Origin of the sequence: Pseudomonas entomophila L48 (assembly GCF_000026105.1) — a bacterium.
In the GTDB taxonomy this organism is placed as follows: domain Bacteria; phylum Pseudomonadota; class Gammaproteobacteria; order Pseudomonadales; family Pseudomonadaceae; genus Aquipseudomonas; species Aquipseudomonas entomophila.
Map to the genome: position 1 here is coordinate 1,066,176 of NC_008027.1, position 225,106 is coordinate 1,291,281.

At 63.5% G+C, this 225,106-nt stretch carries 201 protein-coding genes and 2 pseudogenes (2 of these 203 only partly in view); 101 read left to right on the forward strand and 102 right to left on the reverse strand.

What is annotated here, in order from left to right:
- The 14 genes from hscA to PSEEN_RS04780 form a co-directional block, all read left to right on the forward strand.
- Positions 1 to 106, forward strand: the 3' end of a protein-coding gene (gene hscA, locus PSEEN_RS04715) for a Fe-S protein assembly chaperone HscA (protein ID WP_011532340.1). Its footprint begins 1,757 nt before the window's first position; 106 of the gene's 1,863 nt are visible here — the last part of the coding sequence; its start codon lies beyond the left edge, outside the window; it ends in the stop codon at positions 104 to 106.
- Between the two features lie 3 nt (positions 107 to 109).
- The gene (gene fdx, locus PSEEN_RS04720; RefSeq protein ID WP_011532341.1) at positions 110 to 451 is read left to right on the forward strand and encodes an ISC system 2Fe-2S type ferredoxin; all 342 of its coding nucleotides are present in this window, start codon (positions 110 to 112) and stop codon (positions 449 to 451) included.
- 11 nt (positions 452 to 462) lie between these two features.
- A complete protein-coding gene (gene iscX / locus PSEEN_RS04725) occupies positions 463 to 663 on the forward strand; it encodes a Fe-S cluster assembly protein IscX (RefSeq protein ID WP_011532342.1) in 201 nt (66 codons plus the stop codon).
- Positions 664 to 752: 89 nt separating this feature from the next.
- A complete protein-coding gene (ndk, locus tag PSEEN_RS04730) occupies positions 753 to 1,178 on the forward strand; it encodes a nucleoside-diphosphate kinase (RefSeq protein WP_011532343.1) in 426 nt (141 codons plus the stop codon).
- Positions 1,179 to 1,208: 30 nt separating this feature from the next.
- Entirely contained in the window at positions 1,209 to 2,348 is a 1,140-nt protein-coding gene (gene rlmN / locus PSEEN_RS04735; RefSeq protein WP_011532344.1) for a dual-specificity RNA methyltransferase RlmN, read from the forward strand.
- 14 nt (positions 2,349 to 2,362) lie between these two features.
- Positions 2,363 to 3,124: a type IV pilus biogenesis/stability protein PilW gene (gene pilW / locus PSEEN_RS04740; RefSeq protein ID WP_011532345.1), complete on the forward strand. Its 762-nt coding sequence runs from the start codon at positions 2,363 to 2,365 to the stop codon at positions 3,122 to 3,124.
- Positions 3,121 to 4,155, forward strand: a complete 1,035-nt coding sequence (locus PSEEN_RS04745) for a RodZ domain-containing protein (protein WP_011532346.1) — start codon at positions 3,121 to 3,123, stop codon at positions 4,153 to 4,155. The genes pilW and PSEEN_RS04745 overlap by 4 nt, the downstream gene beginning before the upstream one ends.
- 3 nt (positions 4,156 to 4,158) lie before the next feature.
- Entirely contained in the window at positions 4,159 to 5,268 is a 1,110-nt protein-coding gene (ispG, locus tag PSEEN_RS04750) for a flavodoxin-dependent (E)-4-hydroxy-3-methylbut-2-enyl-diphosphate synthase (RefSeq protein WP_011532347.1), read from the forward strand.
- Positions 5,269 to 5,293: 25 nt separating this feature from the next.
- On the forward strand, positions 5,294 to 6,580 hold the full coding sequence (hisS, locus tag PSEEN_RS04755; RefSeq protein ID WP_011532348.1) for a histidine--tRNA ligase: 1,287 nt from the start codon (positions 5,294 to 5,296) through the stop codon (positions 6,578 to 6,580).
- Between the two features lie 38 nt (positions 6,581 to 6,618).
- The gene (locus PSEEN_RS04760; RefSeq protein WP_011532349.1) at positions 6,619 to 7,260 is read left to right on the forward strand and encodes a tetratricopeptide repeat protein; all 642 of its coding nucleotides are present in this window, start codon (positions 6,619 to 6,621) and stop codon (positions 7,258 to 7,260) included.
- Complete coding sequence (gene bamB, locus PSEEN_RS04765; RefSeq protein WP_086009437.1) at positions 7,235 to 8,404, forward strand: outer membrane protein assembly factor BamB; 1,170 nt, start codon at positions 7,235 to 7,237, stop codon at positions 8,402 to 8,404. Before PSEEN_RS04760 ends, bamB begins: the two co-directional genes overlap by 26 nt.
- A gap of 116 nt (positions 8,405 to 8,520) precedes the next feature.
- Positions 8,521 to 9,987, forward strand: a complete 1,467-nt coding sequence (gene der / locus PSEEN_RS04770; protein ID WP_011532351.1) for a ribosome biogenesis GTPase Der — start codon at positions 8,521 to 8,523, stop codon at positions 9,985 to 9,987.
- A 169-nt stretch (positions 9,988 to 10,156) separates the two neighbouring features.
- Positions 10,157 to 11,305 (forward strand): pyridoxal phosphate-dependent aminotransferase, encoded by a 1,149-nt coding sequence (locus PSEEN_RS04775; protein ID WP_011532352.1) that lies wholly within the window; start codon positions 10,157 to 10,159, stop codon positions 11,303 to 11,305.
- On the forward strand, positions 11,293 to 12,084 hold the full coding sequence (locus tag PSEEN_RS04780) for an amidohydrolase (protein ID WP_011532353.1): 792 nt from the start codon (positions 11,293 to 11,295) through the stop codon (positions 12,082 to 12,084). Before PSEEN_RS04775 ends, PSEEN_RS04780 begins: the two co-directional genes overlap by 13 nt.
- A gap of 77 nt (positions 12,085 to 12,161) precedes the next feature.
- On the opposite strand, the gene PSEEN_RS04785 is transcribed toward PSEEN_RS04780, so the two are convergent.
- Entirely contained in the window at positions 12,162 to 14,717 is a 2,556-nt protein-coding gene (locus PSEEN_RS04785; protein ID WP_044488676.1) for a sulfite reductase flavoprotein subunit alpha, read from the reverse strand.
- A gap of 103 nt (positions 14,718 to 14,820) precedes the next feature.
- The gene (locus tag PSEEN_RS04790; protein ID WP_011532355.1) at positions 14,821 to 17,100 is read right to left on the reverse strand and encodes a TonB-dependent receptor; all 2,280 of its coding nucleotides are present in this window, start codon (positions 17,098 to 17,100) and stop codon (positions 14,821 to 14,823) included.
- 222 nt (positions 17,101 to 17,322) lie between these two features.
- Between PSEEN_RS04790 and PSEEN_RS04795 the strand changes: the two genes are divergently transcribed.
- The 4 genes from PSEEN_RS04795 (at position 17,323) to PSEEN_RS04810 (ending at position 20,704) form a co-directional block, all read left to right on the forward strand.
- On the forward strand, positions 17,323 to 18,003 hold the full coding sequence (locus tag PSEEN_RS04795; RefSeq protein WP_011532356.1) for a Fe2+-dependent dioxygenase: 681 nt from the start codon (positions 17,323 to 17,325) through the stop codon (positions 18,001 to 18,003).
- A 3-nt stretch (positions 18,004 to 18,006) separates the two neighbouring features.
- Entirely contained in the window at positions 18,007 to 18,768 is a 762-nt protein-coding gene (locus tag PSEEN_RS04800; protein WP_044487735.1) for a tetratricopeptide repeat protein, read from the forward strand.
- Positions 18,769 to 18,826: 58 nt separating this feature from the next.
- Positions 18,827 to 19,357, forward strand: a complete 531-nt coding sequence (locus PSEEN_RS04805; RefSeq protein WP_044487737.1) for a hypothetical protein — start codon at positions 18,827 to 18,829, stop codon at positions 19,355 to 19,357.
- 804 nt (positions 19,358 to 20,161) lie between these two features.
- Complete coding sequence (locus tag PSEEN_RS04810) at positions 20,162 to 20,704, forward strand: hypothetical protein (RefSeq protein WP_044487740.1); 543 nt, start codon at positions 20,162 to 20,164, stop codon at positions 20,702 to 20,704.
- Positions 20,705 to 20,794: 90 nt separating this feature from the next.
- Here the strand turns inward: PSEEN_RS04810 and PSEEN_RS04815 are convergent, their stop codons facing one another.
- Positions 20,795 to 21,958: a type III PLP-dependent enzyme gene (locus PSEEN_RS04815; protein WP_011532360.1), complete on the reverse strand. Its 1,164-nt coding sequence runs from the start codon at positions 21,956 to 21,958 to the stop codon at positions 20,795 to 20,797.
- A 602-nt stretch (positions 21,959 to 22,560) separates the two neighbouring features.
- Here PSEEN_RS04815 and PSEEN_RS04820 point away from each other — a divergent pair.
- The 3 genes from PSEEN_RS04820 to PSEEN_RS04830 all read left to right on the forward strand — a co-directional run bounded on the left by PSEEN_RS04820 (position 22,561) and on the right by PSEEN_RS04830 (position 26,555).
- The gene (locus PSEEN_RS04820; protein WP_011532361.1) at positions 22,561 to 23,061 is read left to right on the forward strand and encodes a sigma-70 family RNA polymerase sigma factor; all 501 of its coding nucleotides are present in this window, start codon (positions 22,561 to 22,563) and stop codon (positions 23,059 to 23,061) included.
- A 17-nt stretch (positions 23,062 to 23,078) separates the two neighbouring features.
- Entirely contained in the window at positions 23,079 to 24,029 is a 951-nt protein-coding gene (locus PSEEN_RS04825; protein WP_011532362.1) for a FecR family protein, read from the forward strand.
- 108 nt (positions 24,030 to 24,137) lie between these two features.
- Positions 24,138 to 26,555, forward strand: a complete 2,418-nt coding sequence (locus PSEEN_RS04830; RefSeq protein ID WP_011532363.1) for a TonB-dependent siderophore receptor — start codon at positions 24,138 to 24,140, stop codon at positions 26,553 to 26,555.
- A gap of 88 nt (positions 26,556 to 26,643) precedes the next feature.
- On the opposite strand, the gene PSEEN_RS04835 is transcribed toward PSEEN_RS04830, so the two are convergent.
- Genes PSEEN_RS04835 through PSEEN_RS04850 form a run of 4 tightly spaced genes read right to left on the reverse strand, consistent with a single transcriptional unit; the run spans position 26,644 to position 30,086 of the window.
- Positions 26,644 to 27,801, reverse strand: a complete 1,158-nt coding sequence (locus tag PSEEN_RS04835) for an osmoprotectant ABC transporter ATP-binding protein OsmV (RefSeq protein ID WP_011532364.1) — start codon at positions 27,799 to 27,801, stop codon at positions 26,644 to 26,646.
- Positions 27,798 to 28,451, reverse strand: a complete 654-nt coding sequence (locus PSEEN_RS04840; protein ID WP_011532365.1) for an ABC transporter permease — start codon at positions 28,449 to 28,451, stop codon at positions 27,798 to 27,800. The genes PSEEN_RS04835 and PSEEN_RS04840 overlap by 4 nt, the downstream gene beginning before the upstream one ends.
- Positions 28,448 to 29,359, reverse strand: coding sequence for a glycine betaine ABC transporter substrate-binding protein (locus PSEEN_RS04845; protein WP_011532366.1), 912 nt, complete (start codon positions 29,357 to 29,359; stop codon positions 28,448 to 28,450). The genes PSEEN_RS04840 and PSEEN_RS04845 overlap by 4 nt, the downstream gene beginning before the upstream one ends.
- A gap of 13 nt (positions 29,360 to 29,372) precedes the next feature.
- On the reverse strand, positions 29,373 to 30,086 hold the full coding sequence (locus PSEEN_RS04850) for an ABC transporter permease (protein ID WP_011532367.1): 714 nt from the start codon (positions 30,084 to 30,086) through the stop codon (positions 29,373 to 29,375).
- 510 nt (positions 30,087 to 30,596) lie between these two features.
- Here PSEEN_RS04850 and PSEEN_RS26965 point away from each other — a divergent pair.
- The 3 genes and pseudogenes from PSEEN_RS26965 to PSEEN_RS04865 all read left to right on the forward strand — a co-directional run.
- Positions 30,597 to 30,845 (forward strand): annotated as a pseudogene (locus tag PSEEN_RS26965) (type II toxin-antitoxin system RelE/ParE family toxin); the annotation flags it as partial.
- Positions 30,829 to 31,158 carry a helix-turn-helix domain-containing protein gene (locus PSEEN_RS04860; protein ID WP_011532370.1) on the forward strand — a complete coding sequence of 110 codons (330 nt, stop codon included), beginning with the start codon at positions 30,829 to 30,831 and terminating at the stop codon, positions 31,156 to 31,158. The pseudogene PSEEN_RS26965 and the gene PSEEN_RS04860, both read left to right, overlap by 17 nt.
- Positions 31,159 to 31,257: 99 nt before the next feature.
- A complete protein-coding gene (locus PSEEN_RS04865) occupies positions 31,258 to 32,841 on the forward strand; it encodes a peptide chain release factor 3 (protein ID WP_011532371.1) in 1,584 nt (527 codons plus the stop codon).
- Positions 32,842 to 32,925: 84 nt separating this feature from the next.
- Here PSEEN_RS04865 and PSEEN_RS04870 read toward each other — a convergent pair whose 3' ends face one another.
- The 13 genes from PSEEN_RS04870 to PSEEN_RS04930 form a co-directional block, all read right to left on the reverse strand.
- A complete protein-coding gene (locus PSEEN_RS04870; RefSeq protein WP_011532372.1) occupies positions 32,926 to 34,005 on the reverse strand; it encodes a polyamine ABC transporter substrate-binding protein in 1,080 nt (359 codons plus the stop codon).
- Between the two features lie 52 nt (positions 34,006 to 34,057).
- A complete protein-coding gene (locus PSEEN_RS04875) occupies positions 34,058 to 34,399 on the reverse strand; it encodes a cupin domain-containing protein (RefSeq protein WP_011532373.1) in 342 nt (113 codons plus the stop codon).
- Between the two features lie 33 nt (positions 34,400 to 34,432).
- Entirely contained in the window at positions 34,433 to 35,839 is a 1,407-nt protein-coding gene (locus PSEEN_RS04880; RefSeq protein WP_011532374.1) for an NAD(P)/FAD-dependent oxidoreductase, read from the reverse strand.
- A 65-nt stretch (positions 35,840 to 35,904) separates the two neighbouring features.
- Positions 35,905 to 36,714: an AraC family transcriptional regulator gene (locus PSEEN_RS04885; RefSeq protein ID WP_011532375.1), complete on the reverse strand. Its 810-nt coding sequence runs from the start codon at positions 36,712 to 36,714 to the stop codon at positions 35,905 to 35,907.
- A 335-nt stretch (positions 36,715 to 37,049) separates the two neighbouring features.
- The gene (locus tag PSEEN_RS04890) at positions 37,050 to 38,018 is read right to left on the reverse strand and encodes a peptide ABC transporter ATP-binding protein (RefSeq protein WP_011532376.1); all 969 of its coding nucleotides are present in this window, start codon (positions 38,016 to 38,018) and stop codon (positions 37,050 to 37,052) included.
- Positions 38,018 to 38,986: an ABC transporter ATP-binding protein gene (locus tag PSEEN_RS04895; protein WP_011532377.1), complete on the reverse strand. Its 969-nt coding sequence runs from the start codon at positions 38,984 to 38,986 to the stop codon at positions 38,018 to 38,020. The genes PSEEN_RS04890 and PSEEN_RS04895 overlap by 1 nt, the downstream gene beginning before the upstream one ends.
- A 10-nt stretch (positions 38,987 to 38,996) precedes the next feature.
- The gene (locus tag PSEEN_RS04900; RefSeq protein ID WP_011532378.1) at positions 38,997 to 39,923 is read right to left on the reverse strand and encodes an ABC transporter permease subunit; all 927 of its coding nucleotides are present in this window, start codon (positions 39,921 to 39,923) and stop codon (positions 38,997 to 38,999) included.
- Between the two features lie 10 nt (positions 39,924 to 39,933).
- Complete coding sequence (locus tag PSEEN_RS04905) at positions 39,934 to 40,944, reverse strand: ABC transporter permease subunit (RefSeq protein WP_011532379.1); 1,011 nt, start codon at positions 40,942 to 40,944, stop codon at positions 39,934 to 39,936.
- Positions 40,945 to 41,020: 76 nt separating this feature from the next.
- Positions 41,021 to 42,616 carry an ABC transporter substrate-binding protein gene (locus PSEEN_RS04910; protein ID WP_011532380.1) on the reverse strand — a complete coding sequence of 532 codons (1,596 nt, stop codon included), beginning with the start codon at positions 42,614 to 42,616 and terminating at the stop codon, positions 41,021 to 41,023.
- A gap of 72 nt (positions 42,617 to 42,688) precedes the next feature.
- Complete coding sequence (locus PSEEN_RS04915; RefSeq protein ID WP_011532381.1) at positions 42,689 to 44,065, reverse strand: OprD family porin; 1,377 nt, start codon at positions 44,063 to 44,065, stop codon at positions 42,689 to 42,691.
- A 162-nt stretch (positions 44,066 to 44,227) separates the two neighbouring features.
- Positions 44,228 to 45,820 carry an ABC transporter substrate-binding protein gene (locus PSEEN_RS04920; RefSeq protein ID WP_011532382.1) on the reverse strand — a complete coding sequence of 531 codons (1,593 nt, stop codon included), beginning with the start codon at positions 45,818 to 45,820 and terminating at the stop codon, positions 44,228 to 44,230.
- Positions 45,821 to 46,031: 211 nt separating this feature from the next.
- Complete coding sequence (locus tag PSEEN_RS04925) at positions 46,032 to 47,657, reverse strand: ABC transporter substrate-binding protein (RefSeq protein ID WP_011532383.1); 1,626 nt, start codon at positions 47,655 to 47,657, stop codon at positions 46,032 to 46,034.
- 312 nt (positions 47,658 to 47,969) lie between these two features.
- Positions 47,970 to 48,689: an SIMPL domain-containing protein gene (locus tag PSEEN_RS04930; RefSeq protein WP_011532384.1), complete on the reverse strand. Its 720-nt coding sequence runs from the start codon at positions 48,687 to 48,689 to the stop codon at positions 47,970 to 47,972.
- Between the two features lie 201 nt (positions 48,690 to 48,890).
- Between PSEEN_RS04930 and PSEEN_RS04935 the strand changes: the two genes are divergently transcribed.
- The gene (locus PSEEN_RS04935; protein ID WP_011532385.1) at positions 48,891 to 50,147 is read left to right on the forward strand and encodes an ATP-binding protein; all 1,257 of its coding nucleotides are present in this window, start codon (positions 48,891 to 48,893) and stop codon (positions 50,145 to 50,147) included.
- Positions 50,147 to 50,707 carry a response regulator transcription factor gene (locus PSEEN_RS04940; RefSeq protein WP_044487744.1) on the forward strand — a complete coding sequence of 187 codons (561 nt, stop codon included), beginning with the start codon at positions 50,147 to 50,149 and terminating at the stop codon, positions 50,705 to 50,707. Before PSEEN_RS04935 ends, PSEEN_RS04940 begins: the two co-directional genes overlap by 1 nt.
- 104 nt (positions 50,708 to 50,811) lie before the next feature.
- On the opposite strand, the gene PSEEN_RS04945 is transcribed toward PSEEN_RS04940, so the two are convergent.
- Both PSEEN_RS04945 and PSEEN_RS04950 read right to left on the reverse strand, forming a co-directional pair.
- Positions 50,812 to 51,000, reverse strand: a complete 189-nt coding sequence (locus PSEEN_RS04945; RefSeq protein WP_011532387.1) for a hypothetical protein — start codon at positions 50,998 to 51,000, stop codon at positions 50,812 to 50,814.
- A 14-nt stretch (positions 51,001 to 51,014) separates the two neighbouring features.
- Complete coding sequence (locus tag PSEEN_RS04950) at positions 51,015 to 52,646, reverse strand: hypothetical protein (protein WP_011532388.1); 1,632 nt, start codon at positions 52,644 to 52,646, stop codon at positions 51,015 to 51,017.
- A 189-nt stretch (positions 52,647 to 52,835) separates the two neighbouring features.
- Between PSEEN_RS04950 and PSEEN_RS04955 the strand changes: the two genes are divergently transcribed.
- Both PSEEN_RS04955 and PSEEN_RS04960 read left to right on the forward strand, forming a co-directional pair.
- Positions 52,836 to 53,777: an AEC family transporter gene (locus PSEEN_RS04955; RefSeq protein ID WP_011532389.1), complete on the forward strand. Its 942-nt coding sequence runs from the start codon at positions 52,836 to 52,838 to the stop codon at positions 53,775 to 53,777.
- Between the two features lie 51 nt (positions 53,778 to 53,828).
- Positions 53,829 to 55,187 (forward strand): amino acid permease, encoded by a 1,359-nt coding sequence (locus tag PSEEN_RS04960; RefSeq protein WP_011532390.1) that lies wholly within the window; start codon positions 53,829 to 53,831, stop codon positions 55,185 to 55,187.
- Positions 55,188 to 55,285: 98 nt separating this feature from the next.
- On the opposite strand, the gene PSEEN_RS04965 is transcribed toward PSEEN_RS04960, so the two are convergent.
- The 6 genes from PSEEN_RS04965 to gatC form a co-directional block, all read right to left on the reverse strand.
- A complete protein-coding gene (locus PSEEN_RS04965; protein WP_011532391.1) occupies positions 55,286 to 55,660 on the reverse strand; it encodes a carboxymuconolactone decarboxylase family protein in 375 nt (124 codons plus the stop codon).
- A 10-nt stretch (positions 55,661 to 55,670) separates the two neighbouring features.
- Positions 55,671 to 56,714 carry a calcium/sodium antiporter gene (locus tag PSEEN_RS04970; RefSeq protein ID WP_044487746.1) on the reverse strand — a complete coding sequence of 348 codons (1,044 nt, stop codon included), beginning with the start codon at positions 56,712 to 56,714 and terminating at the stop codon, positions 55,671 to 55,673.
- 61 nt (positions 56,715 to 56,775) lie between these two features.
- Positions 56,776 to 57,150, reverse strand: coding sequence for a septal ring lytic transglycosylase RlpA family protein (locus tag PSEEN_RS04975; protein ID WP_011532393.1), 375 nt, complete (start codon positions 57,148 to 57,150; stop codon positions 56,776 to 56,778).
- Between the two features lie 111 nt (positions 57,151 to 57,261).
- Positions 57,262 to 58,707: an Asp-tRNA(Asn)/Glu-tRNA(Gln) amidotransferase subunit GatB gene (gene gatB, locus PSEEN_RS04980; RefSeq protein WP_011532394.1), complete on the reverse strand. Its 1,446-nt coding sequence runs from the start codon at positions 58,705 to 58,707 to the stop codon at positions 57,262 to 57,264.
- A gap of 11 nt (positions 58,708 to 58,718) precedes the next feature.
- Positions 58,719 to 60,170: an Asp-tRNA(Asn)/Glu-tRNA(Gln) amidotransferase subunit GatA gene (gene gatA / locus PSEEN_RS04985; protein ID WP_011532395.1), complete on the reverse strand. Its 1,452-nt coding sequence runs from the start codon at positions 60,168 to 60,170 to the stop codon at positions 58,719 to 58,721.
- A 15-nt stretch (positions 60,171 to 60,185) separates the two neighbouring features.
- Positions 60,186 to 60,473, reverse strand: coding sequence for an Asp-tRNA(Asn)/Glu-tRNA(Gln) amidotransferase subunit GatC (gene gatC / locus PSEEN_RS04990; protein WP_011532396.1), 288 nt, complete (start codon positions 60,471 to 60,473; stop codon positions 60,186 to 60,188).
- Between the two features lie 203 nt (positions 60,474 to 60,676).
- Between gatC and mreB the strand changes: the two genes are divergently transcribed.
- The 8 genes from mreB (at position 60,677) to tldD (ending at position 71,740) form a co-directional block, all read left to right on the forward strand.
- Positions 60,677 to 61,714, forward strand: a complete 1,038-nt coding sequence (mreB, locus tag PSEEN_RS04995; RefSeq protein WP_011532397.1) for a rod shape-determining protein MreB — start codon at positions 60,677 to 60,679, stop codon at positions 61,712 to 61,714.
- Between the two features lie 168 nt (positions 61,715 to 61,882).
- Positions 61,883 to 62,899 (forward strand): rod shape-determining protein MreC, encoded by a 1,017-nt coding sequence (gene mreC / locus PSEEN_RS05000; protein ID WP_083789150.1) that lies wholly within the window; start codon positions 61,883 to 61,885, stop codon positions 62,897 to 62,899.
- Positions 62,900 to 63,388: a rod shape-determining protein MreD gene (gene mreD / locus PSEEN_RS05005; protein WP_011532399.1), complete on the forward strand. Its 489-nt coding sequence runs from the start codon at positions 62,900 to 62,902 to the stop codon at positions 63,386 to 63,388.
- Between the two features lie 31 nt (positions 63,389 to 63,419).
- On the forward strand, positions 63,420 to 64,019 hold the full coding sequence (locus tag PSEEN_RS05010) for a Maf family protein (protein WP_011532400.1): 600 nt from the start codon (positions 63,420 to 63,422) through the stop codon (positions 64,017 to 64,019).
- 54 nt (positions 64,020 to 64,073) lie between these two features.
- Complete coding sequence (gene rng, locus PSEEN_RS05015; protein WP_011532401.1) at positions 64,074 to 65,531, forward strand: ribonuclease G; 1,458 nt, start codon at positions 64,074 to 64,076, stop codon at positions 65,529 to 65,531.
- An 88-nt stretch (positions 65,532 to 65,619) separates the two neighbouring features.
- Positions 65,620 to 69,432, forward strand: coding sequence for a YhdP family protein (locus PSEEN_RS05020; protein WP_011532402.1), 3,813 nt, complete (start codon positions 65,620 to 65,622; stop codon positions 69,430 to 69,432).
- A 14-nt stretch (positions 69,433 to 69,446) separates the two neighbouring features.
- Entirely contained in the window at positions 69,447 to 70,298 is an 852-nt protein-coding gene (locus PSEEN_RS05025) for a carbon-nitrogen hydrolase family protein (RefSeq protein WP_011532403.1), read from the forward strand.
- A 2-nt stretch (positions 70,299 to 70,300) separates the two neighbouring features.
- Complete coding sequence (gene tldD / locus PSEEN_RS05030) at positions 70,301 to 71,740, forward strand: metalloprotease TldD (RefSeq protein WP_011532404.1); 1,440 nt, start codon at positions 70,301 to 70,303, stop codon at positions 71,738 to 71,740.
- Positions 71,741 to 71,862: 122 nt separating this feature from the next.
- Here the strand turns inward: tldD and yjgA are convergent, their stop codons facing one another.
- Positions 71,863 to 72,384, reverse strand: a complete 522-nt coding sequence (yjgA, locus tag PSEEN_RS05035; protein ID WP_011532405.1) for a ribosome biogenesis factor YjgA — start codon at positions 72,382 to 72,384, stop codon at positions 71,863 to 71,865.
- 109 nt (positions 72,385 to 72,493) lie between these two features.
- On the opposite strand from yjgA, the gene pmbA reads away from it, so the two are divergent.
- From pmbA to PSEEN_RS05065, 6 genes are all read left to right on the forward strand, one after another.
- Positions 72,494 to 73,840: a metalloprotease PmbA gene (gene pmbA, locus PSEEN_RS05040; protein ID WP_011532406.1), complete on the forward strand. Its 1,347-nt coding sequence runs from the start codon at positions 72,494 to 72,496 to the stop codon at positions 73,838 to 73,840.
- Between the two features lie 188 nt (positions 73,841 to 74,028).
- Entirely contained in the window at positions 74,029 to 74,430 is a 402-nt protein-coding gene (locus tag PSEEN_RS05045) for a hypothetical protein (protein ID WP_044487748.1), read from the forward strand.
- On the forward strand, positions 74,423 to 75,799 hold the full coding sequence (locus PSEEN_RS05050) for a class II fumarate hydratase (RefSeq protein ID WP_011532408.1): 1,377 nt from the start codon (positions 74,423 to 74,425) through the stop codon (positions 75,797 to 75,799). Before PSEEN_RS05045 ends, PSEEN_RS05050 begins: the two co-directional genes overlap by 8 nt.
- Before the next feature lie 16 nt (positions 75,800 to 75,815).
- Complete coding sequence (locus PSEEN_RS05055; protein ID WP_011532409.1) at positions 75,816 to 76,277, forward strand: DUF2753 family protein; 462 nt, start codon at positions 75,816 to 75,818, stop codon at positions 76,275 to 76,277.
- A gap of 1 nt (position 76,278) precedes the next feature.
- Positions 76,279 to 76,890: a superoxide dismutase gene (locus tag PSEEN_RS05060; protein WP_011532410.1), complete on the forward strand. Its 612-nt coding sequence runs from the start codon at positions 76,279 to 76,281 to the stop codon at positions 76,888 to 76,890.
- 11 nt (positions 76,891 to 76,901) lie between these two features.
- Positions 76,902 to 77,795 carry a ZIP family metal transporter gene (locus tag PSEEN_RS05065; protein ID WP_044487751.1) on the forward strand — a complete coding sequence of 298 codons (894 nt, stop codon included), beginning with the start codon at positions 76,902 to 76,904 and terminating at the stop codon, positions 77,793 to 77,795.
- 131 nt (positions 77,796 to 77,926) lie between these two features.
- Here the strand turns inward: PSEEN_RS05065 and PSEEN_RS05070 are convergent, their stop codons facing one another.
- The 10 genes from PSEEN_RS05070 to PSEEN_RS05115 all read right to left on the reverse strand — a co-directional run bounded on the left by PSEEN_RS05070 (position 77,927) and on the right by PSEEN_RS05115 (position 84,927).
- Entirely contained in the window at positions 77,927 to 78,199 is a 273-nt protein-coding gene (locus PSEEN_RS05070; RefSeq protein ID WP_011532412.1) for an HPr family phosphocarrier protein, read from the reverse strand.
- Positions 78,200 to 78,219: 20 nt separating this feature from the next.
- Positions 78,220 to 79,074, reverse strand: a complete 855-nt coding sequence (gene rapZ, locus PSEEN_RS05075; protein ID WP_011532413.1) for an RNase adapter RapZ — start codon at positions 79,072 to 79,074, stop codon at positions 78,220 to 78,222.
- A gap of 2 nt (positions 79,075 to 79,076) precedes the next feature.
- Positions 79,077 to 79,541, reverse strand: coding sequence for a PTS IIA-like nitrogen regulatory protein PtsN (gene ptsN, locus PSEEN_RS05080; protein WP_011532414.1), 465 nt, complete (start codon positions 79,539 to 79,541; stop codon positions 79,077 to 79,079).
- A gap of 12 nt (positions 79,542 to 79,553) precedes the next feature.
- A complete protein-coding gene (hpf, locus tag PSEEN_RS05085; protein ID WP_011532415.1) occupies positions 79,554 to 79,862 on the reverse strand; it encodes a ribosome hibernation-promoting factor, HPF/YfiA family in 309 nt (102 codons plus the stop codon).
- Between the two features lie 78 nt (positions 79,863 to 79,940).
- Positions 79,941 to 81,437 (reverse strand): RNA polymerase factor sigma-54, encoded by a 1,497-nt coding sequence (locus PSEEN_RS05090; RefSeq protein ID WP_011532416.1) that lies wholly within the window; start codon positions 81,435 to 81,437, stop codon positions 79,941 to 79,943.
- Between the two features lie 172 nt (positions 81,438 to 81,609).
- A complete protein-coding gene (gene lptB / locus PSEEN_RS05095; protein ID WP_011532417.1) occupies positions 81,610 to 82,335 on the reverse strand; it encodes an LPS export ABC transporter ATP-binding protein in 726 nt (241 codons plus the stop codon).
- The gene (gene lptA / locus PSEEN_RS05100) at positions 82,336 to 82,860 is read right to left on the reverse strand and encodes a lipopolysaccharide transport periplasmic protein LptA (protein WP_011532418.1); all 525 of its coding nucleotides are present in this window, start codon (positions 82,858 to 82,860) and stop codon (positions 82,336 to 82,338) included.
- Complete coding sequence (gene lptC, locus PSEEN_RS05105) at positions 82,847 to 83,419, reverse strand: LPS export ABC transporter periplasmic protein LptC (protein WP_011532419.1); 573 nt, start codon at positions 83,417 to 83,419, stop codon at positions 82,847 to 82,849. Before lptC ends, lptA begins: the two co-directional genes overlap by 14 nt.
- An 8-nt stretch (positions 83,420 to 83,427) precedes the next feature.
- Positions 83,428 to 83,952, reverse strand: a complete 525-nt coding sequence (locus PSEEN_RS05110) for a KdsC family phosphatase (RefSeq protein ID WP_011532420.1) — start codon at positions 83,950 to 83,952, stop codon at positions 83,428 to 83,430.
- Complete coding sequence (locus PSEEN_RS05115) at positions 83,953 to 84,927, reverse strand: KpsF/GutQ family sugar-phosphate isomerase (protein ID WP_011532421.1); 975 nt, start codon at positions 84,925 to 84,927, stop codon at positions 83,953 to 83,955. It lies immediately after the preceding gene.
- A gap of 235 nt (positions 84,928 to 85,162) precedes the next feature.
- On the opposite strand from PSEEN_RS05115, the gene PSEEN_RS05120 reads away from it, so the two are divergent.
- The 10 genes from PSEEN_RS05120 to hisC all read left to right on the forward strand — a co-directional run bounded on the left by PSEEN_RS05120 (position 85,163) and on the right by hisC (position 93,089).
- Positions 85,163 to 85,972 carry an ATP-binding cassette domain-containing protein gene (locus tag PSEEN_RS05120; protein WP_011532422.1) on the forward strand — a complete coding sequence of 270 codons (810 nt, stop codon included), beginning with the start codon at positions 85,163 to 85,165 and terminating at the stop codon, positions 85,970 to 85,972.
- Entirely contained in the window at positions 85,972 to 86,769 is a 798-nt protein-coding gene (gene mlaE, locus PSEEN_RS05125; RefSeq protein WP_011532423.1) for a lipid asymmetry maintenance ABC transporter permease subunit MlaE, read from the forward strand. The genes PSEEN_RS05120 and mlaE overlap by 1 nt, the downstream gene beginning before the upstream one ends.
- Positions 86,769 to 87,254 (forward strand): outer membrane lipid asymmetry maintenance protein MlaD, encoded by a 486-nt coding sequence (gene mlaD, locus PSEEN_RS05130; protein ID WP_011532424.1) that lies wholly within the window; start codon positions 86,769 to 86,771, stop codon positions 87,252 to 87,254. The genes mlaE and mlaD overlap by 1 nt, the downstream gene beginning before the upstream one ends.
- 9 nt (positions 87,255 to 87,263) lie before the next feature.
- On the forward strand, positions 87,264 to 87,917 hold the full coding sequence (locus tag PSEEN_RS05135; protein WP_011532425.1) for an MlaC/ttg2D family ABC transporter substrate-binding protein: 654 nt from the start codon (positions 87,264 to 87,266) through the stop codon (positions 87,915 to 87,917).
- Complete coding sequence (locus PSEEN_RS05140; protein ID WP_011532426.1) at positions 87,914 to 88,216, forward strand: STAS domain-containing protein; 303 nt, start codon at positions 87,914 to 87,916, stop codon at positions 88,214 to 88,216. The genes PSEEN_RS05135 and PSEEN_RS05140 overlap by 4 nt, the downstream gene beginning before the upstream one ends.
- Before the next feature lie 118 nt (positions 88,217 to 88,334).
- A complete protein-coding gene (locus PSEEN_RS05145) occupies positions 88,335 to 88,574 on the forward strand; it encodes a BolA family protein (protein WP_011532427.1) in 240 nt (79 codons plus the stop codon).
- Positions 88,575 to 88,597: 23 nt separating this feature from the next.
- The gene (gene murA / locus PSEEN_RS05150) at positions 88,598 to 89,863 is read left to right on the forward strand and encodes a UDP-N-acetylglucosamine 1-carboxyvinyltransferase (RefSeq protein WP_011532428.1); all 1,266 of its coding nucleotides are present in this window, start codon (positions 88,598 to 88,600) and stop codon (positions 89,861 to 89,863) included.
- 92 nt (positions 89,864 to 89,955) lie between these two features.
- Positions 89,956 to 90,591 carry an ATP phosphoribosyltransferase gene (hisG, locus tag PSEEN_RS05155; RefSeq protein WP_011532429.1) on the forward strand — a complete coding sequence of 212 codons (636 nt, stop codon included), beginning with the start codon at positions 89,956 to 89,958 and terminating at the stop codon, positions 90,589 to 90,591.
- A 126-nt stretch (positions 90,592 to 90,717) separates the two neighbouring features.
- Positions 90,718 to 92,040: a histidinol dehydrogenase gene (gene hisD / locus PSEEN_RS05160; protein WP_011532430.1), complete on the forward strand. Its 1,323-nt coding sequence runs from the start codon at positions 90,718 to 90,720 to the stop codon at positions 92,038 to 92,040.
- A 2-nt stretch (positions 92,041 to 92,042) separates the two neighbouring features.
- Positions 92,043 to 93,089: a histidinol-phosphate transaminase gene (hisC, locus tag PSEEN_RS05165; RefSeq protein WP_011532431.1), complete on the forward strand. Its 1,047-nt coding sequence runs from the start codon at positions 92,043 to 92,045 to the stop codon at positions 93,087 to 93,089.
- A 970-nt stretch (positions 93,090 to 94,059) separates the two neighbouring features.
- On the opposite strand, the gene PSEEN_RS05170 is transcribed toward hisC, so the two are convergent.
- On the reverse strand, positions 94,060 to 97,095 hold the full coding sequence (locus PSEEN_RS05170) for a multidrug efflux RND transporter permease subunit (protein ID WP_011532432.1): 3,036 nt from the start codon (positions 97,093 to 97,095) through the stop codon (positions 94,060 to 94,062).
- 11 nt (positions 97,096 to 97,106) lie between these two features.
- The gene (locus PSEEN_RS05175; RefSeq protein ID WP_011532433.1) at positions 97,107 to 98,240 is read right to left on the reverse strand and encodes an efflux RND transporter periplasmic adaptor subunit; all 1,134 of its coding nucleotides are present in this window, start codon (positions 98,238 to 98,240) and stop codon (positions 97,107 to 97,109) included.
- 228 nt (positions 98,241 to 98,468) lie between these two features.
- On the opposite strand from PSEEN_RS05175, the gene PSEEN_RS05180 reads away from it, so the two are divergent.
- Positions 98,469 to 98,822: a hypothetical protein gene (locus tag PSEEN_RS05180; RefSeq protein ID WP_011532434.1), complete on the forward strand. Its 354-nt coding sequence runs from the start codon at positions 98,469 to 98,471 to the stop codon at positions 98,820 to 98,822.
- A gap of 64 nt (positions 98,823 to 98,886) precedes the next feature.
- On the opposite strand, the gene PSEEN_RS25955 is transcribed toward PSEEN_RS05180, so the two are convergent.
- Positions 98,887 to 99,054 carry a DUF1513 domain-containing protein gene (locus PSEEN_RS25955; RefSeq protein ID WP_011532435.1) on the reverse strand — a complete coding sequence of 56 codons (168 nt, stop codon included), beginning with the start codon at positions 99,052 to 99,054 and terminating at the stop codon, positions 98,887 to 98,889.
- Between the two features lie 524 nt (positions 99,055 to 99,578).
- Between PSEEN_RS25955 and PSEEN_RS05185 the strand changes: the two genes are divergently transcribed.
- On the forward strand, positions 99,579 to 99,857 hold the full coding sequence (locus PSEEN_RS05185; RefSeq protein ID WP_044487756.1) for a hypothetical protein: 279 nt from the start codon (positions 99,579 to 99,581) through the stop codon (positions 99,855 to 99,857).
- A 79-nt stretch (positions 99,858 to 99,936) separates the two neighbouring features.
- Here PSEEN_RS05185 and PSEEN_RS05190 read toward each other — a convergent pair whose 3' ends face one another.
- The 7 genes from PSEEN_RS05190 to PSEEN_RS05220 form a co-directional block, all read right to left on the reverse strand.
- Positions 99,937 to 101,034 carry a DUF1513 domain-containing protein gene (locus tag PSEEN_RS05190; RefSeq protein ID WP_011532436.1) on the reverse strand — a complete coding sequence of 366 codons (1,098 nt, stop codon included), beginning with the start codon at positions 101,032 to 101,034 and terminating at the stop codon, positions 99,937 to 99,939.
- Positions 101,035 to 101,036: 2 nt separating this feature from the next.
- Entirely contained in the window at positions 101,037 to 102,101 is a 1,065-nt protein-coding gene (locus tag PSEEN_RS05195; RefSeq protein ID WP_011532437.1) for an imelysin family protein, read from the reverse strand.
- Positions 102,102 to 102,119: 18 nt separating this feature from the next.
- Positions 102,120 to 103,547: a di-heme oxidoreductase family protein gene (locus tag PSEEN_RS05200; RefSeq protein WP_044487758.1), complete on the reverse strand. Its 1,428-nt coding sequence runs from the start codon at positions 103,545 to 103,547 to the stop codon at positions 102,120 to 102,122.
- Positions 103,548 to 103,824: 277 nt separating this feature from the next.
- Complete coding sequence (locus PSEEN_RS05205; RefSeq protein ID WP_044487760.1) at positions 103,825 to 105,162, reverse strand: imelysin family protein; 1,338 nt, start codon at positions 105,160 to 105,162, stop codon at positions 103,825 to 103,827.
- 148 nt (positions 105,163 to 105,310) lie between these two features.
- Positions 105,311 to 107,362, reverse strand: coding sequence for a putative bifunctional diguanylate cyclase/phosphodiesterase (locus PSEEN_RS05210; protein ID WP_011532440.1), 2,052 nt, complete (start codon positions 107,360 to 107,362; stop codon positions 105,311 to 105,313).
- A 363-nt stretch (positions 107,363 to 107,725) separates the two neighbouring features.
- Positions 107,726 to 108,322, reverse strand: a complete 597-nt coding sequence (locus PSEEN_RS05215) for a superoxide dismutase (protein ID WP_011532441.1) — start codon at positions 108,320 to 108,322, stop codon at positions 107,726 to 107,728.
- Between the two features lie 251 nt (positions 108,323 to 108,573).
- Complete coding sequence (locus PSEEN_RS05220) at positions 108,574 to 109,173, reverse strand: LysE/ArgO family amino acid transporter (RefSeq protein WP_011532442.1); 600 nt, start codon at positions 109,171 to 109,173, stop codon at positions 108,574 to 108,576.
- 124 nt (positions 109,174 to 109,297) lie between these two features.
- Here PSEEN_RS05220 and PSEEN_RS05225 point away from each other — a divergent pair, with 124 nt between their 5' ends.
- The 3 genes from PSEEN_RS05225 to PSEEN_RS05235 all read left to right on the forward strand — a co-directional run bounded on the left by PSEEN_RS05225 (position 109,298) and on the right by PSEEN_RS05235 (position 112,145).
- Complete coding sequence (locus PSEEN_RS05225) at positions 109,298 to 110,188, forward strand: LysR family transcriptional regulator ArgP (RefSeq protein ID WP_011532443.1); 891 nt, start codon at positions 109,298 to 109,300, stop codon at positions 110,186 to 110,188.
- Positions 110,189 to 110,237: 49 nt separating this feature from the next.
- Positions 110,238 to 111,233 carry an NAD-dependent epimerase/dehydratase family protein gene (locus PSEEN_RS05230; RefSeq protein ID WP_011532444.1) on the forward strand — a complete coding sequence of 332 codons (996 nt, stop codon included), beginning with the start codon at positions 110,238 to 110,240 and terminating at the stop codon, positions 111,231 to 111,233.
- 87 nt (positions 111,234 to 111,320) lie between these two features.
- The gene (locus PSEEN_RS05235; RefSeq protein ID WP_011532445.1) at positions 111,321 to 112,145 is read left to right on the forward strand and encodes a coiled-coil domain-containing protein; all 825 of its coding nucleotides are present in this window, start codon (positions 111,321 to 111,323) and stop codon (positions 112,143 to 112,145) included.
- A gap of 64 nt (positions 112,146 to 112,209) precedes the next feature.
- On the opposite strand, the gene PSEEN_RS05240 is transcribed toward PSEEN_RS05235, so the two are convergent.
- Together PSEEN_RS05240 and PSEEN_RS05245 are read right to left on the reverse strand one after the other, a co-directional pair.
- The gene (locus tag PSEEN_RS05240) at positions 112,210 to 113,259 is read right to left on the reverse strand and encodes an alkene reductase (protein ID WP_011532446.1); all 1,050 of its coding nucleotides are present in this window, start codon (positions 113,257 to 113,259) and stop codon (positions 112,210 to 112,212) included.
- A gap of 46 nt (positions 113,260 to 113,305) precedes the next feature.
- Entirely contained in the window at positions 113,306 to 113,608 is a 303-nt protein-coding gene (locus PSEEN_RS05245) for an ArsR/SmtB family transcription factor (RefSeq protein WP_011532447.1), read from the reverse strand.
- Between the two features lie 153 nt (positions 113,609 to 113,761).
- Here PSEEN_RS05245 and PSEEN_RS05250 point away from each other — a divergent pair, with 153 nt between their 5' ends.
- From PSEEN_RS05250 to PSEEN_RS05260, 3 genes are all read left to right on the forward strand, one after another.
- Positions 113,762 to 114,355 (forward strand): acyl carrier protein phosphodiesterase, encoded by a 594-nt coding sequence (locus tag PSEEN_RS05250; RefSeq protein ID WP_011532448.1) that lies wholly within the window; start codon positions 113,762 to 113,764, stop codon positions 114,353 to 114,355.
- 375 nt (positions 114,356 to 114,730) lie between these two features.
- Positions 114,731 to 114,973: a hypothetical protein gene (locus PSEEN_RS05255; protein ID WP_011532449.1), complete on the forward strand. Its 243-nt coding sequence runs from the start codon at positions 114,731 to 114,733 to the stop codon at positions 114,971 to 114,973.
- 124 nt (positions 114,974 to 115,097) lie between these two features.
- Positions 115,098 to 115,367, forward strand: a complete 270-nt coding sequence (locus tag PSEEN_RS05260) for a DUF3077 domain-containing protein (protein ID WP_011532450.1) — start codon at positions 115,098 to 115,100, stop codon at positions 115,365 to 115,367.
- A 140-nt stretch (positions 115,368 to 115,507) separates the two neighbouring features.
- Here PSEEN_RS05260 and PSEEN_RS26930 read toward each other — a convergent pair whose 3' ends face one another.
- The 5 genes from PSEEN_RS26930 to olsB all read right to left on the reverse strand — a co-directional run bounded on the left by PSEEN_RS26930 (position 115,508) and on the right by olsB (position 123,055).
- Positions 115,508 to 115,696 carry a hypothetical protein gene (locus PSEEN_RS26930; protein ID WP_011532451.1) on the reverse strand — a complete coding sequence of 63 codons (189 nt, stop codon included), beginning with the start codon at positions 115,694 to 115,696 and terminating at the stop codon, positions 115,508 to 115,510.
- Positions 115,697 to 116,100: 404 nt separating this feature from the next.
- The gene (locus PSEEN_RS05270) at positions 116,101 to 116,568 is read right to left on the reverse strand and encodes a hypothetical protein (protein WP_011532452.1); all 468 of its coding nucleotides are present in this window, start codon (positions 116,566 to 116,568) and stop codon (positions 116,101 to 116,103) included.
- A 6-nt stretch (positions 116,569 to 116,574) separates the two neighbouring features.
- Positions 116,575 to 121,227 (reverse strand): RHS repeat-associated core domain-containing protein, encoded by a 4,653-nt coding sequence (locus PSEEN_RS05275; protein WP_011532453.1) that lies wholly within the window; start codon positions 121,225 to 121,227, stop codon positions 116,575 to 116,577.
- A 290-nt stretch (positions 121,228 to 121,517) separates the two neighbouring features.
- Complete coding sequence (locus PSEEN_RS05280) at positions 121,518 to 122,300, reverse strand: lysophospholipid acyltransferase family protein (protein ID WP_011532454.1); 783 nt, start codon at positions 122,298 to 122,300, stop codon at positions 121,518 to 121,520.
- Positions 122,300 to 123,055: an L-ornithine N(alpha)-acyltransferase gene (gene olsB, locus PSEEN_RS05285; RefSeq protein WP_011532455.1), complete on the reverse strand. Its 756-nt coding sequence runs from the start codon at positions 123,053 to 123,055 to the stop codon at positions 122,300 to 122,302. Before olsB ends, PSEEN_RS05280 begins: the two co-directional genes overlap by 1 nt.
- Positions 123,056 to 123,199: 144 nt before the next feature.
- Here olsB and PSEEN_RS05290 point away from each other — a divergent pair, with 144 nt between their 5' ends.
- The 7 genes from PSEEN_RS05290 (at position 123,200) to PSEEN_RS05320 (ending at position 128,809) form a co-directional block, all read left to right on the forward strand.
- Complete coding sequence (locus tag PSEEN_RS05290; protein WP_011532456.1) at positions 123,200 to 124,087, forward strand: acyl-CoA dehydrogenase middle domain-containing protein; 888 nt, start codon at positions 123,200 to 123,202, stop codon at positions 124,085 to 124,087.
- 146 nt (positions 124,088 to 124,233) lie between these two features.
- A complete protein-coding gene (locus PSEEN_RS05295) occupies positions 124,234 to 125,310 on the forward strand; it encodes a serine hydrolase domain-containing protein (protein WP_011532457.1) in 1,077 nt (358 codons plus the stop codon).
- Positions 125,307 to 125,603 carry a hypothetical protein gene (locus PSEEN_RS05300; protein WP_011532458.1) on the forward strand — a complete coding sequence of 99 codons (297 nt, stop codon included), beginning with the start codon at positions 125,307 to 125,309 and terminating at the stop codon, positions 125,601 to 125,603. The genes PSEEN_RS05295 and PSEEN_RS05300 overlap by 4 nt, the downstream gene beginning before the upstream one ends.
- Before the next feature lie 44 nt (positions 125,604 to 125,647).
- The gene (locus PSEEN_RS05305) at positions 125,648 to 126,229 is read left to right on the forward strand and encodes a YceI family protein (RefSeq protein ID WP_011532459.1); all 582 of its coding nucleotides are present in this window, start codon (positions 125,648 to 125,650) and stop codon (positions 126,227 to 126,229) included.
- A 1-nt stretch (position 126,230) separates the two neighbouring features.
- Positions 126,231 to 127,388, forward strand: a complete 1,158-nt coding sequence (locus PSEEN_RS05310) for a phospholipase D-like domain-containing protein (protein ID WP_011532460.1) — start codon at positions 126,231 to 126,233, stop codon at positions 127,386 to 127,388.
- An 81-nt stretch (positions 127,389 to 127,469) separates the two neighbouring features.
- Complete coding sequence (locus PSEEN_RS05315; RefSeq protein ID WP_011532461.1) at positions 127,470 to 128,048, forward strand: DJ-1/PfpI family protein; 579 nt, start codon at positions 127,470 to 127,472, stop codon at positions 128,046 to 128,048.
- Positions 128,049 to 128,218: 170 nt separating this feature from the next.
- Positions 128,219 to 128,809, forward strand: a complete 591-nt coding sequence (locus PSEEN_RS05320; RefSeq protein WP_011532462.1) for a GNAT family acetyltransferase — start codon at positions 128,219 to 128,221, stop codon at positions 128,807 to 128,809.
- An 89-nt stretch (positions 128,810 to 128,898) separates the two neighbouring features.
- On the opposite strand, the gene PSEEN_RS05325 is transcribed toward PSEEN_RS05320, so the two are convergent.
- Entirely contained in the window at positions 128,899 to 130,422 is a 1,524-nt protein-coding gene (locus PSEEN_RS05325) for a fumarate hydratase (RefSeq protein ID WP_011532463.1), read from the reverse strand.
- Between the two features lie 287 nt (positions 130,423 to 130,709).
- Here PSEEN_RS05325 and PSEEN_RS05330 point away from each other — a divergent pair, with 287 nt between their 5' ends.
- Positions 130,710 to 131,630 carry an iron-sulfur-binding ferredoxin reductase gene (locus PSEEN_RS05330; protein WP_011532464.1) on the forward strand — a complete coding sequence of 307 codons (921 nt, stop codon included), beginning with the start codon at positions 130,710 to 130,712 and terminating at the stop codon, positions 131,628 to 131,630.
- 93 nt (positions 131,631 to 131,723) lie between these two features.
- Here the strand turns inward: PSEEN_RS05330 and pyk are convergent, their stop codons facing one another.
- Positions 131,724 to 133,178: a pyruvate kinase gene (pyk, locus tag PSEEN_RS05335; protein ID WP_011532465.1), complete on the reverse strand. Its 1,455-nt coding sequence runs from the start codon at positions 133,176 to 133,178 to the stop codon at positions 131,724 to 131,726.
- 180 nt (positions 133,179 to 133,358) lie between these two features.
- Here pyk and PSEEN_RS05340 point away from each other — a divergent pair, with 180 nt between their 5' ends.
- The 3 genes from PSEEN_RS05340 (at position 133,359) to sbcB (ending at position 135,722) form a co-directional block, all read left to right on the forward strand.
- Positions 133,359 to 133,745, forward strand: coding sequence for a tol-pal system YbgF family protein (locus PSEEN_RS05340; protein WP_011532466.1), 387 nt, complete (start codon positions 133,359 to 133,361; stop codon positions 133,743 to 133,745).
- A gap of 124 nt (positions 133,746 to 133,869) precedes the next feature.
- The gene (locus tag PSEEN_RS05345) at positions 133,870 to 134,229 is read left to right on the forward strand and encodes a PilZ domain-containing protein (RefSeq protein ID WP_011532467.1); all 360 of its coding nucleotides are present in this window, start codon (positions 133,870 to 133,872) and stop codon (positions 134,227 to 134,229) included.
- 62 nt (positions 134,230 to 134,291) lie between these two features.
- The gene (sbcB, locus tag PSEEN_RS05350) at positions 134,292 to 135,722 is read left to right on the forward strand and encodes an exodeoxyribonuclease I (protein WP_011532468.1); all 1,431 of its coding nucleotides are present in this window, start codon (positions 134,292 to 134,294) and stop codon (positions 135,720 to 135,722) included.
- 72 nt (positions 135,723 to 135,794) lie between these two features.
- On the opposite strand, the gene mvaT is transcribed toward sbcB, so the two are convergent.
- On the reverse strand, positions 135,795 to 136,172 hold the full coding sequence (gene mvaT, locus PSEEN_RS05355; protein WP_011532469.1) for a histone-like nucleoid-structuring protein MvaT: 378 nt from the start codon (positions 136,170 to 136,172) through the stop codon (positions 135,795 to 135,797).
- Between the two features lie 299 nt (positions 136,173 to 136,471).
- On the opposite strand from mvaT, the gene purU reads away from it, so the two are divergent.
- Together purU and PSEEN_RS05365 are read left to right on the forward strand one after the other, a co-directional pair.
- The gene (gene purU, locus PSEEN_RS05360; RefSeq protein WP_011532470.1) at positions 136,472 to 137,323 is read left to right on the forward strand and encodes a formyltetrahydrofolate deformylase; all 852 of its coding nucleotides are present in this window, start codon (positions 136,472 to 136,474) and stop codon (positions 137,321 to 137,323) included.
- 15 nt (positions 137,324 to 137,338) lie between these two features.
- Positions 137,339 to 137,530 carry a hypothetical protein gene (locus PSEEN_RS05365; RefSeq protein WP_011532471.1) on the forward strand — a complete coding sequence of 64 codons (192 nt, stop codon included), beginning with the start codon at positions 137,339 to 137,341 and terminating at the stop codon, positions 137,528 to 137,530.
- 147 nt (positions 137,531 to 137,677) lie between these two features.
- Here PSEEN_RS05365 and PSEEN_RS27235 read toward each other — a convergent pair whose 3' ends face one another.
- Together PSEEN_RS27235 and PSEEN_RS27240 are read right to left on the reverse strand one after the other, a co-directional pair.
- Complete coding sequence (locus tag PSEEN_RS27235; RefSeq protein WP_373694313.1) at positions 137,678 to 138,442, reverse strand: methyl-accepting chemotaxis protein; 765 nt, start codon at positions 138,440 to 138,442, stop codon at positions 137,678 to 137,680.
- A gap of 93 nt (positions 138,443 to 138,535) precedes the next feature.
- A pseudogene (locus PSEEN_RS27240) lies at positions 138,536 to 139,552 on the reverse strand (HAMP domain-containing protein); the annotation flags it as partial.
- Between the two features lie 172 nt (positions 139,553 to 139,724).
- On the opposite strand from PSEEN_RS27240, the gene PSEEN_RS05375 reads away from it, so the two are divergent.
- Positions 139,725 to 141,200: a helicase HerA-like domain-containing protein gene (locus tag PSEEN_RS05375; protein WP_011532473.1), complete on the forward strand. Its 1,476-nt coding sequence runs from the start codon at positions 139,725 to 139,727 to the stop codon at positions 141,198 to 141,200.
- 195 nt (positions 141,201 to 141,395) lie between these two features.
- Here the strand turns inward: PSEEN_RS05375 and PSEEN_RS05380 are convergent, their stop codons facing one another.
- A complete protein-coding gene (locus PSEEN_RS05380) occupies positions 141,396 to 142,868 on the reverse strand; it encodes an inorganic phosphate transporter (protein WP_011532474.1) in 1,473 nt (490 codons plus the stop codon).
- A gap of 300 nt (positions 142,869 to 143,168) precedes the next feature.
- On the reverse strand, positions 143,169 to 143,378 hold the full coding sequence (locus PSEEN_RS05385; protein ID WP_011532475.1) for a hypothetical protein: 210 nt from the start codon (positions 143,376 to 143,378) through the stop codon (positions 143,169 to 143,171).
- 134 nt (positions 143,379 to 143,512) lie between these two features.
- On the opposite strand from PSEEN_RS05385, the gene PSEEN_RS26560 reads away from it, so the two are divergent.
- From PSEEN_RS26560 to pcaC, 10 genes are all read left to right on the forward strand, one after another.
- Positions 143,513 to 143,779 (forward strand): hypothetical protein, encoded by a 267-nt coding sequence (locus PSEEN_RS26560; protein WP_158020231.1) that lies wholly within the window; start codon positions 143,513 to 143,515, stop codon positions 143,777 to 143,779.
- Between the two features lie 182 nt (positions 143,780 to 143,961).
- The gene (pcaR, locus tag PSEEN_RS05390) at positions 143,962 to 144,831 is read left to right on the forward strand and encodes a pca regulon transcriptional regulator PcaR (RefSeq protein WP_011532477.1); all 870 of its coding nucleotides are present in this window, start codon (positions 143,962 to 143,964) and stop codon (positions 144,829 to 144,831) included.
- A gap of 423 nt (positions 144,832 to 145,254) precedes the next feature.
- Positions 145,255 to 146,601, forward strand: coding sequence for a 4-hydroxybenzoate transporter PcaK (gene pcaK / locus PSEEN_RS05395; RefSeq protein ID WP_011532478.1), 1,347 nt, complete (start codon positions 145,255 to 145,257; stop codon positions 146,599 to 146,601).
- Between the two features lie 262 nt (positions 146,602 to 146,863).
- Positions 146,864 to 147,724, forward strand: a complete 861-nt coding sequence (locus tag PSEEN_RS05400; RefSeq protein WP_011532479.1) for a CoA transferase subunit A — start codon at positions 146,864 to 146,866, stop codon at positions 147,722 to 147,724.
- The gene (locus PSEEN_RS05405) at positions 147,721 to 148,500 is read left to right on the forward strand and encodes a CoA-transferase subunit beta (RefSeq protein WP_011532480.1); all 780 of its coding nucleotides are present in this window, start codon (positions 147,721 to 147,723) and stop codon (positions 148,498 to 148,500) included. The genes PSEEN_RS05400 and PSEEN_RS05405 overlap by 4 nt, the downstream gene beginning before the upstream one ends.
- Positions 148,497 to 149,702: a 3-oxoadipyl-CoA thiolase gene (gene pcaF, locus PSEEN_RS05410; RefSeq protein ID WP_193383921.1), complete on the forward strand. Its 1,206-nt coding sequence runs from the start codon at positions 148,497 to 148,499 to the stop codon at positions 149,700 to 149,702. The genes PSEEN_RS05405 and pcaF overlap by 4 nt, the downstream gene beginning before the upstream one ends.
- 222 nt (positions 149,703 to 149,924) lie before the next feature.
- Positions 149,925 to 151,214: an MFS family transporter gene (locus PSEEN_RS05415; protein WP_011532482.1), complete on the forward strand. Its 1,290-nt coding sequence runs from the start codon at positions 149,925 to 149,927 to the stop codon at positions 151,212 to 151,214.
- Positions 151,215 to 151,223: 9 nt separating this feature from the next.
- Entirely contained in the window at positions 151,224 to 152,576 is a 1,353-nt protein-coding gene (locus tag PSEEN_RS05420; protein WP_011532483.1) for a 3-carboxy-cis,cis-muconate cycloisomerase, read from the forward strand.
- A 12-nt stretch (positions 152,577 to 152,588) separates the two neighbouring features.
- Entirely contained in the window at positions 152,589 to 153,380 is a 792-nt protein-coding gene (gene pcaD / locus PSEEN_RS05425; protein ID WP_011532484.1) for a 3-oxoadipate enol-lactonase, read from the forward strand.
- 10 nt (positions 153,381 to 153,390) lie between these two features.
- Complete coding sequence (gene pcaC / locus PSEEN_RS05430; RefSeq protein ID WP_011532485.1) at positions 153,391 to 153,783, forward strand: 4-carboxymuconolactone decarboxylase; 393 nt, start codon at positions 153,391 to 153,393, stop codon at positions 153,781 to 153,783.
- Between the two features lie 99 nt (positions 153,784 to 153,882).
- Here pcaC and PSEEN_RS05435 read toward each other — a convergent pair whose 3' ends face one another.
- The 4 genes from PSEEN_RS05435 to PSEEN_RS05450 form a co-directional block, all read right to left on the reverse strand.
- Complete coding sequence (locus tag PSEEN_RS05435) at positions 153,883 to 156,294, reverse strand: glucose/quinate/shikimate family membrane-bound PQQ-dependent dehydrogenase (RefSeq protein WP_011532486.1); 2,412 nt, start codon at positions 156,292 to 156,294, stop codon at positions 153,883 to 153,885.
- A gap of 31 nt (positions 156,295 to 156,325) precedes the next feature.
- On the reverse strand, positions 156,326 to 157,675 hold the full coding sequence (locus tag PSEEN_RS05440; RefSeq protein WP_011532487.1) for a carbohydrate porin: 1,350 nt from the start codon (positions 157,673 to 157,675) through the stop codon (positions 156,326 to 156,328).
- Between the two features lie 240 nt (positions 157,676 to 157,915).
- Positions 157,916 to 163,024 carry a SpvB/TcaC N-terminal domain-containing protein gene (locus tag PSEEN_RS05445; RefSeq protein WP_162042912.1) on the reverse strand — a complete coding sequence of 1,703 codons (5,109 nt, stop codon included), beginning with the start codon at positions 163,022 to 163,024 and terminating at the stop codon, positions 157,916 to 157,918.
- A gap of 208 nt (positions 163,025 to 163,232) precedes the next feature.
- Positions 163,233 to 165,290, reverse strand: coding sequence for a TonB-dependent receptor (locus PSEEN_RS05450; RefSeq protein ID WP_011532489.1), 2,058 nt, complete (start codon positions 165,288 to 165,290; stop codon positions 163,233 to 163,235).
- A gap of 237 nt (positions 165,291 to 165,527) precedes the next feature.
- Here PSEEN_RS05450 and PSEEN_RS05455 point away from each other — a divergent pair, with 237 nt between their 5' ends.
- Positions 165,528 to 165,749, forward strand: coding sequence for a VF530 family protein (locus tag PSEEN_RS05455; RefSeq protein ID WP_011532490.1), 222 nt, complete (start codon positions 165,528 to 165,530; stop codon positions 165,747 to 165,749).
- On the forward strand, positions 165,749 to 166,381 hold the full coding sequence (locus PSEEN_RS05460) for a Pr6Pr family membrane protein (RefSeq protein ID WP_011532491.1): 633 nt from the start codon (positions 165,749 to 165,751) through the stop codon (positions 166,379 to 166,381). The genes PSEEN_RS05455 and PSEEN_RS05460 overlap by 1 nt, the downstream gene beginning before the upstream one ends.
- A gap of 79 nt (positions 166,382 to 166,460) precedes the next feature.
- Here the strand turns inward: PSEEN_RS05460 and PSEEN_RS05465 are convergent, their stop codons facing one another.
- From PSEEN_RS05465 to PSEEN_RS05475, 3 genes are all read right to left on the reverse strand, one after another.
- Positions 166,461 to 167,222 carry a siderophore-interacting protein gene (locus PSEEN_RS05465; RefSeq protein WP_011532492.1) on the reverse strand — a complete coding sequence of 254 codons (762 nt, stop codon included), beginning with the start codon at positions 167,220 to 167,222 and terminating at the stop codon, positions 166,461 to 166,463.
- A complete protein-coding gene (locus PSEEN_RS05470) occupies positions 167,219 to 167,761 on the reverse strand; it encodes a PadR family transcriptional regulator (protein WP_011532493.1) in 543 nt (180 codons plus the stop codon). Before PSEEN_RS05470 ends, PSEEN_RS05465 begins: the two co-directional genes overlap by 4 nt.
- Before the next feature lie 220 nt (positions 167,762 to 167,981).
- A complete protein-coding gene (locus PSEEN_RS05475) occupies positions 167,982 to 171,104 on the reverse strand; it encodes a transglycosylase domain-containing protein (protein WP_011532494.1) in 3,123 nt (1,040 codons plus the stop codon).
- A 426-nt stretch (positions 171,105 to 171,530) separates the two neighbouring features.
- Between PSEEN_RS05475 and PSEEN_RS05480 the strand changes: the two genes are divergently transcribed.
- The gene (locus tag PSEEN_RS05480; RefSeq protein ID WP_011532495.1) at positions 171,531 to 172,949 is read left to right on the forward strand and encodes an amino acid permease; all 1,419 of its coding nucleotides are present in this window, start codon (positions 171,531 to 171,533) and stop codon (positions 172,947 to 172,949) included.
- A 163-nt stretch (positions 172,950 to 173,112) separates the two neighbouring features.
- Here PSEEN_RS05480 and PSEEN_RS05485 read toward each other — a convergent pair whose 3' ends face one another.
- Positions 173,113 to 174,732, reverse strand: a complete 1,620-nt coding sequence (locus PSEEN_RS05485; RefSeq protein ID WP_011532496.1) for an FMN-binding glutamate synthase family protein — start codon at positions 174,730 to 174,732, stop codon at positions 173,113 to 173,115.
- Positions 174,733 to 174,910: 178 nt separating this feature from the next.
- Between PSEEN_RS05485 and PSEEN_RS05490 the strand changes: the two genes are divergently transcribed.
- Positions 174,911 to 175,168 (forward strand): type B 50S ribosomal protein L31, encoded by a 258-nt coding sequence (locus tag PSEEN_RS05490; RefSeq protein WP_011532497.1) that lies wholly within the window; start codon positions 174,911 to 174,913, stop codon positions 175,166 to 175,168.
- Between the two features lie 83 nt (positions 175,169 to 175,251).
- Here the strand turns inward: PSEEN_RS05490 and PSEEN_RS05495 are convergent, their stop codons facing one another.
- Positions 175,252 to 179,526 carry a DEAD/DEAH box helicase gene (locus tag PSEEN_RS05495; protein ID WP_011532498.1) on the reverse strand — a complete coding sequence of 1,425 codons (4,275 nt, stop codon included), beginning with the start codon at positions 179,524 to 179,526 and terminating at the stop codon, positions 175,252 to 175,254.
- 117 nt (positions 179,527 to 179,643) lie between these two features.
- Between PSEEN_RS05495 and PSEEN_RS05500 the strand changes: the two genes are divergently transcribed.
- Positions 179,644 to 180,057, forward strand: coding sequence for an NUDIX hydrolase (locus PSEEN_RS05500; protein ID WP_011532499.1), 414 nt, complete (start codon positions 179,644 to 179,646; stop codon positions 180,055 to 180,057).
- On the opposite strand, the gene metR is transcribed toward PSEEN_RS05500, so the two are convergent.
- Positions 180,041 to 180,958: a transcriptional regulator MetR gene (gene metR, locus PSEEN_RS05505; RefSeq protein WP_011532500.1), complete on the reverse strand. Its 918-nt coding sequence runs from the start codon at positions 180,956 to 180,958 to the stop codon at positions 180,041 to 180,043. The two genes, PSEEN_RS05500 and metR, sit on opposite strands and share 17 nt — an antisense overlap.
- 198 nt (positions 180,959 to 181,156) lie before the next feature.
- On the opposite strand from metR, the gene PSEEN_RS05510 reads away from it, so the two are divergent.
- On the forward strand, positions 181,157 to 182,152 hold the full coding sequence (locus tag PSEEN_RS05510; RefSeq protein WP_044487765.1) for an alpha/beta fold hydrolase: 996 nt from the start codon (positions 181,157 to 181,159) through the stop codon (positions 182,150 to 182,152).
- 129 nt (positions 182,153 to 182,281) lie between these two features.
- On the opposite strand, the gene PSEEN_RS05515 is transcribed toward PSEEN_RS05510, so the two are convergent.
- The 7 genes from PSEEN_RS05515 to PSEEN_RS05545 all read right to left on the reverse strand — a co-directional run bounded on the left by PSEEN_RS05515 (position 182,282) and on the right by PSEEN_RS05545 (position 189,157).
- Positions 182,282 to 182,617 carry a GlpM family protein gene (locus PSEEN_RS05515; RefSeq protein ID WP_011532502.1) on the reverse strand — a complete coding sequence of 112 codons (336 nt, stop codon included), beginning with the start codon at positions 182,615 to 182,617 and terminating at the stop codon, positions 182,282 to 182,284.
- Between the two features lie 27 nt (positions 182,618 to 182,644).
- The gene (gene aauR, locus PSEEN_RS05520; RefSeq protein WP_011532503.1) at positions 182,645 to 183,973 is read right to left on the reverse strand and encodes a two-component response regulator AauR; all 1,329 of its coding nucleotides are present in this window, start codon (positions 183,971 to 183,973) and stop codon (positions 182,645 to 182,647) included.
- On the reverse strand, positions 183,970 to 185,874 hold the full coding sequence (gene aauS, locus PSEEN_RS05525; protein WP_011532504.1) for a two-component sensor histidine kinase AauS: 1,905 nt from the start codon (positions 185,872 to 185,874) through the stop codon (positions 183,970 to 183,972). The genes aauR and aauS overlap by 4 nt, the downstream gene beginning before the upstream one ends.
- A 68-nt stretch (positions 185,875 to 185,942) precedes the next feature.
- Positions 185,943 to 186,677, reverse strand: a complete 735-nt coding sequence (locus PSEEN_RS05530) for an amino acid ABC transporter ATP-binding protein (protein ID WP_011532505.1) — start codon at positions 186,675 to 186,677, stop codon at positions 185,943 to 185,945.
- Positions 186,674 to 187,345 carry an amino acid ABC transporter permease gene (locus PSEEN_RS05535; protein WP_011532506.1) on the reverse strand — a complete coding sequence of 224 codons (672 nt, stop codon included), beginning with the start codon at positions 187,343 to 187,345 and terminating at the stop codon, positions 186,674 to 186,676. Before PSEEN_RS05535 ends, PSEEN_RS05530 begins: the two co-directional genes overlap by 4 nt.
- Positions 187,346 to 188,092, reverse strand: a complete 747-nt coding sequence (locus tag PSEEN_RS05540) for an amino acid ABC transporter permease (RefSeq protein WP_011532507.1) — start codon at positions 188,090 to 188,092, stop codon at positions 187,346 to 187,348.
- A 147-nt stretch (positions 188,093 to 188,239) separates the two neighbouring features.
- On the reverse strand, positions 188,240 to 189,157 hold the full coding sequence (locus PSEEN_RS05545) for a glutamate/aspartate ABC transporter substrate-binding protein (RefSeq protein WP_011532508.1): 918 nt from the start codon (positions 189,155 to 189,157) through the stop codon (positions 188,240 to 188,242).
- A 327-nt stretch (positions 189,158 to 189,484) separates the two neighbouring features.
- Between PSEEN_RS05545 and PSEEN_RS05550 the strand changes: the two genes are divergently transcribed.
- Positions 189,485 to 193,618, forward strand: a complete 4,134-nt coding sequence (locus tag PSEEN_RS05550) for an NEL-type E3 ubiquitin ligase domain-containing protein (protein ID WP_011532509.1) — start codon at positions 189,485 to 189,487, stop codon at positions 193,616 to 193,618.
- Here PSEEN_RS05550 and glpD read toward each other — a convergent pair whose 3' ends face one another.
- The 4 genes from glpD to PSEEN_RS05570 all read right to left on the reverse strand — a co-directional run bounded on the left by glpD (position 193,619) and on the right by PSEEN_RS05570 (position 198,719).
- The gene (gene glpD / locus PSEEN_RS05555; RefSeq protein WP_011532510.1) at positions 193,619 to 195,157 is read right to left on the reverse strand and encodes a glycerol-3-phosphate dehydrogenase; all 1,539 of its coding nucleotides are present in this window, start codon (positions 195,155 to 195,157) and stop codon (positions 193,619 to 193,621) included.
- Positions 195,158 to 195,374: 217 nt separating this feature from the next.
- Positions 195,375 to 196,130: a DNA-binding transcriptional repressor GlpR gene (glpR, locus tag PSEEN_RS05560; RefSeq protein ID WP_011532511.1), complete on the reverse strand. Its 756-nt coding sequence runs from the start codon at positions 196,128 to 196,130 to the stop codon at positions 195,375 to 195,377.
- A 157-nt stretch (positions 196,131 to 196,287) separates the two neighbouring features.
- Positions 196,288 to 197,787: a glycerol kinase GlpK gene (gene glpK / locus PSEEN_RS05565; RefSeq protein WP_011532512.1), complete on the reverse strand. Its 1,500-nt coding sequence runs from the start codon at positions 197,785 to 197,787 to the stop codon at positions 196,288 to 196,290.
- An 80-nt stretch (positions 197,788 to 197,867) separates the two neighbouring features.
- On the reverse strand, positions 197,868 to 198,719 hold the full coding sequence (locus tag PSEEN_RS05570) for an MIP/aquaporin family protein (RefSeq protein ID WP_011532513.1): 852 nt from the start codon (positions 198,717 to 198,719) through the stop codon (positions 197,868 to 197,870).
- 306 nt (positions 198,720 to 199,025) lie between these two features.
- Here PSEEN_RS05570 and ybaK point away from each other — a divergent pair, with 306 nt between their 5' ends.
- Positions 199,026 to 199,496: a Cys-tRNA(Pro) deacylase gene (ybaK, locus tag PSEEN_RS05575; protein WP_011532514.1), complete on the forward strand. Its 471-nt coding sequence runs from the start codon at positions 199,026 to 199,028 to the stop codon at positions 199,494 to 199,496.
- A gap of 86 nt (positions 199,497 to 199,582) precedes the next feature.
- On the opposite strand, the gene PSEEN_RS05580 is transcribed toward ybaK, so the two are convergent.
- Positions 199,583 to 200,692 (reverse strand): ABC transporter ATP-binding protein, encoded by a 1,110-nt coding sequence (locus tag PSEEN_RS05580; protein WP_011532515.1) that lies wholly within the window; start codon positions 200,690 to 200,692, stop codon positions 199,583 to 199,585.
- Complete coding sequence (gene argF / locus PSEEN_RS05585; RefSeq protein ID WP_011532516.1) at positions 200,689 to 201,609, reverse strand: ornithine carbamoyltransferase; 921 nt, start codon at positions 201,607 to 201,609, stop codon at positions 200,689 to 200,691. The genes PSEEN_RS05580 and argF overlap by 4 nt, the downstream gene beginning before the upstream one ends.
- 363 nt (positions 201,610 to 201,972) lie before the next feature.
- Here argF and PSEEN_RS05590 point away from each other — a divergent pair, with 363 nt between their 5' ends.
- Positions 201,973 to 204,081 carry a molybdopterin oxidoreductase family protein gene (locus tag PSEEN_RS05590; protein ID WP_011532517.1) on the forward strand — a complete coding sequence of 703 codons (2,109 nt, stop codon included), beginning with the start codon at positions 201,973 to 201,975 and terminating at the stop codon, positions 204,079 to 204,081.
- Between the two features lie 91 nt (positions 204,082 to 204,172).
- On the forward strand, positions 204,173 to 204,508 hold the full coding sequence (gene grxD, locus PSEEN_RS05595; RefSeq protein WP_011532518.1) for a Grx4 family monothiol glutaredoxin: 336 nt from the start codon (positions 204,173 to 204,175) through the stop codon (positions 204,506 to 204,508).
- 169 nt (positions 204,509 to 204,677) lie between these two features.
- On the opposite strand, the gene bfr is transcribed toward grxD, so the two are convergent.
- On the reverse strand, positions 204,678 to 205,151 hold the full coding sequence (gene bfr / locus PSEEN_RS05600; RefSeq protein WP_011532519.1) for a bacterioferritin: 474 nt from the start codon (positions 205,149 to 205,151) through the stop codon (positions 204,678 to 204,680).
- A 202-nt stretch (positions 205,152 to 205,353) separates the two neighbouring features.
- Complete coding sequence (locus PSEEN_RS05605; protein WP_011532520.1) at positions 205,354 to 205,575, reverse strand: bacterioferritin-associated ferredoxin; 222 nt, start codon at positions 205,573 to 205,575, stop codon at positions 205,354 to 205,356.
- Positions 205,576 to 205,788: 213 nt separating this feature from the next.
- On the opposite strand from PSEEN_RS05605, the gene PSEEN_RS05610 reads away from it, so the two are divergent.
- On the forward strand, positions 205,789 to 206,391 hold the full coding sequence (locus PSEEN_RS05610; protein ID WP_009684560.1) for a peroxiredoxin: 603 nt from the start codon (positions 205,789 to 205,791) through the stop codon (positions 206,389 to 206,391).
- A 164-nt stretch (positions 206,392 to 206,555) separates the two neighbouring features.
- Here PSEEN_RS05610 and rnt read toward each other — a convergent pair whose 3' ends face one another.
- Positions 206,556 to 207,167 carry a ribonuclease T gene (rnt, locus tag PSEEN_RS05615; protein WP_275679263.1) on the reverse strand — a complete coding sequence of 204 codons (612 nt, stop codon included), beginning with the start codon at positions 207,165 to 207,167 and terminating at the stop codon, positions 206,556 to 206,558.
- Positions 207,168 to 207,226: 59 nt separating this feature from the next.
- Entirely contained in the window at positions 207,227 to 208,273 is a 1,047-nt protein-coding gene (gene pyrC / locus PSEEN_RS05620) for a dihydroorotase (RefSeq protein WP_011532522.1), read from the reverse strand.
- Between the two features lie 130 nt (positions 208,274 to 208,403).
- Between pyrC and PSEEN_RS05625 the strand changes: the two genes are divergently transcribed.
- Entirely contained in the window at positions 208,404 to 209,381 is a 978-nt protein-coding gene (locus PSEEN_RS05625; protein WP_011532523.1) for a flagellar protein MotY, read from the forward strand.
- 128 nt (positions 209,382 to 209,509) lie between these two features.
- Entirely contained in the window at positions 209,510 to 210,727 is a 1,218-nt protein-coding gene (locus PSEEN_RS05630; RefSeq protein WP_003254941.1) for an argininosuccinate synthase, read from the forward strand.
- 54 nt (positions 210,728 to 210,781) lie between these two features.
- Here PSEEN_RS05630 and PSEEN_RS25965 read toward each other — a convergent pair whose 3' ends face one another.
- The gene (locus PSEEN_RS25965) at positions 210,782 to 211,309 is read right to left on the reverse strand and encodes a hypothetical protein (protein ID WP_011532524.1); all 528 of its coding nucleotides are present in this window, start codon (positions 211,307 to 211,309) and stop codon (positions 210,782 to 210,784) included.
- Positions 211,310 to 211,683: 374 nt separating this feature from the next.
- Here PSEEN_RS25965 and PSEEN_RS05640 point away from each other — a divergent pair, with 374 nt between their 5' ends.
- A complete protein-coding gene (locus tag PSEEN_RS05640; protein WP_011532525.1) occupies positions 211,684 to 212,310 on the forward strand; it encodes a response regulator transcription factor in 627 nt (208 codons plus the stop codon).
- Between the two features lie 46 nt (positions 212,311 to 212,356).
- Here PSEEN_RS05640 and PSEEN_RS26825 read toward each other — a convergent pair whose 3' ends face one another.
- From PSEEN_RS26825 to metG, 8 genes are all read right to left on the reverse strand, one after another.
- A complete protein-coding gene (locus PSEEN_RS26825) occupies positions 212,357 to 212,533 on the reverse strand; it encodes a PA3496 family putative envelope integrity protein (RefSeq protein WP_011532526.1) in 177 nt (58 codons plus the stop codon).
- 104 nt (positions 212,534 to 212,637) lie between these two features.
- Positions 212,638 to 213,276, reverse strand: a complete 639-nt coding sequence (gene nth, locus PSEEN_RS05650) for an endonuclease III (protein ID WP_011532527.1) — start codon at positions 213,274 to 213,276, stop codon at positions 212,638 to 212,640.
- Between the two features lie 4 nt (positions 213,277 to 213,280).
- Positions 213,281 to 213,802 carry an Rnf-Nqr domain containing protein gene (locus PSEEN_RS05655; protein WP_044487773.1) on the reverse strand — a complete coding sequence of 174 codons (522 nt, stop codon included), beginning with the start codon at positions 213,800 to 213,802 and terminating at the stop codon, positions 213,281 to 213,283.
- Positions 213,795 to 214,409 carry an RnfABCDGE type electron transport complex subunit G gene (locus PSEEN_RS05660; RefSeq protein WP_011532529.1) on the reverse strand — a complete coding sequence of 205 codons (615 nt, stop codon included), beginning with the start codon at positions 214,407 to 214,409 and terminating at the stop codon, positions 213,795 to 213,797. The genes PSEEN_RS05655 and PSEEN_RS05660 overlap by 8 nt, the downstream gene beginning before the upstream one ends.
- A complete protein-coding gene (locus tag PSEEN_RS05665; protein ID WP_011532530.1) occupies positions 214,406 to 215,377 on the reverse strand; it encodes an RnfABCDGE type electron transport complex subunit D in 972 nt (323 codons plus the stop codon). The genes PSEEN_RS05660 and PSEEN_RS05665 overlap by 4 nt, the downstream gene beginning before the upstream one ends.
- Positions 215,364 to 216,128, reverse strand: a complete 765-nt coding sequence (locus PSEEN_RS05670; protein WP_011532531.1) for an RnfABCDGE type electron transport complex subunit B — start codon at positions 216,126 to 216,128, stop codon at positions 215,364 to 215,366. The genes PSEEN_RS05665 and PSEEN_RS05670 overlap by 14 nt, the downstream gene beginning before the upstream one ends.
- Positions 216,125 to 216,673 (reverse strand): Rnf-Nqr domain containing protein, encoded by a 549-nt coding sequence (locus PSEEN_RS26970; protein ID WP_011532532.1) that lies wholly within the window; start codon positions 216,671 to 216,673, stop codon positions 216,125 to 216,127. The genes PSEEN_RS05670 and PSEEN_RS26970 overlap by 4 nt, the downstream gene beginning before the upstream one ends.
- A gap of 71 nt (positions 216,674 to 216,744) precedes the next feature.
- Positions 216,745 to 218,784 carry a methionine--tRNA ligase gene (gene metG / locus PSEEN_RS05680; RefSeq protein ID WP_011532533.1) on the reverse strand — a complete coding sequence of 680 codons (2,040 nt, stop codon included), beginning with the start codon at positions 218,782 to 218,784 and terminating at the stop codon, positions 216,745 to 216,747.
- A gap of 158 nt (positions 218,785 to 218,942) precedes the next feature.
- Between metG and apbC the strand changes: the two genes are divergently transcribed.
- Positions 218,943 to 220,037, forward strand: a complete 1,095-nt coding sequence (gene apbC, locus PSEEN_RS05685; RefSeq protein WP_011532534.1) for an iron-sulfur cluster carrier protein ApbC — start codon at positions 218,943 to 218,945, stop codon at positions 220,035 to 220,037.
- Between the two features lie 179 nt (positions 220,038 to 220,216).
- On the opposite strand, the gene PSEEN_RS05690 is transcribed toward apbC, so the two are convergent.
- Complete coding sequence (locus PSEEN_RS05690; RefSeq protein ID WP_003254922.1) at positions 220,217 to 220,426, reverse strand: cold-shock protein; 210 nt, start codon at positions 220,424 to 220,426, stop codon at positions 220,217 to 220,219.
- A gap of 327 nt (positions 220,427 to 220,753) precedes the next feature.
- Here PSEEN_RS05690 and dcd point away from each other — a divergent pair, with 327 nt between their 5' ends.
- Together dcd and PSEEN_RS05700 are read left to right on the forward strand one after the other, a co-directional pair.
- On the forward strand, positions 220,754 to 221,320 hold the full coding sequence (gene dcd, locus PSEEN_RS05695; RefSeq protein WP_044487781.1) for a dCTP deaminase: 567 nt from the start codon (positions 220,754 to 220,756) through the stop codon (positions 221,318 to 221,320).
- A gap of 98 nt (positions 221,321 to 221,418) precedes the next feature.
- A complete protein-coding gene (locus tag PSEEN_RS05700) occupies positions 221,419 to 221,649 on the forward strand; it encodes a hypothetical protein (protein ID WP_011532535.1) in 231 nt (76 codons plus the stop codon).
- Positions 221,650 to 221,668: 19 nt separating this feature from the next.
- On the opposite strand, the gene PSEEN_RS05705 is transcribed toward PSEEN_RS05700, so the two are convergent.
- Complete coding sequence (locus tag PSEEN_RS05705; RefSeq protein ID WP_011532536.1) at positions 221,669 to 222,784, reverse strand: succinylglutamate desuccinylase/aspartoacylase family protein; 1,116 nt, start codon at positions 222,782 to 222,784, stop codon at positions 221,669 to 221,671.
- 153 nt (positions 222,785 to 222,937) lie between these two features.
- A protein-coding gene (locus PSEEN_RS05710; protein ID WP_011532537.1) for a penicillin acylase family protein crosses the window boundary here: on the reverse strand, positions 222,938 to 225,106 show its 3' portion. 267 nt of this gene lie beyond the right edge of the window; 2,169 of the gene's 2,436 nt are visible here — the last part of the coding sequence; its start codon lies beyond the right edge, outside the window; the stop codon is at positions 222,938 to 222,940.

A 225,106-nucleotide genomic window follows, 5' to 3' on the forward strand; every position in this document is an offset into this window, starting at 1 on the left:
GACCAAGCGTCTGTCGCAGGTGACCGATGCATTTGCCGCCCGTCGCCTTGATTCGACGGTCAAAGCCGCACTGGCCGGGCGCAACCTGAATGAGATCGAGGAGTAACCGATGCCCCAGGTGATTTTCCTGCCGCACGAGAAGTTCTGCCCGGATGGGCTGGTGGTTGAAGTGGAGCCGGGCACCAACATCCTGGAGCTGGCCCACGAGCACCACATCGAGATGGAAAGCGCCTGTGGCGGCGTGTGCGCCTGCACCACCTGCCACTGCATCGTGCGCCAAGGCTTCGACTCGCTCGAGGAAGCCGATGAGCTCGAAGAGGACATGCTGGACAAGGCCTGGGGCCTGGAAGCGCAGTCGCGCCTGGCCTGCCAGGTGATCGTCGGTGAGGAAGACCTCACCATCGAGATCCCCAAATACTCGCTCAACCACGCCGCCGAAGCGCCGCACTGAGGGTGTCCAGCATGAGTCTGAAATGGATTGATGTACTTGAGATCGCCATCCAGCTTGCCGAAAGCAAGCCCGAGGTCGATCCTCGTTACGTGAATTTCGTCGATCTGCACCGCTGGGTGCTGGCACTGCCCGACTTCAGCGACGATCCGTCGCGCGGCGGCGAGAAGGTGCTCGAGGCCATCCAGGCGGCCTGGATCGAAGAAGCCGACTGAGCGCACGCTGCAGGTTAGGCAATCCCCTGGAACCCGCGTATAATTCGCGGGTTTAATTTTTCGCAACACTCAATATTCTGGAGTTTTCCATGGCTGTTCAACGTACTTTCTCGATCATCAAGCCTGACGCCGTCGCCAAAAACGTCATCGGCAAGATCACCACTCGCTTCGAAGAAGCCGGCCTGAAAATCGTCGCTTCGAAAATCAAGCAACTGTCGAAAGCCGAAGCCGAAGGCTTCTACGCCGAGCACAGCGCTCGTGGTTTCTTCGGTGACCTGGTTGCTTTCATGACTTCCGGCCCGGTCGTTGTCCAGGTTCTGGAAGGCGAGAACGCCATCGCTCTGAACCGTGAGCTGATGGGCGCCACCAACCCTAAAGAAGCTGCTCCAGGCACCATCCGTGCCGACTTCGCCGAGTCGATCGACGCCAACGCCGTTCACGGTTCGGACTCCGAAGCCGCTGCCGCTCGCGAAATCGCTTACTTCTTCGCAGCTACCGAGGTAACCACTCGCTAAGCGAAAGCTTACGGGTGTGAGGGTGAATCCATGACGACATCGACTGGCAAGATCAACCTGCTGGGGCTGACCCTGGCGGAAATGGAACAGTTCTTCGACTCAATCGGGGAGAAGCGCTTCCGCGCCGGGCAGGTGATGAAATGGATTCACCATTTTGGCGTCGATGATTTCGCCGCCATGACCAATGTCGGCAAGGTCTTGCGCGAAAAGCTCGAGGCCGTTGCCGAGATTCGGGGCCCGGAAGTGGTCAGCGAAGACATTTCCGCCGACGGCACCCGCAAGTGGGTGGTTCGCGTTGCCTCCGGCAGCTGCGTAGAAACCGTCTACATCCCCACCGACGACCGCGGTACGCTGTGCGTATCGTCGCAAGCCGGCTGCGCCCTGGACTGCAGTTTCTGCTCCACCGGCAAGCAAGGCTTCAACAGCAACCTCACCGCCGCCGAAGTGATCGGCCAGGTGTGGCTTGCCAACAAATCCTTCGGGACCGTCCCCGCCAAGATCGACCGCGCCATCACCAACGTGGTCATGATGGGCATGGGCGAGCCCCTGCTGAACTTCGACAATGTCATCGCCGCCATGAAGATCATGATGGAAGATCTGGGCTATGGCATCTCGAAGCGTCGCGTCACCTTGTCCACCTCGGGCGTGGTACCGATGATCGACGAGCTGGCCAAGCACATCGACGTGTCGCTGGCGCTGTCGCTGCACGCACCGAACGACGAGCTGCGCAACAAGCTGGTACCGATCAACAAGAAGTACCCGCTGAAGATGCTGCTGGAGTCGTGTATGGGCTACATGTCCACGCTCGGCGGCAAGCGCGTGCTCACCATCGAGTACACCCTGCTCAAGGATGTCAACGACCAGCCCGAGCACGCCGCGCAGATGATCGAGCTGCTGCGCGACGTACCGTGCAAGATCAACCTGATTCCGTTCAACCCGTTCCCGCACTCGGGCTACGAGCGCCCCAGCAACAACGCCATCCGTCGTTTCCAGGACCTGCTGCACCACGGTGGGTTCAACGTCACCACCCGCACCACCCGCGGTGACGACATCGATGCCGCCTGCGGCCAGTTGGTGGGCCAGGTCAACGACCGTACCCGCCGCAGCGAGCGCTACATTGCCGTGCGTCAGCTCGCCGACGAGCCGCAAGACAGCGCCGCGCGCCCCTGACGAGCACAGCACTCATGACCCTGCGCACCGCGCTGTCGATCCTGACGCTTTCGCTGCTGGCCGGCTGCGTGTCCGGTGGCGCGGGCGATCCCCTGGCCAGCCGCCAGGGGCGTGAGGAGGCGGGGCGAGCCTACGTGCAGCTGGGGATGGGGTATTTGCAACAAGGTTTGACCGAGCAGGCCAAGGCGCCGCTGGGCAAGGCCTTGGCTCTGGATAGCCGCGATGCCGACGCCCATGCGGCGTTGGCCTTGGTGTTCCAGGCGCAAGACGAGCCCTTGCTCGCCACCCAGCACTTCCAGCAAGCGCTGGCCGTGCGCCCGGATGACACACGAATCCGCAACAACTACGGCAGTTTCCTATATGCTCAGGGCCGCTTTGGCGAAGCCCAGGCGATGTTCCGCCAGGCCGCCGCCGATACCCTGTATCCTGAGCGTTCCCGGGTCTACGAGAACCTGGGGCTGACGGCCCTGAAGCTGGGGCAGGGCGAGCAGGCCCGCGACTATCTGGAAAAAGCCCTTCGGCTCAATCAGCGGCAACCGAAGGCTTTGCTCGAAATGGCTGAGTTGTCCTACGAAAACAGGCATTATGTGCCGGCCCGGGACTACTACGATCGATTCAGCCAGCTGAGCGACCAGAATGCCCGCAGCCTGCTGCTGGGCAGCCGCCTGGCCCGCGCCCTCGACGACCAGGGTGACGCGGCCCGCCTGGGCCAGCAATTACAACGACTTTATCCCGGTACGCCGGAATATCAGCAATACCTGTCGGAGCAACGATGAAAGCCGCGCACACTGAAGTAGCAGCAGCGACTCGCCAGAACCCCGGTGATGTCTTGCGCCAGGCCCGCGAGAAACGGGACTGGAGCCAGGCCGAGGTCGCTCGCAAGCTCAACCTCACGGTATCTTCGCTGAACAACCTGGAAAACGGCGCCTTCGACAAGCTGCCGGGGCACACCTTCGCCCGCGGCTACATCCGTGCCTACGCCAAGCTGATGGACATGGACCAGGCACCGCTGGTCGAGGCGTTCGACCAGATCACCGGCACCCACGCCAAGGGCAGTGAAGTGCATGCCCTGGGCCGCATCGAGGAGCCGGTGCGCCTGTCCCACAACATCCTGCGCGTGGTCAGCCTGTTGCTGTTGGTGGCCGTGGTCGGTGGCAGCTTCCTCTGGTGGCAGGACAATACCAGCCTGCGCGGCAAGGACCTGGCCAAGATCGCCCTGGAGCATGTCGAGGTCGAAAGCGCCGACGGCACCACCCAGATCCACCCGCTGGACGAGCCGGAAGACCAGGCCGTGAGCGAAGGCCAGCAGCCAGAAAGCGAAGCGCTGCCTCTGGAACCGGCCGCCAGCGAGCAGGCACCGGCCAGCACCGCCGAAGCCCCTGCGGCACCTTTAACCGCGCCTGCGCCGGCCGCACCCGTCACCGCGCCGCAAGCGCCGGTTGTTGCCGCGGCGCCAACCGCTCCGGCAGCGCCTGCCGCACCGGTTGCCCCGGCCGCTCCCGTGGCTGTCGCTCCCGCACCGGCTGCGCCGGCACCCGCCGTCGAGGCCGCGCCTGCTCCGGCCGGCAGCGCCAACGTACACATCCAGTTCACCGCCGATTGCTGGACCCAGGTCACCGACGGCAACGGCAAGGTGCTGTTCAGCGCCATCAAGCGCAAGGGCGATAACCTGGAACTGACCGGCAAGCCACCGTTCGCGGTACGCCTGGGCTTCGCCCGTGGCGCCCAGGTGAGCTACAACGGCCAGGCGGTCGATGTCGCTCCGTTCACCAGTGGCGAAACCGCTCGCCTGAAGTTGGGACAGTAAGTCATGCACGGCGAATCTCCGATCAAACGTCGCGAATCCCGCAAAATCTGGGTCGGCAATGTGCCGGTGGGTGGCGATGCCCCCATCGCGGTGCAGAGCATGACCAACACCGACACCAACGATGTCGCCGCCACCGTGGCGCAGATCCAGCGCCTGGTCGATGCCGGCGTGGACATCGTGCGTGTCTCGGTACCGGACATGGACGCCGCCGAGGCGTTCGGCAAGATCAAGAAGCTGGTCAGCGTGCCGCTGGTCGCCGACATCCATTTCGACTACAAGATCGCCCTGCGCGTGGCCGAACTGGGCGTCGACTGCCTGCGTATCAACCCGGGCAACATCGGCCGCGAAGACCGCGTGCGCGCGGTGGTCGATGCCGCCCGTGACCGTGGCATCCCGATCCGCATCGGTGTCAACGCCGGCTCCTTGGAAAAAGACCTGCAGAAGAAGTACGGCGAACCCACGCCCGCCGCGCTGGTCGAGTCGGCGCTGCGCCATGTCGAGCACCTGGACCGCCTGGACTTCCAGGACTTCAAGGTCAGCGTCAAGGCTTCCGACGTGTTCATGGCCGTCGAAGCCTACCGCTTGCTGGCCAAGCAGATCATCCAGCCGCTGCACCTGGGGATCACCGAAGCCGGTGGCCTGCGTTCGGGGACGGTGAAATCCGCCGTCGGCCTAGGTATGCTGCTGGCCGAAGGTATCGGTGACACCATTCGCATCTCGCTGGCGGCCGACCCGGTCGAGGAAGTGAAGGTCGGCTACGACATCCTCAAGTCGCTGCACCTGCGTTCCCGTGGCATCAACTTCATCGCCTGCCCGAGCTGCTCGCGGCAGAACTTCGATGTGGTCAAGACCATGAACGAGCTGGAAGGGCGCCTGGAAGACCTGCTGGTGCCGCTGGACGTGGCGGTGATCGGTTGCGTGGTCAACGGCCCGGGCGAAGCGAAGGAGTCGCACGTCGGCCTGACCGGCGGCACCCCGAATCTGGTCTACATCGACGGCAAGCCCTCGCAGAAACTGAACAACGACAACCTGGTCGACGAGCTGGAAAAGCTCATCCGCCAGAAAGCGGCCGAGAAGGCCGAGGCCGACGCGGCGCTGATCGCCCGTGGCTGATACACAGAATTCGTAAGGACTACTCGTGAGCAAATCGCTGCAAGCCATCCGTGGCATGAACGACATCCTGCCCGACCAGTCGCCGCTGTGGCGCTATTTCGAGGGCACCGTGGCCGGCCTGCTGGACAGCTACGGCTACAGCCAGATCCGCACGCCGATCGTCGAGTTCACCGAGCTGTTCAAGCGCTCGATCGGTGAAGTCACCGATATCGTCGAGAAAGAGATGTACACCTTCCAGGACAACAAGGACTCGCTTACCTTGCGCCCGGAAGGTACCGCCGCTTGCGTGCGCGCAGTGCTCGAGCACGGCATCATCGGTAATGGCCAAGTGCAGAAGCTCTGGTACGTGGGCCCGATGTTCCGCCACGAGCGCCCGCAACTGGGGCGCTACCGTCAGTTCCACCAGATCGGTGTCGAGGTGTTCAACCTGGCCGGCCCCGATATCGACGCCGAACTGATCATGCTCACCTGGCGCCTCTGGGCGTTGCTGGGTATTCAGGATGCGGTGACGCTGGAACTCAACAGCCTGGGCACCAGCGAAGCCCGTGCGCGTTATCGTGATGCACTGGTCGAGTTCCTGTCCCAGCGCATCGATCAGCTGGACGAAGACAGCCAGCGCCGCCTGAAGAGCAACCCGCTGCGTATCCTCGACAGCAAGAACGAGGGCACCCAGGCCGCCTTGGTGGGCGCGCCGAAGCTCGAAGAGTACCTGGACGAAGAGTCCCGCGTGCACTTTGAAGGCGTGAAGGCCCGTCTTGACGCTGCTGGCATCCCGTTCGTGATCAACACCAAGCTGGTACGCGGCCTGGATTACTACAGCAAGACGGTGTTCGAGTGGGTCACCGACAAGCTCGGTGCCCAGGGTACGGTCTGCGCCGGTGGGCGCTACGATGGCCTGGTCGAGCAGATGGGCGGCAAGCCGACCGCCGGCGTTGGCTTTGCCATGGGTATCGAGCGCCTGCTGCTGCTGATCGAAACCTTGGGCCAGGTACCTGAGTCGATCAGCCGTACCATCGACGTCTACCTGTGCGCCTTCGGTGAGCAGGCGGAGCTGGCTGGCCTGAAGATCAGCGAGCAACTGCGTGATCGCCTGCCAAACCTGCGCCTGGCGGTCAACGCCGGTGGCGGCAACTTCAAGAACCAGTTCAAGAAAGCCGACAAGAGCGGCGCGCTGTTCGCCCTGATCCTGGGCGATGACGAACTGGCCAAGCAAGAAATCGGCGTCAAGCCCCTGCGTGGTCAGGGCGAACAACAGAACATTGCCTGGGATGCGCTTGCCGCGCACCTGGAAACCGCGATCGCCCAGGCGTAACGCGGTTCAACAACGAATAGGCGAATAGGAGTATTGGGGTGTCGAGTACCGATGATGAAGGCCTGGCAGCGGCCAAGGACTGGTGGAACCGCAACGGCAAGCCGCTGCTGACCGGCGCCCTGCTGGCCGGCGTGGTGGTGATGGGCTGGCAGACCTGGCACAAGTACCAGGCCAACCAGTCGCAAGGCGCCTCGGCGCTGTATCAGGCCCTGCTGGAAACCTCGCTGACCCCAAGCGGCCAGCCTGACGCGGGCAAGGTCGCCGAACTGTCCGGCAAGCTCAAGAGCGAGTTCGGCGGCAGCGCCTACGCCCAGTACGGCAGCCTGTTCGTGGCTAAAGTGGCGGTGGACAGCGGTAAGCTGGACGACGCGGCCAGCGAGCTCAAAGGCGTGATGGACAAGCCGGCCGACGCCACCCTGGGCGAGATTTCGCGCCAGCGCCTGGCCCGAGTACTGGCCGCCCAGGACAAGGCCGAAGACGCGCTGAAGCTGCTCGACGGCGACACCGACAAGGCCTTCCTCGCCAGCCGCGAGGAGCTCAAGGGCGACCTGCTGGTACAGCTGGGTCGCGCCGACGACGCGCACAGCGCCTACGAAAAAGCCAAGGCCGCGCTGTCCGACGACGCCGCGATCGGTGGCCTGCAACTGAAGCTGGATGACCTGGCCAAAGGGGACGCCTGAAGTGAAGGGTTGGAAACAAGCAGCAGTGCTCACCCTCGCCGTGCTGGCGGCGGGTTGCAGCAGCAACAGCAAGAAGGAACTGCCCCCGGCCGAGCTGACCAAGTTCACCGAGGAAGTGGTGCTGAAGAAGCAGTGGAGCCGTTCGATCGGTGACGGCCAGGGCGAGACGTACAACACCCTGGTACCGGCCATCGAAAACGACCGTATCTACGCCGCTGATGTCACTGGCAAGGTCTTCGCGCTGAACCGCCTCGACGGCGACGTGGTGTGGAAGAAGGACCTCGAGCTGCCGGTTTCCGGCGCCGTGGGCGTCGGCTACGGCCTGGTCATGCTGGGCACGCTGAAGGGCGAGGTCATTGCCCTGGACTCCAGCACCGGTGAGGAGCGCTGGCGTTCCCGCGTCACCAGTGAAGTGCTGGCACCGCCCGCCAACAACGGCGACGTGGTGGTGGTACAAACCCAGGATGACCGTCTGATCGGCCTTGACGCCGCCACTGGCGACCGTCGCTGGATCTACGAGAACACCCCGGCCGTACTGACCCTGCGCGGTACCGGCGCACCCGTGGTGACCAACCGTCTGGCCGTGGCCGGCCTGTCCACCGGCAAGGTGGTGGCGGTCGATATCAGCAACGGCGTGCCGGTGTGGGAGAGCCGCGTGGCCATCCCGCAGGGCCGTTCCGAGCTGGATCGCGTGGTGGACATCGACGGCGGCTTGCTGCTGTCCGGTGGCACCCTCTACGTGAGCACCTACCAGGGCCGCGTCGCGGGCCTGGATGTGGAAAGCGGCCGCGTCATGTGGCAGCGCGATGCCTCCAGCTACGTGGGTGTCGCCCAGGGCTTCGGCAACGTCTACGTGAGCGAGGCGTCGGGCACCGTCGAGGGTATCGACGAGCGTTCGTCCAGCGCCCTGTGGAGCAACGACACCATGGCTCGCCGTCAGCTGTCGGCGCCGGAAGTGTTCTCCAGCTATGTGGCTGTCGGTGACTTCGAAGGTTACCTGCACCTGCTCAGCCAGGTCGATGGCCGCTTCGTCGGCCGTGAGCGTATCGACAGTGATGGCCTGCGCGCCCGCCCCCTGGTGGTCGGCGACACCATCTATGTCTTTGGCAACAGCGGCAAGCTCGAGGCACTGACCATCCGCTGAAGCTAAGCTTGAGACCGTCAACGGCTCAGGCCGCGGCGTAGGAAACGCCGCCCGAACACCGGCCGCTGCTCTGCAGCGGCCTTTGCATTTTCAAGAATTCAAGAGTGGAGAGCCGCATGGTTCCCGTAATCGCCCTGGTGGGCCGGCCGAACGTCGGTAAATCCACCATGTTCAACCGCCTGACCAAGACCCGCGATGCCATCGTCGGCGACCTGTCGGGCCTGACCCGTGACCGCCAGTACGGCGACGCCAGCTGGCAGGGTCGTTCCTACATCCTCATCGACACCGGTGGTATCACCGGTGACGAAGTGGGCATGGACGAGAAGATGGCCGAGCAGTCGCTGATGGCCATCGAGGAAGCCGACTACGTATTGTTCCTGGTCGATGCCCGTGCCGGCATGACCGCCGCTGACCAGATGATCGCCGAGCACCTGCGCAAGCGGAACAAGGAAGCGATCCTGGTTGCCAACAAGATCGACAACATCGACGCCGATGTCGCCCGCGCCGAGTTCTCGCCGCTGGGCATGGGCAACGCCATTCCGGTGGCCGGCTCGCAAGGTCGCGGCATCAACGCGCTGATGGAGGCCGTGCTCGGCCACATTCCGCGTGACCCGGTCGAGGACGCCCTCGACGAGGACGTCGCCGAAGGCGAGGAAGCGACGCGCATCCCCGGCCCGAGCGAGAAGGATGGCATCAAGATCGCCATCATCGGCCGCCCGAACGTGGGCAAGTCGACCCTGGTCAACCGCATGCTCGGTGAAGAGCGCGTGGTGGTGTACGACCAGCCGGGCACCACCCGCGACAGTATCTACATCCCGTTCGAGCGCGATGGCGAGAAGTACACCTTCATCGACACCGCGGGTGTGCGCAAGCGCGGCAAGATCCACGAGGAAGTCGAGAAGTTCTCGGTGGTGAAGACGCTGCAGGCGATCAAGGACGCCAACGTGGTGATCTTCGTCATGGACGCCCGCGAAGGCGTGGTCGACCATGACCTCAACCTGCTGGGCTTCGCCCTGGACGCCGGCCGCGCCGTGGTCATCGCCCTGAACAAGTGGGACGGCATGGAGCCGGGCGAGCGCGACTATGTGAAGACCGAGCTTGAGCGCCGGCTGTTCTTCGTCGACTTCGCCGACATCCACTTCATTTCGGCGCTGCATGGCACTGGCGTGGGCCACCTGTACAAGTCGGTGCAGGCCGCGTTCATGTCGGCGGTCACCCGTTGGCCGACCAGCCGCCTGACGCAGATCCTGGAAGACGCCATCAGCGTGCACCAGCCGCCGCTGGTCAACGGCCGTCGCATCAAGCTGCGCTATGCCCACCTCGGTGGTGCCAACCCGCCGCTGATCGTGATCCACGGCAACCAGACCGACAAGATCCCCAACTCGTACTCGCGTTACCTGGAGAACACCTACCGCCGGGTGCTCAAGCTGGTCGGCACGCCGATCCGTATCGAGTACAAGGGCGGTGACAACCCGTTCGAGGGCAAGAAGAACACCCTCACCGATCGCCAGGTCAACAAGAAGCGCCGTTTGATGTCGCACCACAAGAAGGCCGAGAAGAAGCGCCGCGACAAGCGCAAGTAACGGTTGCGGCCATTCGCCGGCAAGCCGGCTCCTACATAGGAGACGGCTTGCCGGCGAACCTGCTTGACCCAGCGCAATCCCCCTAGTGTTTCAACCTTTTTCCTGACTGCTCGATCCGCTATGCTCGGAGCCAACCCCGTGCCGGACAAACCCCAGGAAAGAGGGCTCCATGATCCGCAGCAAACTGCCGAATGTCGGCACGACCATCTTCACCACCATGTCGCAACTGGCCATGCAGACCGGTGCGCTCAACCTCTCCCAGGGCTTCCCTGACTTCAACGGCCCCCAGGCCTTGCTCGATGCCGTTGGCCGTCATGTGGCCGCCGGGCACAACCAGTATTCGCCCATGACCGGCCTACCGGCCCTGCGTCAGCAGGTCGCTGCGAAAGTCGCCCGGTTGTATGGCGTGAGTGTCGATGCCGACCAGGAAGTGACCATCACCCCGGGTGCGACCGAGGCAATCTTTTGCGCCATCCAGGCCGTGGTTCATGCCGGTGACGAGGTGATCGTCTTTGACCCAAGCTACGACAGCTACGAGCCATCGGTGGAGCTGGCCGGTGGCCGCTGCGTGCATGTGCCGCTGCGCGACGGCAGCTTCAGCATCGACTGGCAGGCGTTCAGCGACGCCCTGAGCCCACGTACGCGCATGGTTATCCTCAACTCGCCGCACAACCCCAGCGGGGCGCTGATCAGCCGTGACGACCTGGACCAGTTGGCGAAGCTGATCGCTGACCGCGACATCTACCTGGTCAGTGACGAGGTCTACGAACACCTGATCTACGATGGCGTGCGCCATGCCAGCGTGCTGGCCCACCCGCAGCTCTATTCCCGGGCGTTCGTCGTCAGCTCGTTCGGCAAGACCTACCACGTCACCGGCTGGAAGACCGGTTACGTGATCGCGCCACCAGCGATGAGCGCCGAGCTGCGCAAGGTGCACCAGTACGTCAATTTCTGCGGCGTGACGCCCCTGCAATGCGCCCTGGCCGACTTCATGGCCGAATACCCCGAGCACATCGATGAACTGCCGGGCTTCTACCAGGCCAAGCGCGACCTGTTCTGCGAACTGTTGCAGGGTTCGCGCTTCACCTTCACCCGCACCCCTGGCACCTATTTCCAGCTGGTGGACTACTCGCAGATCCGGCCCGACCTGAACGATGTCGACATGGCCCTGTGGCTGACCCGCGAACATGGCGTGGCCAGTATCCCGGTATCGGTGTTCTACCAGCACCCCATCCCCGAGCAACGCCTGGTGCGCCTGTGCTTTGCCAAACGTGAGGAGACGCTGCGCCAGGCAGCGGAGAAACTATGCGCGATCTGAGCCAACTGCCGAACCTGAAAATCGCCCTGGTGCAGACCACCCTGGCCTGGCACGACCGCGAGGCGAACTACGCGCATTTCGAGGAACTGATCGGGCAGGCCGGCGAGGTGGACCTGGTGGTCCTGCCGGAGATGTTCACCACCGGTTTCTCGATGGAGTCCGAAAGCCTTGCCGAGCCGGAAAACGGCCCCACCTACAAGTGGCTCAAGGCCCAGGCGAAGAAAGCCAACGCAGTGATCACCGGCAGCGTGATCATCCAGGCCGCCGATGGCAGCCACCGCAACCGCCTGCTGTGGGCGCGCCCCGATGGCGAGATCCTGCATTACGACAAGCGCCACCTGTTCCGCATGGCCGGCGAGCACAAGCACTACACCCCAGGTGAGCGTCAGGTGCAGTTCGAGATCAAGGGCTGGCGCGTGCGTCCGCTGATCTGCTACGACCTGCGCTTCCCGGTGTGGAGCCGCGATGCCCAGGACACCGACCTGCTGCTGTACACCGCCAACTGGCCGGCGGCGCGGCGCCTGCACTGGAACCGCCTGTTGCCGGCGCGGGGTATCGAGAACCTGTGCTTCGTGGCGGCGGTGAATCGGGTGGGTACCGATGGCAAGGGCTTTGCCTATTCCGGTGACAGCCAGGTGCTGGACTTCCAGGGTGAGAGCCTGTTGAGCGCGGGGGAGGCTGACGGGGTATTCACCGTGGTGCTGCGTGCGGCGGAACTGGCGGCGTATCGTGCCCGATTCCCGGCGAACCTGGATGCCGATACCTTCGAATTGCATTGAAGCGGTTCGCCGGCAAGCCGGCTCCTACAAAGGCATGTGACCTGTAGGAGCCGGCTTGCCGGCGAACAGTCGCAAGATCAGTACACGTCCCGCCGATACCTCCCATCCTCGATCAGCTGTTGCACGGCATCGTTCCCCAGGATCCCGCCTATCGCTGCATCTACACCTGCGGCCATACCTTGCAGGCTACCGCAGACATAAACGCATGCGCCCTCGTCGACCCAGCGCTTGAACTCGGCGGCGTGCTGCAGCAGCACATCTTGCACATAGACCTTCTCTGCTTGGTCCCGCGAAAACGCCAGGTCCAGCCGTTGCAGGTCGCCATCGCGCAACCAGCCTTGCAGTTCGGCGCCGCACAGTAGGTCATGGGCCTCGTTGCGCTCACCGAACAGCAACCAGTTGCGCTGCTCGCCAGCTGCAATGCGTGCCCTGAGCAGGCTGCGCAGCCCGGCCAGGCCAGTACCGTTGCCGATCAGAACCATGGGGGCGGGCGCCTGGGGCAGATGGAAACCACTGTTGCGGCGCAAGCGCAGGCTCACCGTGCCGTCCAACGGCAGGTATTCAGTCAGCCAACCTGAACCCAGGCCCAGGCTGCCGTCGGGGTGGCGCTCCTGGCGCACGATCAGTTCCAGCACGCCATCGCTGGCGATGGAGGCAATCGAGTACTCGCGTGCTGTCAGCGGGATCAATGCATCGACCAACGCCTGGGCGTGTAGGCCGACCAAATGCTCGCGACTCTGCGGCAACTGGCGGCTAGCCAGGGCCTGGACGAGAGTTTCATTCAGGCCGTCGCGCTGCACCGGGCTTTCAGGAGGCAGTCCGAGACCGGTGAGGAACGTGTCGACACGTTCCAGGCCATGGCGAGGCAGGATTTCCACCAGGTCTCCGGCTTCCCAGGTTGCAGGTGCGGGAGGTCGCAGGCCCAGCAAGTAGACAGGGGCACCCTGGCTGCCAGGGTTGAGCAGCGCTCGTTGGGTCAGGCGCCAGTTGTCGAAACTCGGAGGCTGCCAGGCGGCCAGCGGGCGGGTGCCGGTTAGCTGGGCCAGTTCCTGCTGCCACCTTTGCAGTGCAGCGGGGTCGGCGTTGTCCACTTCAACCGGGCTGAAGGCGCTACTGGCACCGCGCGCTCCAAGCCAGGCCTGCAGGCGTCGGGCGAAGCCACAGAAGTGCGGGTACTGACGATCACCCAGGGCGAGCAGGGCATAGTCCAGGTGATCCAGCGCCCAGGGCTGGCCCAGCACCTTGCGCTCGAAGGCGCGGGCGCTGTCCGGCGCCTCGCCGTCACCGAACGTGCTGACCACGAACAGCGCGCGGTTGGCCTGGCGCAGGTCCGACTCGCCCAACTGCGCCAGTGGGCGCACCTGCACAGGTAGCCCGGCAGCCTGCAGTTGGCCGGCGCTCTGCCAGGCCAGCTGCTCGGCGAAGCCGCTCTGGCTGGCGAAGCCGATCAGCCAGCTGTCACCCGTGTTCGCTGCGGTGTCCACCGCGCCACGGGCGGCGCGGACTTGGCGCTTCTTGCGGCGGCGGTCGAGGTACAGCAGCCAGCCGGTGACGAAGAACAGCGGCATGGTCAGGCTGGCGACGGTGACGATGATCCGCCCCGGCAGGCCGAAATAGCTGCCCACGTGCAGGGCGTAGACACTCTGCAGCAGCTGGGCCTTGAACGATTTGTCGGTGTAGCGCTCGTGACGCTTGATCGTCCCGGTGGCCGGGTCGAGGGTGAGGGTGTTGAACGCGCGCTCGTGGTCGGCGCCGTCGAGCAGGTAGAACAAGGTCGCCGGTTGTCCGCCTGCGGGGGGCAGGCGCAGGTTGTAGGCCGACAATCCAGGGCCGGCTGCCTCTTTCAGGTTGGCCCAGATGGCGTCGTAGTCGACCACCAGCGGTGGCGCGTTCTTGTCGGCCTTGGGCGGGCCGTGGCGGCCACCACGGCCTTCGCCGCGCTTCTGTTCGCTTGCGGCCGGCTTGTCGGCCAACAGTGTGTTCAGTCCTTCGCGATACCACTCGTAGGACCAGAACAGTCCGGTCAGGGCGAACAGCAGATAGAACAGCAGGCACCACGTGCCAAACACCGCGTGCAAGTCCCAGTTGAATGCACGGCCTTTTTTCGCCCAGTCCAGGGTCAGCCAGGCACGCCAGTTCAGCGCTTTGCGCGGCCAGCGCAGGTACAGGCCGGAGAGGCAGAAGAAGATCAGCATCAGGGTGCAGGCACCGGTGATCTGCCGGCCGGTGTCGCCCATGGCCAGGAAACGGTGCAGGTTGAGCACGAAGTCGAAGAAACCCAACCCCGCGACGTCGCCCTTGAGTTCGCCGGTGTACGGGTCGGCATAGCGCAACTCGCCACGGCGCTTGCCTGGAGGCGGGGTGAAGAAGATCCGCGCGGCGTTGCCCTCGCGGGTATCCACCCAGAGCATCGAGACTTTGTCGCCTTGCGCGCTCTCCACCCGACGTACCAGCTCGGCCGGGGGCAGCACGCCTTCCTGGCGTACCTCGACCTTGAGCACGTCGGCATTGAATGCACGCAGCAGTTCTTCCTGGAACGACCAGATGGCACCGGTGATGCCCATCAGCGCCAGCACCAGGCCTGCAGTGATGCCAAAGAACCAGTGCAATTGGAACAGCGTCTTCTTCACCACATCGATCACCTTGTGTTGCCGCCAGAGCCCGTGCGGCGTGCATTATGCCTTGATGCGCAAAAGCCCCGTCCATGACCATGGACGGGGCTTGGGGGCGCGACCTTTAGAAGTGCACGCTGGTGGTCAGCAATGCAGTCCGGCCCGCCGCCTGGTTGGCGAAGTGGGTGGAGTATGCCTTGTCGTAATAGACCTCGTTGGTGAGGTTCTGCACGTTCAGCTGCAGGTCGATGTTCTTGGTCAGCTTGTAGGCGGCCATGGCGTCGTAGCGTACATAGCTGTCGACCATCGTGGTGTTGGCCACGCTGCCATAGACGTCATCGACATAGAACGCACCGCCACCGATCGTCAGCTTCGGCGTCAGCTGGTAGGTAGTCCACAGGCTGGCGCTGTTGTTCGGCGTGTTGGGCAACTGGTTGCCGTCATTGGCCTTGCCCAGCGGGCCACCGTCGATCTGGCGGGCCTGCATGTAAGTGTATCCAGCGAACACCTGCCACTTGTCGGTCAGCTTGCCGCTGGCCGACAGCTCGATGCCCTGCACGCGGGTTTCACCGACGTTCTCGTAGGTGGTGGTGTCGACCTGGACCCGGGCGTTTTCCTTCTCGGTGCGGAACAGCGCCGCAGCCAGGGACAGGCGCTGGTCGAGCAGGTCCCACTTGGTGCCGATCTCGTAGTTGGTGGTTTCCTCCGGCTCCATGTCACTGCCCAGCAGGTTGCCGGAACGGTCGGTGGTGTTGCCCAGCGGGTTGCCCTCGGTACCCTCGCCGAGCATCGCCCCTGGCGGCGTGGCGGAGGTGGCGTAGGACACATAGATGCTGCCGTTGTCCGCCGGTTTCCACACCAGGCCCAGCTGGCCGGTGATGAACTCGCTGGTGTCCTGGCCCTTGGCAGGGACGCCTTTGCTGCTCACGGTGGTGCTGCCGTCGGCGTTGTAGCCACGGAAATCGGTGTCGAAGTGGTCGTAGCGCAGGCCCATGTTCAGCAGCCATTGCGGGGTCAGCTCCAGGGTGTCGAACACATAGAGCGCACGGGTCTTGCTGCTGGTCTTGGTACCGGCGTAGTTGCGCGCGACGGTGCCGACCCAGTTGTCGTCCGGGTTCGGGTTGTCCAGCGAGGTGCAGCTGCCGCCGCTGCCTGGGCCGGTACAGGTGAGCTTGCTGTTGGGGGTGACGGTGTAGCTCTGGCGGTCGGACTCTTCCTTGGTGAACTCGACGCCGGTGGAGAAGCTGTTCTTCAGGCCGCCCAGGTAGAACTCGCCGAACAGGTCGGTCTGGTTGGTGGTGGTGGCGGTGTTGCCCACACGGGTGTTGGCACGACGCCAGACGCCGTTGTTGTTGACGTTGCCGGCGCTGTCGTCGGGCTGGGTCAGCACGTAGTCCTGCATGCTGTTGCCGTGGCGCAGGGTGTTCTTGAGGGTCAGCGTGTCGGACAGGTCGTGCTCGATGGCGAAGGTCGCGATATCGACACGGGTCTTGCGGAAATCGCGTCCGGTCAGGCCGTAGAAGTTGTCACTGTCGCCACCGTCTACCGGTTTGTCCGGATGCGCCGAAGTCCGTGCGGTGCTGCCTGCCCTAGGCACGCTGTACGGGATGCCCGAGTCCGGCAGGTCGTCGCTTTCCAGGTGGTAGTAGTCGAGGTTGACGCGGGTCGGCGTGCCCAGGCCGAAGGCCAGGGACGGGGCGATGCCCCAGCGGTCGTAGTTGACCTTGTCGCGGCCGGCCACGTTGCTCTCGTGGGTCATCAGGTTGAGGCGCCCGGCCACGCTGTCGCTGAACTGGTAGTTGCCGTCGAAGGTGTAGCGCTGGGTCTGGTCGCTGCCCCAGGTCCAGGCACCATCGAGCGAATTGCCCAGGTGCGCGCGCTTGCTCACCAGGTTGATGGTGCCGCCAGCGGCGCCGCGGCCGCCGATGGCCGAATTCGGGCCCTTGGCCACTTCCACCGATTCGATGGCGAAGATTTCACGGCTCTGCGCGCCGGTGTCGCGCACGCCGTCCAGGTAGGTGTCGCCCTGGGCGTCGAAGCCGCGGATGAAAGGGCGGTCGCCCTGCGGGTTGCCGCCTTCGCCGGCACCGAAGGTGATCCCCGGCACGGTGCGCAGGGCGTCCTGCAGGTTCAGGGCGTTGGTATCCTTGATCACCTGCTGCGGGATCACGGTGACCGAGCGTGGGGTGTCCACCAGTGGTGCGGTGTACTTCTGCGAGGAGGCTTTCTCGACCTTGTAGTCGGTGCTCGCCTGCTCAGCCTTGCCGTTGATGCTGGTGGCATCGAGGGTGACGGCATTGCTGGCGGCGGGATCGGCGGCATAGGCGGAAGTGGCGGTGATCGCCATGCCGATGGCGGAGACGAGCAGACGTGGTGAACTCACAGCGGTTGGCACGTGACGCATGGTTAAGGACCTTCCCCAAGGTATGAAGGCCGCGGATGTTAATGTAAGCGAATGTAAGGAACAATTGAGAAGCGTTACCATTCGAAAGAAATTTACATTCTTTACAATTTCACCTTACGGTTTTTATGGGCTCATACGTCGTGGCTTGATCAAGGGGGCTTGTGATCCGTAAAAGGTAATCAATATCATTGGCAGCTCTCTTTCGCATCAGGTGCCATTGCCATGCTGCTTCACATTCCCGGGCTGTTCGATGCCGACGAAATCTCGCGAATCCGCGAGGCCCTGGAGCAGGCCGACTGGGCCGATGGCAAGGTCACGGCCGGCTACCAGTCGGCCAAGGCCAAGCACAACCTGCAGTTGCCCGAGGGGCATGCCCTGGCCAAGGAAATCGGCAGCGCGCTGATCGATCGGCTGTGGTGCAACCCGCAGTTCATGTCGGCGGCACTGCCGCACAAGGTGTTCCCGCCGTTGATCAATTGCTACCGCGAGGGTGGCAACTTCGGCTTCCACATCGACAATGCCCTGCGCCAGCCCAAAGGCAGCCCGGAGCGCATCCGCACCGACCTGTCGTCGACCTTGTTCCTCAACGACCCGGACAGCTACGACGGTGGTGAGCTGGTGATCCAGGACACCTTTGGTGTGCAGCAGGTCAAGCTGGCGGCCGGCGACATGGTGCTGTACCCAGGCACCAGCCTTCATAAGGTCAACCCGGTTACCCGTGGCGCGCGTTACGCGGCGTTCTTCTGGACCCAGAGCCTGGTGCGCGAGGATAGCCAGCGCACCCTGTTGTTCGAGATGGACAACGCCATCCGCCAACTCACCGCCGATGTGCCGGAGCACCCGTCTCTGCTGCAGTTGACTGGCACTTACCATAACTTGCTGCGCCGCTGGGCCGAGGTCTGAACCGTGTCCTATCAGTTGCGTCGTGAAGAGGTGGTGGATGTTGCTGGGTTGCAGGCGATGCTCAAGCACAGCCCTGGCCAAGCCGCTCAGGCGATCCTGGCGGCGGCGGGGCAGGGCGTGGTCGAGGCACAGTTGTTGCTGGGGCAGATCCTGCTGGATGGGCGGGGGATCGAGCAGGATGCGGTGGTCGCCCGGCGCTGGTTCGGTATTGCCGCCGAAGGTGGCAGTGCGATGGCGCACAATATGCTCGGGCGTTGCCTCGAGCATGGCTGGGGGGGCGAGGTGAGCCTGACGCAGGCGGCCATTCACTACGCGCGTGCGGCGGATGCCGGCCTGGACTGGGGCATGTACAACCTGGGCAACCTGCTGGCCACCGGGCGCGGAGTACCGGCCAATCAGGCCCAGGCGTTGGCGTGCTACGAGAAAGCCGCGCAGATGGGGCACGCGAAATCGATGAACCTGTATGGGCGCTATCTGGAGCAGGGTATTGCTATCGCGGCCAGTCCGGCCCGTGCGGTACGTTGGTATCGACGTGCTGCCGAGGCCGGGGATTTCCGGGGAATGTTCAGCCTGGCGATGGTGCTTGTCGAGCGTGGCGAACTGGCGGATGCGTGCCTTTGGTTGGACCGCGCCAGGGTTCAGGGCAATCTGACCTTTTTGCGCAGTAGCGTCGCTACGTTGCTGGCCACGGGCCCCCTGCTGTCAGACCAGGCTGCCAGATTCATGGCTGAGATTAGCAGCCGAGGGGAAGCAGTACCCGCTTAAGTTGTGATTGGAGTGCGCAGATAGTTGAATTTTCTCCGTCTCGTTGAGGACAACTATCGTGCGCTACATCAAGGACCGTTCCTTCCTGGCAACACTGACCTCCGTGACATCCGACTATCCAGGGAACCTGGATTCCGTCGAAGGTATGCCGCATAAGCGTGGCAATGCCTGGTTGACTGTCACGCCTCCTGGCCGTATTGAAACTCAGCAGTGTTTTTGGTTCGGCTATTTCGAGGGTGGTGATGCCGGTTATCAGATACGCACGGTGGAGTCAGCGCCAGGTGATTCGCACTACGCGATCTGGGACTTGGACTTTCAGAACTATATCGGCTACTACCTGACGAGCAAGAACCCGATCCTCTGGCGCGTACGTGTCGGTGACAGAAAGTTGCAATTACCCGAGCAACGTACTTATGACGGCGTGACGCTCGCCGCGCCAGGGCGCGCACTGCTCAGCGTCGCCAACAGGCCGACTTGGGATGACCACTACGTTGGCGTGAACAAGCCGAACCCACTGCTGTTTGAAATGAATGTGCTGCAAGTAGGCGTGGCACTGTTCGACAGCCCCACAAAGTTTCGGCAGCGTTAATGCAAGGGGCCCGGTTGGAAGCCCATCTGCTGGCTGAGACCAGGGCTGTGTAACATCGTTGCAACCTGGGGCTTGGCAGCCCATGATTGAAAATGTGCGATAAATCAATTTGCGATGCTGTACGAAAATCGGTCCGTCAGGCTAACTTGGTGAACTCAAGGTCTGCCTGACGGCACGCCGTTATCGGCACATACATAAAAATCTGACAGTCCCTGCTCATACTGGCTTCGGGCATTCTCGACTATAAAAAGCCTCAGCGTTATCCATCCCTTTTCACAATTGCGCTTTGCGTTCGTGATAATTCAGTTTCGATCGATTTTTCGTTTTGCATTCCTCTAACTTCGCTCAATGTCACTCAGCTTGTTGATCAAGCTTTGCGGATACCTGTGCGTTCGGTTAAATGCTAGCGTTTTCTATAGCCCGTCAGCGATCCGTTTCACAGACTGGATCGAGCGGTGCTGCATATTATCTACACACTGAAACAGTGCCCTCTGTGCCTCTGGCTCAGGGGCAGTTGCCTGCATAAAGATATGGTGCCTGCCTTAGCCTTTGAGGTGAGTGTGATTTGAATGGGCGTGGCAGAGCCAGGCTGATTGAAAGACGGGCGGCATCGAGCTGGGCTATCGGCTCCGCTTCTAAGAAATCAAGGCACAGGATTGATTTGTGTGAGGGGAGCTCAGGTTGCGTAGGGAAATTATTCAACGTTCATTGAATATTACCGTTTTCTCATACTGTGCATGCGGTTTGCCTACGCGCTAGCAGTACTTGAGCTGTAGGTTTCATAAATTTAGATTGCGAGGTTTTATGATTGACTCTGAAGGTATTTTGAAGTCTTTTGTTTCGGAGCTTATTTGTGTTGATGGGGGCGTTAGGCCGCTGAAGCTCATTGTCACTAGTCCTGGGTTATTTCCCACAGGCAGTGGCAGGTTCGTCCTGGAAAGTGAGCCGTTCTCGTGGTCATGGAAACTGAGTAGGATCAAGCTGAAGTTTCACGTTGCACCTACTCTGACTAGGAACATGGTCTTTCGTGCCGCCTGTGTCACTGATGATGGTGGGTATTTGGATGATGTGCTAATTGGCAGTGGATCGGGCGACTTCTGGTTGGCCAATGACTTATGGCAGAGCCCAGACCAATTTGACTACGACGCCGCATGGGAGGCAGAACTGACGGAGGAAGTTGTGCGGTTCAACGGCAAAACACGCGATGTGTTTACAATTCGAAATGTCATGCACAAAAATCGAGCCGTGATTGAGAAGACCGGTCATTATACTTACGTACGTATGAGTGAAGACAAACCCCCTGCGCGCTTTATACTCGGTGATATCAGCGATATTGAATATCATTGATAAAAGCGGTTTCGCGTCCGTAGACAAACCTGCCCATTGCTGAGCAGGTGGTCGCCAGGCACGGAAGGAACCCCCGTGCCTGGCTTCGTATTACAGGTAATACGCCTTCAGCGGTGGAAAGCCATTGAACTCCACAGCACTGTAGCTGGTGGTATACGCACCGGTCGACAGCCAGTACAGGCGGTCACCGATCGCCAGGTTCAGCGGCAGGCCGTATTTGTAATTCTCGTACATGATGTCGGCGCTGTCGCAGGTCGGGCCGGCAATCACCACTTCTTCCGCTTCACCGTTCTTTTCGGTCCAGATCGGGAACTTGATGGCTTCATCCATGGTTTCGATCAGGCCGGAGAACTTGCCCACGTCGGTGTAGATCCAGCGCTCGACCGCAGTGCGCGACTTGCGGGCCACCAGCACTACTTCACTGACCAGAATGCCAGCGTTGGCGATCAGCGAGCGGCCAGGCTCGAGGATGATTTCCGGCAGATCGTCGCCGAAGTCTTCCTTGAGGAAGCGGATGATCTCTTCGGCGTAGGTCTCGAGGCTGTTGGTGCGGGTGATGTAGTTGGCCGGGAAGCCGCCGCCCATGTTGATCAACTTCAGCTCGATGCCGTCTTCCTCCTTCAGGCGTTCGAAGATCACCTTGACCTTGGCGATAGCCGCGTCCCACACGCTGATGTCGCGCTGTTGCGAACCTACGTGGAAGGAAATGCCGTACGGCACCAGGCCCAGGTCGCGGGCGAGGATCAGCAGGTCCATGGCCATGTCGGTCTGGCAGCCGAATTTACGGGACAGCGGCCAGTCGGCGGTGGTGGAGCCTTCGGTGAGAATGCGCACATACACTTTCGAGCCCGGCGCGGCCTTGGCGATGTTGCGCAGGTCGGCCTCGGAGTCGGTGGCGTACAGGCGCACGCCTTTCTCGTAGAAGTAGCGGATGTCCTTGGACTTCTTGATGGTGTTGCCGTAGCTGATGCGGTCGGCGCTGACGCCGCGGCCCATCACCTTGTCCAGCTCGTAGATCGAGGCGATGTCGAAGCTCGAGCCTTTCTCCTTCAGCAGGTCGATGATCTCGACCGCCGGGTTGGCCTTGACCGCGTAGTACACCTTGGCGAACTCGAAACCGGCGCGCAGGTCGTCATAGGCCTGGCTGATCATTTGGGTGTCGATGAGTACGAACGGGGTTTCCTGCTTGTCGGCGAACGCCTTCATCTTCTGGAAGGTGTCGCGTGCGAAATAGTCTTCGACCTGAATCGACATGCTCAAGGGCTCCATGGGCAAACTGAAAAGAAAAGTGGCAGCAAACTGAACGCCCTCCGTATCCCCACTTTGGTTCGCCTACTTCCCAAGGCATGTCGCCGAAAGCAAAAAGGTCAACCGTGCCAGGGTAGGGCGGCGGGTGACCTTGCTGTCTCGTCGTCAGTACTTGAGCCGGATGGATCGTTTCCAGCATGGACGTTCGGCGCGCACTTTAGGGCGTGAAAACCGCAAGATCAACAGGCAAACCCGGTGGTTTCGCCGTGGATCGATGAGCTGTCACCTGAATAACCGACCCACATGACCGGGATATGTTCCCCAGGCTGCGGCAAGCGTAAAAAATTGTGGAATGGACCTTGTTTGCCCCTTCGCGGGTAAGCCAGATCCCACGGGGAACAGGGCATTTTCTGTAGGAGCGGGTTTACCCGCGATGGGGCCAGCAGTGTTCATATTTATGGCCACGGAACACGCGCCTCCCCCGAGCATGAAATCAGCAAAAAAAATTGTCATCGCACTCGCTGCCAGCCCTTGGTCGGCCCGACCCTGCAGTGATTGCCGTTGTTGATGAGAAACATTACTATTCGCGACCTCGCCCTGCCTCCCTGATGAACACACCCGTGTCCGGACACAAAGGCTTCCTCGACCACTACCAAGAGCTGATCGGCACCTGGACGCGCAAGTTGCGCAGTCGCCAGCAGGCCGAGGACCTCACCCATGACGCTTTCGTGCGGGTTCTGGAGAACCCGAACGAGCAGGTCGAGCAGCCGCGTGCTTATCTGCACCAGACCGCCCGCAACATCGCCGTCGATGGTTTCCGCCGCGAGGACCGACGCCAGGCCCTTGAGCTGGAGGCATTCGACGAAGGGGCGGCGGGCCATGACGACCCGGAGGCCTATGTGCATGCCTTGGAGTTGGCAGACTCTGTGGAGCGGGCCCTTGCAGAGCTGCCGCTCAATTGCCGGCGGGTGTTCGTCTGGCAGAAGCTCGAGGGGCTGACCCAGGCCGAGATCGCCGAGCGCATGGGCTTGAGCAAGAACATGGTCGAAAAGTATATGATCCGCACGCTCCGACATCTGCGTGAGCACCTGGATGTGTCGGCCAGATGAGTCAGGAGACCCCATTGATGAAACAGCACGTGCGCGAGCAGGCGGCCGAATGGTTCGCCCGGCTTCAGGACGCGCCGCGCGACGGCGAGTTGCAGGCTGGTTTTGGCCAGTGGCTGGCACAGCATCCGCAGCACGGCGAGGAGTACGAGCGGTTGGCGCAACTGTGGTGCGCCGCCGACTTCATCCCACGCCAGCGCCTCGAGGCACTTTGCGAGCCCGAGCCTGTACATCAATTGCCGCGCCGTCGCCTGCTGCGCCAGGCATTGGCCGCCAGCGTGGCGGTCGTGGCCCTCGGTCTGGGCTGGGTGGGTTGGCAGTACCAGCAACTGAACCATCAGGACACCCTGCAAACCGCCTTGGGCGAGCGCCGCCAGGTCGAGCTGCCCGACGGTTCGCGGCTGGAGCTCAACAGCGCTACCCGGTTACAGGTCGACTTTTCTCCCGGGCGCCGTCACGTGCGGTTAAGCCAGGGTGAGGCGATGTTCATCGTCGCCCATGACAGCGATCGGCCATTCGTGGTGAGCACCGCCCAGGGGAATGTGACCGTGACGGGCACGCGTTTCGATGTGCGTCAGGACCGCGACAGCACGCGTGTCGCGGTCGAGCAGGGTTCGGTGCGGGTCCAGGGAGCGGGGGATTCGCTGGCGCTGCTGGGGGCCGGCCAGGGTTCGCGCATCGATCCGCACGGCCAGGTCGCCGCGCCCTACGCCATCGATGCCAGTGCCCTGACGGCCTGGCGCCAGGGCAAGCTGGTGTTCGACAACGCACCACTGAGCGAAGTGGTCGCCGAAGTCTCGCGTTATCGCGCCCAGCCCTTGCGTGTCGCGCCAGGCAAAGTGGCGAACCTGCGCCTGTCCAGCACCTTCAGCAGCGACGACCCCGATGCGCTGCTGCGCGCCTTGCCGAACATCCTGCCGGTGGCGATCAAGCAGCACGCGGATGGCTCCAGCGAAATTATTTCGAAATAGATTCAGGTTTTTTTCTACTCGTTCGTCTTCCCCGCCAGCTGCAACTGCCAAGCATTTCCATTTGCATGCGGTTGGCGTTTATCCCGACTCTCAGGACCCCTCGAAGACGTGAACAACAATAAGCCCCTTCTCCAGCTTCGCCGTCTGGCACTGGCCCTGGCGGTCAGTGCCGCCGCTGGCAACAGCTATGCCGACACTATCCAGATCCAGGCGCAGCCGCTGGCTACCGCCCTGAAACAATTGGGTCAGCAGACCAGCCTGCAACTGTTCTTCAGCCCCGAACTGGTGGCCGGCAAGCAGGCCCCGGCCGTGTCGGGCAACCTGGCGCCGGAGCAGGCGCTGGAGCAGCTGTTGCAGGGCAGTGGGCTGACCTACGAGCAGTCCGCCGACACCGTGGTGGTCAAGCCGGCCCAGGCGGCTGGGACCCTCACCACCGGCAGCCTCGAGCTGGCGCCCACCGACGTCAAGGTGGTCGGCGACTGGCTGGGCGACGCCCAGCAGAGCGTGGTGCAGAACCACCCAGGCGCGCGTACCGTGGTACGCCGCGAGGCCATGGTAGAGAAGGGCACGATGAACGTGCGTGACGCCTTGCGCGGCATCCCCGGCGTGCAGGTGCAGGACTCCAACGGCACCGGTGGCAGCGACCTGTCGCTCAACGTCGGTGTGCGTGGCCTGACCTCGCGCCTGTCGCCGCGCTCTACCGTGCTGATCGATGGCATCCCGGCGGCCTTCGCTCCTTACGGCCAGCCGCAGTTGTCGATGGCGCCGATCTCCTCGGGCAACCTCGACAGCATCGATGTGGTGCGCGGCGCTGGCTCCGTGCGCTACGGCCCGCAGAATGTCGGTGGGGTGATCAACTTCGTGACCCGGGCGATCCCCGAGAAAGCCTCGGCGGAACTGTCCACCACCCTGGAAACCTCCCAACATGGTGGTTGGAAGCACACCGAGTCGGCATTTGCCGGTGGCACCGCCGACAACGGCATGGGCGTGGCCTTGCTGTACACCGGGGTGAATGGCAACGGCTACCGCGAAAGCAACAACGGCAACGACATCGATGACGTCATGCTCAAGACCCACTGGGCGCCCACCGACGTCGACGAGTTCTGGCTCAACTTCCACTACTACGACGGCCGCGCCGACATGCCCGGTGGCCTGACCCAGGCACAGTACGACAGCAACCCGTACCAGTCGCTGCGTGATTACGACTACTTCTCCGGCCGACGCAAGGACATGTCGTTCAAATGGCAGCGCCAGCTCGACGACGCCACCCAGTTCGAAGTGCTGACCTACTACACCGACAGCTTCCGCGGCAGTGCCATCGCCGCGCGCGACATGAAGACCCTGTCGTCGTACCCGCGCAACTACCACACCTTCGCAATCGAGCCACGGGTGTCGCGGATCTTCTTCGCCGGCCCGACCACCCAGGAAGTCAGCGTTGGTTACCGCTACCTGAAGGAAGCGATGCGTGAGCAATCGACGCGCCTGGCGCTGATCGACAACGTGCCGACTGTCACCCCGACCTCCGACGGCCATGTGTTCCAGGACCGCAGCGGCGGCACCGAGGCCAGTGCCTACTACATCGACGACAAGATCGACATCGGCAACTGGACCATCACCCCGGGCATCCGCTTCGAGCACATCAACACCGACTGGCGCGACCGCCCGGTACTGGACGCCAACAACCGGCCGGTGCCGGAGAAGAATCGCAGCATCACCAGCAACGAGCCGCTGCCGGCGCTGAGCGTGATGTACCACATCTCCGATGCCTGGAAAGTGTTCGCCAACTACGAGACGTCGTTCGGCAGCCTGCAGTACTTCCAACTGGGCCAGGGCGGTACCGGCAACAACACGGCCAATGGCCTGGAGCCGGAGAAGGCCAAGACCTACGAAGTGGGCACGCGCTATGACAACGGTGGTTTCGCTGGCGAGCTGACCGCGTTCTACATCGACTTCGACGACGAACTGCAGTACATCAGCAACGACATCGGCTGGACCAACCTGGGGGCCACCAAGCACCAGGGGATCGAGGCCTCGGTACGCTATGACCTGGCGGAGCTCGACTCGCGTCTGGAAGGCTTGTCGGTCAATGGCGGCTACACCTACACCCGCGCCACCTATGAAGGGGAGATTCCTGGATTCAAGGGCCGCGACCTGCCGTTCTACTCGCGCACGGTGGCCACCGCCGGCGTGCGATACGAGGTCAACCGCTGGACCTGGAACCTGGATGCCTACGCCCAATCCAAGCAGCGCGCGCCGGGCACCGGGATGAATGCCGATGGCAGTTTCAACGGTAACTACATCACCGAGCCGAGTGCCGATGGGCAGTATGGCGACATCCCAGGTTACGTGACCTGGCATGCACGCGGTGGCTATGCGTTCGGGCCGCAGCTGTCGAACCTGAAGCTGGCGGCGGGGGTGAAGAACCTCTTCGACAAGCAGTACTTCACCCGCTCCAGCGACAACAATGCCGGGCTCTATGTGGGTGAGCCGCGGACGTTCTACGTGCAGGCCAGTGTAGGGTTCTGATAGCGCGTCGCCTTTATCGCGGATGAATCCGCTCCTACAGAGGATGCGCTAACCCTGTAGGAGCGGATTTATCCGCGATGAGGCCGGCTCAGGAAACCACTGCCTCGGCCGGCGACACGATCGAGGTCTTCGCCCCCCGCGAGCGCCCTGAACTCAAGTACGCCGCAATCGACTCCTGTGTCACCTCCCCCAGAAACACGCCTTCGCTATCGAGCACCGGCAACCACGCCCGGTTGAACTCGTACATCCGCGACAGCAGGATGCGCAGGTGCTCGTCATGGGCCGCCGTGGCGTTGAACGCCCTCAGGAAATCTGCGCAGCTCCCCTGCTGGCGATGCATGTCGCGCCTGCGCACATACCCCAGGGCCTTGTTCTGCCCGTCGGTGACCACCACATAACGCCGGTCATGTTCATCCAGCAGCTCCAGCGCATCGCTCACCGATGTTTCCGGGCTCACCGATGGCGCGTTGTCCGCGGCATCTTCCGCTCGCACCAGCAACAGACGTTTCAACGTGCTGTCCTGGCCGACGAAGTTGCTGACGAAATCATCCACCGGGTGGGCCAGCAGCGTGTCCGGATGGTCCAGCTGCAACAGCTTGCCGGCTCGGAAGATGGCGATCTTGTCGCCCAGCTTGATGGCTTCGTCGATGTCATGGCTGACCATGATCACGGTCTTGTTCAGCGCCCGCTGCATCTCGAAGAACTCGTGCTGGATCAGCTCGCGGTTGATCGGGTCGACCGCACCGAACGGCTCGTCCATCAGCAACACCGGCGCTTCGGCGGCGAGGGCGCGGATCACGCCGATGCGTTGCTGCTGACCACCGGACAGCTCACGCGGATAGCGCTGCAGGTATTGCTTGGGCTCGAGCTTGATCATGTGCATCAGCTCGCGGGCGCGGTCGTGGCACTTCTGCTTGTCCCAGCCGAGCAGGCGTGGGACCACGGTGATGTTTTCCTCGATGGTCATGTTGGGGAACAGGCCGATCTGCTGGATCACGTAGCCGATACGGCGGCGCAACGTGACTTCGTCCAGTGCACTGGTGTCCTCGCCATTGATCAGCACTTGGCCGGAGGTCGGGGTGATCAGGCGGTTGATCATCTTCAACGTGGTGCTCTTGCCGCAGCCCGACGGGCCGAGGAATACGCAGATCTCACCTTCGTTGACGGTGAGGCTTACCGCGTCGACGGCTTTGACATCCTTGCCGTTGGCGTTGAAGGTCTTGCTGAGGTTCTTCAGTTCGATCATGGGCGCAGTCCTTCCGGAGTCAGGGCACGTTGCAGGGTTTGCAGGAGCAGGTCGGCGATGATCGCCAGCAGGCTGACGAGCACGGCACCGACCAGCAGCATCGACATGTCGCTGCGGCTGATGGCGGTGAGGATGAGCACCCCCAAACCACCGGCGCCGATGGTGGCGGCGATGGTCATCACGCCGATGTTCATCACCACGGCGGTGCGCACGCCAGCGAGGATCACCGGTACGGCGATGGGCAGCTCGACCATGCGCAAGCGCTGGCCGAAGGTCATGCCGATACCGCGGGCGGCTTCACGGATGCCGGGTTCGACGTTGGTCAGGGCCAGGTAGGTGTTGCGCAGTATCGGCAGCAGTGAATAGAGGAACACCGCAGTGATCGCCGGCAGCGGGCCGAGGCCCTGGCCGAACTTCGAGTAGAACGGCAGCAGCAGGCCGAACAGCGCGATCGAGGGGATGGTCAGCAGCACCGTGGCGCTGGCTTGCAGGGGGCCGGCGAACACCGGGAAGCGGGTCATCAGGATGCCCAGCGGCACGCCGACGACGATGGCCAGCCCCACGGCGATGCCGACCAGGGTGATGTGCTGCCCGGTCAGTTGCAGGACCTGGGCCCAGTCGAGGTGGGCAAAGGTATCGAGCAGGTTCATGGTTGTACCTCGCCGAGTGAGTGCTCACGCAGGAATGCGGTGGCGACCACGGTCGGGCTCTGGTGCTCGACATCGACCTGGGCGTTGAGCTGGCGCATGGTCTCGTCGTCCAGCTGTTCGGCCAGCGGCTTGAGCAGGGCGGCCAGTTGCGGGTGGGCGTCCAGCACCGCTTTGCGCAACACCGGCGCCGCCGTGTAGTCGGGGAAGTAGTGCTTGTCGTCTGCCAGCAGCTTGAGGGCGAAGGCGTTCAGGCGCCCGTCGGTGGTGTACACCAGCCCGGCGAACACCTGGTTGTTGCGCATCGCGGTGTACACCAGGCCGCCATCCATCTGGCGGATGTTGCGGCGGTCCAGGGGCAGGTCGTACACCTCGCGCAGGCCGACCAGGCCATCGGGACGGTTGGCGAACTCGGTGTCCAGGGCTACCAGGTGGTGGCGGGTGCGTTCAGCGTGCAGCACCTGTTTGAGATCACTGATGGTGTTGACCTGTGGATAGGCTTCGGCCACCTGCCTGGGCAGGCCCAGGGCATAGGTGTTGCTGAACTTCGACGGGCTCAGCCAGACCAGGCCTTTCTTCGCATCGAGTGCCTTCACGCGGGCGTAGGTGGCTTCGGCGTTGGGCATGCGTTCGTCGATATGGTTGTAGGACACCAGTGAGACCCCGGTGTATTCCCACATCAGGTCGAGCTGCCCGGTCTCCTGGGCCTGGCGGGCGATATTGCTGCCAAGGCCCGAGGTCACCCGCACGTCGAAGCCGTTGGCGCGCAGGTACTGGGCGGTGATTTCGGCGAGCACGGTCTGTTCGGTGAACACCCGGGCGCCGATGCGGATCAGCGGTTTGTCCGCCGCCTGGGCAAAGCCTGCGCATAGCAGGGCCGCGCCCAGGAGCAAGGCGATTGTCTTCTTCATGGTTTCCCTCTTGTTATCGGGCCAGGCCACGTTCCAGCCAGCGCTTGCTGGAGAAACTCACCAGCGCGTCGAGCGCCAGGGCCAGCAGCGCGGTGCACGCGGCACCCAGTAGCAGCTGCGGCTGGTTGTTCAGGGCAATGCCGGGGAAGATCAGGCTGCCCAGGCTGTTGGCGCCGATCAGAAACGCCAGCGGCGCGGTGCCCACGTTCAACGCCAGGGCCACGCGCACCCCGCCGACGATGATCGGCACGGCGTTGGGCAGTTCCACCTGCCACAGCTGCTGGCGCGGGGTCATGCCGATGCCGGTGGCGGCTTCCTTGAGCGAGGCGGGGACATTTTTCAGGCCCTCGTAGGTGTTGCGCACGATGGGCAGCAGGGAGGCGAGGAACAGCGCGAAGATCGCGGGACCGGCGCCGATGCCCAGGACACTCAGGGCAATGGCCAGGACGGCCAGGGGAGGGATGGTGTTGCCAACATTGAAAAACTGCATGAAGCGTTCGGCCTTGTCGACCCGGTGCGGTCGACTCAAGGCAATGCCGGCGGGGATGCCCACGGCCAGCGCCGCCGCCATCGAAGCCAGCACCAGGACCAGGTGCGCTTGCAGGTAGAACCCAAGATCGTCGCGGTAGCGGGCGATCGTGTCGATGCCGATCCAGTGGACCAGCAGGGCCAGGATGACGAGCACGGCGGCCCATCCCAACAGCCCTTTTCCGTAGCGTGCAGCCACAGGCGGACTCCTTTTTTGTAGTCGGCGATCACACCCCCGTGCGGCCGGCCATTCCTGGCGGCGGGCAGCGTGGTCGCGAGTAGCAGCCCGATGCGTGGCATCAGGCCATGAGCCGAACCCCGTCGGGCTCGTGAAGCGGGTGAAACCAGCCCTGAACCGAGGCGGGTTGCAGGGGAGTGGACGTCTCCGTGGAGGGAAAGGTTCCCATCTGAGGCGGCATTTGGCCAGTGTTAATCACTGGGAGTAGTGATTTTTCGCACTAGAAAACAACGTGATTCCTACCTAGCGGCGTTGCTTTACCTGCTATCGATCCTCTTGTGCCGATGGACAAAATTCCTTTCTCGATTTTCACAGTATTTTCTTGAGGGAATATTCCTTTGGAGGTATTTTCTGGTGTGGACGATCAGATTCTGTGAGGAGTTCATGAGCGACTTCGATGCGTTGGATGACGCTGTGCAAGAACGAATGCTTGGTCACCTGCGGTTGTTGTAATCCTCGGGTCCTGCGCTTGGGCGTCCTCATGTAGATACGTTGAATGGATCCCGGTATTCGAACATGAAGGAGTTGAGATTTACCGAGCGTAATGCGGTCTGGCGCGTTGCATTTGCATTTGACCCTGACCGCCAGGCAGTGATCTTGGTAGCAGCTGACAAGGCCGGGGTGAGGGAAAACAGGTTCTATCAGAGGTTGATCAAGCAGGCAGACGCTCGCTTTGAAAACCACCTGTCGAGAGGAGAGAACGATGTCCAAGACACTTGATGAGGTCATCAACGGACTGTCCCCAGAGCGCAAAGAGCGAGTGGAGCAACTGGGGCGTCAATTGATTCGCGAAGAAATCACCCTTCAGGGATTACGAAAGCAACTCGAATTCACTCAGGAAGGTTTGGCGGAGCGCCTGGAGATTCGTCAGGGCAACATTTCGAAGGTGGAAAAGCGCAGTGACATGTTGATTTCGACCCTGCGCAGCTACGTGGAAGCATTGGGCGGTACGCTGGAACTCGTTGTTCATATGCCTGGTCGTTCACCTATCACGCTTGACGGCTTTTCTGAGGATCAGGCAAAGCGCGCCTGATAGACCATCATTGACCAGTGGCCGGGATCAGACTTTGGTCCCCGCCTAAGTTCAGGTATCATATCGCCCCTTTTTGAATCCCCAGTCAGGCGATTTCCCATGACCAACCAGGCCGCCGAAGTCGCGAAGCGCCGCACTTTCGCCATCATTTCCCACCCCGACGCCGGTAAGACCACCATCACCGAGAAGCTCTTGCTGATGGGCAAGGCGATCTCCGTCGCGGGTACCGTGAAGTCGCGCAAGTCCGACCGCCACGCCACCTCCGACTGGATGGAAATGGAGAAGCAGCGCGGCATCTCCATCACCACCTCGGTGATGCAGTTCCCCTACCGCGAGCACATGATCAACCTGCTCGACACCCCCGGCCACGAGGACTTCTCGGAAGACACCTACCGCACCCTGACCGCGGTGGACTCGGCGCTGATGGTGCTCGACGGCGGTAAGGGTGTCGAGCCGCGTACCATCGCCCTGATGGATGTCTGCCGCCTGCGTGACACGCCGATCGTCAGCTTCATCAACAAACTCGACCGTGACATCCGCGACCCGATCGAACTGCTCGACGAAATCGAGGCGGTATTGAAGATCAAGGCTGCGCCGATCACCTGGCCGATCGGGTGCTACCGCGACTTCAAGGGCGTGTACCACCTCACCGGCGACTACATCATCGTCTACACCCCGGGCCACGGCCACGAGCGCACCGAGGCCAAGATCATCCAGAAGCTGGACTCGGACGAAGCCCGCGCCCACCTGGGTGACCAGTACGATTCGTTCGTCGACCAGCTGGAGCTGGTGCAGGGTGCCTGCCATGAGTTCAACCAGGACGAGTTCATCAATGGCCAGCTGACCCCGGTGTTCTTCGGTACCGCGCTGGGCAACTTCGGTGTCGACCACGTGCTCGACGCGGTCGTCGATTGGGCGCCACGCCCGCTGGGTCGTGTCGCCCACGAGCGTACCGTCGAGCCGGTCGAGGAGAAGTTCACCGGCTTCGTGTTCAAGATCCAGGCGAACATGGACCCGAAACACCGCGACCGCATCGCGTTCATGCGCATCTGCTCGGGCAAGTACGAGAAGGGCATGAAGATGCGTCACGTGCGGCTGAACAAGGACCTGCGCATCGGTGACGCGTTGACCTTCTTCTCGTCCGAGCGTGAGCAACTGGAAGAAGCCTTTGCCGGCGACATCATCGGCCTGCACAACCACGGCACCATCCAGATCGGCGACACCTTCACCGAAGGCGAGGCGCTGGGCTTCACCGGTATCCCGCACTTCGCGCCCGAGCTGTTCCGCCGTGTGCGCCTGAAGGACCCGCTGAAATCCAAGCAACTGCGCCAGGGCCTGCAGCAGCTGGCCGAAGAGGGCGCCACCCAGGTGTTCTTCCCCGAGCGCAGCAACGACATCATCCTCGGTGCGGTCGGTGTACTGCAGTTCGACGTGGTCGCCAGCCGCCTTAAGGAAGAGTACAAGGTCGAGTGCGCCTACGAGCCGATCACCGTCTGGTCGGCGCGCTGGATCAGCTGCGATGACAAGAAGAAGCTGGAGGAATTCCAGAACAAGGCCATGGAGAACCTGGCCATCGACGGTGGCGGCCACCTCACTTACCTGGCCCCGACCCGGGTCAACCTGTCGCTGATGGAAGAGCGCTGGCCGGACATCAAGTTCCGCGCGACCCGCGAGCATCACTGACCGTACAGGTCTTCACCTGACCCTGTAGGAGCGGCCTTTCGCGGCTCAAGGCCGCTCCTACAGGGGTAAGCGTAGACCCCGCAGTTAATTTCCCGCTTTTATGCTGGTCCAGATCCGCGTTCTGATGCGGTCGATCTTCGCCGGCATTGCCTCCAGCGCATACAACTTGCCCATCACGTCTTCGCTCGGATAGATCATCGTGTTGCCCTTCATCGCCGGGTCCACCAGCGCATCAGCTTGCTGGTTGCCATTGGCGTACTGCACGAAGTTGCTGATGTTCGCCATCACTTCTGGCTGCAGCAGGTAGTTCATGTAGGCATAACCCGCCTTCTCGTCGGGCGCATCGGCTGGCATGGCCACCATGTCGAACCACATCGGCGCGCCTTCCTTCGGGATCGAGTAACCCACCTTCACCCCGTTCTTCGCTTCTTCGGCGCGGTTCTTCGCCTGCAGCACATCGCCCGAGAAGCCCACCACCACGCACACATCGCCATTGGCCAGGTCGCCGGTGTACTTCGAGGAGTGGAAGTAGCTGATGTATGGGCGCACCTTCATCAGCAGGTCCTTGGCCTTGTCGTAGTCGGCCGGGTTCTGGCTGTGATGCGGCAAACCTAGATAGTGCAGGGCGATGGGCAACAGTTCGGGGCCGTTGTCCAGCACTGCCACACCGCAACTCTTGAGCTTGGAGAGGTATTCGGGCTTGAAGAACAAGTCCCACGAATCGATGGGCGCATTGTTGCCGAGCACCGCCTTGACCTTGTCGATGTTGTAGCCGATGCCGGTGCTGCCCCACAGGTACGGGAAACCGTACTGGTTGCCCGGGTCGTTCACTTCCAGCGCCTTGAGCAGCACCGGGTTGAGGTTCTTCCAGTTCGGCAGCTGCGACTTGTCGAGCTTCTTCAGGGCTCTGCCCTGGATTTGCCGGGCCATGAAATGGTTCGAGGGGAACACCACGTCGTAGCCGGAGTTGCCGGTCATCAGCTTGCCGTCGAGGGTCTCGTTGCTGTCGAACACGTCGTAGGTCGGCACGATGCCGCTGGTCTGCTGGAAGTGCTTCAGGGTGTCCGGGGCAATGTAGCTCGACCAGTTGTAGATCTTCACCGAGTCGGCGGCGCTGGCGACGCTTGCGGCCAGCATCAGGGGAGCGAGAAGGAGCGTGCGCATGTCGGGGTTACCTTGCTTTGTCTGTTGTTATCGAAGGCAGGCGATCAGCGGATCAGAAGATCAATACGTAGGTCTTGCGCACGGTCTCCTGGATATCCCAGGTGCCGAGGCTGTTGGCCGGTAGCATCAGGGCGTCTCCGGCTTCTATGACAACGGGCTCGCCACCGTCAGGGGTGAAGGTGCAGCGGCCCTTGATGAAATGGCAGAACTCCTGCTGCACGATCTGCCGTCGCCAGCGGCCCGGGGTGCACTCCCAGATACCGGTCTCGACACCGTCGCTGCGCTCGACGCAGGTGACCGAGGTGACGGCGACCGGCTCGCCGAGGGGGATGGCGACCGGGGTGGAACTGTCCAGGATGACGCTGTCGGTGTGCTTGAACTGGGTGATGCTCATGACCGGTGGATCCTGTGGGGTGATGAAGGAAAGTCAGTGCATGAAGCCTTCCATGAAGTCGGCCAACCCGCTGGCCAGGCGCCGCCGCCAGGGGGGGCTGGCCGGGTTGGCGAGGGTCCGGTCCTCGTGGACGAAGCTTTGGATGATCGCGTTGTAGCCCAGCCAACGGCAGGGTTCGGGTGGCCAGCTGGCCAGGCTCGACAAGGGGCGGTTGTCGTGCACCCAGGGCTGGGCGGTGAGTGCGTTGTGTTGACCGAGAATCAGTGCCGCCAAAGTGCGGCCACCCAGGTTGGTGGCGCCGACACCTTCGCCGCCATAGCCACCGGACAGGGCGATGCCGCGCTGGCGGTCGCACAGCATGTGCGGGCGGAAGCGTCGGGCCATGCCCAGGTTGCCACCCCAGGAATGGGTGATGCGCACGTGCTTGAGTTGCGGGAACAGTTCGCCGAACAGGTAGCGGCGCAGCTCGACTTCGTTGTCGGTGAGGGTGAAGTCCTCGCGCAGGCGGCCACCGAAGCGGTAGCCGCCACGAGCACCGAACACCAGGCGGTTGTCGGCGCTGCGCTGGCCATAGGTGACCTGGCGGCTGCTTTCGCTGAAGGCCTGGCCCTGGCTCAGGCCGATCTGTTCCCAGGTCGACTCCGGCAACGGCTCGGTGGCCACCAGCAGGCTCTGCACGGGTAGCTGGTGACGCCCGAGCGGTGGCAGGCTGGCGGCGTAGCCTTCGACGGCGGGCACCACCCAATGGCTGCGGATGCGTGCCAGTGGCGTGCGCACCTCGCCGGTCTGCCAGTCGATGGCGGGTGTGTTCTCGTAGATGGGCACGCCCATGGCCTCGACCGTCCGTGCCAGGCCACGCACCAGCTTGGCCGGCTGGATCGTGGCGACATGCGGGCTGTAGAGGGCGCCATAGGGGTTGCTCACCTTCAGCTGAGCGTCCAGCTGTTCGGGACGCAGCCAGCGGTAGTCGTCTTCGTTCATGCCCTGGCGGTAGAGATCGTCGAGCCAGGCGCGCAGGCTGCGCTCCTGTTCCGGATAGCGGGCGGCACAGTAGAGCACGCCGCCCTTGCGGTAATCGCAGTCGATGCCTTCATGCTGGAGCACGTCGTGGACTTCGTCGGGGATGCCATGCAGCAGGTTGATACTTTCACGACGCTGTTGTGGCGAGAGGGTGGCGAGCAGGCGGTCCTCGCCCAGCAAGTTGCCCATCAGCCAACCACCGTTGCGCCCGGACGCGCCGAAGCCGGCGATGTTGGCCTCGATCACGGCGATGTTCAGCTGCGGTGCTTGGCGCTTGAGGTAGTAGGCGGTCCACAGGCCGGTGTAGCCGGCACCGATGATGCACACGTCGATGTCCAGATCGGTGCGCAGGGCCGGGCGCGCGCACAGCGGCTCGTCGAGCTGGTCCATCCACAGGCTGATCGTGCGCAGGGGTTGCATCGGGGCGGGCTCCACATCCGGGATAGGTCTGTGGGCGATCCTAGTGAAGCGTGGGGAGGGCTGTCTTACGTGCGTGCACGCAGGGAAATTTGCCTGAGATAGGCCTTTGGCGAGAGTCCGGTGTGCTCGCGGAAGCACTTGTAGAAAGCCGACAGCGAGTTGAAACCGGCATTGAACGCCAGTTCGTCGATGGGCGTGCGTATGCTGCCGTCGCCCAGGCTGGCCATCAGGTGTTGCAGGCGGGCCTGGTTGACGTAGCGGTAGAAGCTCTGGCCGAGCACCTGGTTGAGCAGGTAGGAAATCTGGTTGCGGCTGTAGCCGCTTTCGTCGGCGACCTGCTGCAGGTCGAGTTCCGGGTCAAGGTAAGGGCGTTGACCCTGGAAGTAATGCTCCAGGTCTTGGGCCATGGTCGACAGTTGGCGAGGTGACAAGCCCAGGCGGCTGGTGGCTGGGCGGTGCCCGCCGGGCAGGCTGGCGCTGGCGCCCTGACGCACCAACGTGGCGTATTCGTTGACTCGCCAGATCAGCCCGTCCCTTACCGTGATCGCCTCGCTGGACTGGAACGCCACCAGCCCTTCGCCGCCCTGGACCGTGACCTGGTACTGGATGAAGGCCGTGCAGCCATCGACACGGATACGATCGCTGTGGACGATGTCCTCGCCCGCCTCATGGGGCAGGCAGGCGCGCACGTAGTCGCGCAAGTCGTCGTAGCCGAGCACGCGGTTCTGGAAGAAGTCGTGGTACTGGATGTCGGGGTGGTAGAGCGCCATTACCCCGTCGAGGTCGCGATGCTTCCAGCACAGGTGGTAGCGCATGACGGTGTCGGCGGTGAGCGGGGTTTGCCCGGGGCCGTCGGGGAGAGGCGTGGCGGTCATGGGCTTGATAGTGCATTGCAGAAAACCCAGGCGCAAGGGCATGGATCCGGCATTTTGCACGGTTTTCCCGAGCGGTTACCGGCTAAGGCTTTGATTCATATATGTGTAATTTTTTGATACAGCTGGCATGGGCGCTGCACCTCTTTTGATCAACACCAAACGAGGAGAACAGCCATGCGCTCGATACTGCTGTGGATGATTGGGGTGCCGATTCCGGTGATTATCCTGATCTGGTTCTTCATGCATTGATACAGCCCTTCGCCGGCAAGCCGGCTCCTACAGGGGTACGCGATACCTGTAGGAGCCGGCTTGCCGGCGAAGAAGATCACACGGATCTAGAGAAACTGCTCGGCATAGTGGCACGCCACCTGCCGCGTGCTCACCTGGCGCAACGCCGGCACTTCCTTGGCGCAACGCTCGGTGGCATGCGGGCAGCGCTTGTGGAACGCGCAGCCATCCGGTGGGTTCAACGGGTTGGGCAGCTCACCGGCAATGCGGATCTTCGGCTTGAGCGGATCCGGATGGATCGCCGGGGTCGCCGACAACAGTGCCTGTGTATACGGATGCAGCGGCTTGTCGTAGATATCCTCCTTCGGCCCCATCTCCGCCGGCCGGCCCAGGTACATCACCAGCACCTGGTCCGCCACGTGGCGCACCACCGCCAGGTTGTGGGAGATGAACACGTAGGCGGTGTTGAACTCCTTCTGCAGGTCCATGAACAGGTTCAGCACCTGGGCCTGGATCGACACGTCGAGGGCGGAGGTCGGTTCGTCGGCCACCAGCACCTTCGGTTGCAGCATCATCGCCCGAGCCAGGGCGATGCGCTGGCGCTGCCCCCCGGAGAACATGTGCGGGTAGCGCTGGTAGTGCTCGGGGCGCAGGCCCACCTGCTCCATCATCTTCTGCACTTTTTCGCGGCGCTCGGCCTTGCTCAGCGAAGTGTTGATCAGCAGCGGTTCGGCAAGTTGGTCACCGATCTTCTGCCGTGGGTTGAGCGACGCATAGGGGCTCTGGAACACCATCTGCACGTCCCGGCGCAGTTGTTTGCGCTGGTCCTTGCTGGCGCCTTTCACCTCATGGCCGGCAATTTGCAGCGAGCCGGAGGAGGGTTCCTCGATCAGGGTCAGGGCCCGGGCCAGGGTGGACTTGCCGCAGCCGGACTCGCCGACCACGGCCAGGGTCTTGCCAGCCTCCAGTTCGAACGACACGCCGTTGAGCGCGCGTACCAGCGCATGGCCCTTGAACAGGCCGCGGGAGACTTCGTAGTGGCGGGTCAGCTCACGGGCGGATAGAACGACGGTCATCACGCCACCTCCTGGTTCAGCGGATAGAAGCAACGCACCAGGCTGTGGGCCTGGGGATCAAGGGCCGGGCGCTGGCGACGGCAGTTTTCCTGCACGTACGGGCAGCGCGGCGACAGCAGGCAGCCTTGCGGGCGGTCATAACGACCGGGGACGATGCCGGGCAGGGTGGCCAGGCGTTCGGCGCCGATGCTGTGCTCGGGAATGGCCGCCAGCAGCGCTTCGCTGTACGGGTGGGCGGGGATGTCGAACAGTTCCGGCACCTGGCCCACCTCGACGGCTTGGCCCGCATACATGACGCACACGCGCTTGGCGGTTTCGGCGACCACGGCCAAGTCATGGGTGATGAGAATCAGCGCCATGTTGCGCTCTTTCTGCAGGTTGACCAGCAGCTCCATGATCTGTGCCTGGATGGTCACGTCGAGGGCGGTGGTCGGTTCGTCGGCGATCAGCAGCTTCGGTTCGCCGGCGATGGCCATGGCGATCGCCACCCGCTGGCTCATGCCGCCGGACAGCTGGTGCGGGTAGGCGTCCAGGCGGCTTTCGGCGGCCGGGATCTCGACTTTTTTCAGCAGCTCCAGGGCCCGCTGGCGCGCGGCCTTGCCTTTGAGGCCGAGGTGCTGGCGCAGCACTTCCTCGATCTGGTAACCCACGGTGTAGCTGGGGTTGAGTGCGGTCATCGGGTCCTGGAAGACCATGGCGATGTCCTTGCCCACCACCTTGCGGCGCTGGCGGCCGCTGAGCTTGAGCATGTCGATGCCGGCGAAGTTGAGCACATCGGCGGTGATACGCCCGGGCGCGTCGATCAGGCCCATCAGGGCCATCATGGTGACCGACTTGCCGGAGCCGGACTCGCCGACGATGGCGAGGATCTCGCCGGCTTCCACGGCCAGGTCGAGGCCGTCCACCACGGGTACGGCATTGGCGTCGCCGAAGCGCACGTTCAGGTTGTTGATCTGCAACAGTGACATGGCGTTCTCCTCAGGCGGCGTTCTTGAGTTTCGGGTCCAGCGCGTCGCGCAGGCCGTCGCCCATCAGGTTGATTGCCAGCACACTGAGCAAAATGGTCAGGCCGGGCAGGCTCACCACCCACCAGGCGCGTTCGATGTAGTCGCGGGCCGAGGCCAGCATGGTGCCCCACTCGGGGGTCGGCGGTTGCACGCCAAGGCCCAGGAAGCCCAGGGCGGCGGCGTCGAGAATCGCCGAGGAGAAGCTCAGCGTGGCCTGCACGATCAGCGGCGCCATGCAGTTGGGCAGCACGGTGACGAACATCAGGCGCGGCAGGCCGGCACCGGCCAGGCGCGCGGCGGTGACGTAGTCGCGGTTCAGCTCGCCCATCACGGCGGCGCGGGTCAGGCGCACATACGATGGCAGCGAGACGATGGCGATGGCGATCACGGTGTTGATCAGGCCAGGGCCGAGGATGGCGACGATGGCCACGGCCAGCAGCAGCGAGGGCAGGGCCAGCATCACGTCCATCAGGCGCATGATCGAAGGGCCGAGCAGGCGCGGGAAGAAGCCGGCGAACAGGCCGAGCAGGATCCCCGGGATCAGCGACATCACCACCGACGACAGGCCGATCAGCAGCGACAGGCGCGCACCCTGGATCAGCCGCGAGAGCAGGTCGCGACCCAGTTCGTCGGTACCCAGGATGAACTGCCAGGTGCCGCCTTCCAGCCACACCGGCGGGGTGAGCAGGAAGTCGCGGTACTGCTCGCTGGGGTTGTGCGGCGCCACCCAGGGGGCGAACAGGGCGCAGAACACCACCAGGATCATGAAGGCCAGGCCGGCCACCGCGCCTTTGTTGCGCGAGAAGGCCTGCCAGAATTCCTTGTACGGCGAGGGGTAGAGCAAACTTTGGTCGACCGCGCTGGACGGGGTCACGGATTTCGGAATCGGGCTAGTCATGACGGGAGCCTCAGCGCTGATGACGGATGCGTGGGTTGACCAGGCCGTAGAGGATGTCCACGACGAAGTTGACCAGGATCACCAGGCAGGCGATCAACAGGATGCCGTTCTGGACCACGGGGTAGTCACGGGCGCCGATGGCTTCGATCAGCCATTTGCCGATGCCCGGCCAGGAGAAGATGGTTTCGGTGAGCACGGCACCGGCCAGCAGTGTGCCGACCTGCAGGCCGAATACGGTCAGTACCGGGATCAGCGCGTTGCGCAGGCCGTGGATGAACACCACGCGCGATGGCGACAGGCCTTTGGCGCGGGCGGTGCGGATGTAGTCCTCGCGCAGCACTTCGAGCATCGACGAACGGGTCATGCGGGCGATCACCGCCAGCGGGATGGTGCCCAGCACGATGGCCGGCAGGATCAAGTGCATCACCGCATCCTTGAACGCGCCCTCTTCGTCACTGAGCAGGGTGTCGATGAGCATGAAACCGGTCTTGGGCTCGATGTCGTAGAGCAGGTCGATGCGCCCGGACACCGGTGTCCAGCCGAGGCTCACGGAGAAGAACATGATCAGGATCAGGCCCCACCAGAAGATCGGCATCGAATAACCGGCCAGCGAGATGCCCATCACCCCATGGTCGAACAGCGAGCCGCGCTTGAGCGCGGCGATCACCCCGGCCAGCAGGCCGATGACGCCGGCGAACAGCAGGGCGGCCATGGCCAGCTCCAGGGTTGCCGGGAACAGGGTGAGGAATTCGTTCCATACGCTTTCACGGGTGCGCAGGGATTCGCCCAGGTCGCCCTGGGCGAGCTTGCCGACATAGTCCAGGTACTGGGCCGGCAGCGGCTTGTTCAGGCCCAGGCGCTCCATGGCCTGGGCGTGCATTTCGGGGTCGACCCGGCGTTCGCCCATCATCACTTCGACGGGGTCGCCGGGGATCAGGCGTATGAGCGCGAAGGTCAGCAGGGTGATACCGAAGAAAGTCGGGATCAGCAGACCCAGGCGTCGGGCAATAAAACTCAACATTGTCGGGGGTACCTCATCAGCCGGAACGGCGGTGCCGCCGGGGCCCCTTGCAGAGGGTCCGGCGGCTGTTGTTGTTCTACTTCACCTTGGTGGTGGCGAAGTTGTTGTTGGTCAGTGGGTTGATCACATAGCCTTCGACGTTCTCGCGCATGGCGGTGAACATTTTCGGGTGGGCCATGCTGATCCAGGGCTGGTCTTCATCGTACACCGCCAACGCCTCGTTATAGAGCTTGGCGCGCTCGTCGTTGTCGATCACTTCGCGGGCCCGGGTGATCAGGCCCTGGAATTTCTGGTTGCACCAGCGGGCGTAGTTCTCGCCGCTCTTGACGGCATCGCAGCTGAGCATCGGGGTCAGGAAGTTGTCCGGGTCGCCGTTGTCGCCGGCCCAGCCCGCCGATACCAGGTCGGCTTCGCCTTTCTTGGCGCGGCGCAGCATTTCGGCCCATTCCATCACACGGATGTCGAGCTTGATGCCGATCTTGGCCAGGTCGGACTGGAGCATTTCCGCGGACAGGCGCGGGTTGGGGTTGGTCGGGCCACCGCCGTTGCGGGTGAACAGGGTGATCACCGTGCCTTCAGGTACGCCGGCTTCCTTGAGCAGGGCGCGGGCCTTGTCCAGGTCGTGGGGCGGGTTCTTGTTGTCGGTGTTGTAGCCGATCATGGTCGGCGGGTACGGGTTGACGCCGGGCAGCGCGTTGCCCTTGCCGAACAGCTGGTCGACGTGGGTCTGGCGGTCGAAGGCCATGTTGATCGCCTTGCGCACGCGCACATCGCTCAGGTACTTGTGCTGGGTGTTCATCGAGATGTAGCCGGTGACCAGCGCCTCGATCTCGGCGACCTTGAGTTTCGGGTCGGTCTTGATACCCGGCACGTCGTCAGGCTTGGGGTACAGGGCAATCTGGCACTCGTTGGCGCGCAGTTTCTGCAGGCGCACGTTGCTGTCAGTGGCGATGGCGAAGATCAGCCCGTCGGCCGGTGGCTTGCCGCGGAAGTAGTCCGGGTTGGCCTTGTAGCGAACCTGGGCATCCTTGTTGTAGCGCTGGAAGATGAACGGGCCGGTGCCGATCGGCTTGCTGTTGAGGTCGGCGGTCTTGCCGGCCTTGAGCAGCTGGTCGCCGTACTCGGCAGAGTAGATCGAGGTGAAGGCCATGGCCATGTCGCGCAGGAACGGCGCTTCGGGGCGGGTGAGGGTGATCACCACGGTGTGGTCGTCGGTCTTTTCCACCGACTTGAGCAGGTCCTTGAAGGCCATGCTCTCGAAATAGGGGAAGCCGATGCTGGTCTTGTCATGCCACGGGTGGTCGGGCCGCAATTGGCGGTTCAGGCTCCACAGCACGTCGTCGGCATTGAAGTCGCGGGTTGGGGTGAAGTAGTCGGTGGTGTGGAACTTGACACCTTCACGCAGGTGGAAGGTGTAGACCAGCCCGTCGGGGCTGACGTCCCAGCTCTTGGCCAGGGCCGGCTGGATCTCGGTGGTGCCGGGCTTGAAGTCGACCAGGCGATTGAAGATGGCCTCGGCGGTGGCGTCGGCGGTCACGGCGGTGGTGTACTGGACGATGTCGAAGCCCTCGGGGCTCGCCTCGGTGCACACCACCAGCGGCTTGGCCGCCAGATTCGACGCCGCGCCCAGGATGACCGCTGCCAGGGCAGCGCGTAGCGGTAGCGATTTCATGGAACCTCCCTGCAGTCAATGTTCCAGCGTAGCCGCCACGGCCCGTTGTTAATCGGGCCGTGGCGCCAACGGTCAGAGGATGTTGAACGGAATGGTGGTGACCAGGCGGAACTCGTCCAGGCTGCCATCGCCCTGGGCCTTGCTGGCGCGGTGGGCGGTGTAGGTGGCGCGGATGGCGGTATCCTTCAGCGGGCCGCTCTGTATCGCGTAGCTGGTCCCGAAGCCCCACTCGTAGTGGGTTTCGCCGTCCAGGCCTTTCACATCGTACGAGGTGCCCTTGTAGTGGGTACCGTCGATGCCCCAGCCGCGGGCGTTGTACAGGTTGAACTTGAGGCCCGGCACACCGTACGGCGCCATGTTCAGCACGTAGCTGATCTGCAGGGATTTCTCGTTCGGGCCGTTGAAGTCCGACAGCAGGGAGTTGGCCAGGTAGATGCCGTTGGTTTCGTGCAGGTAGTCGAAGTACTCGTTGCCGTTGACCTGCTGCCAGGAGGCGCTGAGCGTGTGGGCCTGGTGGGTCAGCCCGAACGACAGGCTGTAGGTGTCGTTGTCGATCTCGCCCATCTTCTTGCTGCCCTGGTCCACGGTCTTGTAGTAGTTCAGACCGGTGGTCAGGCTCAGCACCGCGCTGTCGCCCAGCACGTGGTTGGCGCCGACGTAGTACTGGTTCCAGAAGTCTTCCGCGCGGGTGGCGTAGAAGCTGGTGGTCAGGCTCTTGAGCGGTTGGTAGTTGATGCCGGTGGTGCTGACGCGGTCGGTCTCCACACCGTTGCCGTATTCGCTGCGGAACTTGCTCAGGCTCTGTTCGGTACGCGGCGAGACGCGGTCGAAGGTACCCAGGTCGAACGACAGGTTGTCGAACTCGGCGCTGTGCAGGAACGCACCCTGGAAGCTCGAGGGCAGGGCACGGTTGCCGATGTAAGCGACCATGGGCGTGTCGACCGACTGGCGACCGACGGTCAGCGTAGTGTTGGAAACGCGGGCCTTGACGTTGCCCAGGCCCATCTTGCTCCACTGGCCGATGACATCACCGTCGCTGTGGGTGAGCGTGCGGTTGTTGGGGCCGGCCACGGCGGCGCGGCCGCGTTCAAGGGCGATGGCGTTGTAGGCGGCGGCCTCGACGGCGAAGCCCACGGTGCCTTCGGTGAAGCCCGAGCTGTAGTTGAGGATGGTGCCCTGCACCCAGTTGTTACGGCTGTGGGTCTCGTGGCGGGTACCGTCGCTCTTGTAGTACTTCCACAGTGCCGCGCGGGTGGCGCGTTCGTGGGCATACCAGTTGCGGGTGCTGCCGGACAGGCTCTGGCCGTCGATGAAACCTTTGCTCTCGGCCTGCTCGCTGCTCGACTTGAGCGTGACCGGAACGAAGTCCTGGCTGGCGGGTTCGGCCAGGGCCAGGGCGCTGAAGGCGCCGACGGACAAGGCTAATGCGGTGAGTGTGAAACGTCTCAAGATTAAAGCTCCCTTTATATTTTTTTAGTTATCACCCAGGCCTTGTGGGCCGGGCCTGCTGCGGTGCTGCGGTACTGCAATGTTTGCCTTGGGGTCACCAGGCAAATCCGGGCTGCACGCGGGCGCGGGAGTGGGTCTCACTCCCGGCCGCGCGGTGCAGGGTCAATCGATGCTGACGCCGGAAAATACGTTGCGTCCGAAGGGGCTGACCTTGAAATCTTTCACGCCGATGCTCAGTGGCTGGTTGACCGTGGAGTGGGCCACCGGAGTGATCGGCACTTGTTGCTTGAGGCGTTGCTGGGCCTGCTGGTAGAGGGCGGTGCGCTGTTCACGGTCGGTGACCTGCTTGGCCTTGTTGACCAGCGCGTCGTACTGCGGGTCGCACCACAGCGAGTAGTTGTTGCTGCCGATGGCGCCGCAGCTGTACAGGGTGCCCAGCCAGTTGTCCGGGTCACCGTTGTCGCCGGTCCAGCCGATCAGGGCGATGTCGTGTTCGCCGTTTTTCATGCGCTTGAGGTACTCGCCCCACTCGTAGCTGACGATGCGTACCTTGAAGCCCAGCTTGCTCCAGTCCGATTGCAGCATTTCGGCCATGAGCTTGGCGTTGGGGTTGTAGGGGCGCTGCACCGGCATGGCCCACAGGGTGATTTCGGTGCCTTTCTTGACCCCGGCCTGCTTGAGCAGCTGTTTGGCTTTTTCCGGGTCGTACTTGGCGTCCTTGAGCGAGGTGTCGTAGGACCACTGCGTGGGCGGCATGGCATTGACCGCTGGCTGGCCGGCGTCCTGGTAGACCGCCTGGATGATCGCCTGCTTGTTCACCGCCATGTCCATGGCCTGGCGCACTTCAACGCGGTCGAACGGTGGGTGCTGGGTGTTGTAGGCGATGTAGCCGAGGTTGAAGCCCGGTTGCGTCATCACCTGCAGCTTGTCGTCCTGCTTGAGCGCGGGCAGGTCGGCCGGGCGTGGGTGCAGGGTGATCTGGCATTCGTTGCGGCGCAGCTTCTGGATGCGCACCGAGGGGTCGACGTTGATGGAGAACACCAGGTTGTCGATCTTCACCAGATCGGGGGCCCAGTAGTCCTTGTTGCCCTTGTAGCGGATCTGCGAGTCCTTTTGATAGCGCTGGAACACGAACGGGCCGGTACCGATCGGTTTCTGGTTGATATCGCTGGGCTTGCCGCTGGCCAGCAGGTGCTCGGCGTACTCGGCGGAAAGGATCGAGGCGAAGGCCATGGCGATGTTCTGCAGGAACGCGGCATCGACCTTGTTCAGGGTGAAGACCACGGTCAGTGGGGCGGTCTTCTCGACCTTGGCGATGTTCTTGTCCAGCCCCATGCTGATGAAGTAGGGGAACTCGGTGGGGTAGGCCTTGCGGAAGGGCTGGTCCTTGTCGAGCATGCGGTTGAAGGTGAACAGCACGTCGTCGGCGTTGAAGTCGCGGGTGGGCTTGAAGTCCTTGTTGGCGTGGAACTTCACGCCGGGCCGCAGGTGGAAGGTGTACTTCAGGCCATCTTCCGAGACTTGCCAGTCGGTGGCCAGGCCTGGCTGCACCGCGGTGCCGCCACGTTCGAACTCGACCAGGCGGTTGTAGATCGGTTCGGCGGCGTCGTTGTCGGTGGCCGCGGTGTACTGGGCGGTGTCGAAACCGGCCGGGCTGCCCTCGGAGCAGAACACCAGGTTGTTGGCCGCGACAAGCGGCGCCTGGCTCAGCAGGCCGAGGGCGAGCAGGGTGGAACTCAGTGTTGTGAGGCGCATGGCAGATCCTTTGTCCGTGTATTTCGGCCGCGACAGGCAAAACGCGGCTGCAACGTCCCGGCCCTGACGATAGAAGCGCCAGAATGCGGGAGCCAGAGTCAGATACTGATAAGTGAGCGGGAGCTGTCCGGTGAGCGCTAGGGAATTGCCCTACGTATCACCCGGTCGTGTCACCGTCCTGCCGAATATTCCGACAGGACGGTCACGGCCGTTAGTTGTCCACGCTTACCCCGTAGAAGGAGTTCAGGCCGAAGGGGCTGATCTTGAAGTCCTTCACTTTCGTGCTCATGGGCTGATACACGGTGGAGTGGGCGATCGGGGTGATCGGCACCTGCTCCTTGAGGATGTGTTGCGCCTGCTTGTACAGCTCGGTGCGTTTGGCCTGGTCGGGGGTGGCCTTGGCCTGCTTGATCAGGTCGTCATACGGCTTGTAGCACCACTTGGAGAAGTTGTTGCCGTCCATTGCATCGCAGCCGTACAGGGTGCCCAGCCAGTTGTCCGGGTCACCGTTGTCGCCGCTCCAGCCGATCAGCATGGCGCCTTGCTCGCCACCTTTGGAGCGCTTGATGTACTCGCCCCACTCGTAGCTGACGATCTTGGCCTTGATGCCGACCTTGGCCCAGTCCGATTGCAGCATCTCGGCCATCAGCTTGGCGTTGGGGTTGTAGGGGCGCTGCACCGGCATGGCCCACAGGGTGATCTCGGTGCCTTCCTTGATGCCGGCTTCCTTGAGCAGCTGCTTGGCTTTCTCAGGGTCGTACTTGGCGTCCTTGATCGTGGTGTCGTAGGACCATTGCGTCGGTGGCATGGCGTTGACCGCCAGCTGGCCGGCGCCCTGGTACACCGACTCGATGATCTGCGGCTTGTTCACCGCCATGTCCAGCGCTTCGCGCACCTTGAGTTGCGACAGCGGGTTGGGCTCGTTGCTGCCCTTGACCTTGTCCATCACGTTGTAGGCGATGTAGCCGAGGTTGAAGCCGGCCTGGTCAGGCATCTTCAGCTTCGGATCCTGCTTGAGCGGCGCGATGTCGGCCGGGCGCGGGAACAGGGTGACCTGGCACTCGTTCTTCTTGAGTTTCTGCATGCGCACCGAGGCGTCGGTGCTGATGGCGAAGATCAGGTTGTCGATCTTCACGTCCTCGGGCTTCCAGTAGTCCTTGTTGCCCTTGTAGCGGATCTGCGCGTCCTTCTGGTACTTGCTGAACACGAACGGGCCGGTGCCGATGGGTTTCTGGTTGATATCGGCGGCCTTGCCTTCCTTGAGCAACTGGTCGGCGTATTCGGCGGACTGGATGGAGGCGAAGCTCATGGCGAGGTTCTGGATGAACGCGGCGTCCACTTCGTTGAGGGCGAAACGCACGGTGTGGTCATCGACCTTCTCGACCTTGGCGATGTTCTTGTCCATGCCCATGTCGGTGAAGTAAGGGAACTCGGTGGGGTAGGCCTTGCGGAAGGGGTGGTTCTTGTCGAGCATGCGGTTGAAGGTGAACAGCACGTCGTCGGCGTTGAACTCACGGGTGGGCTTGAAGTACTCGGTGGTGTGGAACTTCACGCCGTCACGCAGGTGGAAGGTGTACGTCTTGCCGTCGTCGGACACTTCCCACTTGGTGGCCAGGCCCGGGATCACCGCGGTGCCGCCGCGCTCGAACTGCGTCAGGCGGTTGAAAATGGTTTCGGCGGAGGCGTCAAAGTCGGTCCCGGTGGTGTACTGGCCAGGGTCGAAACCGGCTGGGCTGCCTTCTGAGCAGAACACCAGGTTGGTCGCGGCGAGGGCGGACGGAGCGCCGGCTAGCAAGCCTGCACTGACCAGGAACGGGAGGACTGCGTGTTTGAGCATGGTGGCCTCATTGTTGTCATTTTTCGAATTGAGGCGGCCTCGTGAGCCGACCTGCGGATACTTATGCAGGGGCCATTCCCAATGCAACACTCAGCAGGATGGTTGACGGCAAAAATGTGGGACGGACGTACATGGATGTCGCATCCATATAACTTTGGCGAATGTTGATCGTTTGCGCAGTCGTTTGGCCCGTTAATTTCTAGATGTTTCGCGCCAAAAGTGACAAGCAGATGCACCCGATTGGGGCGTAGGAAAGGGCTGAAACTACTGTCCGAGACGGTCTTGGCCGTCCCGGACATCCAACTGGATGGGTCAGGGCACCTGGACTTCGATCAGGCCATCGGCGCTCATGCTGACCTCACTGGTGCCGGCTTCGATATCGGGTGCCGGCGCGGCCTCATCGGCGGCGCCCTTGGCCATCATCGCCATCGGTGCGTTGCGCAGGTACGGGCGCGGGTAGCCGCTGCTGTTCAGGTTCAGGCTGACCACCTTGTAGCCTTTGCCACCCAGTGCTTCGGTGGCCAGCTGGGCGCGGGCCTTGAAGGCCGTGACGGCATCCTTGAGCAGCTCGTCTTCATTGCTCTTGCGGGTGGCGGGGGCGATGGAGAAATCCATGCCGCCCATCTTCAGGTCCTGCAGCAGTTCGCCGGTCAGCTTGGACAGGGCCGGGAAGTCGGCGCTCTCCAGGCGCAACTCGGCGCGCTCGCGCCAGCCGGTGATCTTCTGGCCCTTGGTGTCGTAGATCGGGTAGCTGTTGCGGCTGCCCTGGCTGATCTTCACCTCTTTGACCTGGCGTGCCTGCTGCACCGCCTTGTTCATGGTCTCGGTGATCTCCTTGGCCAGCTTGCCCGGATCACTGTTTTGCGATTCGCTGTACAGCGTCACGACCATCAAGTCGCGTGCCACTTCCTTGCTGACTTCGGCGCGCAGCGAGACCTGGTTGTAGCGTGGCTCGTCGGCCGCCAGGGCGGGCAGGCTGGCAAGCATGCCGCAGGACAGGGCGAAGGCTTTGCTGCGACGGGAAATGTGCATGTGGAACTCCTTGGCAATATATAAAGCGCGGAACGCTATTCATCCCACGCATGGCCGATCAGACCGGAGTGAGTGTAGTGGGTTCAAAAGTGCCATCATGATTCTGTGACAAAGTGTGGCGCTTTGCCGCATTGCTGCAGCGAGGCGCCTGGCTTCGGTATACTCCAGCCGATTTTCCTGGAGCACTCATCGGGAGAGCTCATGCTCGCCGCCGCACATCCGCTGTCCGCTACACGCCAGAACCTCTGGCGCCTGACCTTCATCCGCATCCTCGTCCTGGCGGCCCAGGCCGGCTCGGTGGGCGTGGCCTACTGGACCGAACTGCTGCCACTGCCGTGGTTCTCGCTGGCAGTGACCCTGGCCCTGTCGTCGTTGCTGTGTGCCTTCACCGCCCTGCGCCTGCGCCTGTCGTTGCCGGTCACCGAACTCGAGTACGCCCTGCAGCTGGCCTGTGACCTGCTGATCCACAGTGCCCTGCTGTATTACTCGGGGGGCTCGACCAACCCCTTCGTCTCCTATTACCTGGTGCCGCTGGCGATTGCCGCGGTCACGCTGCCGTGGATCTACTCGCTGGTGCTGTCGGGGATCGCGCTCGTTGCCTACAGCCTGTTGCTGGTGCAGTACTACCCGCTGGAAACCCTGCCACTGGCGCGCGACACCATGCAGGTCTACGGCATGTGGCTGAGCATCGCCCTGGCCGCAGGGGTGATCACCTTCTTTGCCGCGCGCATGGCCGAGGAACTGCGCCAGCAGGAAAACCTGCGCGCCGAGCGACGTGAAGAAAGCCTGCGCGACGAGCAACTGTTGGCCGTGGCCACCCAGGCCGCCGGCGCCGCCCATGAACTGGGCACCCCGCTGGCGACCATGAGCGTGCTGCTCAACGAGATGCGCCAGGATCACGCCGACCCCCTGTTGCAGGAAGACCTGCAGATCCTTCAGGACCAGGTCAAGCTGTGCAAGGAAACCCTGCAGCAACTGGTGCGCGCCGCCGAGGCCAACCGGCGCCTGGCCATCGTCGAGCAGGACGTTACCGCCTGGCTCGACGAAGCGCTCAACCGCTGGCACCTGATGCGCCCTGAGGCCAGCTACCGCTTCCAGCGCCTGCGCGACGGTGTGGTGCCGCGCCTGACGCCGCCACCAGACCTGACCCAGGCCCTGCTGAACCTGCTGAACAATGCCGCCGATGCTTGCCCCGACGATCTGGAGGTGCGCCTGGACTGGGACGCCCACGACATCGTCATCAGCATCCGCGATCACGGCCCGGGCGTGCCCCCGGCCATCGCCGAGGCCATCGGCAAACCCTTCATTACCACCAAGGGCAAAGGCTTCGGCCTGGGCCTGTTCTTGAGCAAGGCCAGCGTGACGCGTGCGGGCGGTTCGGTGAAACTCTATAGTCATGAGCAGGGTGGCACCCTGACCGAATTGCGCCTGCCCCATGGCAAGCGAGGAGATGCATGATGAGCGAAGAAAACCAGGTTGAAGGCGAAGAGCTGCCGCACCTGTTGCTGGTGGACGACGACGCCACCTTTACCCGGGTGATGGCGCGGGCCATGGCCCGTCGCGGGTTTCGCGTGAGCACCGCGAGTTCCGCCGAAGAAGGTTTGAAGCTGGCCGAGCAGGACCTGCCGGACTACGCCACGCTGGACCTGAAGATGGAGGGGGACTCGGGCCTGGTGCTGCTGCCCAAGCTGCTGGAGCTTGACCCAGAGATGCGCGTGGTGATCCTGACCGGCTACTCGAGCATCGCCACGGCGGTCGAGGCGGTCAAGCGCGGTGCCTGCAACTACCTGTGCAAACCGGCCGACGCCGACGACGTGTTGGCGGCGTTGCTCTCGGAGCACACCGACCTGGACACCCTGGTGCCGGAAAACCCAATGTCGGTGGATCGCCTGCAGTGGGAACACATCCAGCGCGTGCTGGGTGAGCACGAAGGCAATATCTCCGCCACGGCGCGGGCACTGGGGATGCACCGGCGTACCTTGCAGCGCAAGCTGCAGAAGCGCCCGGTTCGTCGCTGACGGGTTCGCCGGCAAGCCGGCTCCTACGGGATTTGGCCGTTTGGACGATTACACGTAGGAGCCGGCTTGCCGGCGAAAGGGCCGCCAAGCGGCCCCGCCTTCTATCAGGCTTTCACCCCCGACCGGTCAACCCGCACCGCCAATTGCCCGCTACCCGCAGGCGCCTCGAACGCCACCAGCCCTCCTGCCGGCACCTTGGCCCGGCCAATCACCTTGCCCGCCCGCAGCAGCTCCAGCGGCATGCCTTCCAACGACTGGCCCGAAGCCAGCTCCAGTTTGATCCTGATGTTCATCTGTGACCTCCTTGTCACGCGTTGCGGTCGATGTAGGTGGTTGCCTTGCCGTCGAGGCTGGCGATCAGTTCCGGCGAGCCGCCGCGGAACTGGCGGAACAGGTTGCGCCCGCGCTGCTTGCCGTCCACCGGCACCTGCACAGTCGGGTGGAACTGGTCGGTCAGCTCGGCGTAGGTGCTCCAGGGGCCGATGTAGGACTCGTTGAGCTGCTCGGTCACGCTGAAGGCGTAGCGCACGGCATTGCCGCGCTGCCAGTTGAGGCCATCGGGCTCGCGGCGCTGCCAGCCATTGGCGACAATCGCCGGTGACCCGGTCGGCGCCTCGATGTAGCCCGTGGGCTTGTTCGGCTTGTAGTCCTTGAGCAGCAGGTAGGTGCTCCAGCCCCACCAGTCGGCGGTGCGGTTGCGGTCGTTGAGGTCGTTGACGTCCTTGCGCCGCAGCACGGTCTTGCCGTCATTGAAGTACAGCGGGGCGAAGTTACCGGGCACCAGGTCCTGCTCGGCGGCACGCAGGTCCGGCACCAGGCGCAGGGCGGCGTAGTCCTTGGCCAGCGGCACGCGGCCGTCGACGAAGGCCTGGAACACTTCGTCGGCCGAGCGCTGCACGGCGCGCCCGACCTGGCGGCGGTTGGCCACGTCGACCGTGTCGAAGTAGCGCTTGTCGCCATAGGCACGCCATTGCTCGCCCTCGGCGTTGCGCACGGCCAGGCCGTACTTGCTGTCTTCGTCGTGCATGAAGCGCGCGATCAGCGAGCCGACATCGCTGGGGGTGACGGTGTCGGCCAGCGCCTTGCGCGGCACCCGCAGGTGGCCGGCGGAGAACAGGTCGGTGAGGAAGTGGTCGGCGAAGGCGTTCATCGCATAGGCCAGTTGCAGGTCACGTTCGTTGCCGCTGGCACGCGCTTTCACGGCTTGCTGCAGGGCGCAGGTGTGGCCTGCCTGATAGGCCAGCAGGGCCCAGGGGCCGAAATGGTCCCAGTTGCTGGCGGCCAGTTTCAGGTAGCGGCCCAGGGGGAACAGGTCGGAGGCGAAGCTGCCGCCGCCGGTGATGCGGTTCCAGCGCGCCGACAGGGTGTCGCCCAGCGCGTCGTAGGCTTCGTGAGGCTGGCGGCCATCCTTGATGGCCTGGTTGGCGGCGCTGATTTCTTCCTGCATCACGGCCAGGATCGATTCGGCTTCGCTTTTCGCCGCTGGCAGGCGGGCGAGGGCGTCGAACGCCTGGGTGAAGCGCTCGAGGCGCTCGGCGTCGTTCGCGCCATCGGCGATCGGGCGCTCGGGCACACCGTAGAAGTCACCGCCCAAGGCGATCACCTGGCCGTAGGTCAGGCTCAGGCCGTTGGGCAGTGGCAGCGGCGATTGGTGGGCGGGGATACCGGCTTGCCCAGCCTCGAAGCGCAGCAGGGTGTTGTCACCGATGGCGGTATGTTCTGCGCCTTCAAAGAACAGCTCCGGGCCACGCTTGGGTGAAGCGGGCGGTACGGCAAAGCGGTGGTACTTGAGCGTGTGGTGCCCGTGCATCACCAGCACCAGATGGCTGTCCGGGCCGGGAAGGGCGACGCCTTGCGTGTCGAATAGCTGGTCGAGGTCGGCGACCACCAAGCTGGCCTGGGCCTGAAGGGCCGCAGGCGGGGTTTGCATGCCTGACATGATTTGCTCCTTGCAATCTCTGGATTGTCCATTTTTATACTGTATGTATATACAGTGAAATTCACTATATGCTGGATTTCTCCTACGTCAAGGTCTGTTTGTGCGGGTAACCGGCACCTGCGGCGGGCGCAAGCCCATGGCACTGACGTATGATTGCTCCCCTAACGAATACCCTCAGGATCACGCTGCATGCTCGCCCTTCTCATCCAGACACTGAACATCACGGCACCTGTGTTCGCCATGCTGTTCATGGGCGTGCTGCTCAAGCGCATCCGCTTGATCGACGACAACTTCAACAAGGTCGCTTCGACGCTGGTGTTCAACGTGTGCATGCCGGCGCTGCTGTTCCTCGGCATCTACCACGCCGACCTGGCAACGGCGGTCAAGCCCGGGGTGATCCTCTACTTCATCGCTGCCACGCTGGTGTGCTTCGGCCTGGCCTGGTGCCTGGCGATCTGGCGCTGCCCGCCGGCAGACCGGGGCATCTACACCCAGGGCGCGTTTCGCGGCAACAATGGCGTGATCGGCCTGGCACTGGCGGCCAGCCTGTATGGCGACTACGGTATATCCCTCGGCGCGGTACTGGCCGGGCTGGTGATCCTCATGTACAACTCGCTGTCGGCCGTGGTGCTGGCGGTATACAGCCCGGACCTGAAGTCCGACCCGTGGAGCATCTGCAAGAGCATCCTCAGCAATCCGTTGATCATCAGTGTGCTGCTGGCCACGCCCATGGCTTATGGCCAGGTGCCGCTGCCCAACTGGCTGCTGACCTCGGGCGACTACCTGGCGCAGATGACCCTGCCGCTGGCGCTGATCTGCATCGGCGGCACCTTGTCGATGGCGGCGCTGCGCGACAGTGGCCGGCTGGCGTTCGACGTCAGCCTGGTGAAAATGGTCTGGCTGCCACTGCTGGGGACGCTGGGCGCTTGGTTGTGCGGTTTTCGCGGCGCCGAGCTGGGCATCCTGTTCCTCTACATCGGCAGCCCTACCGCGGCGGCCAGTTATGTGATGGCGCGGGCGGCCAATGGCAACCACGAACTGGCGGCGTCGATCATCGTGATCACCACCTTGATGGCGGCGATTACCACGAACATCGGTATCTTCTTCTTGCAATGGGGTGGATGGATCTAGCCCATGACAGCAAGCAACACTAACAATACGGCCTCATTGAAAGGACACTTCATGCAAGACCAGAGCACGCCCGAGCAGTTGCAGCGCGGGCTGAAGAATCGCCATATCCAGTTGATCGCGCTGGGTGGCGCCATCGGCACCGGATTGTTCCTGGGCATTGCCCAGACCATCCAGCTGGCCGGCCCCTCGGTGCTGCTGGGCTATGCCGTCGCCGGCCTGATGGCTTTCCTGATCATGCGCCAGCTGGGCGAGATGGTGGTCGAGGAGCCGGTCGCCGGCAGCTTCAGCCACTTCGCCCACCAGTACTGGAGCGAGTTCGCAGGCTTCGTTTCGGGCTGGAACTACTGGGTGGTGTACGTGCTGGTCGGCATGGCCGAGCTCACCGCGGTGGGTATCTACGTACAGTACTGGTGGCCTGACTTCCCTACCTGGGCCACGGCGGCGATCTTCTTCGTGGCCATCAACGCCATCAACCTGACCCAGGTGAAGGTGTATGGCGAAATGGAGTTCTGGTTCGCCCTGGTCAAGGTGGTGGCCATCGTCAGCATGATCGGCTTCGGCGCCTGGCTGCTGACCAGCGGCCACGGCGGCCCGGATGCCAGCGTCGCCAACCTCTGGCAGTACGGCGGCTTCTTCCCCAATGGCGTGACCGGCCTGGTCATGGCCCTGGCGGTGATCATGTTCTCGTTTGGCGGCCTGGAGCTGGTGGGTATCACCGCCGCCGAAGCCGCCAATCCGCGTGAAAGCATCCCCAAAGCCACCAACCAGGTGGTCTACCGCATCCTGATCTTCTACATCGGCGCACTGGCGGTGCTGTTGTCGCTGTACCCGTGGCAGAAGGTGGTGCAGGGCGGCAGCCCGTTCGTCATGATCTTCCATGAGCTGGACAGCGACCTGGTCGCGACCATCCTCAACATCGTGGTGTTGACGGCGGCGCTGTCGGTCTACAACAGTTGCGTCTACGCCAACAGCCGCATGCTGTTCGGCCTGGCCACCCAGGGTGATGCGCCGCGTCAGTTGCTCAAGGTCAGCCGCCGTGGCGTGCCGCTTACCGCACTGGGCGTTTCGGCGTTCGCCACCGGGCTCTGCGTGGTGATCAACTACCTCATGCCGGGCGAGGCCTTCGGGCTGCTGATGGCGTTGGCGGTGTCGGCGCTGGTGATCAACTGGGCGAGTATCAGCATCACCCACCTGAAGTTCCGCAAGGCCAAGCTGGCGGCAGGTATCACGCCGTTCTACCGCAGCTGGGGGCACCCGCTGACCAACTACCTGTGCCTGGCGTTCATCGTGCTGATCCTGGTGGTGATGTACCTGACGCCGCCAATCCGCATCTCGGTGATGCTGATTCCGGCGTGGATCCTGGTGTTGTGGGTGGCGTTCCGCATGAAGAAGGCTCGTCAGGCCCAATGATGTAGTCAGTGCTGGCCCTTTCGCCGGCAAGCCGGCTCCTACAGGTATTGCACGCACCCTGTAGGAGCCGGCTTGCCGGCGAAAGGGCCGGTGGCCACTCAGCCTTCGTAGCTGTCGATCACTTCCTGCGCTGCACGGAAAGCATCAATTGCCGCGGGCACCCCGGCATACACCGCGCAATGCAACAGCGCCTCGCGAATCTCTTCCACCGTGCAGCCATTGTTCAGCGCCCCACGCACATGCCCCTTGAGCTCCTGTGGGCACTTGAGCGCGGTCAGCGTGGCCAGGGTGATCAGGCTGCGGGTCTTCAGTGGCAGCCCCTCACGCGACCAGACGCTGCCCCAGGCATGCTCGTTGACGAAGTCCTGCAGCGGTTGGGTGAATTCGGTCGCGTTGCCCAGGGCGCGGTCGACGAAGGCATCGCCCATCACCTGGCGACGGATCTTTTCCCCACTCTGTTGCGAATCAGCCATGTTGTTTTCCTTAGTGTTGGCGGCGCCAGGCGCGAAGCGTGGTGTACAGCAGCACGACCCCGAGCACCGGCAGTGCGTAGAACAGCATCAGTCGTTCAAGGCGCCCGGCCAGTGGCATGCCGGTGGTGAACGCGACCACGTGCAGGCCGTAGGCCAGGTACAGACACAGGAATACCAGGCCTTCGGCACGGGTGACCCGGTAGCCGGAATAGAACACGGGTAGGCACAGGGCGGCCACGCCAAGCATCACCGGCAGGTCGAAGTCCAGCGCATTGGGCGAGATCGACAGCGGCTCGGGGGTGATCAGCGCTGTCAGCCCCAATACCGCCAGCAGGTTGAACAGGTTGCTGCCGATCACCGTGCCCACCGCAATTTCCCGTTCACCGCGCAGGGCGGCGATCAAGGCAGCGGCCAGCTCCGGCAGCGAGGTGCACACGGCGACTACGGTCAGGCCGATGATCCGCTCGGACAACCCCAGGTCGGTCGCCACTTCCACGGCGGCCTCCAGCAGCAGGTGGCCGGCCAGGCTCAGAAGGCCGAGCCCAAGGGCGATCTGCATCAGCGCGCCGCTCCAGAAGCGTCCGGCGCTCGCATGGGCCGTACTGGGTGCCGGATAGGTGCGGGCATAGTGGCGCGATTGGTGCCAGAGCATGAGCAGGTAACCCAGCAGTGCGAGCAGCAGCACCAGCCCTTCGACACGCCCCAGCTGGCCGTTGCTGGCCAGCAAGTAGACCAGGCTACTGGCGACGATCATCAGGGGGATGTCCAGGCGTACCAGTTGGCGTGAAACGCGCAGCGGGATGATCAGCGCCGCCAGGCCGAGGATCACCAGCACATTGAAGATGTTGCTGCCGACCACGCTGCCCACCGCGACGTCCGGGGCGCCCTGGTAGGCGGCCTGCAGGCTCACGGTCAACTGTGGCGCGGTACTGCCGAAGGCCACCAGGCTCAGGCCGATGATCAGCGGGCGCACGTGCAGGCGGGTCGCCAGGCGCAGGGCCGCGCGCACCATCAGCTCGGCACCGATGATCAGCAGCACCAGGCCCAGGCCCAGTTGCAGGAGGCTGAAGGTGGGGAGGGTGGCCAGGTCGAAAATGGCGAGGGCTCCAGTCAGGTCAATCGCTCAGACCTTGTACCCGTACTCGCGCTGTTCCGCTACGGAGCATGCCGATTTTTTCTGCGGCGGCGCGTGAAAGGTCGATCAGCCGGCCACGGGTGTGGGGGCCTCGGTCGTTGATACGGACCACGACACTGCGTTGATTGTTGAGGTTGGTGACCAATACCCGGCTGCCGAAAGGCAGACTACGGTGGGCGGCGGTAAGGCCGTGCTGGTTGAAGGGTTCGCCGCTGGCGGTGCGTTTGCCATGGTGGCGTGAGCCGTAGTAGGAGGCGGTGCCGGTTTCGTTGTAGCCACGGGGGTCGATGTCGTGGCTGGCGCAGCCGGCCAGGAGGGAGAAGAGGGTGAGGGTGGCGAGGGGGCGCTTCAGCAATTCGGATGCTCCGCAAATGGGGCCGCTGGGCGGCCCATCGCGGATGAATCCGCTCCTACAGGAGCGGATTCATCCGCGATCGAGGGCAAAGCCCTCGCCGCTTTTTTCAGATCACCCTTCGAGCTTGGCCTTGAGCAATTGGTTCACTTGCCCCGGGTTGGCCTTGCCCTTCGACGCCTTCATCGCCTGGCCGACGAAGAAGCCGAACATCTTGCCGCGCTTGGCTTCATCGGCGGCGCGGTACTGTTCGACTTGTTCGGCATTGGCGGCGAGCATCTCGTCGAGCATCTTGTCGATCGCACCGGTGTCGGTAACCTGCTTGAGGCCCTTGCTCTCGATGATGCTGTCGGCGTCGCCCTCACCGGCGGCCATGGCTTCGAACACGGTCTTGGCGATCTTGCCGCTGATGGTGTTGTCGCGGATGCGCAGCAGCATGCCACCCAGTTGCTCCGCGCTGACCGGCGACTGGTCGATCTCGACGCCCAGCTTGTTCAGCAGGCTGCCCAGCTCCACCATCACCCAGTTGGCCGCAAGCTTCGCGTCGCCGCCGATGCTGACCACTTGTTCGAAGTAGTCAGCCTGTTCGCGGCTGGAGGCCAGCACGTTGGCGTCGTACGCAGAGAGACCGTACTGGCTCTGGAAGCGCTCGACCTTCTGCGTGGGCAACTCCGGCAGGGCAGCGCGCACGCTGTCGAGGAAGCTCTGCTCGATGACCACCGGCAGCAGGTCCGGGTCGGGGAAGTAACGGTAGTCGTTGGCTTCCTCCTTGCTGCGCATGGAACGGGTCTCGTCCTTGTTCGGGTCGTACAGGCGGGTTTCCTGCACCACCTTGCCGCCGTCCTCGATCAGGTCGATCTGGCGCTGGATCTCGCTGTTGATCGCGCGCTCGATGAAGCGGAACGAGTTGACGTTCTTGATCTCGCAGCGGGTGCCGAACTCGACCTGGCCCTTCGGGCGCACCGAGACGTTGCAGTCGCAACGCAGCGAGCCTTCGGCCATGTTGCCGTCGCAGATACCCAGGTAGCGCACCAGGGCGTGGATCGCCTTGACGTAGGCCACGGCCTCTTTTGCGCTGCGCATGTCCGGTTCGGAGACGATTTCCAGCAGCGGGGTACCGGCGCGGTTCAGGTCGATGCCGGTGGCGCCGTTGAAGTCTTCGTGCAGGCTCTTGCCGGCATCTTCTTCAAGGTGCGCGCGGGTCACGCCGATGCGCTTGATCGTGCCGTCTTCCAGGGCGATGTCCAGGTGGCCCTTGCCGACGATCGGCAGGTCCATCTGGCTGATCTGGTAGCCCTTGGGCAGGTCGGGGTAGAAGTAGTTCTTGCGCGCGAACACGTTGCGCGGCCCGATCTCGGCGTCGATCGCCAGGCCGAACATGCACGCCATGCGCACGGCTTCCTGGTTGAGCACCGGCAGTACGCCGGGCATCCCCAGGTCGACCAGGCTGGCCTGGGTGTTCGGCTCGGAGCCGAAGGTGGTGGCGCTGCCGGAGAAGATCTTCGACTGGGTGGCGAGCTGGGTGTGGATCTCCAGCCCGATAACAACTTCCCATTGCATGTGTGAATTCCTCAGAAGCCGTTAGGGGCGCGGGTGTGCCAGTCGGTGACTTGCTGGTAACGGTGCGCGATGTTGAGCAGGCGGCCTTCCTGGAAATACGGGGCCAGCAGCTGCACGCCCACCGGCAGGCCATCAACGAAACCGGCCGGCATCGACAGGCCCGGCAGGCCCGCCAGGTTGGCGGTGATGGTGTAGAGGTCTTCCAGGTACTCGGCGATCGGGTCGCCGGCCTTGGCGCCGATCTTCCAGGCCGGGTTCGGCGTGGTCGGGCCGATGATCACGTCGACATCGTTGAACGCCGCGACGAAGTCGTTCTTGATCAGGCGGCGGATCTGCTGCGCCTTGACGTAGTAGGCGTCGTAGTAGCCGGCCGACAGGGCGTAGGTGCCGACCATGATGCGGCGCTGCACTTCAACGCCGAAGCCTTCGCCACGGGAGCGCTTGTACAGGTCGGTCAGGTCCTTCGGGTCCGCGCAGCGGTGGCCGAAGCGCACGCCATCGAATCGCGACAGGTTGGAGGAGGCTTCGGCCGGGGCGATCACGTAGTAGGCCGCAATGGCGTGCTGCATGTTCGGCAGGCTGATTTCCTTGACCACCGCGCCGAGCTTTTCCAGCTCCTTGACGCTGGCCTGGACCCGTTCCGCGATGCGCGGGTCGAGGCCGGCGCCGAAGTACTCTTTCGGCAGGCCGATGCGCAGGCCTTGCAGCGAGGCGTTGAGGTCGGCGCTGAAGTTCGGTACCGGCTCCTCGACCGAGGTCGAGTCCTTGCTGTCGAAGCCGGCCATGCCTTGCAGCAGCAGGGCGCAGTCTTCGGCGGTGCGGGCCAGCGGGCCGCCCTGGTCGAGGCTCGAGGCGTAGGCGATCATGCCCCAGCGCGAAACGCGGCCGTAGGTCGGTTTCAGGCCGGTGAGGTTGGTCAGCGCGGCCGGCTGGCGGATCGAGCCGCCGGTGTCGGTGCCGGTGGTGGCCGGCAGCAGGCGCGCGGCCACTGCGGCGGCCGAGCCACCGGACGAGCCGCCCGGCACGTGCTCGAGGTTCCACGGGTTCTTCACCGCGCCGTAGTGGCTGGATTCGTTGGCCGAACCCATGGCGAATTCGTCCATGTTGGTTTTGCCCAGCGTGACCATGCCGGCTTCGGCCAGCTTGGCGACCACGGTGGCGTCGTACGGGGCGGTGAAGTTGTCGAGCATCTTCGAGCCGCAGCTGGTGCGCACGCCTTGGGTGCAGAACAGGTCCTTGTGGGCGATCGGCGCGCCGAGCAGCGCGCCGGTCTCGCCGGCGGCGCGACGGGCGTCGGCGGCGCGGGCCTGGTGCAGGGCCTGTTCTTCGGTGACGGTGATGAAGCTGTTGAGCTGCGGGTCGAGCTGCTTGATGCGCGACAGCAGTGCGCCGGTCAGTTCTTCCGAGGAGAACGACTTGTCGGCGAGTCCGCGGGCGATCTCGGCCAGGGTCAATTGATGCATGGCAGGCGCTTTCCCTTAATCGATGACTTTCGGTACGAGATACAGGCCGTTCTCGGTCGACGGCGCGACGGCCTGGTAGCGGTCGCGCTGGTTGCTTTCGGTGACCTGGTCGGGACGCAGGCGCTGGGTGGTTTCCAGCGGGTGGGCCAGGGGCTCGATGCCGGTGGTGTCGACGGCTTGCATCTGGTCGACCAGCCCGAGAATACTGTTCAAGGCGTCGGTAATGCGTGGCAGTTCGCCTTCATTCAGGCCCAGGCGGGCCAGATGGGCGATCTTTTCCACGTCGGAGCGTTGAAGCGCCATGGGGATCTCCAGGGAAACGAAATGCGGATTGGGGCCGCAAATGAGGAACATGTCAGGATTCTGGCGGTCAAAGGGCCGCGATCATCGGCAGGCATGCTCGGAAAAACAGCCAATTTAACATATTGGCTCCTTGCCCAAAATCCCTGCCATTGTTAGAGTTTGCCGCACTTTTTTACCCACGCTTTCCCCAGGGTCACTTTCCCATGTTCAAGAAACTGCGTGGCATGTTTTCCAGCGATCTGTCCATCGACCTGGGTACTGCCAACACCCTTATTTACGTGCGTGAGCGCGGTATCGTCCTGAATGAGCCCTCGGTGGTTGCCATCCGTACCCATGGCACGCAGAAAAGCGTCGTCGCCGTCGGGACCGAAGCCAAGCGCATGCTCGGCCGTACCCCAGGCAACATCGCTGCCATTCGTCCGATGAAGGACGGCGTGATCGCCGACTTCAGCGTCTGCGAAAAGATGCTGCAGTACTTCATCAACAAGGTGCACGAAAACAGCTTCCTGCAGCCCAGCCCCCGCGTGCTGATCTGCGTGCCATGCAAGTCGACCCAGGTCGAGCGTCGTGCCATCCGCGAATCGGCCCTCGGTGCCGGTGCCCGTGAAGTATTCCTGATCGAAGAACCGATGGCTGCTGCCATCGGTGCAGGCCTGCCAGTTGAAGAAGCCCGCGGCTCGATGGTCGTCGATATCGGTGGCGGTACCACTGAAATCGCCCTGATCTCGCTGAACGGCGTGGTCTATGCCGAGTCCGTCCGCGTCGGCGGCGACCGCTTCGACGAAGCCATCGTCACCTACGTGCGCCGTAACTACGGCAGCCTGATCGGCGAATCCACCGCCGAGCGCATCAAGCAGGAAATCGGTACCGCCTATCCAGGCGGCGAAGTGCGTGAAGTCGACGTTCGTGGTCGCAACCTCGCCGAAGGCGTACCGCGTGCCTTCACCCTGAATTCCAATGAAGTGCTCGAAGCGCTGCAGGAATCGCTGGCGACCATCGTCCAGGCGGTCAAGAGCGCCCTTGAGCAGTCGCCGCCGGAGCTGGCCTCGGACATCGCCGAGCGCGGCCTGGTGCTGACCGGTGGTGGCGCACTGCTGCGCGACCTGGACAAGCTGCTGGCCCAGGAAACCGGTCTGCCGGTGATTGTCGCCGAAGACCCGCTGACCTGCGTCGCTCGCGGTGGCGGCCGTGCGCTGGAGATGATGGACAAGCACGCCATGGACCTGCTCTCCAGCGAGTGATCGCTGGCGCTGCATAAAGCATCCAGGTTTACAGGTAGCACGCACAGTGCTACCTGTATGCGCTGTGCTGGCGCCCATTCGGGTGTCGTTTCCGTCAACCCGCAAGCAGGCCGGTGCGTTGCCCCATGTCCCATGACCTCCTGAATCGTCGTCCACGAGGAACGGCCCATTAAACCGCTTTTCTCCAAGGGCCCTTCGCTGGGCGTTCGCCTGCTTGTGCTGGTGGTGCTGTCGGTCGCGCTCATGGTGGTCGACTCGCGCTTCGACCTGCTCAAGCCTGTGCGCAGCCAGATGGGCCTGGTGTTGATGGAATCCTACTGGATCACCGACCTGCCCCAGCGTGCGTGGCAGGGCGTGGCGGGCCAGTTCGGCAGCCGCACCGAGCTGATCGCCGAAAACGAGAAGCTCAAGACCGAAGCCTTGCTGCTGCAAGGGCGGCTGCAGAAGCTGGCGGCCCTGACCGAGCAGAACGTGCGCCTGCGTGAGCTGCTCAACTCCTCGGCGCTGGTCAACGAGAAGGTCGAGGTCGCCGAGCTGATCGGTGTCGACCCCAACCCGTTCACCCACCGCATCCTGATCAACAAGGGCGAGCGCGACGGCGTGTTCCTCGGCCAGCCGGTGCTCGATGCCCGTGGCCTGATGGGCCAGGTGGTCGAGCTGATGCCGTACACCTCGCGCGTGCTGCTGCTGACCGACACCACCCACAGCATTCCGGTGCAGGTCAACCGCAACGGCCTGCGCGCCATCGCCAGCGGTACCGGCAACCCGGAGCGCCTGGAGCTGCGCCATGTGGCCGACACCGCCGACGTCAAGGAAGGCGACCTGCTGGTGAGTTCCGGCATGGGCCAGCGCTTCCCGGCCGGTTACCCGGTGGCCACGGTCAACGAAGTGATCCATGACTCCGGCCAACCGTTCGCCATCGTCCGCGCCATCCCCACCGCCGCACTGAACCGCAGCCGCTACATGCTGCTGGTGTTCAGCGACCGGCGCACGCCGGAAGAGCGCGCCACCGAGGCGGCGATCGCCCAGGAAGAAGCCGACCGTCAAGGGGCCAACCATGGCCAGGCGCCCGCCACCCCGGCGACGCCTGCCCCGGCCGGCCAGGCCGTGCCTGCGGTACCTGCCACGACGACCACCGCACCGGCCCATCCGCCTGCCGCGCCCGCTCAACCCCGGAGACAATGAATGGCCAGCACCCGTAGCAGAAACGGCTGGGTCATCTGGGTAACCTTCGCCATAGGCCTGTTGCTCAGCGTCTCGCCCATGCCGCAGTTCATGGAAGTGTTCCGGCCCATGTGGCTGGCCTTGCTGCTCGCGTTCTGGACCTTGGCCGTGCCCAGCAAGGTCGGCATGACCACCGCCTTCGTGCTGGGCCTGGCCGAGGATGTGCTGTACGGCACCCTGCTGGGGCAGAACGCCCTGGTTCTCACGCTCATCACCTTCCTCGTGCTGTCGTTGCAGCAACGCTTGCGTATGTTCCCCATGTGGCAGCAGAGCCTGGTGATCCTGGTGATCTTCGGCATCGCCCAGCTGATCCAGCTGTGGCTGAGCGCCCTGACCGGCAATCGCCTGCCAACGCTGGCGCTGGTCTGGCCTGCGGTGATCAGCGCCTTGCTCTGGCCCTGGATCAGCTTTGCCTTGCGCGGCCTTCGCCTGCGCCTGCATATCCACTGACGGCCGCCGCCACTGACAAGGAGATGTCTACATGCCCCAGTTGTACCTGGCCTCCGGTTCGCCACGACGGCGTGAACTGCTGACCCAGATCGGCGTGCCGTTCGTTGTTGTCAGTGCGCCCATCGATGAAACCCCGTTACCCGACGAGGCGCCAGCTGCCTACGTCGAACGCCTGGCGCAAGCCAAGGCTGTGGCGGGCTTCGCCCGGACCGGCGGTACCGGCGTGGTGCTGGGTGCCGACACCACCGTGGTGCTCGATGGCAACATCCTCGGCAAGCCCGAAAACCGCGAGCAGGCACTGGCCATGCTCGGCGACCTGTCAAAACGCGAACACCAGGTACTGACCGCCGTGGCGGTGACTGATGGCCAGCGCAGCCTGAGCTGCTGCGTCACCACTACCGTGCGCTTTCGCACCATCTCCTTCGAAGAGGCGCTGCGTTACTGGGCCAGTGGCGAGCCTGTGGACAAGGCTGGGGGCTATGCCATCCAGGGCCTGGGCGCGGTGTTCGTCAGCGCCATCGAAGGCAGCTATTCATCCGTGGTCGGGTTGCCCCTGAGCGAAACGGCGGAACTGCTCGAGCAGTTCGCCATTCCCTGCTGGCAGCTGCATGAGGATTGCACCCAACGCTAGCCAGCCACCTTGCTGCGATCCATCATTACCCCAGACCTTTGACGAGAGCGTGCCATGAGTGAAGAGATCCTGATCAACATCACCCCGATGGAATCACGCGTGGCGGTGGTGGAGAACGGCGTCCTGCAGGAAGTGCACGTCGAGCGGACCCAGCGCCGCGGCATCGTCGGCAATATCTACAAGGGCAAGGTGGTGCGGGTGTTGCCGGGCATGCAGGCGGCCTTCGTCGACATCGGCCTGGAACGCGCGGCGTTCATCCACGCCTCGGAGATCTCCCAGCGCGAGGGCTCGGCGGTGGAGACCATCACCGCGCTGGTCCACGAGGGCCAGGCGCTGGTGGTGCAGGTGACCAAGGACCCGATCGGTACCAAGGGCGCGCGCCTGACCACCCAGCTGTCGATCCCCTCGCGTTACCTGGTGTACATGCCACGCAGCAGCCATGTCGGGATTTCGCTGAAGATCGAGGAAGAAGCCGAGCGCGAACGCCTCAAGCAAGTGGTCAACGACTGCATGGCCCAGGAGGACATGAAGGATGCCGGTGGCTTCATCCTGCGCACCGCCGCCGAAGGCGCCCGCGCTGAAGACATTCTCCAGGACATCCGCTACCTGCGCCGCCTGTGGGAACAGATTGGCGCGCAGATCAGCACCTGTGGCGCGCCCACCGTGATCTACGAGGACCTCGGCCTGGCGCTTCGCACGCTGCGCGACCTGGTCAACCCGAAGATCGAGAAGATTCGCATCGATTCGCGGGAAACTTTCCAGAAGACCACGCAATTCGTCGCCGAACTGATGCCCGAGATCGCTGACCGCCTTGAGCATTATCCCGGCGAGCGTCCGATCTTCGACCTTTACGGGGTCGAGGACGAGATCCAGCGGGCCCTGGAGCGCAAGGTGCCGCTCAAGTCCGGCGGCTACCTGGTGGTCGACCCGGCCGAGGCGATGACCACCATCGACGTCAACACCGGTGCGTTCGTCGGCCATCGCAATCTCGAAGAGACCATTTTCAAGACCAACCTCGAGGCGGCCACCGCGATCGCCCGTCAATTGCGCCTGCGCAACATCGGCGGGATCATCATCATCGACTTCATCGACATGGAGGACGAGGAGCACCAGCGCCAGGTCCTGCGTACTCTGGAGAAGCAACTCGAGCGCGACCACGCCAAGACCAACATCATCGGCATCACCGAGCTGGGCCTGGTGCAGATGACCCGCAAGCGCACCCGCGAAAGCCTTGAGCAGGTTCTGTGCGAACCGTGTGCCGCCTGCCAGGGGCGGGGCAAGCTGAAGACCCCCGAGACAATCTGTTACGAAATCTTCCGTGAGATCCTGCGCGAGGCCCGCGCCTACCAGGCCGAGGGCTACCGGGTACTGGCCAACCAGAAGGTGGTCGACCGTCTGCTCGACGAAGAGTCGGGCAATGTCGCCGAACTGGAAGCGTTCATCGGGCGGACCATTCGCTTCCAGGTCGAGTCGATGTACTCCCAGGAACAGTACGATGTGGTGCTGCTCTGACCCGTTCTGAAGGCCGTCGCCCCGTACGAGGGCTGGCAAAGCCCGATTCCCCGGCCATAGTTAAGGGACGACTCGGAGGGCCTTGGCCATGGAACGTCTGACCCGCGTTCTGGGCGCCTTGACCCGCTGGGGGCTGGGCATCTGCGCCCTGCTGGCGGTGCTGGTGGCGCTGTATGTCAGCCTTGGGCGACAACTGGTACCCCTGGTCGCCGAATACCGTGTGGACGCCGAGCTCAAGGCCGAACAGGCCTTGGGCATGCCTGTGCATGTCGGCGCGCTGGAAGGGCGCTGGAGTGGCCTGGCCCCGGTGTTGCGGGTGCGCGACCTGCAGTTGGGCGAGGGTGCCGCATCGCTGCGCCTGGATGACGTCAAGCTGGTGCCGGACCTGTGGGCCAGCCTCAAGGCGCGTGAAGTGCGCCTGGCGCGTATCCAACTCGCCGGCTTGCAGTTGATCCTGCGTGAGGATGGGCAAGGTAGTTGGGCGCTTGAAGGCCTGCCACACAAGGACGACGCGCCGTTCGATCCGGCCGACGCGCTCAAGCGCTTGCGCCAGTTGGGGCGCATCGACCTGTTCGACAGCCAGGTCACCCTGCACCCGTGGCAGCGTGACCCACTGACCCTGACCTATGTCAGCCTGGGTTTGCAGGCCGGTGCCTCGCGCCAGCGCCTGGATCTGCGGGCGACTTTGCCCGATGGCCAGCCGCTGGCTATGAGCCTGGACAGCCGGGCCAGCGCCAGGGCGTGGCGCGAGGGGCGCCTGCAAGCCTACCTGAGCCTGCCGCAAAGCGACTGGGCCCGCTGGTTGCCGCCGCGCCTGCTGGGGCAGTGGCAAGCCAGCACGCTGCGTGCAGGCGGCGAATTCTGGATCGATTGGAACAAAGGGCAACTGCAGCAGGCGATGGTTCGCCTCAATGCCCCGCAACTCAAGGGTGCCTACGCCGAACGCAAGGCTGCCACCCTGGACAACCTGGCCTTGTCGGCCTGGTTCCAGCGCAAGGACCAAGGTTTCGACGTGGCGGTCGACTCCCTGGCCATGAGCCTTGGCCAGACCCGCTGGGAATCCCACCTGCAACTGGCGCAGCGCCCGGGCCAGAACCCTGCCGACGAAACCTGGCAGGTCCAGGCCGACCGCCTCGACCTGACGCCGCTGACCCCGTTGATCGATGCCCTGGCGCCTTTGCCCGACAAGCTCATGACCGTGGTCGATGCCCTCAAGGTGACCGGCTCGTTGCGCAACGTGCGCCTGGACATTCGTCCGAAGGCCGAGGGTGACCAGCGCGTGCAGTTCGCCGCCAACCTGGAGAAGGTCGGCTTCGATGCTTATCACGGCGCGCCAGCTGCCGGTAATGTCACTGGGGCGATCAGCGGTGATCTCGGGCATGGCGAACTGCGCCTGGACACCCAAGCGTTCATGCTGCATCTGTACCCGATCTTCGGCAAACCCTGGCATTACCCCAAGGCCAACGCCCGGCTGACCTGGACGCTGGACAAGGACGCCTTCACCCTGGTCGCCCCCTATATCAAGGTGTTGGGCGACGAAGGCAAGATCGCCGCCGACTTCCTGATCCGCATCCATCTGGAGCCAGGCCATGAGGACTACATGGACCTGCGCGTCGGACTCACCGAGGGCGATGGCCGCTACACCGCCAAGTACCTGCCCGAGGTGCTCAGCCCAGCCCTGGACGAGTGGCTGCGCAGCGCCATCGTCAAGGGCAATGTCGACGAAGGCTACTTCCAGTACCAGGGCTCGCTGAACCATGGCGCGCCGCCACATGCCCGCGATATCAGCCTGTTCTTCAAGGTGCACGACGCGGCCCTGGACTTCCAGCCGGGCTGGCCCCAGGTGCAGCAGGTCGAGGGCGACGTCTTCATCGAGGACACCGGGGTGCGGATCAAGGCCCGTAAGGGGCTGCTGCTCGACACCAAGGTCAGCGACGTGGATGTCAACATCCCCCATGTCGAGGGCGACCAGCACAGCCACCTGTATCTCGATGGCGACTTCGATGGCAGCCTCGGCGATGGCCTGAAGATTCTCAAGGAAGCGCCCATCGGCACGGGTGAGATTTTCGCCGGTTGGGAGGGCGAAGGCCCGCTGCGGGGCAAGGTCAAGCTCGACATTCCCCTGGCCCACGGGCAGCGCCCCAAGGTACTGGTGGACTTCTCGACCGCCGACGCAACGCTCAAGGTTGCCCCCCCGAGCCTGGAACTGAACCGCCTGAAGGGCGATTTCACCTTCGATTTCGACAAGGGGCTCAGCGGCAAGGGCATCACTCTCCAGGCCTTCGGCAAGCCGGTTACCGCGCAGATCGTCGCCGAAGGGCAGAACGGGCAGATCCAGACGCGAATCAGCGCCAGCGGCCAGGTCGGCCTAAAGCCCCTGACCGACTGGCTGAACTTCCAGCAAGCGCTGCCGGCTTCGGGTGATCTGCCCTACCAGTTGCAGGTGATGCTCGGAAGCCACGACAACCGGATAACGGTCAACTCATCGCTCAAGGGCCTGGCCATCGATCTTCCAGCCCCCTTCGGCAAGGCCGCCGCGGACACCCGCGACAGCCGTTTCAGCCTCACCTTGCAAGGCCCCGAGCGGCGTATCGATGCCGGCTATGCCGACCTGGCCCGTTTCGCCTACGCCGCGCCTGCCGACAAACTGGCCCAGGGGCGCGGCGAACTGCTGTTGGGTGCCGGAGAAGCCAGCGTGCCGAGTGGCCAGGGCCTGCGTGTACGCGGGCGCCTGGAGGCCCTGGACCTGGCGCCCTGGCAGCAGCAGATGGAGCGTTTCGCCGGGCAGGACCCAGGCGGTAGCGCCCGCCAGAACCTGCAGGGCGTCGACCTGAGCATCGGTCAGCTCAAGGCTTTCGGCATGGACCTCAACCAGGCGGTCGTGCGCCTGGCGCGTGGCGGCCAGGCCTGGGACCTGCGTCTGGACAGCAAGGAAGTCATCGGCAATGCACGCATTCCCGATGCCAAGGCCACGCCCATGACCATCCGCCTGCAGACCTTGCGCCTGCCGCCGGCCAACGCGACGACGGAAGAGCAGGCCGAGAATGCTCCAGATCCGCTGGCCGGCGTCGATCCGCGCAAGGTACCGCCGCTGGACCTGACCATCGACAAGATGTACCGCGGCGACGACCTGTTCGGCAGTGCGTCGGTGAAGTTGCGCCAGGCGTCGCGTGGCTTGTCGCTTGCGGACATCGACCTGGACCTCAAGGGGCTGCATATCGATGGCAGCGGTGGCTGGGAAGGCGTGCCCGGCAGTACGTCGAGCTGGTACAAGGGCCGCCTGGATGGCAAGAACCTGGCCGACGTGCTCAAGGCCTGGGGCTTTGCCCCCACCGTTACCAGCCGCGATTTCCGTATGGATGTCGACGGCCGCTGGCCGGGCTCGCCAGCCTGGGTCAGCCTCAACCGTTACTCCGGCAGCCTCGACGCCGCCTTGCGCACCGGCCAGTTCGTCGAGGTCGAGGGCAGCGCCCAGGCCTTGCGAGTGTTCGGCTTGCTCAACTTCAACTCCATCGGTCGCCGCCTGCGCCTGGACTTCTCCGACCTGTTCAGCAAGGGCCTGGCCTATGACCGGGTCAAGGGGCTGCTGGTGGCCAGCGAAGGCGTCTACGTCACCCGTGAACCCATCACCGTGACTGGCCCGTCAAGCAACTTCGAGCTCGACGGCACCCTGGACTTCGTTCGCGACCGGGTCGACGCCAATTTGCTGGTGACCCTGCCGGTGACCAACAACCTGCCGCTGGCGGCGCTGATCATCGGCGCGCCGGCCGTTGGCGGTGCGTTGTTCCTGGTCGACCGTCTGATCGGCGACCGCGTGGCCCGCTTCGCCAGCGTGCACTATCGCGTAGAAGGGCCGGTGAAAGAGCCTAAAATCACGTTTGTGAAACCATTCGACAAGTAATGGCAGGGGGGGGCATGACTTCAGCAGTGATCCAGATGGTCAGCCAGGACGATATCCTGGCCAACCTGCAACGCGCCCGGGCACTGCTCGAGCAGGCCGCGGCCGGTGGCGCGCGCCTGGCGGTATTGCCGGAAAACTTCGCCGCCATGGGCCGCCGTGACGCCGCCGCCATCGGCCGCGCCGAGGCGCTGGGCGAAGGGCCGATCCTGCCGTGGTTGAAACAGGCGGCCCGTGACCTCAGGTTATGGATTGTCGCCGGCACCTTGCCCTTGCCGCCGGTCGGTAGGCCGGAGCACAAGGCCCACGCCTGCTCGCTGCTGGTCGATGAGCAGGGCGAGATCGCCGCACGCTACGACAAGCTGCACCTGTTCGATGTGGACGTTGCCGACAACCGTGGTCGTTATCGCGAGTCCGACGACTACGCCCACGGCGACCAGGTGGTGGTGGTCGATACGCCGGTCGGGCGTCTCGGTTTGTCGGTGTGCTATGACCTGCGTTTCCCCGAGCTGTACAGCGCCTTGCGCGCCGCCGGGGCCGAGCTGATCAGCGCACCGGCGGCGTTCACTGCGGTGACTGGCGCGGCGCACTGGGAAGTGCTGATTCGCGCAAGGGCCATCGAAACCCAGTGCTATGTGCTGGCGGCCGCTCAGGGCGGTGTACATCCGGGGCCGAGGGAAACCCACGGCCAGGCGGCGATCGTCGACCCCTGGGGGCGGATCGTCGCGCAACAGGCGCGAGGTGAGGCAGTACTGCTGGCCACGCGCGACAGCGAAGAACAAGCGTCCATCCGGGCGCGCATGCCGGTGGTCAGCCACCGGCGCTTTTTCTCGCAGGACGCCTTGCGGCCTGCGCACACCTCGGAGTGACTATGAGCCAGATGTTATCCACCGTCAGCGAGCAGCTCCTGGCCCCGGGCGGCTTGACCCTCGATAGCCTGCAGACGGTGCTGGGCGAGTTGGCCGGCCCCGGCATCGACGCCGCCGACCTGTATTTCCAGGGCCAGATCTCGGAAACCTGGGCGCTGGAAGACGGCATCGTCAAGGAAGGCAGCTTCAACCTCGACCAGGGCGTGGGCGTGCGTGCCCAGTCCGGCGAGAAGACCGGTTTCGCCTACAGCAACGCGATCAACCTCGAGGCACTCACCTCGGCGGCCCGTGCCGCCCGTTCGATTTCGCGCGCCGGGCAGAACGGCAAGGTGCAGGCTTTCCGCAGCCAGGACGTGACCGCGCTGTATGCCGCCGACAACCCCCTCGCGGTGCTCAGCCGGGCGGAAAAGGTCGAGCTGCTCAAGCGCGTCGACGCCGCCACCCGCGCCCTCGACCCGCGCATCCAGCAGGTCAGCGTGAGCATGGCCGGGGTTTGGGAACGTATCCTGGTGGCCGCCGCCGATGGCAGCCTGGCCGCCGATGTGCGCCCGTTGGTGCGCTTCAATGTCAGCGTGATCGTCGAGCAGAACGGTCGTCGCGAGCGCGGCGGGCAGGGCGGTGGCGGGCGTACCGATTACCGCTATTTCAGCGATGAGCGCGTGATGGGTTATGCCCGTGAGGCGCTGCGCCAGGCGCTGGTAAATCTTGAAGCGATTCCGGCACCGGCCGGTACGCTGCCGGTGGTGCTTGGCCCGGGCTGGTCCGGTGTGCTGCTGCATGAAGCAGTCGGTCACGGCCTGGAAGGCGACTTCAACCGCAAGGGCAGTTCGGCGTTCAGTGGTCGTATCGGCGAGCAAGTGGCCTCGAAGCTGTGCACCATCGTCGACGACGGAACCCTGGAAGGGCGTCGAGGCTCGCTCAGTGTCGATGACGAAGGCACGCCGACCGAGTGCACCACGTTGATCGAGAACGGCGTGCTCAAGGGCTACATGCAGGACAAGCTCAATGCCCGTCTGATGGGCATGGCGGTCACCGGCAACGGTCGCCGCGAGTCCTACGCCCACCTGCCGATGCCGCGCATGACCAACACCTATATGCGTGCCGGCGAAAGCGACCCGGAGGAAATCATCCGGTCGGTGAAGAAGGGGATCTACTGCGCCAACCTTGGCGGCGGCCAGGTGGACATCACCAGCGGCAAGTTCGTGTTCTCCACCAGCGAGGCCTATCTGATCGAGGACGGCAAGATCACCGCGCCGGTGAAGGGCGCGACGTTGATCGGCAATGGTCCGGAGGCGATGCGCGGCGTGTCGATGGTCGGTAACGACCTGGCGCTGGACAGCGGCGTGGGCACCTGTGGGAAGGATGGGCAGTCAGTGCCGGTGGGGGTTGGCCAGCCGACCCTGAAGCTGGATGCGATTACCGTGGGTGGTACAGGGGCTTGAGGGCCATGGGGACCGCTTTGCGGTCCTTTCGCGGCACAAGGCCGCTCCTACAGTCTTGCACGTTCCCTGCAGGAGTGGCCTTGTGCCGCGATGGGCTGCGTAGCAGCCCCCGAAACCAGGGCTCAACGCAGGCCGCGTTGGGTCTCGTCGAGGTCGCGGATGTACTTGAACACTTTGCGCGCGGCGGCAGGCGGCTTGTTCCGCGCTTTCTCGTGCTGGGCATGACGGATCAGCGAGCGCAGGTGCTGGCGGTCGGTGTCGGGGAACTCGTTGACGAAACGCTCGAGGTCTTCGTCGTTACCGTCGATCAGGCGGTCGCGCCAGCGCTCGAGGCCATGAAAGCGCTCGTTGTACTGGCGGCTGGAGCTGTCGATCTGCTCGAGCACGGCGTGGATGGCGTCCAGATCCTGGACGCGCATCAGCTTGCCGACGAACGACATGTGGCGTTTGCGGGCGCCATGGGCGGTGTGCCGGGAGGCCTCGTCCAGCGCCTTGCGCAGCTCGTCGGTCAGCGGCAGGCGTGCCAGGGTGTCGGCCTTGAGGGTGGTGAGGCGCTCACCGAGTTCGACCAGCGCATGCAGCTCGCGCTTGATCTGGGTTTTGCTTTTTTCGCCATCGAAGGCGTCGTCGTAAGAATCAACCATGGGGGCAGTCCGCAGGAAATCGCCGCCATGATAACCAGTCGGGGGCCGCTTGTCCGGCCCGGTCGTAGAATGACCCTAGCCGTACGCAGAATTTTCAGTGGAGAGAACCATGAGTGCAGTCCAGAGCGTAGGCCCCAAGGACCTGCCGGCGTTGCAGGAACAGGTCGAAGCGATCGTCGCCGAGGCGCGCCGCCAGGGGGCCAGTGCCTGCGAAGTGGCGGTGTCGCTGGAGCAGGGCCTGTCCACCACGGTGCGCCAGCGCGAGGTCGAGACCGTCGAGTTCAACCGCGACCAGGGCTTTGGCATCACCCTCTATGTCGGCCAGCGCAAGGGCTCGGCCAGCACCTCGGCCAGCGGCGCCGACGCCATTCGTGAAACGGTCGCGGCGGCGCTGGCGATCGCCAAGCATACCTCCGAGGATGAGTGCTCGGGCCTCGCTGACGCGGCGCTGATGGCGCGTGACATTCCGGATCTCGACCTCTATCACGACTGGGATATCGAGCCTGAAAAGGCCATCGAGATGGCGCTGGCGTGCGAGGCGGCTGCCTTCGACGCCGACAAACGCATCAAAAATGCCGACGGCACCACCCTCAATACCCACCAGGGCGTGCGGGTGTACGGCAACAGCCACGGTTTCATCGGCGGTTACGCCTCCACGCGCCACAGCCTGAGCTGCGTGATGATCGCCGAGAGCGACGGCCAGATGCAGCGTGACTACTGGTACGACGTCAATCGCCAGGGCCAGTTGCTGGCCGACCCGCGCAGCATCGGCCAGCGCGCCGCTCAGCGTGCGGCCAGCCGACTGGGCGCGCGTCCTGTGCCGACCTGCGAGGTGCCGGTACTGTTCTCGGCGGAATTGGCTGGCGGCCTGTTCGGCAGCTTCCTCTCGGCGATTTCCGGTGGCAACCTGTACCGCAAGTCATCGTTCCTCGAAGGCACCATTGGCCAGCGCCTGTTCCCCACCTGGCTGACCCTCGACGAACGCCCTCACCTTCCGCGTGCGCTGGGCAGCGCGGCATTCGACGGCGATGGCCTGGCCACCTACGCCAAGCCGTTCGTCGACAAGGGCGAGCTGGTGTCGTACATCCTGGGCACCTATTCCGGGCGCAAGCTGAAGCTGCCAAGCACCGCGAACTCCGGTGGCGTGCACAACCTGTTCGTCACCCATGGGGTCGAGGACCAGGCCGCGTTGATTCGCCGCATGGGGCGTGGCCTGCTGGTCACCGAGCTGATGGGGCATGGCCTGAACATGGTCACGGGGGATTACTCCCGTGGCGCGGCGGGCTTCTGGGTCGAGCATGGCGAGATTCAGTTCCCGGTTCAGGAAGTGACCATCGCCGGCAATATGAAGGATATGTTCCAGCAGATTGTAGCGATCGGCAGCGATATTGAAACCCGTAGCAATATCCATAGTGGTTCGGTGTTGATCGAGCGGATGACTGTCGCGGGGAGTTGATGCGCAAGGCCTGTTCGCCGGCAAGCCAGCTCCTACGCTAACCCGGTAGGAGCTGGCTTGCCGGCGAACAGGCCCGAACTGCAGTTTCCGGAACCGGCCATCGTGCCGGTTTTTTTGTTTGTCTCGGCAAGCTTGAAGTGATTCTAATTATCATCTAATAATGAATATCATTACCCGGTCACCTGGCGATGACGTTCATGAAATCCGTTCTCCACGAACTGCCCTACCTGGAAAACTGGCGCTGGCTCAGCCGGCGCATCCGTTGTGCCCTCGAGCCCGACGAACCGCGCCTGATCGAGCACTACCTGGCCGAAGGCCGCTACCTGGTGTGCTGCACTGAAACCTCGCCCTGGACCGTGGCGCTGACCTCCTTCCGCCTGCTGCTGGATACCGCCTGCGACCGCATGCTGCCCTGGCATTGGCGCTGCCTGTGCCTGGACCAGGCCTGGCGCCCACTGCTCGACCTGCGCAACCTCGATCGCCGCGAACACAACCAGCGTTGGCAACCCTACGCGATGCAGCTCGCCAATTGCGTGCTGCTGCCGTCGATCTCTCCCGAAGAACTGATGCAAGGACTTGAAGATGAGTGATACCCGTATCGAGCGCGACAGCATGGGGGAACTGCAGGTGCCGGCCCAGGCCCTGTATGGTGCCCAGACCCAGCGCGCGGTCGACAACTTCCCGATCAGCGGCCAGCCGATGCCGACGCAGTTCATCCGTGCACTGCTGCTGGCCAAGGCTGCAGCGGCCAAGGCCAACATCGAGCTGGCGCAACTGAGCGCAGGGCAGGGCGGTGCAATCGTCAAGGCAGTGGAGCAATTGTTGGCCGAGGACTTCATCCGCCATTTCCCGGTGGATGTGTTCCAGACCGGTTCCGGCACCAGCTCGAACATGAACGCCAACGAAGTGATCGCCACCCTGGCCAGCCGTGTGCTGGGTGAACCGGTCAATGCCAACGACCACGTCAACTGTGGCCAGAGCAGCAACGACATCATCCCCACCACCATCCATGTCAGTGCTGCCCTGGCCTTGCATGAACAGTTGCTGCCCGCTTTGCGTCACCTGGTCCAGGTGATCGATGCCAAAGCCGTCGAGGTTCATCAGTACGTGAAGACCGGCCGCACCCACCTGATGGACGCCATGCCGGTGCGCATGAGCCAAGTGCTCGGTGGTTGGGCCGCACAGATCAAGGGCGCCCTGGCGCATATCGAGTCCACCCTGCCGAGCTTGCAGGCCCTGGCCCAAGGCGGCACCGCGGTGGGGACAGGAATCAACGCGCACCCACAATTCGCGGCAGGCTTTGCCCGTCAGCTGAGTGGGTTGACCAAGGTCGAGTTCACGCCGGGCCAGAACCTGTTCGCCCTGATCGGTTCCCAGGACACTGCCGTGGCACTGTCGGGCCAGCTGAAGACCACTGCCGTGGCACTGATGAAGATTGCCAACGACCTGCGCTGGATGAACTCCGGCCCGCTGGCCGGCCTGGGTGAAATCGAGCTGCAGGGCTTGCAGCCGGGCTCCTCGATCATGCCTGGCAAGGTCAACCCGGTGATTCCGGAGGCCACTGCCATGGTCGCCGCGCAAGTCATCGGCAACGACGCCACCATCGCCGTGGCGGGGCAGTCGGGCAACTTCGAGCTCAACGTGATGTTGCCGGTGATCGCCCGCAACCTGCTGGAAAGCATCGAGCTGATGGCCAACGCCAGCCGCCTGCTGGCCGACAAGGCCATCGCCAGCTTCAAGGTCAATGAAGGCAAGCTCAAGGAAGCGCTGTCGCGCAACCCGATCCTGGTCACCGCGCTGAACCCGATCATCGGTTACCTCAAGGCCGCCGAGATCGCCAAGACCGCCTACAAGCAGGGCCGTCCGATCATCGACGTGGCACTGGAGCATACCGACCTGTCGCGCGATCAGCTTGAAGCCCTGCTGGATCCGGAAAAACTCACCGCCGGCGGCATCTGAGCCCAGGAGGCACGTCATGCAGCACTGGAGACGCACCACGCAAACCGCCAACCAATTGTTCGAACGGGGCGAGCTGGTCGATGCCCGGGAACACTACCTGCAAGCGCTGGCGTTGGCCCAGGTGCTATTCGAGCGCTGGCATGACGTCGACGAGGCGGTGGCCGCGCTGGTCATCGCCCACCACAACCTGGCCGACCTGCACCTGCGTCTGAATCAGCCGCATGAAAGCGCCGACTACCTGTGTGCCGCCCATCAGCGGCTGCTCCAGGCCAGCCAGGAGCAACGCTTGCCCCAGGCGCTGCGCGATGCCGCGCTGCGCCACAGTGGGCGGACCTATACCGAACTGCTGAGTTTCATCGCCGAGTACGGGCAGTACCCGCGTACCGAACGCCTGCTCCATCGCCAGGCGCCGGTGGTCAGCGAACTGGTCGCGCAAGCGGAAACCACTCACAGCACAACAGCCTACGGAATTCACTGAAATGCCCCATACCTTGCCTGCATTACCTTACGCCTACGATGCACTGGAACCGCACATCGACACCCAGACCATGGAGATCCACCACAGCAAGCACCACCAGACCTACATCAACAACCTCAATGCCGCCCTTGAGGGCACCGAGTGGGCCGAATGGCCGGTGGAGCAGTTGGTCGGCGCGGTCAAGCAATTGCCCGAGAAGCTGCAGGGCGCGGTGATCAACCAGGGCGGTGGTCATGCCAACCACACCCTGTTCTGGACGGTCATGTCGCCCAAGGGCGGCGGGCAGCCACAAGGGCAGGTAGCAAAGGCCATCGATGATCAGCTCGGTGGCTTTGACGCGTTCAAGGAGGCGTTCACCAAGGCTGCGCTGACCCGTTTCGGCAGCGGTTGGGCCTGGCTCAGTGTCACACCGCAGAACACGTTGGTGGTGGAGAGCAGCGGCAACCAGGACAGCCCGCTGATGCACGGCAACACACCGATCCTCGGCTTGGATGTCTGGGAACACGCCTATTACCTGAAATACCAGAACCGTCGCCCGGAATACATCGGTGCCTTCTATAACGTGGTCGACTGGTCCGAAGTGGAACGTCGCTACCTTGAAGCCTTGAAGTGAGTCAGGCCGGTATGCGCTCGCAGGTGTTGTCTGTCAGCAGTGTGCGCCTGTTCCGCCTGGCGCTGGGGACCTTGCTGTTGCTGGTCGGCGCGGCGTTGCTCGCGGCCCGTGGCATTGCCTGGTTGGAGCTGGAGCCACGCATGTTGCGCGCCCTGGAGGGGGGAGCACTGTGTGCATTGGGGACGGCGCTGGGTGCGGTACCGGTGTTGGTCATTCGCAACATGCCGGTGGCGTTGGCCGACACGCTGCTGGGCTTTGGTGCGGGGGTGATGCTGGCGGCCACGGCATTCTCCCTGATCATCCCAGGGCTGGACGCCGCCCAGGCGGTCGGTTTCAGCCCTTGGGGGGCGGGTGGTCTGATCAGCAGTGGCCTGCTGTTCGGGGCGCTGTGCCTGTTCCTGGTCGACCTGAAGGTCTCCGGTGCCTCGCCGGAGGCATTGGTCGGCACCGAGCAGCAGCCGGTGATTGCCGCACGGATCTGGCTGTTCGTCATCGCCATCATTGCCCACAACATTCCCGAGGGCATGGCCATCGGTGTTTCCGCTGGGGGCGGTATGCCCGATGCCGACAGCCTGGCCATGGGCATTGCTCTGCAGGATGTACCGGAAGGGTTGGTGATCGCCCTGGTGCTGGCGGGGGCGGGGATGCCGCGCTTCAAGGCCTTCCTGATCGGCGCCGCATCCGGGTTGGTCGAGCCGCTGGCGGCGGTGATCTGCGCCTGGCTGGTGAATGTCGCCGAGTTGCTGCTGCCGTTGGGGCTTGCTTGCGCGGCGGGGGCAATGCTGCTGGTAGTGACCCAGGAGATCATCCCGGAGTCACGCAGCAATGGCCATCACCGGTTGGCGAGCCTGGGGCTGTGTGTCGGGTTCTGCCTGATGATGGTGATGGATACGGCGATGTCGTGAAGCGTCCGCCCCTCGCTGATTTGGCACGAGCTCTGTAGGAGCCGCTTTAGCCGCGATCACCCGCGAAGCGGGTGGCCAGCACCGCGTTGCCTGCATCGCGGCTAAAGCCGCTCCTACAGAGGGCAGGGTGATCACTCACCTTCGTCGAAGAAGTTGTTGATCAGCGCCACCAGTGCATCCATGGCGTCGTTGTCCTGCTCGCCTTCGGTGGCCAGGTGCACCTGGGTGCCCTTGCCGGCTGCCAACATCATCACGGCCATGATGCTCTTGCCATCCACCAGTTTGTCCGGCGCGCGCCCGACGCGCACCTGGCAGGGGAAGCGCCCGGCCACGCCGACGAACTTGGCGGCCGCCCGGGCGTGCAGGCCCAGCTTGTTGATGATGGTGATTTCGCGGGCGGGCATCGTGGTGCGGATCCTGTGGGCTAGAGGTCGCGGTGGCGGACCTGGACGTTTTTCAGGGATTGCTGGAGCAACTGGCCCAGCCGTTCGGTGATGTACACCGAGCGATGGTGGCCGCCAGTACAGCCGATGGCGATGGTGACATAGGCGCGATTGCTGGCGGCGAAGCGCGGCAGCCATTTGAGCAGGTAGGTGGAGATGTCCTGGAACATTTCCTCGACATCCGGCTGTGCGGCCAGATAGTCGATTACTGGCTGTTCGAGCCCGGAATGCTCACGAAGTTCCGGTTTCCAGTAAGGGTTGGGCAGGCAGCGCACATCGAACACCAGGTCGGCGTCAACGGGCATGCCGCGCTTGAAACCGAACGACTCGACGAGGAATGCGGTGCCAGGTTCCGGCTGGTTGAGCAGGCGCAGCTTGATCGAGTCACGCAGCTGGTAAAGATTCAAGCTGGTGGTGTCGATCTTGAGATCGGCGAGGTCTGCGATGGGCCCCAGCAGTTCGCTCTCCACCCGGATCGCCTCGGCCAGCGAACGATTGGCATTGGTCAGCGGGTGGCGACGGCGGGTTTCGGAAAAGCGCTTGAGCAGCGTGTCTTCGTCAGCGTCCAGATAAAGCACGTCGCACTGGATGTGCCGGGTACGCGCTTCCTCCAGTAGCTCTGGAAAGCGGGTCAGATGGCTCGGCAGGTTACGCGCATCGATCGAGACAGCCACCTTGGGTTGCTGCAGCTCAGTGTTGATCAATGCGTTTTCCGCCAACTGCGGCAGCAACCCGGCGGGCAGGTTGTCGATGCAGTAGTAACCGTTGTCTTCCAGTACGTCGAGGGCGGTGCTCTTGCCGGAGCCGGAGCGGCCGCTGACGATGATCAGGCGCATGGTCAGGCCTCGTTCTGCACGTCCAGGACTACCTGGTACAGAGCCTCGTTGCTGGCCGCGCCGCGCAGGCGATCGCGAACCTCCTTGCGATCGAGCATGCTGGCGATCTGGCGCAGCAGTTCAAGGTGGGCATCGGTGGCGGCTTCCGGAACCAGCAGGACGAACAGCAGGTCAACGGGGGCGCCGTCGATGGCGTCGTAATCGATGGGGGCATCCAGATGCAGCAGGGCGCTGACGGGCGCGGTGCAGCCTTCGAGCCGGCAGTGCGGGATGGCGATGCCATTGCCGAAGCCGGTGGAGCCCAGTTTTTCACGAGCGACGAGCTTTTCGAAGACGTCTTGCATCTCCAGCTCGGGTACTTGCTCGGCGATCAGGTTGGCGACCTTTTCCAGGGCGCGTTTCTTGCTGCCACCCGGCACGTTCACGAGGGAACGGCCGGGGGTCAGGATGGTTTCAAGTCGGATCATGGATGAGGGGGATCAGCGGGCGGCTGCACCTTGCAGCAGGCTTTGCTGTTTTTCCTTGTGTTTTTTCAGTTGGCGGTCGAGCTTGTCAGCCAGGGCGTCGATCGCTGCATACATGTCTTGGTGTTCGGCGTTGGCGACCACTTCGCCACCGGGTATCTGGAGTGTGGCTTCAACCTTCTGCTGTAGCTTCTCGACTTTCATGATCACCGTGGCATTGGTGATCTTGTCGAAATGACCCTCCACCCGGGCGAGCTTTTCAAGCACGTAATCGCGCAGTGGTTGGGTGACTTCTACATGCTGTCCACTGATGTTGACTTGCATACAGCTTCTCCTTTGTTGCCCGTGCATAAAGAGGCAGGTATTGCACCTGCCACTGAAACGCTGTGGCACATCCGGGGGCTACATCAGTCGCTTGCGCTCGCTCGACGGGGCGATCCCCAACGACTCGCGGTACTTGGCGACGGTGCGACGGGCTACCTGGATGCCTTGTGCCTCCAGTAAACCAGCGATCTTGCTGTCACTCAATGGCTTTTTCTGATTTTCCGCCGCTACCAGTTTCTTGATGATCGCGCGGATCGCCGTGGACGAGCATTCACCGCCTTCGGCAGTGCTCACGTGGCTGGAGAAAAAGTATTTCAGTTCGTAGATGCCACGCGGCGTGTGCATGTATTTCTGCGTGGTGACCCTGGAAATGGTCGACTCGTGCATGCCCACGGCTTCGGCGATGTCATGCAACACCAAGGGTTTCATGGCTTCGTCGCCATGGTCGAGGAAGCCGCGCTGATGCTCGACGATCTGCGTCGCCACCTTCATCAGCGTCTCGTTGCGGCTCTGCAGGCTCTTGATGAACCAGCGCGCTTCCTGCAACTGGTTGCGCATGAAGGTGTTGTCGGCGCTGGTGTCGGCGCGACGGACGAACCCGGCGTACTGCGGGTTGACGCGCAGGCGCGGGATGGCCTCCTGGTTGAGCTCGACCAGCCAGCGCTCGCTGTCCTTGCGCACGATGACGTCCGGGACCACGTACTCCGGCTCGCTGGACTCGATCTGCGAGCCGGGGCGCGGGTTGAGTGTCTGCACCAGTTCGATCACCTGGCGCAATTCGTCTTCCTTGAGCTTCATGCGCCGCATCAGCTGGCTGTAGTCACGGCTGCCGAGCAGGTCGATGAAGTCGGTAACCAGGCGTTTTGCTTCGCTCATCCAGGGCGTCGATGCCGGCAGCTGGCGCAACTGCAGCAGTAGACACTCACCCAGCGAGCGGGCGCCGATGCCGGCGGGTTCGAATTGCTGGATGCGATGCAGTACCGCCTCGACCTCATCCAGCTCGATATCGAGCTCTGGGTCGAAGCCGGTGCAGATCTCGTCGAGCGAGTCTTCGAGATAGCCTTGCTCGTTGATGCTGTCGATCAGGGTGACGGCGATCAGGCGGTCGGTGTCGGACATCGGCGCCAGGTTCAGTTGCCACAGCAGGTGGCTCTGCAGGCTCTCGCCGACCGAGGTGCGGGTGGTGAAGTCCCACTCGTCGTCGTCATTGCTGGGAAGGCTGCTGGCGCTGGTCTGGTAGATGTCTTCCCAAGCCGTGTCGACCGGCAGTTCGTTGGGGATCCGCTCGGCCCACTCGCCATCTTCCAGGGTTTCCGCGCTGCTGCTGGTGGTTTCCTGGAAGCTGTTGTCCTGGACTTCGGCGGCCGGCTTGTTCTCGGCGTTGTCCGCCATCGGGTCGCTGTTGTCGAAGTCGTCGCCGTCTTCCTGACGTTCGAGCATCGGGTTGGACTCCAGCGCTTCCTGGATTTCCTGCTGAAGGTCCAGGGTGGAGAGCTGAAGCAGACGAATGGCCTGTTGCAACTGCGGGGTCATCGTCAGTTGCTGGCCCATTTTTAGGACGAGCGATGGTTTCATGGCAGGGGCTTAATACCTTGTTCGCCGGCGCACATGCGCCATCCACTACGTAGGGCGCTTGGGCGCCGATTTTAAGCAAGTTATATGCCTGAAATTGCAGCGTTTGCCTAGAGCACTGTTACACTTAAGCCCGTCCCGGGCGTGTTTGCCAGTGCTCTGGGCAGGCTCTGGATCAGAGGCGGAACTCGTGGCCCAGGTAGACTTCCTTGACCAGCTGGTTGGCCAGGATGGTCTCGGCATCGCCTTCGGCGATCAGTTGGCCGTCGTTGACGATGTAGGCGGTCTCGCAGATGTCCAGCGTTTCGCGAACGTTGTGGTCGGTGATCAGTACGCCGATACCCTTGTTCTTGAGGTGGTGGATGATCTGCTTGATGTCGCCCACGGAGATCGGGTCGACGCCGGCAAAGGGTTCGTCCAGCAGGATGAACTTGGGCGCGGTGGCCAGGGCGCGGGCGATTTCGACACGGCGGCGTTCACCACCGGAAAGGCTCATGCCCAGGTTGTCGCGGATGTGGCTGATGTGGAATTCCTGCAACAGGCTTTCCAGCTCCTTGCGCCGACCGTCGCGGTCGAGGTCCTTGCGGGTCTCGAGGATGGCCATGATGTTGTCGGCCACCGACAGCTTGCGGAAGATCGAGGCTTCCTGCGGCAGGTAGCCGATGCCCGCTTGCGCGCGGCCATGCATGGGCTGGTGGCTGACGTCGAGGCTGTCGATCAGGACGCGGCCCTGGTCAGCCTGGACCAGGCCCACGATCATGTAGAAGCAGGTGGTCTTGCCGGCGCCGTTGGGGCCGAGCAAACCGACGATCTGGCCGCTGTCGATGGACAGGCTGACGTCGCGAACGACCTGCCTGCCCTTGTAGCTCTTGGCCAGGTGCTGGGCTTTGAGGGTTGCCATTTACTCGGCCTTTTTCTTCGGTTGAATGACCATGTCGATGCGCTGACGTGGTGCAGTCACGTTGCCACCGCGACCGGCGGTCGCCACCTGGGTCTTGGTGTTGTAGACGATCTTCTCGCCTTCGGTGGTGTTGCCTTCGTTCTCGACCTTGGCGCGGTCGGTGAGGATCACCATGTCTTTCTGCGCCTGGTACTGGATGGTCACGGCCCAGCCTTTCATCTTGTCGGGCTTGGCGGCGCTCTGCTGCTGCTCGAAGTAGGCCAGGTTGCCCACCGAGGTGACCACGTCGATGTCGCCGGAAGCGGCGCGGGTCATGGTCACGGTGTTGCCTTTGATCATCATCGAGCCTTGAGTGATGATCACGTCGCCGGTGTAGGTGGCCACGCCTTGCTTGTCGTCCAGGTGGGCGTTGTCCGCCTGGATGCGGATCGGCTGGTCACGGTCGTTCGGCAGGGCGAAGGCGCTCGCGCTTCCCAGTGCTACGCCCAGGCTGAGCAGAAGGGGGATGGTTTTAACGAGCCTCATACTGTCCTCTTACGTTAGAGAGCAGGTCCATCCTGCCTTCTTTCAAATACGCTTTCATTCCTTTGCCCGTGGTTGTGCCACCGGCGCCGTCGATTCTAACGGCTTGCTCGGTCTGCGCATATTGCTTCTGCGGGAACACGGTCATGCGGGTGCTGGTAATGATGGTTTCACGTTGCTTTTCATCGGTGCGCGCCACGCGAACGTCATCGATCAGTTCGACCTCGGTGCCGTCCGGGTTGACCTCGGCACGTTTGCTCTGCACGTGCCACGGGTACTCGGTGCCGCGGTACATGTGCAGGTCAGGCGTGGTCACCAGGGTGACTTCGCTGGCCTTGAGGTGTTCGACCTTGTCGGCGGTCATCTCGTACTGCAGCTTGCCGTCGGGCAGGAACTGCACGCTGTGGGCATTGATCGCGTAGTAGTCGATGGCGCTTTCGTCGACCTGGGCGGTGGGCTGCTCGAGGAAGCTTTCCGGGCTGACGTTCCAGTAGCCGACGGCGGCCAGCAGGGCGGCAACCACGCCGAACAGCGCAAAATTACGAATCTTCTTGCTGAACATGGGTGGCCTTACAGGTAATTTTCATTGGCAGCGTCCAGGGTGCCCTGGGCCTGCATGATCATTTCGCAGAACTCGCGGGCGGCACCTTCACCGCCGCGTGCCTGGGTCACGCCGTGGGCGTGCTGGCGAACGAACGGCGCGGCATTGGCCACCGCCATGCCCAGGCCCACGCGGCGGATCACCGGCAGGTCGGGCAGGTCGTCGCCCAGATAGGCGACCTGTTCATAGCTTAGGTTGAGTTCGGCGAGCAGGCCGTCGAGCACCACCAGTTTGTCCTCGCGGCCCTGGAACAGGTGCGGGATGCCCAGGTTCTTCGCCCGGCGCTCGACCACGGGGGTCTTGCGCCCGCTGATGATCGCGGTGCTCACGCCCGAGGCCATGAGCATCTTGATACCCTGGCCGTCGAGCGTATTGAAGGTCTTGAACTCGCTGCCGTCCTCGAGGAAGTACAGGCGGCCGTCGGTGAGCACGCCATCGACGTCGAACACCGCCAGCTTGATGGCCTTGCCGCGTTGCATGAGGTCCTGGTTCATTTACATCACTCCGGCACGCAGCAGGTCGTGCATGTTCAGGGCGCCGGTCGGGCGGTCGTCCCGATCGACCACCACCAGTGCGCTGATCTTGTGGTCTTCCATGATCTTCAGGGCTTCTGCGGCGAGCATCTCGGCGCGGGCAGTCTTGCCGTGGACAGTCATGACCTCGTCGATGAGGGTCTTGTGGATATCGATGCTGCGGTCGAGGCTGCGGCGCAGGTCGCCGTCGGTGAATACGCCGGCGAGCTTGCCGTCGCTTTCCAGGACCACAGTCATGCCCAGGCCCTTGCGGGACATCTCGAGCAGTGCATCCTTGAGCAGCGTGCCGCGTTGTACCTTTGGCAGCTCCTCACCCGAATGCATCACGTTCTCGACTTTCAGCAGCAGGCGTCGGCCCAGTGCGCCGCCCGGGTGCGAGAAGGCGAAGTCCTCGGCGGTGAAGCCGCGGGCTTCCAGCAGGGCGATGGCCAGCGCGTCGCCCAATACCAGCGCGGCGGTGGTGGAAGAGGTGGGTGCCAGGTTGAGCGGGCAGGCTTCCTGGGCAACGCGGGCGTCGAGGTTGACCTCGGCCGCTTGCGCCAGGGGTGAGTCCGGGTTGCCAGTAAGGCTGATCATCTGGATCCCCAGGCGCTTGATCAGCGGCAGCAGGGTGACGATCTCGGCGGTGCTGCCGGAGTTGGACAGGGCAAGAATGACATCGTCACGGGTGATCATGCCCATGTCACCGTGGCTGGCCTCGGCCGGGTGCACGAAGAACGAAGGGGTGCCGGTGCTGGCGAGGGTGGCGGCGATCTTGTTGCCGATGTGCCCCGACTTGCCCATGCCGACCACCACGACGCGGCCCTTGCTGGCCAGGATCAGCTCACAAGCCTTGACGAAGTTGCCGTCGATACGGGCCAGCAGGCCCTCTACGGCCTCGAGTTCCAGGCGCAGGGTGCGCTGGGCGGAGTGGATCAGCTCGCTGGATTGGCTCATGTCGAAAACGCAATGCCTGATGAAAAGGCGGCGATTATAGCCGCAATGTGTGAAAGGCTCATCCTTCGAATGTCACATATAGCTGTCAGCGCCCTGAACGGAACGTTTGACACCCTTGGGAAGGGCCTGCCAGCGGTGCTATAGTTCGCCGCTATTCGGCCTGCCAGGAGGGCGTGTGCCTTCATGATGAAGGTGAACGTCCATTAGTGCGAGGCTGCACTAGCAAGGAGTCTAGATGAGTGTGGATAGCGCCTACGCGGTCGAGTTGAAGGGAGTCACCTTCAAGCGCGGTTCGCGCAGCATTTTCAGCAACGTGGACATACGTATTCCCCGCGGCAAGGTCACCGGCATCATGGGGCCTTCGGGGTGCGGCAAGACCACCTTGCTGCGCCTGATGGGCGCGCAGTTGCGCCCAACAGGCGGTGAGGTCTGGGTCAACGGGCAGAACCTGCCCGCGTTGTCGCGCAGCGACCTGTTCGACGCCCGCAAGCACATGGGCGTGCTGTTCCAGAGCGGCGCGTTGTTCACCGACCTCGACGTGTTCGAGAACGTCGCTTTTCCGCTGCGCGTGCACACGCAGCTGTCGGACGAGATGATCCGCGACATCGTCCTGATGAAACTGCAGGCGGTGGGGTTGCGTGGCGCCATCGACCTGATGCCCGACGAATTGTCCGGCGGCATGAAGCGCCGCGTGGCGCTGGCCCGTGCAATTGCCCTCGATCCGCAGATACTCATGTACGACGAACCGTTCGTCGGCCAGGATCCGATCGCCATGGGCGTGCTGGTGCGGCTCATCCGTCTGCTCAACGACGCCTTGGGGATCACCAGCATCGTGGTCTCCCACGACCTGGCGGAAACCGCCAGCATCGCCGACTACATCTATGTGGTGGGTGATGGCCAGGTGCTGGGGCAGGGCACGCCTGACGAGCTGATGGGCTCGGACAACCCGCGCATCCGCCAGTTCATGAAGGGCGACCCGGACGGTCCGGTACCCTTCCACTTTCCCGCGCCTGATTACCGCGCCGATCTGCTGGGGGCGCGTTGATGCGCAGAAAATCCTTACTCGAACGTATCCGTCTATTCGGCCGTTCGGCCATCGACGTGCTCGCGGTGCTGGGGCGTTCGTGCCTGTTCCTTGGGCATGCACTGAGCGGCCGTGGCGGCATCGGCGGTGGCTTCCAGTTGCTGGTCAAGCAGCTCTACTCGGTTGGTGTGCTGTCGCTGGCGATCATCGTCGTGTCCGGCGTATTCATTGGCATGGTGCTGGCGCTGCAGGGCTACAGCATCCTCACCAAGTACGGCTCGGAACAGGCCGTGGGGCAGATGGTCGCCCTGACGCTGCTGCGTGAGCTGGGGCCGGTGGTGACCGCTTTGCTGTTCGCCGGGCGCGCAGGTTCCGCGCTGACTGCCGAGATCGGCAACATGAAGTCCACCGAGCAGTTGTCGAGCCTGGAAATGATTGGTGTCGACCCGCTCAAGTACATCGTCGCCCCAAGGCTGTGGGCCGGTTTCATTTCGTTGCCGTTGCTGGCGCTGATCTTCAGTGTGGTCGGCATCTGGGGCGGTTCGTGGGTCGCCGTCGACTGGCTGGGCGTCTACGAGGGTTCGTTCTGGGGCAACATGCAGAACAGCGTTTCTTTCAGCGATGACGTGATCAACGGGCTGATCAAGAGCCTGGTGTTCGCCTTCGTCGTTACCTGGATCGCCGTATTCCAGGGGTATGACTGCGAGCCCACTTCAGAAGGGATCAGCCGTGCCACCACCAAGACCGTGGTTTATGCCTCATTGGCAGTCCTGGGTCTGGACTTTATTCTGACCGCCTTGATGTTTGGAGATTTCTGATGCAAAACCGCACCCTGGAAATCGGTGTCGGCCTGTTCCTCCTGGCCGGGATCCTGGCGCTGCTGCTGCTGGCACTGCGTGTCAGCGGGCTGTCGGCCAGCCCGAGCAGCGACACGTACAAAGTTTATGCGTATTTCGACAATATCGCCGGTTTGACGGTCAGAGCCAAAGTGACCATGGCCGGCGTGACCATCGGCAAGGTCACGGCCATCGATCTGGACCGTGATTCGTATACCGGTCGGGTCACGTTGCAGTTGGACAAGCAGGTCGACAACCTGCCGACCGACTCCACGGCCTCGATCCTGACCGCCGGCCTGCTGGGCGAGAAATACATCGGCATCAGCGTGGGCGGCGAAGAAGCGGTTCTCAAGGATGGCAGCACCATTCACGACACGCAGTCGGCGCTGGTGCTGGAAGATCTGATCGGCAAGTTCCTGCTCAATTCCGTGGGCAAGGAACCGAAAGAAGCTCAACCGGCTAATTAAGGAGTTCCCATGATTTCGATCCTGCGACGTGGCCTGCTGGTGCTGTTGGCGGCCTTCCCCCTGCTGAGCATGGCAGCGCCTGGGCAGTCTGCCCGCGACGTCATCCAGGGCACCACCACTCAACTGCTGAGTGACCTGAAAGCCAACAAAGAGCAGTACAAGGCCAACCCCGAGGCGTTCTACAAGGCGCTCAACGACAACCTCGGCCCGGTGGTCGATGCCGATGGCATCTCCAAGAGCATCATGACGGTCAAGTACTCGCGCAAGGCCACGCCCGAGCAGATGCAGCGCTTCCAGGAGAACTTCAAGCGCAGCCTGATGCAGTTCTATGGCAACGCCCTGCTGGAGTACAACAACCAGGGCATCGTCGTAGACCCAGCCAAGGCTGAGGATGGCGAGCGCACCAGCGTCGGCATGAAGATCACCGGCACCAACGGCGCGGTCTATCCGGTGCAGTACACCATGGAAAAGATCGCTGGCGAGTGGAAGGTGCGTAACGTCATCGTCAACGGTATCAACATCGGCAAGCTGTTCCGCGATCAGTTCCAGGACGCCATGCAGCGTAACGGCAACAACCTCGACAAGACCATCGACGGCTGGGCCGGCGAAGTGGCCAAGGCCAAGCAGACCGCCGACAACTCGCCGGACAAGGAAGTCAAATGAGCGATGCCGCAGTGAGCATGGCCGAGCCTGGCGTCCTGCGCCTGGCCGGCGTGCTGGACTACCGCAGCGGCCCGGCCCTGCGTAAGCAGGGCAAGGCGCTGATCGCCGCCAGCGGCGAGGCCCGCCTGGTGCTGGACTGCACCGCGGTGGTGAAGTCGAGCAGCGTCGGCCTGTCGCTGTTGCTGGCCTTCATGCGTGACGTCCAGGCGGCCGGCAAGGCCTGCGAACTGCGCGGCATGCCTGACGACATGCGGGAAATTGCCGAGGTCTACGACCTCGATGAGGTACTGGCGGGCTGATGGCCTGCCGCAAGGTGAAAGCCCCTCGGTCAGTGCGCCCCGTCTTGGGCTTCGCAGGCGAGGGGCTTTTTTGTATGATGGCCGACCCGCGCGCGTTGGGCGCCGATCGAGGTTGAGCATGCAGGCCGTAGAAGTCAAAAGCTTTCTGGAAGAGAAATTGCCGGGAACCCGGGTCGAAGTTGAAGGCGAAGGCTGCAACTTCCAGTTGAACGTGATCAGCGACGAGCTGGCCGGCCTGAGCCCGGTCAAGCGTCAGCAGGCGATCTATGCTCACCTCAATCCGTGGATCTCGAACGGCAGCATTCACGCGGTAACCATGAAATTCTTCAGCAGCGCAGCCTGGGCTGAGCGCACCTGAGCCAACTTGGCGGCGAGAGACGTATGGACAAACTGATTATCACTGGCGGCCCGCGCCTCGACGGCGAAATCCGCATTTCCGGCGCGAAGAACGCCGCATTGCCAATCCTGGCGGCGACCCTGCTGGCCGACGGTCCGGTCACCGTGGGCAACCTGCCACACCTGCACGACATCACCACCATGATCGAGCTGTTCGGTCGCATGGGCATCGAGCCTGTGATCGACGAGAAGCTCGCGGTGGAGATCGACCCGCGCACCATCAAGACCCTGGTTGCGCCTTACGAGCTGGTCAAGACCATGCGCGCCTCGATCCTGGTGCTGGGGCCGATGGTCGCTCGTTTCGGTGAGGCCGAAGTGGCCCTGCCAGGCGGTTGCGCCATTGGCTCGCGTCCGGTCGACCTGCACATCCGTGGCCTGGAAGCCATGGGCGCGAAGATCGAAGTCGAGGGCGGCTACATCAAGGCCAAGGCCCCGGAAGGCGGCCTGCGTGGCGCGCACTTCTTCTTCGATACCGTGAGTGTGACCGGTACCGAGAACATCATGATGGCCGCAGCGCTGGCCAAGGGCCGCAGCGTGCTGCAGAACGCCGCGCGCGAGCCGGAAGTGGTCGACCTGGCCAACTTCATCAATGCCATGGGCGGCAAGGTTCAGGGTGCCGGTACCGACACCATCACCATCGATGGCGTCGAGCGCCTGGCCTCGGCAACCTACCGCGTCATGCCCGACCGTATCGAGACCGGCACCTATCTCGTCGCCGCTGCCGTGACCGGCGGCCGCGTCAAGGTCAAGGATACCGATCCGACCATTCTCGAAGCCGTGCTGGAGAAGCTCAAGGAAGCTGGCGCCGACATCACCACGGGTGAAGACTGGATTGAGCTGGACATGCACGGCAAGCGGCCCAAGGCCGTCAACCTGCGCACCGCGCCGTACCCGGCGTTCCCCACCGACATGCAGGCGCAGTTCATCTCGCTCAACGCCATCGCCGAAGGCACTGGCGCGGTGATCGAGACCATCTTCGAAAACCGTTTCATGCACGTGTATGAGATGCACCGCATGGGCGCACAGATCCAGGTCGAGGGCAACACCGCCATCGTCACTGGCGTCAAGGCGCTCAAGGGCGCTCCAGTGATGGCCACCGACCTGCGCGCCTCCGCCAGCCTGGTGCTGTCGGCCCTGGTCGCCGAAGGTGACACGCTCATCGATCGCATCTACCACATCGACCGTGGTTACGAGTGCATCGAGGAAAAACTGCAGATGCTCGGCGCCAAGATCCGCCGCGTACCGGGCTAGTCTGTGACCGGCGCAGGGACGCGCCAGCCGAATCGTATGCGGTCGGGCCCATGGCCCGACCGGCTATAGCTGCTTAAGGACCGACGTTTCCCATGTTGACCATCGCGCTATCAAAAGGCCGCATTCTCGACGACACCCTGCCGTTGCTGGCCGAAGCCGGCATCGTCCCCACCGAGAACCCGGACAAGAGCCGCAAGCTGATCATCCCCACCACGCAGGATGACGTACGCCTGCTTATCGTGCGTGCCACCGACGTACCGACCTACGTCGAGCATGGCGCCGCCGACCTCGGTGTGGCCGGCAAGGACGTGCTGATGGAATACGGTGGTCAGGGGCTGTACGAGCCGCTGGACCTGCAGATCGCCCAGTGCAAGCTGATGACCGCTGGCGTGACCGGCGCGCCCGAGCCCAAGGGCCGTCTGCGCGTGGCCACCAAGTTCGTCAACGTAGCCAAGCGCTACTACGCCGAGCAGGGCCGCCAGGTCGACATCATCAAGCTGTACGGCTCCATGGAGCTGGCACCGCTGATCAACCTTGCCGACAAGATCATCGACGTGGTCGACACCGGCAACACCCTGCGTGCCAATGGCCTCGAGCCGCAAGAACTGATCGCCACGATCAGCTCGCGCCTGGTGGTCAACAAGGCCTCCATGAAGATGCAGCACGCCCGTATCCAGAGTCTGATCGACACCCTGCGCAACGCCGTCGAATCGCGACACCGCGGCTGACCTCTGCGCGCGACCTTCGCTGTCGCGCCCGTCTATCCGCGTCATAGCCAATTTTCTCAGGTGCCCGCGCGGATGGACTGGTAGCTTAGGGCGCCTGAGCATCCGCTAATAATCGAGGCCCTCGCCATGACCGTGTCCACTGCAATTGCCCGTCTCAACGCTGCTGACCAGGATTTCGCCCGACATCTGGATCATCTGCTGAGCTGGGAAAGTGTGTCCGATGACACGGTCAACCAGCGCGTGCTCGACATCATCAAGGCCGTGCGCGAGCGCGGTGACGCGGCGCTGGTGGAGTTCACCCAGCGTTTTGACGGCGTCGATGCCAAATCCATCGACGACCTGATCCTCGACCGCGCTCGCCTGGAGCTGGCCCTGACCCGCATCACCGCAGTTCAGCGCGAAGCCCTGGAAAAAGCCGCCAACCGTGTGCGCATCTACCACGAGCGGCAGAAGCAGGATTCCTGGCAGTACACCGAAGCCGACGGCACCGTGCTGGGCCAGAAGGTCACGCCGCTGGACCGTGCCGGCCTGTATGTGCCGGGCGGCAAGGCGTCGTACCCGTCGTCGGTGTTGATGAACGCCATTCCGGCAAAAGTGGCTGGCGTTTCCGAGGTGGTGATGGTGGTCCCGACGCCGCGTGGCGAGGTCAACGAGCTGGTGCTCGCTGCGGCCTGCATCGCCGGGGTTGATCGGGTCTTCACCGTCGGTGGCGCGCAGGCCGTTGCGGCCCTGGCCTATGGCACCGAGAGCGTGCCGCAGGTGGACAAGATCGTCGGCCCAGGCAACATTTACGTCGCCACTGCCAAGCGTCATGTGTTTGGCCAGGTCGGGATCGACATGATCGCCGGTCCGTCGGAGATTCTTGTGGTGTGTGATGGTCAGACCGATCCGGACTGGATCGCCATGGACCTGTTCTCCCAGGCCGAGCACGACGAGGACGCCCAGGCGATCCTGGTCAGCCCGGATGCCGCCTTCCTCGACCGGGTTGCCGCCAGCATCGAGAAGCTGCTCCCCACCATGGAGCGTGCCGAGATCATCGAGAAGTCGATCAATGGCCGTGGCGCGCTGATCCAGGTGCGTGACATGCAGCAGGCGATCGAGGTGGCCAACCGCATCGCCCCCGAGCACCTGGAGCTGTCGGTGGCCGACCCGCAGGCCTGGCTGCCGCAGATCCGCCACGCCGGTGCGATCTTCATGGGCCGCCACACCAGCGAGGCGCTGGGCGACTACTGCGCCGGCCCCAACCACGTGCTGCCGACCTCCGGCACCGCGCGGTTCTCTTCGCCGCTGGGTGTGTATGACTTCCAGAAGCGTTCGTCGATCATCTTCTGCTCCGAGCAAGGGGCTTCCGAACTGGGCCACACCGCGTCGGTACTGGCCCGTGGCGAATCGCTGACCGCCCACGCGCGCAGCGCCGAATACCGCATCCTCAACGAGAAGGGGAACTGAGCATGAGTCGTTTCTGGAGTCCCTTCGTCAAGGACCTCGTCCCTTACGTGCCTGGCGAGCAGCCCAAGCTGGCGCGGCTGGTCAAGCTCAACACCAACGAGAACCCTTATGGCCCGTCGCCCAAGGCGCTGGAGGCCATGCAGGGCGAGTTGAACGACAACCTGCGGCTGTACCCGGATCCGAACAGTGACCGGCTCAAGCAAGCGGTTGCCGAGTACTACGGCGTGACACCCGCACAGGTGTTCGTCGGCAATGGCTCGGACGAAGTGCTGGCGCACATCTTCCACGGCCTGTTCCAGCACGACCGTGGGCCGTTGCTGTTCCCGGACGTCAGCTACAGTTTCTATCCGGTGTATTGCGGCCTGTACGGCATTGCGTTCGAGCAGGTGGAGCTGGATGAGCAATTTCAGATCCAGGTTTCGGACTACAGCAAACCGAATGCCGGGATCATTTTCCCCAACCCCAACGCGCCGACGGGTTGCCTGCTGCCGCTGGAGGCGGTGGAGCAACTGCTGCAGGCGAACCGCGATTCGGTGGTGGTGGTTGATGAAGCCTACATCGATTTTGGCGGCGAGACGGCCATCAGCCTGGTGGATCGCTACGACAACCTGCTGGTGACCCAGACCCTGTCCAAGTCGCGTTCGCTCGCGGGGCTGCGGGTGGGGTTGGCGGTGGGGCATCCTGACCTGATCGAGGCGCTGGAGCGGATCAAGAACAGCTTCAACTCCTACCCGCTGGACCGTATGGCGATCGTGGGCGCGGCGGTGGCGTTCGAGGACCGTGAGTATTTCGACGAGACCTGCCGCAAGGTGATCGATAGCCGTGAGGTGTTGGTCGAGGCGCTGACCGCGCGGGGGTTCGAGGTGCTGCCTTCGGCGGCGAACTTCATCTTTGCCCGCCATCCTTCGCAGGATGCGGCGGGGATTGCGGCGCGGCTACGGGAGCAGGGGGTGATCGTGCGGCACTTCAAGCAGGGGCGGATTGCGCAGTTCCTGCGGATTACGATTGGGACGCCGGAGATGAACCAGGCGTTGCTTGATGCGCTTTAAGTTGAGGTTGATTTGAGCGTTTGACTGAAGGGCGGGTTGGGGCGTATCTGGTTACGTTTCAATTCGCCCTTGTTGTTGTTGTTGTTGTTGTTGTTGTTGTTGTTGGTTTTTCAAGTTGGGGGCATATCCATTTGCTATATGGACGCTGACTCACCTTTCCGCCCTTACGGCGGGTTACTTTGGTCTTGGCCAAAGTAACCAAAGCCGCTCGCTCCATCATACGGCCCCTGCGCTGCGCTCCGGGGTCCCTTCGCTCCGGCGCCTTCCGGGCCCGCGCGGCCTACGACTTGCTGCGCAAGTCTACATCTCGCGCCTTCGGCTACGCCGAAGGGTGCTGCGCACCTGGCCCTTCAGACGCCTGCGCTCAGCCTCCTGAAGTCGCGAAGTTACGGGCGGCGCCTGCGCAGGCGCAGCTGTCGCTAGCTGCTTATTCGTGGCCTTGAGTACGCATTCGCCGGCAAAGCCGGCTCCTACCGGACGGTGCACGCCGCACCATTGTAGGAGCCGGCTTTGCCAGCGAACCATTGGTACAAACGACACGTCCATATCAGCATTACATAGCTATCAAACTTTCCGCTCTTCGCTCTTCGCTCTTCGCTCTTCGCTCTTCGCTTCTGCGAGCGCGCAGCGCCTCGCCCGGCTTTTGATCTTGGTGCGCAATAGTCCAGGCGCCGCCAATTGCGACTTCAGGAGGCCGAGCGGAGTTCTTGCGTAGTGGGGCGACGGCCATGGATGGCCGTCGAGCGCTGCGCCCCAGGATGGGGCGTTCAGCGCGGTACCCACGGGAGCAAGAACGGAGCGAGGGGACCCCGGAGCGAAGCGCAGGGGCCGTATGATGGAGCAGGCGGTTTTGCCTACTTTTTCCAAGAAAAAAGTAGGCCGCCGTAAGGGCGGAAAGGTGAGTCAGCGTCTCTATCGCCAATGGATATGCTCACATAACTCCAAACCAACACTCTGAAAGCCGAAGCCATCACGCCACCTCCCGCCCACCCCGATGCGCCAACACCGTATAAATACAAGGCAACACAAACAACGTGAACAACGTCCCAACCGACATCCCCGTGGCAATCACGGTGCCGATGTCGAACCGGCTCACCGCCCCCGCCCCGGTGGCCAGAATCAACGGCACCATGCCGAACACCATGGCCGCCGTGGTCATCAGCACCGGCCGCAACCGAATCGCCGCTGCCTCTTCGATTGCCTCGCGAACCCCAAGCCCCTTTTCCTCCCGCAGTTGGTTGGCAAACTCGACGATCAAGATCCCATGCTTGGTAATCAACCCGATCAAGGTCACCAACCCCACCTGCGTATAGATGTTCATGCTGGAAACCCCAAGGAACAGCGGCACCAGCGCCCCGCAGATGGACAGCGGCACGGTCACCAGGATCACCAGCGGATCCCGGAAGCTTTCGAATTGCGCCGCCAGCACCAGGAAGATCATCGCCAGCGCCAAACCGAAGGTCACCCACAATGCGCTGCCCTCCTGGACGAACTGCCGCGCCGTACCTGCATAGTCCACCGCAAAGCCCTCCGGCGCCTCCTCATGGGCGATCGTGCGCACGGTGTCCAGCGCCTCGCCCATGCTCACCAGCGGCACACCCTGGATGATCGCCGAGTTCAATTGCTGGAACTGATTGAGCTGACGAGGCCGGGCACGGTCGCTGAGGGTAATGAGCGTAGACAGGGGCAGTAACTGACCCTGTTCGTTCTTCACGTAATAGTTGTTCAACCAACCCGGCGTGGCGCGATAGGCGCGTTCGACCTGGGCAATCACTTTGTAGCTACGGCCTTCCAGGGTGAAACGGTTGATCTCCGCCTCGCCCAGCAAGGTGGCCAGAGTCCCGCCGAGGGTGTCCATCGACACGCCCATCTGCGCGGCCTTGGCGCGGTCGATGTCGATCATCACTTCAGGCTTGTCGAACGCCAGGTCGATGTCGAGGAAGGCGAACTTGCCGGAGGCTTGCGCACGCTCCTTGACCCGCTGGGCCACCTCCAGCAACGCCGTGTAGTCCCCGGCGGTGTTGATCACGAACTGGAACGGCAACCCCTCTCCGGTGCCAGGCAGTGACGGCAGGTTGAAGCCGAAGATCTGCAGGCCGCCGACCTCCTCGAGCTTGGCCTGGACCAACGGCAGCAGTTCCATCTGGGTACGCTGCCGCTCGCTCCATGGCTTGAGCAGAAAGCCTCCGATGCCGCTCTGCACGCCATTGAAACCGTTGATCTGGAACGACGAGTAATACTCGGGGAAGGTCTTGAACAGCGGTGTGAATTCGTCGGTGTAAGCGTTCAAGTAGTCCAGGTTGGCGGTCTGCGGCGAGTTGCTCATCATGAAGATCACACCCTGGTCTTCATTGGGCGCCAGTTCGCTCTGGGTGAACTTGAGCAGTACCGGGATCAGGCCCAGGATGATCACCGCGAACACCAGGACTACCGGCCTGCTGTTCAAGGTGCCGTGCAACAGGCGCTGGTAGCGCACCTTCAGCTGTTCGAAGAGCACGTCCAGGCGGTGGGCCAGGCCGCTGGGGTTCTGCTCGTGGCGCAGCAGCAGGGCGCACATCATCGGCGACAGGGTCAGGGCCACGACGCCCGAGATGATCACCGCCCCCGCCAGTGTCAGCGCGAACTCCTTGAACAACGCGCCGGTCAGCCCGGTGAGAAACCCGATGGGGGCGTACACCGCGGCCAGGGTGATGGTCATCGACACCACCGGCAGGGCAATCTCGCGGGCGCCTTCCAGTGCCGCGTCGCGGGGCGTCTTGCCTTCTTCGATATGGCGGTGGATGTTCTCCACCACGACGATGGCGTCGTCCACCACCAGGCCGATGGCCAGTACCATGGCCAGCAAGGTCAGCAGGTTCAGCGAATAGCCCATCATCTGCATGAAGAACAGCACGCCGATCATCGACAGCGGGATGGTCACCACCGGGATCAGCACCGAGCGCAGGGCACCGAGGAACAGGAACACCACGACGATGACGATCAGCACCGCCTCGCCGAGGGTCTTGATCACTTCGTTGATGGAAGCCTGGATGAACAGGGTGGCGTCGTAGGCGATGGACACTTTGAGGCCCGACGGCAACTGCTCTTCGAGTTGCGGCATGATCCGCCGTACTTCCTTGATTACTTGCAGCGGGTTGGCGGCAGGCGTGGCCTTGATGCCGATGTACACCGAAGGCGTGCCGTCGAACGAGCTGACTGTGTCGTAGTTCTCCGCGCCCATTTCAATGCGCGCTACGTCCCCCAGCAGCACCCGGCTGTCGCCGGCGATCTTGACCGGCAGGGCGGCGAAGGCCTCGGCGGACTTGAGCTCGGTGGTGGCATTGACGCTGGTGACCACGTACTCGCCTTTCACTTCACCGGCCGCGGCGAGGAAGTTGTAGTGGCGCACGGCGTTGGTCACGTCCACCGCCGACAGGCCGAAGCCGGCCAGTTTCACCGGGTCGATCCAGATACGCATGGCGAACAACTGGTTGCCGAGGATCTGCGCCTCGGCCATGCCCGGCAGCGTCGCCAGCTTGGGCTGGATCACCCGCGACAGGTAGTCAGTGATCTGCGGGTTGCTCATCTCGTTGCTGTAGAAGCTGATGTACATCAGCGCCGAAGCGTCGGCCGCCTCCTTGCTCAGCACCGGGTCCTCGGAATCCTGGGGCAGCTTGTTGCGCACCTCGTTGGCCTTGGCCAGCAGTTGGGTGAACAGGCGGTCGGTGTCGGAGCCGATACGTGCGTAGACCGAGATCACCGAGAAATTCTGCCGGCTCACCGAGGTCATGTAGTCGATGCCATCGGCGCTGGCCAGGCTCTGCTGCAGCGGCTGGGTGATGTAGCCCTGGATGGTTTCGGCGTTGGCCCCGGGGTAGGCGGTGGTCACCGTGATCAGGGCGTTCTCCATCTGCGGGTACTGGCGAATCTGCAGCTTGCTCCAGGCCTGCGCGCCCAGCAGCAGGATCAGCAGGCTGACCACGCAGGCCAGCACCGGGCGGCGGATGAACGGGTCGGTGAACGCCATGCCTGCCTCCTTCAGTGGGTGCCCGGCTTGAGCGCCTGCTCGCTGCTGATGCGAATCGCCGCGCCGGGCGCCAGCTTGAGCTGACCGGCAGTGACCACCTGGTCACCGGCCTGCAACCCTTTGCTGATCACCACCCAGCCGTCACGGCGCTCACCGGTCTGCACGGTGCGCTGCTCGGCGATCAGTTGCGGCTGGCCTTCGCTGTCGTCCAGCGGCTTGCCATCCTCGCCTTGCTTGCGGCTGACCAGGTACACCGAATTGCCATACAGGGTGTAGGTGATGGCGTTCTCCGGTACCACCACCTGCGGTTGCGGATCGGGCAGCAGCAGTTGGAGGCTGGCGAACATGCCGGGCAGTAGCTTGCCGTCTGGGTTGGCCAGGGTGGCGCGAACCAGCAGGTTGCGCGTGCTTTCCTCGACTTTCGGGTTGATTGCGCTAAGGCTGGCGGGGAAGGTCTGGCCCGGGTAGGCGGCCACTTGCACCAGCACCTGCTGGCCGAGGCTCAGGTGGGGTAGGGCCTGTTCGGGCACATTGAAATCGACGTACAGGCTCGACAGGTCCTGCAAGGTGGCGATCACCGTGCCGCTAGCCAGATAGGCGCCGACGTCCACCTGGCGAATGCCGATGGTGCCGCTGAACGGGGCGCTGATGCTCTTCTTCGCCAGCGACGCCTTGAGCTGGTCGACCACCGCCTGGTTGCGCCGATATTGGGTGGTGAGCCGATCAAACTCACCCCGTGAGATGGCCGAGTCGCCGACCAGCTGGCTACCGCGACCGAAGTCCACCTTCGCCAGGTTAAGGTCGGCCTGGGCGGTGCCCAGCAGGGCCGTTTCCTGTTCGCTGTCCAGTTGCAGCAGCAGTTGCCCGGCCTTCACCTTCTGCCCGGATTCGAAGTGCAGGGACTTCACCGTGCCGGCCACTTCAAGGCTCAGTTCGACGCCCTGATAGGCCTTCAGGCTGCCGACCGCCGGCAGGCGTTCCTGCCATTGGCGCAGCTCGGCCTGGGCCGCGGCGACGCTGACCGGTGGCTTGGGTGCCGAGAACATCTGTACCTGCCTGTAGATGGAGAAGGCCTTGAAGCCCCCCAGAATCAGCACGATCAGCAGGACGACGGCCAACATGATCAGCATGCGGCGGCGCAGCATAGGTCCGGTTCCCTGGATGCGAGGTGGTTGTTCGTCGTGCACGACCACGGGCGATCCGGCCCACGTGCGATGGGGAGAGTATTGTCGGTTTTTGCGAAAAGGGGAGGTGTGAGGGGGGCAACCAACCGTCTCCTATCGGCAATGACCTAGCAGTTTTACCAGTTACCAGTCATTGCGGGTTGTATTAAGTTCTTCGAAAACCGTGCACTTGCACACAAGGAGAGCAAAATGTCCAAAAGCGAAAAAATCAGTTCGATTCCCCCGGTTTGGGCTGACAACGTTGATTTGGAGTTTGACGGTAAGCCTTTGATCGCACCTCGCCTGTTTCTGGAACGCGGGCGTGCATATACATTGTTCCTGAAGCCTAAAACGGGAAGCACACTTATCGGTAAACCAGTCAGTTTGAAGTATGGTGATTCATCTGATTGGGTCGTCGTGAGTCCCCAAGGGGAGAGAGTATTGGCCGAGGAAGGCATGAAATGGGTCATCACTGGGAGTAATAATAGCGGGCAGTTTATTCTCCGTGTGGAGACACCGGCCTTGAATGATGAACCGTTGGTTTTGGTGGGGACGCTACAGTAGGCCAATTTTGTGACACCTACTGGCAGGTTCAGCTCGTAGGTGTCGGCTGGTCGGCGAACAGGGTTCAGACCTGGTGCAAGTGGTTGTCCCAGAACCCCGGCGGCAGGTTCATCGGTTGCCCGATCAGTTCCTGCTTGCGGCAATCGTAGAACCGACAACGCCCCTGCCCGGAAGTGACGACGAATCCAGCCATCACCGAACCGACCCCCTGCGCAATCGGACATCGTTGCATCGAGCTCCACCGCGCGGCTGTCCAGATCCCGGATGAACAGCCGACTGGCGCGTAGTGCAGTGAGCGCTACCAGGCGCAGCTCGCTGTGGATGGCGGCGCTGACCAGTGCTTGAGTGCCGAGAACATCTGAGCCTGCTTTTAGATGGAAAAGGCCTTGAAGCCCCCAGAATCAGCAGGACGATGGCCACATGATCAGCATGCGGCGGCGCAGCATAGGTCCGGTTCTCTGGATGTGAGGTGGTTGTTCGTCGCGCACGGGCACAGGCGATCCGGGCCACGTGCGATGGGGAGAGTATTGTCGGTTTTTGCGAAAAGGGGAGGTGTGAGAGTTCGCCGGCAAGCCGGCTCCTACAGGTTTTGACCTGGCATTTTTTCAGTTTTGCGAAATTGCAGATTTGATTAAGTTCTTTGAACCATCGTGCAAGAGCACATATCGGAGAATGACATGTCCAGCAGCAAAATGAAAAAATCGATCCCTCCCGCTTGGGATGAAAACATTCAGTTAATTTTTTGATGAGGAGCTTTTGACGGAGCCAAGCCGGCAACTGAAGCGCAACATCGAGCACAGTTTGGTCTTTAAGCCCAAGGAGGGAAGCGAACTAATCGGCGAGCCGATCGAAGTGCTGTATGAAGGCCCACCTGATCTGGGCATTACACTCCGTCCCATTAAGCCGCAAACGATGGTCGAAGACGGCATCAAGTGGACCATCATTGGAGGAAACAAGAGCGGGCTGTTTACCCTGAATGTGACGACACCGACCATGGTAGATGCACCTTTGAGTCTGAAGGCGGAGCAACTTTAAGCCAACTTGGCTGATGAGCCGACCAGCTCCTACGGACGGTGGCGCCACCCGTAGGAGCCGGCTTGCCGGCGAACAGGGGTCAAGCCAGGTGCAGGTGGTTATCCCAGAACCCGGACGGCAGGTTCATCGGCTGCCCGATCAGTTCCTGCTTGCGGCAGTCGTAGAAGCGGCACCGCCCCTGCCCGGAAGTGACGACGAAACCGTCCTTCACCGCCCCGACCCCCGCGCAATCGGGCATCGGCGCATCGAGCTTCACCGCACCGCTGTCGAGGTCCCAGATAAACAGCCGGTTGGCCCGTGGTGCGGTGAGCGCCACCAAGCGCAGGTCGCTGTGGATGGCGACGCTGGCGGTGTACTGGGCCATCGACTGCAATTGACGCTCGGGCACTGGAAACGCCTTGAACGGCTCGCCCGGGCGTTTGACCGCCAGCAATTCGGCGGTCTCGTCGGAGGCCCCCATGAACTGCTGGCAGGCGGCGATGGTGCCGTCGCTGCCTACTGCCAGGTGGCGCACGCTGTTCATCTGCTGTGCAAGCGTCTCCTTGCTCAGCAGGGTGCCGTCGCGCTGCATCAGCACCAGGCTCGGCTCCATGGCGTCGAGGTTCATCTCCACCCGGCTTTCGGCCTCGGTGCGGATGCCGCCGTTGGCCACCACCAGGGTTTCGCCGTCGGGCAGCCAGGCCAGTTCGTGGGGGCCGATGCCGTGGGTCGGGAGCTCGCCGCTGTGCACCAGGCGCTCGCCTTCGAAGCGATAGACACCGAGCACGCCACGACCGGGATCGGTGGTGTCGTTCTCGGTGGTGTACAGCCACTCGCCATCCTTGTGGATCACCGCATGGCCGTAGAAGTGGCGGTTGGGTTGCGAGGTGATGGTCTGCAGCAGGCGCCCGTCGCGCAGGTCGACCAGGTAGCTTTCGGTACCGGGGCGGCGAGCGACGAACAGGGCGATGGGCCGTTCAGGGTGGTTGATGATCGCGTGGCAACGCTGGGCCACCTGGGTGCTGAACACCTCGGTGCCGTCCAGGCGAAAGCCGACGGCATAGTGCCTGCCGTCGCCATCGTCGCGCGCCGAGAGCAGCAGGGGTTCGCTGCCTTTGTTGCGAAACAGGCTCCAGCCGCCCAGGGTGAGGGCGCTGAGCACGATGCTACCGAGTTTCAGGGCCTGGCGTCGCAGCATGATCAGTCACCGTCGTTGGCGTTGAAGCCCAGCTGGATGTTCAGCGCCTTGGCCAGGTCGCCTTCGTGCAGGCGGTGGACGGCGTTGAGGCTGTCGTAGATCTGGTTGAGGCTTTGCTGGCCGGCGTCGTCGGCCAACAGCTCGCCCAAGGTCTTTTGATTGCTGGCCAGCAGCTTGAGCGAGGCCGCGTAGGCGTCGTCGATCTTCTGTGCCAGCGGCGCCTGGTCCTTGCCCAGCAGGCCGCGCAAACCCTGATTGTCGACCCCGACCCAGACGGTCTGGGCGGCCTTGAGCGAGGCTTCCAGGCTCTTGAGTGACGAGTGGCTGCGCCAGGCTTCGGCCTGCAGCGGCTGCGGGATGCCCTTGCTCTGGCGGCCCATCGGGGCGCCGAGCTTCTTCTTCAGGGTGTCCAGGGCAGTGACCTGGGCGCGCAGCAGGTCGGCGATCGCCTCGTGGGAGTCGGCGTAGCGCTGGTTGGGGAACTTGGTCATCTGCGACAGCATGCCGTCGGTGCTGTTCCAGCCCTTCAGAATCTCCTCGGCCAGGACCTTCTGGTGCTCGCCGATGGCGACCAGCAGCGGGCAGTAGCGGGCCTTCTGTTCAGCGCTGGCGACATCCGGCTTGCTGTCGAAGAGGATGTACTCGTAGGCCGACAGGCCGCGCACCACGACGCTGGCCTTGCCCAGCGACTCGGCATCGACCGGCTTGTCGCCATTGACCAGTTGCTCGACCTGGCGACCGACCAGGTTCTTCTTGTCCGGCCAGAACTGCACCTGCCAGGCGCGGTTGCCTTCGGCCAGCGGGCCGACCAGCAGCGGTTGCAGCTCGGCCCAGGCCTTCTGCGCGTTGAGGAAGTCGGCGCGGGCAGTCTCCAGCGAAGTCTTGCCTTCGCAGTAGGCCAGGGCGCTGGCGGCCAGGGCGCGGTCGGCTTCGACCCAGCGGCTGTAGGTCGGCAGGATCACCTGCTTGGCGATGGCGGCCGAGGTCACGGCCTGCGGGTCCTGGGGCGAGCAGGCACCCAGGGCGAGTGCGGCGAGGCTGGTGAACAACAGTTTGGGTCGGAACATGCCCGGCTCCTTGCGCGTTTAAAGTGAGTTCAGGAAAGCTAGCAGCGCGGCGCGCTGCTCGGCGTTGAAGGTCAGTACCTGGTCGCGCGCCGCCTGGGCCTCGCCGCCATGCCAGAGCACGGCTTCGAGCAGGTTGCGGGCGCGGCCATCATGCAGGAACTGGGTGTGGCCGCTGACGGTCTCGGTCAGGCCGATGCCCCACAGCGGTGGGGTGCGCCAGTCCTGGCCATTGGCGGCGAATTCGGTGCGCTCGTCGGCCAGGCCAGGGCCCATGTCATGCAGCAGCAGGTCGCTGTACGGGCGGATCACCTGGTTGGCCAGCTCCGGCTCGTGGGCATTCGCGGCGGTAGTGAACTGTGGGGTGTGGCAGCCCTGGCAGCCGGCCTGGAAGAACAGGTTCTTGCCGGCCAGCACCTGGGGCGCGTCGACATCCCGTCGAGCTGGTACGCCGAGGTTACGGGTGTAGAAGGTGACCAGGCGCAGGATGTTGTCGCTGACTTCCTTCTCGCCATCAACGCCATCGCCATTGGGCGCGGCCAGGCAGTCGACCTGCGCCGGGGTGCAGTCGTCGTTTGGTGTGAGCGTGCTGGTCAGGCCCATGTCGCCAGCGAACGCGTGCACGTTCTGCTGGTTGACGTTGGGCTGCCCGGCCTTCCAGCCGAAACGACCGACCACGGTCTTGCCCAAGGCATCGTCCCAGACACGGTTGGCCCGGCCACGGATACCGTCGCGATTGCGGTCGTCGGGGTCTTCGTTGGCCAGGAGATCGGCTTCGGGGATGGCCTCGAGCAGGCCGAGGCCGATCATCGGTGGTGCCACCCGGGCCGAGAAGCGGGTGTCAGGATGCATCGGGCCGTAGCCGAGCTGGGTGATCTGGAGCGTGGGGCGGCGCAGTTCGACCTGGTGGCCGTCCTTGAACGCCACGGTGTGGTGCTCGTAGCTCACGCGTACCTTGCCCTCTGGCGCCACGCCGGGGATGGCCATGTCCTGCAGCTGTGTGCCGTAGACCGGCTCGGGGACCACGCCCAGGCGCTCGATCTCCCGGGCCAGGTACGGTTGGTCGGGAATCGACAGGCGCACCAGCATCGACACCGCGTTGCTGTCACCGGGCTCGGGCGGGTGGCCACGGCCGTCGCGCACGTGGCAGTTCTGGCAGGCGTTGGTGTTGAACAACGGGCCGAGGCCGTCGCGGGCCGTGGTGGTGGAAGGGGCGATCACCCAAGGGCTGCGGAAGAAGCTGTTGCCCACGGCGAAGTCCAGGCGCCGCTCGGGCGACAGGTTGGCCGAGGGCAGCGAGAAGGCGTTGCGGTCGTTGCGCTGCACCGTCGCCTTGCCGCCGGAGAGGGCTTCGCCGGGCTCGGCCTGGGTGAAACGCGGGGTGTCGTCACAGGCGGCGAGGGCGAAGGCCAGCAGCAGGGGGCTTAGGCGGAGCAAGGACATCGACAATCCTGGGCATGGGCGAAAAACCGGCGTGCAAGCTTATCAGGCCGGCCGTTATTGAATAAGAGCAATTTGCAATTACTCGGATGAAAAGAATGTGAAATGCATACCGCGGATGCGAACCATCTGTAGGAGCGGCTTTAGCCGCGATGCGGGCAGCGCGGTGCCTGGCACCCGCTTCGCGGGTGATCGCGGCTGAAGCCGCTCCTACAGAGGTCATGCCAGGTCAACGGGCAATAAAAAGGCGGCCCGAAGGCCGCCTCCTGTGAACCACCAGCGCCGATCAGAACTCGTGATCAGCGGTGTCCGGGTTCAGGTTGTCGATCCCCAGCTTGCCCGCGGCCTGCTCGATCGCGCCGGTCTGCTTGACCAGCGAGGCGATGGCGTCACGCACGATCTGGTTGCCAGCGGCGTTGTCGGCGGCGATCAGCTGGTCGTAGTGTTCGCCCTTGAGCGCATGGTCGACCATCACCTGGATCTTCGCCTCGGTGGCTTCCAGGTCGGCCTTGAGCGTGGCGTCGGTGGCCGGGTCGACCTTGGCCACCAGCGAAGACAGGCTTGGGCCGGTCAGCTTGCTGCCGTCGACTCGGGTGTACTCGCCCAGGTAGACGTTGCGGATGCCCTTGGCGTCGTAGAAGTGCGAGTAGTGGGTGTTGTCGCTGAAGCAGTCCTGCTCGTCTTCCGGCGAGTTGGCTTCCAGCGAGACCTTCATGCGCTCGCCCGCCAGTTCGCCCAGCGACAGGCTGCCCATGCCGAACAGCATCTTGCGCAGGCCATCGTTGACCGGGCCGTTCTCCAGGGTGGCACGGTAGTTGTCGGCGACGTTCGGCGCCCAGTTGCCGACCATCTCCTCGAGGTCCTTGACCAGCAGCTCGGTGACTGCTTTCAGGTAGGCGCGGCGACGGTCGTTGTGCCCGCCGGTGGCGCCCTTGCCTTCGAGGTAGTCGGAGGCCGGGCGGTTGCCCGCGCCCGGGCCGGTGCCGTTGAGGTCCTGGCCCCAGAGCAGGAACTCGATGGCATGGTAGCCGGTGGCGACGTTGGCTTCGGAACCGCCCAGCTCGTTCAGGCTGGCCAGTTTCTCAGGGGTGATGTCCTTGACGTCGACCTTGTCTTCGCCGACCTGGATCTGGGTGTTGGCGATGATGTTGGCGCTGGCCGCCGGGTTGCCCAGGGCGTGCTCGTAGCTCTTGTCTACGTAGTCGATCAGGCCTTCGTCCAGGGGCCAGGCGTTCACTTGGCCTTCCCAGTCGTCGATGATGGTGTTACCGAAGCGGAACGCCTCGCTCTGCAGGTACGGAACGCGGGCGGCGGCCCAGGCCTCCTTGGCGGCTTTCAGGGTCTGGTCATTGGGGGTGGCCAGGAAGGCGTCGACTGCGGTTTGCAGTTGCTTGGCGGTGCTCAGCGAGTCGCTGTACACAGCGTGGACCATTTCGGCGTAATGCTTGACCACGGCCTTGCCGGCGGTTTCATCGACAGCACCCGGCGCTGCGGCGGTGGTGCTGGCGGCGGCAGGTGCCTGGGCTTGCGGAGCGGCGGCCTTGTCATCCTTGCCTTCGCCGCAACCGGCGAGGGCGATGGCGATGGCCAGCAGACTGGCGGAGGCCAGAGGCATTCGAATCATTGTTGGTATCCTGCGTCGTGTGGTTGGACCGTGCGCCGAGGCACGCGAAACCGTCACATCATGCGAAAGATTTGCATTTGCTGTAAAGGGGCGGGCGCGCATTTCATGCAAACGCCCGTTTGCGGTGCAGGGTCAATGTTGACGGGGGTTACAGCGCCGAGACCTGATTGCGTTGCGCCTGTTTGAGGAAGGCGGTCAGCTCGCGCGCCGACAGCGGTTTGCTGTAGTGGTAGCCCTGACCTTCGTGGCAGCCCTGGGCGATGATGTAGCTCTCTTGCTCCGCCGTTTCCACGCCCTCGGCGATGACCTGCATGCCCAGACTCTTGCCCAGCTGGATGATGGCGCGAACGATGGTGGCGTCGTCGTCATCATCGAGCAGGTCCTGGACGAAGCTCTTGTCGATCTTGATCTTGTCCAGTGGCAGCGACTTCAGGTAGCTGAGCGAGGAGTAGCCGGTACCGAAGTCGTCAATGGCGATCAAGGCGCCCGAGCGGCGCAAGCTCAGCAGGTGCTGGGCGGCGGTGCTGATGTCTTCCATCAGGCCGGTCTCGGTGACCTCCAGCTCCAGGCTGCGTGGCGGCAGGCGGTAGGCCTGCAGCAGGTTGTTGACCACCCGCGGCAGTTCGTTGTGGTGCAGCTGCACGGTGGACAGGTTGACCGCCATGCGCAGCTCGCCGAAGCCCAGGTCGTGCCATTCGCGCAGTTGGCGGCAGGCCTGGTCGAGCACCCACTCGCCAATGCTGATGATATTGCCGTTCTGCTCGGCCAGCGGGATGAACTGGTCCGGCGGCACCATGCCCAGCTCCGGGTGCTGCCAGCGCAGCAGCGCCTCGACCCCGACCACGCGGTGGTCACGGTAGCTGATCTGCGGCTGGTAGACGAGGTACAGCTGGTTGCGCGGAAGGGCTTCGCGCAGGTCCTTTTCCAGCTCGCGGCGGCGGCGCATCTCGCTGTCGACGCTGGCGATGTAGAACTGGTAGCGGTTGCGCGAGCGGGCCTTGGCCAGGGTCATGGTCTGCTCGGCCTTCTGCAACAGCTTTTCGGTGCTGTCGCCGTCTTCGGGGAACAGGGTGATGCCGATGGTGGCGCGCAGGCGGATCTGCTGGTGGTCGAGGTCGAAGGGCGCCTCGAGGTCGTCGAGGATGCTCTGGGCCAGCTCGGCGGCTTCGTAGGGCTGCTCGATATTGGCCTGCACCAGGGCGAACTGGTCGCCGCCCAGTCGGGCCAGGGCACCCAGGCGGCCGCTGTGGGCGCGCAGGCGATCGGCCAGGGCCAGCAGCAACTGGTCACCGACCTGGTAGCTGAACTGCTCGTTGATGCCCTTGAAGTCGTCCAGCCCCACGCAGAGCACCGCCACCCGGCGTTGCAGGCGGCCACCGTCGACGAGGATCTTGTCCAGTTGTTGCTGTAGTTGCTGGCGGTTGGGCAGACCGGTGAGGAAGTCGTACTGGGCCATGCGCTGCAGGCTGTTTTCGGCCTCATGGCGCAGGTGGGTGTTGCGCTCGATCGAGGCCAGCAACTGGTTGGCGGTGTTGACCCACAAGCCCAGTTCGTTGCGTTCGTGGCCCTTGAGCTGCGGGATCTGGTGCTGGCTGGGGCGGTCGGGGTTAATTTGCGTCAGGTGGTCGATGATCTTCGACAGCGGCTTGGTCAGCAGCCAGTGGTAGACCAGGTACAGCACCAGGCCCATGGCCAGCGCCCTGAGCACGCCGGAGATGAAGATGATCACGGCGTTGATCAGGAAGTCCTCGCCGTATGAAGAGGTGTCGAGGGTGATGCTCAGGTCGCCGTAGTACTCACTGTAGGGACCACGGCCAACCAACTGAGTGGTGTAGGTGCGTTCCTGGCCGAGGATCAGGTCGGTCAGCCAGCGCATGGACATGTCCTGCAGCGGCCTGGATTTTTCCGCCAGCATGGTTTCGTTGGGGTGGCCGATGGCGGCCATGCGCACCGACTCGTCCTGGAACAGGCCTTCCATCACCTGCATGCCCATTTCCCGGTCGAGGCTGTACACCGCTTGCGTCGACGGGTCGCGGAACATGTCGAGGATGCGCTGGGCGTCGTTGTTCACGGCCTGGCGGGTCTTGTAGGCGTCATAGACGATCTGCGCGCAGCTGAGGACGACCCCGACCGCCAACGCCGAGAGCAGCACCACCCTGAGCAACTTGACCGATAAGCTGTTCCGAAATTCCAGCTTCAATGGGGTTTCCTTAATCCATGCGCATGCCATTATTTTGCCATTAGTCGTGGCAACAGACTATCGACCGATTGCCAATCGCAGGCTGCGCGTCGGTGAACGGAGCTGCCCTTGGCTCTGTATCGGTTGAGGAGGCATGCGACTTGAGTGCGCTGCATCAACTTTCCAGACGTTTGATGTTAGCGCGCTCTGCGCCTTGAGCAAGAGCGCAGCGATTTCTGTCGCCTCACATGTAGGAGCCAGCCTTGCTGGCGATGCAAGGCGCAGCCTTGCCCGTAGGGCTGTTCGCCAGCAAGGCTGGCTCCTACAGGGGCGCAATAAAAAACCCGGCGCGAGGCCGGGCTTTTTTATTCAAGGCTGATGCGATCAGGCCTTGAAGGTCTTGCCTTCGAACTGCTCGGCAACGAACTTCCAGTTGACCAGGTTCCAGAACGCTTCGACGTACTTCGGACGCAGGTTGCGGTAGTCGATGTAGTAGGCGTGTTCCCAGACATCGCAGGTCAGCAGCGGGGTGTCGCCGCTGGTCAGCGGGCAGCCGGCGCCGATGGTGCTGGCCAGGGCCAGGGAGCCGTCGGCCTTCTTCACCAGCCAGCCCCAGCCGGAGCCGAAGGTGCCGACCGACGTCTTGGTGAACTCTTCCTTGAACTTGTCGAAGGAACCGAAGGCGGCGGTGATGGCGTCAGCCAGGGCGCCGGTTGGTTGGCCGCCAGCGTTCGGTGCCAGGCAGTTCCAGTAGAAGGTGTGGTTCCAGACTTGAGCGGCGTTGTTGAAGATGCCGCCCGAAGAGCTCTTGACGATCTCTTCCAGGGTCTTGCCTTCGAATTCGGTGCCTGGGACCAGGTTGTTCAGGTTCACGACATAGGTGTTGTGGTGCTTGTCGTGGTGATACTCCAGGGTTTCCTTGGAGATGTGCGGCTGCAGGGCATCGTGGGCGTACGGCAGCGGCGGCAATTCAAAAGCCATGGTGGATCTCCTGATTCAGGTCTGTTTGCGGTTTGCGCAAGGCCGATCACGGGCGGCCCGATGAGCGTCGGCGAGTTTGTACTCTTTGCGACGCAAGGGCTGGATCATAGCACCGGCCCCGGTGCATAACCACGCAACATCTATAGGGAATAGAGGTTCCAGAGCGGTTGGCCGGTGCCGACCAGCGGCCGGCACGGATAATCGTAGGAGCCGGCTTGCCGGCGAAAGGGCCGCAAGGCGGCCCCGAGGTATCAGTTGAAGATCAACTGCGCCGCCACCGCGAACATCATCACCGCCACCATCAGGTCGAGCATCCGCCAGGTGGCCGGGCGTGCCAGCCAGGGCGCCAGCCAGGCCGCGCCGATCGCCAGGGTCGAGAACCACACCAGCGAGGCGCTGGCGGCCCCCGCCACATAGGCGCCGGGCACGGTCTGCTGGGCGCCGAGCGAGCCGATCAGCAGCACGGTGTCCAGGTACACATGGGGGTTGAGCAGGGTTACCGCCAGGGCGCTGAGCAGCACCGCCCGGCGCGAACGTATGCCTTGGCCTTCCTGGTGGTGCAGGCTCTGCTTGGAAAAGGCGCTGCGCAGTGCCTTGGCGCCGTACCAGATCAGGAACACCGCGCCGCCCCAGCGGGCGATGGCCAGCAGCGTCGGGTTGTGCGCCAGCACCGTGGCCAGGCCGAACACGCCGGCGGCCACCAGGAGCGCGTCGCAGACGACGCACAGCGCCGCCACCGGCAGGTGATGCTCGCGGCGCAGGCTCTGCGCCAGCACGAAGGCGTTCTGCGCGCCGATGGCCATGATCAGCCCGAAAGCCACCAGCATGCCGTTCACATAGCTTTGCCACATAGCGGGAACACTCCACTGGCGCCGACGAAGCGCCGGCGCTGATTAACGAGAAAGATGTGGCTATTGTGGCGCGTGCGGCTGTATAAGAAAAACCAATAAAGCTCATCCATCATTAGGGAAATCGATGTTCGACTACAAGCTGCTCGCCGCCCTGGCCGCGGTGATCGAACAAGGCGGCTTCGAGCGCGCCGCCCAGGTGCTGGGGTTGTCGCAGTCGGCCATCTCGCAGCGCATCAAACTGCTTGAGGCGCGGGTCGGCCAGCCGGTGCTGGTACGCGCGACGCCGCCCAGCCCCACTGAAGTTGGTCGCCAACTGCTCAACCATGTGCAGCAGGTGCGCCTGCTTGAGCGCGACCTGCAGCAGCAGGTACCAGCGCTGGACGAGGAGGGGATGCCCGAGCGGCTGCGCATAGCCCTTAACGCCGATAGCCTGGCGACCTGGTGGGCGGGCGCGGTGGGGGCTTTCTGCGCCGAGCAGCAGGTGCTGCTAGACCTGGTGGTCGAAGACCAGGATGTCGGTCTCAAGCGCATGCGCGCAGGCGAGGTGGCGGCCTGCCTGTGCGGTAGCGAGCGACCGGTGGCGGGTGCGCGTAGCCTGCCCTTGGGGGCGATGCGCTACCGTGCCCTGGCCAGCCCGACGTTCATGGCGCGCTATTTCCCCAACGGTTTTGCTGCCGAGCGCCTGGCCCGCACACCGGCGATCGTGTTCGGCCCGGATGATTTCCTGCAGCATCGTTACCTGGCGTCGCTGGGTATCCAGGACGGTTTCCTGCACCACCTGTGCCCGTCGTCCGAAGGCTTCCTGCGCATGACCGAGGCGGGCCTTGGCTGGGGCCTGGTGCCCGAACGCCAGGTGGCCGAGCAACTGACGCGGGGGGAACTGGTGGAAATTTGCAGCGATACCCCCATCGATGTGCCGCTGTACTGGCATCATTGGCGCAATGGCGGGCAACTGCTCGCTCAACTGACCGAACACCTGCGCCAGTCGGCGCGGCATTGGCTGGTGCCCTTGTAGGCACATCTGGCGTCAACTGCATCTGAAATCTGGCAAGGCGGAGTCTTACATGCGAATTCTGGTCACCGGCGCGAGCGGCTTCATCGGCGGGCGCTTTGCGCGTTTCGCCCTGGAGCAGGGCCTGGAGGTACGGGTCAACGGTCGGCGGGCGGAGGGCGTGGAGCACCTGGTCAAGCGCGGGGCGCAGTTCATTCCCGGCGACCTGGGTGATGCCGAGCTGGCCCGGCGCCTGTGCCAGGGTGTCGACGCGGTGGTGCACTGTGCGGGTGCCGTGGGTACCTGGGGCCGCTACCAGGACTTCCACCAGGGCAATGTGGTGCTCACCGAAAACGTGGTTGAAGGCTGCATCAAGGAGCACGTGCGTCGCCTGGTGCATCTGTCGTCGCCGTCGATCTACTTCAATGGCCGCTCGCGCCTGGATATCCGTGAGGACCAGGTGCCGCGACGTTTCCACGACCATTACGCACTGACCAAGCACCTCGCCGAGCAGAAAGTATTCGGTGCCAAGGAGTTCGGCCTGGAGGTGCTAGCGCTGCGCCCGCGTTTCGTCACCGGGGCCGGGGACGCGAGCATTTTCCCGCGGCTGATGCGCATGCAGCGCAAGGGGCGGGTGGCGATCATCGGCAATGGCCTGAACAAGGTCGACTTCACCAGCGTGCACAACCTCAACGAGGCGTTGCTCAGCGCGCTGTTCGCCGGGGATGAAGCCCTCGGCCAGGCCTACAACATCAGCAACGGCCACCCGCTGCCGCTGTGGGACGTGGTGAACTACGTGATGCGCCAGATGCAACTGCCCCAGGTCACCCGCTACCGCTCCTACGGCATGGCCTACAGCCTGGCCGCGCTCAACGAGGCGGCCTGCCTGCTCTGGCCCGGGCGCCCGCAGCCGACCCTGACGCGCACCGCGATGCAAGTGATGAGCACGGATTTCACCCTCGACATCAGCCGTGCCCGTCAGTATCTGGACTACCGGCCGAAGACCACCGTCTGGGCCGCACTGGATGAATTTTGCACCTGGTGGAAGGCGCAACCGGGCAATCAGTGAACCTGGCGCCGGGATGATGGTCATCAGTGCGCCGCCCAGGCGGTTTATACTCATGCCTCTTTGCTACTACTGCGGTTGAATGCATCCATGCGTAATGACGCCCACGACGATTTCGACGATGTGCCCGCCCTGCGCGCCGGTACTCCTGATGATGATGAGCTGCTGCCCGCCCACGTGGCGCGCAGCCGCCAGAAAGCCGCGCAACCGCGCAGCAATGGCCCTTTGTGGGCACTGCTCGGGGCATCGTTCATCGCCCTGGCGGGGTTGGGTTGGTGGAGCTTCCAGCAGATCTCGCTTATGGAGCAGCAACTGGTGGCCACCCAGGAAAGCTTCGCCCGCATCAGCGAGGAAGCGGCGGGGCGCTTGCAGGCGATCAGCGGCAAGGTCGATGCCAGCGAATCGAACAGCAACACTGGCAGCGAGGCGCTGAAGCTGCAGATCCGTCAGTTGCAGGCCAACCTGGCCGAGCAGGGCAAGCAGCAGCAAGGTGTCGCCGGCCAGGCAGGCGACTTGGGCAAGCGCCTGGAGCAGGTGTTGGCCGATACCCGCGAACAGCAGAAGGCGGTGACCGAACTGCAAGGCCAGCTGCAGGCGCAGTTGAAGGCGGTCAATGCGGAGCTGGCGGCGCTCAAGTCGGGCCAGGTCGACGGTGGCAAGCTGGACGATCAGCTCAAGAACTTGAACAGTGAAGTGGCGGCACTGCGCAAGCAGGGCAACCCAAGCGCGGCCATCGCCAGCCTGGAGCAGGATGTGCTAGTGCTCAAGAGCCAGGTCGACAACCGTCCGGCGCAGGCGTCCGGTGGTGCCTCGGTGCAGGAGTTCGATGCCTTCCGCGGGCAGATGACCCGCAACATCAACACCCTGCAGAGCCAGATCCAGAACCTGCAACAGCAGATCAACGCACGGCCCTGAGCGATTGTTCGCCGGCAAGCCGGCTCCTGCGTAGGAGCCGGCTTGCCGGCGAACAGGGCCTCACTTACATCCGCGGATAATCGATATACCCCACCGGCCCCTTGCCATAGAAGGTCTCTGGATGCGGCGCATTGAGCGGTGCATCGGCAGCCAGGCGTGCCGGGAGATCAGGGTTGGCGATGAACGGGATGCCAAAGGCCACGGCATCGGCCTTGCCAGCGGCGAGGGCGGCATTGGCGCTGCTCTTGTCGAAGCGCTCATTGACGATGTACGGGCCACCAAAGGCCTGCTTGATCAGCGAGCCGATGCTGTCGTCGGCCTCTTTCTCCCGCGAGCAGATGAAGGCGATGCCGCGCTTGCCCAGTTCACGGGCCACGTAGGTGAAGGTCTCGGCGCGGTCCGCGTCGCCCATGTCATGGGCGTCGGCGCGCGGTGCCAGGTGCACCCCCACACGGCCAGGGCCCCACACCTCGACCACGGCGTCGGTTACTTCCAGCAACAGCCGGGCACGGTTCTCCAACGAGCCTCCGTAGCGGTCGCTGCGCTGGTTGGTGCTGCTTTGCAGGAACTGGTCGAGCAGGTAGCCATTGGCGCCATGGATCTCGACACCGTCGAAGCCCGCCGCCTTGGCGTTCTCGGCCCCGCTGCGGTAGGCCTCGACGATATCGGCGATCTCCTCGGTCTCCAAGGCGCGCGGGGTCGGGTAGTCGCTGAGCGGCCGCACTAGGCTGACATGGCCTTTGGGCTGGATCGCGCTGGGCGCCACCGGCAGTTCGCCGTTGAGGTACGACGGGTGGGAAATGCGCCCGACATGCCACAGCTGCAGGAAGATCCGCCCGCCAGCGCCGTGGACGGCCTTGGTGACGTTGTGCCAGCCGCGCACCTGCTCGTCGTTCCAGATGCCGGGCGTGTCAGGGTAGCCGACGCCCATGGCGGTGACCGAGGTCGCCTCGCTCAGGATCAGCCCGGCGCTGGCGCGTTGTACGTAGTACTCGGCCATCAGCGCGTTGGGCACGCGGCCCTCGTCGGCGCGGCAGCGGGTCAGCGGGGCCATGATGATGCGGTTGGGCAGTTCGAGGTCGCCCAGGGTGATCGGGTCGAAGAGCGTAGTCATGTGCAAAGCCTCGCTTGAATCAGTGGATACGGCGGCATCGCCGCTGTCAGAGCTCTTGGCTCATCTGCTTGAGGAACGCCTGGATGGTGGCCTCGTTGCGTTTGAAGAAATGCCATTGGCCGACCTTCTGGCTGCTGATCAGGCCTGCGCGCTGCAGGGTGGCCAGGTGGGCGGAGACGGTCGACTGCGACAGGCCGCAGCGTTGGTCGATCTGCCCGGCGCATACGCCGTTGTCGGTGCTGTGCTGCTGGTCGGGGAACTGCACCGCCGGGTCCTTCAGCCAGGCGAGGATTTCGCGCCGGACCGGGTGGGACAGGGCTTTTATGATTTCGTCGAGATCGATCGGCATGGCGGGTTCTCAGGCTGTGTAACGGTATATCGCGATGAGACGAAATATAAATCGGTAGTTCGCGATACACAAATATGAAAGTGTTCTGAGCTGAGCTGCAATCGCTATATCGGGCCATGACGATGGGGGCAGGGCGAGTGCTAGACTGCCGCCATGAACTACCTCGCACACCTGCACCTTGGCGGCGACGCGCCGCAACAACTGCTCGGCAGCCTGTATGGCGATTTCGTCAAAGGTGCGCTTGAGGGGCGTTTTCCCCCTGTGCTGGAGGCGGCGATCCGGCTGCACCGGCAGATCGACAGCTACACCGACAGCCATCCGCTGGTGCTGGCGGCGCTGGCGCGTTTTCCCCGGGAGCGGCGGCGTTTTGCCGGGATCGTGCTGGATGTGTTCTTCGACCATTGCCTGGCGCGGCACTGGGGCGAGTACGCCGAACAGCCGCTGGCGCAGTTCACCGGTGACTTCTACAAGGTGCTGCTGGCCGAGCCGGCGCTGCCGGGCCGGCTGGCGCGGATCGCGCCGTTCATGGCGGCGGACGACTGGCTGGGTGCCTATGGCGACTTCGCTGTGCTGGAGCAGGTGTTCCAGGGCATCGCCCGGCGCCTGTCGCGGCCGGAAGGGATGACGGGGATGATGGGCGAGGTGGAGCGCTTGTACACGCCATTGCTGGCGGACTTTCGCGAGTTCTATCCGCAGTTACAGGCCTTTGCCGCAGCGAAGCGCTCCGAATCTCCGGCCAGCTTGTAGGAGCGGCTTCAGCCGCGATCACCGGCAAAGCCGGTGCCATCCCCCATGGTTGATCACAGTTGCCTTCCAGGCCCAAGAATCAGATTTAACCCCTTTCGTGTAGTCCATTTCCCAAACATACTCCCGCCCCCCTTTTTCCGTTGCGGTCGTTTTGGCATGGCTCTAGTCTCGGCGGGTCGCTTGAATCAGCGACCGGCTTTGACAGGCCGCTCTGAACAGACCGTATGGCCTTGCCGTTATGGCAGCTGTGCGTGGGGCACCTCGTGTGCGCCGGTTTCTGGTCTTGTTCACCGGTCTGTCAACCCATGTGCAGCTGCCACCTTCTTGTTTGACAGCAGGCTGTGGTAGTCCTCATTCACGAACAGGACTATGACCATGCTAAAGATCGTTCCTGATCCACCCCATCACCCTCACTCCCTCGAAGACACCCTCATCCAGGCCACAGAGTACGCCCTGTGCGCGCTGACCGTGGCCCATCAGGCCGTGCACGCCCAGCCCAGATCACCGGCCACGATCCTGATGATGGCGTCGATCCACGAAGTCGAATCGCTGCGGTTGCTGCTCGAATCGGCGTTGATCCAGGTGCAGATGTCGGCGCAGCCGCAGACGCTGCACTAAGCCCTTGCCGGCCCTGTTCGCCAGCAAGGCTGGCTCCTACCGGGGCTGCGCTTCACCTGTAGGAGCCAGCCTTGCTGGCGAACAGGGCCCGCCCAGGCACCTACAACTTCAGGGAGATTGAACAATGACCACAGACGACACCACCCCCAACACCACCGCAGGCAAAACCAAGTTCTACCAAGGCGAAGGCCGGACCGCCCCGCTGTTCTGCATCGAACCCGGCATCCCCTGCCAGCACGCCCGCGAACAAGCTTCGGAACTGATGGGCTGCGTGCGCGACCTGACCATTGCCGGGATTATGGAAGAAAAGCCACAACTGCTCTGGGCGTCGTACTACCTGAGCGCGCTGGCCAAGGCGCTGATGGATGATGCGGAGCTGGGGATGAGGCACTGAGGCCGAAACGGTTCCAACCTGAAACGCGATACTTCACGGGGCGGCAGGCGTCGCCCCGACTGCCGTGTTGCTTGTTCTGTTGCAACTGACGCCGGACGCGTAGGCTCAGGAACCTACGTCTCAAGGTATGGGCATGTGCTTCATATCAGTAGAAGCGCCTCAGATATTTTGGCGTTGAGTGTTTCAATTGTTCTGGCGAAACCGTGATAAATCGGCTTTTCCCAGTCGTAATTCTTGATCAGCAAGATGTGAAAGCCACCGCGGATGTCAAAGGACAGCCGCCACCCTCCGTCTAAAATCAAATCTCCGTGAAGCTCGATTTGCAGCATGTCTTATTTTAAATCGTCCGGACATAATCCGAGGGGTTGACGAACATCAAGAACAAATTCATTAAAGGTAATCTTTCCATTTTTACCAGAGACATCGATGTCAAGCACACCATTTACCTACAAAGGTCCATTGACAACAAGGCAAACTGACAGACTGGCTGCGCCCATCTAGTTTAATTGTCACCTGCCCCCGAATGCGCTCATACAATAGGGCATCACGCGTCCAGGCGAGCCACTCAGAGCTGTCGACTGTTTCAATAAATATTTTGATTTTTCAGAATTCCATGTCTTCTATTTCTTAGCGGCAGATGACTTCTCAAGCTTTAGCTGCAACCAGTTGAAAGTCTGGTGTCTGGACCAGTGAGCGTGCAAAAAATATTCAACTCAGACCCTGCCCTAGCCTTTCAGCCCAAAGGCCCTAAAGTATTACCAGTAAAATATCTAGTATCAGTATCCGCTGCAGGCTCAAGCCCGCCGTAGAACTCATTTATATGGAACTTCTTTGATAGTTCATCGGCATACCCCTGCATAGCAAGCATTACACGATCAATGTCAAACGACGGGGCGTCATTGAAAGACAGCTCAACATCCACTTCGCCCTTATACTTAATGACTCTCAAAAAAACCAGAGGAAGACGTATGGTTCCTGAAACATTAAACTCATGCAAACGCTCCATCAGGCACACATCTCCCTGATGGGCAAAAAACGCATCAATCAAATTTTTGTTAATTCCCGCCGAAACATCCCCTCCAAGTTCTTCAGAAACAGCTAAGCCAGAGAGGGCTTGAGATTCCATCTCTATGCATTCCAGCAATACACGCAAGTCGCTTTTTGCAACTTGCTGAAGAACAACCTCATAGGACTCAGACATAAGTACTCAATCAATAAATCCTTTGAAAGTTCCGTCCATATTCAGCCGAACACCGCGACCATCAGGCAGCCGCTTCTCCATGAAGTTAAGCCCTTTGTCGGTTGTAACCTGCTTGAACTCCCCTGGAGCCCGTGCAATTTCCCGCAAATGCTTCATAGCCTGACCGTTCCAGGTAGCCATTGATCCTGTAGTTTTACCCCAGATATCTGGATTTCTACCGGCATGCTTAGATAGTCCGTGACCGATTACCGTGGTGCCCTTGTAAGGTGCTTGGGCAGACTCAAGAACCGTTTTAACTTCCCCAAAAGACGCAGGTTTTTTTGTACAAGCGCAAAGGCCTAATGGGTCTACCCAAGCTACAGGGTTTCTCGCATACGAATATAGATTTATGCCCCCTGCATAACTAATTGGGTCCTGCCCCAAGAATCTTCCGACCTTTGGATTATAGTACCGATAGCGGTTGTAGTGCAGCCCGGTCTCATGGTCGTGGTACTGCCCCTGGAAGCGAATCGAGTTGCCTAGGCCGTGCTGTTTCGCCCAATCCGAGTGCTCCTCTTTGACTTCACCCCACGCCTTGTACTGTCCCGCCCAAGCGACATTGCCTTGCTCATCGGTGAGCTCCATCGGCGTACCGAGATGGTCGCAGTGGTACCAGGCAATCGCCTCGAACGCCAGCGGTTTCACCTCGGTGTGCCACAGCGGATCCTGATCGAAGTCGTATTCGCGCCGGCTCCAATCCGGTTGCTTGTGCAGGCGGATCGGGCTCTTGCGCAGGGCCTGGGCGACCGGCACGAAGCTGCCCGGCTCGTACAGATAATGCACGGTGCGACCGGTGTCGCCTTCGTCGCGTGGCGGTGAACTCTCCCAGGCCAGGATGTCGCCATCCCAACCAAACAGGGTGAAGCCACAGCCAAGCTCGCGTTGACGCTTGGCCCGTTGCAGTTGGTTCCAGCCGGTCCCCGCCTCGGGGCGGTCCCAGAAATGCGCCACCGAATGCTTGTGCAAACGCCGACCCAGGGCGTCGTAACTGTAGTCGACCTTGAGCTTGTCGTCGTTGTAACCCGTTAACCGGTCGAACAGGTCCCAGGTGAAGTGGGCATGGGCGCCGTTGTGCAGGCGGTGCACCAAGTTGCCGCGTTCGTCGTATTTGTAGTGGGTGCCGGCGTACTCGCGCAGCAGGTTGTCCATCAGCTTGTTGCGCCGTTGATCGGTTTCCAGCGGGCGGTTCAGTTCCTGGGTTTTCTGATCCAGCAGGTTACCGGCCGGGTCGAAAGCGAAGGTTTCCACGCCCAAGCGGCTGGTGGCCTTGAGCAAGCGGCCGACGGGGTCGTACTGGTACTCAAGCTGCCCCCGACGGCTGTCGTGGATGTTGCTCAGTTGCCCGGCCGCGTCATAACGGTACTGGCGCTTGAGCAAGGTGGACTGGCCGTCGTGGCTGCCTAGCAGCTGTTCCTGCAAGCGCCCGGCCGGGTCCCAGGCCTGCGTCTGCATCAGCTTGTTGCCCTGATGCCGCACCACCTCGCGGTGCAGGTCATCGCGCTCGTAGGCCAACATCTCGTGTTGGTCGAGGGTCATACCGAGCAGGTGGCCACTGCCATAGGTCAACCAGCTGACCTTGTGCCCGTCCGGACGAATCGTTGCAGTACGTTGGTTGAGCGCATCGTATTCGTGCTGCCACACCGCGACCATCGGCGTGCCGGTGGCCAGGTAGTACTGGTGCTCGCGGGTCAAGTTACCGGCTTCGTCGTGGAACCATTGCAGCTTGCTAGCCGCGTTGACGGCCTGGATCAACTGGCCGTTGCCATCGTAGGCGAAGGTTTCGCTCTGGCTTTGGTTGCCCAGGCGGGCCGTGCGCTCACTCAATCGGCCCATCGGGTCGAAGATCAGTTCGATGCGGCGTTGGCCGACCTGGGTGCTCGCCAACCGGCCGCTGTACGGGTCGTACTGGTAACGGGTGACCAGGCCATCGAAGCCGGTCTCTTGCAGCAGCCGGCCGACCGGGTCGTAGAGGAAGGTGGCCCTGCTGGTGTTCTCGTTTTCCAGCCCGATCAAGCGGCCGAGCTTGTCCCAGCGGTAGCGCAGGGTGTGCTCGTTGGCGTCGATGCGCTCAGCGAGCATACCGGCAGCGGTATAGGACCAAGTGGTGCAGCGATCAAGTGCGTCGACATGCGCCAGCAGACGCCCTTCGGCATCGTAGTTGAAGCGCTCCTCGGTCTTGTCCGGGTGGGTGACCTTGGCCAGTTGCCCGGCCTGGTATTCGTAGGCGGTCGTGTTACCCGCTGCATCGGCGAAGGCGGTCAGCTGGCCGAAGGCGTTGTATGTCCACTGGCTGGTTTTGCCCGAGCAGTCCGTGTATTCAAGCAACTGCCCAGCAGCGTTGTAGGCGAGAGTCTTCTCGTTACCCAACGCATCCTTGATCGCCTTGACCAACCCGGCCGGGGTGTAGGCGAACTCGGTCTTGTGGCCCAGCGGATCGATGCTCTCGACCAGGTTGCCGCGTTCGTCATAGTCGCGCAGCCACAAGCCACCCTCGGCATCGCGCAGCTTGATCGGCTGGTCGTGATCGTCGTAGGCGTAGTGCACCGTGCTGTGGTCGGCACGGATGTGCTGCAGCAGGTTGCTGCGCTCATCGTAGGTGTAGCGGTCCTGGCTGCCGTCGGGGTGGACGTGGCGGATGACGTTCTTGCGTTCATCGCGGAACAGCCATTCCTCGCGGCCGTCCGGGTGGATCAGGCGGTAGGTGTAGCCCAGGGCGTCATAGTAGTGCCAGGTTTCCTGGCCGTGAGCGTCGGTGACATAGGTCAGGCGGATGTTCGGGTCCCAGGCCAGACGGGTCTCGAAGCTGCCGTCGTCGGCCCACTCGTGGATGGCCTTGGCCTGCGGGCCGCTGCCGTCCCATTCCAGGTTGATGCCGCGCCCGGTGCGGTCGGTGTAGCGGGTGATCAAATGCTGCTGGTACTGGTACTGCCAGGCGGCGCCGTGCTCGTCCTGGGCGGAGATCAGGTCGCCGTGGCCGTCGTAGTGATAGCCGCACAGCTGGCGCAGCGGCGTGCCATCGACCACTTGCCACAGGCCTTGCAGGTGGCCGTGGTCGTCGAGCAAGGTGCCCAGTTGCAGATGGACTTTCTCGGGGTCGTTGTCGGAATAGGTGTTGATGTCCGACAGCACCGGGCGGCCGTTGTGGCTGTGCTCGTAGTGCAGCATCGCCCCGGCGCCGCTGCGCAGCTGGATGTGCGTCAGGTAGAAGCGGTCACCCTGGCGGGCATAGGTTTCGCGGCGGTCCAGGCCACGCAACAACACCAGTTGTTGCTCGGCGGTGCGGACCAGGCTGAGGTACTCGATCGGGTCATAGTGTGGCTTGCCGACCTTGGGCAGCGGGTAATCGTGGCTGCGGCCGTCGCTGTCGTGGAAGACCACGCCTTTTTCGACGACATCAATGCAGGTGGTGAACTCGGTGATCCAGCGGGCGCCGAGACTGCCGTCGTCCAGCTTGGCCAGCCGCGAGTTGTACACCCGCGTCCAGTTGACCGGGAACGGCCCGGACAGCGCGAAATCCTGGTGGGCCAGCGTTTCGTCCCCGAGCACATGGCCGATGCTGAACCCGGTGCAGGCACAGGGGCCGTTCTTCGCAGGCTTGGGCTGCTTGTTGGCGCGGACCTGGCTGCGCACCACCTCGGTCGGCCCTTCGGGGTGGATATGCCGGGCCTGGTGAGTGACGCCGGGGCGGATGGCGACGGCCATGCCTGGGCGGCGCGGGTTGGCCAGCACGGTCTCGAGCAGGCGGGTCAGCAGCCAGGCGATGCTGTTTTCCATACCCGCGCTGCCCAGGGCCTGCAGGCGCTGGGGCACGACCTTGGCCAGGTCTTCGAGGGTGCGGATCAACGGCCCGAGCAGGCTGTCCAGTTCGCCGCTGAAGTGGCGGGCGACGCTGTTGTAGCCGTCCTTGAGGCTGCCCTCGGTGGCGTTGGCCAGGGCTGACAGGGCCAGGCGCCAGGCGTCGGTTTCGAGGGCCGAATCGTACAGCGCCACCTGGGCCATCTGGGCACGGGCCAGGCGATGGCTGCTGGCGGCATCCAGGTCGCCACGGGCGGCGGCGGCAATGGTCTTGGCCAACGAGGTGAACAGCAGGCGCGCGGTGTCGGCGGCGGCGCTGAGCATCGCCGGCAACTGGGCCAGGGCCTCGCGCACGTAGTGCTCCAGGGCGCCGCGGATATTGGCGTGCAGGTGGCCGTCGATGATTTCCAGGATCACCGCGCCGATGTGCGCGCCGGGACGGCGACGCAGGGTCTGGCGGGTCAGTTGCAGCACCGGGCGCAGCACCGTGCGGGCACGGGACAGGCCGGGTGGGTAGGGGACGATGCCGATCAGGTTGATGCCCAGGCTGACCCATACGAGCGGGTCGGGGGAAGGGTTTTCGACCAGTTCGAGGATGTCGATCAGCGCGTCCATGCAGGACAGGGCGTTGGCCATCACCGGCACGCTTTCGGCGGCCTGGCGCAGCAGTTGCAAGTCGACCAGGCCGTAGCTGATTTCCCGCAGCCAGTGGTCGACGGAAGCGGCGGCGGCGCCGAGGTCTTCGCTGAGGAGGGTGTCGAGGGGGGCAATGGCGATCTGGATTTCGCGCGTGGTGAGCGCGGCATCGACGGGTGCGGCAGACATCGTGAAAGGGCCTTCCTAGGCGGGGGACGTTGAGGCCCCGGGTGGTCCGTGAGGGCGAAATGATACTAAGGCGGGGGTGGTTCGGCCATGGGGGAAACCCTGAGGTGGGTGTGGGAATGCGCGGGGTGGGGAGGCTGTGCCGGCCCTATCGCGGCTGAAGCCGCTCCTACAGGGACCGCGCCGACCTCTGTAGGAGCCAGCTTTGCTGGCGAACCGGGTCTGACGCGGGACCGCGGTGTGTCCTTCGCCAGCAAGGCTGGCTCCTACGGGGCGAGTGGTTTGACCGGTGCTCAGGCGGCCTTGGCCTGGCGGCGGGGCTCGATCTCCTCGACGCCGAACAACGCCAACTGGATTGCCTGCTGCGCCTGGAACGCCAGGGCAGCACGTTCCTTGCCCGCGCTGTTGATCGGCGGCATCAGGTGGATAACCACCTCGCCCCGGTCATGCCCGAACAGGCGCATCAGGTGCGACACCAGATCGTCCTCACCAATAAATGGCGCGATCGGGTCGGGCTCACCCGCGCGCAGGTACTGGATTGCTACCGGCTGCACCGGCGCGCCCTGGTCGATGGCCCCGGCCAGCAGCCGGCCATGGAAGGTGCGCAGGCTACGGCCATCGGTGGTGGTGCCTTCGGGGAAAATCAGCAGTGGTCGTGCCTGCCCCAGCTGGCCGGCGATCTGCTCGCGCAGGCGCTGGGCGTCGCCACCGCCGCGGCGGATGAACAGCGTCCCGGCTTTCTCGGCCAGCCAGCCGGCCACCGGCCAGTGGCGCACCTCGGCCTTGGACAGGAACGACAACGGGGTGAGCATGCCGAGCAGGGGGATGTCGGTCCACGACACGTGGTTGCACACCCACAGCATCGGCCGTTGCGGCAGGGCACCAACCACGCGCACCTCGAAGGGCAGGGCGGCGACCAGGCGCCCCATGAACAGGCGGGTCCAGCGCTGGCGGCGCTCGATGGAGGCGTTCAGCCCCAGGCGCTCACCCAGGGCGATGACGCTGGCCATGGCCAGGCCCAGTACCAGCACCAGGCACAGTCGCAGCAGGCGGGCACTGGCCCGCAGCCGCCGCATCAGACCGCCGCCTTGAAGTGGCGGGCGTAGCGCGGGCAGAGGTCGTCGCGCTTGAGCAGGATGAACACGTCGGCGACCTGGAAGTCCTCGTCCCAGCACGGTTCGCCGCAGATCTTCGCGCCCAGGCGCATGTAGGCCTTGAGCAGCGGCGGCATCTCGGCGATGACGTTGTTCGGCAGGGCCAGGGTGGGCAGCGGGTTCTTCGGCTCGGCGCGCAGGTGCTCGGTGCACAGGTAGCGCTCGCGCAGGCGCTGCATGATCGCGTGGGCCTGCACGCCGCCGTCCTGCATGGGGATGCTGGCGCAGCCCATCAGGTAGCTGTAGCGGCCTTCGTTGAGCACTTCGGCCAGTTCCCCCCAGAGCACGGCGATGGTGCCGCCGCTGCGGTAGGCCGGGTCGACGCAGGTGCGGCCCAGTTCGAGGATCGGGCCCTGCAATTGCAGCAGACCGTGCAGGCTGAACTCTTCTTCGCTGTAGAAGCGCCCCAGGCTGCTGGCGGCCTGGTGGTCGAGCAGGCGGGTGGTGGCGACCAGCTGGCCGGTGGCCAGGTCGCGCACGCCGATGTGGCGGCAGTGGATGTCGTAGTCGTCCATGTCCAGGCCGTGTTCGGCGCCCTTGAGCTTGGCCTTGAATTCGGCACTGAACACCTTGAAACGCAGGGCCTGTGCTTCCTGCAGGGCCGCGGCGCCGACCAGGCGTTCGGCTTGCAGACGGCGTTCAGTGCTGTTGTCGCCAGAGCGAGCGATCCGAGTCATTGCGAGTCTCCATAAGCCAGCCAAAGGGTTGCGGCCGGTCGGCTTTGTTGTGCAAAGTCAGCCTAGGTACGCGTGGTGTCACCCCTGTGAATCTTTGGTGATGCTTGCGTGACACCCCCTCCGCCAGCCCACAAGGAGCGCCCGATGGCCTGGTTGCAACGACTCAATGACCCCCTGCGCCTGCCTTTGGCGGCGACCCTGGGTGAAACCTATACGGCCGTGCTCGAACGCCTCGGTGCGGTTGCTCCGTTCGAACTGGCGGTGCTCGGTGGGCGGGCGATGGCCACCCCGGGGCTGGCCTTCCTGCTCGGTTACCAGGCCGCGCTGCGGGTGCTGTGGCCCAGCGCGCCGGCCAGCCTGGGGGCGCTGTGCGCCACCGAGCGGCGCAGCGTGCGCCCGGCCGACATGCACACGCGGCTCGATGGGCTGCGCCTGAGCGGCAGCAAGGATTTCGTCACGGCGGGCCTGGAGGCCGAATGGTTGCTGGTGGCGGCGCGCAATGAAGGGCAGGGCGAGGCGCCGAGGCTGCAACTGGCGGTGGTCTATCCGGGCGAGCCCGGTGTCACCCTTGAGGCCTTGCCGACGCTACCGCTGATGCCAGAGGTCGGCCACGGCCGGTTGTTGCTCAAGGATGCGGCGTGCGAGTTGCTGGCCGGTGATGGCTGGGATGCCTACGTCAAACCTTTCCGCTCCCTCGAGGACCTGTATGTGCTCGCTGCCCTGGTGGGCTGGCTGCATGGCGTCGCGCAGGAGTGCGCGTGGCCACAGGATCTGCGCCTTCGTCTGGTCGGCTTGTTGGCCGGCTGCGCCGAGGGCAGTCGGCAATGTCCCGACAGCGTTGCCTGTCATCTGTTACTGGGTGGGTTGTTCGCCCAGTTCCAGAGCCTGCGTGGCGAGATAGACAAAGCCCTGGCGGCCGGCCCCGGGCACTGGGCGCAGCTGTGGCAGCGTGATCAGGGTGTACTGGCATTGGCCGCCGCCGCCCGTGATAAACGCCTGGCCAAGGCCTGGACTGCCGCTGGATTGTCATGAAAGGCTGAGATGCTGGGGGATCCTTTGAACCAGGGCCGCTGTGCGGCCCATCGCGGCTGAAGCCGCTCCTACAGGGTTTTGCGCGGTCCTTGTAGGAGCGGCTTCAGCCGCGATGGCTGCACAGCAGCCCCCTGCAGGCACTCCCCATGAAGGCACTGTTGTTTGCCCTGGCCATGACGGTTGGCCCTGCCTGGGCCGAAGACTGGCCCACGGCACAATGGCCGGTCGATGAGGCCCACTTCGACTGGCAGGCTGTCGACACCTATGCCTTCGCACCTCGCGATGCCGCGCGTGGCGGCATTCGTACCGACGCGCTGTTGATCATCCGCGATGGCCGCATCCTCCATGAGCGTTACGCGGCGCCAACCAGCGCCGACACCCCGCACCTGACCTGGTCGGTGAGCAAGAGCGTGCTGGCCACACTGATGGGCGTGGCCTATGGTGAAGAGCGCTTCCACCTTGATGACTCCGCGGCCCGCTACTATCCGGCCTTGCAGTCACACCCCGGGTTGCGCATCGCCGACCTGCTGCACTGGGCCAGCGGCCTGGCCTGGCAGGAGGACTACGAATATGCGCCGCTGAAGTCGTCGGTCGTGGCCATGCTCTACACCCGAGGCCGAGGCGACATGGCAGGCTACACCGCAGCGATGCCTGCCGACAGCCCGCCAGGCAAACGCTTCCTCTATTCCAGCGGTGACACCAACCTGCTGGCCGCGACCCTGCGCGGCATGGTCGAACCGGGTCGCTATGCCGACTACCCCTGGCATGCCCTGTTCACGCCGTTGGGTATCACCAGCGCCGTGTGGGAGCGCGATGCTACCGGCACCTACGTCGGCTCTTCCTACCTTTACCTGAGCGCCCGTGACCTGGCGCGTATCGGCCTGTTGATGCAGCGTGACGGACGCTGGGGCGAGCGCCGTTTGTTGCCGGCGGACTGGGTGGCGTTCAACCGAACCGTCTTCACACAGGCCGAGCCTATCCCCGGCGAAGCCAATCCTGGCGGGCACTGGTGGTTGAACCAGCCGTTGCCTGGCAACCCTGCGCCTTGGCCGGATGTGCCGGCCGACACCTTCGCCGCCCTGGGCCACTGGGGCCAGGCATTGTATGTACTGCCGACGCAGAAGCTGGTGATCGTGCGCTACGCCGATGATCGCGACGCCAGCTTCAGCCACAACGAACTGCTCAAGCGGGTGCTGGCGGCCTTGGCCGGGGAGGGCGCATGAAGAAGGCCTTGCTGGTGCTGCTGCTCGCGCTGTTGGGCTGGGCCTGGTACGAGCGTCAGGCGCTGATGGACTTCCCCGGGATCCTCTCGGCCTATTCGGCGAAGGAGTATTGTTCTTGCCGTTTCGTCATGGGCTTCGACCAGGCGTACTGCCGAGGCTACGTGAAACAGTACCTGCCACTGGGCCTGCTCGAAGAGGACGCCGCCCAGCGCCAGGTGACCGCCGAGGGCCTGGGCCGGCGCAATCAGGCGGCCTGGCAGGGCGCGCGCGAGGGTTGCCGCTTGCTGCCGTGAAACCGGGCGGGTAAGGTTGACGGCCTTGATTCACAGGATTTCACATGTTCAAAGCGCCCCGTCTGCTGCCCGCACTGCTGCTCGCCCTGTGCCTGCCCGCCCACGCCAACTGGCACCTGGATGGCGAGTCTTCGCGGCTGTCCTTCGTCACCGGCAAGAACGGCAATATCGCCGAGGTCAGCCGCTTCCTGGTGCTGCATGGCAAGGTCGACCGAAAGGGCGGCGCCGAAGTGACCATCGAGATGGACTCGATCAGCAGCGGCATTCCGCTGCGCGACGAGCGCATGCGCGATGGCCTGTTCGAGGTCGAGCGCTTCGCCGAAGGCAAGGTGCAGGCGCAGATCGACCTGCGCCCGATCAATGACCTGGCCAACGGCGCCCAGCTGGAATTACGGTTGCCGGTGAGCGTCACCCTGCACGGCCAGACCCATGACTACAACACCCTGCTGCTGGCCACCCGCCTGGATGAGCGACGCTTCCAGGTGGTCACGCTGGAGCCGCTGATCCTGCGCGCTGCCGATTTCGGCCTGCTGCCGGGCCTGGAAAACCTGCGCAAGCTGGCCGGGCTCAAGTCGATCAACCCGTCGGTGCCGGTGAGCGCGGTACTGATCTTCACCGCCCGCTGACATGCCGGGGCCGGTCTTCCCCTGGCGGGATGGCAACCAGTTCGAACTGTTGATCGATGGCCCCGAGTTCTTTCCGCGCATGCTCCTGGCGATCATGCGCGCCGAATTCCAGATCGACTTGGAGTTGTATCTGGTCGAGGGCGGGGCCTGCGCCGAGGCGGTGGTCGAGGCCCTGGAGCAGGCGGCGCGGCGCGGTGTGCGGGTACGCTGTCTGTTCGATGACTATGGTTCCCTGGCATTCCCGGCCGCACTGCGCGAGCGTCTGCTGGCCGCGGGCGTGTACCTGCGCTGGTACAACCGCCTGCGCTGGCGCCGGGGGCTGCGCAACCTCTACCGGGATCATCGCAAGCTGCTGTTGGTGGACGAACGCTGGGCGGCGGTGGGCGGCACAGGTGTCACCGACGAGTTCTGGACACCGGGCGAGGCCATCAGCGAGTGGCACGAAGTGATGGTGCGTATGGAAGGGCCGGTGGTCACCGACTGGCAATTGCTGTTCGACCGCCAGTGGCATGCCAACCAGCGCCGTACCGCCTGGCGCCCGCCGGAAGGCTTCGGCCTGCCGCGCCTGCCCCAAGTGCCGGCTCAGGGCCAGGGCATGGGCCGGGTGGCCTATGCCGATGCGCGCCAGCACAAGGATATCCTGCACGCCCTGGTGCGCGCGCTGAACAGCGGCCAGCGGCGCATCTGGCTGGCCACCCCGTATTTCCTCCCCACCTTCAGTGTGCGCCGGTCCCTGCGTCGCGCCGCGCAGAAGGGTATCGATGTGCGCCTGCTGCTCACGGGGCCGCGCACCGACCACCCGGCCGTGCGTTATGCCGGCCACCGCTACTATCCCCGTTTGCTGCGTGCCGGGGTGCGGATCTTTGAGTACCAGCCATGCTTCCTGCACCTGAAAATGGCGGTGGTGGATGACTGGGTCAGCGTCGGTTCGTGCAACTTCGATCACTGGAACCTGCGCTTCAACCTGGAAGCCAACGTCGAAGCGCTCGACCCCTCACTGACCCGCGCCGTGACGGCGAGCTTCGAACGGGACTTTGCCCTCAGCCAGGAAGTCGACCTGGCGCGCTGGCATGCCCGGCCCTTGTGGCGCCGCTTCCAGCAACGCCTGTGGGGCTGGCTCGATCGGGTGGTAGCCAACTGGCTGGACCGGCGCGACTAGCGACTTGCGGCGTATATCGCTTGTCGGCAAAGCGGACTATCGTGCTGGGATTGTTCCCATGCAACGGAAGGAGTGGATGCGATGACGGCGAAGAAGATTCTCATGCTGGTCGGTGATTACGTCGAGGACTATGAGGCGATGGTGCCGTTCCAGGCCCTGCGCATGGTCGGCCATACCGTACATGCGGTATGCCCGGAAAAGGTCGCGGGGCAGACCGTGCGCACCGCGATCCACGATTTTGAAGGCGAACAGACCTACAGCGAGAAGCCCGGCCACAACTTCGCCCTGAACTTCGACTTCGTGCAGGTGCGGGCCGAAAGCTACGACGCGCTGTTGATCCCAGGTGGCCGGGCGCCCGAATACCTGCGCCTGGATGAGCGGGTGCTGACGTTGGTCCGGGCATTCGACAAGGCGGACAAGCCGATCGCGGCGGTCTGCCACGGCGCGCAACTGCTGGCCGCGGCCGGCGTGCTGGAAGGGCGTGAGTGCAGCGCTTACCCAGCCTGCGCTCCGGAAGTGCGCCTGGCGGGCGGGCGCTTCATCGATATTGCCGTGGACCAGGCCCACGTGGACGGCAACCTGGTCACCGCGCCGGCCTGGCCTGCGCACCCCGCGTGGTTGGCGGCATTCCTGAAGGTACTGGGGAGGATTCCGCGCTGATCGCGAAGAGGAGGTACTGACCTCCTCGCTCCAGGGCGGGATGACAGCGGTGATAGAGAAATACCTGTCGCGCAGGGGAAAGGGCGTGGCCCGTAGCGGATGTTAGGGTCATGACTCAGGCCCGGCTTGACCGCGCGTAACCTTCACATCGATCGAAAAGACCGCCCCGCATGGAAATCCGCCTGCTTCACGGCGCCGCCATCGCGCCTTACCTCGATGACCTCGCTCGCCTGCGCCTGACGGTGTTTCGCGAGTTTCCCTACCTCTACGACGGTGCCGCGCAGGATGAGGCCGATGCCTTGTCCACCTATGCCGAGTCCGGGCGCAGCCTGGTGGTGTTGGCCCTCGACGGTGGCCATGTGGTGGGCGCGTCCTGCGGACAGCCACTGGTCGATGCCGCTGTCGAGCTCCAGCAACCCTTCCTGGCCCAAGGGCAGGACCCGAATTCGGTCTACTTCTTCGGCGAGTCGGCATTGCTGCCGGCCTACCGGGGGCGAGGCCTGGGGGTGCGGTTCTTCATCGAGCGCGAGTCCTACGCCCACAAGCTTGCCGAGTTCGACTATTGCGCGTTCTGCGCGGTGGAGCGCCCGGCCGGGCATCCGCTTCGGCCATTGGACTACCGGCCTTTGCATGGTTTCTGGCGAAACAGGGGGTTTCTGCATCAGCCGTCGTTGCGCACTGCCCAGCGTTGGCGGGACCTGGACGATCAGGAGCAGTCCACCAAGATCCTGTCCTTCTGGCTCAAGGCCCTTCCGGTGTGAGGCGCAACCTGGGCGGCGGCTGATGTACGCACAACGGGCGAAAAAAAACCGCCCCATGACGGAGCGGCTTTTTGGGCGGGAAGGCGCGGTTACTTCACTTCCACCGCCAGGCTTTCGGCGATCTTGCTCTGCCACAGCGCAGGGCCGGTGATGTGCACCGACTCACCCTTGCTGTCCACCGCGACGGTGACCGGCATGTCCTTCACTTCGAACTCGTAGATCGCTTCCATGCCCAGCTCGGCGAAGGCCAGGACCTTCGACTTGCGGATGGCCTGGGCCACCAGGTAGGCGGCGCCGCCGACGGCCATCAGGTACACGGCCTTGTTGTCCTTGATCGCCTCGATGGCGGTCGGGCCACGCTCGGACTTGCCGATCATGCCCAGCAGGCCGGTCTGCTCGAGGATCTGGCGGGTGAACTTGTCCATGCGGGTGGCGGTGGTCGGGCCGGCAGGGCCTACCACTTCGTCACCGACCGGGTCGACCGGGCCGACGTAGTAGATGAAGCGGCCTTTGAGGTCGACCGGCAGTTCTTCACCACGGTTGAGCATCTCGACCATGCGCTTGTGCGCGGCGTCGCGGCCGGTGAGCATCTTGCCGTTGAGCAGGATGGTCTCGCCCGGTTTCCAGCTGGCGACTTCTTCCGGGGTGATGTCGTCCAGGTTGACGCGGCGGGCGCTCGGGCCGGCTTCCCAGACGATTTCCGGGTAGGCGTCCAGCGACGGTGCTTCCAGTTCGGCCGGGCCGGAGCCATCGAGCACGAAGTGGGCGTGACGGGTGGCGGCGCAGTTGGGGATCATGCACACCGGCAGCGAGGCGGCGTGGGTCGGGTAGTCCATGATCTTGACGTCGAGCACGGTGGTCAGACCGCCCAGGCCCTGGGCGCCGATGCCCAGCTGGTTGACCTTGTCGAACAGCTCCAGGCGGATCTCTTCGAGGCGGTTCTGCGGGCCACGGGCTTTCAGCTCATGGATGTCGATGGACTCCATCAACACTTCCTTGGCCATCACCGCGGCTTTCTCGGCGGTGCCGCCGATGCCGATGCCCAGCATGCCAGGTGGGCACCAGCCGGCACCCATGGTCGGGACGGTCTTGAGCACCCAGTCGACGATCGAGTCGGACGGGTTGAGCATGGCCATCTTCGACTTGTTCTCGGAACCACCGCCTTTGGCGGCCACGTCGACTTCGACCTTGTCGCCAGGGACGATCGAGTAGTGGATCACGGCCGGGGTGTTGTCCTTGGTGTTCTTGCGGGCACCGGCCGGGTCGGCCAGGATCGAGGCGCGCAGGACGTTCTCGGGCAGGTTGTAGGCGCGGCGCACACCTTCGTTGATCATGTCGTCGACGCTCAGGGTGGCGCCGTCCCAGCGCACGTCCATGCCGACGCGGATGAACACGGTGACGATACCGGTGTCCTGGCAGATCGGGCGGTGGCCGGTGGCGCACATGCGCGAGTTGATCAGGATCTGGGCGATGGAGTCGCGCGCGGCGGGCGACTCTTCACGCAGGTAGGCCTCGTGCATCGCCTGGATGAAGTCGACGGGGTGGTAGTACGAAATGAATTGCAGGGCGTCGGCGACGCTCTGAATCAGGTCGTCTTGCTTGATCACGGTCATGCAGCGCGCTCCTCTTAAAGACGGGAACATTCGAAAAGGCATTCCGACAATGCACACCTGTATGTCAGGAACGCCTGGCAAGGCGCCGGCTGGTCGGGCCGGCACAAAAAAGGCGCGGCAGTATACCGTGCCCCGCCGAGGGAAACACCTGCACGTGGTCTGGACCAAGGTCGGCAGGGGGCGGGCATCCTTCTTGCTGGCACCGTAGAATGAGAAAAGAACGATCCCAACCCCGTAGGAGCCGGCTTGCCGGCGAACCGATTTCGAATCCTCTCTGCGGAGAACACATGCCTGAACTATGCGTGGGCGAACACCGCTGGACAGTGCCGGCCGCCAGCAACCTGCTCGACGCGCTGAACGACGCAGGCTACGCCGTGCCCTACAGCTGCCGTGCCGGCAGTTGCCATGCCTGCCTGGTGCGTTGCCTGGATGGGCTGCCCGAGGACGCCAAGCCCGAGGCCCTGGCGGCGGACAAGCGCGAGCAAGGCTGGCGGCTGGCCTGCCAGTGTTCAGTCAACGGCGACCTGCGGGTGGCCTTGTTCGACCCGCAGCGCGACGGTCTGCCGGCATTGGTGCGTGAAGTGGCCTGGTTAGGCGATGTGCTGCGCCTGCGTCTGCAACCTGAAAGGCCACTGCGCTACCTGGCCGGGCAGCACCTTGTTTTGTGGTGCGGTGATGTCGCACGGCCCTACTCATTGGCGAGCCAGCCCGGTGAGGAGGACTTCCTGGAGTTCCACATCGATTGCAGCCGTCCCGGCGCATTCAGCGACCGGGCCAGGCAACTACAAGTGGGCGACCCATTGAGGCTTGGCGAATTGCGCGGTGGGGCGTTGCACTATGATCCGGACTGGCACGCACGTCCGCTCTGGCTGCTGGCCGCAGGCACCGGGCTTGCACCCTTGTGGGGCATCCTGCGCGAGGCATTGCGCGAGGGGCATGAAGGGGAAATCAGGGTGATGCATGTGGCGCGCGATCGGGCAGGTCATTACCTGGCCGAGCCGTTGTTGCAAATGGCGGGGGTGAGTGTCGAGCTGGTGCTGGCGGATCAGCTGGAGGACGCGCTGGCGGGGTTGCGGCCGTCATCGCGGCAGACGATGGCGCTGGTGTGCGGGGCGCCGGGGAGTGTCGAGCGGTTTGCCAGGCGGCTGTTCATTGCCGGGGTGCCGCGGAATCAGGTATTGGCGGATGTGTTCACCGAGCATGCCTGATGTTTCTCGGTGAGCAGCGCTGGCCGTTTCGCCGGCAAGCCGGCTCCTACAGGGGAAAATCAGCTTCCGTAGGAGCCGGTGGCGAGCGCCGGATCAACCGACCAGCGGATCACCCACGTGCAGGATCTTCATGCCGTTGGTGCCACCGATGGTGTGGTAGCTGTCGCCCTTGGTCAGGATCACCCAGTCACCTTGCTCCACCAGCCCACGCTTGAGCAGCTCGTCGACCGCCGCCTGGCTCACCTTGTCGGCCGGCAGCGAAGCCGGGTCGAAGGCGATCGGGTAGACGCCGCGGAACATCGAGGCACGCGCCTGTGTTGCGCGGTGCGGCGACAGGGCGAAGATCGGCACGTGCGAACGCAGGCGCGACATGATCAGCGGGGTGTAGCCACTTTCGGTGAGGGCGATGATCGCCTTGACCCCCGGGAAGTGGTTGGCGGTGTACATGGCCGCCAGGGCGATGCTCTCGTCGCAGCGCTCGAAGGTGGTGTGCAGGCGGTGGCTGGACTTCTGGTTGGTCGGGTGCTTTTCAGCGCCCATGCAGATGCGCGCCATGGCCTGGACGGCTTCGATCGGGTACGCGCCGGCGGCGCTTTCGGCCGACAGCATCACCGCGTCTGTGTTGTCGAGCACGGCGTTGGCCACGTCGGACACTTCGGCGCGGGTCGGCATCGGGTTCTGGATCATCGACTCCATCATCTGGGTCGCCACGATCACCGCCTTGTTGTTGCGGCGGGCGTGCTGGATGATCTTTTTCTGGATACCGATCAGCTCGGCGTCGCCGATTTCCACGCCCAGGTCGCCACGGGCCACCATCACGGCGTCGGAGGCGGCGATCAGGCCGTCCAGCGTCTCGTCGTCGGCCACGGCTTCGGCGCGCTCGATCTTGGCCACCAGCCAGGCGCTGCCGCCAGCTTCGTCACGCAGCTTGCGGGCGTATTCCATGTCCTTGGCGTCACGCGGGAACGACACGGCCAGGTAGTCCAGATCCATTTCCGCGGCCAGCTTGATGTCGGCCTTGTCCTTTTCGGTCAAGGCCGGGGCGGTCAGGCCGCCACCCTTGCGGTTGATGCCTTTGTGGTCGGACAGCGGGCCGCCGACGATCACCACGCAGCGCAGGGCGTCCGCGGTGGCGGTCTCAACGCGCATGACCACGCGGCCGTCGTCGAGCAGCAGCTCGTCACCGACGCCGCAGTCCTTGACCAGGTCGGGGTAGTCGATGCCGACGATGTCCTGGTTGCCTTCGGTCAGCGGATGAGCGGTGGAGAAGGTGAAGGTGTCACCGACTTTCAGTTCGATGCGCTTGTTGGCGAACTTGGCGATACGGATCTTCGGACCTTGCAGGTCGCCCAGCAGCGCGACGTGGCGGCCGTTCTTGGCGGCGATGTCGCGGATCAGGCGGGCGCGGGCCTTGTGCTCGTCCGGCGTGCCGTGGGAGAAGTTCAGACGTGCCACGTCCAGGCCGGCGAGGATCAGCTGTTCGATCACTTCCGGCGAGTTGCTGGCGGGGCCAAGGGTGGCGACGATTTTGGTGCGGCGGATGGACATGCACAGACTCCTATAGTGAAGCGCAGCGAAAGGCTACTCCTGAATCTCGCTGTAGTCATTGTTCCGTTGCACTACCTGTGCACGCGCGTGGGTGGCGTTTGAACGGTCGAGGTATGCTTGCAAATGCCTGTGAAGATTTGTCGAAAAAGGCCGATACACTGCCATCAAAGGAGAATTCCCATGCGCACCCTGATCGTTTTGACCATGGCGGCCAGTGTCGTCGGCTGCACCCGCTGGTCCATGGACCATCACCTGAACAACGCCTACCGTGCCTACGACCGCGGTGATTGCTCGAAAGTGATGCTGGAGCTGTCGCAGGTCGACCGCACCAGCCGTGCCCGCCCGTTCATCCACCCGGAAGTGTCGCTGCTGCGCGGCCAGTGCCTGGAGCGCCAGAAGCTCTTCGTCGATGCGGCGCAGACTTATCAGTACCTGATCCAGCAGTACCCGCGCAACGAATACGCCTACCGCGCCCAGGCTCGTCTGCAGACGCTGGAGAAGCTCGGCCACCTGCGTGGCACGGAAGCGGCGGTGGCCAATCCTGTGAACACTACACCTTGGCGTTAATGCCAAGGTTTCCATGATTTCATGTAGAGGGTGCCGCCGGCTGGGCTAATCTGTTAAACATGTTGTATTGATTATCGCCAGTACCTTGTCTTCCTGGCTCCAGGTACAGGAACGCGCTGCGACCATGTTCATCGAACGCCATATCCAACGCCATCAGCTCCCCTGCGTGCTCAAGGTCTTCAACCGCTTTACCGACCAGCAGATCGGTTACCTGGGCAACGCATCCGAAGATGGCCTGATGCTGATCAGCCAACTGCCGGTCCTGGTAGGGCCGGACTTCGAGCTGCAACTGCGCGTGCCGCTGGCTGGCGGCGGGCTACAGTTCATCAACCTCACCGCCAGTTGCCTGTGGTGCCGCGAAGACGAGACGCCTGGGCACTACGATGCCGGCTTCATGCTGCTGCAGGCCCCCCAGGAATACGATGAGTTCGTTCGCTCCCTGCGTGCCTTCTTCAGCTTCCGCCCCTTGAATGCTTCTGCCTGAGCACTGGCCCAGGCCCCGCACCGCCCGCTAGACTCTGGTCGACCTTGTTACAGGAAGACCCCGTGAGCTCCAGCATCTTCTGGCACGACTACGAAACCACCGGCATCAATCCGCGTTGCGACCGCCCGCTGCAGATGGCCGGTGTGCGCACTGACCTCGACCTCAACGAGATCGAGGCGCCGATCAACCTCTACTGTCGCCCCTCGGACGATATCCTTCCGCACCCGGCCGCTTGCCTGGTGACCGGCATCACGCCGCAGCAGCTGGCCAGCCAGGGGCTGTGCGAGGCCGAGTTCATGACGCGCGTGCACACCGAGCTGGCGCGCCCCGGTACCTGCGGCGCGGGCTACAACACCTTGCGCTTCGATGATGAAGTCACCCGTTACAGCCTCTATCGCAACTTCTTCGACCCCTACGCCCGCGAGTGGCAGGGGGGCAACAGTCGCTGGGACCTGATCGACGTGGTGCGTACAGCCTATGCCTTGCGCCCTGAAGGGATCGTGTGGCCGCAGCAGGACGGGCGCACCAGCTTGCGTCTGGAACTGCTCAGCAAGGCCAATGGCATTGACCACGGGCACGCCCACGAAGCACTTTCCGACGTGCGGGCAACCATCGGCCTGGCCCGCTTGATTCGTGATCGGCAACCGAAGTTGTATGACTGGCTATTCCAGTTGCGCAGCAAACATAAAGTGATGGAGCAGGTCCGCCTGTTGCAACCTCTGGTACATGTTTCCGGTCGTTTCTCGGCTGAGCGGAACTATATCGGCGTGGTGTTGCCGCTGGCCTGGCATCCGCGCAATCGCAATGCGTTGATTGTGTGTGACCTGGGCCAGGACAGCGCGCCGTTGCTGAAGGAAAGTGCGCAAGTGTTGCGTCAGCGTTTGTACACGCGCCGTGAAGACATGGCCGAAGGCGAATTACCGGTGCCGTTGAAGTTGGTGCATATCAATCGTTGCCCGGTCGTGGCGCCGTTATCGGTAATACGTGCGCAAGATCAGCAGCGGCTGGGGATCGATATGTCGACGTTGCAGTCGCATGCTGACCATCTGGCCAATCAGCAGGCAACCTGGCGCGATAAGCTGGATATTATCTTCGAAGAAGAAGCTTTTGCCCCGACAGAGGATCCGGAACAGCAGCTGTATGACGGTTTTATCGGGGATCGCGATCGGCGTTTGTGCGAGCAAGTGCGAGGGGTGGATCCCGCTCAGCTGGGTCAAGGGCACTGGATGTTCGATGATCCGCGCTTGCCGGAGTTACTGTTCCGCTACCGCGCGCGCAACTTTGCCGACACGCTTGATGAGCAGGAGCTCGCGCGATGGCATGGGTTCTGTCGGGAACGCCTGAGTGACCCGAAGTGGGGAGCCCCCAATACACTCGGTGACTTCGAGGTGGCGTGCCAAAGCAGTCTGGCCAATGCCGACGAGGCCGGGCGGAGGGTGTTGGAGGCTTGGCAGGCCCATGCGGGGCAACTGAAAGCGCACTTCCAGATTTGAAGGGAATGGACAAACAAAAACGCCGGCAAGTGCCGGCGTTTTTGATGTTGGAACTAAAGCGCGGTGCGCCAATCAGTCCAGCAGGGTGGCCCAGCTTTCGACGACGTCGCCGCCCCACTTGGCTTTCCACTCTTTCAGGGTCTTGTGGTTGCCGCCCTTGGTTTCAATAACCTCGCCATTGTGCGGGTTCTTGTACTGCTTGACCTTGCGCGCACGCTTGGTAGCGGTGGTTTTGGCGGTGCCGCGTGGCGCTTTGCTCAGTTTGCTTTCCGGATCGAGCAGGGCGATCACGTCACGCAGGGACTTGGAGTATTCGCCCATCAGGGTGCGCAGTTTGCCTTCGAATTCCAGCTCTTTCTTCAGCTTGTCGTCTTGCGACAGGTTGGCCAGGCGAGCTTGAAGTTCCTTGATGGCTTCTTCGGTGGCGCGGTATTCGTTGATCAGGGACATGGAGCGTTCCTTAATTCGTGTGTAAGGGGACAGTGAGGGCAATAATAGACAGGCGATACTCGCAAGTAAACAATAAAAAAATATTGAATCAATTAATGCGGGCAAGAGACGGCAGCATTGTTAGGTTAAGAAAAATTTACATATTCGTGGAGGGCAGGCTCATTTCCCCTTTGGAACAAGGGTCATATCCTGCACGGGGCGGGGTGTAACGCTGGCCAACGCGTTCTATCGATCAATACTGCGTTTTTCCCTGCGGCCCGCTAGAATGGGCCCTTTGCGAAGTTCTTGGAGTCTTTCTCATGCGCACCTACCGACTGGTGATTGCCTGCCCCGACCGCGTCGGCATCGTGGCAAAAGTCAGTAATTTCCTGGCCCTCTACAACGGCTGGATCAACGAAGCCAGCCACCACTCCGACGAGCAGAGCGGCTGGTTCTTCATGCGCCATGAGATCCGCGCCGAGTCCCTGCCGTTTGGTATCGAGGCTTTCCGCGAGGCTTTTGCGCCGATTGCCGAAGAGTTCTCCATGACCTGGCGTATCACCGATTCCGCGCAGAAGAAGCGCGTGGTGCTGATGGCCAGCCGTGAGTCGCACTGCCTGGCCGACCTGCTGCACCGCTGGCACACCAACGAGCTGGACTGCGAGATCCCTTGCGTGATTTCCAACCACAACGACCTGCGCAGCATGGTCGAGTGGCACGGTATTCCGTTCCACCATGTGCCGGTCGACCCGAAGGACAAGCAGCCTGCGTTCGCAGAGGTCTCGCGCCTGGTTCAGGAATACGCGGCCGACGCCGTGGTGTTGGCGCGTTACATGCAGATTCTTCCGCCGCAGCTGTGCCAGGAGTACGCGGAAAAGGTCATCAACATCCACCACAGCTTCTTGCCCTCGTTCGTCGGTGCCAAGCCTTATCACCAGGCGGCCTTGCGTGGCGTGAAACTGATTGGCGCGACCTGCCACTATGTCACCGAGGAGCTGGATGCCGGCCCGATCATCGAGCAGGACGTGGTGCGTGTCAGCCACGCCGACAGCATCGAGGACATGGTCCGCTTCGGCCGTGACGTGGAGAAAATGGTCCTGGCCCGCGGCCTGCGTTATCACCTGGAAGACCGCGTGCTGGTCCACGGCAACAAGACTGTCGTGTTCAACTGAGGCGAGCATTGGCCGATGGCAGACCCACGTGACAAGGCCGGTGCCGTGGCGCCGCCCACCTTGGGCGAGGGTTGCCTGGCCCGTTTCGATCCGGATGCGCTGAGCGAAGAGAACGGTACCGAGTTCCCCGGTGCCGCGGAGCTTTGGGATGCGCTGAATTGCGCTGGCGAGCCCAGTGCTCGACAGGTTGCCAAGCAACCGCAATGACTTGATCTGTAGGCGCCAGCCTTGCTGGCGAAGCCCGGCAAAGCCGGGCCAGAAGGCATCCTGTGCCCTATCCTGGGCAGGGCCGGCCTGCAGTTGCCCCCACAGCGAACGCTGTTCGCCATGGGAGCGCCTGCAGGCGCTTCCAGGTCAGATCCGGAAGCTACCGACCAGCTGCTTCAGGCGCCCGGCCTGCTGCTCCAGGTCCGAGCACGCGCGCAGGGTGGCCTGCAGGTTCTCGACCCCTTCCTGGTTGAGCATGTTGATTTCGTTGATGTCCATGTTGATCGAGTCGACCACGGCGGTCTGTTCCTCGGTGGCGGTGGCCACCGACTGGTTCATGCCGTCGATCTCGCCGATGCGCTGGGTGACGCTGCCCAGGCGTTCACCGGCCTGGTTGGCGATGTCCATGCTGTCCTGGCTGTGACGTTGGCTCTGGCCCATGGTGTCGACCGACTCACGGGCGCCGACCTGCAGCTCCTCGATCATCTTCTGCACCTGTTGCGCCGACTCCTGGGTGCGGTGGGCGAGGTTTCGCACTTCGTCCGCCACCACGGCGAAACCACGCCCGGCCTCGCCGGCGCGGGCAGCCTCGATCGCGGCATTCAGTGCCAGCAGGTTGGTCTGCTGGGAGATGCTGGTGATCACTTCGAGGATCTGGCCGATGTTGACGGTCTTGTTGTTGAGCGTCTCGATATGCTCGCTCGAGGTGACGATCAGGTCCGACAGGCGATTCATCGCATCGATGTTGCGCTGCACCACTTGCTGGCCTTCCTCAGCCAGCAAGCGGGCGGAGCTTGCATGTTGCGAGGCCTGGGCGGCGTTGCCGGCGATTTCCTGGGCGGCGGCGCCGAGCTGGTTGATGGCGGCGGCGACGCTGTTGGTGCGGTTGGACTGTTCGTCTGAGTTGCTCATCGACGAGTTGGAGGCGCTGATCACCCGCAGGGCCACTTCGTTGACCTGCTCGGTGGCCGACGACACTTCGCGGATCGAGCCGTGGATACGCTCGACGAAGCGGTTGAAGGCGGTGCCGAGGATGCCGAACTCGTCGTGGTTGTGGATCTCCAGGCGACGGGTCAGGTCGCCTTCGCCCTCGGCGATGTTGGCCATGGCGCGGGTCATGGTGTGCAGCGGTTGCATCAGCACGTTGATCAGCAGGCCCAGCAGGGCAATGATGATCACCACCGCCACCAGGGTGGCGATCACCGCCGAGGTGCGGAAGGTGCTGAGCATCGAGAAGGCCTTGTCCTTGTCCACCGACAGGCCGATGTACCAGTTGGCCGACGGCAGGCCCTTGACCGGGGTGAAGGTCAGCAGGCGGGTCTGGCCGTTGAGCTCGACCTCGGTCAGGTCACCGGACAGGCGCGGGGTGTTCTGCGGGAACAGGTCCGACAGCGATTTCATCACCAGGTTCTTGTCCGGGTGGACCAGGATCTTGCCCTGGTCGTTGACCAGGAAGGCGTAGCCCATGCCGCCGAAGTTCAGCGCGTTGATGATTTCCACCAGGCCGTCCAGGGCCAGGTCGCCACCGACCACGCCGACCGAGCGCGAAGCGGTATTGACGATCGAGATGACCATCTTGTTGGTGGCCATGTCGATGTACGGTTCGGTAAGGATAGGCCCGCTGGCGTTCAGGCCGTCCTTGTACCAGGGGCGTACACGAGGGTCGTAGCCGTCGGGCATCTTGGTGTCCGGGCGCACGATGAACGTGCCGTCGGGCTGCCCCAGGTAAATGGTCAGGAAGCTTGAGGTCAGGGCGTTCTGGCCGAGCAGGGCGCCGGCGTTCTGTGGCGATTGGGCGAGGTTCTGGGCGACGTTCTCGACCAGTTTGATACGCCCTTCGAACAGATTGCGAATGTTCGTGGACGTCGATTCGCCCATTTCAGCCAAGTAGTTCTCCAGGTTGGCGCGAATGGCATTACGCTGGAGGTAGTCGTTGTAGAGGGTGAACAGGCTGAAGGCGAGGATCACGATCAGTGATGCCGCCAGAAGAATCTTGTGGCTGAAACGAAGGCTTTTATTCATGACGTGATGCGTCCGCTAAGGTTTTGTTATCGGGTCGTTCGCACAAAGCACGGCTGGAAAACAGTGCAACAATTCCCGTGAGTCCTTTTCGGGTTGTTACTGTCTTTCTGGGAAGAATCATTTTGAAATATCGGCAGTCAGGTGGCAGAACTTGAGTAGGGGATGAAGCAAGATGTCAGATTCTTCGCAAGTGGTTGTAGGGGCTGGCCCTGATGGCCAGCCCGTGTCGCAGGCCATGCGCCTGGCCAATCGCCATGGTTTGGTGGCGGGGGCGACCGGTACCGGCAAGACCGTCACCTTGCAGCACCTGGCCGAGCTGTTCAGCGATGCGGGTGTCGCGGTGTTCGCCGCGGATGTGAAGGGTGACCTGTGTGGCCTGGGCGCCAGCGGCACGCCCCAGGGCAAGGTGGCCGAGCGTATCGCCGGCATGCCCTGGTTGAACCACAGGCCGCAGGCCTATCCGGTTACCTTGTGGGATGTCGCCGGACAATCCGGGCATCCCTTGCGCACCACCTTGAGCGACATGGGGCCTTTGCTGCTGGGTAATCTGCTTGAACTGACCGACAGTCAGCAGGCCGCGCTGTACGCGGCCTTCAAGGTGGCCGACCGCGAAGGGCTGCTGTTGCTCGACCTGAAAGACCTCAAGGCCCTGCTCGCGCACCTGAAGGACAACCCCCTGCTGTTGGGCGAGGACAGTGCGCTGATGACCAGTGCCTCTACTCAAGCCCTGCTGCGCCGGTTGGCGACCCTCGAGCAACAGGGGGCCGAGGCGCTGTTCGGCGAGCCGGCCTTGCAGCTGGAAGACTTGTTGCGGGTCGACGGCGATGGTCGCGGACGCATCCATCTGCTCGACGCCAGCCGCCTGGTGCATGACGCGCCCAAGGTCTATGCGACGTTCCTGCTCTGGCTGCTGGCCGAGCTGTTCGAGCAGTTGCCCGAACGCGGCGATGCCGACAAACCGGTGCTGGCGCTGTTTTTCGACGAGGCGCACTTGCTGTTCAACGGTACTCCCAAGGCGTTGCAGGACCGCCTGGAGCAAGTGGTGCGGCTGATCCGTTCCAAGGGCGTGGGGGTGTATTTCGTTACCCAGTCGCCCGGGGACCTGCCTGACGCCGTACTCGCCCAGTTGGGGCTGCGTATCCAGCACGGCCTGCGGGCATTCACGGCCAAGGAGCAGAAGTCGCTGCGCGCGGTGGCCGATGGTTTCCGCCCCAACCCTGCGTTCGACAGCCTGGCGGTGCTGACCGAGCTGGGTATCGGCGAGGCGTTGGTGGGCACGTTGGAGGAGAAGGGCACGCCGGCGATGGTCCAGCGGGTGCTGATTGCGCCGCCCCAATCCCGGATCGGGCCTTTGAGTGCCGCTGAGCGCAGCGCTTTGATCAGCGCCTCGCCTCTGGCCGGTCGCTACGACAAACCGATTGACCGCGAGTCGGCTTATGAAATGCTCACCCAGCGTAAGGGCGAGCCGGTGGAGCCGGCGCCACAAGCGAAGGTGGACGAGGACAGCTTTGCCGACAAGGCCGGGGAATTCCTGCAAAGCGCGGCAGGGCAGGCGATCAAGTCGGCGGTACGCCAGGCGGCCAATCAGCTGGGCCGGCAGTTGGTGCGAGGACTGATGGGGTCGTTGCTGGGCGGGAAGAAGCGCTAAGGCAGATTGTGGCTGTAGGAGCGGCCTTGTGCCGCGAAGGGGCTGCGCAGCAGCCCTGGCAGTCTAGAGGGGAGTCGGAAATCTAGGGGCGCTCCGCACCCCTTTCGCGGCACAAGGCCGCTCCTACACGGGGTGTAGTGGCCTGAAGAATGAAAAAGGCGCCCCAAGGCGCCTTTTTCATTGCAGTGCGGTCACTCAGCCAATGGCCTTGGAGGCCAGCCAGAACAGGCCGGCCGCCAAGCCCATCGAGGCCGGCAGGGTGAGCACCCAGGCCAGCAGGATGGTTTTCACCGTGCCGCCCTGCAGGCCGCTTTTGTTGGCGACCATGGTGCCGGCCACGCCCGACGAGAGCACGTGGGTGGTGGACACCGGCAGGCTGAAGATGTTGGCCATGCCGATGGCGCAGGCGGCAGTGATCTGCGCCGACATGCCCTGGGCATAGGTCATGCCCTGCTTGCCGATTTTCTCGCCGACGGTCAGAACTACACGCTTCCAGCCAACCATGGTACCCAGGCCCAGGGCCAGGGCGACGGCGACGATCACCCAGAACGGTGCATACTCGGTGGTGGCGGTCAGGTCCTTGCGCAGCTTCTCCAGGTCGGCCTTTTCACGGGCTTCCAGGCCTGGCAGCTTGCCGACCTTCTTCGCGGTGTCGTCCAGGCACAGCAGGTAGCGGCGCACTTCGACGCGCTTCTCGGCGCTCAGGGCGCGGTAGTCGGTCACGCCGGCGAGCGAGGATTGCAGGGCGGCGATGGTCGGCTCGGTCTGCTGCGGGTTGCAGCTGAACTGCTCCGGCAAGTCGCTGGATTGTGCCTTGCCCAGTGCCAGGAACTCGCCGAGGGTGGCGGCGTTGCGCTGGTAGAACTGGCTCAGGTGCATCGTTGCGTCGCGGGTACGCTCGATCTGGTAGGTGGTGCTGTTCAGGTCGAGGACGAACTTGGCCGGGACGATACCGATCAGCACCAGCATGATCAGGCCGATGCCTTTCTGGCCGTCGTTGGAGCCGTGCACGAAGCTCACGCCCATGGCCGAGATCACCAGCACCAGGCGGTTCCAGAACGGTGGGTGCTTCTTGTCGTCGAGCTTGCGGCGCTGTTCGGGCGTCTTGTGCATCTTCGACAGTGGGCGCCACCACTTCAGGCCGAGCAGCACCAGGGCTGCAACGGCAAAGCCAGCCATTGGCGAGAGGACCAGCGACGTGGCGATGTCGATCGCCTTCTGCCAGTTCACGCCATCGCCCAGCGGGATGTCGCTGATCAGTGCATTGGCCAGGCCGACACCGAGGATCGAGCCGATCAGGGTATGCGAGCTGGAGGCCGGGATGCCGAAGTACCAGGTGCCCAGGTTCCAGGTGATGGCGGCGGCCAGCAACGAGAAGACCATGGCCAGGCCGTGCCCGGTGTTCACATTGATCAGCAGTTCGACCGGCAGCAGGTGGACGATGGCGTAAGCCACCCCGACACCGCCGAGCAGAACCCCGAGGAAGTTGAATACACCGGAGAAGAACACGGCCAGGTGCGGTGGCATGGCTTTGGTATAGATGACAGTGGCTACCGCGTTGGCGGTGTCATGAAAGCCATTGATGAACTCGAATGCGAGGACGAAGGTCAAAGCGAGCGTCAGGCTCACGATAACCCAGGCATCCAGTCCGCTGAATAAATCGATCATGAAGGTTTTCTGGCGGTCTTAGGGGGGCGGGATTATGCCAGAAAACCATGGCAATCGATGCACCTGCCGCTGACCGATGGCAGGGCGGGGAGTGTTGCCGGTGGCGGTGCTGGCAATGCGATGGCGGCCGAAAATGCGCAGAAAATTCGGCAATTTCTAGAAAAATCAAAGATTTGATGCGTAAGTGGATTCCGGTTCAGCTTTCAAACGCTTGTATGAAATTTGTGTGAATCCATTTCACCAAGGCTGTTCCGACCACGCTTAACCCGCGCCAAGGCGATGGCCGATGGCGCGATGGCATCATGCAGGTTCATCACCCTCGGTGCGCAGTTCCTTTTCCATCTTTTCCAGTTCCTGGGCAAAGGCCTGGTCGCGGACAGTGGCGCGCTTGCGCCAGGGTTTGCGTTCCGGTTCGGGTTGCGCGGCATAGGTGGTGACTTCACCACCGTAAACATCCTTGTAACGTTCAGCCTGGCGCTCGAGTTCCGCGCGCAGTTCTTCTTTCGTCACAGTAATACCTGAATAGGTTGAAGTTTGGCGCTGGCGTTGAAGGACACAAATAATGTGTGGATTCACCACCGGCGCGAAATGATTCGTCGCGAGGACACGGGGTGGAGAGTGAAGGGCAACCTGGGAAAGTGCCTTTGATCACCACCGCACAAGCCATGCCTGAGGCGATGGTCCTGAAGGTCGGAAAGCGACGAAGGTGGGTCGATTGGATCCGTAATAGTGCAATTGAACAATCAACCGGGGCGATTATAGCAACCGCCAAGTCGAAGACTATCGTTCTTTACTTGTTACTGACAAGGTCGCTGAAGTTGTCATTGACCGGCGTGGGCATTCGTCTGCTTGCGCGTCAGGAAGTTCAAGCGTCTTGGGGTGTGGAAGTTTACTTCAAGCCGCTGAAATGAAAACGGCCTCGCGGGAGGGCGAGGCCGTTGCCTGGGACTTCTGCGGTGGGTACCTGACCAGTCTCTCCAAAGAAGCCACATGTGGCAGGGGAAAGGTATAAGCAAAAGTGTCAGCGGTCAATTGCGATTATCGGCCGTTCGTTCGATAATCGCACAAACCAGCGTTTTTTTGAGGCGAGTCCATGAGCGAAGAAACCAACGGCCCCCTGGCGAATGAACCTGCAAAGGGCGCGACGCCTGCCATGGCTCCGCCGATCGTGGCCTCGGCGGCCAAGCGCATTCAGGCGTTCACCGGCGACCCGGACTTCATGACCTCCCTGGCCCGTGGCCTGGCGGTGATCCAGGCATTCCAGGAGCGCAAGCGGCACCTGACCATCGCCCAGATCAGCCATCGCACGGAGATCCCTCGCGCGGCCGTGCGCCGTTGCCTGCACACCCTGATCAAACTGGGCTATGCCACCACCGATGGTCGCACCTACTCATTGCTGCCCAAGGTGCTGACGCTGGGCCACGCCTACCTGTCCTCGACCCCGCTGGCGGTTTCGGCCCAACCCTACCTGGACCGGATCAGCGACCAGCTCCACGAGGCGGCCAACATGGCCACCCTCGAAGGCGACGACATCCTTTATATAGCCCGCTCGGCCACGGTGGAGCGGTTGATCTCGGTGGACTTGTCGGTGGGCGGGCGGCTGCCGGCCTACTGCACGTCGATGGGGCGAATTCTCCTGGCGGCGCTCGATGACGCCAGCCTTCACGAATACCTGGAGCGCGCCGACCTCAAGGCCCGTACCAGCCGCACCCTGCATGATCATGAATCGCTGTTCGCCTGCATCCAGCAGGTGCGCCAGCAGGGCTGGTGCGTGGTCGACCAGGAGCTGGAGCAAGGGCTGCGTTCGGTTGCCGTGCCGATCTACGATGCTTCCGGGCAGGTGCTGGCGGCGCTGAATGTCAGTACCCATGTGGGGCGGGTCAGCCGCAGCGAGCTGGAGCAGCGTTTCCTGCCGATCCTGCTGGCGGCCAGCCGGGATCTTTGCCATCAGTTGTTCGGTTGATGACGGGTTTGCAGAAATCTGTAGGAGCGGCTTTAGCCGCGATGCAGGCACCGAGGTGTCTGGCACCCGCTTCGCGGGTGATCGCGGCTAAAGCCGCTCCTACAGGTAAGTTGTGCGGCCACCGAATCGAACAGCCCACGAGTATTCCTGTTCGATAAACGCACAATCTCGCTTCCAACGAATTGCGCAGCCCAAGCCTGCTGATTAATGTCTGTCGCACGAGTCGGCTTTGCCGACCCGACAATAACAACAGGCCAGAAGGGCTCTCCCATGAAAACGCTTCTATCGTTGTCGCGGCCGCACCCGCGCACGGTGCCGTTGCACTCAGGCTGATCCAGCGCCTGCACACTCGCGAAGTTTCCTGTTCCTGCGTTCTACATTGGATGCAGGTGCCTGCCTGCGCCTCTTTCCTGGATAACAATAATGAACAAACCGCAATCCACTGTCGGCCACTGCCTCGACGTCCAGTCGTTCATCAATGACCAGCCGCTGTCCCGTTACCAGTGGCGGGTGGTTATCCTGTGCTTCCTGATCGTCTTTCTCGATGGCCTCGACACGGCGGCCATGGGCTTCATCGCCCCGGCGTTGTCCCAGGAGTGGGGGATCGATCGCGCCAGCCTGGGGCCGGTGATGAGCGCCGCGCTGATCGGCATGGTGTTCGGTGCGCTCGGTTCCGGCCCGCTGGCCGACCGCTTCGGGCGCAAAGGCGTGCTGGTGGCGGCGGTGCTGGTGTTCGGCGGTTTCAGCCTGGCTTCGGCCTACGCCAGTAATGTCGACCAGTTGCTGGTGTTGCGCTTTCTCACCGGCCTTGGCCTGGGCGCAGGCATGCCCAATGCCACCACATTGCTTTCCGAATACACTCCCGAGCGCCTCAAGTCGCTGCTGGTGACCAGCATGTTCTGTGGCTTCAACCTGGGCATGGCCGGTGGCGGTTTCATGTCCGCCAAGCTGATCCCGGCCTATGGCTGGCACAGCCTGTTGGTGATCGGCGGGGTGCTGCCCCTGCTGCTGGCGCTGGTGCTGCTGGCCTGGCTGCCGGAGTCGGCGCGGTTCCTGGTGGTGCGCAACCGCAGTGCGGACAGGATTCGCAAGACCCTGGCACCCATTGCGCCGACGGTGGTCGCGCAAGCCTCGAGCTTCAGCGTGCCGGAGCAGAAAGCGGTGGCCACGCGCAATGTGTTTGCGGTGATCTTCTCTGGCACCTATGGCATGGGCACCGCGCTGTTGTGGCTGACTTACTTCATGGGCCTGGTGATCGTCTACCTGCTGACCAGCTGGCTGCCCACCTTGATGCGTGACAGCGGGGCGAGCATGGAGCAGGCCGCGTTCATCGGTGCGTTGTTTCAGTTTGGTGGCGTGCTCAGCGCGGTGGCGGTGGGCTGGGCCATGGACCGTTTCAACCCGCACAAGGTGATCGGCCTGTTTTACTTGTTGGCCGGGGTGTTCGCCTATGCGGTAGGGCAGAGCCTGGGCAATATCACCTTGCTGGCCACCCTGGTGCTGATCGCCGGCATGTGTGTCAACGGTGCGCAGTCGGCCATGCCTTCGCTGGCGGCACGGTTCTACCCGACTCAGGGGCGGGCCACCGGGGTGTCGTGGATGCTCGGGATCGGGCGGTTCGGTGCGATTCTGGGGGCCTGGAGCGGGGCGACCTTGCTGGGGTTGGGTTGGAGTTTCGAGCAGGTGCTGACGGCGTTGCTGGTGCCGGCGGCACTGGCGACGGTAGGGGTGGTGGTGAAGGGGGTGGTGAGCCACGCCGACGCCACCTGACCAGGCGCTGTCCCCTGTAGGAGCCGGCCTTGCCGGCGAACACCGGCAAGGCCGGTGCCAGCCACCGCGTTGCCTGGTTCGCCGGCAAGGCCGGCTCCTACGGTTGAGTGCATATCGATCAGGTAACAAACTGTTCGATAATCGAACGTTAGTGCGATTATCGGATTGTAACGCAGCCAGCATCCTCCTTAATCTGGGCCCATCGCAGCGATGCATTGGCCCGCTGCTCACTGACCCGACTCGTCCTGACCAGGAGTCTCCAATGGCAGCAATCCTCTCGCTTCACGAGGCCGTGAAGCAGTTCATCCAGGATGGCGACAGCGTCGCCCTCGAAGGTTTCACCCACCTGATCCCGACCGCCGCGGGCCACGAGATCATCCGCCAGGGCAAGCGCGACCTGACCCTGGTGCGCATGACCCCCGACCTGATCTATGACCAGCTGATCGGTGCCGGCTGCGCGCGCAAGCTGATCTTCTCCTGGGGCGGCAACCCGGGAGTTGGTTCGCTGCACCGCTTGCGCGATGCCGTCGAGAAGCAGTGGCCGCATGCGATCGAGATCGAAGAGCACAGCCACGCCGACTTGGCCAACGCCTACGTCGCCGGTGCTTCCGGCCTGCCATTTGCGGTGCTGCGGGCCTACGCCGGCTCCGACCTGCCGAAGGTCAACCCGCTGATCAAGAGCGTCACCTGCCCGTTCACCGGCGAAGTGCTCGCCGCCGTGCCGTCGGTACGCCCGGACGTCACCGTGATTCACGCGCAGAAGGCCGACCGCAAGGGCAATGTGCTGCTGTGGGGCATCCTTGGCGTGCAGAAGGAAGCGGCCCTGGCGGCCAAGCGCTGCATCGTCACTGTCGAAGAGATCGTCGATGACCTGAAGGCGCCAATGAACGCCTGCGTGCTGCCGACCTGGGCACTCAGCGCGGTATGCCTGGTGCCCGGAGGCGCCCACCCGTCCTACGCCCATGGTTACTACGAGCGCGACAACCGCTTCTACCAGGCCTGGGACCCGATCGCCCGCAACCGTGAGTCGTTCTCTGCCTGGATCGACACCTACATTCGCGGCACCGCAGACTTCAATGAATTTCAGGCCAAGCTGGCCAGCACCGCGGAGGCCGCGCAATGAGCTACTCCACTTCCGAAATGATGACCGTCGCCGCTGCCCGCCGCCTGCGCAACGGCGCCGTCTGCTTCGTCGGTATCGGCCTGCCGTCCAAGGCCGCCAACCTGGCGCGCCTGACCTCGTCGCCCGATGTGGTGCTGATCTACGAATCCGGCCCGATCGGTGCCAAGCCCAGTGTGTTGCCGCTGTCGATCGGTGACGGCGAACTGGCCGAGACCGCCGACACCGTGGTGCCGACCGGCGAGATTTTCCGCTACTGGCTGCAGGGTGGGCGTATTGATGTCGGTTTCCTCGGTGCCGCCCAGGTCGACCGCTTCGGCAACATCAACACCACCGTGGTGGGCGACTATCACGCGCCGAAGACCCGCCTGCCGGGTGCCGGTGGCGCGCCGGAGATCGCCGGCTCCGCCAAGCAGGTGCTGATCATCCTCAAGCAGTCGCCACGGGCCTTCGTCGACAAGCTCGACTTCATCACCTCGGTCGGCCATGGCGAAGGCGGCGATTCGCGCAAACGCCTGGGGCTGCCGGGGGAGGGGCCGGTCGGCATCATCACCGACCTGTGCATCATGGAGCCGGAAGAGGGCACCCACGAGTTTGTGGTCACCGCGATCCACCCGGGGGTGACCCGTGAGCAGATCATCGCCGCCACCGGCTGGGCGATCCGCTTCGCCGCAGATGTACAGGAAACCGCCGCGCCGAGCGACGTCGAACTGTCTGCTCTGCGCGACCTCGAAGCCCGCACCGCCGCCGCCCATGGCCAGACGGCAGGAGAAGCCTGATGCGTGACGTATTCATCTGCGACGCCATCCGCACCCCCATCGGCCGCTTCGGTGGCGCCCTGGCCGGGGTGCGTGCCGACGACCTGGCGGCGGTGCCGCTCAAGGCGCTGATCGAGCGCAACCCGGGCGTGCAGTGGGACCAGCTCGACGAGGTGTTCTTCGGCTGCGCCAACCAGGCCGGTGAAGACAACCGCAACGTCGCGCGCATGGCACTGTTGCTGGCCGGCTTGCCCGCAAGCATCCCTGGGGTAACCCTCAACCGCTTGTGCGCCTCGGGCATGGATGCCATCGGCACCGCCTTCCGTGCCATCGCCAGTGGCGAGATGGAGCTGGCCATCGCGGGCGGCGTCGAGTCGATGTCCCGCGCGCCATTCGTGATGGGCAAGGCCGAGAGCGGCTACTCGCGCAACATGAAGCTGGAGGACACCACCATCGGCTGGCGTTTCATCAACCCGTTGATGAAAACCCAGTACGGCGTGGACTCGATGCCCGAGACCGCCGACAACGTCGCCGACGACTACCAGGTGTCGCGTGCCGACCAGGACGCTTTTGCCCTGCGTAGCCAGCAGAAGGCGGCCGCCGCGCAGGCTGCGGGGTTCTTCGCCGAGGAAATCGTGCCGGTGCGCATCGCCCACAAGAAAGGCGAAGCCGTGGTCGAGCGCGATGAACACCTGCGGCCGGACACCACTTTGGAGGCATTGAGCAAGCTCAAGCCGGTGAATGGCCCGGACAAGACCGTCACCGCCGGCAATGCCTCGGGTGTCAACGATGGAGCGGCGGCCTTGGTCCTGGCGTCGGCTGAGGCCGTCAAGAAGCATGGTTTGACCCCACGCGCCCGGGTGCTGGGCATGGCCAGTGCCGGTGTGGCGCCACGGGTGATGGGCATCGGCCCGGTGCCGGCGGTACGCAAGCTGACCGAGCGCCTGGGCGTGGCGGTGGCGGACTTCGATGTCATCGAGTTGAACGAAGCGTTTGCCAGCCAGGGCTTGGCGGTACTGCGCGAGCTGGGCGTGGCGGACGATGCGCCGCAGGTGAACCCCAACGGTGGCGCGATTGCCCTGGGGCATCCGCTGGGGATGAGCGGGGCGCGGTTGGTGCTGACGGCGTTGCACCAGTTGGAGAAGAGCGGTGGGCGCAAAGGGTTGGCCACCATGTGCGTCGGGGTTGGCCAAGGGCTGGCGCTGGCCATCGAGCGGGTCTGATCCCGAGCAGCGCACGGTCCCCCGTAGGAGCGGCCTTGTGTCGCGAAAGGGCTGCAAGGCAGCCCCGGCAATCTTGAAGGGGCCTTCAGATCCTGGGGCTGCTACGCAGCCCTTTCGCGACACAAGGCCGCTCCCACACAGTAGGCGGTGTGTTGAAGTGGAACGAGATTGTTACTGGGTATGTCTAGACTTTGCAGTGACCCCCCAGGAGTGAAAAACACCATGACTTCCAGCTATTACACCGGCGAAGAACGCAGCAAACGCATCTTCGCCATCGTCGGCGCCTCGTCGGGCAACCTGGTGGAATGGTTCGACTTCTATGTCTACGCCTTCTGCGCGATCTATTTCGCCCCGGCCTTCTTCCCCTCCGACAACCCCACCGTCCAATTACTCAATACCGCCGGGGTATTCGCCGCCGGCTTCCTGATGCGCCCCATCGGTGGCTGGATCTTCGGCCGCCTGGCCGACCGTCACGGGCGCAAGAATTCGCTGATGACCTCGGTGCTGATGATGTGCTTCGGCTCGCTGATCATCGCCTGCCTGCCCACTTATGCCAGCATCGGTGCCTGGGCGCCGGCCCTGCTGCTGCTGGCGCGGCTGATCCAGGGGCTGTCGGTGGGCGGTGAGTACGGCACTACCGCGACGTACATGAGCGAAGTGGCCCTGCGTGGCCAGCGTGGTTTCTTCGCCTCGTTCCAGTACGTCACCCTGATCGGCGGCCAGTTGCTGGCGGTGCTGGTGGTGGTGATCCTGCAGCAACTGCTCACCGAGGAAGAGCTGCGTGCCTACGGCTGGCGCATCCCCTTCGTGGTCGGCGCCATCGCCGCGCTGATCTCGCTGATGCTGCGTCGTTCGTTGAAAGAGACCAGCAGCGCCGAGAACCGCCAGGACAAGGAGGCCGGCACCATCGGCGGCCTGTTCCGTCACCACACCGCCGCTTTCATCACGGTGCTCGGCTACACCGCCGGTGGTTCGCTGATCTTCTACACCTTCACCACCTACATGCAGAAATACCTGGTCAACACGGCCGGGATGAACGCCAAGAGCGCCAGCTTCGTGATGACCGGCGCCTTGTTCCTGTTCATGATCCTGCAGCCGGTGTTCGGCATGCTCTCCGACCGTATCGGCCGGCGCAACTCGATGCTGCTGTTCGGCGCACTGGGGACGATTTTCACCGTGCCGCTGCTGATGGCTTTGAAGACCGTCACCAGCCCGTTCATGGCCTTCGTGCTGGTGACCCTGGCGCTGTGCATCGTCAGTTTCTACACCTCCATCAGTGGCCTGGTGAAGGCCGAGATGTTCCCGCCGCAGGTGCGCGCCCTGGGCGTCGGGCTGGCTTACGCGGTGGCCAACGCGGTGTTCGGCGGCTCGGCCGAGTATGTGGCCTTGAACTTGAAAAACATGGGCATGGAGAACACCTTCTACTGGTACGTGACTGCCATGATGGCGATCGCCTTCCTGTTCAGCCTGCGCCTGCCGAAGCAGGCGGCGTACCTGCACCATGACCATTAAGGACTTTGCATGAGCAACCAGCTGTTCGATGCCTACTTCACCGCGCCGGCCATGCGCGAGGTTTTTTCCGATCGCGGCCGGCTGCAGGGCATGCTCGATTTCGAGGCCGCCCTGGCCCGCGCCGAAGCGGCCGCCGGGTTGGTGCCGCACACGGCGGTGATGGCCATCGAGGCGGCCTGCAAGGCCGAGCGCTACGATGTGCAGGCCCTGGCGCAGGCCATCGCCATCGCGGGCAATTCGGCGATCCCGCTGGTCAAGGCGTTGGGCAAGGTGGTCGCCAGCGGCGTGCCCGAGGCCGAACGCTACGTGCACTTGGGGGCCACCAGCCAGGATGCGATGGACAGCGGTCTGGTGCTGCAACTGCGTGATGCCTTGGCACTGATTGAAAGCGACCTCGCCAAGTTGGCCGACACCCTGGCGCGCCAGGCCTTGCAGCACGCCGACACGCCGCTGGTGGGGCGTACCTGGTTGCAGCACGCCACGCCGGTGACGTTGGGAATGAAGCTGGCTGGCGTGCTCGGTGCCTTGACCCGCCATCGCCAGCGCCTCAAGGAACTGCGCCCGCGCCTGCTGGTGCTGCAGTTCGGCGGTGCCTCCGGCAGCCTGGCGGCATTGGGCAGCAAGGCCCTGCCGGTGACCGAGGCGCTGGCCGAACAGCTTGAGCTGACCGTGCCCGAGCAACCCTGGCACACCCAGCGCGACCGCCTGGTGGAGTTCGCCTCGGTGCTGGGCATGGTCGCCGGCAGCCTGGGCAAGTTTGGCCGCGATGTCAGCCTGCTGATGCAGACCGAGGCGGGCGAGTTGTTCGAACCCTCCGCGCCAGGCAAGGGCGGCTCCTCGACCATGCCGCACAAGCGCAACCCGGTGGGCGCGGCGGTGCTGATCGGTGCTGCCACCCGCGTGCCGGGGCTGGTCTCGACGCTGTTCGCCGCCATGCCCCAGGAACATGAGCGCAGCCTGGGCCTGTGGCACGCCGAGTGGGAAACCCTGCCAGAGATCTGCTGCCTGGTCTCCGGCGCCCTGCGCCAGGCCCAGGTGATCGCTGAAGGCATGGAGGTGGATGCCGTGCGCATGCGCCGCAACCTCGACCTCACCCAGGGCCTGGTACTGGCCGAAGCGGTCAGTATTGTCCTGGCCCAGCGCCTGGGGCGCGAGCGCGCTCATCACCTGCTGGAGCAGTGCTGCCAGCGTGCGGTGGCCGAGCAGCGTCACTTGCGTGCCGTGCTCGGCGACGAGCCGCAGGTCATTGCGGAATTGTCCACTGACGAGCTCGACCGCTTGCTCGACCCCACCCATTACCTTGGCCAGGCCCGCGTCTGGGTGGCGCGCGCCGTGGCCGAACATCAACGTTTCACCGCCTGAAAGGAGACCGCTGTGGCACACGTGCAACTGGCCGATGGCGTACTGCATTACCAACTCGACGGCCCGGCCGATGCTCCGGTGCTGGTGCTGTCCAACTCGCTGGGCACCGACCTGCACATGTGGGATGCGCAGGTTGCAGCGTGGAGCGAGCACTTTCGCGTGCTGCGCTACGACACCCGGGGGCACGGCGAGTCGCTGGTGACCGATGGCCCCTACAGCATCGAGCAACTGGGCGGTGATGTGTTGGCCCTGCTCGATGCCCTGGATATCGAGAAAACCCATTTCGTTGGCCTGTCGATGGGCGGCCTGATCGGCCAGTGGCTGGCGATCAATGCTGGCCATCGCCTGCTCAGCCTGACCCTGTGCAACACGGCGGCGAAGATTGGCAGCGACGAGGTGTGGAACACCCGTATCGACACGGTGCTCAAGGGCGGCCGGCAGGCCATGGGCGAATTGCGCGATGCTTCGATCGCCCGCTGGTTCACCCCAGCCTTCGCCGCGGCCGAGCCGGAGCAGGCCCAGCGCATCTGCCAGATGCTGGCGCAGACTTCGCCCGAAGGCTACGCGGCCAACTGTGGCGCGGTTCGCGATGCCGACCTGCGTGATCAGCTCAACCATATTCAGGTGCCGACATTGATCGTCGCCGGCACCGCCGATGCGGTGACCACCCCCGAGCATGGCCGTTTCATGCAAGCGGGAATCCTTGGCGCCGAGTATGTCGAGTTCCCGGCAGCACACCTGTCCAACGTCGAGATCGGCGCGCCGTTCAGCCGCCGTGTGCTCGATTTCCTGCTGAGCCGCTGAGGAACCGCACGTGGATGAGAAACAACGCTACGAAGCAGGCATGAAGGTGCGCCGCGCGGTGCTGGGTGACGCCCATGTCGACCGCAGCCTGGAGAAGCTCAACGACTTCAACGGCGAGTTCCAGGAAATGATCACCCGCCATGCCTGGGGCGATATCTGGACCCGCCCCGGGTTGCCCCGGCACACCCGCAGCCTGATCACCATCGCCATGCTGATCGGCATGAACCGCAATGACGAACTCAAGCTGCACCTGCGCGCGGCGGCCAACAACGGCGTGACGCGGGAAGAGATCAAGGAAGTGATCATGCAGAGCGCGATCTATTGCGGGATTCCCGCCGCCAATGCCACGTTCCACCTGGCGGAGTCGGTGTGGGATGAGCTGGGGGTCGAGTCGCGCGGTTGAGCGCACCTGCGGCCCGAAACGCAACGAGGCCGCTGCCAGGGGACTGGCAGCGGCCTCGTTGGTTGATGCGGTGGTGCGGGCACCACCGCTCAGGCGGGCTTACTCAGCCAGCTTGTAGGCGATGATGTAGTCGCCCATGCGGGTGCCCAGCGAGCCATGGCCGCCGGCGGTCACCAGCACGTACTGCTTGCCGTCCTTGCCGGTGTAGGTCATCGGCGTGGCCTGGCCGCCTGCCGGCAGGCGGCCTTTCCACAGCTCCTGGCCGTTCTTCACGTCATAGGCGCGCAGGTACTGGTCCAGGGTGCCGCTGAGGAAGCCGACGCCACTAGCGGTGACGATCGAGCCGCCCATGCTCGGTACGCCCACCGGCATGCCGATCGGTACCGGGGTGCTGTCACGGGTGGTGCCGTTCTTGTGCTTCCACACCACCTTGTTGGTGAACAGATCAATGGCCGCCACATAGCCCCAGGCCGGCGCCTGGCACGGGATGCCGATCGGCGACATGAACGGGTGCATGGTCACCGCGTACGGCGCGCCAGCGTTTGGCTGCACACCGCTGGTCTCGCTTTCGCGCTTGCTGCCTTCGGCCACCTGTTCGCGGGGGATCATCTTCGACACGAACGCCATGTAGTTCGGCGAGGTGAAGAGGATCTGGCGCACCGGGTCGACCGACACGCTGCCCCAATTGAACACACCGACGTTACCCGGGTAGACCAGGCTGCCCTGCTCGGACGGCGGGGTGTACTGGCCTTCGTAGCGCAGGCCGCGGAACTGGATGCGGCAGAGCATCTGGTCGAACGGCGTGGCGCCCCACATGGCCTGTTCGGTCAGTTCAGGGCCGAGCAGGTTGAGGTCGGAGCGGGCCTGGGTTGGTGCGGTGTGGTCGCCTTTCACGGCGCCTTGCGGTACCGGGATCTCGCGGATCGGCACGATCGGCGTGCCGTCGCGGCGGTCGAGCACGTACAGGCTGCCCTGCTTGGTCGGCACGATGACCGCCGGCTTGACGCCGTCATCGGTCTTCAGGTGGACCAGGGTGGGCTGGCTGCCGACGTCCATGTCCCACAGGTCGTGGTGGGTGAACTGGTAGTTCCAGCGCGCCTTGCCGGTGGCCAGGTCCAGGGCGACGATGCCAGCGCTGTACTTCTCGGCGCCCGGGGTGCGGTCGGCGCCCCACTGGTCCGGGGTCTGGTTGCCCAGGGGCAGGTAGATCATGCCGAGGTCTTCATCGACGCTGGCGATCGACCACATGTTGGCCGAGTTGCGGCTGTACAGCTTGCCGTCGGCCAGGGGCTTGGTGTCGTCCGGGTTGTTGCTGTCCCAGTTCCACACCAGGTGGCCGTCGTGCACGTCGTAGGCGCGGATCACGCCGGACGGCTCGTTGGTCGACTCGTTGTCGGTGACGTGGCCACCGATGATCACCAGGCTGCGGGTGATCGCGGCCGGCGAAGTGGAGTAGTAGCCACCCGCGGTGAACGGGCCGATGCCGCGGGTCAGGTCGATCACGCCCTGGTTGGCGAAGCCCTCGCAGACCTTGCCGTTGTCGGCGTTGATGGCGATCAGGCGGGCGTCGGCGGTGGGCAGGTAGAGGCGGCGCGGGCAGGCCTGGGCCACGGCCTGGCCGGCATCGGACACCTTCGGAGCCGGGCTGCCGTCACGGCTGACGTAGCTGTTCTCGTCGTAGTACGAGACGCCGCGGCAGGTCATGTGGGCGAAGCCCTTGAAGGTGCCGGTAGGGCTCTTGACCTGCGGGTCGTAGCGCCAGATCTCGGCGCCGGTGTCCGGGTCCAGGGCCAGCAGCCGGCTGTGGGCGGTGCAGGCATAGAGCATGCCGTTGACCTTCAGCGGGGTGTTCTGGTTGGTCAGCTCCACCGGGTCGTTTTCGGTCGGCAGGTCGCCGGTGCGGATGCGCCAGGCTTCTTCCAGGCGGTAGGCGTTCTGCGGGGTGATCTGGCGCAGCGGCGAATAGCGGTCGCCGTGCTCGGTGCGGCCATAGGCCTGCCATTCACCGTCCGGCATGGCTGGCGCGGCGCTGCCCATCTCGCTGTCGTCACGGCTGAATGCGCCTTGGATTTCGCCGGGGTGGGTGAACTGGCTGGCGATCGCGGTCGCGCCGGAAGTCAGCACGGCCACGCTGAGCAGGGCGGTGTTGATTTTCGACGCCGGGCCTTGCAGCGGGCGACGGGCCCACGGCAATAGCAGGACCACGCCGATGGCGAACCAGATGGCCAGGCGCGGCACCAGTTGCCACCAGTCCAGGCCCACTTCCCACAGCGCCCACACGGTGCTGCCCAGCAGCACCAGGCCATACAGGCCCAGGGCGATGCGGCGCTTGGCCAGCAGCAGGATGCCGGATAGGGCGAAGCCGATCCCGGCGATCAGGTAGTAAAGCGAACCGCCCAGCTGGCTCAGCTTGATGCCGCCGGCCAGCAGGGCAAGCCCCATCAGCAACAGCAGCACGCCCATCAGGCGCGGTAGCCAGCGGGTTCCATTCTTGGCACCGTCAGTGCTCATCGTATGTTCTCCGTAGTGTGGAAGGGTCGGGTTAGAACGTGCTCTGGATCTTCAAACCACCGATCAGCGCGTCGTCGACGTGCGACACGCCGCCCGGGTGGCGGATGTACTGCAGGTTCGGGCGCACCGTGAGCCAGTCGGCCAGGTGGATGCCGTAGTAGAGTTCGGCGCTGTACTCGGTGTCCTGCACGGGCAGGAAGCCGGGGTTGTCGTAGTCGTCCAGGCCGTTGGCCTGGTTGATGAGGCGGGCGTTCTTGCGGTAGCCGGGGTTGACGTGCACGCGGGCCAGGGCGAAACCGATGTCGTCCTTGGCGCGGGCATCGAACGGCCCTTTGTAAACCACACCTGCCTGAACATAGTTGTCGATGGCATTGGTCTTCTTGTCGTGCACCGTGGCGTTGGCGAACAGGCTCAGGCCGCGCGACTGGTCCGTGGCCAGCGAGGTCACCTGCTGCTGGGCGCCCAACCACAGGCCGTGCTTGCTCGAGCTGCTGCGGTAGGCGGCGCCGCTGATGGCGGCCGGCGTGCCGTGGCTGTCCTTGAGTACATCCTGTGCCTTGGCATTACTGTAGTAGTAGCCGGCGCGATATTCCCCTTTCAGGCCATTGACCCGCGGGCTCCAGACCAGTTCGATCGGCATCACCGCGCCTTGGGTGCCGCTGCCGCTGAGCTTGAAGCCGTTGTTGCTTTCGAGGTTGGAGGGGTTCTGCTCGAACACGCCGACCTGGGCGTAGAGTTCGTCGTTCAGGTTGTAGCGCACGCGCAGTGCCCACTGGCTGACCGGCCAGTTGTACCAGATGCCGCCCACCCAGTTGCCCACCTGTGAGCCGCAGAAAGCCAGGTTCTGGAAGTCGCAGGGGAAGCTGTTGAAGTCCTCGCCCTCACCGAAACGGCCGAATTTCACGTCCAGCGCGCCGTCGAAGTACTTCTGCTTGATCCACATCTGGGTCAGCCGCCAGGTTTCGCCTCGCCCCCAGACTTCCTGGGCCGAGGTGAAGCCGCCGACGCGCGGGTCGTTGATGCGGTCGTTGCTGATGTTGTCGCCATGACGCTCGGTGACGGTCAGCTGGAACTCGGTGTCCTGCCAGCCAAGGATCTTTTGCAGGTCCATGTTCACACCAAAGGTGAACTGGTCGCTGTAGCGCGCGGCGCGGTCATGGCTGTAGCCGCCGTGCAGGTTGCTGCCCATCTCGCCGGTGTAGCCGAGGGTGAAGTCGTAGCCTTTCTCCAGCAGTTCACTGCGGGTGCCACCCCAGTCACCGAGCATCCAGGGGGAATCCTTGGCGAACATTTCGCTGGCGCTGGTGGTGGGGGAGGAGAGGCTGCCGAGCAGGGTGGCGAGGGCGAGGCCAGAGTAGCGGGTCTTGGGCAGTTGGAACATGAGATAGCGCTATCTTTTGATTGTTGAAGAAACGGCAAGCGCAACGAAGCGCGGGTCTTCGAGGGGAATTGGCTGCGAAGGATATGCAGTGAAGCGATTCAGCTTGCGGCGGGGAGGATATAGGGGAAGTTGTAAGAAAAAAAGACAAAATGTCGCAGGGGATTGTTGCTCCTGCAGTAACAGTCGTCGGCACGTCGGGCAAGGACCGCCATCTCAGGTCAGCCCTTGCCGTTCCAGCTGTCACTGGCCGCGCCTGCGCTTCGCTCGGCCAATCACATCCTTCAAGGTGTCGTTCTCATCCTCTGTTACCCGGAACCAGGGGTAGATCTGCTCGCGCCATTCGTAATTCACCCATTCGCCGTCAACCTCTTCGCCGGAGGCCCGCACCACCTTGCATTCTCGACCCAAAGCATCGTAGACGTGGGTATCGGCGTAGATCCCCGCGCGTGCACTGTCATCGCTCACCCAATGCCAGTCGTCCAGGTAGAAGGGTAGCCAGACACGCACGGGTTGGCCCTTGTTGTCGAATTCCGTCTTGCCGGTCACTGCCCAGCGCACGTCTACATCGTCTTCTTTTGCCGTGCCATCCGGTTTGGTTACAAGTCCACCTGTTTCCGCGTCGTGGAAGAATGCTTTCCCTGGAGGGTTGAGAATGGCCGTCTGCAGTACTTGCCCACCGCCGTTCAGCATCACGCGCACCCGTACCTGTTGTTGTTCATCGCTGTCGTAGCGGTCGGTCTGGATCTGAATGACATGGGGTGGCGCACGGCCTTCCATCGTTGGCTGCGCGACAATGCCATCGCGTTGCAGGCGCTTGGCGTCGCGTTCCCATTCCCGTTCGCTGCAGCGCTGACCGGAGTTGGAGCCGTCGGCTAGCAGCTTCAGGGGCATCCAACTGTCGGCGATGACCGTAAACGCCTGTGCCACGGGTACGTTCTTGGTGACGTTCAACGCCACGGCCTCTTCGACGGTGAGCGGCGGAGTGAATAACTTGTCCTTGTCGTAGCCGACATGCTCCGGTTTACCAGCCTCCGTACCATAAAAGCGCGTATGCAGGACCCGCCCCAACGAATCCAATGTCACCTTGCTGGTGTTGTCGTTGGCATCGAAGATTTCGATGGGGGTCAGGAACCGCCAGTCGTAGGCCTTCACTTCACTGGTCAGGCCCGCCGCGTCGGTCACCTTTTTCACGGCAATGTCATACGCGGTGTATTCCAGATGACTGGGGCCGGTGAGGGTGCTTTCCTGCACGGTTTCCGGCAGCCAGAAACGGGTCTCGCCGTGGTAGGTGGTGATGCCGTGATGCCCGGCATAGGCCCCCTCGATCGCAGGTTCGAACGGGATACCGGGTGCGCCCAGGCCATCAGGGTCGTGCGGGTCATCCAGCTCCAGTGCATCCGCCGGGCGGCTCATCGCGATATAGCCACCTCGTTTGAGCACCTCCTCCAGTGACTCCTCCTGCACCCGGTTGTCGAGCAGTACCTGAACATTCTTCAGCCATGTCCGAGCGTGGGGCGGCAAGGTGGGGTCGCGGTCAACCGCTTGGCAACCGGCCAAGGTACAGCGCCAGAACACTTCCTTGGTCATCGTGCTGGCCAGCGCGCGGTAGAGCGTATTCATGTCATCGCTATCCGCGCCCGCCAGCTCGGCAAACCAGAGCATCACGTCCGCCAGTGCGGCATCTGGTACGCGGTTCTGCTTGTACAGCGCATCCTGCAAGCCCTCTGGCAGTCCGGCGGGGTCGGCGGCCATCAGCAGCAGGCTCAACTCCTCTACGGAGATGATTTGCTTCAAGGCACTGCGCAGCACCTGGCAGGCTGCCGTGTCCAGCGGGCTGTCCTGTATCAGGTGGGTCATCAGTACCGCATAGAGTACGTGCGCATCGGGTGTCGGCAGGCGCTTGTGCACGCGGGTCAGCACGGCTGGGTCGGCCTGCGGGCGGCCCAGTGCATCCAAGACCAGCTGTTGCAGGGTAAGTCCGAATGTGGGCTCCAGAGCCTCGAGCGAGGCTTTGTCCAACATCGCCGTGCGGGTATAGGCCACCAGCGCCGGAATCGATGGGGTATCGGATGCACCGCTGCCGTCGGCCTTCCGCCAGAGGACTTTCTGGTAGCCGGTCAGCGTGAAGCTGTCGGGGTATGTCGATGGCAGGTTGGGCCAATTCTCAATCGAGTATCCACCCTTTGGAATTCCGTCACTGGGGACAAGCACGGCATCCGAGCGGGTCGAGCCTGGAAGTCCGATCGCCCAGTTACCGTTTTCCGTCAGGTTGTGCACGGTTGCGCGGGCAAGGTTTATCCAGCAGTCGTACTGCTGGTCATCGCAACTGGCGGTGATCAACCCCTCGGGCAGTGCTTCCGGGTAGATGCGCCGCGCCGTATCTTCCTCTTCCAGCTCGGCGGGAGACAGCAGCCGAGGGTAGTTGATGGTTGCACTTTCCAGAACATTACCGTATTCGTCCTGTTCAAGGACGATGGCTTGATTCACCACGGGGTCTTGGGTGATGCGTTCGCAGGCGAAGGTCAATACTTCCACGGGGGTTACCAAGGCCGCCGGGCGCTCGGCATCGAGGGTGTCGTGCATGCGCACTTGAAGGCGATTGGTGACAACGCTGTAGGGCTTGCCGGCCCGCTCGCTGCCGTCCTCACCATACACTTCGATGCGCCGCACTTGGCCACGCACGGCACGATACAACCAAGGGCGCAATGTAGGCGTTGGCTCCAAGGGCTCTTCGCTGCCACCGGTCCAATGGCTGAAGCGAACCAACGCTTGAGGGAAGTGTGCGTCCATATCGACAAAGGCATCTTCCGCGACCAGGTCGCGTGCCTCGATCCCGGTATGGAACCAGGTACAGGTGCGGCTTGGCGGAGACAGGTCTGCCGCCGCCAGTTCGGCCCGCTCATTGGTATCGCGCTGGGTCAACCGCGAGAAACCGGCAAATTCGCGCTCTTGAGCATCCCATACACCTCCGAGGTAGGTGGTCTCGCTACCAAGGCTGAGCCCCGTGATTTCGTTGATTGTCGTTACCCGGCTGACCGTGTGCACGGGGAAGGGCAGATAGCTCACCGGCACTCTACCGGTGCGGGCGAGCACGTCGGCCTTATGGTCGAGCCAGGCCTGCGCCGAGCTTCGGTATTCCAGGTGGGTGGAGCTGCCGGCATTGTCGGATACCTTGGTCAGCAGCCAGGGACGATGGTCGTTGAAGTGGTACAGCCAGCTTCGCGGTCCGTTATCTTCGCCTGCGTGCGGTATGGTCAGCAGGAGGTCGGCGGTACCCTGCCCACGAATGTCCGCGACCTGCAGTTGGCAGGTGGCATCCAGTTTCCTACCCGGGGGGGCGGGAATGGGAGCACCCTCGACGTACTGGTTGCCACATTGGCTGACGAATACCTTGATATCGTCCGGTGTCATATACAGGATATCCGTGGTGCCTGAACCGTCGGTATCGGCCAGGAAGACCCTCGATGCCTCGAACTTCTCGATTTTAAAACCGCCAATCTTTACCCCGTCATCAAATCTGCCACCGCCTAGCGATGGCCACAGGGTTACGCCGTCGCCCGTGATCCTCACCAAATGCTGCTGGCCACTGCCTGCGGGGTCGGCGAAGGCGACCAGCTGATTCTCAGAGAATTCCAGCGACGGTAAGGGTTCACTGCCTTGATAATTTTTGATCAGCGGGGGCTTCCAGCCTTTGGTGCCGTTTGCCGGGTACACTCGAACGGACTTGGGGCCCAGCGCTCTCAGCAGGACGACGTCGTCCTGGCTGTTGCCGGTGAGGTCTGCCAGGCGCGCCTGCGGATGCGCATACTCCACTGGCAGCCCCGCCAGGGGTACCAGCGTGCCCCAGGTACCGTCCGGCGCCAGGGTGAAGCTGCCTTGCAGAGCGCTCGTGATGACCAGCCATTCCGGTTGGCCATCGCTGTTCAGGTCGACCAAGGTGCCATCGGTGCCTTCAAGGGGAAACGCCAGCGGCACGGCCTTGCCCCAGGTGACCAGGTCGCTCCCGGCGGGATCGTCCAGGCGTTTTGGTTCCCGGTAGTGCCAGGCACCGTTGTCGAGGTACAGCATGCCGGGAATGCCTTCGCCATACAGGTCAGCCATCTGCCAGTTGGGTTGCCAGAAACCGTCCAGGGCCGGCAGGGGATCCCAGTCGCTGGCCTTCACTTCGTTTGCCTTCCGATCCCCGATTTCTCGGCCTGGACGGGTCATCCAGAACTCAAGGGGCGGCATGCGCAAACGTGGATCGTGGGTGATCTGTTCAACGGACTCGAGGAGGCTGGTCACCGAGCTGCTGTCATGGCGCAGGTGGTGGTGGGCTACCCATTCCGGTGTCGCGTCGGTGCCGCCATTCAAGAGCCCAGTGCGGCGCCAGAGCAGTACATCCCGGCACAGGCGGCGCAGACGTACGTTGAAGCCATAACGCCAGAATGAGTGGCGATCCTTGCGAACTTTCCATTCGATCTTCTGGCCGTTCTCCCGTGGAGGGGGCGGTGGCTTGTCCGGGCCGGTTTCGAATTCGCCGTAATAGAATTGTGCGAACTCCAGGAACTCGTTTTCATCGAAGGCGTCCGCTGGAATCAGCAGTGTCTTCGAGTATTTGACATACCTGGCGTAGACCGAATCCGGATAGACATTGGCAACCTTCGGATGAGCTTGTATTTCCTCCGGGTCGCAGTCTTCTTCATCCTCATTGCGGTAAAGGTACACAAGATGGTCGTCGCTATTGAAGGACAGAGTCTCTTCGATGTACCAGCCCGCGACACGCGTTGGCGTAGATTCGCTTGGATTGGTTTCCTGCAGGCGGGCCGACGGCGACCAACCATAAAGCGACAGGCTGTTGTCAGGCAAAGCATGCAGCCAGAAACCAGGATGATTCCCATCGGACTTAGGTACCCAGTGCTCCAGGCGTTCTGCCTTGCTGAAGGTACGCGTGCGCCATGAGGTGCCGCTGTACTCACCTGCAATGCCGGAACGTTTGAGCAGATCGTCGTCGACTGCTTCACCGTCCTTCAGTATTTCCTCACCCGATGGCCCCACCATGCGGTCATTGCCGAGGTAATCGGGGAATCCGAATCGGGTCATCACGAATACCGCCGGCAACGGGCATTCCCAGCCTGCGCCGAACGCACTGTTGCCACCGCCGGAGGAGTACTGCAGCGTCAACGTGGCCGACAGGCTTCGCCCGGCAGGGGAGGGTAACGGCAGTTGCCAGCCGGCGCTGCCATCGGGGCCGCCGGCAGACAACATGCCGCCGCCCACCGAGACCGTGCCGCCGCCTTTGGGGAGCCGAGCCTGATTGAGTAAGTTGTCACTGTTTTTCTCTGGAACCGAAGCAGATTGTTCAGGCACAGGGCACCTCCAAGGCAATGGCATCCAGAAGACGACGTTGCCTGGATTCTAGGGAGCGGCCCGGATTTGCAAAACTGGCAGAAATGCCAGGTGAGTCCTCTGTGATTGCGTGCTAGCCCCCGTAGGAGCCGGCTTGCCGGCGAACACCGGCACAGCCGGTGCCATGCAGCGCGTTGCCTGTATTCGCCGGCAAGCTGGCTCCTACCGGTCAGAACGTCGTGCGCAAGCCCACCTCGACACTGCGCCCCGGCGCCGGTGCGATATCCCGCAGGATAGAGCTGGCATAGCGCACCGTCTGGTCCGTCAGATTCTCCCCGCGCACGAACGCCAGCCACTGGCTCTGCCCAATGTCGAAGCGGTAGCCGACGCTGGCGCCCAGGGTGGTGTAGCCCTCGGTGCTGGTTTCGTTGGCCGGCTTGCGGTGCTGCGCCGAGGCATGCTGCACGTCGACCCGCGCCTGCCAGCGATCCAGCTCCCACACCAGCCCGCTGTTCAGGCGCAGCGGCGCGATGCGTGGCAGCGGCTCGCCGCTGTCGAGGTTCTTGGCCCGGGTGTAGTCGCCGGACAGTTCCAGGGCGAAGCTGCCATAGCGGTTCTCCAGCAGTTGCCAGCGATCCTGGGCCTCGATGCCATAGAAGCGCGCACGCACGCCCTGGTAGGCATATTCGGGGAACTCGCCGTGGTCGTGGCCATGATCATGGTCGTGATCATGGTCCTCATCGCCATGGTCGTGGTCATGGCCGCCACGCAGGTTGCCGGTGCCGATCAAGCCGATGTAGTTGCGGAAGTGGCTGTAGAACACACCGACGCTGCCCTTGTGGGTGCCATTGTCGAAGCGCAGGGCCAAGTCGCCGGAGATCGCCTTCTCCTTGTTCAGGTTCGGGTCGCCCACTTCGTAGGCGCCGGTGGCCACGTGGGCACCGTTGGCGTACAGCTCGTAGAAGGTCGGTGCGCGTTCGGTGTAGCCCAGGTTGGCCGCCAGTGCCCACACCGAATCGAGTTGGTACACCGCGCCGGAGGAGAGGCTGAAGGCATTGAAGCTGCTGGCGCTGTCGGCATCGGCGAAGGTTTCGTTGCCCTTGGCGTCCGGGTCGATGCGGGTGTGTTCCAGGCGCGCGCCCAGGCTCAGGTTCAGGCGCTCGGTGGCCTGCCATTGCTCGAGCAGGAACAGCGCCAGGCTGTCGGTGTCGGTGTACGGGACGAACGCTTCCTCACCCAGGGCGGAGAACTCGTTGCGGCTGACCTGGGCGCCGATCACGCCCTCGACCGGGCCAAGCGGCTGGTGGCGGGCCTCGATGCGCGCTTCGTAGCCCTTGTTCTTGAAGGTGGTGTGCACCTCGCCGCTCTCGATTTCGCGGTGCTGGTAGTCGGTGTAGCCGGCATCGACCTTGACCGAGCTGAAGGGGCCGTCGAGGTCGCGCAGTTCGGAGGCGAAGCCGTAGTGGTCCTGCTGCATGTCCAGGCGCACACCGGGTTCGGCCACCGAGCCGTAGTTGCTGTCGTAGCGGCTGTAGGACAGGCCGGTGTAGCCATGCTCCCAATGGTAGGAACCACCGATCGCGCCACCGTCCTGGCGCCCGTCGCTGTTCTCCAGGCGGTGCTTGCTGCCGGGTTCGTCGGCGTCGCGCACCTTCGCGCTGCGGGCGTAGCCGGGGATGCGCAGGTCGTTGAACTGGCGGCTGTTGGCATCCAGGTGCAAAGCGAACGCGCCGTTGCCGGCTTCCAGCTTGCCAGCGCTGCTGCGGGTGGTATCGGCGCCGCCGTAGCGCAGCTCTCCCGCGCCGTGGATACCGTCGATGGGCGAATCAGGGATGCGGTTGTCGAAGGTGTTCACCACGCCGCCGATGGCATTGCCACCGTAGAGCAGGGCGGCCGGGCCACGGACGATCTCGACCCGCTCGACGTTCACCGGGTCCAGCGGCACGGCATGGTCGTAGGAGAGCGATGAGGCATCGAGCGCGCCCACGCCGTTGCGCAGAATGCGGATGCGGTCGCCGTCCAGGCCGCGGATCACTGGGCGGCTGGCACCGGGCCCGAACCAGGTGGAAGCGACGCCGGGTTGCTTGTTGAGGGTCTCGCCGAGGCTGCCGTGCTGCTGTTGCAGCAGGGCGTCGCCTTCGAGGACGGTGCTCGGGGCGGCCAGCTGGGTGCTGCCCAGCGGGTTGGCGGTGATGACCTGGGGTTGCAGTTCGACGGCCTGGCTGGACGTGGAAGCCAGCCAGAGCGCAGCGGCGAGGGGGGAGAGGCGCAGGGGGGAGCACAGCATGGGGAGTGACGTTCCTTGGCAGATAACGTTGTTGTTACTTTATAACGTATCTATTTCAGCATAATGCTTTCCGTGGCCGCCAGTCATTTTCACCTGTAGGAGCGGATTTATCCGCGATGCGTTCACCGATGCACTGAGCAGGCGGCACGATCGAGCGCCGCTCGCGCGGCGTATCGCGGATGAATCCGCTCCTACACTTGTGTAATGTGCGCACCTTCCCGAACCTGGAGCATTGGCATGAGCACGGCCCAACACAACGCGCTGCACGGCAAGACCCTGGAGCAGATCCTCACCGAGCTGGTGGCGCACTACCAATGGCAGGGCCTGGCCGAGCGCATCGACATCCGTTGCTTCAAGAGCGACCCGACCATCAAGTCGAGCCTGACCTTCCTGCGCAAGACGCCCTGGGCGCGGGAGAAGGTCGAGCAGCTGTATGTGAAGCTGCAGCGCAAAGGCTGATGCCGCGCCGCCCCTGGTTGACGCTGGCGGCTGTCCTGGGCTGGACGGGGCTGACGATCCAGCTGTACCTGGTGCTGGTGGCGCGTTGGCAGGAACAGGCCAGCCTGGTGGGCGGGCTGGTCAACCTGTTCTGCTATTTCACCGTGCTCAGCAACACGCTGGTGGCCACGGTATTGAGTTATGCCGCGTTTGGCCGTGAGTCGGTGGCCAGGCGGTTTTTCCTCTCGGCACCGGTCAGCTCATGCGTGGCCGCCAGCATCGTCTTGGTGGCGCTGGCCTACAGCCTGCTGCTACGGCATTTGTGGCAACCCCAGGGCTGGCAGTGGCTGGCGGACGAACTGCTGCACGATGTGATGCCGGTGCTGTTTGCCTTGTACTGGTGGTGCGAGGTGCCCAAGGGGCGATTGCGGTTGTGGCACCTGGCGGCCTGGGCGTTGTATCCGGCGTTGTACTTCGGGTTCGTCTTGCTGCGTGGCCATGAGATCGGGGTGTATCCGTACCCGTTCGTCGATGTGGCGCGGCTGGGGTATGGGCAGGTGCTGCTCAATGCCCTGGCGGTGCTGGCGGGATTCTGGGGGATCGGGCTGGTGTTGTTGGGGCTGGATCGCTGGCGGCGCATCGATCACCTGTAGGAGCCAGCTTGCTGGCGAACCGCTGCAACCGCGATGTCTGGTTCGCCAGCAAGCTGGCTCCTACAGGTGGGCGAGGTATTTACTCGTCGTCGGCGGTGCCATCCGCTCGCCAGTAAGCGGCGGCCTTGAGGGCATCCTCCGGCACGCCTTTCTCCAGCAGCAATGCCTTGGCCTGGCGGGTCAGCGCCTTCTCCAGCGCCACCCAGCCATACAAGCGGCCTTGTGGCAGCGCCAGGTGGCGCACCCGTTCCAGCAAATCCTCCTCGTGCCGGCGCACCCAGATCACTTCGACCTGTGACTTGCTCGCCAGCGGCTGGCGTTCCTGCTCGTCCTCGATCTGGATCACCGCCAGCACCTGGCGGCCGGTCGGCAATTCTTCCAGGCGCCGGGCTATCGCCGGGATCGCCGTTTCATCACCGATCAACAGGTAGCTGTCGAAGATGTCCGGCACCACCATCGAGGCACGTGGGCCGGCGATATCCAGGGTTTGTCCAGGTGCCGCCTGGGCCGCCCAGGTGGAGGCGGGGCCGTCGCCATGCAGGACGAAATCGATGTCCAGTTCGTTGCCCGTCAGGTCGATACGCCGTGGCGTGTACTCGCGCATGGTCGGCCGGGCACCGCCGTCGCGGCCAAGGTTGCGGGCGTCGATGGCCTGCTGCTCTTCAGGCGTGGTGGCGAACAACAGCTTGATGTGGTCGTCGCTGCCGACGCTGGTGAAGCCCGCCAGCTCCGGCCCACCGAGGGTGATCCGGCGCATGCGCGGGGTGAGGTCGGTGACCCGCAGCACCTGCAGGCGGCGCTGGCGGATCTCGTGGTTGACGCGGTGGATGGTGTCGCTCATGGGGTGTTCTCCGTAACGGTCGCGGCCGGCCCGGAGGCGATGGCCTTGGCGGTGTCGTTGAGCAGGGTGCGGACCCGCTCGATCTCTTCGGGCGTCCAGCGGCCGCTGTGCATGTGCAGGGCGTGGCGCAGGTTGCCCACGGCTTCGTGGATTTCCGGCGGACGGTCATGGCCGCGCAGGGCGCGTTTGCTGACTTCGATGCGCATGCGCACGCCGTCGAGGGCCACGGCCTGCTCGGCGAGGGCCGCGCGGCCGGCGTCGGTGATGGCGTAGAGGCGCTTGCTGCCCTGGATCTGGCCGGTGACCAGCTCGGCTTCCTCGAGGTAGCTGAGGGTTGGGTAGATCACCCCGGGGCTGGGGCTGTAGCTGCCGTCGAACAGGCTTTCGATCTGGCGGATCAGGTCGTAGCCGTGGCCGGGCTGGTCGGCCAGCATCGACAGCATCAGCAGTTTCAGGTCGCCGGGGGCGAATACCCGCGGGCCGCGCTCGCCCCGGCCGGGGCGGCGTTCGAAGGGATCATGGGGGGCGTGGTCGCGCATGATGTTGGGGCTCTGTCCGTTTCGATATATCGCAAGATATTACTCAAGATATATCTAAAGACAAGCCCTGAAATGCGGATGATTATCATCTAAAAAACTGTTCGATCTATGCTGCCGGGTCGCCCCCCTGTAGGAGCCAGCTTTGCTGGCGAACCGAACCCCACCGTATTCCAAGGCATGCAACGTTTCGCCAGCAAGTCGGCCCCCACAGGGGCATGGCTCAAGGCTGTGCCGCTGCCACCTGCGGAGCCTTGCAGGCATTGGGGTTGCCGGGCTCCAGGTAAGGCATGAGGATCGGCGCCATGCCTTTGAGCACCTGTACCGGCAGTGCCGAGGTGAAGGTGAAGGCCTCGGCTGTACGGCCTGGAACAAAGGCGGTGAGGGTGCCGAAATGGTTGTCGCCCAGGTAGAACACGAAGGTCGCGGTGCGGTTCAGCGAGCGCGAACCGATCAGCCGACCACCGGCGCCGAAGCTCTCGATGCGGTTGTCGCCGGTACCAGTCTTGCCGCCCATCACCAACGGCGTGCCGTCGTGCAGCTTGAAACTGCCGGAGATGCGTCGCGCGGTACCGGCGTCGACCACTTGCGACATGGCGCCCTTGAGCGCCCGGGCGACTTCGACCGGAAGAATCCGCTGGCCACGGTCCGGGTCACTGATCAGCTGGGTTTCATACGGGGTGTCCTGGGCGAAGTGCAGGGTGTCGATGCGCAGCGTCGGCAAGCGCACGCCGTCGTTCTGGATGATCCCGACCAGCTCGGACAGCGCGGCGGGGCGGTCGCCGGAGCTGCCGATGGCAGTGGCCAGCGACGGCACCAGGTGATCGAACGGGTAGCCCACGCGCTTCCAGCGCTGGTGGATGTCGGTGAACGCCTCGATCTCGACCATGGTGCGGATACGGCTGTCGCGGGCGCCCTGGTGGCGGCTCTTGAACAGCCAGCTGTAAACCTCCTGGCGCTCGAAGCGGCTGGCGTTGAGGGTGTCCTTGAGCGAGGCGCCGGGGTTCTTCAGCAGGTAGCCGAGCATCCACAGGTCCAGTGGATGCACCTTGGCGATATAGCCCTGGTCGGGCAGGTCGTACTTGCCCGGGCCGTAGGCTTCGTACATCTCCACCAGGCGGCTGTCGGTAAGCTTGGCCATGGCGAGCTTGTCGCCCTTGCTGTGGGCGCGCACGAAGGCGTTGAAGGTCTCTTGCCCGGCTTCGGGGAACAGGTAGCGGTGCACGGCGGCCAGACGCTGCGGGGTGACCCGCAGGCTGTCGAGGAAGGTGTCCAGGCGTTGCTGCGAGGTCTTGCGCTGGTACTTCTTCCAGAACCGCATCATGTAGTTGGTGCCTTCGCGATCGGCGAAACGGGCCAGGTACTCCTGGCGCCGCGGGTCGCTGTCATCCCTGAGCAGCGGTTCGCGGTTGAATGGCTGCTGGTAGGTGACATAGCGCACCAGGTCACGCATCAGGCGGATGAAGGGCAGGTTGATCGATTCGCGCAGGGCATCCTTGAGGGTCGGGTTGCGGTTGTTGTCTTCCTTGCGGAAGTTGTTGAACACATGCATGCCACCGCCAGTGAAGAAGGCCTCGCCGGTATTGGCCGAGTACTTGCGCTCAAGCGCCGCGTCGAGCATGGCGTCCAGGCTCTGGTTCTTGCTGTTCTGCATCAGCCATTCCAGCGACCACTGGGTGATGCGGTCGAGTTCGGCCACCGGCACTTTCTTCAATTCGGCGGCGGGCTTGCCAGCGTACTTGTCGTGCAGCTCGGCGATGATCTCCAGGTAGGTGGTGAGCACCCGCAGCTTGGCGGTGGAGCCCAGCTCCAGCTTGCTGCCTTCGTTGATGTCGAAGGGCTGGTTGGTGCTGTCGGTCTGCACCCTTACCCGCGAGCCATCGGCGGTGCGCTCGAACAGGGTGAAGCTGTAGCTCACCTGGTCGGTGGTCTTGCTGGTCAGCAGGCGTTCGCCGATCAGGCCCATCTGCGCGGCGAAGGCCGGGTCGGCGAGGTTCTTCAGGTACTGGCTGACCTGCACGTTCAGGTCGGCCTGCAGCGTGCTGGTGGCTGACAGGTCGAGGCGGTCGAGGTCGTACAGCGGGCGGTTGAGCATGGCCGCCATGCGGTTGCGCGCCAGGCTGATGCCCTTGTTGGTGATGATCGGCACGATGGTCGGCTGGGCCACCCAGTCGCGATAGATCGCCTTGCTGACCAATGCCGCGTCGGCCAGGGGGCGGTCGATGATGCCGTTGGCGGCCAGTACGCGGATGTGCGAGTCGGTGAGTTCGGCCAGCTCGACTCGGCCCTTGGACAAGTAATGCGAGGGTCGGCGCTGGGCGATCATCAGCGACAGCACCTGGCGCAGGGCCAGGCCACGCTCGGCCATGCTCTTCTCATCGGTGGTGGTCGACACGAGCGCCTGGTTGACCTGGTCGAAGTCGGCGCCGTACCACACCCGCAACCCCTCGGCCATGCCGTGCACCTCGCCATGCCCGGGCACCGCCGACAGCGGCACGCTGTTGAGGTAGTCACGCACGATGCGCTCGCGCGCCTCGGTGGTGTCCGGCCCGCCCTGGTAGGCGCGCACGCTGGCGGAGATCATCTGGCGGATCTTCTCGGCACCGGACACGGTCAGCCCGTCGGGCGAGTGGCGGTATTTTTCCAGTTGCGTCGCCAGGGTGCTGCCACCGGCCGACTGGCCGGGCAGGGCCAGGTACTTGGCTACCTGGCTGTAGGCGGCCTTGGCGAAGCGTGGCCAGTCCACCGCCGGGTTGTTCTGCGGGTCCTTCGGGTCGAGCAGCTCGCGGTTCTCGATGAACAGCAGGCTGTTGACCATCACCGGCGGGATCGCGGCGAAGTTCGGGTACAGGTGCTGGGGGTAGTTGTACTGGTAGAGCATGTCGCCACGGCAGTCGGTGATCGACAGGCCGGCCTGGATCTTCTCCACGTAGGGCACGAACAGCCCGTGATCGACATAGTTCATCAAGGCGGGTGAGAAGCGCACCTGCTGGTTGATCAGGTAGTCGCGCTTGAGCAGGCGCGGCAAGAACTCGCCCAGCGCGCTGTAGCCCAGGCGCTTGTCGAACGGGCCGTCGCCGGGGTAGACGATGGCGTCGCTGGGGCCGGGTTCGAGCTGGTAGGTGAGGGTGCTGGCCAGCTTGCTGAACTCGCGCGATTGCAGGCGCGAGGTCTGGATCTCATCCCAGGCGGCGAAGCCCACGGCCACCATGGCCACGATCAGGATGAGCAGGATCAGCCGCCACCACAGGCGGCGCTGGCGGGGGGATTTTTGCAAAGGGGCTTCAGCCTGGGGTGCCTTGGGTGCTTCCGTTCTGGTTGGTTCCGATTGCCACAGTGCGCCCATAGTCTTGAGTCCGGCCAGGTATTTTCGTCTTGCTTGTCTGAAGCTTAGACAATGGCCGGAGTTGGTGAAAAATTTGTAGGAAGCCTCGAAAAAGCAGTGCAGACATGCGCCTTTGGTGTGACTTCCATTCTTCGGCAATGTTGCTATGGTATCGGCCCCATTCCTGCGAATGGGTGGAACGAGACGAAGATGCCACTCCGTTCGAGGCTTTCGGCCCGAGGAATCTCGCCAAATTTCCTGCTGTATATAGTGAAAAGCCCTGCAAATGGCTTCCTATACTGCTCGCCCCCTTCGCCCTGCCGCTGCCTGACGCGCACGGTGGGCGGGCCGGCCCACAAGGCCGCCCGGCAAGACGACGCCCCGCCTATCGGCGTGGCCGGTGCCGCACGAAGGTCAAATCCAATAACAAAATGAGGTTGTATTGCTATGCCAGTCGGCAACCATCCTGCCCATGGCGAGTCCGCCCAGGGCGGCCCGCTCAAGCGTGAACTGGGCGAACGGCACATCCGCCTGATGGCCCTCGGTGCCTGTATCGGCGTCGGCCTGTTCCTCGGTTCGGCCAAGGCCATCGAGATGGCCGGCCCCGCCATCATGCTTTCCTACATCATCGGTGGCCTGGCTATCCTGGTGATCATGCGCGCCCTCGGCGAGATGGCCGTGCACAACCCCGTCGCCGGCTCCTTCAGCCGCTATGCGCAAGACTACCTCGGCCCGCTGGCGGGCTTTCTCACCGGCTGGAACTACTGGTTCCTGTGGCTGGTGACCTGTGTCGCCGAGATCACCGCGGTGGCCATCTACATGGGCATCTGGTTCCCCGACGTGCCGCGCTGGATCTGGGCGCTGATGGCCCTGGGCAGCATGGGCGCGATCAACCTGATCGCGGTCAAGGCGTTCGGCGAGTTCGAGTTCTGGTTCGCCCTGATCAAGATCGTCACCATCATCGCCATGGTGCTCGGTGGCATCGGCATCATCGCCTTCGGCTTTGGTAACGATGGCGTGGCCATGGGCATCTCCAACCTGTGGAGCAATGGTGGCTTCATGCCCAATGGCGTGACCGGCGTGCTGATGTCGCTGCAGATGGTGATGTTCGCCTACCTGGGCGTGGAAATGATCGGCCTGACCGCCGGCGAAGCGCGCAACCCGCAGAAGACCATCCCCCAGGCTATCGGCTCGGTGTTCTGGCGCATCCTGCTGTTCTATGTGGGCGCGCTGTTCGTGATCCTGTCGATCTACCCGTGGAGCGAGATCGGCAGCCAGGGCAGCCCCTTCGTGATGACCTTCGAGCGCCTGGGGATCAAGACCGCCGCCGGCATCATCAACTTCGTGGTGATCACTGCCGCGCTGTCGTCGTGCAACGGCGGCATCTTCAGCACCGGGCGCATGCTCTACAGCCTGGCGCAGAATGGCCAGGCGCCGGCCGCCTTTGCCCGCACCTCGAAAAGCGGTGTGCCACGCAACGCGCTGCTGCTGTCTATCGGCGCACTGCTGCTGGGCGTGCTGGCCAACTACCTGGTGCCGGAGAAGGTGTTCGTCTGGGTGACCTCGATTGCCACCTTTGGTGCGATCTGGACCTGGGTGATGATCCTGCTGGCGCAGCTGAAGTTCCGTGCCGGGCTGAGCACTGCCGAGCGCAACGCGCTGAAGTACCGCATGTGGCTGTGGCCGCTGAGCTCGTACCTGGCGCTGGCGTTCCTGGTGCTGGTGGTGGGCTTGATGGCGTATTTCGAGGATACCCGCGTGGCCCTGTACATCGGCCCGGCGTTCCTGGTGCTGCTGACGGCGCTGTACTACACCTTCCGCCTGGCGCCGAAAGAGGCGCAGGGCGTGGCGAGTACCGCCTCCTGATGAACAAAGCCCCGGCCAGTGCCGGGGCTTTGTTTTTGGGGCAATGATCACGTGTAGGAGCCAGCCTTGCTGGCGAAGCAGGCGCCGCGGTGCATGGCACCGGCTGCGCCGGTGTTCGCCGGCAAGGCCGACTCCTACAGCAATCTGTTGAGACAAAATGCCATCAGGCCGCCGCTTCGCTATGCGGTTCGAAACTGTCGGCCCGCGCCAACTGCCACATCCGCGAATAGAACTGCCCATTGACCTCGCCGGTCAGCAACTCCCCCGGCTTGAGGAACACATGCATCTGCGAGAACAGCTTGATCTCGGTCGCCGAGATCCGCCGCACCAGGTGCTTGGCCTCCAGCTGCGCCGGATGCTCCAGGCCCGCCGCAGCCAGCATCTCGGCCAGGGCGCGCAGGGTGTTGTGGTGGAAGTTGAGCACTCGCTGGGCCTTGTCCGGCACCACCAGCGCGCGCTGGCGCAGGGCATCCTGGGTGGCCACGCCGGTCGGGCACTTGTTGGTGTGGCAGCTCTGCGACTGGATGCAGCCGATGGCGAACATGAAACCGCGCGCCGCGTTGGCCCAGTCGGCGCCGATGGCCAGCACGCTGGCGATGTCGAAGGCGCTGACGATCTTGCCGCTGGCACCGAGCTTGATCTTGTCGCGCAGGTTCAGGCCGACCAAGGTGTTGTGCACAAACAGAAGGCCCTCGCGCAGCGGCACGCCGATATGGTCGGTGAACTCCACCGGCGCGGCACCGGTGCCGCCCTCCTTGCCGTCGACGACGATGAAGTCGGGCAGGATGCCGGTCTCCAGCATGGCCTTGGCGATGCCCATGAATTCCCACGGGTGGCCCAGGCAGAACTTGAAGCCCACCGGCTTGCCGCCGGACAGCTCACGCAGTTGGGCGATGAAATGCATCATCTCGATGGGGGTGGAGAATGCGCTGTGGCGCGAGGGTGAAATACAGTCTTCGCCCATCAGCACACCACGGGTATCGGCGATCTCTTTCGTGACTTTGTGCTTGGGCAGGATGCCGCCATGGCCGGGTTTCGCGCCCTGGCTCATCTTGATTTCGATCATGCGTACTTGCGGGGTTTGCGCCTGGGCGGCGAAGCGCTCGGGGTCGAAGCGCCCATCCGGGGTGCGGCAACCGAAGTAGCCGCTGCCCAGCTCCCACACCAGGTCGCCGCCGTGTTCACGGTGGTAGGGGCTGATGCTGCCTTCGCCGGTGTCGTGGTGGAAGTTGCCCAGCTTGGCGCCCTGGTTGAGGGCGCGGATGGCGTTGGCGCTGAGCGAGCCGAAGCTCATCGCCGAGATATTGAAGATCGAGGCGGAATACGGCTGGGTGCACTGCGGTCCACCGACGGTGACGCGGAAGCTCGCCGGGTCGGCCAGTGGCGCCGGGCGCATCGAATGGCCGATGAACTCGAAGCCTGATTCGTACACATCGATCAGCGTGCCGAAGGGTTTGTCCGAGGCTTCGTTCTTGGCCCGGGCGTACACCAGCGAGCGCTGGGCGCGGGAGAAGGGCAAAGCGTCGCTGTCGGCTTCCAGCAGGTACTGGCGGATTTCCGGGCGGATGCCTTCGACCAGGTAGCGGATATTGCCGAGGATCGGGTAGTTGCGGCGCACTGCGTGGCGCTGCTGCAGCAGGTCGAAGACGCCGATCAGGCTGAGCACCCCAGTGGTCAGGGTGAAGGGCCACAGCCAGTCGTGCTCGAGGAAGGGCAGGCTGGCAAGGGTGAACAGCACGCAGGCGGCGAAGAAGGCGTAGCGACTGAGAAGTGACAGGCTCATACGGGTTCCTTGCGAATGGCTCGGTCAGGCTCAGGGCCTGGCAAGGCCCGACCATAGCCCGGTTGGGCGGCGGTTTGCCAGTTTCGGGGCGGGCGCGAATATGAAAATTCGGGTATCGAAAATCATTCGCAATATAGTATGTTATAAAGTATCACTTTTATCCCCAGGAGGCTCCACCATGAAAGCAGGCATCCACCCCGCTTACCGCCCTGTGCTGTTCCACGACACCGCCGCCGATGTGTACTTCCTGATCGGTTCGACCGTCGACACCGATCGCACCCAGGTGCACAGCGATGGCCAGACCTACCCCTATGTGGCGCTGGATGTGTCCAGTGCCTCGCACCCGGTGTACACCGGGCAGCAGCGCAAGACTACGGTGGAAGGGCGTGTCGCCGGGTTCAACAAGCGTTTCGCCGGCTTCCAGGCCACCCGCTGAACCTGTAGGAGCGGCTTTAGCCGCGAAACGGGCGGCGCGGTATCTGGCACCCGCTTCGCGGGTGATCGCGGCTGAAGCCGCTCCTACGGGGGCGGCGTCTGGCGCACCAGGTGTTGATGCCATTGCGCTTGCTCGGCTGCAGGTGCCTCCACCAGATACTCATATCTCCCTGCCACGCGACAGGCCACGGCCACGCCATCCCTGTAGAGCAAGCGATTGCCGCCAACCGCCGGCACTTTGCTCCCCGGCAACAGGCTCCCGACCAGGTTCAACGGGTCGCAGGCACTGACCACCACCAGTGCGCCATCCAATGCCCGCCTGCGCACTTGCCGCAACAACCCCACTGCCTCAGGCAAGGCGAACTGCTCGCCCGCCAACCCGGCAATGAAGCGCCCGCCGCGAATCTCGCCGCGTGCCTCGAGCCGGTGATAGCAGCGCAGCAACTCACGCCAGGGCGGCAGCACATCGCTTTCACGTTCCAGCAAACGCCAGCACACCACCCCATAGCGGCGCAGCAGGCTGCGCGCCAGATGTTCGAGGCGCTGGTCTTCGTCCACGGTGCCTGCGCCCCGGCGTAGCAAGGCCCAGCGCCCGGCGTGGGCCATGCTGCTGGACACGGGAGGGTGCCCGCGACGGCTGTTTCGTGGGCTGCGCTTGGCTGCTGGGGTGATCAGGCTGCGCAGGCCACTGAAGCCATCGGCGCTTGCCAGTCCGGCCCCGACCAATTCCTGAAGGGCCGCCTCAAGCTCACTGGGTAGCAGGTGAGCCTCACGGGTCAGTTCGTCGAAGAACAGCGCGCCCTGTTCCTGCAACGTCTGCAACACCCGCTGTGCCCGTGAGCCCAACTGCTCGGGATCGGCTGTCGGGGCCAGGCTGCGCCACAGCCCGAGATGCTCGCGTGGCAACAGCACCAGTGGCGTGCTGCCCAGGGTGCTGGCCGAGGCCGTGGCCGCCAGCCGGCTCCACGCCCACTGCCCGCTGCGGCAGGCATCGTCCAGCCAGTGCGGGCTGTAGTCCTTGATCCGTGCCGGCAGCAGCTCGGTTTCCCAGGTTGCGGCGGCGCACGGGTAGCCCTGCAGTTGGCCGAGTACTTCGCCCACTGCCTGGGGGCCGCGCAGGCGGGTTTCGCCCGCCAGGTGCTGCCAGTCGAACAGAAACCGCATGAAATCCTGCAGGCTTACCGGCTCGATTTCCCGGCGCAGGCGCTTGACCGTGTAGCGGTGGATGCGTGCGAGCAGATGCCGCTCGCACCATTGCAGTTCGTCTTGGCCAGGGCTGAAGTGGCCGCGCAATACATAGCCTTCGCCTTCCAGGCGGGCGAGGGCCTGCTCGCAGTCGCCGGTTGCCAGCCCCAATGGTGTGCTGATCTGTTTCAGGTCCAGCGGGCCGAAACCGCTCAGGCGTGCACGCAGCAGTTCGATCAGTGCGCTGTCTGGCGTGTGGTTCAGCTCGAAGCCTGGAAGCACTGGCAGGCTGGGTTCAAGCTGGGCTGCGGGGTACAGCGCCATGAGCAGGCTCTGACGCTCGCGGGCTAACCACAGGTGTTGCAAGCGGCAGGCGCGCCCGCTACCCGAGAGTGCTTCCAGCAGGGCGTCCCATTCAGGATTGGCCTGTACCTCGGTTTGGGTGATGACCCCTAGGCTCATCAGTGCCTCATGCATCTCATCGGCAGTGGTCGGCTGCGGCCAGGCCTCGGCCTGCACGGCGTCAATGGCGTCGGCGTCCAGCGCGCCCAGGTCGTCGCTGCTGCTCACTTCGTTCCAGCGTCGGTTGAGCACTGCCTGGGTGCGTCGCTCTTCCAGCGGGGCGTCGTCGAGGAAGGTATAAGGGCGCGCGTTGAGGATCGCCGAGGCCAGTGGCGAAGGGGCCGGCAGGTCGCGGCTGAGCAGGCGCACCTGGCCGGCTTCCATACGCCGCAGCAGGGCCAGCCAGCCTTCACTGTCCATGGCTTCATGCAGGCAGTCGTCGAGGGTCTGTTCGACCAGCGGATGATCGGGGATCTGCCGTTCACCGACGATGTTCTCCAAACAGGCGATCTGGTCGGGAAACACGGCGGCCACCAGGTCCTCACTCTTCATCCGCTGGATCTGCGGCGCCACCTTGCGCCCGCCCACATAGCGCGGCAGGGCCAGGGCCACCGCCGCATTCCAACGCCAGCGCACGCCGAACAGCGGGGCGTCGAGCAGCGCCTGGACCAGGATCGGCTCTGCCGTGCGGCTGTTGAGGTAGCGCCATACTTCGTCCAGCGCGAAGCTGTGGCTGGTGGACAGCGACAGCACGATGGCGTCCTCGCTCGCCGCCGCCTGCAGTTCGAAGTTGAAGGTGCGGCAGAAGCGCTTGCGCAGGGCCAGGCCCCAGGCGCGGTTGATACGGCTGCCGTAGGGCGAGTGGATGATCAGCTGGGTGCCGCCGGACTCGTCGAAGAAGCGCTCCATCACCAGGGTCTGCTGTGAGGGCAGGGCCCCGAGCACATGCCAGGTGCGGCCCAGGTAGTCGAGCAGTTGGCGGGCACAGTCTTCATCCAGTGCATAGTCGGTCTGCAACCAGGCGAGCACCTGGTCGCTGTCACCCTGTTGCAGTTGCGCATCGATCCGCGCCTGCAGACGCGCCACTGCGGCGGACAACTCATCGCTGCGCCCGGGCGCTTCGCCCAGCCAGAACGGGATAGTCGGCGGCAAGCCATGGGCATCTTCCACCCGCACCCGCCCGGGCTCGACCCGCAGGATGCGGTAGGACGCATTGCCCAGCTGGAAGATATCGCCGGCAATGCTTTCAACCGCGAAATCCTCGTTGACGCTGCCGATGTTCAGCGCTTGGGGCTCCAGCAGCACCGCGTAGTCGGCGGTCTCCGGGATGGTGCCGCCGCTGGTCAGCGCGGTCAGCTGGCTGCCTCGGCGCCCACGCAGCGTGCCGCTCACCGCGTCGCGGTGCAGATAGGCGCTACGCACGCCCTGGCGACCGTTGAAACCCTCGGCGAGCATGCGCAGCAGCGCCTGGTAGTGGCGATTGTCGAGGTCGGCATAGGGCGTGGCCTGGCGCACCAGGTCGAACAGTGCCGTCTCGGCCCAGGGTTGGTTGCTGACTTCGGCGACGATCTGCTGAGCCAGCACATCCAACGGTGCATGGGGAACATGCAGGGCGTCCAGTTCACCCTGGCGCACGCAGTCGAGCAGCGCCACGCACTCGATCAGGTCGTCGCGCGAGGTGGGGAACAGGCGGCCCTTGGGCACGCCGTCGACCTGGTGGCCGGAGCGCCCGACACGTTGCAGGAAGGCGGCGATCGAGCCGGGCGAAGCGATCTGGCAGACCAGGTCGACCTCGCCAATATCGATGCCCAGCTCCAGCGAGGCGGTAGCCACCAGCACCTGCAACTCTCCGGCCTTGAGCCGTTGCTCGGCGGCCAGACGATATTCCTTGGCCAGGCTGCCATGGTGCGCGGCCACGGCGTCGTTGCCCAGGCGTTCGCCGAGGTGGCGGGTCAGGCGCTCGGCCAGGCGCCGGGTGTTGACGAACACCAGGGTGGTGCGGTGCTCGCGGGCGAGGGCGGCGAGGCGGTCGTAGACCACGTCCCAGACGTCGGTGGCCATCACCGCGCCCAGCGGCACGGGTGGCACTTCCAGGGCCAGGTCGCGATGACGGACATGGCCGATATCGACGATGGCACAGGGGCGCTTATGCCCGACCAGGAACTCGGCCACACGCTCTACCGGGCGCTGGGTGGCGGACAGGCCGATGCGCCGCAAGGGCCGCCCGGCCAATGCCTGCAGGCGCTCGAGCGTGAGCGCCAGGTGGCAGCCGCGCTTGTTGCCGGCCAGGGCGTGGATCTCGTCGACGATCACTGTGTGCACGCTGGCCAGGCCCTGGCGGCCGGATTCAGAGCCCAGCAGCACGTAAAGCGACTCCGGCGTGGTCACCAGGATGTGCGGCGCCCGCTTGCGCATGGCGGTGCGTTCTTTCTGCGGGGTGTCGCCGGTGCGCACGGCGGTGGTGATGCGTGGCACCTTCAGGCCAAGTTGTTCAAGGCTTTGGCTGATGCCTTCAAGCGGTGCCTCGAGGTTCAGGTGGATGTCGTTGGACAACGCTTTGAGCGGCGAGACGTACACCACCTGGGTCTGCGCCGGCAGTTCGCCGTCGTTCGCCAGGCCCTGGCGGAACAGTTCGTCGAGCACGGCGAGGAAAGCGCTCAAGGTCTTGCCCGAGCCGGTCGGTGCGGCGAGCAGCATCGACTGGCCGCCGTGGATCAACGGCCAGGCGCGGGCCTGGGCCTCGGTGACCGTGGCGAAGCGTTGGCGGAACCAGGTGGCGACGGCCGGGTGGAACAGCTCGAGCACCGGGTGCGGGTGGGCTGGCAAGTTCATGGGTTGGTTATGGCGGGGCAAGGGCGGATTGGCAAGGGGCCGTTCGTCTGCCAGTTCCGGTCCCTTCGCGGGTGATGTGCGTTATCCTCTGCGCCCTCGTTCGTCCAGGAGCCCGTCATGCCCAAGACCATCCACATCGCCGCCGCCCTGCTGATCGACCCGCAAGGCCGCACCCTGCTGGTACGCAAGCGCGGCACCCAGGCGTTCATGCAGCCGGGTGGCAAGATCGATGCGGGCGAATCGCCGGCCCAGGCGCTGGTGCGTGAACTACATGAAGAACTGGGGCTGCGGGTCGACCCCGACCAGGCTATGCATCTGGGCAGCTTCAGCGCACCTGCGGCCAACGAACCCGGTTTCGTCGTCCAGGCCGAGCTGTTCCGCGTAGACAGCGCCGAGGCCGTGGCCCCGGCGGCGGAGATCGAGGAGATAGTGTGGTTGGCTGCGGAGCAGGCGCCGGACTTGAGCCTGGCTCCCCTGACCCGCGATCTGATCCTGCCGCTGTGGCGCGAAGGCCTCAACGCACCGCGCTGACGCCGTCCAGGGTGGCGAACGAAGTGTCCTTGGCGGTCAGCAGGAAGTCGCGCATGTACGGCGCATCGAGCATGTCGGTGCGCACCGCCGCGTAGAGCGTGGCGAACAGCCCCTTCTCACCCAGGCGCTTGCCCTTCACATAGCCGCGCGAGCTGTACTCGTGCAGTGCCCAGTGCGGCATGCCGCACACGCCGCGGCCGCTGGCCACCAGTTGCATCATCATCACCGTCAGCTCCGAGGTTCGCACCGCGGCCGGCTCGATGTCGGCCGGCTCCAGGAAGCGGGTGAAGATATCCAGGCGGTCGCGTTCCACCGGGTAAGTGATCAGGGTCTGGTCGAGCAGGTCCTGGGGCACGATGTAGGGTTTGCTGGCCAGTGGATGCTGGTTGGCCACCGCGAGCATGGCTTCGTAGGTGAACAGGGGCACGTAGGTGATCCCGGACAGGTCCACCGGGTCGGAGGTCACCACCAGGTCCAGGTCGCCCCGGGCCAGCGCCGGCAGCGGGGCGAAGGCGAAGCCCGAGGCCAGGTCCAGCTCGACTTCCGGCCAGGCGTCGCGAAACTGGTCGATGGTCGGCATCAGCCACTGGAAGCAGCTGTGGCATTCGATGGCCATGTGCAGGCGCCCGGCGGTGCCGCCCGCCAGGCGCGCGATGTCGCGTTCGGCGCCGCGCAGCAGCGGCAGGGTGGCGTCGGCCAGTTGCAAGAGGCGCAGGCCGGCACTGGTGAAGCGGATCGGTTTGGTCTTGCGCACGAACAGCGGCAGGCCCAGGCGCTCTTCCAGCTCCTTGAACTGGTGCGACAACGCCGACTGCGTGAGGTGCAGGCGTTCGGCGGCCTCCACCAGGCTGTCGGCTTCGCGCAGGGCATGAAGGGTTTTCAGGTGGCGGATTTCCAGCACAACGGCTCCGTGAACAATCTTTGAGGGAAAACAGGATGGGGTTGAGTTTCCCTCATGTTCCCCTAGGCTGTCGACTGCAGGTTGTCCATGACCGCTCGGCAAGGTTCACGAAACTGTCACGGTTTTGTGGCAGCGCCCTCGAACGGATTTCATCAGACTCGCGCTCTACTGGGGATCTGCATTCTGGTGTTTCTTTTCATGCGGGCTTTATTGTTTTTCTTCTTGCTTCTGGCCAGCGTGCCGGCGAGCTTCGCCGATGACCGCTGCAACCCTCATGTGCCGGTACAGCGTGCCGAGCTGGGTGAACTGAGCCTGGTCTACCAGAGTGTCGGCGCGCCGCGTGATCCGGTGTTGCTGCTGGTCATGGGCCTGGGTGGCCAGCTCATTCACTGGCCGGACGACGTGGTCGAGGCGCTGTGTCGGCAGGGGTTCCGGGTCATCCGCTATGACAACCGTGATGTCGGCCTGTCGCGCTGGAACCAGCTGCCGGGCTCGGCCAACCTGACCGTCGAACTGCTGCGCTACAAGCTGGGGTTGCCAGTGTCGGCGCCTTACACGCTGACCGACATGGCCGGTGATGGGGTGCGGCTGATGGATGCCCTGGAAGTACGGCAATTTCACGTACTCGGGGTGAGCATGGGCGGGATGATTGCCCAGCACATCGCGGCAATGGTCCCGGAGCGGGTGCGCAGCCTGACGCTGGTGATGTCCAGTTCAGGTGCTGCCGGCTTGCCGGCGCCGAACCCGGCGCTGGTGCAGTTGCTGGCGCGGCGCAGTGCGCCGAGCCGCGAGGTGGCCATCGAGCAGCAGGCCGACTTGCTGGCGGCGCTGGGTAGCCCGCAGGTGCATGATGACCGCGCGGCTTTGCTGGAGCAGGCGGCGGTGGCGTATGACCGGGCGTTCAATCCTGAAGGCGTGAAGCGCCAGATCATGGCGATCCTGGCCGAACCGAGCCGGGTGGAAATGTTGAATCAGCTTCGGGTGCCCACGCTGGTGGTGCATGGCACGGCCGACCCGTTGTTGCCGGTGATGCATGGGGTGCACCTGGCGGCGCATATCCAGGGCAGCCAGTTGCGGCTGATCCCAGGGTTGGCGCATCGCTTTCAGGAACCGTTCAAGGCGCCATTGCTGGGGGCGGTCCTACCCTACCTGCAGGCGCATCGGCAGGATGTCACGCACATCGCCCGGCTTTGAAGGTTGCCTCACCTGGTCCGCCCGTAGGAGCGGCTTTAGCCGGGATCACCCGCGAAGCGGCTGTCAGGTACCGCGTTGCCTGTATCGCGGCTAAAGCCGCTCCTACGGTCCCATGCAAGGGCAGGGCGTTCAGTGCATCCGCACCCACACGCTCACCAGCACCGTCGCCGCCACCAGCCAGGCCACCGTGGCCAGCGCCAGTGAGGTTTCCAGGCGCAGGCGGTCGACCAGTACGTACAAGGTTGCCAGGTAGACAAAGTAGGGGATGATCGACCACATCCCGAACAGGATGGTGGCCTTCAAGTCTTCCAGCGAGCGCCCCTTGCCAACGATGTAGTGGGCGATCAGGGCAAAGGTGGGAAACAGCGGCACCAGGCCGGCAATGTAGTAGTTGCGGGTCTTCGACAGGATCGCCAGAAGCACCACCACGCCGGCGCCCAGGGCCGCTTTGAATACCAGGTCCACGTTTTATTTCCAGGTTGAGGTTGCCGATCAGCCGAGGCCGTACTTCTTCACTTTGTCGAACAGCGTGGTCTTGGCCATGCCCAGCTCCTGGCTGGCCTGGCTGAGGTTGCCACCGGTGCGTTGCAGGGCGTCGCCGAGCAGGTTGCGCTCGAAGGCCTCGACCGCCTCGGCGAACCCAAGGCCCTGGCTGGCGCCGCCGCTCGGGCTCTTCTTGAACGCCGGCAGGCCGAGGGCGTGGCGCTCGGCGACGTTGCGCAGCTCTCGCACGTTGCCCGGCCAGTCGTGGGCCATCAGCCGCGACAAGGTCTGGCTGTCGATCTCTGGCGTTTCACGGTCGAAACGCAAGGCCGACTGCTGCAGGAAGTGTTCGAACAATTGCAGGATGTCTTCGCGGCGTTCGCGCAGTGGCGGCAGCTCAAGCGTCACCACGTTGAGGCGGTAGTACAGGTCGCTGCGGAACTGGCCGCTCTGGCCGAGCGCGGCGAGGTCCGACTTGGTGGCGGCGATCACCCGGCAGTCCACCGGGATGCTCTGGTTCGAGCCCAGGCGCTCCAGGGTGCGCTCCTGCAGCACGCGCAGCAGCTTGATCTGCAAGTTGACCGGCATGCTCTCGACTTCGTCGAGGAACAGCGTGCCGCCGTTGGCGTGCTCGATCTTGCCGATGCGGCGCTTGCCGGCACCAGTGAAGGCGTTGGCCTCATGGCCGAAGATCTCGCTCTCGAACAGGTTTTCCGGCAGGCCGCCGCAGTTCAGTGCCACGAACGGTTGGCCCTGGCGCCGGCTGAAGTCGTGCAGGCAGCGGGCGACCAGCTCCTTGCCGGTGCCGGTCTCGCCTTCGATCAGCACGTTGGCCGAGGTGTCGGCGACATTGGCGATCAGTTCGCGCAGGTGCTCCATGGCCGGCGAGCGGCCGATGATCCGGCCCTCCAGGCTGCTCTGCTCGGCCAGTTGGCGGCGCAGGGCGAACACCTCGCGGGACAACCCGCGTTGCTCAAGGGCGCGGCGCACCACGTCGACCAGACGCTCGGGCGAGAAGGGCTTCTCCATGAAGTCGTAGGCGCCATTGCGCATGGCGCCGACCGCCATGTCGATGTCGCCGTGGCCGGTGATCAGCACCACCGGCAGGCTGCGGTCGCGGGCCTTGAGGCGGTTGAGCAGCTCCAGGCCGTCGATGCCGGGCAGGCGGATATCGCTGACGACGATGCCGGCGAAATCATCACCGATGCGTTCGAGCGCCTGCTCCGCGCTGCCGACGCCCTCGCAGGCGATGTCTTCCAGGGCCAGCGCCTGCTGGCAGCCGAGCAGCACATGCGGGTCGTCTTCGACGATCAGAACGGTGAGAGGTGCTTGGTTCATAGGGGCTCAGCCAATTCGCTAGGGGGCGTGACCAGGGGCAGGGCGAGAACGAAGGCCGTGCCACCGACGGTGGGGTGTTCGACGCTCAGTGTACCCTTGGCGGCGGTGGCCAGGCTCGCCGAGAGGGTCAGGCCCAGGCCCAGGCCGTGCTCGCCCGGTTTGGTGGTGAAGAAGGGTTCGAACAGGTGCTTGCGCGCCTCGGCGTCGATGCCGTGGCCATTGTCGCGCACCCGCAGGCGGTATTTGTCGCCCTGCAATTCGCCTTCCAGCCACAGCTGCGGCAGTGGTTGGGTAGCCATGGCGTCCAGGGCGTTGCCGATCAGGTTGACCAGGATCTGCTCCAGGCGGGTCTGGTCGATGGCCAGTTGCTGGTTGTCGAACTCACGGTGCAATTGCAGGTGGCAGGCGCTGATGCGGTTGCCCAGTACCTGTAGCGTTGCTTCCACGGCCTTTTCCAGCGAGGCCTGGCCGCTGTCGTCGCCACGCCGGGCGAACGAACGCAGGCTGGCGGTGATGCGGCCCATGCGGTCGATCAGATCGTTCATGGTGCGCAGGTTGGCGCTGGCCGTTTCCAGCGCGCCACGCTCGAGGAAGCGCACGGTATTGCCCGACAAGGTGCGCAGGGCCGCCAGCGGCTGGTTGAGCTCGTGGGCGATGCTGGTGGACATCTGCCCGATGGCCGCCAGCTTGCCGGCCTGGACCAGTTCGTCCTGGGCGTGGCGCAGGGTTTGCTCAGCATGCCGGCGCTCGCGGATCTGGCCTTTGAGGCGTTCGTTGCTGGCGCGCAGGTCGGCGGTGCGTTCGGTGATCTTGCGCTCCAGCTGGCTGTTGGCTTCCTCCAGTGCCTCGCGCGCGGCCAGGCGAGTGGCGATCACCTTGCGCCGTTCGTTCCAGGCGATGCCCAGGATCGCCAGCAGGGCGAAGGCTACGCCCACCAGGATGCCCTGCACCATGGATTCGCGGCGAAGGTCCTGCAACGGCGTGAGCAATGTGAAATGCCAGGGGGTGTCGGCCAGGCGCCGGGTCTGGGCCAGGTAGGCGACTTCACGCTGCTTGCCCTGGGCGGTTTCGCTGTTGGCCGGGAAGGTGAGTTTCTCCACGCCGTCGGCGAGGGTTTCACGGGCCAGTGGCTGCAACTCGTTGAGTGGCCACCAGTAGTACTGCAGGCTGCGCGCCAGGCGCTCCTTGATCTGTGGCGAGAGCGGGCGCACCGACTTCAGGCGCCGTGCCGGGTCGCTGGAGAGAATGATGATGCCGTTCTCATCGCTGACAAAGGCTTCCAGGCGGGCACGCTGCCAGCGTTCTTCGAGCGTATCGAGGCGTACCTTGATGACTGCCACACCGATGATCTTGCCGTGCTCTTCCAGCCCATGGGCCAGGTAGTAGCCGGCCTCGCCAGTAGTACTGCCGATGCCGTAGAAACGCCCGGGCTCGCCGCGCACGGCGTCCTGGAAGTAAGCGCGGAACGACAGGTCCTCGCCCAGGAACGAGTCGGCATCGCGCCAGTTGCTGGTGGCCTGGACCCTTCCGTTGGTGTCGAGGACGAAGATCGCCCGGCTGCGGCTGCGGCGGTTCAGGCCTTCGAGGTATTCGTTGACCGTCTGGCGGTAGCCGCCGTCCGGGTCGGTGAGCAATTGCGAGACGCTGTCTTCCAGCTCGAGCAGGCTGGGCAGGTAAGTGTACTTGCTGATCTCGCTCTCGACCGTGCGCGCGTGCAGTTCCAGCTGGCGCTCGCCGGTTTCGCTGAGGGTGCGGATGCCGTTGTTCTCGCTGATCAGGAAGCCAGCCAGGCCCAGACCGACCATCAACAGGATGACCAGGGGCGGCAGCAGCAATTGGCGGATCAGGCGGGATTTCACGGCGGGCTGTGCAGGGTGAAGGAGCGAAGGGTCGCATTTCATCACAGTGGCCTTGTCACGACCAGCATCCGCTGCCCGGCGCGAAGCCGGGCAGCGTCACTGTGGCCGACTTAGTGTTGCAGGATCTTGCTCAGGAAGTGCTGGGTGCGCTCGTGACGGGCGTTCGGGTTGCCGAAGAAGTCTTCCTTCTGGCAGTCCTCGATGATGTTGCCCTTGTCCATGAAGATCACGCGGTTGGCGACCTTGCGCGCGAAGCCCATTTCATGGGTCACGCACATCATGGTCATGCCCTCGTGGGCCAGCTCGACCATCACGTCCAGTACTTCGTTGACCATTTCCGGGTCCAGCGCCGAGGTCGGTTCGTCGAACAGCATGACGATCGGGTCCATCGATAGCGCGCGGGCGATGGCCACGCGCTGCTGCTGGCCACCGGACAGCTGGCCTGGGTGCTTCTTGGCGTGGGCGCCCAAGCCCACGCGGTCGAGCAGGGCCAGGCCCTTCTTGGTGGCTTCCGCCTCGCTGCGGCCAAGCACCTTGCGCTGGGCGATGGTCAGGTTCTCGGTGATCGACAAGTGCGGGAACAGCTCGAAGTGCTGGAACACCATGCCCACCCGCGAACGCAGCTTGGGCAGGTTGGTCTTCGGGTCGGCGATGGAGGTACCGTCGACCACGATATCGCCCTTCTGGAACGGTTCCAGGGCGTTGACGCACTTGATCAGGGTGGACTTGCCCGAACCGGACGGGCCGCACACGACCACCACTTCACCTTTCTTGACCTCGGTGCTGCAGTCGGTCAGTACCTGGAAGTCGCCGTACCACTTGTTGACGTTCTTGATGGAAATCATACGGTGATCCTTTTTTGCAGGCGCTTGACCAGCCAGGAAGCGGAGAAGCTGATGAGGAAGTAGACGACACCAGCGAAGATCAGGAACTCGTGGGAGCGCCCGATGATGTCGCCGTTGGAGCGGGCCGAGTTGAGGAAGTCGATCAGCCCGACGGTGTAGACCAGCGAAGTGTCCTGGAACAGGATGATGCTCTGCTGCAGCAGCAGCGGGGTCATCTTGCGGAACGCCTGGGGCAGGATGATCAGGCGCATGCACTGGCCGTAGCTCATGCCCAGCGCCTGGGCCGCGCCCATCTGGCCCTTGGAGATCGACTGCACGCCGGCGCGCACGATCTCGCAGAAGTAGGCCGCCTCGAACATCATGAACGCCACGACGCAGGAGGTGAACGCGCCTACCGGGGTATCTTCGCCGGTGATCCAGCGCAGCACGAACGGCACCGCCAGGTAGAACCAGGTGATCACCAGCAGCAGCGGGATGGAGCGGAAGTAGTTGACGTAGGTGCCGGCGATATTGGCCAGCAGCTTGTTCGACGACAAACGCATCAGGGCGAGTATGGTGCCCAGGGCAATGCCACCGACCACGCCCATGACCATCAGTTGCAGGGTCAGGACCATGCCGTCCCACAGAGCGGGCAGGGCCGGGATGATTTCACTGAAATCCATGTCCATTTACTTGCCTCCCACGGAAATCAGGCCCGGTACCGCGACTTTCTTCTCGACCATGCGCATGAGCAGCATCAGGCCCATGTTCAGGGTGAAGTAGATCAGGGTGGCCAGGGTGAATGCTTCGAACAGGTTCGCGGAGAACTCGGCGGTCTGCTTGGTCTGCGCCAGCAGCTCCATCAGGCCGATCAGCGACGCCACCGAGGAGTTCTTGAACACGTTCAAAAATTCCGAGGTGAGTGGCGGAATGATGATCCGGTAGGCTTGGGGCAGCAGCACGTTCATGTAGATCTGCGGCAGGCTGAAGCCCATCGCGCGCCCGGCCGACTCCTGGCCGCGGGGCAGCGCCTGGATGCCGGTGCGGACCTGCTCGCAGACACGGGCGGCGGTGAACAGGCCGAGGCAGATGACCACGCTGATCAGTGCCGAGGTGGTCGGGTTGAGGTCCTGCTTGAACCACTCCTGCAAGCCTTCGGGCAGCAGGTCCGGCACCAGGAAGTACCAGATGAACAGCTGCACCAGCAGCGGCACGTTGCGGAACAGCTCGACGTAGGCGGTGGCAATCCCTGACACCAGGCGGTTCGGGACGGTGCGCATGACACCGAGGAGCGACCCCAGCAGCAGCGCGATGATCCAGGCGGAAATGGCGATCGCGATGGTCCAGCCCAGGCCGGTGATGTACCAGTCCAGATAGGTTTCGCTGCCCACGCCGGTGGACTTGAAGAACACGCCCCAGTCCCAGTTGTAATTCATCGGGATTTCCCCTCAGACGATTGTTTCACGGGCACCTCGATACATCCGGGGGCGTTCGACGCCCTCGGATGTAAAGGTTAGACACTAACTAAGTGGCCTGTTGGATGGATTCGCGCGGATGCGCGCCAGGCCACTATCAGCTGAAGGTCAGGACTTCTTCTCGTCCGCAGCCTTGTCGGTCGGCTCGGCGATCAGCTTCTTCAGTTCATCGCTCATCGGGAACTGAAGGTTCAGGCCTTTTGGTGGAATCGGCTGCTGGAACCACTTGTCGTAGCTCTTGTTGACCTCACCCGACTTGAAGTAGGCGACGATGGCCTCGTCGACCGCTTTCTTGAAGGCCGGGTCGTCCTTGCGCACCATGCAGCCGTAGATTTCGTACGACTGAGGCGTGCCGGTGATCACCCAGTCGGTCGGCTTCTTGGCCTTGGCCATTTCACCTGCCAGCAGGGCGTCGTCCATCATGAAGGCTACGGCGCGGCCGCTTTCAAGCATGTTGAAGGCTTCGCCGTGGTCTTTGGCCGAGATCACGTTCATCTTCATCTGCTTGTCGGCGTTCATCGCCTTGAGGATGCGCTCGGAGGTGGTGCCAGCGGTGGTCACCACGTTCTTGCCGGCCAGGTCCGGGAAGTCTTTGAAGGATGGCTGGCCATCCTTGACCTTGGTCAGCAGGCGGGTACCCACTTCGAAGATGCCCACCGAGAAGCCGACCTGCTGCTGGCGCTCGACGTTGTTGGTGGTGGAACCGCACTCCAGGTCGACGGTGCCGTTCTGCACCAGCGGGATGCGGGTTTGCGAGGTGACCAGGTTGTACTTGACCTTGATGTCGGTGCCCAGTTGCTTCTTCAGGGCTTCGACCACGGCCAGCTGGATGTCGTGGGAGTAGCCCACGGGCTCCGGTTTGCCGGCGAGGTAGGAGAACGGAATGGAGGAGTCGCGGTGACCCAGGGTGATGGTGCCCGAGTCCTTGATCTTCTTGAGAGTGCCGGTCAGTTCTTCAGCCATGACTGGCGACGCGATGACCGCGGCCGCGATGGCGGCGCCCAGCAATTGACGAACGATGCGCATCAAATTTACCTCGACGTGTTTGTTTTTTTTATGGAGCCGTTGGCGGACTCTTTCGTTCAACGAATACAGCATGAAGCGGTGTGCATTCGGCTACTGAGTGTAGAGCATGAGTCGTGCCAAGCCCCGGTGCTGATCATAACGCCGCGAAAATGCTGGGGATTACTGTTTGGTGAAGGTTTTTGGGTGTCATTTGATGTCCGTCAAACCGAACGCGTTGCCATATGGCGTTCGGAAATCCGAATGAGTGATGGGCGCCTTGCATAACTATCTACCGACAGGCCAGGCCAGGACACTGGCCAACTGAGCTTTTCCCATCAGGTAAAGCCCATGAGTGTTCACGAGATTGCCCCCGACTCCATTGATGCCTTAATTGCCAAGCGACTTCCAGCCTGGATGCAGACCGCCTCGCTCAGCCGCTTGCAGGCCTTGCATCGCGCTTTGAAGGCACAACAGAAGAGCGCGCAGAAGATGCGAGAGCTGATGGCGTCCGTACCTGCGCTCGATGACTTTGCCGAGCCCTTGCTGAAACAAGCGGTGCTTGAGCAGCTCAAGGTCGATATCGACATGCGTACCAGCAGTGTGCGGATTGTGCAGTCGTCGTATTACCCCACCTTGATCAATTCAGCCCCGCACTTGAGATCCCGGCATGTGTCCAGTCAGCCATTGCTGGCCGCGGCGCTTCACAATTACACGGAAGAGGAAACCTATGGCGATCTGCTGCGCGACGCGACATTCCTCGACGCCAGCAATAATCGCTTGAAAATCGAGTTCACGGGGTTCGCGCAGCTTTGCCGCAGCCTCGATCTCGGTGGTCAGTACCAGGCGCTTCTCAAGAGGTGCTTGCAGCCGAGCGTCACGACAGCGCAATCCACAGTCCACGAGCAGATGGAGGAAGACCTGAGGGCACGCCTGGAGGTTGCTGTGCGCCGGGCGATTCTAGAGGCGAGCATTGATGAGCGTGCCTATCTGCAGTTGTTACCGCTGTGTTCGCCACAACCCATCGTACCCGGCGATACAGCTGTGTTGACGTGTCGGCAGTTGAACGTGCTGGGCAAACGGGTGGAAGGGGTGGTGACTCTGGAAGTGCGGGAGAAGGCCGCCGATAGCGTCACGGGGGTTATCAGCTGGATTCCGGACGATCCGCTGCAGTCCGTGCAGCATCACGAATCCTGGGCGGCGCTGTATGCGACGCTGGCGAAGCGGTTTCGCCAGAAGGACTATGTGGAGTTCTTCATGCGTTTCATCCGTGAACGGGACAGGCCATCTTTCACCAAGGCCTTGAACGCATTGCTCAAGGACACCGACAGCCACAAGGCTATCGAATTGGATGGTCGTCACACGGCTGTCGACGGCACGTTGTTCGCGTACCTGCGCCAGCTACGCATCGAGAAAATTCTCGACGACGCACGGATGTTGGCGGTGCCGACCGACGATGAAGACATCGCGGCGCGTCGGGTGCGCTTGGACCTGTACGTGGAGAGCGGGTTGACGCTGCTCAACCTGGCCGGGCTGTTCGTGCCGGTGCTGGGTCAGGTCATGCTCGGCGTGGCGGCGGTGCAGATTGCCAACGAAGTCTACGAGGGGTACGAGGCCTGGACGCTAGGTGACCGCCAGGCAGCGCTGCAGCATATGTTCGGGGTGGCAGAGAACGTTGCCGTGGGAGCGCTCATCGCCACGGGCGGGATCGCCGTGGGCAAGGTGCTGGAGCGTGTGCCTTTTGTCGATGGATTGGCACCTATCGTGACCGATGCCGGGCATTTGAAGGTGCACAGTGAGCCACCAGCTCATGAGTGGAGCGGCACAGGAAGGCTGATGCGCGAGTTTGGCAGCGAGCTGAGTACTGTCACTGACGAGCAGGCCATCAGGCTGGCCGAGAACACCGGTTTCGCCGAAGAGCACCTGCGCCTGTTGCATCTGGAACAGGGAGCGGCCCCCGCACGCTTGCTGGATGCCTGGGAGCGTTACCAGATTCACGAGGCATTGCCTGCACTGCGTGATGAAACCCTCGAGGTGGAGGTTCGCTCCAGGCAGGTTGCCGATACGCCGGAAGTGGCGCTGCTGAAACGGGATTTTCCTGGCTTGAGCAGCCGTGGCGCGAAAGAAATCGTCGAACGGGCCAGCTCGGCGCAACTCAAGGATTTGCTGGACAAGCGGCGTGTTCCAATGAGCCTTGCCGAGCAGGCGCACTGGTTCCTGCGTGACACTCGGGTGGACAGGGCTATCGCTGGCTTGCGCCAGGCCAGCGCGGCCAACCAAGGCACCGAACGCTTGGCGCTGGGCCTAGTCGACCAATTGGCCCCTTGGCCCCAGACATTGCGCCTGGAAGTCCGGGCAGGCTCCAGCGAAGGCCCGGTGCGTGTCAAGATCGGGAGTGAAGAGGCGGCGGCGCAGGACGTGATTTGTATTGTTCGTGGCGAAGAAGGCTACCTCGCGGGAGACGGCCAGGGCCTCCCTTTGATGCAGGCAACGGTGCAGGACACCTTGCTCCAGGCCGTACTCCTGACGCTGGAGCCTTCGCAAAAATTGCTCCTTGGCAACGCCGCGCTTGATGAGCAGGCGTTGATCGACAAGCTGGTGCAGGCCGCCAGTGAAAAGCGAGATCAGGTGGCCAGCTTGATCGGCCAGGTGGCGGTCGGCGAGGGTATCCGCCCCCTGACGCGCTTTGCCGACGGCCGTCTGGGGTACCCGCTGAACGTACGCGTGACGAGCAGTCTGCAGGCAAGCCGACGAGGTATCCAACAGATCTACCCCACTTTCGACAACGCGCAACTGGAGCGCTACATCGAGGATCTGCTGGCCAGGCGTGTGGATCCCTGGTTGCACTACAATCGGCTGCAGCGCCAGCTGGCCCGCCTGCGGGAGACCCTGCAGGCCTGGCAGGGGGCAGGGCGTGGAGTGCTGGACAAGTTGAGGCGCAGGCGCGTGGCCAGCGCCTTGCGCCGTTGCTGGCGACGCAAGAGCTCGACGCTCGGAGATGGCGGCCATTGGTTGTTGATCCGCGGCGAGCATGTCGGCAGCCTGCCAAGCCTGCCGACGGGGGTGACATACCCGCATGTGACGCGTCTGACCCTGCGCGACATGGACCTCGATTTGCTCGATGCGGACTTCCTGGAGCGCTTTCCTGAACTGCAGGAGCTCGACCTCAGGTATAACCAGCTGAGCGAGGTGCCGGCAGGTATCGAGCAGTTGGTTTCGTTGCGCTACCTGCGCCTGGGCCATAATCGGATCGTGATGAGCAGCGCCGGTAACCGGCGCCTGCAGACACTGCTCAACTTGCGGGAGCTCGATCTGAGTCATAACCCGCTTGGCCGTGCGCCTGACGTGGATGGGTTACGCCATCTGCGTCATCTATCGCTGAACGCTGCCGAACTCGACACATTGCCGGAACGTGTCGAGCAGCTGCCCTGGCAAGGGATTGCCGATTTGCGCAACAACAGCATTCAGCATGTTCGCCAGGACCTGCACAACATGCGGTTGCGCCTGCAACGGATGGTGCTTCACGACAACCCATTGGACGAGAGCAGTCAGGCGTTGGTGAACATGGCCGCGAGCGAACCCCACAATCTGCGACCCGTCGGCCATCAGTTGATCGACAAGGCTGCGCGGGAACGATGGCTGGCGGGCAGCACTGGCAAAATTCGTAGCAGACGCGAAGCGCAATGGCTGAGGTTGCGTGAGGATCCTGAGTCGACGGACCTGTTCCAGTTCATCGCCGATTTTGCCGAGACTTCCGACTTCCGCCAGCATGCAGATTTCTATCGAAGGCGTATCTGGCGAATGTTGGACGCCTGCGCTCGGAACACTGAGCTACGTACGATCCTGTTCACCCAGGCCGGTGGAACACGTACCTGCGAAGATCGCCTGCTCCTGATACTCAGCGAGCTGGAGACCACGCTCTATGTGGAACGCTTGGCGGCGGGGCAGAATCTGGCCGAGCGCGAGGTGGCTCTGGTGAAGGCTGGTCAAGGCTTGTATCGCCTGGACGAGGTCAATTCGATCGCCGCACGGAAGGTCAACATGCTCGAGCGCAAGGGCGGTGATGTCGATCCTATCGAGGTCTACCTGGCCTATCGGACACATCTTGCCGAGTCACTGGGGCTTCCGGGCCAGCCAGATGGCATGTACTACCTGACGGATTCCAGGGTGACGCCGGGCGACCTGAACACGGCGATGCTCCAGGTGTTGCGGGAGGAGACGCCGGAAAGGCTGAGCGCGGCCCTGTCGGAGCGACCTTTCTGGGATCGGTATGTGCACGTTCGCTATCCGGAGCAGGTCGATGCCCTGGTTGCGGCACTCGACGAACAGCTCACCCATGCCGAGCTGCTCTCCGAGCAGATGTATCTGGTTCAGTCCGACGCGTTGCGCACGCAGTACGAAACGTCGTTGCAGGCGCTCCGGCTGAAGTTGGCTCAGGAGGCCTACGCGCGTTTCCTGGTACCCGCTGCGGTTACCGAGGGTTGATCAAGCGGCCTGGACGCGTGCCTGCTTCAAACGGGCCTGCCGCAGGTACTCCTCGAGTGCCTGCTGTTCGGCGGTCGTGGTGAACAGGCCCAGCTTGGTGCGGCGCCAGAGGATGTCGGCGGCATCGACCGCCCACTCCTGCTCGCGCAGGTAGTCCACCTCATGGCTGAACAGACCACCACCGATGGACTGCCCCAGGCCCTCTGGGCCTTCCACGCCATCGAGCAAGCGCCAGACGCGGCTGCCGTAGGTCACCGCCCAACGCTTGGCGATGTCCACCGGCAGCCAGCCATGGCGTGCCAGCACCGCGTCGACCAAGGCTTGCACCGTGGTCATGCTTTCACCACCAGGCAGTGGCGCGCTGGCGGTCCAGCTGCCACGCATCTGGCTGAAGAATGGTTGCAATTCGCCCATGGCCGACTCGGCCAGCTTGCGGTAGGTGGTCAGCTTGCCGCCAAACACTGAAAGCAGCGGCGCCTCGCCTTGCGCGGCGGACAGCGCCAAGGTGTAGTCGCGGGTAACCGCCGAGGGGTTGTCCGACTCATCGTTGCACAGTGGGCGTACACCGGAGTAGGTGTGCAGGATGTCAGTACGGCTGAGCTGGTGGTTGAAGTGCTCGTTGACCACCTTGAGCAGGTAATCGGTTTCCTGTTCGGTGATCGCCACCTTGGCCGGGTCACCGCTGTACTCGCGGTCGGTAGTGCCGATCAGGGTGAAGCGGTCCAGGTATGGAATGCAGAAGACGATGCGCTGGTCTTCGTTCTGCAGGATGTAGGCGTGCTCGCCTTCGTACAGGCGAGGGACGATCAGGTGGCTGCCCTGGATCAGGCGGATACCGTAGGGCGCCTCGAGCTTGAGGTCGTCCTTGATGAAGCTGGCGACCCAGGGGCCGGCGGCGTTGACCAGGGCACGGGCACGAATGGTCTGCAGGCTGCCGTCGGCATGCTGCAGTTCGACCTGCCACAGGCCATCGATGCGCTCGGCGCGCAGGCAGCGGGTGCGGGTATGAATGTGCGCGCCTTTTTCGCGGGCGGCCATGGCGTTGAGCACCACCAGGCGTGCGTCATCCACCGCGCAGTCGGCGTACTCGAAACCGCGGGTGATGGCCGGCTTGAGCGGGTAGCCCGGGCCGAAGCGCAGGCCGCGCGAGGCACCCAGGCGCTTGCGCTTGCCCAGGTGGTCGTACAGGAACAGGCCGGCGCGGATCATCCAGGCCGGGCGCAGGTGCGGGCGGTGCGGCAGGACGAAGCGCATGGGTTTGACGATGTGCGGCGCCTTGGCCAGCAATACTTCGCGTTCGGCCAGGGCTTCGCGCACCAGGCGGAACTCGTAGTGCTCCAGGTAGCGCAGGCCACCGTGGATCAGCTTGCTGCTGGCGGAGGAGGTATGTTGTGCCAGGTCATCCTTTTCACACAGGAAGACTTTCAGGCCGCGCCCGGCGGCATCCGCCGCGATGCCCACGCCATTGATGCCGCCGCCGATCACGGCGAGGTCATAGCAGTCGGCAGGGGATGGCTGGGACGAAACGGGCTGGGACACGGCAAGGCCTCCTGAGGCTGTTCACAGCGAAAGTGAACATTGATGTTCGTTTTCGAAAATATTAGCGCAACAGAAAGCCTGTCGCCAGTCAGTCTTCATAGAAAAAACTGATCAGATGACAGAAAAATGAACATTAATGAACATCGATCTGTAGGAGTCAGCCTTGCTGGCGAACTGTTGGCTGGTTCGCCAGCAAGGCTGGCTCCTACAGGGGGCGTCAGACCACGTCGAGACGGATCTTGTACTGGTTGAGCAGTTGGGTAAGGGCTGGGGACGGGGCTTGGTCGGTCACCAGGCAGTCGATCAGGCTGATCGAACCCAGGCGCACCATGGCATTGCGGCCGAACTTGCTGGAGTCCGCCGCGAGAAGCACCTGGCGGGCATTGGCGATGATCGCCTGGGACACCCGCACTTCCTGGTAGTCGAAGTCCAGCAGGCTACCGTCTTCATCAATGCCGCTGATACCGACCACTGCGAAATCGACCTTGAACTGGTTGATGAAGTCGACGCTGGCCTGGCCCACCACGCCGCCGTCCCGACGTACCGTGCCACCGGCCACCAGCACTTCGAAGTCGTCCTTGGCGGCCAGGATCGCGGCCACGTGCAGGTTGTTGGTGATGATCTTCAGGTGGTTGTGGTTGAGCAGCGCGCGGGCAATGGACTCGGTGGTGGTACCGATATTGATGAACAGCGAGGCGTGGTCGGGGATCTGCCGGGCCACGGCTTCGGCGATACGCTGTTTTTCGTCGCGCATCTGGTCGGCGCGCATGGCGTAGGCGGTGTTCTCGATACTCGAGTCGTAGGCGGCGCCACCGTGGTAGCGACGTAGCAGATTGGCCTCGGCGAGCTGGTTGATATCGCGGCGGATGGTCTGCGGGGTGACGACGAACAGCTGCGCCATTTCTTCGATGCTGACATAGCCACGTTCACGGACCAGCTCGAGGATTTGTTGTTGGCGAGGGGGCAGATTCATGGGCGGTCCTTTGGGGCAGCCGGACAAATTCTGCAATGATGCCGTAGGAAGGGGTGGACGACCAGTCTGAATGCGCCGCCAAACTCTGTAGGAGCCAGCTTGCTGGCGAACGTTTTCACTCGTTCGCCAGCAAGCTGGCTCCTACAGAGTAGTGGTATCAGGCGTCGTGATCTTCCCAGTCGCGTGTGCGATCCACGGCCTTGCGCCAGCCCTTGTACAGTTTCTCTTTCTCGGCCTCAGCCAATTGTGGGCTGAACTCACGCTCGATGATCGCCTTGTCGCGCAGCTCGTCCAGGCCGCTCCAGAAACCGCACGCCAGGCCCGCCAGGTAGGCGGCACCGAGTGCCGTTGTTTCACGCATCTTCGGGCGCTCGACGCAGGTGCCGAGAATGTCGGCCTGGAACTGCATGAGGAAGTTGTTGGCCACCGCGCCACCGTCCACGCGCAGTTCGGACAATCGCTCACCGCAGTCTTGCTGCATGGCGTCGAGCACGTCGCGGGTCTGGTAGGCGATCGATTCCAGGGCGGCGCGAATGATGTGGTCCACCTTGACACCACGGGTCAGCCCGAACAGGGCGCCACGGGCATAGGGGTCCCAGTAGGGCGCACCCAGGCCGGTAAAGGCTGGCACCAGATACACGCCATTGCTGTCCTTGACCTTGCTGGCGAAGTACTCGGTGTCATGGGCATCGTTGACGATCTTCAGCTCGTCACGCAGCCACTGCACGGTGGAGCCGCCATTGAACACCGCGCCTTCCAGCGCGTAGGCCACTTCGCCGCGCGGGCCGCAGGCAATAGTGGTGAGCAGGCCGTGGGACGACTTGACCGCCTTGTCACCGGTGTTCATCAGCAGGAAGCAGCCGGTGCCGTAGGTATTCTTGGCCTGGCCCGGCTCCACGCACATCTGGCCGAACAGCGCCGACTGCTGGTCGCCGGCGATACCGGCGATGTCGATACCGCTCTTGGTCTTGCCGTAGACCTCGGACGATGGGCGCACTTCAGGCAGCATCTGCCGTGGAATGCCAAGGATATCGAGCAGCTTCTCGTCCCAGTGCAGCGTATGGATGTTGAACATCAGGGTGCGTGAGGCGTTGGTGTAGTCGGTGACGTGCACCTTGCCGCCGGAGAACTTCCAGATCAGCCAGGTATCGATGGTGCCGAACAGCAGCTCGCCGCGTTCGGCGCGTTCACGGGCACCTTCGACGTTGTCCAGGATCCACTTGAGCTTGGTGCCGGAGAAGTAGGGGTCGGTGACCAGGCCGGTGGCCTCGCGGATGTACTGTTCGTGGCCGTCGCGCTTGAGCTGGGCGCAAATCTCGGTGCTGCGGCGGCATTGCCAGACGATGGCGTTATAGACCGGGCGGCCGGTCTCTTTGTCCCAGACGACGGTGGTTTCACGCTGGTTGGTGATACCGATGGCGGCGACCTGGGCGTGGCTGATGCCGGCTTGGGCCAGGGCCTCGACCATGGTGGCGGACTGGGTGGCGAAGATTTCCATTGGGTCGTGCTCGACCCAGCCGGCCTGTGGGTAGTGCTGGGCGAACTCGCGCTGCGAGGTGCCGACCACATTGGCATCGCGATCGAAGATGATGGCGCGGGAACTGGTGGTGCCCTGGTCCAGGGCGATGATGTAGTTCTTGTCCAGGTTGTCAGTCATGTCGATGGCCTTGCACGAAATGGGAGTAGGTCAGGGCGTGGCGGGCGCGGGTCAATCGACCCAGGCGCCCGGCGCTGGCATCAGGAAGCCTGGGTGTCACACTGAGGATTATCGTCTGTCTGCAGGTTCGTGGCTTGCGCCGTCGGCAGGTTGCGGGCAATCAGGCCACGGTAGAGGGCCGCGCCCAGGCTGGCGCCGAGGATCGGTGCGAACACCGGAACCAGGAAATACGGAATATCGCGCCCACCAGTGAAGGCAATTTCGCCCCAACCGGCCAGGAACGTCATGAGCTTGGGCCCGAAATCACGCGCCGGGTTCATCGCGAAGCCGGTCAACGGGCCCATGGCGCTACCGATCACCGCGATCAACAGGCCGATCAGCAGCGGCGCGGTGGCGCCACGGGGCAGGCCGTTGTTGTCGTCGGTCAGGGCCATGATCACGGCCATCAGGATGGCAGTGATGATCACTTCGACCAGAAACGCCTGGCCGATCGATAGCGATGGATGCGGGTAAGTGGAGAAGACCGAGGCCAACTCGAGGCTGGCCTGGCTGCCGCGCAGCATATTGTGGGCTTGTTCGAAATCGAAGAACAGGGTGCTGTACAGGGTATAGACCAGGGCGGCACCGCAGAACGCGCCACACACCTGGGCCAGGATGTAGAACGGCAGCTTGCGTTTGTCGAAGCCGGCGAACAGGGCCAGGGCGATGCTTACCGCCGGGTTCAGGTGAGCGCCGGAAACGCCGGCGGTCAGGTAGATCGCCATGCTCACGCCGACCCCCCAGATGATGCTGATCTCCCACAGGCCGAAGCTGGCGCCAGCGACCTTGAGCGCGGCGACACAACCTGTGCCGAAGAAGATGAGCAGGGCGGTGCCGAGGAATTCGGCGAGGCACTGGCCGGAAAGCGTGGGTTGTCGTAGAGCAGTCGTCATGTTTGACCTCGGTTTTTTGTTGTTGTGAGGCGCTGGGCGCTCGACAGCAAAAAGCCCGGAGTCTATCCCCATGGACGCCGGGCAGGTACGGGAAGTGCACCTTATAGGTGCACCATTTATTCACAAACGAAAAAATATAGACAAGAAACGCTGATGTCAAAGGTCGAAAATGAACGCCTGGCCACAATCTGACCGCCACGCCGTGGTGCGAACATATGGCCGCTGCTCTAGCCTGGGGCTTGTGCTGGTCCATCTGGTGGAATTGCCCTAAAGTACCTGCCGACCCGTGATCGCATGGAGCCCTAGATGACCCCCGCCCTGGACTTGCTGAAGAAGGCGCGCGCCGAGCACCGCGTGCACAGTTACGAACATGATCCGAAAACGGCTTCCTACGGTCTGGAGGCCGCGGAAAAGCTGGGGCTCGATCCGCTTCGGGTGTTCAAGACCCTGCTGGCCAGCAGCGAGAAAGGGGAGTTGCTGGTAGCGGTGGTGCCGGTGGTTGGCACGCTGGATCTCAAGGCGCTGGCCCACGCCGCTGGCGTGAAGAAGTGCGAGATGGCCGACCCGCAGGCTGCCCAGCGTGCAACCGGTTACCTGGTGGGGGGGATCAGCCCGCTGGGGCAGAAGAAGCGCTTGCGCACGTTCATCGACCAGTCGGCGCAACATCACGAAACCATTCATGTGAGTGCTGGGCGTCGTGGACTGGAAGTCGAGTTGGCCGCGTCGGTGCTTGCCACCCACACCCAAGCCCAGTTCGCCGAAATCGGTCGCCTGTAGGAGCCGGCTTGCCGGCGAATGTGATCGACAGGCAAACGCTGTTGCCAGGACTATCGCGTTCGCCGGCAAGCCGGCTCCTACAAGGGTCAGTGCGCTGAGCTGTAGCGGCGCACACCGTTTTCCTGGCGAGGCAGCTGGGCCGCGACGCTGCCTGGCACCGGGAACAGCACCAGGTGATCGGCCGCCACGGCGATCCCGACGTCATGGCCGACCTGATGGTCGATATGGCTTGGGAAGATCGCCTCGAGCTGGCTGCCGGTGGCCAGTTGCAGGCGATACAGGGTCGAAGCACCGAGGAAGCTCTTGCCAACGATCTGCGCACGCAACTCGCTGTCAGGTGCGTGGAGAATGTCGTCCGGGCGCAGCAGTACGTCCACCGAGCTGCCCAGGGCCATGGTATAGGCGCGATTGCCACGCAGCTCGCCGAGCTCGGTGGTCACTGCGTCATGGCTGCTCATCTGGCCACGAATGAAGTAACCCTGGCCGATGAAGCTGGCAACGAAGGGTGTCTGCGGTTCGTGGTAGAGGTTATAGGGCGTGTCCCACTGCTCCAGGCAGCCTTCCTTGAATACACCGACATGGTCGCTGACGGCGAAGGCTTCCTCCTGGTCATGGGTGACCAGGATGGCACTCGTACCACGGCTCTTGAGAATGTCGCGCACTTCATGGCTGAGGCGTCGGCGCAGTTCCACGTCGAGGTTGGAGAACGGCTCGTCGAGCAGCAACAGCTGCGGCTCGGGCGCCAGGGCGCGGGCCAGGGCGACCCGCTGCTGCTGGCCGCCGGACAGCTCGTGTGGGTAGCGCCCACCGAGGCCGCCGAGCTTGACCAGCTCGAGCATTTCTTCGACCACGTCGGCCTGGCGTGGGTGCTTGCCGATGCCGAAGGCGATGTTCTGTGCCACGGTGAGGTGGGGGAACAGCGCATAGTCCTGGAACACCATGCCGATCCGGCGTTTCTCCGGCGCCAGGGTGAACCCGGCGCGGGAGATGACCTCGCCGGCCAGCTGGATCTCGCCTTCGTGCACCGGCTCGAAGCCGGCGATGGCGCGAAGCGTCGTGGTCTTGCCGCAACCGGATGAGCCCAGCAGGCAACCGATGTCGCCTGCGTTCAGGTGCAGGTTGAGGTTCTGGACGATGCGCTGGTCGCCATAGCCGCAGGCGAGGTTGCGCAGGTTGAGCAGTAAGGGTTGACTCATGCGTGGTGGTAAGCCGGTTCTACAAGGAATTCCAGGAGGGCCTTCTGTGCATGCAGGCGGTTCTCAGCTTCGTCCCAGGCGACCGAGCGCGGGTCGTCGAGCAGGTCCTGGCTGATCTCCTCGCCACGGTGGGCGGGCAGGCAGTGCATGAACAGGGCATCGGGTGCCGCCAGGTCGAGCAGTTCGCGGGTGACCTGGTAAGGCGCGAAATGCGCCAGGCGCCGTGCAGTTTCCTCTTCCTGGCCCATGGAAGTCCAGACATCCGTGGTGACCAGGTGGGCGCCGCGCACGGCTTCCTTGGGGTCGCGGATGATCTGCACGCGCTCGCCACCCAGTTGCAGGAAGCGTGGGTCGGGCTCGTAGCCTCCAGGGCAGGTGATGCGCAGCTGGAAATCGAACTGCACGGCGGCCTCGATGTAGGAGTTGCACATGTTGAAGCCATCGCCGACCCAGGTCACGGTCTTGCCCTGGATCGAACCGCGGTGCTCCATGAACGTCTGCATGTCGGCCAGCAACTGGCAGGGGTGCGACTCATCCGACAGGCCGTTGATCACCGGCACCTTCGAATGGGCGGCGAATTCGGTGAGGGTGCTGTGGGCATGGGTGCGGATCATCACCGCATCGACCATGCTCGACAGCACGATGGCGCTGTCGGCGATCGGTTCGCCACGGCCCAGTTGCGTATCGCGGGGCGAAAGGAAGATGGCCTGGCCACCGAGCTGGATCATGCCGGCCTCGAAGGAGACACGGGTACGGGTGGAGGACTTCTCGAAGATCATCCCCAGCACGCGGCTCTTCAACGGCTCGAACAGCACGCCGCGCTTGCGCAGGTCCTTCAGCTCGATGCCTCGACGGATCACGCCGAGCAGTTCGTCAGCAGTGAAATCCATCAGGGAGAGAAAGTGCCTTGCGCTCATGATTGACTACCTTATCTGCAACGGTGTGCAGGTCGACCGTATGGTTTTTTTGACAACGGGGGTGACCTGCGGCGTAAACCGCACGGGGCGGACGGAATAGGGAAAGGCGCAATACTATAATTAAATGTCGCCTCAAACCAAGAGGGGAAACAGTGGCTCTGTATCAGAGGGTGTCGCAAACCCTTGGAACCAGACTGTTTTTTATTTGCTACAGAGGTTGTACACGGCTCGACGCGCCTTTGGCAAACTCACCGTCGCGAATCGTGCGACTGATGTCGCCCGATTCACGCCACGAACCTCGCTGGCACGCCTGTGGCCAGCGGCGCATAGTCGATCGACCAGAACAACAAGGCAGAGGCGGCCATGACCAAGACCCTGCATCACCGAGCCTGTCACCTGTGCGAGGCCATCTGCGGCCTGAACATCGAAGTCACCCATGAAGCCGATGGCCGGGCGCATATCAGCTCGATCAAGGGCGACCCGCAGGACCCGTTCAGCCGCGGCCATATCTGCCCCAAGGCGGTCGCCCTGCAGGATATCCAGGAGGACCCCGATCGGCTGCGCCAGCCCCATCGGCGTATCGGTGATCAATGGCAGGCGATCGGCTGGGACGAGGCCTTCGAGTTTGCCGCCGAGCGCCTGTGGGCAGTCCAGCAGGCCCATGGGCGCAATGCCGTTGCGGTGTATCAGGGCAATCCCAGTGTGCACAACTATGGCTTGATGACCCATAGCAACTACTTCCTGGGCCTGCTCAAGACCCGCAATCGCTATTCCGCCACCTCGGTGGACCAGCTGCCGCAGCATTTGACCAGTCACCTGATGTACGGGCATGGCCTGCTATTGCCGATCCCGGATATCGATCACACCGACTTCATGCTCATTCTCGGCGGCAATCCACTGGCGTCCAATGGCAGCATCATGACGGTGCCGGATGTCGAGAAACGCTTGAAGGCGCTGAAGGCCAGGGGAGGGCGCCTGGTGGTGGTCGACCCGCGTCGCAGCGAGACGGCGGCGATGGCCGACACGCACCTGTTTGTCCGCCCCGGTGGTGATGCGGCGCTGCTGTGCGGGGTATTGCACACCCTGTTCGCCGAAGGCCTGGGCCGTGGCTCGCACCTGCCGGTCAATGGGTTGGAGCAGGTGCGTGAAGCCATCGCCCCCTTCGATGCGGGGGCCATGAGTGCGTTGTGCGGCATTGCGCAGGACGATATCCGGCAACTGGCCCGTGACTTCGCCGCTGCCGACAAGGCCGTGTGCTATGGACGAATGGGTGTTTCCACCCAGGCGTTCGGTTCGCTTTGCCACTGGCTGGTGCAACTGATCAACCTGGTCACCGGCAACCTCGACCGTGAAGGGGGGGCGTTGTGTACCGAGCCTGCGGTGGACCTGGTCGCCAGTACTTCGGGTGGGCACTTCAACCAATGGCAGAGCCGGGTTTCAGGCTTGCCGGAGTACGGGGGCGAGTTGCCGGTCTCGGCCTTGGCCGAGGAAATCCTCGTACCCGGCGAAGGGCAAGTGCGGGCCCTGGTGACGGTGGCCGGCAATCCGGTGCTGTCCACGCCCAATGGCCGCCGTCTGGACGAGGCGCTTGCAGGCCTCGAATTCATGCTCAGCATCGACTTGTACATCAACGAAACCACTCGTCATGCGGATCTGGTCCTGCCGTCGACGTCGGCGCTGGAGAATGATCACTACGATTCCACGTTCAACCTGCTGGCGGTGCGCAATGTCACCCGTTTTAACCGGGCGATCCTGCCCAAACCTGAAGGCGCTTTGCATGACTGGGAGATTTTCGTCGGTCTGGCGAAGGCTTTCGCCAACCGGGCTCTGATCGAGCTCAAGGCGACCCTCCCGCCGGCACAGATGATCGACATCGCCCTGCGCAAGGGGCGCCATGGTGACCAGTCGCCGCTGCAATTGTCCGTGCAGGCGCTCGACCGACATCCACATGGGCTGGACCTTGGGCCGTTGCGACCGAACCTTGCGGCGCGTCTTGGGACGGCCAGCCAGGCGGTCGAGGCGGCACCCGCAGTGCTGCTCGCCGATTTGCGGCGCCTTGCCCGGCAGGCGCCGCTCGCTCCCGGGCAACTGCTGCTGATCGGCCGCCGCCATGTACGCAGCAACAATTCATGGATGCACAACTTCCATCGGCTGGTGAAAGGCAAGCCACGTCATCAACTGCTGATGCACCCGGACGACTTGCACCAGCGGCAACTTCAGGATGGTCAGACCGTGCGGGTGCGGTCGCGGACCGGCATGCTCGAAGTGCAGGTCCAGGCCAGCGATGAGATGATGCCAGGCGTGGTCAGCCTGCCCCATGGCTTTGGCCATGCTCGCCAGGGCGCGCGATTGCAGATCGCCAGTGCGCAGCCAGGCGTCAGCGCCAACGACCTGACCGACGAGTATCTGCGCGACGGTGTTTCCGGCAATGCCGCGCTAAATGGCGTGCCGGTGGAGGTAGAGGCCGCTTGAACATCGGCAAGGCCGAGCACGCTGCTCGGCTTTCCGTTACAATGCGCCACCGTGCCGACGATCACGTCGGAAAGTTCAGCCGAGGTGCTTCATGGATATCATCGAAACAATCAAAGAGCAGATCGCCAACAACACCATTCTGCTTTACATGAAAGGCTCGCCGAATGCCCCGCAGTGCGGCTTCTCGGCCAAGGCGGCGCAAGCCGTGATGGGTTGTGGCGAGAAGTTTGCCTACGTCGACATCCTGCAGAACCCGGAAATCCGCGCCAACCTGCCCAAGTACGCCAACTGGCCGACCTTCCCGCAACTGTGGGTCGCCGGTGAGCTGGTTGGTGGCAGCGACATCATGAGCGAGATGTTTGCCAACGGCGAACTGCAGACCCTGATCAAGGAAGCTGCCGCCAAGGCCAAGGCTTCCGAGGCCTGATCCGGTCCTTGCATGCAAAAAGCCCCGCAATTGCGGGGCTTTTTGTTTTCTGACGTGATTTGACGCGCGTCTCTGTAGGAGCGGCTTTAGCCGCGATCACCCGCGAAGCGGGTGCCCGAAACCGCGTTGCCGGCATCGCGGCTAAAGCCGCTCCTACGGGCGAGTGGGCTTATTCTTCGCCCATCTGCGATTGCAGGTAGTTCTCGATGCCGATCTTGTCGATCAGGCCCAGTTGAGTTTCCAGCCAGTCGATGTGCTCCTCCTCGGACTCGAGGATGTCTTCGAGCAGTTCACGAGAGCCGAAGTCGCCAACGGTCTCGCAATGGGCGATGGCGGCCTTGAGGTCGGCGTGGCCCTTCTTCTCGATCTTCAGGTCGCACTCGAGCATCTCTTTGGTGTGCTCGCCGATCAGCAGCTTGCCCAAGTCCTGGACGTTGGGGATGCCTTCGAGGAAGAGAATACGCTTGATCAGTTTGTCAGCGTGCTTCATCTCGTCGATGGATTCCTTGTACTCGTGCTTGCCGAGCTTGTTCAGGCCCCAGTCCTCATACATACGCGCATGCAGGAAATACTGGTTGATTGCGACCAGCTCGTTTCCGAGGATCTTGTTGAGATGCTGGATGACGCTTACGTCGCCTTTCATGATGGGGTCCTGCCCTGTGGAAGTTGAGCCAATGAATACAAGTTTGAGCCTGGCTATCCCATGTGTCAAACCTAAGTTATTGAATAATAAGTGAAATTTAATCGGAATAAGAATGTTTGTGAACCGCGTTATGGCGCTAACTTATTGAATTACAGGCATAAAAAAACCGGACGCGAGGTCCGGTTCTTCAAAATCTGATTTGTTACGCCGCGTTGAATTCAACGGGGTAGGGCAGCACGGCCTGTTGGCTGAGTTGCAGCTCGGTCAGGGTTTCACGCACCACCTGCTTGGCGAGGCAGGCGCACTTGCCACATTGGCTGGCGACATTGGTGGCGGCTCGAACTTCCTTGTAGCTGCAGCATCCTTCGTAGATCGCATCGCGGATCTGTCCGTCGGTGACACCGACACAGAGACACACATACATAAGGGCTAACCATTGCGGGTTGAGTCGATGGGTTGGAGAGTAATGGTAATGAGAATGCTTGTCAAAGCACTTTCTGGAAGTGGCGTCCTTGAGCGACCGGTGGTAGAGATTCGGCCTGTCACCCTAAGCCGTGTATGATGGTCGGCCTTTGTCGGATTCCGGGTGGGCACGTCTCATCCGGGCAAGGTTTTACCCCTCATCAGGAGAAATCGAATGAGTGTACTCGTAGGCAAAAAAGCCCCTGACTTCACCGTACCGGCCGTGCTGGGCAACGGCGAGATCGTCGACAGCTTCAACCTGGCCTCGGCCATCAAGGGCAAGTACGGCCTGGTGTTCTTCTACCCGCTGGACTTCACCTTCGTCTGCCCGTCCGAGCTGATCGCCCTGGACCACCGCATCCCTGACTTCCAGGCACGCAACGTGGAAGTGATCGGCGTGTCGATCGACTCGCACTTCACCCACAACGCCTGGCGTAACACCCCGGTCAACAATGGCGGCATCGGCCAGGTCAAGTACACCTTGGCTGCCGACATGACCCACGAAATCTGCAAGGCCTACGACGTCGAGTCCGAAGGCGGCGTGGCCTTCCGTGGTGCCTTCCTGATCGACACCAACGGTGTTGTTCGTTCGCAGATCGTCAACGACCTGCCACTGGGCCGTAACATGGACGAGCTGCTGCGCCTGGTCGACGCCCTGCAATTCCACGAAGAGCACGGCGAAGTCTGCCCGGCCAACTGGAAGAAAGGCGACAAGGGCATGAACGCTTCGCCGGAAGGTGTTGCGGCTTACCTGAGCGAGAACGCTGGCAAGCTGTAATTGCCACGCGAATAAAAAAACCGGCCCATGAGGCCGGTTTTTTTATATCTACGATTGAGCGCCACCCTGTAGGAGCCGGCTTTGCCGGCGAACCAGGATGCGCGGTGGCTGGCACCGGCGCTGCCGGTGTTCGCCGGCGAGGCCGGCTCCTACAGGGGCGGGGTTCAATCGTTGAAATCGCGCCAGCCGCCCATTTCTTTCCAGCGGTTGACGATGCCGCAGAACAGCTCGGCGGTCTTCTCTGTGTCGTAACGCGCCGAGTGGGCCTCGCGGCCATCAAAGTCGATATCCGCGCTTTGGCAGGCCCGCGCCAATACGGTCTGGCCATAGGCGAGGCCGGCGAGGGTAGCCGTGTCGAAGCTGGAGAATGGGTGGAACGGGTTGCGCTTGATGTCGTTGCGCGCCACGGCGGCGTTGAGGAAGCCCAGGTCGAAGCTGCTGTTGTGCCCGACCAGAATCGCTCGCTTGCAGCCGTTGGCCTTCAGGGCCTTGCGCACACCCCGGAAGATGTCGGTGAGCGCACTTTCCTCGCTCACCGCCATGCGCAGCGGGTGGTCTAGCTTGATGCCGGTGAACTCCAGTGCGGCCGCCTCGATGTTGGCCCCTTCGAACGGTTCAACCCGGTAGAAGTAGGTGTGCTCGGGGAACAGGAAGCCTTTCTCGTCCATGCCGATGGTCACGGCGGCAATTTCCAGCAGGGCGTCGGTGGCACTGTTGAAACCGCCGGTCTCAACATCCACCACCACCGGCAGGTAACCGCGGAAACGTTCGGCCATGGGATGGCGCGAGCCGCTGCTGACCTGGCTGTCCTGGTCGTCTTCGTAGAGGTCTTCGCTCACGCGTTGTCCTCCAGCAGGCGCCAGCGCAGTTTTTCACCGGCGCGCAGGGGGATCACGGTGTTGTCACCAAAGGGCAGGCTGTCGGGGGCGGTCCACTCGTCACGCACCAGGGTGATGGTGTCGGTGTTGCGTGGCAGGCCGTAGAAGTCCGGGCCGTGCTTGCTGGCGAAGCCTTCGAGCTTGTCCAGCGCGTTGCGTTGCTCGAACGCCTCGGCGTACAGCTCGATGGCGGCGTAGGCGGTGTAGCAGCCGGCGCAGCCGCAGGCGGCTTCCTTGGCGTGCTTGGCGTGGGGGGCCGAGTCGGTGCCCAGGAAGAACTTCGGATTGCCGCTGGTGGCGGCATCGAGCAGCGCGACCTGATGGGTGTTGCGCTTCAGGATGGGCAGGCAATAGAAGTGCGGGCGGATGCCGCCGACCAGCATGTGGTTGCGGTTGTACAGCAGGTGCTGGGCGGTGATGGTTGCGCCAACGTTGGCCGGGGCCTCGGTGACGAACTGTGCGGCATCGGCGGTGGTGATGTGCTCGAACACCACCTTCAGCGTTGGGAAGCGTTCGACCAGGCGGCGCATGTGCTCGTCGATGAAACGCTTCTCGCGGTCGAACACGTCGATCTCGCTGCGCGTCACTTCACCGTGCACCAGCAGGGGCATGCCAGTCTCGGCCAGGGCCTCGATCGCCGGGAAGATGTTGTCGATGCTGGTCACGCCCGAGTCGGAATTGGTAGTGGCGCCGGCCGGGTAGAGCTTGGCGGCATACACGAAGCCACTGGCCTTGGCCGCGCGGATATCCTCGGGGCTGGTGCGGTCGGTCAGGTAGAGCACCATCAGCGGTTCGAAACGGCTGCCGGCCGGGCGCGCGGCGAGAATGCGCTCGCGGTAGCCACCGGCCTCGAGGGCGTTGCGTACCGGCGGTACGAGGTTGGGCATGATGATGGCGCGGGCGAAGGTGCGCGCCACGTCGCCGACGGTATGTTGCAGGACGGCACCATCGCGCAGATGGATGTGCCAGTCGTCGGGGCGCAGGAGGGTCAGGCGATCGGACATTGGGGATTCCAGGCGGGTCGAACTCAGAAGCCAATCCTACCGGAAAACCCCTGTTCAAGCACGGCTATCAAGTTTTCCGACGAGCGACCGATAGCCTTGAGGTAAGCCGTCAGAATCTGTGGAGCCGCCCGTGCGCCAGCGTTACCTAGCCCTGTTCACCCTCGTCGCCAGCTTGCCGGCCGGGGCCCTGACCTTCCAGACCCGCGTGGAGAACGTTGCCTGGAAAGTCGAGGGAGACCAGTTCGAGTGTCGCCTGATCCAGCCGATCGACGGCTTCGGCAGCGGTGAGTTCGTGCGTCGCGCCGGCGAGCAGCCGACCTTCCAATTGCGTTCGGACAGTAATGTACTGGGGGCCGGTTCCGCCACGTTGTTGGCGGCGGCAGCGCCCTGGCAACCGGGGCGCGGCGATGTCAACCTGGGTGCTGTGCGCATGGCCCGCACGGGGGTGTTGTTCACTTCGTCCCAGGGTCAGGCCAGCCGCCTGATCAATGGCTTGCTCGATGGGCGCAGCACGGTGGTGCGCAATTATGCCGGCGAAGGTGGTCGGCCCATGGAAGTGCATGTGCTCCCGGTGAGTTTCACCAAGGCCTATGGCGACTACCAGGCGTGCGCCGCGAAACTGTTGCCGATGAACTTCGACCAGATCCGCCAGACCCAGGTCGGCTTTCCTGGTGCGGGGATCGAGCTGGACGCTGCGGGGCGTGCCCGTCTGGATGTGGTCCTCGACTACTTGAAGGCCGACCCGTCGGTCAACCACATTGAGCTCGACGGCCATTCAGACAACAGCGGAAATCGCCTGACCAATCGTGACACCTCCCGTCGCCGTGCCCTGGCAGTGGCCGAGTACCTGAAGGCCCATGGTGTGCCGGAAGACCAGATCACCGTGCGTTTCCATGGCGAGCGCTATCCACTGGCCAAGAACAACAGTGCCGCCAACCGTGCGCGCAACCGCCGAGTGAATATTCAGCTAGACCGCGTGACCCCGGTGGAGAAGCCCGTGGAAAAGCCTGCTGCACCTGCGGTGCCGGCCGCGGCCGCACCGATTCCGGCCACGCCTTCTGCGCCTGCCGCAGCCCCCGTGAAACCTGCTACGGCAACCAAGGCCTGAGTGCGACCACGGGTCGCGCCCTCGACAGTTACTGTCGCTTTGTCGTCACAAGCTGTCGCCCCATTGTAAATTTTTCGGCAACGTCGGTAGAATCAACGCCTTTCCGTACAATCCCGTGGAGTGATGGCATGGCGGACGTAAAAAAGGTCGTATTGGCGTATTCCGGCGGCCTTGATACTTCGGTGATTCTCAAGTGGCTGCAGGACACCTACAACTGTGAAGTGGTGACCTTCACCGCTGACCTGGGGCAGGGCGAGGAGGTCGAACCGGCCCGCGCCAAGGCTCAGGCGATGGGCGTGAAAGAAATCTACATCGACGATCTGCGCGAAGAATTCGTGCGTGACTTCGTCTTCCCGATGTTCCGCGCCAACACCGTCTACGAAGGCGAGTACCTGCTGGGTACCTCCATCGCCCGTCCGCTGATCGCCAAGCGTCTGATCGAGATCGCCAACGAAACCGGCGCCGATGCCATTTCCCACGGTGCGACCGGCAAGGGTAACGACCAGGTGCGTTTCGAGCTGGGCGCTTATGCGCTCAAGCCCGGTGTGAAGGTTATCGCCCCGTGGCGTGAGTGGGACTTGCTGTCCCGCGAGAAACTGATGGACTACGCCGAGAAGCACGGCATTCCGATCGAGCGCCACGGCAAGAAGAAGTCGCCGTACTCGATGGATGCCAACCTGCTGCACATCTCCTACGAAGGCGGTGTCCTGGAAGATACCTGGACCGAGCACGAGGAAGACATGTGGCGTTGGAGCGTCTCCCCGGAAAACGCCCCGGACCAGGCCACTTACATCGAGTTGACCTACCGCAACGGTGACATCGTCGCCATCGACGGCGTCGAGAAGTCGCCTGCCACTGTGCTTGCCGACCTGAACCGTATCGGTGGCGCCAATGGTATCGGCCGCCTCGACATCGTCGAGAACCGTTACGTCGGCATGAAGTCCCGTGGCTGCTACGAAACTCCGGGCGGCACCATCATGCTCAAAGCCCACCGCGCCATCGAGTCGATCACCCTTGATCGCGAAGTCGCTCACCTGAAGGATGAGCTGATGCCGAAGTACGCCAGCCTGATCTACACCGGCTACTGGTGGAGCCCTGAGCGCCTGATGCTGCAGCAGATGATCGACGCTTCGCAGGTCAATGTGAACGGTGTCGTCCGCCTGAAGCTGTACAAGGGCAACGTGACCGTTGTCGGCCGCAAGTCTGACGATTCGTTGTTCGATGCCAACATCGCGACCTTCGAGGAAGATGGTGGTGCCTACAACCAGGCTGACGCGGCAGGTTTCATCAAGTTGAATGCACTGCGCATGCGTATCGCGGCCAACAAGGGGCGTTCGCTGCTCTGAGTTTGGATGGTGATGAAAAACCCGGCCTTGGCCGGGTTTTTTGTTGCCTGTTGCTCAGCTTGGGTGATGGATGTTCGGGGGCGTTTCGAGATTGCCCTGCATGGGGCTGACCTTGAACTGGATGCATGTGCGTGTATCCAGGTTGTACAACGTCCAGCGCCGGGCCGCTCGAACCGGGCGATTGATCAGGCGCAGTACCTGGTTCTCGATCAGCTTGCGGCTGTCCGGGCCGGAGATTGCAATGACCATGGGTTCTTCGCCTGGCTCAGGTGGCTTCTCGGCACTGGTTCGGGGAGCCAGGTTGTCGGGAGGTGTACTGGAGGTCTGGGAGGGTGATGCTTTGTCTGGAGTATGGCAGGGCGCAGGCGCATCGTGCTTGTCGGGGGCGAACAACGTATTGCTGTTGAAATTGAGCGTCAGGAAAAACAATACCGTCAGAAAAAACGGAAATCCCACCAGAAACCATGTGTAGATGGTCTGACTACTTTCGCTCAGGAATGGCAGCGAAGCCAGTGCTGAGGCTTCGATGACTCCGGCGAATACGGCGATGAGGGCCAGTGGGCTGATTGATTCTTGACTCATGATAAGTGCCTGCGATGGGTATGGCTCATCAGTAGTCTGTTTGACAGCACAGGATCAGTTGGTGCTGGTTCCTTGTGAGGAAAACCGACTTATCGATTCATGGATTTGAATATTCTGCGTGGGAAGTTGAAGTTTCCTGCGCAGAGTGTAATTGATTTGCGATTTTATCCCGTCCACGCCAGTGCTATTTTTTTAACGCTGCAGCCTGCAGGGGGCACGCCCTTGAGTATCGGGGGATGCATGTAGGAAATTTCCTTAAATGGAGTAAGTAGTTTCTTGGAATGTCTCTGCCAAGGAAACCGTTGCATAAAGCGTTGCGATGTTCGGTTATGGTGGAGTGTCGTAATTAAAAATAACGAAACAATGGATATCGCATGAACAAAGTGCTGATCGTGGATGATCACCCGGTCATTCGCCTGGCGGTACGCATGCTGATGGAGCGGCATGGTTACGAGGTGGTGGCGGAAACCGACAACGGTGTGGATGCCTTGCAACTGACACGGGATCATCTACCCGATATTGTCATTCTGGATATTGGGATTCCCAAGCTCGATGGACTGGAAGTCATCGCCCGGATAACCTTGGTCAGTCCTGCGAGCAAGGTGCTGGTACTGACTTCCCAGGCTCCAGGGCATTTCTCGATGCGCTGCATGCAGGCAGGCGCTGCTGGCTATGTCTGCAAGCAGCAGGACCTGACAGAGTTGCTCAGTGCGATCAAGGCTGTGCTGTCAGGCTACAGTTACTTTCCCAATCAGGCGTTGCACAAGGGCAAGACTGGGGTGGGTGGCGGGACGGAAGTGGAGATGGTCGAGCGGCTCTCTGGTAGGGAGATGATGGTGTTGCAACAACTGGCGCGCGGCAAGAGCAACAAGGAAATCGCCGATAGCATGTTCCTCAGTAACAAGACGGTGAGTACCTACAAGACGCGTTTGTTACTCAAGCTCAATGCACGGTCCCTGGTGGACCTCATCGAACTGGCCCAGCGCCACGGTCTGGCCTGAATGCCAAAGAAAAAGCCTCCGTTCAGGAGGCTTTTTCTTGACTGTGCTACAGGTCGTAGTCGAAGTCGGCCAATTGCTTCTGCAGGCGTCGTTCTTCCAGCATGTTGTCAATGGTGCGGCGCTTGCTGAGGTTGGTCTTGGCCGGTTCGGCCTGGGGTTCCACGTCCTCGTCCGCGCTCTGGAAATCTTCGTCGATAGCCAAGTCTTCTTTATCGGTGCTCATGCGTCACTCCAAGCCAAAGGGCCCTTGGCCGTCCTTATAGCGGGAATCACGAAGCGGGTAAAAAAGATTTTTTCAATCGTATTGAGCAGTTTTTACCTGCCGCCTCAATCGTCCGAAGTTTTGTGCTTGTATTCGCAAAGGTCCTCGATACGGCAACTGCCGCAGCGGGGCTTGCGGGCCTGGCAAACGTAGCGCCCGTGCAGGATGAGCCAGTGATGGGCGTCGAGCAGATAGTCCTTGGGGACGAACTTGAGCAGCTTTTTCTCTACTTCCAGAACGGTCTTGCCGGGGGCGATGCCCGTGCGATTGCTGACGCGGAAAATGTGCGTGTCGACTGCCATGGCCAACTGGCGGAAGGCGGTGTTGAGCACGACATTTGCGGTTTTGCGCCCCACACCGGGCAAGGCTTCGAGTGCTTCACGGGTCTGCGGCACTTCACCATCGTGCTGTTCGACCAGCAGGCGACAGGTCTCGATGACATTCTTCGCCTTGCTGTTATAGAGCCCAATGGTCTTGATGTAGTCACTCAACCCCTCCACGCCAAGCGCGTGAATGGCTTGTGGGGTGTTGGCCACGGGGAACAGGCGCGCGGTGGCTTTGTTGACACCCACATCGGTGGCCTGGGCCGAGAGGATGACGGCGATCAGCAGTTCGAAAGGTGTTGAATAAGCCAGTTCGGTCTTGGGGTCAGGATTGTCTTCATGCAGCCTGCGAAAGATCTCCAGGCGTTTGGCGGCATTCATGGGGTCAAAGGGTTCCTTGACGACGAGGTGAGGTAGGCGGGCGCAGGTGATTGTACAAGCCCAGCAGCAGGCCGAGCAGTATGAGGGCGCCAGGGGCGAGCAGGGCGATATGTAGCCCCAGCCAGTCATTCGCCAGTTGGCGGCAAGTGGCCAGCGCCAGGCAAGCCAGTAACAGGCCACACAGGTGGGCCAGCAATGGGCGCCAGCGGTCCGTGGCGGGTAGCAGCAGGTCAATGGCGAGGCACGGCAAGACCAGGAGCGTCGGGTAGTACCCCAAGCTCTGCGTCAGGGGCAGGGCCCAGGCGCGTAGTCCGAGTTGCAGGCATGTTGCCAGGGCTGCCGCCAGCATGAGGCTTGCATACAGCCGTGGCAGGGGGGCGAGCGTATTGCGTAGCGGGGCCATCAAGCCTTGGTGCAGGCTCACCAGAAGCAGGCTGCAAGCGGCTATGGCCGCGGCCTGCATGATTGTCCCGGTTGCACCGATCAGGGGGGGCAGGCTGGCAATCAGCAACCCGTATCTATTCATCGGCAGTCTCGTTGGTAAGGCGTGGCTTATGCGCGTCGAAGTAACGCAATGCATCCTGAATGGCGTTGATCACGGCGCGCGAGGTCACCGTCGCTCCGGCCAGTTGGTCGAACGCACCCTGATCGCGTTTCAGCGCCCAAGCCTGTTCGGGAGGGATGTCACGTCGACTGCCGATAAACTGGTCGAGCCAGCGCGATGTCGGGTTGGCCAACTGGTCGCCCAGGCCGGGGCTCTCCTGCTGGTGAAGCACCCGGATGCCGATCAGCCGGCCTTGGGCATCAATTGCGATGGCCAGTTCGATCGGCCCACCATAGCCCTGCAAGCTACTGCGCAGTATGACGGCCGACAACTTGCCGGCACGCGTTGCGCGGTAGCCGGCCAGCAGGCGGCTATGGCGCAAGGTCGAGTCTGCCAGCTCAACGGGCCCCAGCAATGGCTGGTTGTCATAGCTGCCCTGAGGTAGCACCGCCAACCACTGGCGTTCCTGCAACTGGCGTTCGGCTTGAGCAATACTGTCGGCGGTCCAGTGTCGCCAGGCCAGGCTGAGGCCCACGCTAAGCCCGGTGACTGCAACCAACACGAGGGCCGTGCCTGCGCGAGCGTTCATGCTTGCACCTGTTCTCGGCGCTCTGCCCAACGATCCAGGCCTGGTACTGCCAGGTTCATCAGCAGGATGGCGAACGCGGTGCCGTCGGGAAAATTGCCCCAGATGCGGATCAGGTAGATCAACAGGCCGCTGCCCATGCCGAACACCAGGCGGGCGAGCGGGCGCCGGCAGCCGGAAATCGGCTCGGTGGCAATGAAGAACGCGGCAAGCATGGTCGAGCCTGAGAACAGGTGCAGCAGTGGCGAGCCGTGGGAGTCTGAACCTGAACCATTCCAGCCCAGCAAGCTGCACAGGAAGATGGCGCCGAGCAGGCCCGCTGGGGCGTGCCAGGTGCACACCTTGCGTTGCAGCAGGAACAGACCGCCCAGCAGGAATGCCAGGTTCACCCATTCGCTACCGCGTCCCCCCAGATTGCCGAAGGCCGGGTTCTGGCTGAACAACTCGTCGATCGTCAGGCTGCGATTGTGCTTCAGTACATCGAGCACGGTCGGGCTTGCCCAGGCGTCGATCTGGTCGCCTGGGTTGAAGGCCTGCAGCAGGCTGTCGATCAGACCCGCCGCCTGGCCAGGCCAGTGGTGCATCTGCTGGGGGAAGCTCAGCAGGACGAATGCGTAGCCAACCATGGCGGGGTTGAACAGGTTGCGACCGACGCCACCAAAGGCCTGTTTGCCCAGGCCGATGGCAACGACCGTGGCGCAAAACGGCAGCCACCAGGGGGCCTGGCTGGGCAATGCGGCGGCAAGCAACACGGCGGTCACCAGTGCGCTGCAATCACTCAGGGCGCTTTCCATGGGCTGTTTGCGCAAGGAGAGTAGCAGCGCCTCCGTGAGCAGTGCGGCACTGGCGCAAAGGATCAGGTTGATCAGCACGCCCCAGCCCTGCAGCCAGAACAGTGCCAGGATACCCGGGGCGCAGCCCAGCAGGACCACGCCCATGGCGTTGCGCAGGCGCGGGTCAGGCGCGGGCATGGCCTTGCAGCTCTTCGAGGTGATTGCGGGCGTGTTCGCTGGCGGCTTCCAGCGCGTGCAACTGGGCGAGTTGGGTCGCGTCGGGGGTGGCACCCAAGGCGTTGCGTGCCTTGCCGAGTTGCGCCTGGCTGATTGCCACGGCCATTTTTGCCTGTTTGAGTGCGACATCGCTTGCGCTTGTGAGGTTCGCCTGGTGCTGACGGGCATCGCGTTCCGCTTGGCGTCGCACTATTTCACGATGCAGGCGCGCCTTACGCCGTTCGTGGCGTTGTCGGGCCTGATTGCGACGTTGACTGCGTGCCTGGCGCTGTTCGTCGGTGTGGGCAATTCCATCGACGATGGGCACGACGTTGTCCGGCAGGGGGCGCATATCGATGCAGTCGACCGGGCAGGCGGGCAGGCATAGGTCGCAGCCGGTACATTCAATGGCAATCACGGTGTGCATCAATTTGCTTGCGCCGACGATGGCGTCCACAGGGCATGCCTGGATGCACTTGGTACAGCCGATGCATTCGGCTTCACGGATGGAGGCGACTTGCGCAGGGGCCTGGCCGCGCGTGGTGTCGGGCGCGATGATCGGTACCTGGAGCAGCTCGGCCAGGGCCGCGATGGTCTCGCGGCCACCGGGTGGGCACTTGTTGATCGCTTCGCCCGCCGCCAGGCCTTCGGCATAAGGCCGACAGCCGGGATGGCCGCATTTGCCGCATTGTGTCTGCGGCAGCAGGGCGTCGATGCGTTGAATCAGACTCATTGTGTGAATAGTCCATTGAGCCCTGAGAACGCCAAGGCCATCACGCCGGCACCGAGCAGCTCGATCGGCAAGCCGCGCAAGGCCACGGGTATTTCTGCATGGCGGCTGCGCTCGCGCAGGTCGTTGTAGAGGACGAGAGCAAGCCAGAAGCCCGCGCCAGCCAACCCCCCCCGGATCAGGGCCTGCCATGGGCCGTGGCCTTCTGCGGTGAGTTGCAACATCAAGCCTAGCAGCGCGACGTTGCCCATCAGCAAGGGTTGCAGGCCGTTCGTGGGCCAGTTCGGGCGAAGCCGTTGCAATGCATGCGGTAGGCCCCAGGCCAGGGCCATCATCAGCGGCAGCAACAGGAACAACTGCAAGCTCTGCCACTGCAGAGGGGCTAGCACGTAGCGCTCCAGCAACACACTGCCAGGAAGCCCGAGCAGGAGCAGAAGACCACTGCACAGGCCGAGCACATGCAGTCGATCGCGCTCGGCTTGCCCCGGCTGCAAGGCCAGGAGATTGATCAGCGTGGCGCTGACCAGGACCAGGACGTAGTCGCTCATGACAATGCCTACCGCTTCGCAAAGCAGGCGCTGGATGGAAATGCCCCGGCCAATGGACCGGGGCTCGGGGCTTACTTGATGCGCTGACCAGGCTTGGCGCCGCTGTCAGGGCTCAGCAGGTAGATCTCTTCGCCGCCAGGGCCGGCTGCCATGACCATGCCTTCAGATACCCCGAAACGCATTTTCCGTGGCTTGAGGTTGGCCACCATCATGGTCAGACGACCTTCCAGCTTGCTCGGGTCGGGGTAGGCCGACTTGATGCCGGAGAACACGTTGCGACGCTCGTCACCGATGTCCAGGGTCAATTGCAGCAGTTTGTCGGCGCCCGGCACGGCTTCAGCCTTGACGATCAGCGCGACGCGCAGGTCGACCGCGGCGAAGGTGTCGAACTCGATCTCGGCCGAAAGTGGATCCTTCGTCAGTTCGCCATTGCCGGCGGGTGCCTTGGCTTCTGCGGCGAGCAGGTCTTCCTTGCTGGCGGCGATCATGGCTTCGACCTTGGCCGGCTCAATGCGGCTCATCAGTGCCTTGAACGGGTTGAGCTTGTGGTTTTCCAGGCGGGACAGGTGGTCGTTCCAGGTCAGCGGGGCAACGTTGAGGAACGCCTCGGCGTCGGCGGCCAGCAGTGGCAGTACCGGCTTGAGGAAAATTACCAGCTGGCGGAACAGGTTGATGCCCTGGGCGCAGATAGCCTGAACCTCTTCCTGCTTGCCTTCCTGCTTGGCCAGCGACCACGGAGCCTTGTCGGCGATCCAGGCGTTGGCGCGGTCGGCGAGGGCCATGATCTCGCGCATGGCGCGGCCAAAGTCGCGGCTTTCGTAAGCCTCGGCGATGGACGGGGCGGCGGCGAGGAAGGCTTCGGTCAGATCGGGTGCGGCATCGCCGGCCACCATCACGCCGTCATTGCCCTTGTGAATGAAACCGGCGCAGCGGCTGGCGATGTTGACTACCTTGCCGACCAGGTCGGAGTTGACCTTCTGCACGAAGTCTTCGAGGTTCAGGTCGAGGTCGTCGACGCCACGGCCGAGCTTGGCGGCGTAGTAGTAGCGCAGGTATTCCGGCTGCAGGTGATCGAGGTAGGTCCGGGCCTTGATGAAGGTGCCGCGCGACTTGGACATCTTTGCGCCGTTGACAGTCAGATAACCGTGCACGTTGACCGCAGTGGGCTTGCGGAAGCCCGAGCCTTCGAGCATGGCCGGCCAGAACAGGGCGTGGAAGTTGACGATATCCTTGCCGATAAAGTGGTACAGCTCGGCCTTGGAACCTTCGCTCCAGAAAGCGTCGAAGTCCAGCTCCGGGCGGCGCGCGCAGAGGTTCTTGAAGCTGGCCATGTAGCCGATCGGCGCATCCAGCCAGACATAGAAGTACTTGCCTGGCTCGCCCGGAATTTCAAAGCCGAAGTACGGTGCGTCACGGGAGATGTCCCATTCCTGCAGGCCCGAGTCCAGCCATTCGGCGAGTTTGTTGGCCACGGCATCCTGCAGCGTGCCGCTACGGGTCCACTGCTGCAGCATGGCCTGGAAGTCTGGCAGCTTGAAGAAGAAGTGCTGCGAGTCGCGCAGCACCGGGGTGGCGCCGGAGATCGCCGACTTCGGGTTCTTCAGTTCGGTCGGGGCGTAGGTGGCGCCGCATTTCTCGCAGTTGTCGCCGTACTGGTCCTCGGCCGCGCATTTGGGGCAGGTGCCCTTGATGAAGCGGTCTGCGAGGAACATGCCCTTCTCGGGGTCGAAGTACTGGGTCACCGAACGGGTGGCGATGTGCCCAGCGTCGCGCAGGCGGGTGTAGATCAGGCCCGACAGCTCGCGGTTCTCCTCGCTGTGCGTGGAGTGGAAGTTGTCGAAGTCGACCAGGAAGTCGGCGAAGTCGCTGCTGTGCTCGGCCTGGACGTTGGCGATCAGCTGTTCTGGCGTGATGCCTTCCTTCTCGGCGCGCAACATGATCGCCGAACCATGGGCGTCGTCGGCACAGACGTAGACGCACTGATTGCCGCGCAGTTTCTGGAAGCGAACCCACATGTCAGTCTGGATGTACTCGAGCATATGGCCAAGGTGGATGGATCCATTGGCATAGGGCAGGGCGCTGGTGACGAGAATCTGACGTGGCTCGGACATGGTGGCTCGGCTACTTATCTGGCTACGGGTAAAAAATGAGGGTGATCGGCCACTATAAAGGGCTGGAGAATTTATTTCACCCCGCGTTCGCATCTGCTGACGATTGACGGGTTAGCATAGGCGCCTGTCACGTATTCAGTTTGCCAATGGGAGTCTCCATGAGTGCCGTCACCCGTGCCGCCGTCGAGGGCGTGCTTCGTCAGTACACCGACCCTTACCTGAACCAGGATCCGGTCAGCGCCGGTTGTGTGCGCGCCATCGACATCCAGGCCGGGCAGGTCAGCGTGCAATTGCAGTTGGGGTATGCCGCCGGCCTGTTCAAGGGTGGCTGGGCCCAGGTGCTGCAGACCGCGATCGAGAACCTCGACGGTGTCGCATCGGCCCGGGTGACGATCGATTGCGTGATCGCCACCCACAAGGCCCAGGCCCAGGTGCCGGCCCTGGCCAACGTGAAGAACGTCATCGCCGTGGCCTCGGGCAAGGGTGGGGTCGGCAAGTCGACGACCGCTGCCAACCTGGCCCTGGCCCTGGCCCGTGAGGGCGCCCGGGTGGGTATTCTCGATGCCGATATCTATGGCCCAAGCCAGGGGGTGATGTTCGGCATCCCTGAAGGCACCCGCCCGCAGGTGCGCGAGCAGAAGTGGTTCGTGCCGATCAAGGCCCATGGGGTCGAAGTCATGTCCATGGCCTTCCTCACCGACGACAACACGCCGATGGTCTGGCGCGGCCCGATGGTTTCGGGGGCGTTGCTGCAACTGGTCACGCAAACTGCCTGGGATGACCTCGATTACCTGGTGATCGACATGCCGCCGGGCACTGGCGACATCCAGCTGACCCTGGCGCAGAAAGTACCGGTGGCGGGTTCGGTGATCGTCACTACCCCGCAGGACCTTGCCCTGCTGGACGCGAAGAAAGGCGTGGAGATGTTCCGCAAGGTCAACATCCCGGTGCTGGGCGTGGTAGAGAACATGGCCGTGCACATCTGCTCCAATTGCGGCCATGCCGAGCACCTGTTCGGTGAGGGCGGCGGCGAGAAGCTGGCGGCGCAATATGGTGTAGAGCTGCTGGCCTCGCTGCCGCTGTCGATGCTGATCCGCGAGCAGGCCGACAGTGGCAAGCCGACCGCCATCGCCGAGCCGGAAAGCCAGATCGCCATGGTGTATCAGGAGCTGGCGCGTCAGGTGGGGGCGCGGATCGTGTTGCAGGAAGCGGCAGCGCCAGCAATGCCGAGCATCACTGTCAGCGAAGATTGACGGTCCTGGCGTGATATCCGTAGGAGCCGGCCTTGCCGGCGAATACCGGCATAGCCGGTGCCATCCACCGCGTTGTCTGGTTCGCCAGCAAGGCTGGCTCCTACAGTAGGGTGATCGCCGAGGTACAAAAAAACCCGCCAATGGCGGGTTTTTTTTGAAAGCTAGGAAGCGAGATCGACTTAGGCGATCTGAACTTCTTCAGCCTGCATGCCTTTCTGGCCGCGGGTAGCGACGAAAGTAACAGCCTGGCCTTCTTTCAGGGTTTTGAAGCCGTCAGCTTGGATGGCTTTGAAGTGCACGAACAGGTCGTCGCCCGACTGAGGGGTGATGAAGCCGTAGCCTTTCTCATCGTTGAACCACTTAACAACACCGGATTGACGGTTGGACATGTTTCTGTCTCCTTGGACAAAGTTGATTACGGTCAGGAAACACCCTGACCGGGACTGAGCGCAAAGAGAGCAGAAAATTCAGCGATGGGCCGATGAGTATCGTGCATCAAACTAGAGATTCTCGGTGTCACGTGCAGCACAGTGGCGCCACCTTAACCCACTTTCCACGGCCTGCCAATGGCCAAGAAGCGCTTTGGCGAAATTCGGATCGGCGGCCTGCGCAGGCCCCGTCCGGCGCGGGATGGGGCAAGGAACTTTAACCCGGGCGCCGGGACCGGTAAGATGCGCATCTCGTTTTTTACCTCGCATTCTTCAGGACACCCCGCCATGAGCATCAAATCGGACAAGTGGATTCGCCGCATGGCGCAGGAACACGGCATGATCGAACCGTTCGTCGAGCGCCAGATCCGTGGCGAGCACGACAGCCGGGTCATCTCCTTCGGTGTCTCCAGCTATGGCTACGACGTGCGTTGCGCCGACGAATTCAAGGTGTTCACCAACATCAACTCGGCGACTGTCGATCCGAAGAACTTCGATGCCGGCAGCTTCGTCGACGTCAAGAGCGACGTGTGCATCATCCCACCGAACTCCTTCGCCCTGGCGCGCACCGTCGAGTATTTCCGCATCCCGCGCAACGTCCTGACCATCTGCCTGGGCAAGAGCACCTACGCGCGCTGCGGCATCATCGTCAACGTCACCCCGCTCGAGCCGGAGTGGGAAGGCCACGTGACCCTGGAGTTCTCCAACACCACCACGTTGCCAGCGAAAATCTACGCCAACGAAGGCGTGGCACAGATGTTGTTCCTCGAGTCCGATGAAGAATGTGAAGTTTCTTACAAGGACCGTGGAGGCAAGTACCAAGGCCAGCGCGGTGTCACCCTGCCGCGTACCTGAGCCGACAAGCGCGGGGAATTACTTCCCCGCCTGGCACTCCAATGACAGAACCGATCCCGGCGCGCAGCACGCGTGCCGGTTCTCGTCAGGAGCAGCCCATGAAACTGGACCCCGCCATCAGCAGAAAGCTGGCCGTGCTGCAGCCGAATCAGATCGGCTTGCTCGCCTGGTCGCTTCTCGCTCACCCACCCATACCGATGCAGATGGGTGGTGTACCGCACCAGCCCGACCCTGATACGCCTCAGCCGGCTGAACCCGGTGAGCATCCACCCATGGAACCGGGTGAGCCGACCTTGCCCGACGAACCGCCACCGGCACCGGTGGCGTGATCAAGGCGCCCGCGGGCTGTCAGTTACCCAGCAGGTAGCCGCTGCGGCATACCTGTTCACCGGCGATGTGGGCGACCACCATGCCCGCCGTTGCCATTCGCCGTAGGCTGCGTGCGTACAGCAGGCCTGCCTGGGTGTTGTGCAGCGGCGTGATCCGATCGTTCAGTGGGTCGATGACCTCGGCGATCAGCTGTCCGGCTTCCAGGTACTGTCCAGGCTTGGCATGGAAGACCAGCAACCCGCCCAAAGGAGTGGTCAGCGGTTCCACCGCCGCCAGTGGGGTCGCGGGGTAGCGTAGGGCCGGCAGTGGTGCGGGTTGCCCTTCGATCGCACCGCTGTGGGTGAGGAAGTCCACGATCGCCTGGCAGTCCTGGCTCGCCAGCGGGTGACTGACATCGGCCTGGCCGCGCAGTTCGATGGTCACCGAGAAACTGCCTTGGGGAATCGGGAAGCGTTTGCCGAAGCGTTGCTGCAATTGCCACCAGACCAGGCTGAAGCACTCGTCGAACGACTGGCCGCCCGAATCGGTGGCCAGCAGGCTGGCCTGGGCGCCCAGGTAGCGCGCCAGCGGCTCGACCTGAGGCCAGGCCTCAGGTGTGGTGTAGAGGTGCTCGACGGCTTCGAAGTCGCAATGCAGGTCGAGCACCATGTCGGCGTCGCACGCCAGGCGCTGCAGGGTGAGGCGTTGGGATTGCAGTGGGGTGTGCGCGGGGTGGGCGTCGAGGCCGCGACGCAGGTATTCGCGGATCAGTGCCACGTTATGGGCCGGGTCCTGGGTCAGGTGGGCCTCGACCTGGTCGCCGATACTGTCGGACAGGTCGACGAAGTTGCGATTGAAGTTTTCGCCGCTTTGCAGTTCGAAGCGGCCGAGGGGGGCGTCCAGCAACACCTGCTCCAGGCCCACCGGGTTGGCCACCGGCACCAGGATGATCTCGCGGCGCAGCCGCCCTTGCTGTTCGAGTTCACCCAGGCGCTGCTTGAGGTGCCAGGCGACCAGCATGCCCGGCAGTTCGTCGGCATGCAGCGAGGCCTGGATGTACACCTTGCCAGCGCCGCGTGGGCCGAAGTGGAAGCTGTGCAACTGGCGGGCGATGCCGGGGACGGGGGACAGCAGGTCGTGGGTCGAATGGTGCATGGTGGTCCTGATGGAAACGGTCTGGTCCGGGATGATGGATAGAAGCACAAGTTCGTGCTCCGTGCATCATTGTCCGGCCTGGAACGCTCCGGGCGCCGGTTCGCCAGCAAGGCTGGCTCCTACCTGCAGGAGCCAGCCTTGCTGGCGAAAGGTCTACTTGCCGGGCACCAGCGTCAAGCGCTGGCTACCGTAGGCGCGCGCGAAGTTCTGCGGTTGCAGCGGCAGGCTGGTGAAGCGCCCCTTGAACCAGGCATCCAGGCCATCACTGTAATGACGGCTCGCCGGGTTGCCGGACTGGCCGCTGCTGGTCAGCACTTGCAGCGGTTCGGCCTGGCCGAAATCGACGATCATCCGCGCCGAGGCGGGCAGGCGGGTTTCGAAGCTGCTGCCCCAGGCATACGGGGTCAACGCCAGGGTGCTGAAGTCGCCGCCAGCGGCCATCGGCGAGCGGGCAAGGTTGTCGCCCAGCCCCTGGTAGTTGGGCGCCGGCCAGCGGTACTGGTGCAGCTTGCCCCATTGCCACGCGCGGCGGTCGGCACCGAGCTGGGCGGTGCCCGCATCGATCGCACCTGCCAGGCTGCGAGCCAGGACAGTAGGTTTGTCTTCTTTCTGCGGCGTGCCGCGGTCATCCCAGAACGGGCTGTCGTCGCGGCCGAGCAGATGGTCGGCCTGGGCCGAGTAGGACAGCTGGGCATTGCCGACGAACGCTTGCCAGGCCGGGCCGGACTCCGGGCCAAGATCGTCGAGGAAGGTCTGGCGGGTGACCTCCTGGAGGAACAGTTCGTACAGCGCGGCATCGGCCGACACCGGGCTCAGCCGGCCATCGAAGGCCTTGAGCCGGGCCAGGGTGTCGCGGGCCTTGTCGCGCTGGGCCGCCGGCAGGGCCTCGATAGCCTGCTTGAGGGGCTGGGCCATGCCTGGGGCGTCGAACATCTGCTTGAGCTTGCCGGCCAGCGGCGTGACCTGGTCGTTCTGCAGGGCCATCAGGCTGCGGCTGTCGTGGCGGCCATTGCTGGCCAGCTGGGCCAGGCGCTCAGCGCGCTCGGGGTAGTACCAGGTGCTCGACAGCTGCATGCCATAGCCCTTCGGCAGGCTGCGCTGGTTGGCGTGGCCGATGAAGCCTGCCGGTGGGTCCTGATCGTAGGGGTGCAGCATCGCGTCGGCGTAGCCGTCCCAGTCATAGCGGCCGTCCCAGCCCGGCGAGGGCAGCAGGCCCTGGCCTTCGCGGCGGTTGGGGTAGCGGCCACTGACTTGCCAGCCGATATGCCCGGGTTCGGCGAACACGAAGTTCAGGGCGGCGGCGGCGACTTCGCGGGTGCTGTCGAAGGCGCGCTCCACGGTGGTGGCGCGGGTCAGGTCGAACAGGGCATCGAGGCTGCGGTCGTCCTTGAGCTGCGGCAAGTGCAGGGCCAGTGCCAGGCTGCCGTGGCCCGGCAGCAGGGTGCCGTGGCGGGTGTCGTACATCACCTCGCGCTGGGGGCGCTGGCCGCGCACAAAGAAGGTTTCGTTGCGCGCGCGGGCCTGCTGCCACTTGCCGTCGGCCAGGTAGCTCAGCTGGTTGCCCTGGCGGCGCACCTGTTCGAGGAACAAGTCCTGGTTATCGGCCATCACGGCGCTGCTGCTCCAGGCCAGCTTGCCGTTGTAACCGGCCAGCACGATCGGCAGACCGGGTAGCGATAGGCCGCCGACCTGGTACTTGCCGGTGTGGATCTGCACCGGGCTCAGCGCCCAGACCGCGCGGTTGTCGCTGGCCAGCAGGCTCTTGCCGCTGCGGCTGCGCTCGGGGGCGAGGGCCAGGTTGGACGAACCCGGGCTGCCCAGCAGGCCGAGGTCGGCCAGTTGCTGGCCGGCGGCGGCGAGCGAGGCCAGGCCCGGCAGTTGGCTGGCCAGGTTCAGGCCCTTGAGCTTGTCGACTTCGCTGTCGGCCAATGGCTCGTCGGGGGCGCCGGGCAGCAGCCAGGCCAGCTTGTCCGTGCCGATCTTCTGCGCGAGTGTGAGGGCCGAGAGTTCTTCCTGCAGGTTCACCGACTGGCTGAAGGCGTAGAGGCTGAAAATCAGCGCCGAGTCCTCGGGCTTCCAGTACTCCGGGCGGTAGCCGCTGCGGGCCAGCTCGGCGGGCAGCTTGTCGCGGTAGCGGAACAGGTAGGCGTTGACCCCGCGGGCATACACCTCGAAGAAGCGCTTGAGCCGCGGCGAGGCGTCGGCGTAGAGCTGCCCTGCGCTCTGCTTGAGGTTGGCGGCACGCATCAGGCGGTCGATTTCCAGGGCATCGGGCCCGGCCAGCTCGGCCAGACGCCCCTGGGCCAGCAGGCGCATGCCGAC

What these genes read in the sequence shown, in the direction of transcription:
- PSEEN_RS05060 (WP_011532410.1), top strand. Translation starts at nt 76,279, where the DNA reads ATGCCCCATACCTTGCCTGCATTACCTTACGCCTACGATGCACTGGAA.
- PSEEN_RS04925 (WP_011532383.1), bottom strand. Translation starts at nt 47,657, where the DNA reads ATGCTCAAACACGCAGTCCTCCCGTTCCTGGTCAGTGCAGGCTTGCTA.
- PSEEN_RS05470 (WP_011532493.1), bottom strand. Translation starts at nt 167,761, where the DNA reads ATGCGCGACCACGCCCCCCATGATCCCTTCGAACGCCGCCCCGGCCGG.
- ybaK (WP_011532514.1), top strand. Translation starts at nt 199,026, where the DNA reads ATGACCCCCGCCCTGGACTTGCTGAAGAAGGCGCGCGCCGAGCACCGC.
- PSEEN_RS05230 (WP_011532444.1), top strand. Translation starts at nt 110,238, where the DNA reads ATGCGAATTCTGGTCACCGGCGCGAGCGGCTTCATCGGCGGGCGCTTT.
- PSEEN_RS05400 (WP_011532479.1), top strand. Translation starts at nt 146,864, where the DNA reads ATGGCAGCAATCCTCTCGCTTCACGAGGCCGTGAAGCAGTTCATCCAG.
- PSEEN_RS05065 (WP_044487751.1), top strand. Translation starts at nt 76,902, where the DNA reads ATGCGCTCGCAGGTGTTGTCTGTCAGCAGTGTGCGCCTGTTCCGCCTG.
- PSEEN_RS04810 (WP_044487740.1), top strand. Translation starts at nt 20,162, where the DNA reads ATGATTGACTCTGAAGGTATTTTGAAGTCTTTTGTTTCGGAGCTTATT.
- PSEEN_RS05055 (WP_011532409.1), top strand. Translation starts at nt 75,816, where the DNA reads ATGCAGCACTGGAGACGCACCACGCAAACCGCCAACCAATTGTTCGAA.
- PSEEN_RS05300 (WP_011532458.1), top strand. Translation starts at nt 125,307, where the DNA reads ATGAAGAAGGCCTTGCTGGTGCTGCTGCTCGCGCTGTTGGGCTGGGCC.
- PSEEN_RS04935 (WP_011532385.1), top strand. Translation starts at nt 48,891, where the DNA reads ATGCTCGCCGCCGCACATCCGCTGTCCGCTACACGCCAGAACCTCTGG.
- PSEEN_RS05295 (WP_011532457.1), top strand. Translation starts at nt 124,234, where the DNA reads ATGAAGGCACTGTTGTTTGCCCTGGCCATGACGGTTGGCCCTGCCTGG.
- fdx (WP_011532341.1), top strand. Translation starts at nt 110, where the DNA reads ATGCCCCAGGTGATTTTCCTGCCGCACGAGAAGTTCTGCCCGGATGGG.
- PSEEN_RS05485 (WP_011532496.1), bottom strand. Translation starts at nt 174,732, where the DNA reads ATGAGCCTGTCACTTCTCAGTCGCTACGCCTTCTTCGCCGCCTGCGTG.
- PSEEN_RS05220 (WP_011532442.1), bottom strand. Translation starts at nt 109,173, where the DNA reads ATGTGGCAAAGCTATGTGAACGGCATGCTGGTGGCTTTCGGGCTGATC.
- mlaE (WP_011532423.1), top strand. Translation starts at nt 85,972, where the DNA reads ATGCGCAGAAAATCCTTACTCGAACGTATCCGTCTATTCGGCCGTTCG.
- PSEEN_RS05365 (WP_011532471.1), top strand. Translation starts at nt 137,339, where the DNA reads ATGGCAGACCCACGTGACAAGGCCGGTGCCGTGGCGCCGCCCACCTTG.
- argF (WP_011532516.1), bottom strand. Translation starts at nt 201,609, where the DNA reads ATGAGCGCAAGGCACTTTCTCTCCCTGATGGATTTCACTGCTGACGAA.
- PSEEN_RS05245 (WP_011532447.1), bottom strand. Translation starts at nt 113,608, where the DNA reads ATGCCGATCGATCTCGACGAAATCATAAAAGCCCTGTCCCACCCGGTC.
- PSEEN_RS05215 (WP_011532441.1), bottom strand. Translation starts at nt 108,322, where the DNA reads ATGGCTTTTGAATTGCCGCCGCTGCCGTACGCCCACGATGCCCTGCAG.
- PSEEN_RS04910 (WP_011532380.1), bottom strand. Translation starts at nt 42,616, where the DNA reads ATGAAATCGCTACCGCTACGCGCTGCCCTGGCAGCGGTCATCCTGGGC.
- PSEEN_RS04775 (WP_011532352.1), top strand. Translation starts at nt 10,157, where the DNA reads ATGATCCGCAGCAAACTGCCGAATGTCGGCACGACCATCTTCACCACC.
- PSEEN_RS05180 (WP_011532434.1), top strand. Translation starts at nt 98,469, where the DNA reads ATGTCCAAAAGCGAAAAAATCAGTTCGATTCCCCCGGTTTGGGCTGAC.
- PSEEN_RS05435 (WP_011532486.1), bottom strand. Translation starts at nt 156,294, where the DNA reads ATGAGCACTGACGGTGCCAAGAATGGAACCCGCTGGCTACCGCGCCTG.
- PSEEN_RS05115 (WP_011532421.1), bottom strand. Translation starts at nt 84,927, where the DNA reads ATGAGCCAATCCAGCGAGCTGATCCACTCCGCCCAGCGCACCCTGCGC.
- metG (WP_011532533.1), bottom strand. Translation starts at nt 218,784, where the DNA reads ATGTCCGAGCCACGTCAGATTCTCGTCACCAGCGCCCTGCCCTATGCC.
- rapZ (WP_011532413.1), bottom strand. Translation starts at nt 79,074, where the DNA reads ATGCGCCTGATCATCGTCAGCGGCCGCTCCGGCTCCGGCAAGAGCACC.
- PSEEN_RS04795 (WP_011532356.1), top strand. Translation starts at nt 17,323, where the DNA reads ATGCTGCTTCACATTCCCGGGCTGTTCGATGCCGACGAAATCTCGCGA.
- PSEEN_RS27235 (WP_373694313.1), bottom strand. Translation starts at nt 138,442, where the DNA reads ATGAGCAACTCAGACGAACAGTCCAACCGCACCAACAGCGTCGCCGCC.
- pmbA (WP_011532406.1), top strand. Translation starts at nt 72,494, where the DNA reads ATGAGTGCAGTCCAGAGCGTAGGCCCCAAGGACCTGCCGGCGTTGCAG.
- PSEEN_RS05175 (WP_011532433.1), bottom strand. Translation starts at nt 98,240, where the DNA reads ATGCTGCGCCGCCGCATGCTGATCATGTTGGCCGTCGTCCTGCTGATC.
- PSEEN_RS04905 (WP_011532379.1), bottom strand. Translation starts at nt 40,944, where the DNA reads ATGTTGAGTTTTATTGCCCGACGCCTGGGTCTGCTGATCCCGACTTTC.
- PSEEN_RS05570 (WP_011532513.1), bottom strand. Translation starts at nt 198,719, where the DNA reads ATGACGACTGCTCTACGACAACCCACGCTTTCCGGCCAGTGCCTCGCC.
- PSEEN_RS05195 (WP_011532437.1), bottom strand. Translation starts at nt 102,101, where the DNA reads ATGTTCCGACCCAAACTGTTGTTCACCAGCCTCGCCGCACTCGCCCTG.
- PSEEN_RS04835 (WP_011532364.1), bottom strand. Translation starts at nt 27,801, where the DNA reads ATGATCGAACTGAAGAACCTCAGCAAGACCTTCAACGCCAACGGCAAG.
- apbC (WP_011532534.1), top strand. Translation starts at nt 218,943, where the DNA reads ATGAGTGCCGTCACCCGTGCCGCCGTCGAGGGCGTGCTTCGTCAGTAC.
- dcd (WP_044487781.1), top strand. Translation starts at nt 220,754, where the DNA reads ATGAGCATCAAATCGGACAAGTGGATTCGCCGCATGGCGCAGGAACAC.
- PSEEN_RS05020 (WP_011532402.1), top strand. Translation starts at nt 65,620, where the DNA reads ATGGAACGTCTGACCCGCGTTCTGGGCGCCTTGACCCGCTGGGGGCTG.
- nth (WP_011532527.1), bottom strand. Translation starts at nt 213,276, where the DNA reads ATGAATGCCGCCAAACGCCTGGAGATCTTTCGCAGGCTGCATGAAGAC.
- rnt (WP_275679263.1), bottom strand. Translation starts at nt 207,167, where the DNA reads ATGGCCGAACGTTTCCGCGGTTACCTGCCGGTGGTGGTGGATGTTGAG.
- PSEEN_RS05345 (WP_011532467.1), top strand. Translation starts at nt 133,870, where the DNA reads ATGTTCATCGAACGCCATATCCAACGCCATCAGCTCCCCTGCGTGCTC.
- hisG (WP_011532429.1), top strand. Translation starts at nt 89,956, where the DNA reads ATGTTGACCATCGCGCTATCAAAAGGCCGCATTCTCGACGACACCCTG.
- PSEEN_RS05190 (WP_011532436.1), bottom strand. Translation starts at nt 101,034, where the DNA reads ATGCTGCGACGCCAGGCCCTGAAACTCGGTAGCATCGTGCTCAGCGCC.
- PSEEN_RS05550 (WP_011532509.1), top strand. Translation starts at nt 189,485, where the DNA reads ATGAGTGTTCACGAGATTGCCCCCGACTCCATTGATGCCTTAATTGCC.
- PSEEN_RS05110 (WP_011532420.1), bottom strand. Translation starts at nt 83,952, where the DNA reads ATGAACCAGGACCTCATGCAACGCGGCAAGGCCATCAAGCTGGCGGTG.
- glpR (WP_011532511.1), bottom strand. Translation starts at nt 196,130, where the DNA reads ATGAATCTGCCCCCTCGCCAACAACAAATCCTCGAGCTGGTCCGTGAA.
- mreB (WP_011532397.1), top strand. Translation starts at nt 60,677, where the DNA reads ATGTTCAAGAAACTGCGTGGCATGTTTTCCAGCGATCTGTCCATCGAC.
- PSEEN_RS05375 (WP_011532473.1), top strand. Translation starts at nt 139,725, where the DNA reads ATGTCAGATTCTTCGCAAGTGGTTGTAGGGGCTGGCCCTGATGGCCAG.
- PSEEN_RS04870 (WP_011532372.1), bottom strand. Translation starts at nt 34,005, where the DNA reads ATGCGCACGCTCCTTCTCGCTCCCCTGATGCTGGCCGCAAGCGTCGCC.
- PSEEN_RS04820 (WP_011532361.1), top strand. Translation starts at nt 22,561, where the DNA reads ATGAACACACCCGTGTCCGGACACAAAGGCTTCCTCGACCACTACCAA.
- pilW (WP_011532345.1), top strand. Translation starts at nt 2,363, where the DNA reads ATGACCCTGCGCACCGCGCTGTCGATCCTGACGCTTTCGCTGCTGGCC.
- PSEEN_RS05480 (WP_011532495.1), top strand. Translation starts at nt 171,531, where the DNA reads ATGCCAGTCGGCAACCATCCTGCCCATGGCGAGTCCGCCCAGGGCGGC.
- PSEEN_RS05320 (WP_011532462.1), top strand. Translation starts at nt 128,219, where the DNA reads ATGGAAATCCGCCTGCTTCACGGCGCCGCCATCGCGCCTTACCTCGAT.
- PSEEN_RS05610 (WP_009684560.1), top strand. Translation starts at nt 205,789, where the DNA reads ATGAGTGTACTCGTAGGCAAAAAAGCCCCTGACTTCACCGTACCGGCC.
- PSEEN_RS05255 (WP_011532449.1), top strand. Translation starts at nt 114,731, where the DNA reads ATGCTAAAGATCGTTCCTGATCCACCCCATCACCCTCACTCCCTCGAA.
- PSEEN_RS04845 (WP_011532366.1), bottom strand. Translation starts at nt 29,359, where the DNA reads ATGAAGAAGACAATCGCCTTGCTCCTGGGCGCGGCCCTGCTATGCGCA.
- lptB (WP_011532417.1), bottom strand. Translation starts at nt 82,335, where the DNA reads ATGGCAACCCTCAAAGCCCAGCACCTGGCCAAGAGCTACAAGGGCAGG.
- gatB (WP_011532394.1), bottom strand. Translation starts at nt 58,707, where the DNA reads ATGCAATGGGAAGTTGTTATCGGGCTGGAGATCCACACCCAGCTCGCC.
- glpK (WP_011532512.1), bottom strand. Translation starts at nt 197,787, where the DNA reads ATGACTGACAACCTGGACAAGAACTACATCATCGCCCTGGACCAGGGC.
- PSEEN_RS04880 (WP_011532374.1), bottom strand. Translation starts at nt 35,839, where the DNA reads ATGCAACCCCTGCGCACGATCAGCCTGTGGATGGACCAGCTCGACGAG.
- rlmN (WP_011532344.1), top strand. Translation starts at nt 1,209, where the DNA reads ATGACGACATCGACTGGCAAGATCAACCTGCTGGGGCTGACCCTGGCG.
- PSEEN_RS05670 (WP_011532531.1), bottom strand. Translation starts at nt 216,128, where the DNA reads ATGAGTCTGATTCAACGCATCGACGCCCTGCTGCCGCAGACACAATGC.
- iscX (WP_011532342.1), top strand. Translation starts at nt 463, where the DNA reads ATGAGTCTGAAATGGATTGATGTACTTGAGATCGCCATCCAGCTTGCC.
- PSEEN_RS05315 (WP_011532461.1), top strand. Translation starts at nt 127,470, where the DNA reads ATGACGGCGAAGAAGATTCTCATGCTGGTCGGTGATTACGTCGAGGAC.
- PSEEN_RS05475 (WP_011532494.1), bottom strand. Translation starts at nt 171,104, where the DNA reads ATGGGCGCACTGTGGCAATCGGAACCAACCAGAACGGAAGCACCCAAG.
- purU (WP_011532470.1), top strand. Translation starts at nt 136,472, where the DNA reads ATGCGCACCTACCGACTGGTGATTGCCTGCCCCGACCGCGTCGGCATC.
- PSEEN_RS04885 (WP_011532375.1), bottom strand. Translation starts at nt 36,714, where the DNA reads ATGACCGCCACGCCTCTCCCCGACGGCCCCGGGCAAACCCCGCTCACC.
- PSEEN_RS04945 (WP_011532387.1), bottom strand. Translation starts at nt 51,000, where the DNA reads ATGAACATCAGGATCAAACTGGAGCTGGCTTCGGGCCAGTCGTTGGAA.
- PSEEN_RS05660 (WP_011532529.1), bottom strand. Translation starts at nt 214,409, where the DNA reads ATGAACGCTCGCGCAGGCACGGCCCTCGTGTTGGTTGCAGTCACCGGG.
- grxD (WP_011532518.1), top strand. Translation starts at nt 204,173, where the DNA reads ATGGATATCATCGAAACAATCAAAGAGCAGATCGCCAACAACACCATT.
- PSEEN_RS05305 (WP_011532459.1), top strand. Translation starts at nt 125,648, where the DNA reads ATGTTCAAAGCGCCCCGTCTGCTGCCCGCACTGCTGCTCGCCCTGTGC.
- ptsN (WP_011532414.1), bottom strand. Translation starts at nt 79,541, where the DNA reads ATGATCCGACTTGAAACCATCCTGACCCCCGGCCGTTCCCTCGTGAAC.
- PSEEN_RS05490 (WP_011532497.1), top strand. Translation starts at nt 174,911, where the DNA reads ATGAAAGCAGGCATCCACCCCGCTTACCGCCCTGTGCTGTTCCACGAC.
- PSEEN_RS04815 (WP_011532360.1), bottom strand. Translation starts at nt 21,958, where the DNA reads ATGTCGATTCAGGTCGAAGACTATTTCGCACGCGACACCTTCCAGAAG.
- PSEEN_RS05455 (WP_011532490.1), top strand. Translation starts at nt 165,528, where the DNA reads ATGAGCACGGCCCAACACAACGCGCTGCACGGCAAGACCCTGGAGCAG.
- PSEEN_RS05440 (WP_011532487.1), bottom strand. Translation starts at nt 157,675, where the DNA reads ATGTTCCAACTGCCCAAGACCCGCTACTCTGGCCTCGCCCTCGCCACC.
- pyrC (WP_011532522.1), bottom strand. Translation starts at nt 208,273, where the DNA reads ATGTCCGATCGCCTGACCCTCCTGCGCCCCGACGACTGGCACATCCAT.
- PSEEN_RS05025 (WP_011532403.1), top strand. Translation starts at nt 69,447, where the DNA reads ATGACTTCAGCAGTGATCCAGATGGTCAGCCAGGACGATATCCTGGCC.
- gatA (WP_011532395.1), bottom strand. Translation starts at nt 60,170, where the DNA reads ATGCATCAATTGACCCTGGCCGAGATCGCCCGCGGACTCGCCGACAAG.
- PSEEN_RS05510 (WP_044487765.1), top strand. Translation starts at nt 181,157, where the DNA reads ATGCGGGCTTTATTGTTTTTCTTCTTGCTTCTGGCCAGCGTGCCGGCG.
- PSEEN_RS05275 (WP_011532453.1), bottom strand. Translation starts at nt 121,227, where the DNA reads ATGTCTGCCGCACCCGTCGATGCCGCGCTCACCACGCGCGAAATCCAG.
- PSEEN_RS05665 (WP_011532530.1), bottom strand. Translation starts at nt 215,377, where the DNA reads ATGCCCGCGCCTGACCCGCGCCTGCGCAACGCCATGGGCGTGGTCCTG.
- PSEEN_RS05140 (WP_011532426.1), top strand. Translation starts at nt 87,914, where the DNA reads ATGAGCGATGCCGCAGTGAGCATGGCCGAGCCTGGCGTCCTGCGCCTG.
- PSEEN_RS05500 (WP_011532499.1), top strand. Translation starts at nt 179,644, where the DNA reads ATGCCCAAGACCATCCACATCGCCGCCGCCCTGCTGATCGACCCGCAA.
- PSEEN_RS04950 (WP_011532388.1), bottom strand. Translation starts at nt 52,646, where the DNA reads ATGTCAGGCATGCAAACCCCGCCTGCGGCCCTTCAGGCCCAGGCCAGC.
- bfr (WP_011532519.1), bottom strand. Translation starts at nt 205,151, where the DNA reads ATGAAAGGCGACGTAAGCGTCATCCAGCATCTCAACAAGATCCTCGGA.
- PSEEN_RS04745 (WP_011532346.1), top strand. Translation starts at nt 3,121, where the DNA reads ATGAAAGCCGCGCACACTGAAGTAGCAGCAGCGACTCGCCAGAACCCC.
- PSEEN_RS04790 (WP_011532355.1), bottom strand. Translation starts at nt 17,100, where the DNA reads ATGCGTCACGTGCCAACCGCTGTGAGTTCACCACGTCTGCTCGTCTCC.
- PSEEN_RS05495 (WP_011532498.1), bottom strand. Translation starts at nt 179,526, where the DNA reads ATGAACTTGCCAGCCCACCCGCACCCGGTGCTCGAGCTGTTCCACCCG.
- pyk (WP_011532465.1), bottom strand. Translation starts at nt 133,178, where the DNA reads ATGTCCATCCGCCGCACCAAAATCGTCGCCACCCTTGGCCCCGCCAGC.
- PSEEN_RS05535 (WP_011532506.1), bottom strand. Translation starts at nt 187,345, where the DNA reads ATGGACATGGATTTCAGTGAAATCATCCCGGCCCTGCCCGCTCTGTGG.
- der (WP_011532351.1), top strand. Translation starts at nt 8,521, where the DNA reads ATGGTTCCCGTAATCGCCCTGGTGGGCCGGCCGAACGTCGGTAAATCC.
- hisD (WP_011532430.1), top strand. Translation starts at nt 90,718, where the DNA reads ATGACCGTGTCCACTGCAATTGCCCGTCTCAACGCTGCTGACCAGGAT.
- PSEEN_RS05145 (WP_011532427.1), top strand. Translation starts at nt 88,335, where the DNA reads ATGCAGGCCGTAGAAGTCAAAAGCTTTCTGGAAGAGAAATTGCCGGGA.
- PSEEN_RS05290 (WP_011532456.1), top strand. Translation starts at nt 123,200, where the DNA reads ATGGCCTGGTTGCAACGACTCAATGACCCCCTGCGCCTGCCTTTGGCG.
- PSEEN_RS05605 (WP_011532520.1), bottom strand. Translation starts at nt 205,575, where the DNA reads ATGTATGTGTGTCTCTGTGTCGGTGTCACCGACGGACAGATCCGCGAT.
- PSEEN_RS04865 (WP_011532371.1), top strand. Translation starts at nt 31,258, where the DNA reads ATGACCAACCAGGCCGCCGAAGTCGCGAAGCGCCGCACTTTCGCCATC.
- bamB (WP_086009437.1), top strand. Translation starts at nt 7,235, where the DNA reads ATGACCTGGCCAAAGGGGACGCCTGAAGTGAAGGGTTGGAAACAAGCA.
- PSEEN_RS05010 (WP_011532400.1), top strand. Translation starts at nt 63,420, where the DNA reads ATGCCCCAGTTGTACCTGGCCTCCGGTTCGCCACGACGGCGTGAACTG.
- PSEEN_RS05465 (WP_011532492.1), bottom strand. Translation starts at nt 167,222, where the DNA reads ATGAGCGACACCATCCACCGCGTCAACCACGAGATCCGCCAGCGCCGC.
- ispG (WP_011532347.1), top strand. Translation starts at nt 4,159, where the DNA reads ATGCACGGCGAATCTCCGATCAAACGTCGCGAATCCCGCAAAATCTGG.
- PSEEN_RS04825 (WP_011532362.1), top strand. Translation starts at nt 23,079, where the DNA reads ATGAAACAGCACGTGCGCGAGCAGGCGGCCGAATGGTTCGCCCGGCTT.
- pcaK (WP_011532478.1), top strand. Translation starts at nt 145,255, where the DNA reads ATGAACAAACCGCAATCCACTGTCGGCCACTGCCTCGACGTCCAGTCG.
- tldD (WP_011532404.1), top strand. Translation starts at nt 70,301, where the DNA reads ATGAGCCAGATGTTATCCACCGTCAGCGAGCAGCTCCTGGCCCCGGGC.
- PSEEN_RS05460 (WP_011532491.1), top strand. Translation starts at nt 165,749, where the DNA reads ATGCCGCGCCGCCCCTGGTTGACGCTGGCGGCTGTCCTGGGCTGGACG.
- PSEEN_RS05250 (WP_011532448.1), top strand. Translation starts at nt 113,762, where the DNA reads ATGAACTACCTCGCACACCTGCACCTTGGCGGCGACGCGCCGCAACAA.
- PSEEN_RS05170 (WP_011532432.1), bottom strand. Translation starts at nt 97,095, where the DNA reads ATGGCGTTCACCGACCCGTTCATCCGCCGCCCGGTGCTGGCCTGCGTG.
- PSEEN_RS05260 (WP_011532450.1), top strand. Translation starts at nt 115,098, where the DNA reads ATGACCACAGACGACACCACCCCCAACACCACCGCAGGCAAAACCAAG.
- hpf (WP_011532415.1), bottom strand. Translation starts at nt 79,862, where the DNA reads ATGCAAGTCAACATCAGTGGACAGCATGTAGAAGTCACCCAACCACTG.
- PSEEN_RS05340 (WP_011532466.1), top strand. Translation starts at nt 133,359, where the DNA reads ATGCGCACCCTGATCGTTTTGACCATGGCGGCCAGTGTCGTCGGCTGC.
- PSEEN_RS05205 (WP_044487760.1), bottom strand. Translation starts at nt 105,162, where the DNA reads ATGATTCGAATGCCTCTGGCCTCCGCCAGTCTGCTGGCCATCGCCATC.
- PSEEN_RS26930 (WP_011532451.1), bottom strand. Translation starts at nt 115,696, where the DNA reads ATGCTGCAAATCGAGCTTCACGGAGATTTGATTTTAGACGGAGGGTGG.
- lptC (WP_011532419.1), bottom strand. Translation starts at nt 83,419, where the DNA reads ATGTTCAGCAAGAAGATTCGTAATTTTGCGCTGTTCGGCGTGGTTGCC.
- PSEEN_RS05690 (WP_003254922.1), bottom strand. Translation starts at nt 220,426, where the DNA reads ATGTCCAACCGTCAATCCGGTGTTGTTAAGTGGTTCAACGATGAGAAA.
- PSEEN_RS04860 (WP_011532370.1), top strand. Translation starts at nt 30,829, where the DNA reads ATGTCCAAGACACTTGATGAGGTCATCAACGGACTGTCCCCAGAGCGC.
- PSEEN_RS05420 (WP_011532483.1), top strand. Translation starts at nt 151,224, where the DNA reads ATGAGCAACCAGCTGTTCGATGCCTACTTCACCGCGCCGGCCATGCGC.
- aauS (WP_011532504.1), bottom strand. Translation starts at nt 185,874, where the DNA reads ATGAAATGCGACCCTTCGCTCCTTCACCCTGCACAGCCCGCCGTGAAA.
- mreD (WP_011532399.1), top strand. Translation starts at nt 62,900, where the DNA reads ATGGCCAGCACCCGTAGCAGAAACGGCTGGGTCATCTGGGTAACCTTC.
- PSEEN_RS05545 (WP_011532508.1), bottom strand. Translation starts at nt 189,157, where the DNA reads ATGCGCATCGTTCGTCAATTGCTGGGCGCCGCCATCGCGGCCGCGGTC.
- PSEEN_RS05240 (WP_011532446.1), bottom strand. Translation starts at nt 113,259, where the DNA reads ATGACTACGCTCTTCGACCCGATCACCCTGGGCGACCTCGAACTGCCC.
- murA (WP_011532428.1), top strand. Translation starts at nt 88,598, where the DNA reads ATGGACAAACTGATTATCACTGGCGGCCCGCGCCTCGACGGCGAAATC.
- yjgA (WP_011532405.1), bottom strand. Translation starts at nt 72,384, where the DNA reads ATGGTTGATTCTTACGACGACGCCTTCGATGGCGAAAAAAGCAAAACC.
- PSEEN_RS05330 (WP_011532464.1), top strand. Translation starts at nt 130,710, where the DNA reads ATGCCTGAACTATGCGTGGGCGAACACCGCTGGACAGTGCCGGCCGCC.
- PSEEN_RS05655 (WP_044487773.1), bottom strand. Translation starts at nt 213,802, where the DNA reads ATGAATAGATACGGGTTGCTGATTGCCAGCCTGCCCCCCCTGATCGGT.
- PSEEN_RS05640 (WP_011532525.1), top strand. Translation starts at nt 211,684, where the DNA reads ATGAACAAAGTGCTGATCGTGGATGATCACCCGGTCATTCGCCTGGCG.
- PSEEN_RS04930 (WP_011532384.1), bottom strand. Translation starts at nt 48,689, where the DNA reads ATGCACATTTCCCGTCGCAGCAAAGCCTTCGCCCTGTCCTGCGGCATG.
- PSEEN_RS05630 (WP_003254941.1), top strand. Translation starts at nt 209,510, where the DNA reads ATGGCGGACGTAAAAAAGGTCGTATTGGCGTATTCCGGCGGCCTTGAT.
- PSEEN_RS04900 (WP_011532378.1), bottom strand. Translation starts at nt 39,923, where the DNA reads ATGACTAGCCCGATTCCGAAATCCGTGACCCCGTCCAGCGCGGTCGAC.
- PSEEN_RS04920 (WP_011532382.1), bottom strand. Translation starts at nt 45,820, where the DNA reads ATGCGCCTCACAACACTGAGTTCCACCCTGCTCGCCCTCGGCCTGCTG.
- PSEEN_RS25965 (WP_011532524.1), bottom strand. Translation starts at nt 211,309, where the DNA reads ATGAGTCAAGAATCAATCAGCCCACTGGCCCTCATCGCCGTATTCGCC.
- PSEEN_RS04780 (WP_011532353.1), top strand. Translation starts at nt 11,293, where the DNA reads ATGCGCGATCTGAGCCAACTGCCGAACCTGAAAATCGCCCTGGTGCAG.
- rng (WP_011532401.1), top strand. Translation starts at nt 64,074, where the DNA reads ATGAGTGAAGAGATCCTGATCAACATCACCCCGATGGAATCACGCGTG.
- gatC (WP_011532396.1), bottom strand. Translation starts at nt 60,473, where the DNA reads ATGGCGCTTCAACGCTCCGACGTGGAAAAGATCGCCCATCTGGCCCGC.
- PSEEN_RS05280 (WP_011532454.1), bottom strand. Translation starts at nt 122,300, where the DNA reads ATGCGGCGGCTGCGGGCCAGTGCCCGCCTGCTGCGACTGTGCCTGGTG.
- PSEEN_RS04890 (WP_011532376.1), bottom strand. Translation starts at nt 38,018, where the DNA reads ATGACCGTCGTTCTATCCGCCCGTGAGCTGACCCGCCACTACGAAGTC.
- PSEEN_RS05450 (WP_011532489.1), bottom strand. Translation starts at nt 165,290, where the DNA reads ATGCTGTGCTCCCCCCTGCGCCTCTCCCCCCTCGCCGCTGCGCTCTGG.
- pcaR (WP_011532477.1), top strand. Translation starts at nt 143,962, where the DNA reads ATGAGCGAAGAAACCAACGGCCCCCTGGCGAATGAACCTGCAAAGGGC.
- PSEEN_RS05225 (WP_011532443.1), top strand. Translation starts at nt 109,298, where the DNA reads ATGTTCGACTACAAGCTGCTCGCCGCCCTGGCCGCGGTGATCGAACAA.
- PSEEN_RS04940 (WP_044487744.1), top strand. Translation starts at nt 50,147, where the DNA reads ATGAGCGAAGAAAACCAGGTTGAAGGCGAAGAGCTGCCGCACCTGTTG.
- PSEEN_RS05045 (WP_044487748.1), top strand. Translation starts at nt 74,029, where the DNA reads ATGACGTTCATGAAATCCGTTCTCCACGAACTGCCCTACCTGGAAAAC.
- PSEEN_RS04955 (WP_011532389.1), top strand. Translation starts at nt 52,836, where the DNA reads ATGCTCGCCCTTCTCATCCAGACACTGAACATCACGGCACCTGTGTTC.
- PSEEN_RS04965 (WP_011532391.1), bottom strand. Translation starts at nt 55,660, where the DNA reads ATGGCTGATTCGCAACAGAGTGGGGAAAAGATCCGTCGCCAGGTGATG.
- PSEEN_RS26970 (WP_011532532.1), bottom strand. Translation starts at nt 216,673, where the DNA reads ATGAGCGACTACGTCCTGGTCCTGGTCAGCGCCACGCTGATCAATCTC.
- PSEEN_RS05580 (WP_011532515.1), bottom strand. Translation starts at nt 200,692, where the DNA reads ATGAGTCAACCCTTACTGCTCAACCTGCGCAACCTCGCCTGCGGCTAT.
- PSEEN_RS05090 (WP_011532416.1), bottom strand. Translation starts at nt 81,437, where the DNA reads ATGAAACCATCGCTCGTCCTAAAAATGGGCCAGCAACTGACGATGACC.
- hisC (WP_011532431.1), top strand. Translation starts at nt 92,043, where the DNA reads ATGAGTCGTTTCTGGAGTCCCTTCGTCAAGGACCTCGTCCCTTACGTG.
- PSEEN_RS05415 (WP_011532482.1), top strand. Translation starts at nt 149,925, where the DNA reads ATGACTTCCAGCTATTACACCGGCGAAGAACGCAGCAAACGCATCTTC.
- PSEEN_RS26825 (WP_011532526.1), bottom strand. Translation starts at nt 212,533, where the DNA reads ATGAGCACCGATAAAGAAGACTTGGCTATCGACGAAGATTTCCAGAGC.
- PSEEN_RS04840 (WP_011532365.1), bottom strand. Translation starts at nt 28,451, where the DNA reads ATGAACCTGCTCGATACCTTTGCCCACCTCGACTGGGCCCAGGTCCTG.
- PSEEN_RS05270 (WP_011532452.1), bottom strand. Translation starts at nt 116,568, where the DNA reads ATGTCTGAGTCCTATGAGGTTGTTCTTCAGCAAGTTGCAAAAAGCGAC.
- PSEEN_RS05540 (WP_011532507.1), bottom strand. Translation starts at nt 188,092, where the DNA reads ATGAATTACAACTGGGACTGGGGCGTGTTCTTCAAGTCCACCGGCGTG.
- mvaT (WP_011532469.1), bottom strand. Translation starts at nt 136,172, where the DNA reads ATGTCCCTGATCAACGAATACCGCGCCACCGAAGAAGCCATCAAGGAA.
- PSEEN_RS04875 (WP_011532373.1), bottom strand. Translation starts at nt 34,399, where the DNA reads ATGAGCATCACCCAGTTCAAGCACACCGACAGCGTCATCCTGGACAGT.
- PSEEN_RS05380 (WP_011532474.1), bottom strand. Translation starts at nt 142,868, where the DNA reads ATGATCGATTTATTCAGCGGACTGGATGCCTGGGTTATCGTGAGCCTG.
- PSEEN_RS05120 (WP_011532422.1), top strand. Translation starts at nt 85,163, where the DNA reads ATGAGTGTGGATAGCGCCTACGCGGTCGAGTTGAAGGGAGTCACCTTC.
- PSEEN_RS05530 (WP_011532505.1), bottom strand. Translation starts at nt 186,677, where the DNA reads ATGATTTCCATCAAGAACGTCAACAAGTGGTACGGCGACTTCCAGGTA.
- PSEEN_RS04895 (WP_011532377.1), bottom strand. Translation starts at nt 38,986, where the DNA reads ATGTCACTGTTGCAGATCAACAACCTGAACGTGCGCTTCGGCGACGCC.
- PSEEN_RS05405 (WP_011532480.1), top strand. Translation starts at nt 147,721, where the DNA reads ATGAGCTACTCCACTTCCGAAATGATGACCGTCGCCGCTGCCCGCCGC.
- PSEEN_RS05325 (WP_011532463.1), bottom strand. Translation starts at nt 130,422, where the DNA reads ATGACCGTGATCAAGCAAGACGACCTGATTCAGAGCGTCGCCGACGCC.
- PSEEN_RS05590 (WP_011532517.1), top strand. Translation starts at nt 201,973, where the DNA reads ATGACCAAGACCCTGCATCACCGAGCCTGTCACCTGTGCGAGGCCATC.
- olsB (WP_011532455.1), bottom strand. Translation starts at nt 123,055, where the DNA reads ATGACTCGGATCGCTCGCTCTGGCGACAACAGCACTGAACGCCGTCTG.
- lptA (WP_011532418.1), bottom strand. Translation starts at nt 82,860, where the DNA reads ATGAGGCTCGTTAAAACCATCCCCCTTCTGCTCAGCCTGGGCGTAGCA.
- ndk (WP_011532343.1), top strand. Translation starts at nt 753, where the DNA reads ATGGCTGTTCAACGTACTTTCTCGATCATCAAGCCTGACGCCGTCGCC.
- PSEEN_RS04960 (WP_011532390.1), top strand. Translation starts at nt 53,829, where the DNA reads ATGCAAGACCAGAGCACGCCCGAGCAGTTGCAGCGCGGGCTGAAGAAT.
- PSEEN_RS05135 (WP_011532425.1), top strand. Translation starts at nt 87,264, where the DNA reads ATGATTTCGATCCTGCGACGTGGCCTGCTGGTGCTGTTGGCGGCCTTC.
- PSEEN_RS05070 (WP_011532412.1), bottom strand. Translation starts at nt 78,199, where the DNA reads ATGCCCGCCCGCGAAATCACCATCATCAACAAGCTGGGCCTGCACGCC.
- PSEEN_RS05705 (WP_011532536.1), bottom strand. Translation starts at nt 222,784, where the DNA reads ATGCACCATTCGACCCACGACCTGCTGTCCCCCGTCCCCGGCATCGCC.
- PSEEN_RS05700 (WP_011532535.1), top strand. Translation starts at nt 221,419, where the DNA reads ATGAAACTGGACCCCGCCATCAGCAGAAAGCTGGCCGTGCTGCAGCCG.
- PSEEN_RS05235 (WP_011532445.1), top strand. Translation starts at nt 111,321, where the DNA reads ATGCGTAATGACGCCCACGACGATTTCGACGATGTGCCCGCCCTGCGC.
- aauR (WP_011532503.1), bottom strand. Translation starts at nt 183,973, where the DNA reads ATGAACCAAGCACCTCTCACCGTTCTGATCGTCGAAGACGACCCGCAT.
- PSEEN_RS05310 (WP_011532460.1), top strand. Translation starts at nt 126,231, where the DNA reads ATGCCGGGGCCGGTCTTCCCCTGGCGGGATGGCAACCAGTTCGAACTG.
- PSEEN_RS05050 (WP_011532408.1), top strand. Translation starts at nt 74,423, where the DNA reads ATGAGTGATACCCGTATCGAGCGCGACAGCATGGGGGAACTGCAGGTG.
- PSEEN_RS25955 (WP_011532435.1), bottom strand. Translation starts at nt 99,054, where the DNA reads ATGCAACGATGTCCGATTGCGCAGGGGGTCGGTTCGGTGATGGCTGGA.
- mlaD (WP_011532424.1), top strand. Translation starts at nt 86,769, where the DNA reads ATGCAAAACCGCACCCTGGAAATCGGTGTCGGCCTGTTCCTCCTGGCC.